At 70.2% G+C, this 230,686-nt stretch carries 203 protein-coding genes, 5 tRNA genes, 2 pseudogenes and 1 riboswitch (1 of these 211 only partly in view); of the genes and pseudogenes, 128 read left to right on the top strand and 82 right to left on the bottom strand.

What is annotated here, in order from left to right; genetic code table 11:
- Together OG219_RS17705 and OG219_RS17700 are read left to right on the top strand one after the other, a co-directional pair.
- Window positions 1–242, top strand: the 3' end of a protein-coding gene (locus tag OG219_RS17705) for an MMPL family transporter (protein ID WP_266827678.1). Its footprint begins 2,035 nt before the window's first position; the window shows 242 of its 2,277 coding nt (coding positions 2,036–2,277); the start codon falls outside the window, past its left edge; its stop codon occupies window positions 240–242.
- Between the two features lie 81 nt (window positions 243–323).
- Window positions 324–1,367, top strand: a complete 1,044-nt coding sequence (locus tag OG219_RS17700) for a zinc-dependent alcohol dehydrogenase family protein (protein ID WP_266827676.1) — start codon at window positions 324–326, stop codon at window positions 1,365–1,367.
- On the opposite strand, the gene OG219_RS17695 is transcribed toward OG219_RS17700, so the two are convergent.
- The 3 genes from OG219_RS17695 to OG219_RS17685 all read right to left on the bottom strand — a co-directional run bounded on the left by OG219_RS17695 (window position 1,348) and on the right by OG219_RS17685 (window position 3,522).
- A complete protein-coding gene (locus OG219_RS17695; RefSeq protein WP_266827674.1) occupies window positions 1,348–1,962 on the bottom strand; it encodes a GNAT family N-acetyltransferase in 615 nt (204 codons plus the stop codon). The genes OG219_RS17700 and OG219_RS17695 overlap by 20 nt on opposite strands.
- Window positions 1,963–2,058: 96 nt before the next feature.
- Window positions 2,059–2,259 carry an AlpA family transcriptional regulator gene (locus tag OG219_RS17690; RefSeq protein WP_266461912.1) on the bottom strand — a complete coding sequence of 67 codons (201 nt, stop codon included), beginning with the start codon at window positions 2,257–2,259 and terminating at the stop codon, window positions 2,059–2,061.
- Window positions 2,260–2,580: 321 nt separating this feature from the next.
- Window positions 2,581–3,522, bottom strand: coding sequence for a sugar phosphate isomerase/epimerase (locus OG219_RS17685; protein ID WP_266827672.1), 942 nt, complete (start codon window positions 3,520–3,522; stop codon window positions 2,581–2,583).
- Window positions 3,523–3,644: 122 nt separating this feature from the next.
- Between OG219_RS17685 and iolC the strand changes: the two genes are divergently transcribed.
- From iolC to OG219_RS17655, 6 genes are all read left to right on the top strand, one after another.
- On the top strand, window positions 3,645–4,613 hold the full coding sequence (iolC, locus tag OG219_RS17680; protein WP_266827670.1) for a 5-dehydro-2-deoxygluconokinase: 969 nt from the start codon (window positions 3,645–3,647) through the stop codon (window positions 4,611–4,613).
- Window positions 4,614–4,720: 107 nt separating this feature from the next.
- Window positions 4,721–5,548: a deoxyribose-phosphate aldolase gene (locus tag OG219_RS17675; RefSeq protein ID WP_266836131.1), complete on the top strand. Its 828-nt coding sequence runs from the start codon at window positions 4,721–4,723 to the stop codon at window positions 5,546–5,548.
- A 43-nt stretch (window positions 5,549–5,591) separates the two neighbouring features.
- Window positions 5,592–6,407, top strand: a complete 816-nt coding sequence (iolB, locus tag OG219_RS17670) for a 5-deoxy-glucuronate isomerase (RefSeq protein WP_266836130.1) — start codon at window positions 5,592–5,594, stop codon at window positions 6,405–6,407.
- An 8-nt stretch (window positions 6,408–6,415) separates the two neighbouring features.
- Complete coding sequence (gene iolD, locus OG219_RS17665) at window positions 6,416–8,347, top strand: 3D-(3,5/4)-trihydroxycyclohexane-1,2-dione acylhydrolase (decyclizing) (RefSeq protein WP_266827668.1); 1,932 nt, start codon at window positions 6,416–6,418, stop codon at window positions 8,345–8,347.
- Window positions 8,348–8,361: 14 nt separating this feature from the next.
- A complete protein-coding gene (gene mmsA / locus OG219_RS17660) occupies window positions 8,362–9,864 on the top strand; it encodes a CoA-acylating methylmalonate-semialdehyde dehydrogenase (protein WP_266827666.1) in 1,503 nt (500 codons plus the stop codon).
- 304 nt (window positions 9,865–10,168) lie between these two features.
- Window positions 10,169–11,578, top strand: a complete 1,410-nt coding sequence (locus OG219_RS17655; protein WP_266827664.1) for an APC family permease — start codon at window positions 10,169–10,171, stop codon at window positions 11,576–11,578.
- Window positions 11,579–11,602: 24 nt separating this feature from the next.
- On the opposite strand, the gene OG219_RS17650 is transcribed toward OG219_RS17655, so the two are convergent.
- Window positions 11,603–12,013: a GNAT family N-acetyltransferase gene (locus OG219_RS17650; RefSeq protein WP_266827662.1), complete on the bottom strand. Its 411-nt coding sequence runs from the start codon at window positions 12,011–12,013 to the stop codon at window positions 11,603–11,605.
- Window positions 12,014–12,129: 116 nt separating this feature from the next.
- Here OG219_RS17650 and OG219_RS17645 point away from each other — a divergent pair, with 116 nt between their 5' ends.
- The 3 genes from OG219_RS17645 to OG219_RS17635 all read left to right on the top strand — a co-directional run bounded on the left by OG219_RS17645 (window position 12,130) and on the right by OG219_RS17635 (window position 17,390).
- Entirely contained in the window at window positions 12,130–14,787 is a 2,658-nt protein-coding gene (locus tag OG219_RS17645; RefSeq protein ID WP_266827660.1) for an alpha/beta fold hydrolase, read from the top strand.
- Window positions 14,784–15,647, top strand: coding sequence for an ABC transporter permease (locus tag OG219_RS17640; RefSeq protein ID WP_266827658.1), 864 nt, complete (start codon window positions 14,784–14,786; stop codon window positions 15,645–15,647). Before OG219_RS17645 ends, OG219_RS17640 begins: the two co-directional genes overlap by 4 nt.
- Before the next feature lie 153 nt (window positions 15,648–15,800).
- Window positions 15,801–17,390, top strand: a complete 1,590-nt coding sequence (locus tag OG219_RS17635; protein WP_266827656.1) for a VWA domain-containing protein — start codon at window positions 15,801–15,803, stop codon at window positions 17,388–17,390.
- A gap of 1 nt (window position 17,391) precedes the next feature.
- On the opposite strand, the gene OG219_RS17630 is transcribed toward OG219_RS17635, so the two are convergent.
- A complete protein-coding gene (locus tag OG219_RS17630; protein WP_266827654.1) occupies window positions 17,392–17,967 on the bottom strand; it encodes a TetR/AcrR family transcriptional regulator in 576 nt (191 codons plus the stop codon).
- A 173-nt stretch (window positions 17,968–18,140) separates the two neighbouring features.
- On the opposite strand from OG219_RS17630, the gene OG219_RS17625 reads away from it, so the two are divergent.
- Entirely contained in the window at window positions 18,141–18,980 is an 840-nt protein-coding gene (locus OG219_RS17625) for an SDR family oxidoreductase (protein WP_266827652.1), read from the top strand.
- 83 nt (window positions 18,981–19,063) lie between these two features.
- Window positions 19,064–20,983, top strand: coding sequence for a long-chain fatty acid--CoA ligase (locus tag OG219_RS17620; RefSeq protein ID WP_266827650.1), 1,920 nt, complete (start codon window positions 19,064–19,066; stop codon window positions 20,981–20,983).
- 70 nt (window positions 20,984–21,053) lie between these two features.
- On the opposite strand, the gene OG219_RS17615 is transcribed toward OG219_RS17620, so the two are convergent.
- Together OG219_RS17615 and OG219_RS17610 are read right to left on the bottom strand one after the other, a co-directional pair.
- Window positions 21,054–21,461 carry a rodlin gene (locus tag OG219_RS17615; RefSeq protein ID WP_266827648.1) on the bottom strand — a complete coding sequence of 136 codons (408 nt, stop codon included), beginning with the start codon at window positions 21,459–21,461 and terminating at the stop codon, window positions 21,054–21,056.
- Window positions 21,462–21,665: 204 nt separating this feature from the next.
- Window positions 21,666–22,076: a rodlin gene (locus OG219_RS17610; protein WP_266827646.1), complete on the bottom strand. Its 411-nt coding sequence runs from the start codon at window positions 22,074–22,076 to the stop codon at window positions 21,666–21,668.
- A gap of 253 nt (window positions 22,077–22,329) precedes the next feature.
- Between OG219_RS17610 and OG219_RS17605 the strand changes: the two genes are divergently transcribed.
- The 3 genes from OG219_RS17605 to OG219_RS48150 all read left to right on the top strand — a co-directional run bounded on the left by OG219_RS17605 (window position 22,330) and on the right by OG219_RS48150 (window position 24,232).
- Window positions 22,330–22,740, top strand: coding sequence for a rodlin (locus tag OG219_RS17605; protein WP_266827644.1), 411 nt, complete (start codon window positions 22,330–22,332; stop codon window positions 22,738–22,740).
- Between the two features lie 242 nt (window positions 22,741–22,982).
- Window positions 22,983–23,240: a chaplin gene (locus OG219_RS17600; RefSeq protein WP_323183284.1), complete on the top strand. Its 258-nt coding sequence runs from the start codon at window positions 22,983–22,985 to the stop codon at window positions 23,238–23,240.
- Between the two features lie 107 nt (window positions 23,241–23,347).
- Window positions 23,348–24,232: a chaplin gene (locus OG219_RS48150; RefSeq protein WP_323183283.1), complete on the top strand. Its 885-nt coding sequence runs from the start codon at window positions 23,348–23,350 to the stop codon at window positions 24,230–24,232.
- Between the two features lie 46 nt (window positions 24,233–24,278).
- On the opposite strand, the gene OG219_RS17580 is transcribed toward OG219_RS48150, so the two are convergent.
- Window positions 24,279–25,526 (bottom strand): NAD(P)-binding domain-containing protein, encoded by a 1,248-nt coding sequence (locus tag OG219_RS17580; RefSeq protein ID WP_266827642.1) that lies wholly within the window; start codon window positions 25,524–25,526, stop codon window positions 24,279–24,281.
- Entirely contained in the window at window positions 25,526–26,788 is a 1,263-nt protein-coding gene (locus OG219_RS17575) for an ATP-grasp domain-containing protein (protein WP_266827641.1), read from the bottom strand. The genes OG219_RS17580 and OG219_RS17575 overlap by 1 nt, the downstream gene beginning before the upstream one ends.
- Before the next feature lie 172 nt (window positions 26,789–26,960).
- On the opposite strand from OG219_RS17575, the gene OG219_RS17570 reads away from it, so the two are divergent.
- The gene (locus OG219_RS17570) at window positions 26,961–28,259 is read left to right on the top strand and encodes a glycoside hydrolase family 26 protein (protein ID WP_266827639.1); all 1,299 of its coding nucleotides are present in this window, start codon (window positions 26,961–26,963) and stop codon (window positions 28,257–28,259) included.
- A gap of 31 nt (window positions 28,260–28,290) precedes the next feature.
- Here OG219_RS17570 and OG219_RS17565 read toward each other — a convergent pair whose 3' ends face one another.
- The 9 genes from OG219_RS17565 to OG219_RS17525 all read right to left on the bottom strand — a co-directional run bounded on the left by OG219_RS17565 (window position 28,291) and on the right by OG219_RS17525 (window position 39,304).
- On the bottom strand, window positions 28,291–29,421 hold the full coding sequence (locus tag OG219_RS17565; protein ID WP_266827637.1) for a GNAT family N-acetyltransferase: 1,131 nt from the start codon (window positions 29,419–29,421) through the stop codon (window positions 28,291–28,293).
- On the bottom strand, window positions 29,418–30,083 hold the full coding sequence (locus tag OG219_RS17560) for a lipopolysaccharide biosynthesis protein (RefSeq protein WP_266827635.1): 666 nt from the start codon (window positions 30,081–30,083) through the stop codon (window positions 29,418–29,420). Before OG219_RS17560 ends, OG219_RS17565 begins: the two co-directional genes overlap by 4 nt.
- A 17-nt stretch (window positions 30,084–30,100) precedes the next feature.
- Window positions 30,101–31,213, bottom strand: coding sequence for a glycosyltransferase (locus OG219_RS17555; protein ID WP_266827633.1), 1,113 nt, complete (start codon window positions 31,211–31,213; stop codon window positions 30,101–30,103).
- On the bottom strand, window positions 31,213–31,971 hold the full coding sequence (locus OG219_RS17550) for a polysaccharide deacetylase family protein (protein ID WP_266827631.1): 759 nt from the start codon (window positions 31,969–31,971) through the stop codon (window positions 31,213–31,215). Before OG219_RS17550 ends, OG219_RS17555 begins: the two co-directional genes overlap by 1 nt.
- Window positions 31,955–33,688 carry a murein biosynthesis integral membrane protein MurJ gene (gene murJ, locus OG219_RS17545; protein WP_266836127.1) on the bottom strand — a complete coding sequence of 578 codons (1,734 nt, stop codon included), beginning with the start codon at window positions 33,686–33,688 and terminating at the stop codon, window positions 31,955–31,957. Before murJ ends, OG219_RS17550 begins: the two co-directional genes overlap by 17 nt.
- Before the next feature lie 467 nt (window positions 33,689–34,155).
- A complete protein-coding gene (locus tag OG219_RS17540) occupies window positions 34,156–35,505 on the bottom strand; it encodes an O-antigen ligase (RefSeq protein ID WP_266836126.1) in 1,350 nt (449 codons plus the stop codon).
- Between the two features lie 31 nt (window positions 35,506–35,536).
- A complete protein-coding gene (locus OG219_RS17535) occupies window positions 35,537–36,973 on the bottom strand; it encodes an exopolysaccharide biosynthesis polyprenyl glycosylphosphotransferase (RefSeq protein WP_266827629.1) in 1,437 nt (478 codons plus the stop codon).
- Window positions 36,970–38,166: a glycosyltransferase family 4 protein gene (locus OG219_RS17530; RefSeq protein WP_266827627.1), complete on the bottom strand. Its 1,197-nt coding sequence runs from the start codon at window positions 38,164–38,166 to the stop codon at window positions 36,970–36,972. The genes OG219_RS17535 and OG219_RS17530 overlap by 4 nt, the downstream gene beginning before the upstream one ends.
- Before the next feature lie 40 nt (window positions 38,167–38,206).
- On the bottom strand, window positions 38,207–39,304 hold the full coding sequence (locus OG219_RS17525) for a DUF3344 domain-containing protein (protein WP_266827625.1): 1,098 nt from the start codon (window positions 39,302–39,304) through the stop codon (window positions 38,207–38,209).
- Between the two features lie 359 nt (window positions 39,305–39,663).
- On the opposite strand from OG219_RS17525, the gene chpG reads away from it, so the two are divergent.
- From chpG to OG219_RS17480, 9 genes are all read left to right on the top strand, one after another.
- Window positions 39,664–39,903, top strand: a complete 240-nt coding sequence (gene chpG / locus OG219_RS17520) for a chaplin ChpG (protein ID WP_266827623.1) — start codon at window positions 39,664–39,666, stop codon at window positions 39,901–39,903.
- A 237-nt stretch (window positions 39,904–40,140) separates the two neighbouring features.
- Entirely contained in the window at window positions 40,141–40,932 is a 792-nt protein-coding gene (locus OG219_RS17515) for a hypothetical protein (RefSeq protein WP_266827621.1), read from the top strand.
- 256 nt (window positions 40,933–41,188) lie between these two features.
- Window positions 41,189–41,491 carry a hypothetical protein gene (locus OG219_RS17510; RefSeq protein WP_266827619.1) on the top strand — a complete coding sequence of 101 codons (303 nt, stop codon included), beginning with the start codon at window positions 41,189–41,191 and terminating at the stop codon, window positions 41,489–41,491.
- Between the two features lie 173 nt (window positions 41,492–41,664).
- Window positions 41,665–41,859, top strand: a complete 195-nt coding sequence (locus OG219_RS17505; protein ID WP_266464243.1) for a chaplin — start codon at window positions 41,665–41,667, stop codon at window positions 41,857–41,859.
- A 216-nt stretch (window positions 41,860–42,075) separates the two neighbouring features.
- The gene (locus OG219_RS17500) at window positions 42,076–42,573 is read left to right on the top strand and encodes a DUF5949 family protein (protein WP_266827617.1); all 498 of its coding nucleotides are present in this window, start codon (window positions 42,076–42,078) and stop codon (window positions 42,571–42,573) included.
- Complete coding sequence (locus OG219_RS17495; RefSeq protein WP_266827615.1) at window positions 42,573–43,157, top strand: vitamin K epoxide reductase family protein; 585 nt, start codon at window positions 42,573–42,575, stop codon at window positions 43,155–43,157. The genes OG219_RS17500 and OG219_RS17495 overlap by 1 nt, the downstream gene beginning before the upstream one ends.
- A 101-nt stretch (window positions 43,158–43,258) precedes the next feature.
- Window positions 43,259–43,777, top strand: coding sequence for a hypothetical protein (locus OG219_RS17490; RefSeq protein ID WP_266827613.1), 519 nt, complete (start codon window positions 43,259–43,261; stop codon window positions 43,775–43,777).
- Window positions 43,778–43,858: 81 nt separating this feature from the next.
- Window positions 43,859–44,392 (top strand): tyrosinase family oxidase copper chaperone, encoded by a 534-nt coding sequence (locus OG219_RS17485; RefSeq protein ID WP_266827611.1) that lies wholly within the window; start codon window positions 43,859–43,861, stop codon window positions 44,390–44,392.
- Window positions 44,376–45,242, top strand: coding sequence for a tyrosinase family protein (locus OG219_RS17480; RefSeq protein WP_266827609.1), 867 nt, complete (start codon window positions 44,376–44,378; stop codon window positions 45,240–45,242). Before OG219_RS17485 ends, OG219_RS17480 begins: the two co-directional genes overlap by 17 nt.
- Before the next feature lie 108 nt (window positions 45,243–45,350).
- Here the strand turns inward: OG219_RS17480 and OG219_RS17475 are convergent, their stop codons facing one another.
- Window positions 45,351–45,626 carry a chaplin gene (locus OG219_RS17475; protein ID WP_266827607.1) on the bottom strand — a complete coding sequence of 92 codons (276 nt, stop codon included), beginning with the start codon at window positions 45,624–45,626 and terminating at the stop codon, window positions 45,351–45,353.
- Between the two features lie 172 nt (window positions 45,627–45,798).
- Here OG219_RS17475 and OG219_RS17470 point away from each other — a divergent pair, with 172 nt between their 5' ends.
- Complete coding sequence (locus tag OG219_RS17470; protein ID WP_266827606.1) at window positions 45,799–46,341, top strand: DUF2087 domain-containing protein; 543 nt, start codon at window positions 45,799–45,801, stop codon at window positions 46,339–46,341.
- 37 nt (window positions 46,342–46,378) lie between these two features.
- On the opposite strand, the gene OG219_RS17465 is transcribed toward OG219_RS17470, so the two are convergent.
- Complete coding sequence (locus OG219_RS17465) at window positions 46,379–47,338, bottom strand: D-2-hydroxyacid dehydrogenase family protein (RefSeq protein WP_266827604.1); 960 nt, start codon at window positions 47,336–47,338, stop codon at window positions 46,379–46,381.
- Window positions 47,339–47,465: 127 nt separating this feature from the next.
- Between OG219_RS17465 and OG219_RS17460 the strand changes: the two genes are divergently transcribed.
- Both OG219_RS17460 and OG219_RS17455 read left to right on the top strand, forming a co-directional pair.
- A complete protein-coding gene (locus OG219_RS17460) occupies window positions 47,466–48,047 on the top strand; it encodes a hypothetical protein (protein ID WP_266827602.1) in 582 nt (193 codons plus the stop codon).
- Window positions 48,048–48,077: 30 nt separating this feature from the next.
- Window positions 48,078–48,821: a YcnI family protein gene (locus OG219_RS17455; protein ID WP_266827600.1), complete on the top strand. Its 744-nt coding sequence runs from the start codon at window positions 48,078–48,080 to the stop codon at window positions 48,819–48,821.
- A 61-nt stretch (window positions 48,822–48,882) separates the two neighbouring features.
- Here the strand turns inward: OG219_RS17455 and OG219_RS17450 are convergent, their stop codons facing one another.
- Window positions 48,883–49,986 (bottom strand): HoxN/HupN/NixA family nickel/cobalt transporter, encoded by a 1,104-nt coding sequence (locus tag OG219_RS17450; RefSeq protein WP_266827598.1) that lies wholly within the window; start codon window positions 49,984–49,986, stop codon window positions 48,883–48,885.
- Between the two features lie 27 nt (window positions 49,987–50,013).
- Window positions 50,014–50,268: riboswitch (cobalamin riboswitch) on the bottom strand.
- An 81-nt stretch (window positions 50,269–50,349) separates the two neighbouring features.
- Between OG219_RS17450 and OG219_RS17445 the strand changes: the two genes are divergently transcribed.
- Entirely contained in the window at window positions 50,350–50,709 is a 360-nt protein-coding gene (locus tag OG219_RS17445) for a helix-turn-helix domain-containing protein (protein ID WP_266827596.1), read from the top strand.
- A gap of 165 nt (window positions 50,710–50,874) precedes the next feature.
- On the opposite strand, the gene OG219_RS17440 is transcribed toward OG219_RS17445, so the two are convergent.
- The 4 genes from OG219_RS17440 to OG219_RS17425 form a co-directional block, all read right to left on the bottom strand.
- A complete protein-coding gene (locus tag OG219_RS17440) occupies window positions 50,875–52,287 on the bottom strand; it encodes a TQXA domain-containing protein (protein WP_266827594.1) in 1,413 nt (470 codons plus the stop codon).
- Window positions 52,288–52,573: 286 nt separating this feature from the next.
- Window positions 52,574–53,020, bottom strand: a complete 447-nt coding sequence (locus tag OG219_RS17435; RefSeq protein ID WP_266827592.1) for a single-stranded DNA-binding protein — start codon at window positions 53,018–53,020, stop codon at window positions 52,574–52,576.
- Window positions 53,021–53,271: 251 nt separating this feature from the next.
- Entirely contained in the window at window positions 53,272–55,299 is a 2,028-nt protein-coding gene (locus tag OG219_RS17430) for a YfjP family GTPase (protein WP_266827590.1), read from the bottom strand.
- A gap of 5 nt (window positions 55,300–55,304) precedes the next feature.
- Window positions 55,305–56,912 (bottom strand): dynamin family protein, encoded by a 1,608-nt coding sequence (locus tag OG219_RS17425; protein ID WP_266827588.1) that lies wholly within the window; start codon window positions 56,910–56,912, stop codon window positions 55,305–55,307.
- Between the two features lie 309 nt (window positions 56,913–57,221).
- On the opposite strand from OG219_RS17425, the gene OG219_RS17420 reads away from it, so the two are divergent.
- A tRNA-Arg gene (locus OG219_RS17420) sits at window positions 57,222–57,294 on the top strand.
- Here the strand turns inward: OG219_RS17420 and OG219_RS17415 are convergent.
- Together OG219_RS17415 and OG219_RS17410 are read right to left on the bottom strand one after the other, a co-directional pair.
- Complete coding sequence (locus OG219_RS17415; RefSeq protein WP_266836125.1) at window positions 57,256–58,281, bottom strand: TIGR01777 family oxidoreductase; 1,026 nt, start codon at window positions 58,279–58,281, stop codon at window positions 57,256–57,258. The genes OG219_RS17420 and OG219_RS17415 overlap by 39 nt on opposite strands.
- Before the next feature lie 154 nt (window positions 58,282–58,435).
- Window positions 58,436–60,634 carry an MMPL family transporter gene (locus OG219_RS17410; protein WP_266827586.1) on the bottom strand — a complete coding sequence of 733 codons (2,199 nt, stop codon included), beginning with the start codon at window positions 60,632–60,634 and terminating at the stop codon, window positions 58,436–58,438.
- A gap of 107 nt (window positions 60,635–60,741) precedes the next feature.
- Here OG219_RS17410 and OG219_RS17405 point away from each other — a divergent pair, with 107 nt between their 5' ends.
- Complete coding sequence (locus OG219_RS17405) at window positions 60,742–61,392, top strand: TetR/AcrR family transcriptional regulator (protein WP_266827584.1); 651 nt, start codon at window positions 60,742–60,744, stop codon at window positions 61,390–61,392.
- Between the two features lie 149 nt (window positions 61,393–61,541).
- Here the strand turns inward: OG219_RS17405 and OG219_RS17400 are convergent, their stop codons facing one another.
- Window positions 61,542–61,814, bottom strand: coding sequence for a DUF1876 domain-containing protein (locus OG219_RS17400; protein WP_266827582.1), 273 nt, complete (start codon window positions 61,812–61,814; stop codon window positions 61,542–61,544).
- A gap of 295 nt (window positions 61,815–62,109) precedes the next feature.
- Between OG219_RS17400 and OG219_RS17395 the strand changes: the two genes are divergently transcribed.
- From OG219_RS17395 to OG219_RS17380, 4 genes are all read left to right on the top strand, one after another.
- Complete coding sequence (locus tag OG219_RS17395) at window positions 62,110–62,391, top strand: hypothetical protein (protein ID WP_266827580.1); 282 nt, start codon at window positions 62,110–62,112, stop codon at window positions 62,389–62,391.
- Between the two features lie 131 nt (window positions 62,392–62,522).
- On the top strand, window positions 62,523–64,187 hold the full coding sequence (gene ettA, locus OG219_RS17390) for an energy-dependent translational throttle protein EttA (protein ID WP_266827578.1): 1,665 nt from the start codon (window positions 62,523–62,525) through the stop codon (window positions 64,185–64,187).
- A 2-nt stretch (window positions 64,188–64,189) separates the two neighbouring features.
- Window positions 64,190–64,600, top strand: a complete 411-nt coding sequence (locus tag OG219_RS17385) for a thioesterase family protein (protein WP_266462056.1) — start codon at window positions 64,190–64,192, stop codon at window positions 64,598–64,600.
- A complete protein-coding gene (locus OG219_RS17380) occupies window positions 64,597–65,298 on the top strand; it encodes a hypothetical protein (RefSeq protein ID WP_266827576.1) in 702 nt (233 codons plus the stop codon). The genes OG219_RS17385 and OG219_RS17380 overlap by 4 nt, the downstream gene beginning before the upstream one ends.
- A gap of 28 nt (window positions 65,299–65,326) precedes the next feature.
- On the opposite strand, the gene OG219_RS17375 is transcribed toward OG219_RS17380, so the two are convergent.
- On the bottom strand, window positions 65,327–65,731 hold the full coding sequence (locus tag OG219_RS17375; protein ID WP_266827574.1) for a globin: 405 nt from the start codon (window positions 65,729–65,731) through the stop codon (window positions 65,327–65,329).
- 117 nt (window positions 65,732–65,848) lie between these two features.
- On the opposite strand from OG219_RS17375, the gene OG219_RS17370 reads away from it, so the two are divergent.
- Window positions 65,849–66,829, top strand: a complete 981-nt coding sequence (locus OG219_RS17370; protein WP_266827572.1) for a methyltransferase domain-containing protein — start codon at window positions 65,849–65,851, stop codon at window positions 66,827–66,829.
- A 27-nt stretch (window positions 66,830–66,856) separates the two neighbouring features.
- On the opposite strand, the gene OG219_RS17365 is transcribed toward OG219_RS17370, so the two are convergent.
- The 14 genes from OG219_RS17365 to OG219_RS17300 form a co-directional block, all read right to left on the bottom strand.
- Window positions 66,857–68,113: an FHA domain-containing protein gene (locus OG219_RS17365; RefSeq protein ID WP_266827570.1), complete on the bottom strand. Its 1,257-nt coding sequence runs from the start codon at window positions 68,111–68,113 to the stop codon at window positions 66,857–66,859.
- A gap of 73 nt (window positions 68,114–68,186) precedes the next feature.
- Window positions 68,187–69,533 carry a VWA domain-containing protein gene (locus tag OG219_RS17360; RefSeq protein ID WP_266827568.1) on the bottom strand — a complete coding sequence of 449 codons (1,347 nt, stop codon included), beginning with the start codon at window positions 69,531–69,533 and terminating at the stop codon, window positions 68,187–68,189.
- 103 nt (window positions 69,534–69,636) lie between these two features.
- Entirely contained in the window at window positions 69,637–71,034 is a 1,398-nt protein-coding gene (locus OG219_RS17355; protein ID WP_266827566.1) for a PP2C family serine/threonine-protein phosphatase, read from the bottom strand.
- Window positions 71,035–73,569: a serine/threonine-protein kinase gene (locus OG219_RS17350; protein ID WP_266827564.1), complete on the bottom strand. Its 2,535-nt coding sequence runs from the start codon at window positions 73,567–73,569 to the stop codon at window positions 71,035–71,037.
- Window positions 73,566–74,891 (bottom strand): hypothetical protein, encoded by a 1,326-nt coding sequence (locus OG219_RS17345; RefSeq protein ID WP_266827562.1) that lies wholly within the window; start codon window positions 74,889–74,891, stop codon window positions 73,566–73,568. Before OG219_RS17345 ends, OG219_RS17350 begins: the two co-directional genes overlap by 4 nt.
- Before the next feature lie 71 nt (window positions 74,892–74,962).
- Window positions 74,963–75,979, bottom strand: a complete 1,017-nt coding sequence (locus tag OG219_RS17340) for a glutamate ABC transporter substrate-binding protein (RefSeq protein WP_266827560.1) — start codon at window positions 75,977–75,979, stop codon at window positions 74,963–74,965.
- Between the two features lie 29 nt (window positions 75,980–76,008).
- The gene (locus tag OG219_RS17335; RefSeq protein WP_266827558.1) at window positions 76,009–77,505 is read right to left on the bottom strand and encodes a hypothetical protein; all 1,497 of its coding nucleotides are present in this window, start codon (window positions 77,503–77,505) and stop codon (window positions 76,009–76,011) included.
- Between the two features lie 427 nt (window positions 77,506–77,932).
- Window positions 77,933–78,946, bottom strand: a complete 1,014-nt coding sequence (locus OG219_RS17330) for an N-acetylglucosamine kinase (protein ID WP_266827556.1) — start codon at window positions 78,944–78,946, stop codon at window positions 77,933–77,935.
- The gene (locus OG219_RS17325) at window positions 78,943–80,208 is read right to left on the bottom strand and encodes a 6-phospho-beta-glucosidase (protein WP_266827554.1); all 1,266 of its coding nucleotides are present in this window, start codon (window positions 80,206–80,208) and stop codon (window positions 78,943–78,945) included. The genes OG219_RS17330 and OG219_RS17325 overlap by 4 nt, the downstream gene beginning before the upstream one ends.
- Window positions 80,209–80,213: 5 nt before the next feature.
- Window positions 80,214–81,110: a carbohydrate ABC transporter permease gene (locus OG219_RS17320; RefSeq protein WP_266827552.1), complete on the bottom strand. Its 897-nt coding sequence runs from the start codon at window positions 81,108–81,110 to the stop codon at window positions 80,214–80,216.
- Between the two features lie 4 nt (window positions 81,111–81,114).
- Window positions 81,115–82,059 carry a carbohydrate ABC transporter permease gene (locus OG219_RS17315; RefSeq protein ID WP_266827550.1) on the bottom strand — a complete coding sequence of 315 codons (945 nt, stop codon included), beginning with the start codon at window positions 82,057–82,059 and terminating at the stop codon, window positions 81,115–81,117.
- Between the two features lie 6 nt (window positions 82,060–82,065).
- A complete protein-coding gene (locus OG219_RS17310; RefSeq protein WP_266827548.1) occupies window positions 82,066–83,403 on the bottom strand; it encodes an ABC transporter substrate-binding protein in 1,338 nt (445 codons plus the stop codon).
- Window positions 83,404–83,455: 52 nt separating this feature from the next.
- Entirely contained in the window at window positions 83,456–84,667 is a 1,212-nt protein-coding gene (locus OG219_RS17305) for an ROK family transcriptional regulator (RefSeq protein ID WP_266827546.1), read from the bottom strand.
- 214 nt (window positions 84,668–84,881) lie between these two features.
- Window positions 84,882–85,715: a hypothetical protein gene (locus OG219_RS17300; protein WP_266827544.1), complete on the bottom strand. Its 834-nt coding sequence runs from the start codon at window positions 85,713–85,715 to the stop codon at window positions 84,882–84,884.
- 411 nt (window positions 85,716–86,126) lie between these two features.
- Between OG219_RS17300 and OG219_RS17295 the strand changes: the two genes are divergently transcribed.
- The 6 genes from OG219_RS17295 (at window position 86,127) to OG219_RS17270 (ending at window position 89,733) form a co-directional block, all read left to right on the top strand.
- A complete protein-coding gene (locus tag OG219_RS17295; protein ID WP_266827542.1) occupies window positions 86,127–86,771 on the top strand; it encodes a hypothetical protein in 645 nt (214 codons plus the stop codon).
- Entirely contained in the window at window positions 86,753–87,289 is a 537-nt protein-coding gene (locus OG219_RS17290) for a hypothetical protein (RefSeq protein ID WP_266827540.1), read from the top strand. The genes OG219_RS17295 and OG219_RS17290 overlap by 19 nt, the downstream gene beginning before the upstream one ends.
- A 100-nt stretch (window positions 87,290–87,389) precedes the next feature.
- The gene (locus OG219_RS17285; protein WP_266827538.1) at window positions 87,390–87,722 is read left to right on the top strand and encodes a hypothetical protein; all 333 of its coding nucleotides are present in this window, start codon (window positions 87,390–87,392) and stop codon (window positions 87,720–87,722) included.
- A gap of 110 nt (window positions 87,723–87,832) precedes the next feature.
- Window positions 87,833–88,162, top strand: coding sequence for a hypothetical protein (locus OG219_RS17280; RefSeq protein WP_266827536.1), 330 nt, complete (start codon window positions 87,833–87,835; stop codon window positions 88,160–88,162).
- A 6-nt stretch (window positions 88,163–88,168) separates the two neighbouring features.
- On the top strand, window positions 88,169–88,672 hold the full coding sequence (locus OG219_RS17275; protein WP_266827534.1) for a hypothetical protein: 504 nt from the start codon (window positions 88,169–88,171) through the stop codon (window positions 88,670–88,672).
- 104 nt (window positions 88,673–88,776) lie between these two features.
- On the top strand, window positions 88,777–89,733 hold the full coding sequence (locus OG219_RS17270) for a hypothetical protein (protein WP_266827532.1): 957 nt from the start codon (window positions 88,777–88,779) through the stop codon (window positions 89,731–89,733).
- Window positions 89,734–89,742: 9 nt separating this feature from the next.
- Here the strand turns inward: OG219_RS17270 and OG219_RS17265 are convergent, their stop codons facing one another.
- On the bottom strand, window positions 89,743–90,843 hold the full coding sequence (locus OG219_RS17265; RefSeq protein ID WP_266827530.1) for a mechanosensitive ion channel family protein: 1,101 nt from the start codon (window positions 90,841–90,843) through the stop codon (window positions 89,743–89,745).
- 272 nt (window positions 90,844–91,115) lie between these two features.
- Between OG219_RS17265 and OG219_RS17260 the strand changes: the two genes are divergently transcribed.
- On the top strand, window positions 91,116–91,652 hold the full coding sequence (locus OG219_RS17260) for an HNH endonuclease (RefSeq protein WP_266827528.1): 537 nt from the start codon (window positions 91,116–91,118) through the stop codon (window positions 91,650–91,652).
- Between the two features lie 155 nt (window positions 91,653–91,807).
- Here OG219_RS17260 and OG219_RS17255 read toward each other — a convergent pair whose 3' ends face one another.
- The 3 genes from OG219_RS17255 to OG219_RS17245 are packed head-to-tail and all read right to left on the bottom strand — an operon-like array spanning window position 91,808 to window position 94,415.
- A complete protein-coding gene (locus OG219_RS17255; RefSeq protein ID WP_266827526.1) occupies window positions 91,808–93,151 on the bottom strand; it encodes an ABC transporter permease in 1,344 nt (447 codons plus the stop codon).
- On the bottom strand, window positions 93,148–93,885 hold the full coding sequence (locus OG219_RS17250; RefSeq protein WP_266827524.1) for an ABC transporter ATP-binding protein: 738 nt from the start codon (window positions 93,883–93,885) through the stop codon (window positions 93,148–93,150). Before OG219_RS17250 ends, OG219_RS17255 begins: the two co-directional genes overlap by 4 nt.
- Window positions 93,882–94,415 (bottom strand): PadR family transcriptional regulator, encoded by a 534-nt coding sequence (locus OG219_RS17245; protein ID WP_266827522.1) that lies wholly within the window; start codon window positions 94,413–94,415, stop codon window positions 93,882–93,884. The genes OG219_RS17250 and OG219_RS17245 overlap by 4 nt, the downstream gene beginning before the upstream one ends.
- Before the next feature lie 245 nt (window positions 94,416–94,660).
- On the opposite strand from OG219_RS17245, the gene OG219_RS17240 reads away from it, so the two are divergent.
- From OG219_RS17240 to OG219_RS17230, 3 genes are all read left to right on the top strand, one after another.
- Window positions 94,661–94,882, top strand: a complete 222-nt coding sequence (locus OG219_RS17240; protein WP_266836124.1) for a hypothetical protein — start codon at window positions 94,661–94,663, stop codon at window positions 94,880–94,882.
- Window positions 94,883–96,964 carry a 4-alpha-glucanotransferase gene (gene malQ / locus OG219_RS17235; protein ID WP_266827520.1) on the top strand — a complete coding sequence of 694 codons (2,082 nt, stop codon included), beginning with the start codon at window positions 94,883–94,885 and terminating at the stop codon, window positions 96,962–96,964.
- Window positions 96,965–97,053: 89 nt separating this feature from the next.
- A complete protein-coding gene (locus OG219_RS17230) occupies window positions 97,054–97,302 on the top strand; it encodes a hypothetical protein (RefSeq protein WP_266827518.1) in 249 nt (82 codons plus the stop codon).
- A gap of 156 nt (window positions 97,303–97,458) precedes the next feature.
- On the opposite strand, the gene OG219_RS17225 is transcribed toward OG219_RS17230, so the two are convergent.
- The gene (locus OG219_RS17225; protein ID WP_266827516.1) at window positions 97,459–98,040 is read right to left on the bottom strand and encodes a TetR family transcriptional regulator; all 582 of its coding nucleotides are present in this window, start codon (window positions 98,038–98,040) and stop codon (window positions 97,459–97,461) included.
- A 170-nt stretch (window positions 98,041–98,210) separates the two neighbouring features.
- On the opposite strand from OG219_RS17225, the gene OG219_RS17220 reads away from it, so the two are divergent.
- Window positions 98,211–99,752, top strand: a complete 1,542-nt coding sequence (locus tag OG219_RS17220; RefSeq protein ID WP_266827514.1) for an FAD-dependent monooxygenase — start codon at window positions 98,211–98,213, stop codon at window positions 99,750–99,752.
- Window positions 99,753–99,813: 61 nt separating this feature from the next.
- Here OG219_RS17220 and OG219_RS17215 read toward each other — a convergent pair whose 3' ends face one another.
- A complete protein-coding gene (locus tag OG219_RS17215; protein ID WP_266827512.1) occupies window positions 99,814–100,317 on the bottom strand; it encodes a MarR family winged helix-turn-helix transcriptional regulator in 504 nt (167 codons plus the stop codon).
- Between the two features lie 123 nt (window positions 100,318–100,440).
- Here OG219_RS17215 and OG219_RS17210 point away from each other — a divergent pair, with 123 nt between their 5' ends.
- The 4 genes from OG219_RS17210 to OG219_RS17195 all read left to right on the top strand — a co-directional run bounded on the left by OG219_RS17210 (window position 100,441) and on the right by OG219_RS17195 (window position 104,706).
- Window positions 100,441–101,418: an EamA family transporter gene (locus OG219_RS17210; RefSeq protein ID WP_266827510.1), complete on the top strand. Its 978-nt coding sequence runs from the start codon at window positions 100,441–100,443 to the stop codon at window positions 101,416–101,418.
- Between the two features lie 49 nt (window positions 101,419–101,467).
- Window positions 101,468–102,385, top strand: coding sequence for a DMT family transporter (locus tag OG219_RS17205; RefSeq protein WP_266836123.1), 918 nt, complete (start codon window positions 101,468–101,470; stop codon window positions 102,383–102,385).
- A gap of 23 nt (window positions 102,386–102,408) precedes the next feature.
- Window positions 102,409–103,380 carry a LysR family transcriptional regulator gene (locus tag OG219_RS17200; protein ID WP_266827508.1) on the top strand — a complete coding sequence of 324 codons (972 nt, stop codon included), beginning with the start codon at window positions 102,409–102,411 and terminating at the stop codon, window positions 103,378–103,380.
- 552 nt (window positions 103,381–103,932) lie between these two features.
- A complete protein-coding gene (locus OG219_RS17195; protein WP_266836122.1) occupies window positions 103,933–104,706 on the top strand; it encodes a class I SAM-dependent methyltransferase in 774 nt (257 codons plus the stop codon).
- A 19-nt stretch (window positions 104,707–104,725) separates the two neighbouring features.
- On the opposite strand, the gene OG219_RS17190 is transcribed toward OG219_RS17195, so the two are convergent.
- A complete protein-coding gene (locus tag OG219_RS17190; protein WP_266827506.1) occupies window positions 104,726–105,964 on the bottom strand; it encodes a hypothetical protein in 1,239 nt (412 codons plus the stop codon).
- Window positions 105,961–107,097 (bottom strand): ThiF family adenylyltransferase, encoded by a 1,137-nt coding sequence (locus OG219_RS17185; RefSeq protein ID WP_266836121.1) that lies wholly within the window; start codon window positions 107,095–107,097, stop codon window positions 105,961–105,963. Before OG219_RS17185 ends, OG219_RS17190 begins: the two co-directional genes overlap by 4 nt.
- Before the next feature lie 373 nt (window positions 107,098–107,470).
- On the opposite strand from OG219_RS17185, the gene OG219_RS17180 reads away from it, so the two are divergent.
- Window positions 107,471–108,730: a M14 family zinc carboxypeptidase gene (locus OG219_RS17180; RefSeq protein ID WP_266827504.1), complete on the top strand. Its 1,260-nt coding sequence runs from the start codon at window positions 107,471–107,473 to the stop codon at window positions 108,728–108,730.
- Window positions 108,731–108,814: 84 nt separating this feature from the next.
- On the opposite strand, the gene pepN (OG219_RS17175) is transcribed toward OG219_RS17180, so the two are convergent.
- Window positions 108,815–111,412, bottom strand: coding sequence for an aminopeptidase N (gene pepN, locus OG219_RS17175; RefSeq protein ID WP_266827502.1), 2,598 nt, complete (start codon window positions 111,410–111,412; stop codon window positions 108,815–108,817).
- 112 nt (window positions 111,413–111,524) lie between these two features.
- Here pepN (OG219_RS17175) and OG219_RS17170 point away from each other — a divergent pair, with 112 nt between their 5' ends.
- Complete coding sequence (locus OG219_RS17170) at window positions 111,525–111,995, top strand: DUF1203 domain-containing protein (RefSeq protein ID WP_266827500.1); 471 nt, start codon at window positions 111,525–111,527, stop codon at window positions 111,993–111,995.
- A gap of 331 nt (window positions 111,996–112,326) precedes the next feature.
- Here OG219_RS17170 and OG219_RS17165 read toward each other — a convergent pair whose 3' ends face one another.
- Window positions 112,327–113,343, bottom strand: coding sequence for an aspartate-semialdehyde dehydrogenase (locus tag OG219_RS17165; RefSeq protein WP_266827498.1), 1,017 nt, complete (start codon window positions 113,341–113,343; stop codon window positions 112,327–112,329).
- 294 nt (window positions 113,344–113,637) lie between these two features.
- On the opposite strand from OG219_RS17165, the gene OG219_RS17160 reads away from it, so the two are divergent.
- Window positions 113,638–114,171 (top strand): sigma-70 family RNA polymerase sigma factor, encoded by a 534-nt coding sequence (locus tag OG219_RS17160; protein WP_266827496.1) that lies wholly within the window; start codon window positions 113,638–113,640, stop codon window positions 114,169–114,171.
- A 1-nt stretch (window position 114,172) separates the two neighbouring features.
- Window positions 114,173–114,901 (top strand): hypothetical protein, encoded by a 729-nt coding sequence (locus OG219_RS17155; RefSeq protein ID WP_266827494.1) that lies wholly within the window; start codon window positions 114,173–114,175, stop codon window positions 114,899–114,901.
- A gap of 64 nt (window positions 114,902–114,965) precedes the next feature.
- Here OG219_RS17155 and OG219_RS17150 read toward each other — a convergent pair whose 3' ends face one another.
- Window positions 114,966–118,277: a S8 family serine peptidase gene (locus OG219_RS17150; protein ID WP_266827492.1), complete on the bottom strand. Its 3,312-nt coding sequence runs from the start codon at window positions 118,275–118,277 to the stop codon at window positions 114,966–114,968.
- Between the two features lie 386 nt (window positions 118,278–118,663).
- On the opposite strand from OG219_RS17150, the gene OG219_RS17145 reads away from it, so the two are divergent.
- The 5 genes from OG219_RS17145 (at window position 118,664) to OG219_RS17125 (ending at window position 123,872) form a co-directional block, all read left to right on the top strand.
- Window positions 118,664–119,113 carry an NUDIX hydrolase gene (locus OG219_RS17145; protein ID WP_266827490.1) on the top strand — a complete coding sequence of 150 codons (450 nt, stop codon included), beginning with the start codon at window positions 118,664–118,666 and terminating at the stop codon, window positions 119,111–119,113.
- Between the two features lie 263 nt (window positions 119,114–119,376).
- Window positions 119,377–121,164: a TIGR03767 family metallophosphoesterase gene (locus OG219_RS17140; protein WP_266827488.1), complete on the top strand. Its 1,788-nt coding sequence runs from the start codon at window positions 119,377–119,379 to the stop codon at window positions 121,162–121,164.
- A 90-nt stretch (window positions 121,165–121,254) separates the two neighbouring features.
- Window positions 121,255–122,412 carry a serine hydrolase gene (locus OG219_RS17135; RefSeq protein ID WP_266827486.1) on the top strand — a complete coding sequence of 386 codons (1,158 nt, stop codon included), beginning with the start codon at window positions 121,255–121,257 and terminating at the stop codon, window positions 122,410–122,412.
- Window positions 122,413–122,523: 111 nt separating this feature from the next.
- Window positions 122,524–123,195 carry a DUF998 domain-containing protein gene (locus OG219_RS17130; RefSeq protein WP_266827484.1) on the top strand — a complete coding sequence of 224 codons (672 nt, stop codon included), beginning with the start codon at window positions 122,524–122,526 and terminating at the stop codon, window positions 123,193–123,195.
- Between the two features lie 56 nt (window positions 123,196–123,251).
- Window positions 123,252–123,872 (top strand): TetR/AcrR family transcriptional regulator, encoded by a 621-nt coding sequence (locus OG219_RS17125; protein WP_266827482.1) that lies wholly within the window; start codon window positions 123,252–123,254, stop codon window positions 123,870–123,872.
- Between the two features lie 77 nt (window positions 123,873–123,949).
- Here OG219_RS17125 and OG219_RS17120 read toward each other — a convergent pair whose 3' ends face one another.
- Entirely contained in the window at window positions 123,950–125,005 is a 1,056-nt protein-coding gene (locus OG219_RS17120; RefSeq protein WP_266827480.1) for a hypothetical protein, read from the bottom strand.
- 296 nt (window positions 125,006–125,301) lie between these two features.
- Window positions 125,302–127,896 (bottom strand): aminopeptidase N, encoded by a 2,595-nt coding sequence (gene pepN / locus OG219_RS17115; protein ID WP_266827478.1) that lies wholly within the window; start codon window positions 127,894–127,896, stop codon window positions 125,302–125,304.
- Window positions 127,897–128,046: 150 nt separating this feature from the next.
- Here pepN (OG219_RS17115) and OG219_RS17110 point away from each other — a divergent pair, with 150 nt between their 5' ends.
- Window positions 128,047–128,721: a DsbA family protein gene (locus tag OG219_RS17110; RefSeq protein WP_266827476.1), complete on the top strand. Its 675-nt coding sequence runs from the start codon at window positions 128,047–128,049 to the stop codon at window positions 128,719–128,721.
- Window positions 128,722–128,911: 190 nt separating this feature from the next.
- Here OG219_RS17110 and OG219_RS17105 read toward each other — a convergent pair whose 3' ends face one another.
- Window positions 128,912–129,130, bottom strand: coding sequence for a hypothetical protein (locus OG219_RS17105; protein WP_266827474.1), 219 nt, complete (start codon window positions 129,128–129,130; stop codon window positions 128,912–128,914).
- Between the two features lie 310 nt (window positions 129,131–129,440).
- Here OG219_RS17105 and OG219_RS17100 point away from each other — a divergent pair, with 310 nt between their 5' ends.
- Entirely contained in the window at window positions 129,441–130,103 is a 663-nt protein-coding gene (locus OG219_RS17100; protein ID WP_266827472.1) for a histidine phosphatase family protein, read from the top strand.
- 110 nt (window positions 130,104–130,213) lie between these two features.
- Here OG219_RS17100 and OG219_RS17095 read toward each other — a convergent pair whose 3' ends face one another.
- The 8 genes from OG219_RS17095 to OG219_RS17060 form a co-directional block, all read right to left on the bottom strand.
- On the bottom strand, window positions 130,214–130,855 hold the full coding sequence (locus tag OG219_RS17095; RefSeq protein ID WP_266827470.1) for a superoxide dismutase: 642 nt from the start codon (window positions 130,853–130,855) through the stop codon (window positions 130,214–130,216).
- A gap of 119 nt (window positions 130,856–130,974) precedes the next feature.
- On the bottom strand, window positions 130,975–132,363 hold the full coding sequence (locus OG219_RS17090) for an amino acid permease (protein WP_266827468.1): 1,389 nt from the start codon (window positions 132,361–132,363) through the stop codon (window positions 130,975–130,977).
- Between the two features lie 122 nt (window positions 132,364–132,485).
- A complete protein-coding gene (locus tag OG219_RS17085) occupies window positions 132,486–133,385 on the bottom strand; it encodes a TauD/TfdA family dioxygenase (protein ID WP_266827466.1) in 900 nt (299 codons plus the stop codon).
- A gap of 75 nt (window positions 133,386–133,460) precedes the next feature.
- Window positions 133,461–134,810, bottom strand: coding sequence for an LLM class flavin-dependent oxidoreductase (locus OG219_RS17080; protein WP_266827464.1), 1,350 nt, complete (start codon window positions 134,808–134,810; stop codon window positions 133,461–133,463).
- Complete coding sequence (locus tag OG219_RS17075) at window positions 134,807–135,553, bottom strand: ABC transporter ATP-binding protein (RefSeq protein ID WP_266827462.1); 747 nt, start codon at window positions 135,551–135,553, stop codon at window positions 134,807–134,809. The genes OG219_RS17080 and OG219_RS17075 overlap by 4 nt, the downstream gene beginning before the upstream one ends.
- On the bottom strand, window positions 135,529–136,389 hold the full coding sequence (locus tag OG219_RS17070) for an ABC transporter permease (RefSeq protein WP_266827460.1): 861 nt from the start codon (window positions 136,387–136,389) through the stop codon (window positions 135,529–135,531). Before OG219_RS17070 ends, OG219_RS17075 begins: the two co-directional genes overlap by 25 nt.
- A gap of 5 nt (window positions 136,390–136,394) precedes the next feature.
- A complete protein-coding gene (locus OG219_RS17065; RefSeq protein ID WP_266827458.1) occupies window positions 136,395–137,468 on the bottom strand; it encodes an ABC transporter substrate-binding protein in 1,074 nt (357 codons plus the stop codon).
- 251 nt (window positions 137,469–137,719) lie between these two features.
- Window positions 137,720–139,057 carry an ROK family transcriptional regulator gene (locus OG219_RS17060; RefSeq protein WP_266836120.1) on the bottom strand — a complete coding sequence of 446 codons (1,338 nt, stop codon included), beginning with the start codon at window positions 139,055–139,057 and terminating at the stop codon, window positions 137,720–137,722.
- Between the two features lie 633 nt (window positions 139,058–139,690).
- On the opposite strand from OG219_RS17060, the gene OG219_RS17055 reads away from it, so the two are divergent.
- Window positions 139,691–140,281, top strand: a complete 591-nt coding sequence (locus OG219_RS17055; RefSeq protein ID WP_266827456.1) for a biotin transporter BioY — start codon at window positions 139,691–139,693, stop codon at window positions 140,279–140,281.
- 3 nt (window positions 140,282–140,284) lie between these two features.
- Here OG219_RS17055 and OG219_RS17050 read toward each other — a convergent pair whose 3' ends face one another.
- Together OG219_RS17050 and OG219_RS17045 are read right to left on the bottom strand one after the other, a co-directional pair.
- Window positions 140,285–141,634, bottom strand: a complete 1,350-nt coding sequence (locus OG219_RS17050; RefSeq protein ID WP_266827454.1) for an FAD-binding oxidoreductase — start codon at window positions 141,632–141,634, stop codon at window positions 140,285–140,287.
- 100 nt (window positions 141,635–141,734) lie between these two features.
- Window positions 141,735–142,451 carry an LPXTG cell wall anchor domain-containing protein gene (locus OG219_RS17045; RefSeq protein WP_266836119.1) on the bottom strand — a complete coding sequence of 239 codons (717 nt, stop codon included), beginning with the start codon at window positions 142,449–142,451 and terminating at the stop codon, window positions 141,735–141,737.
- Between the two features lie 193 nt (window positions 142,452–142,644).
- On the opposite strand from OG219_RS17045, the gene OG219_RS17040 reads away from it, so the two are divergent.
- Window positions 142,645–144,720 carry a serine/threonine-protein kinase gene (locus OG219_RS17040; protein ID WP_266827452.1) on the top strand — a complete coding sequence of 692 codons (2,076 nt, stop codon included), beginning with the start codon at window positions 142,645–142,647 and terminating at the stop codon, window positions 144,718–144,720.
- Between the two features lie 86 nt (window positions 144,721–144,806).
- Here OG219_RS17040 and OG219_RS17035 read toward each other — a convergent pair whose 3' ends face one another.
- On the bottom strand, window positions 144,807–146,288 hold the full coding sequence (locus OG219_RS17035; protein WP_266827450.1) for an amino acid permease: 1,482 nt from the start codon (window positions 146,286–146,288) through the stop codon (window positions 144,807–144,809).
- Window positions 146,289–146,506: 218 nt separating this feature from the next.
- On the opposite strand from OG219_RS17035, the gene OG219_RS17030 reads away from it, so the two are divergent.
- A complete protein-coding gene (locus OG219_RS17030; RefSeq protein ID WP_266827448.1) occupies window positions 146,507–146,992 on the top strand; it encodes a ribose-5-phosphate isomerase in 486 nt (161 codons plus the stop codon).
- A 239-nt stretch (window positions 146,993–147,231) separates the two neighbouring features.
- Entirely contained in the window at window positions 147,232–148,041 is an 810-nt protein-coding gene (locus OG219_RS17025) for an Fpg/Nei family DNA glycosylase (protein ID WP_266827446.1), read from the top strand.
- A 50-nt stretch (window positions 148,042–148,091) separates the two neighbouring features.
- On the opposite strand, the gene OG219_RS17020 is transcribed toward OG219_RS17025, so the two are convergent.
- Together OG219_RS17020 and OG219_RS17015 are read right to left on the bottom strand one after the other, a co-directional pair.
- The gene (locus OG219_RS17020; RefSeq protein WP_266827444.1) at window positions 148,092–149,321 is read right to left on the bottom strand and encodes a GNAT family N-acetyltransferase; all 1,230 of its coding nucleotides are present in this window, start codon (window positions 149,319–149,321) and stop codon (window positions 148,092–148,094) included.
- The gene (locus OG219_RS17015; RefSeq protein ID WP_266827442.1) at window positions 149,311–149,511 is read right to left on the bottom strand and encodes a hypothetical protein; all 201 of its coding nucleotides are present in this window, start codon (window positions 149,509–149,511) and stop codon (window positions 149,311–149,313) included. The genes OG219_RS17020 and OG219_RS17015 overlap by 11 nt, the downstream gene beginning before the upstream one ends.
- Before the next feature lie 51 nt (window positions 149,512–149,562).
- Here OG219_RS17015 and OG219_RS17010 point away from each other — a divergent pair, with 51 nt between their 5' ends.
- Window positions 149,563–150,747: a PP2C family protein-serine/threonine phosphatase gene (locus tag OG219_RS17010; RefSeq protein WP_266827440.1), complete on the top strand. Its 1,185-nt coding sequence runs from the start codon at window positions 149,563–149,565 to the stop codon at window positions 150,745–150,747.
- A 666-nt stretch (window positions 150,748–151,413) separates the two neighbouring features.
- Window positions 151,414–151,866, top strand: a complete 453-nt coding sequence (locus OG219_RS17005; RefSeq protein WP_266827438.1) for an HD domain-containing protein — start codon at window positions 151,414–151,416, stop codon at window positions 151,864–151,866.
- A 9-nt stretch (window positions 151,867–151,875) separates the two neighbouring features.
- Here OG219_RS17005 and OG219_RS17000 read toward each other — a convergent pair whose 3' ends face one another.
- Complete coding sequence (locus OG219_RS17000; RefSeq protein WP_266827436.1) at window positions 151,876–153,045, bottom strand: acyltransferase family protein; 1,170 nt, start codon at window positions 153,043–153,045, stop codon at window positions 151,876–151,878.
- Window positions 153,046–153,658: 613 nt separating this feature from the next.
- On the opposite strand from OG219_RS17000, the gene OG219_RS16995 reads away from it, so the two are divergent.
- A complete protein-coding gene (locus tag OG219_RS16995) occupies window positions 153,659–153,853 on the top strand; it encodes a hypothetical protein (protein WP_055611884.1) in 195 nt (64 codons plus the stop codon).
- A gap of 259 nt (window positions 153,854–154,112) precedes the next feature.
- Here OG219_RS16995 and OG219_RS16990 read toward each other — a convergent pair whose 3' ends face one another.
- From OG219_RS16990 to OG219_RS16975, 4 genes and pseudogenes are all read right to left on the bottom strand, one after another.
- On the bottom strand, window positions 154,113–154,433 hold the full coding sequence (locus OG219_RS16990) for a DUF6083 domain-containing protein (protein WP_266836118.1): 321 nt from the start codon (window positions 154,431–154,433) through the stop codon (window positions 154,113–154,115).
- A gap of 252 nt (window positions 154,434–154,685) precedes the next feature.
- Complete coding sequence (locus OG219_RS16985; protein WP_266827434.1) at window positions 154,686–155,036, bottom strand: hypothetical protein; 351 nt, start codon at window positions 155,034–155,036, stop codon at window positions 154,686–154,688.
- 70 nt (window positions 155,037–155,106) lie between these two features.
- Window positions 155,107–155,388 (bottom strand): hypothetical protein, encoded by a 282-nt coding sequence (locus OG219_RS16980; protein ID WP_266827432.1) that lies wholly within the window; start codon window positions 155,386–155,388, stop codon window positions 155,107–155,109.
- Between the two features lie 73 nt (window positions 155,389–155,461).
- A pseudogene (locus OG219_RS16975) lies at window positions 155,462–155,590 on the bottom strand (IS110 family transposase); the annotation flags it as partial.
- A 28-nt stretch (window positions 155,591–155,618) separates the two neighbouring features.
- On the opposite strand from OG219_RS16975, the pseudogene OG219_RS16970 reads away from it, so the two are divergent.
- Window positions 155,619–155,831 (top strand): annotated as a pseudogene (locus tag OG219_RS16970) (site-specific integrase); the annotation flags it as partial.
- A gap of 18 nt (window positions 155,832–155,849) precedes the next feature.
- Entirely contained in the window at window positions 155,850–156,023 is a 174-nt protein-coding gene (locus tag OG219_RS16965; protein ID WP_266836432.1) for an integrase, read from the top strand.
- Between the two features lie 66 nt (window positions 156,024–156,089).
- Here OG219_RS16965 and OG219_RS16960 read toward each other — a convergent pair.
- Window positions 156,090–156,163, bottom strand: a tRNA-Gly gene (locus tag OG219_RS16960).
- A 151-nt stretch (window positions 156,164–156,314) separates the two neighbouring features.
- On the opposite strand from OG219_RS16960, the gene OG219_RS16955 reads away from it, so the two are divergent.
- The 5 genes from OG219_RS16955 to clpX all read left to right on the top strand — a co-directional run bounded on the left by OG219_RS16955 (window position 156,315) and on the right by clpX (window position 161,305).
- Window positions 156,315–156,391, top strand: a tRNA-Pro gene (locus OG219_RS16955).
- Window positions 156,392–156,601: 210 nt separating this feature from the next.
- Window positions 156,602–157,990, top strand: a complete 1,389-nt coding sequence (gene tig / locus OG219_RS16950) for a trigger factor (RefSeq protein ID WP_266827430.1) — start codon at window positions 156,602–156,604, stop codon at window positions 157,988–157,990.
- A gap of 463 nt (window positions 157,991–158,453) precedes the next feature.
- Window positions 158,454–159,059 (top strand): ATP-dependent Clp protease proteolytic subunit, encoded by a 606-nt coding sequence (locus OG219_RS16945; RefSeq protein WP_186001018.1) that lies wholly within the window; start codon window positions 158,454–158,456, stop codon window positions 159,057–159,059.
- Window positions 159,060–159,177: 118 nt separating this feature from the next.
- Window positions 159,178–159,858 carry an ATP-dependent Clp protease proteolytic subunit gene (locus OG219_RS16940; RefSeq protein WP_266827428.1) on the top strand — a complete coding sequence of 227 codons (681 nt, stop codon included), beginning with the start codon at window positions 159,178–159,180 and terminating at the stop codon, window positions 159,856–159,858.
- A 160-nt stretch (window positions 159,859–160,018) separates the two neighbouring features.
- Window positions 160,019–161,305 carry an ATP-dependent Clp protease ATP-binding subunit ClpX gene (gene clpX / locus OG219_RS16935; protein WP_266827426.1) on the top strand — a complete coding sequence of 429 codons (1,287 nt, stop codon included), beginning with the start codon at window positions 160,019–160,021 and terminating at the stop codon, window positions 161,303–161,305.
- 78 nt (window positions 161,306–161,383) lie between these two features.
- On the opposite strand, the gene OG219_RS16930 is transcribed toward clpX, so the two are convergent.
- Window positions 161,384–162,355: a hypothetical protein gene (locus OG219_RS16930; protein WP_266827424.1), complete on the bottom strand. Its 972-nt coding sequence runs from the start codon at window positions 162,353–162,355 to the stop codon at window positions 161,384–161,386.
- A 137-nt stretch (window positions 162,356–162,492) separates the two neighbouring features.
- Between OG219_RS16930 and OG219_RS16925 the strand changes: the two genes are divergently transcribed.
- The 33 genes from OG219_RS16925 to OG219_RS16765 all read left to right on the top strand — a co-directional run bounded on the left by OG219_RS16925 (window position 162,493) and on the right by OG219_RS16765 (window position 206,907).
- Complete coding sequence (locus tag OG219_RS16925; protein ID WP_266827422.1) at window positions 162,493–165,117, top strand: valine--tRNA ligase; 2,625 nt, start codon at window positions 162,493–162,495, stop codon at window positions 165,115–165,117.
- 193 nt (window positions 165,118–165,310) lie between these two features.
- Window positions 165,311–166,846 (top strand): folylpolyglutamate synthase/dihydrofolate synthase family protein, encoded by a 1,536-nt coding sequence (locus OG219_RS16920; protein ID WP_266827420.1) that lies wholly within the window; start codon window positions 165,311–165,313, stop codon window positions 166,844–166,846.
- 5 nt (window positions 166,847–166,851) lie between these two features.
- Entirely contained in the window at window positions 166,852–167,229 is a 378-nt protein-coding gene (locus OG219_RS16915) for a DUF4233 domain-containing protein (RefSeq protein ID WP_266827418.1), read from the top strand.
- Window positions 167,230–167,333: 104 nt separating this feature from the next.
- Window positions 167,334–167,747 (top strand): nucleoside-diphosphate kinase, encoded by a 414-nt coding sequence (gene ndk / locus OG219_RS16910; protein WP_266827416.1) that lies wholly within the window; start codon window positions 167,334–167,336, stop codon window positions 167,745–167,747.
- Window positions 167,748–168,094: 347 nt separating this feature from the next.
- Complete coding sequence (locus OG219_RS16905) at window positions 168,095–169,114, top strand: rod shape-determining protein (protein WP_266827414.1); 1,020 nt, start codon at window positions 168,095–168,097, stop codon at window positions 169,112–169,114.
- A gap of 157 nt (window positions 169,115–169,271) precedes the next feature.
- A complete protein-coding gene (gene mreC, locus OG219_RS16900; RefSeq protein WP_266827412.1) occupies window positions 169,272–170,216 on the top strand; it encodes a rod shape-determining protein MreC in 945 nt (314 codons plus the stop codon).
- Between the two features lie 13 nt (window positions 170,217–170,229).
- On the top strand, window positions 170,230–170,901 hold the full coding sequence (mreD, locus tag OG219_RS16895) for a rod shape-determining protein MreD (RefSeq protein ID WP_266827410.1): 672 nt from the start codon (window positions 170,230–170,232) through the stop codon (window positions 170,899–170,901).
- 98 nt (window positions 170,902–170,999) lie between these two features.
- Window positions 171,000–173,276 (top strand): penicillin-binding protein 2, encoded by a 2,277-nt coding sequence (gene mrdA, locus OG219_RS16890; protein WP_266827408.1) that lies wholly within the window; start codon window positions 171,000–171,002, stop codon window positions 173,274–173,276.
- Window positions 173,273–174,472, top strand: a complete 1,200-nt coding sequence (gene rodA, locus OG219_RS16885) for a rod shape-determining protein RodA (RefSeq protein ID WP_266827406.1) — start codon at window positions 173,273–173,275, stop codon at window positions 174,470–174,472. The genes mrdA and rodA overlap by 4 nt, the downstream gene beginning before the upstream one ends.
- Window positions 174,473–174,599: 127 nt before the next feature.
- Entirely contained in the window at window positions 174,600–176,153 is a 1,554-nt protein-coding gene (locus OG219_RS16880) for a CYTH and CHAD domain-containing protein (RefSeq protein WP_266827404.1), read from the top strand.
- A gap of 143 nt (window positions 176,154–176,296) precedes the next feature.
- Window positions 176,297–178,246: a TIGR03960 family B12-binding radical SAM protein gene (locus OG219_RS16875; protein ID WP_266827402.1), complete on the top strand. Its 1,950-nt coding sequence runs from the start codon at window positions 176,297–176,299 to the stop codon at window positions 178,244–178,246.
- Between the two features lie 51 nt (window positions 178,247–178,297).
- Window positions 178,298–179,278 (top strand): NADPH:quinone reductase, encoded by a 981-nt coding sequence (locus OG219_RS16870; protein WP_266827400.1) that lies wholly within the window; start codon window positions 178,298–178,300, stop codon window positions 179,276–179,278.
- 62 nt (window positions 179,279–179,340) lie between these two features.
- Window positions 179,341–180,564 carry a hypothetical protein gene (locus OG219_RS16865; protein ID WP_266827398.1) on the top strand — a complete coding sequence of 408 codons (1,224 nt, stop codon included), beginning with the start codon at window positions 179,341–179,343 and terminating at the stop codon, window positions 180,562–180,564.
- A 48-nt stretch (window positions 180,565–180,612) separates the two neighbouring features.
- Window positions 180,613–181,479, top strand: coding sequence for a TIGR03936 family radical SAM-associated protein (locus OG219_RS16860; protein WP_266827396.1), 867 nt, complete (start codon window positions 180,613–180,615; stop codon window positions 181,477–181,479).
- A gap of 245 nt (window positions 181,480–181,724) precedes the next feature.
- Window positions 181,725–185,687 carry a ribonuclease E/G gene (locus OG219_RS16855; RefSeq protein WP_266827394.1) on the top strand — a complete coding sequence of 1,321 codons (3,963 nt, stop codon included), beginning with the start codon at window positions 181,725–181,727 and terminating at the stop codon, window positions 185,685–185,687.
- Window positions 185,688–185,936: 249 nt separating this feature from the next.
- Complete coding sequence (locus tag OG219_RS16850; RefSeq protein WP_266827392.1) at window positions 185,937–187,004, top strand: glucose-1-phosphate thymidylyltransferase; 1,068 nt, start codon at window positions 185,937–185,939, stop codon at window positions 187,002–187,004.
- The gene (rfbB, locus tag OG219_RS16845; protein WP_266827390.1) at window positions 187,001–188,011 is read left to right on the top strand and encodes a dTDP-glucose 4,6-dehydratase; all 1,011 of its coding nucleotides are present in this window, start codon (window positions 187,001–187,003) and stop codon (window positions 188,009–188,011) included. Before OG219_RS16850 ends, rfbB begins: the two co-directional genes overlap by 4 nt.
- A complete protein-coding gene (rfbD, locus tag OG219_RS16840; protein ID WP_266827388.1) occupies window positions 188,008–188,907 on the top strand; it encodes a dTDP-4-dehydrorhamnose reductase in 900 nt (299 codons plus the stop codon). Before rfbB ends, rfbD begins: the two co-directional genes overlap by 4 nt.
- The gene (locus tag OG219_RS16835; RefSeq protein ID WP_266827386.1) at window positions 188,904–190,496 is read left to right on the top strand and encodes a glycosyltransferase family A protein; all 1,593 of its coding nucleotides are present in this window, start codon (window positions 188,904–188,906) and stop codon (window positions 190,494–190,496) included. The genes rfbD and OG219_RS16835 overlap by 4 nt, the downstream gene beginning before the upstream one ends.
- Window positions 190,497–190,516: 20 nt before the next feature.
- On the top strand, window positions 190,517–191,113 hold the full coding sequence (gene rfbC, locus OG219_RS16830; protein ID WP_266827384.1) for a dTDP-4-dehydrorhamnose 3,5-epimerase: 597 nt from the start codon (window positions 190,517–190,519) through the stop codon (window positions 191,111–191,113).
- Window positions 191,114–191,209: 96 nt separating this feature from the next.
- A complete protein-coding gene (locus OG219_RS16825) occupies window positions 191,210–192,004 on the top strand; it encodes a class I SAM-dependent methyltransferase (RefSeq protein ID WP_266827382.1) in 795 nt (264 codons plus the stop codon).
- Between the two features lie 339 nt (window positions 192,005–192,343).
- Entirely contained in the window at window positions 192,344–192,664 is a 321-nt protein-coding gene (gene rplU / locus OG219_RS16820; RefSeq protein WP_081221565.1) for a 50S ribosomal protein L21, read from the top strand.
- A gap of 14 nt (window positions 192,665–192,678) precedes the next feature.
- Entirely contained in the window at window positions 192,679–192,933 is a 255-nt protein-coding gene (gene rpmA / locus OG219_RS16815; RefSeq protein ID WP_028802588.1) for a 50S ribosomal protein L27, read from the top strand.
- Between the two features lie 134 nt (window positions 192,934–193,067).
- On the top strand, window positions 193,068–194,504 hold the full coding sequence (gene obgE, locus OG219_RS16810; RefSeq protein WP_266827380.1) for a GTPase ObgE: 1,437 nt from the start codon (window positions 193,068–193,070) through the stop codon (window positions 194,502–194,504).
- A gap of 204 nt (window positions 194,505–194,708) precedes the next feature.
- A complete protein-coding gene (locus OG219_RS16805) occupies window positions 194,709–196,259 on the top strand; it encodes an alkaline phosphatase (RefSeq protein ID WP_266827378.1) in 1,551 nt (516 codons plus the stop codon).
- A 147-nt stretch (window positions 196,260–196,406) separates the two neighbouring features.
- Window positions 196,407–197,618: a hypothetical protein gene (locus OG219_RS16800; protein WP_266827376.1), complete on the top strand. Its 1,212-nt coding sequence runs from the start codon at window positions 196,407–196,409 to the stop codon at window positions 197,616–197,618.
- Between the two features lie 222 nt (window positions 197,619–197,840).
- Window positions 197,841–199,340: a bifunctional cytidylyltransferase/SDR family oxidoreductase gene (locus OG219_RS16795; RefSeq protein WP_266827374.1), complete on the top strand. Its 1,500-nt coding sequence runs from the start codon at window positions 197,841–197,843 to the stop codon at window positions 199,338–199,340.
- Between the two features lie 138 nt (window positions 199,341–199,478).
- Window positions 199,479–201,575, top strand: a complete 2,097-nt coding sequence (locus OG219_RS16790; protein ID WP_266827372.1) for a hypothetical protein — start codon at window positions 199,479–199,481, stop codon at window positions 201,573–201,575.
- 196 nt (window positions 201,576–201,771) lie between these two features.
- Window positions 201,772–202,899: a glutamate 5-kinase gene (proB, locus tag OG219_RS16785; protein WP_266827370.1), complete on the top strand. Its 1,128-nt coding sequence runs from the start codon at window positions 201,772–201,774 to the stop codon at window positions 202,897–202,899.
- Between the two features lie 205 nt (window positions 202,900–203,104).
- Window positions 203,105–203,563, top strand: coding sequence for a hypothetical protein (locus OG219_RS16780; RefSeq protein ID WP_266836117.1), 459 nt, complete (start codon window positions 203,105–203,107; stop codon window positions 203,561–203,563).
- A 73-nt stretch (window positions 203,564–203,636) separates the two neighbouring features.
- Window positions 203,637–204,923 carry a glutamate-5-semialdehyde dehydrogenase gene (locus tag OG219_RS16775; RefSeq protein ID WP_266827368.1) on the top strand — a complete coding sequence of 429 codons (1,287 nt, stop codon included), beginning with the start codon at window positions 203,637–203,639 and terminating at the stop codon, window positions 204,921–204,923.
- Between the two features lie 132 nt (window positions 204,924–205,055).
- Window positions 205,056–205,682, top strand: a complete 627-nt coding sequence (locus tag OG219_RS16770) for a hypothetical protein (RefSeq protein WP_266827366.1) — start codon at window positions 205,056–205,058, stop codon at window positions 205,680–205,682.
- A gap of 157 nt (window positions 205,683–205,839) precedes the next feature.
- Window positions 205,840–206,907: a hypothetical protein gene (locus tag OG219_RS16765; protein ID WP_266827364.1), complete on the top strand. Its 1,068-nt coding sequence runs from the start codon at window positions 205,840–205,842 to the stop codon at window positions 206,905–206,907.
- A 70-nt stretch (window positions 206,908–206,977) separates the two neighbouring features.
- Here the strand turns inward: OG219_RS16765 and OG219_RS16760 are convergent, their stop codons facing one another.
- Window positions 206,978–208,114, bottom strand: a complete 1,137-nt coding sequence (locus tag OG219_RS16760) for a M48 family metallopeptidase (RefSeq protein ID WP_266827362.1) — start codon at window positions 208,112–208,114, stop codon at window positions 206,978–206,980.
- Between the two features lie 96 nt (window positions 208,115–208,210).
- Here OG219_RS16760 and OG219_RS16755 point away from each other — a divergent pair, with 96 nt between their 5' ends.
- The 7 genes from OG219_RS16755 to OG219_RS16725 all read left to right on the top strand — a co-directional run bounded on the left by OG219_RS16755 (window position 208,211) and on the right by OG219_RS16725 (window position 212,849).
- Window positions 208,211–208,369 carry a hypothetical protein gene (locus tag OG219_RS16755; protein ID WP_266827360.1) on the top strand — a complete coding sequence of 53 codons (159 nt, stop codon included), beginning with the start codon at window positions 208,211–208,213 and terminating at the stop codon, window positions 208,367–208,369.
- A 200-nt stretch (window positions 208,370–208,569) separates the two neighbouring features.
- Window positions 208,570–208,734, top strand: coding sequence for a hypothetical protein (locus OG219_RS16750; protein ID WP_198655517.1), 165 nt, complete (start codon window positions 208,570–208,572; stop codon window positions 208,732–208,734).
- Between the two features lie 204 nt (window positions 208,735–208,938).
- Window positions 208,939–209,586, top strand: coding sequence for a nicotinate-nucleotide adenylyltransferase (gene nadD / locus OG219_RS16745; RefSeq protein WP_266464280.1), 648 nt, complete (start codon window positions 208,939–208,941; stop codon window positions 209,584–209,586).
- Between the two features lie 19 nt (window positions 209,587–209,605).
- On the top strand, window positions 209,606–211,387 hold the full coding sequence (locus tag OG219_RS16740; protein WP_266827357.1) for an LCP family protein: 1,782 nt from the start codon (window positions 209,606–209,608) through the stop codon (window positions 211,385–211,387).
- A 171-nt stretch (window positions 211,388–211,558) separates the two neighbouring features.
- Window positions 211,559–212,002 carry a ribosome silencing factor gene (gene rsfS / locus OG219_RS16735; protein WP_266827355.1) on the top strand — a complete coding sequence of 148 codons (444 nt, stop codon included), beginning with the start codon at window positions 211,559–211,561 and terminating at the stop codon, window positions 212,000–212,002.
- Entirely contained in the window at window positions 211,999–212,670 is a 672-nt protein-coding gene (locus OG219_RS16730) for a histidine phosphatase family protein (RefSeq protein ID WP_266827353.1), read from the top strand. The genes rsfS and OG219_RS16730 overlap by 4 nt, the downstream gene beginning before the upstream one ends.
- A 106-nt stretch (window positions 212,671–212,776) precedes the next feature.
- Window positions 212,777–212,849 (top strand) — tRNA-Ala (locus tag OG219_RS16725).
- 87 nt (window positions 212,850–212,936) lie between these two features.
- On the opposite strand, the gene OG219_RS16720 is transcribed toward OG219_RS16725, so the two are convergent.
- Window positions 212,937–213,794, bottom strand: coding sequence for a helix-turn-helix transcriptional regulator (locus tag OG219_RS16720; RefSeq protein WP_266827351.1), 858 nt, complete (start codon window positions 213,792–213,794; stop codon window positions 212,937–212,939).
- Between the two features lie 224 nt (window positions 213,795–214,018).
- On the opposite strand from OG219_RS16720, the gene OG219_RS16715 reads away from it, so the two are divergent.
- The 3 genes from OG219_RS16715 to OG219_RS16705 all read left to right on the top strand — a co-directional run bounded on the left by OG219_RS16715 (window position 214,019) and on the right by OG219_RS16705 (window position 215,863).
- On the top strand, window positions 214,019–215,383 hold the full coding sequence (locus OG219_RS16715; RefSeq protein WP_266836116.1) for an MFS transporter: 1,365 nt from the start codon (window positions 214,019–214,021) through the stop codon (window positions 215,381–215,383).
- A 69-nt stretch (window positions 215,384–215,452) separates the two neighbouring features.
- Window positions 215,453–215,626 (top strand): hypothetical protein, encoded by a 174-nt coding sequence (locus OG219_RS16710; RefSeq protein WP_266462448.1) that lies wholly within the window; start codon window positions 215,453–215,455, stop codon window positions 215,624–215,626.
- A gap of 3 nt (window positions 215,627–215,629) precedes the next feature.
- Complete coding sequence (locus OG219_RS16705) at window positions 215,630–215,863, top strand: hypothetical protein (protein WP_010986886.1); 234 nt, start codon at window positions 215,630–215,632, stop codon at window positions 215,861–215,863.
- Here OG219_RS16705 and OG219_RS16700 read toward each other — a convergent pair.
- Complete coding sequence (locus OG219_RS16700; RefSeq protein ID WP_266827348.1) at window positions 215,832–217,016, bottom strand: glycosyltransferase 87 family protein; 1,185 nt, start codon at window positions 217,014–217,016, stop codon at window positions 215,832–215,834. The two genes, OG219_RS16705 and OG219_RS16700, sit on opposite strands and share 32 nt — an antisense overlap.
- Window positions 217,017–217,164: 148 nt before the next feature.
- Between OG219_RS16700 and OG219_RS16695 the strand changes: the two genes are divergently transcribed.
- A tRNA-Ala gene (locus OG219_RS16695) sits at window positions 217,165–217,237 on the top strand.
- Between the two features lie 49 nt (window positions 217,238–217,286).
- Here the strand turns inward: OG219_RS16695 and OG219_RS16690 are convergent.
- On the bottom strand, window positions 217,287–218,906 hold the full coding sequence (locus tag OG219_RS16690) for an NADH-quinone oxidoreductase subunit NuoF family protein (protein WP_266827346.1): 1,620 nt from the start codon (window positions 218,904–218,906) through the stop codon (window positions 217,287–217,289).
- On the bottom strand, window positions 218,903–220,213 hold the full coding sequence (locus tag OG219_RS16685; protein ID WP_266827344.1) for a ferric reductase-like transmembrane domain-containing protein: 1,311 nt from the start codon (window positions 220,211–220,213) through the stop codon (window positions 218,903–218,905). The genes OG219_RS16690 and OG219_RS16685 overlap by 4 nt, the downstream gene beginning before the upstream one ends.
- A gap of 416 nt (window positions 220,214–220,629) precedes the next feature.
- Here OG219_RS16685 and leuS point away from each other — a divergent pair, with 416 nt between their 5' ends.
- From leuS to OG219_RS16650, 7 genes are all read left to right on the top strand, one after another.
- Window positions 220,630–223,518 carry a leucine--tRNA ligase gene (leuS, locus tag OG219_RS16680; RefSeq protein ID WP_266827342.1) on the top strand — a complete coding sequence of 963 codons (2,889 nt, stop codon included), beginning with the start codon at window positions 220,630–220,632 and terminating at the stop codon, window positions 223,516–223,518.
- A gap of 193 nt (window positions 223,519–223,711) precedes the next feature.
- Complete coding sequence (locus OG219_RS16675; RefSeq protein WP_266827340.1) at window positions 223,712–224,443, top strand: hypothetical protein; 732 nt, start codon at window positions 223,712–223,714, stop codon at window positions 224,441–224,443.
- A 72-nt stretch (window positions 224,444–224,515) separates the two neighbouring features.
- Entirely contained in the window at window positions 224,516–225,361 is an 846-nt protein-coding gene (locus OG219_RS16670) for a DegV family protein (protein ID WP_266827338.1), read from the top strand.
- Between the two features lie 607 nt (window positions 225,362–225,968).
- Window positions 225,969–226,826, top strand: coding sequence for a ComEA family DNA-binding protein (locus OG219_RS48145; protein ID WP_323183282.1), 858 nt, complete (start codon window positions 225,969–225,971; stop codon window positions 226,824–226,826).
- A gap of 107 nt (window positions 226,827–226,933) precedes the next feature.
- The gene (locus OG219_RS16660; RefSeq protein ID WP_266827334.1) at window positions 226,934–229,486 is read left to right on the top strand and encodes a ComEC/Rec2 family competence protein; all 2,553 of its coding nucleotides are present in this window, start codon (window positions 226,934–226,936) and stop codon (window positions 229,484–229,486) included.
- Window positions 229,487–229,490: 4 nt separating this feature from the next.
- The gene (locus OG219_RS16655; protein WP_266827332.1) at window positions 229,491–230,330 is read left to right on the top strand and encodes an arylamine N-acetyltransferase; all 840 of its coding nucleotides are present in this window, start codon (window positions 229,491–229,493) and stop codon (window positions 230,328–230,330) included.
- Window positions 230,331–230,408: 78 nt separating this feature from the next.
- Window positions 230,409–230,654, top strand: coding sequence for a hypothetical protein (locus OG219_RS16650; RefSeq protein ID WP_266462477.1), 246 nt, complete (start codon window positions 230,409–230,411; stop codon window positions 230,652–230,654).
- Window positions 230,655–230,686 lie beyond the last annotated feature (32 nt).

Raw genomic sequence — 230,686 nt, 5'->3', positions numbered from 1 at the left:
GCATAACGAACACCAAGATGCTCGGCCTGGGCATCGCGCTCGCCGTACTGATGGACGCGATGATCGTCCGCAGCCTGCTGGTCCCGGCGGTGATGAGGCTGACGGGGCGGGCGACCTGGTGGGCACCGGGGCCGCTGCGGAGGTTCCACGACCGGTTCGGGCTCAGCGAGGGCGAGCCGCGGCCGGCCGAGGCCCTGGAGGAGGGTGACCGGGACCGGGACAAGGTCGCGGCGCGCGGCTAGCGTTCGCTCCGGAACCGTGATCTCCGGGCGGCGGAACGCGCCGGGCGAAGACGGGACGGGCGAACGCGAAGGGCGAAGCTGATGCGGGCAGTGGTGTTCGAGCGGTACGGGGAACCGGCCGAGGTACGTGAGGTGGCTGACCCGGCGCCTGCGGAGCACGGGGTCGTGGTGCGGGTCGAAGCCACCGGCCTCTGCCGGAGCGACTGGCACGGCTGGATCGGTCACGACCCGGACATCACGCTGCCCCACGTCCCGGGACACGAACTCGCCGGGGTCGTCGAGGCGGTGGGCGCCCGGGTGACCGCTTGGCACCCCGGCGACAGGGTCACCGTGCCGTTCGTGTGCGCCTGCGGAAGCTGTCCCTCGTGCGCCGCAGGCGACCAACAGGTGTGCGAGCGCCAGACCCAGCCGGGGTTCACACACTGGGGTTCCTTCGCGCAGTACGTGGCGCTGGACCACGCCGATGTGAACCTGGTCGCGATGCCGGACGGACTGTCCTACGCGACGGCGGCCTCGCTGGGCTGCCGGTTCGCCACGGCCTACCGGGCGGTGGTCGCGCAGGGCAGGGTGGCCGCGGGGGAGTGGGTCGCCGTACACGGCTGCGGGGGCGTCGGCCTGTCCGCCGTGATGATCGCGGCGGCCGCCGGGGCCCGGGTCGTCGCCGTCGACGTATCGCCCCGGGCGCTGGACCTGGCGCGGAAGTTCGGGGCGACGGAGGCCGTGGACGCGTCGGAGGTCGAGGACACGGCGGACGCGGTACGCGCGCTGACCGGCGGCGGCGCCCACCTGTCCCTGGACGCCCTCGGCGCCCCCGTCACCTGCGCGAACTCCGTGAACAGCCTGCGCCGCCGGGGCCGGCACGTCCAGGTCGGACTCCTGCCCTCACCGACAGGCTCCACCCCGGTCCCCATGGCCCGCGTGATCGCCCTCGAACTCGAACTCCTCGGCAGCCACGGAATGGCAGCACACGCCTACCCGGGAATGCTGGAGCTGGTCCGGGCCGGCGTACTCCGCCCCGACCTCCTCGTCACCTCCACCATCCCGCTGGACGCGGCCCCGGCCGCGCTGGCGGCGATGGAGACGGCGCCGGGAGCGGGGGTGACGATCATCGAGCCGTGGAGCTGACGTGTTCGGGGTGCCCGCGGTGGACGGCCCACTCGTGGGCGAGGATCGACATGAGGGTCTCGTCGGCCCACTCGCCGTCACGCAGCTGGGTCTGCCGCCGGACGCCCTCCTCGACGAAGCCGACCTTCTCGTAGACGCGGCGGGCCCGGTGGTTGTGGCTGTAGAGCTCCAAGGCGATGCGGTGCAGGCCGAGTTGCTCGAAGCCGTGGCCGACGATGAGCCGGGTCGCCTCGGTGCCGATACCCCGGCCGCGGCCGCGGGGACCGATGAGCGTACGGAACGTGCAGTTGCGGCCCGCGGGATCCCACTCGTGGAGGACGACCTCGCCGAGGAGTTCACCGGTCGCGCGGTCGGTCACGGCGAGGTCGAGCCGGTCTGGCTGCGCGGCCCGGGAGCCGTACCAGGAACGCAGCCGTTCCAAGGTCAGCTCGGTGGACGGCTCGAAGGTGAACCGGATGACATCGGGGTCGTCCAGGATCTCCAGGATCCCGTCCGCGTCTGCCTCGGTGAACGGCCGCAGCACGGTCTTCTCACCGGTGAGGACGGGCTTGTCGGAGAAGGAGGAGAGGGGGGAGAGGGGGGCGGCGAAGCTCATCCGTGGATCCTCGGCGGCGGATCGGCCTATGGGCAACCGAATTGAGGCTGTGCCCCGCACGCGAACGGCGGGGCACAGAGGGAGGAGCAGGACAGGTCAGTCCTCTCTACGGCCCCGGTTGCCCGGCCGGGAGGCGACCCAGGCCCGGACGGTGTCCGCGTACCAGTAGGGCTTGCCGCTCTCCACATGGTCGGGCGGGGGCAGCAGACCGTGCTTGCGGTACGACCGCACGGTGTCCGGCTGCACCTTGATGTGCGCCGCGATCTCCTTGTACGACCAAAGCCTGCGGTCGGTCATGAGTGGCACCTCCCTGCGCGTACCGCGGCGGCGGCCGGGGGCGGCCGTCGGGGGAGCCGGGCACTGCGCTGGCGATCAACGAAGCCTGTGCCCCGTGAACGACACAGAGTGAGAGCCGGGAAGTGCCTGTGGACTGGGTGTGACGTAAGACCCGCGTACACGGGACATGTGTGACAGGAAGGGGGTATTTGTGACACGAGTGACGCAATTGGCAGGCGACCGACAGGAGGTGACCGACAGGAGGTGGCCGCCAGGAGGTGAAACCGGGGAGGCCCGCCGAGCCCCGAGCGCTCAGCGGGCCCACGCCACGGTCACCCCGTACTACGCCCCGCAGGACCTCAGGAACGCCCGCGTCCGCTGCGCGATCGGCAGCGGCTTGTCGGGCGGACACGGGTACATGTCCTGCTCGACGATCGCGAAGAGGTCGATGTCGAGCTGCTGCGCGGCGGCGAGGACGGGCTCGAGGGCCGGTATACCGGACGGCGGTTCGCACATCACACCGCGTGCCACGGCCGGCCCGAACGGCACCTCGTTCGCCCGCACATCGGCCAGGATCGCCGGATCCACCTGCTTGAGGTGCAGGTACCCGATGCGCTCCCCGTACGTCTCGATGAGCTTGACGCTGTCGCCGCCGCAGTACGCGTAGTGCCCGGTGTCCAGACACAGTGACACCAGCGAGGAATCGGTCGCGTCGAGGAAACGCGTGACGTTCTCCTCGCTGTCGATGTGCGTGTCCGCATGCGGGTGGACGACGATCCGCAGCCCGTACCGCTCGCGCACCTCGTGGGCGAGCCGCTCGGTCTGAGCGGTCAGATGGCGCCACTGCGTCGGCGTGAGCGTGCTGCTCTCCAGCACCTCGCCCGTCTTGTCGTCCCGCCAGAACGCGGGGATGACGACCAGGTGCTCGGCGCCCATCGCCTGCGTGAGCGCCGCGATGTCCGAGACGTGCGCCCAGGTGGACTCCCACACGTCAGGGCCGCGGTGCAGCCCGGTGAACACCGTGCCGGCCGAGACCGTGAGCCCGCGTCGCGCGGTCTCGTCCTTCAGGACGGCCGGATCGGTGGGGAGATAGCCGTACGGGCCCAGCTCGATCCACTCGTACCCGGACCCGGACACCTCGTCGAGGAACCGCTGCCAGGGGACCTGCTGCGGGTCGTCGGGGAACCAGACGCCCCAGGAGTCGGGAGCCGAACCGATCCGGATACGGGACAGTGAGGACAGAGGTGAGGACTGCGGCGACGGCCGCGGTGACAACGACGTCATGGGCGTCAGCTTCCGGCGGCGCGGAAGGGGTGTCAAGGCCTGGTCCGAATGTCTGGACAAAACATTGACAGGGCTCCACGGACCCGGCTAGACCTAGGTGCAGCCGAAGCGAAGGGAACTCGATGGCGTACGACCTGATCACCATGGGGCGGATCGGCGTGGACATCTACCCGTTGCAGACGGGGGTCCCGCTGACACAGGTGACGACCTTCGGGAAGTTCCTCGGCGGCTCGGCGACGAACGTCGCGGTGGCCGCGGCGCGGCTCGGGCGGCGTACGGCGGTGATCACACGTACGGGCGACGACCCCTTCGGCGTCTACCTCCACGAGGCCCTGCGCGACTTCGGCGTCGACGACCGCTGGGTCACACCGGTCCCCGGCCTGCCCACCCCGGTCACGTTCTGCGAGATCTTCCCGCCGGACGACTTCCCGCTGTACTTCTACCGGCAGCCCAAGGCCCCCGACCTGGAGATCGACGCCCACGAGCTCGACCTCGACGCCGTCCGCGAGGCCCGCATCTTCTGGATGACCGGCACCGGCCTGAGCGAGGAGCCCAGCCGCACGGCGACGCTCGCGGCGCTGGCCCACCGCGCCAAGTCCGGTACGACGGTCTTCGACCTCGACTGGCGACCCATGTTTTGGAAAGACACAGCCTGGAAGGCCCCGGCGGCCTCCGCGCGCCCCTTCTACGCCGAGGCCCTCCGCCACACCACCGTCGCCGTGGGCAACATCGACGAGGTCGAGATCGCCACCGGCGAGCGCGAACCGCACGCCGCCGCCCGCGCCCTGCTGGACGCAGGCGTCGAACTCGCCGTCGTCAAACAGGGCCCCAAGGGCGTCCTCGCCGTCCACCGCGACGGCACGACGGCCGAGGTCCCGCCCCTCCCCGTCACCGTCCTCAACGGCCTCGGCGCCGGCGACGCCTTCGGCGGCTCCCTCTGCCACGGCCTGCTCGCCGACTGGGACCTGGAGCGGATCATGCGGTACGCCAACGCGGCGGGCGCCATCGTCGCCTCCCGCCTGGAATGCTCCTCCGCGATGCCGACCCCACGTGAGGTCGAGGACGCGCTCACGGCGGGAGCGGTGCTGTGAGGGCGGGACGCGTAGGGGGCGCGAGGCGCGAAGGCGGCGACCCGGCGACGTACAGGCGGGTCGACGTCGCCGACCTCGTCCGCACCCGCACCCACCACCCCGAAGCCATCGCCGAGGCGGCCGCCCGCCGGCTCCGTCGGCCCCTCGTCAACGACGGCGGCCGGCTGATGATCGTCGCCGCGGACCACCCGGCCCGCGGCGCCCTCGCGGTCGGCGACCGCAAGTTCGCCATGGCGAACCGCGCCGACCTCCTGGAGCGGCTCTGCACCGCCCTCTCCCGCCCCGGAGTCGACGGCGTCCTCGCCACCGCCGACATTCTCGACGACCTGCTGCTGCTCGGCGCGCTCGACCACAAGGTCGTCCTCGGCTCGATGAACCGCGGCGGACTCGCAGGCGCCTCCTTCGAGTTGGACGACCGGTTCACCGGGCACCGCCCGCAGGACATCGAACGACTCGGCTTCGACGCGGGCAAACTGCTGCTGCGCATCGACTACGACGACCCGGGCTCGCTGCGCACCCTGGAGTCCACCGCCCGCGTCATCGACGAGATGGCGGAGCGCCAACTCCCGGTGTTCGTCGAGCCGTTCCTCTGCCGTCGCCGCGAAGACGGCACCCTCCGGAACGATCTCAGCGCCGAGGCGGTCACCAAGTCCATCGCCATCGCGAGCGGCCTCGGCGGCAGTTCGGCGTACACCTGGCTGAAGGTCCCCGTCACCGAGAACCCCGACGACATGGCCCGCGTCATGGAGACGTCCACGCTGCCCGCCGTACTCCTCGGCGGCGATGTCGGCGAGGACCAGGAGGGTGCGTACGAGAAGTGGCGCGGGGCGCTCCAACTCCCCACGGTCCAGGGCCTGGTGGTCGGCCGTTCGCTGCTCTACCCGGCGGACGGCGATGTGACCGCGGCCGTGGACACCGCCGTCGGACTGCTGTGAGGACCGGATGAGCGACCGGACGACCGACGGGACGGCCGACCGAATGACGAGCAACGGCCTGTACGTGCCGAAGGGGGCCACCGCCAACGCGCAGTACGTCCTCGACATCGACCCCAAACTGGCCGACTGGACCCACAGCAGCCTGCGCGTCGTGGAGTTGGGACCGGGCGGCACACACACCTTCACCACCGGCGACAGCGAATGGATCATTCTCCCGCTGAGCGGCGGCTGTACGGTGGACATAGAGGACGAACAGTTCCAAATCCTGGGCAGGGACAGCGTGTTCAGCGGAGTCACCGACTTCGCGTACGTGCCCCGCGACGCCCGGGCACAGATCGCCTCCGGCGTGGGAGGCCGCTTCGCCCTGGCAGGAGCGAAGTGCGAGCGCCAACTCCCCGCCCGCTACGGCCCCGCGCCGGAGGTACCCGTCGAAGACCGAGGCAGCGGCAACTACGCACGCCAGGTGCGCAATTTCGCCTCCGCCGACGCCTTCGAGTGCGACCAGCTCATCGCCGTCGAGGTCATCACCCCCGGCGGCAACTGGTCCTCGTATCCGCCCCACAAGCACGACGAGCACCGGCCCGGGGAGGAGAGCCGGCTCGAAGAGATCTACTACTTCGAGATCGACGGCCCGAACGGTTTCGGCTATCAGCGCGTATTCCCTTCACGCGTGGGCGGATCCGACGTCCTCGCAGAGGTCCGTACCGGCGATGCCGTCCTCGTCCCCGATGGATGGCACGGCCCGTCCATCGCGCAGCCCGGCCACACGATGTACTACCTGAATGTGATGGCCGGACCGGGCGAGAAGCGGGAGTGGCGGATCTGCTTCCACCCAGAGCACACCGAGGGGTACCAATGACGGATCCGATGGCAAAGGTGCCAATGGCGACGAGGGTGACGAACGGGTCGAAGGCGCCGGACGCGACGACCAGGCTGACGGTCGCCCAGGCGCTGGTGCGTTTCCTGGCAGCCCAGTACACCGAACGGGACGGCGAGCGGCAGCGGTTGATCGGCGCGACCTGGGGCATCTTCGGCCACGGCAATGTCGCCGGGCTCGGCCAGGCGCTCGTCGAGTACGCGGACGAGATGCCGTACCACCAGGGCCGTAACGAACAGTCCATGGTCCACGCGGCGGTCGGCTACGCCCGACAGTCCAACCGGCTCTCCACGCATGCCGTCACCACGTCCATCGGCCCCGGCGCCACGAACCTCGTCACCGGCGCCGCCCTCGCGACGATCAACCACCTCCCGGTCCTGCTCCTGCCCGGCGACATCTTCGCGACCCGCCCCGCCGATCCGGTCCTCCAGCAGCTCGAAGTCCCCTACGCGGGCGATGTGTCGGTCAACGACTGCCTGCGCCCGGTGTCGAGGTACTTCGACCGGATCACCCGCCCCGAGGCCCTGATCCCCGCCGCCCTCCAGGCGATGCGCGTGCTCACCGACCCCGTGGAGACGGGCGCGGTCACGCTCGCGCTGCCGCAGGACGTGCAGGCGGAGGCGTACGACTGGCCGGAGGAGTTCTTCGCGGAGCGGACCTGGACGGTGCGCCGCCCGGCCGCCGACCAGGGTGAACTGACCGCCGCCGTAAGGGCGATCCGCGAGGCCCGCCGCCCCCTGATCGTCGCGGGCGGCGGCGTCCACCACAGCCGCGCCGAGGAGGCGCTCGCCGAACTCGCCGCCGCCACCCGCATTCCCGTCGCCTCCACGCAGGCCGGCAAGGGGTCACTGCGCTTCGACCACCCGCAGGACGTCGGCGGAATCGGCCACACCGGCACGGCGACCGCGTGCGAACTCGCCCGCACCGCCGACCTGGTGATCGGCGTCGGCACCCGCTACACCGACTTCACCACCGCCTCAGGCACCCTCTTCTCCGCCAAGGGCGTCCACTTCCTGAACCTCAACATCGCGCCGTACGACGGCCACAAGCTCTCCGGCATCCCGCTGATCGCCGACGCGCGGGCGGGCCTGGAGGCCCTCACGGAGGCGCTGCTGCTGCACAAGCACCGCACCGAGCCGGCGTACGCCACCGAGTACAGCGACGACAAGGAGCGCTGGGAGTACCGCGTCGACGCGGCCTACGAGGCCGAGGACATCGACATCCGGCCCACCCAGCCGCAGGTCCTCGGCGTCCTCGACGAGCTGGTCACCGAGGACGACATCCTGATCAACGCGGCCGGTTCGCTCCCCGGCGACCTGCACAAACTCTGGCGTGCGCGGTCGCGGGACCAGTACCACGTCGAGTACGGCTACTCGTGCATGGGCTACGAGATCCCGGCTGCGATCGGAGTGCGGATGGCGGCCCCCGACCGTCCCGTCTGGGCGCTGGTCGGCGACGGCACGTACCTGATGATGCCCACCGAGATCGTCACCGCCGTGCAGGAGGGCATCGCGATCAAGGTCCTCATCCTGCAGAACCACGGGTACGCCTCCATCGGCGGCCTCTCGGAGTCGGTGGGCGGCGAGCGGTACGGCACCGCGTACCGCTTCCGGTCCGAGGACGGTACGTACACGGGGGCGAAGCTGCCGGTGGATCTCGCCGCCAACGCGGCCAGTCTGGGGATGCGCGTCCTACGCGCGAAGACCGTCCGTGACCTGCGCGCGGCCCTCACGGAAGCACGGGCCGCCGACACTCCTACATGTGTCTACGTGGAGACCGAAACGGCAGACACAGTGTCGGGCGCGCCTCCGGCCCAAGCCTGGTGGGATGTACCTGTGGCCGAGACCGCGACCCGATCGTCGGCGGTCAAGGCGCGTGAGGAGTACGACCGGCACGTCGCTGCCCGACGCCGCCATCTGTGAAGGAGTTTTTGGCCATGACGAAGACTGTCAACCACTGGATCGGTGGCAAGACCGTCGAGGGTGCGTCGGGTACGTACGGGCCGGTCACCGACCCGGCGACCGGCGCCGTGACCACGCAGGTCGCCTTCGCGACCGTCGAGGAGGTGGATGCGGCGGTGGCCGCGGCGAAGGATGCGTATGCGACGTGGGGTCTGTCCTCGCTGGCGAAGCGGACGACGGTTCTGTTCAAGTTCCGTGCGCTGCTGGATGCGAACCGGGATGCGATCGCGGAGCTGATCACCGCGGAGCACGGCAAGGTCCACTCGGACGCGCTCGGTGAGGTCGCGCGCGGTCTGGAGATCGTGGACCTGGCGTGTGGGATCACGGTGCAGCTGAAGGGTGAGCTGTCGACGGAGGTGGCCAGCCGGGTCGACGTGTCCTCGATCCGCCAGCCGCTGGGCGTCGTGGCCGGCATCACGCCGTTCAACTTCCCGGCGATGGTGCCGATGTGGATGTTCCCCCTCGCCATCGCGTGCGGCAACACGTTCGTGCTGAAGCCGTCGGAGAAGGACCCGTCGGCCGCGATGAAGATCGCCGAGTTGCTGGCGGAGGCCGGTCTGCCGGACGGTGTCTTCAACGTCGTGCACGGGGACAGGGTGGCCGTGGACCGCCTCCTTGAGCACCCGGACGTGAAGGCGGTCTCGTTCGTCGGCTCGACCCCGATCGCCCGCTACATCCACACCACCGCGGCCGCGAACCACAAGCGGGTGCAGGCGCTGGGCGGCGCGAAGAACCACATGCTGGTCCTCCCGGACGCCGACCTGGACGCGGCGGCGGACGCGGCCGTGTCGGCGGCGTACGGTTCGGCGGGTGAGCGCTGCATGGCGATCTCGGCGGTCGTGGCCGTCGGTGCGATCGGCGACGAGCTGGTGGAGAAGATCCGCGAGCGCGCCGAGAAGATCAAGATCGGTCCCGGGAACGACCCGGCGTCCGAGATGGGCCCGCTGATCACGGCCGTTCACCGCGACAAGGTCGCCTCGTATGTGACGGGCGCGGCGGCGGAGGGTGCGGAGGTCGTCCTGGACGGAACCGGCTACACGGTGGAGGGTTTCGAGGAGGGCCACTGGATCGGCCTGTCGCTCCTGGACAAGGTGCCCACGTCCGCGAAGGCCTACCAGGACGAGATCTTCGGCCCGGTGCTGTGTGTGCTGCGGGTGGAGACGTACGAGGAGGGCGTGGCCCTGATCAACGCTTCGCCGTTCGGCAACGGCACCGCGATCTTCACCCGGGACGGCGGCGCGGCCCGTCGCTTCCAGCTGGAGATCGAGGCGGGCATGGTCGGTGTGAACGTGCCGATCCCGGTCCCGGTCGGCTATCACTCCTTCGGTGGCTGGAAGGACTCGCTCTTCGGCGACCACCACGTCTACGGCAACGACGGCACCCACTTCTACACCCGGGGCAAGGTCGTCACGACCCGCTGGCCGGACCCGGCCGACGCCCCCACCGGCGTCGACCTCGGGTTCCCGCGCAACCACTGAGACCCGCCGGCAGGGCTTGTGGGGCCGTCCGCATTGCGGACGGCCCCACTTTTTTCTTGGCTCGCACTGCGGTTCCCGTAGGAAGGCAAGAAGCCCCCGCGCTTGACCTGTTGTGCCCTGATGGGCATTCGAGACGCCTTCTGGGTGCGGATTCCGTAGGTGAACAGCCATTGACGCGCGGTTTCCGTCAAGGTTCCATCAACGCCGGGAGCGGACGAAGAGATGAACGACGCGAGCCGCCGGAGGCGATAACGCTCCCGCCCGAATCACCTGACGCACGACACGAGTCGATCGGAACCGCCGCATGACCGACACGCTCCGCCCTGTCGAGACCGCCGCCCCGGACACCGCCCCCACGGCGTCCGGCGGCCCTCAGAAGCTCAAGCGCTCCATCGGCATCGTCGGCGGCACCCTGCTGACGCTCTCCTGCGTGACACCGGCCTCCACGCTCTTCGTGGTCGTGCCCGACCTCTTCTCGTCCCTCGGCACGGCGACCGCGCTGACCATCGCGATCGGCTCGCTGCTCTGTATCGCCGTGGCGTTCTGCTACTCGGAGCTGGGCACCCTCATCCCCAGCGCGGGCGGCGAGTACGCCATGGTCTCGACGATGGCCGGACGGCTCGCGGGCTGGCTGGTCTTCGTCCTCTCCCTCCTGGTCGTCATGATCGTGCCGCCGGTGATCGCCATGGGCACGGCCGACTACCTGGCACCGATCGTGCACCTGAACCCGTCGATGGCGGGCGCCGGCGTGATGCTCCTCGCCACCCTCGCGGGCCTCCTCGACCTGCGGGCCAACGCCTGGATCACCGGCGTCTTCCTGGTCCTCGAAGTCATCGCGGCCGCCGTCGTGGCGGTCCTCGGCTTCTCGCACAGCGAGCGCGGCCTCTCCAGCCTCACCTCGATGGAGGTGGCCGGCTCCGGGGGCCACACGGATACCGTGACGGCCATGCTGGTCGTCTCCGGACTCGCGATCGCCCTCTTCATCACCCAGGGCTTCTCGACCGCGGTCTACCTCTCCGAGGAGCTGGAGAACCCGCGCCGCAACGTAGCCCGCACGGTCCTGGCCACCCTCGCCATCTCGACGGTGATCATCCTGGTCCCGGTCGTCGCGATCACCATGGGGGCCCCCGACCTCTCCGCCCTCACCGGCGGCGACATCAGCACCATGGTCACCGCCTGGTCGAACTCCGCCGTCGGCACCTTCGTCAGCCTCTGCGTGGCCCTCGCGATCATCAACGCCGGCATCGTCATGGTCATCCAGAACTCCCGCGTCCTGTTCGCCTCGGCCCGCGACAAGGCCTGGCCCGAGCCGGTCAACGGCCTCCTGTCCAAGCTCGGCCGCTTCGGCTCCCCGTGGGTCGCCACGCTCCTGGTGGGCGTCCCCGGCGCCGCTCTCTGCTTCGTCAACCTGGACACCCTGTACGGCGTCACCGGCGTCTCGGTGACCGGCATGTACCTGCTCGTCGCGGTCGCCGCGCTGTTCGCCCGGCGCGGCCGGCACACCCACACACCCGCCTGGCGCATGCCCCTGTGGCCCGCCGTGCCGGTGCTGCTGATCGCCGTCCTCGCCTACATCCTCAGCCGGCAGGAGACCGAGTACCTCCTGTGGACCGGCGGCATCGTGGCCGTCGCCACCCTGTACTGGGCCTTCTACCTGCGGCCGCGCCGTGAGACCCGCTGGCTGGTGTCGATCCCGGAGGACGCGCAGGCGTAACCGGCACACCCGCGCTACGGGGCCTCAGCCGAAGTCCCAGGTCACCACCGTGGCCGTCCCGTCGTCCTTGCCACCCGCGCTGCGGTACGTGGCAAGGGCGACGTCGTTTCCGGTGTCGACGCCCACCCACATCCCGTAACAGCCGCGCACGCGGGCCAGAGCGGCGAGGGTCCGGATCAGCGCCCGCCCGGTACCGCGCCGCTGGAACGGCTCGGCGACCGCCAGCTCGTAGAGGAACATCTCATTTCCCTTGTCGGGGTGGAGCGTCTCGACACCGCTGACGAACCCGACGGGGCCACCGTCCTCGTACGCGAGGAAGAGATGGTGGCCCTGCGCCGCCAGGAAGCGCTGGGCCCACTCGGGACGTACGGGCTGGTCGAAGAGGTGATCGGCGGCGGTCAGTTCCTCCACGGTGGTGGCGCGGCGAATTTCCATGGGCCGTTCGTACCACGGGCGCGGTATGCCGGGAGGGGACCGTACTCCCGTGGGAGGGGCGGGGGTTCAGACCAGTGGCGGCATCCGTTGTCCGTGGCGGGCCGTACCGTTGACGCATGGATCTTCGACTGCCCCGACTTCGGGGGCCCGCACTGCGGAGGCCGCGACGGTGGATCGCCGCCGCGGCCGCCGTCGTCGTGCTCGCCGGCGCCGGGACGTGGACGGCTGTCGCCTCCGACGACGCCCCGCCCGTACAGCGCGCCGACCGCGTCATGGACATGGGCGACGGGGTGGACATCGACACCTCGTACTTCACCGCGGGTGCCGGCTCGGACCGCCGCCCCGCCGTACTGCTCGCGCACGGCTTCGGCGGCAGCAAGGACGACGTGAAGGCGCAGGCGGAGCAGCTCGCGCGCGACGGATACGCGGTGCTGACCTGGTCGGCACGCGGTTTCGGCGAGTCCACCGGCAAGATCGGGCTGAACGACCCCGAGGGCGAGGTCGCCGACGTCTCCAAGCTGATCGACTGGCTGGCGAAGCGCCCGGAGGTCCAGCTCGACAAGAGCGGCGACCCGCGCGTGGGCGTCACCGGCGCCTCGTACGGCGGGGCGATCGCCCTGGAGGCAGCCGCGTACGACCAGCGGGTCGACGCGATCGCCCCGGCGATCACGTACTGGAACCTGTCGGACGCCCTCTTCCCGAACGGTGTCTTCAAGAAGCTCTGGGCCGGCATCTTCATCAACTCCGGCGGCGGCTGCGACAACTTCGAGGCGCAGCTGTGCGAGATGTACAACCGGGTCGCGGAGTCCGGAAAGCCGGACGCGGCGGCCACCAAGTTGCTCGAAGAGCGCAGCCCCTCCGCGGTCGGCGACCGCATCAAGGTGCCCACGCTCATCGTGCAGGGCCAGTCCGACTCCCTCTTCCCGCTCGGCCAGGCAGACGCGATGGCCAAGCAGATCCGGGCCAACGGCGCACCCGTGGACGTGGACTGGATCTCCGGCGGGCACGACGGCGGTGACATGGAGGCGGACCGCGTCCAGGCCCGGGTCGGCTCCTGGTTCGACCGGTACCTGAAGGACGAGGCGGGCGTCGACACCGGTCCCGCCTTCCGCGTCACCCGCACCGGAGGCATCGACTCCACCGACGGCGCCGCACAGCTCCGGGGCGCGAGCGGCGACACGTACCCCGGCCTGGAGAGCGGCGACCACGCCGTGACGCTGGCCGGACGCGAGCAGACCTTCGACAACCCGGCGGGTGCGAACCCGCCCGCCATCTCCGCCCTCCCCGGACTCGGTGGCGCGGGCGGCCTGTCGCAGCTTTCCTCGCTCGGGGTCGGGGTGTCGCTCGACTTCCGGGGCCAGTACGCGCGGTTCGAGTCCTCGGCGTTCGGCAGCGACCTGCGGATCACCGGATCGCCGAAGGTGACCGTGCACGTCGAGTCGAGCACCGACGAGGCCGTCCTCTTCGCGAAGGTGTACGACATCGGACCCGGCGGCGGGCAGCAGGTGCTGCCGTCGCAGCTGGTGACTCCGCTGCGGGTCGAGGGAGCGAAGGCGGGCAAGGACGTCACCATCACCCTTCCGGCCATCGACTACGAGGTGCAGGAGGGCCACCGGCTGAGCCTGGTCCTGGCCTCGACGGACCTCGGCTACGCGTCACCGGTGACCCCGGCGACGTACACCGTCTCCCTGAAGGGCGACCTGCAGGTCCCCACCGCACCCGCCGTGACGACGGCCGCCGCGCCGCTCCCCTCCTGGGTGTGGTGGCTGCCGCTCGCCGGAGCACTGCTCGCGCTGGCCCTGCTGCTGACCGGCCGCCGCCGCACCACCGCGGGCCCGCCCGATCCCGAGCTGGCCGAAGTCCCGCTCCAGATCACCGACTTGAGCAAGCGGTACGCGAAGTCGGCGGACCGGTACGCGGTCCGGGAACTGTCGTTCCGCGTGGAGAAGGGCCAGGTCCTGGGCCTCCTCGGGCCGAACGGCGCGGGCAAGACGACCACCTTGCGCATGCTGATGGGCCTGATCAAGCCGGACGGCGGCGACATCCGCGTCTTCGGCCACGAGATCCAGCCGGGCGCGCCGGTCCTCTCCCGAGTCGGCGCGTTCGTCGAGGGCGCGGGCTTCCTCCCGCACCTCTCGGGCCGCGACAACCTGGAGCTGTACTGGCAGGCCACGGGCCGGCCGGCCGAGGACTCCCACCTGGAGGAGGCCCTGGAGATCGCGGGCCTCGGCGACGCGCTGTCCCGCGCGGTCCGCACGTACTCCCAGGGCATGCGCCAGCGCCTCGCCATCGCCCAGGCCATGCTCGGCCTCCCGGACCTGCTGATCCTCGACGAACCCACCAACGGCCTCGACCCGCCACAGATCCGCGAGATGCGCGACGTGATGATCCGCTACGCCGCCGCCGGCCGCACGGTCATCGTCTCCAGCCACCTCCTGGCCGAGGTCGAGCAGACCTGCACCCACCTGGTGGTCATGGACCGCGGACGGCTCATACAGGCGGGCCCGGTGTCCGAGATCGTCGGCTCCGGTGACACCCTCCTGGTCGGCACGGGTTCGCCCGTGGACGAGCCGATCGTCGAGAAGGTCGGTGCGCTGCCCGGCGTGGCCTCGGCCGCCGTCGCCGAGGGCGGGCTGCTGGTCCGGCTCGACCCCGACGGAAGTGCACAGCGCCTGGTCGTGGAGCTCGTACGGCTCGAAGTACCCGTGGAATCGGTGGGCCCCCACCGCCGGCTCGAAGACGCCTTCCTCACCCTGATCGGGGGCAACGCATGAGCACCCTCGTCGAGCGGGCCGAGACGGCCGACGGATACCGCGCGCGGCGGACACTGCCGCTGCGGGTGGAGCTGCTCCGGCAGCTGAAGCGGCGCCGCACCCTCGTCATGGGGGCGATCCTCGCGGCGCTGCCCTTCGTGCTCGTCGCGGCGTTCGCGATCGGCGGCACGCCGGACGGGCGGGGCAACCAGATCACGCTGATGGACACGGCCACCGCGTCGGGCGCGAACTTCGCCGCGGTGAACCTCTTCGTCTCAGCCGGCTTCCTGCTGGTGATCCCCGTCGCGCTGTTCTGCGGGGACACGATCGCCTCCGAGGCGAGCTGGTCCTCGCTGAGATACCTGCTGGCGGCCCCCGTGCCCAGGGCCCGCCTGCTCTGGTCCAAGCTCACCGTCGCGCTGGGCCTCAGCCTCGCCGCGATGGTGCTGCTGCCGATCGTCGCGCTGGTGGTCGGCACCGCGGCCTACGGCTGGGGCCCGCTGGAGATCCCCACCGGCGGCGCGCTCTCCGCGGGCACCGCGGCACAGCGCCTGCTGGTCGTGGTGGCGTACATCTTCGTCTCCCAACTGGTCACCGCGGGGCTCGCGTTCTGGCTGTCGACCAAGACCGACGCACCCCTGGGCGCGGTCGGCGGAGCGGTCGGCCTGACGATCGTGGGGAACGTTCTGGACGCCGTCACGGCCCTCGGCGACTGGCGCGACTTCCTGCCCGCGCACTGGCAGTTCGCGTGGGCGGACGCCGTCCAGCCGCAAATGGAGTGGTCGGGCATGATCCAGGGCGCCGCGATTTCGGTAACGTACGCGCTCGTCCTGTTTGCCCTGGCCTTCCGGGGTTTCCGGCGCAAGGACATCGTGTCGTAGGTCTCCGGAGGATCACCTACCGGTCTCGACGGCCGCCCACCGTGGCCGCTTCGAGATCCATCCGCAACGCTCCGTAACGCACATCTCGGCCCCCTCGGACGTCACAGTCACAGACGTCGGCCCAAACACAGGCCGCTCACCGAGGGGGCACAGATGGGGAAGGACCACATACGCACGGCGGCGGTCACCACACGCGGCCGTCGACTCCGCGGCACTCTGCTCGCCCTGACAGCCGCGGGCGCCATGCTGCTCACCGGCTGCGGCGGGAGCGGCAGCAACTCGGACGGCTCGAACAAGTCCCGCAACGACGCTACCGGCCCACTGCCCGCCCCCGCCTACCCGTCGGGCTCCGCCCAGGGCGAGCAGGACGGCGAACAGAGCGGCGAACAACAGGACGACGAGGGCCGCGAGTTCGCCCCGTCCCCCGACTACCTCTCCACCTTCGCCCTGGACGTCGACACCGCCTCGTACGGCTACGCCAAGCGCACCCTCGCGGACGGCGCGATGCCCGACCCCTCGACGGTCCGCCCCGAGGAGTTCGTCAACAGCTTCCGCCAGGACTACGAACGTCCCGACGGCAACGGCTTCTCGGTCACCGTCGACGGCGCCCGCACCGAGGACGAGGACTGGTCCCTGCTCCGCGTCGGCCTCGCCACCCGCGCCGACGAGCAGGACGGTGAACGCCCGCCCGCCGCCCTCACGTTCGTCGTCGACATCTCCGGCTCGATGGCCGAACCGGGCCGCCTCGACCTCGCCAAGGACTCCCTCGGCGTGATGACGGACCGCCTCCGCGACGACGACTCGGTCGCCCTGGTCACCTTCAGCGACGAGGCCGAGACCGTCCTCCCCATGACCCGGCTCGGCGACGACCGAGGTCGCGTCCACTACGCGATCGACAGCCTGGAACCCCAGTCCTCCACCAACCTCGGCGCGGGCGTCGAGACCGGCTACGCCACGGCCACCGAAGGCCTGCGCGAAGGCGCCACCAACCGCGTCGTCCTCGTCTCCGACGCCCTCGCCAACACCGGCGACACCGACGCCGACACGATCCTGGAGCGCATCGACGACAACCGCCGCGAGCACGGCATCACGCTCTTCGGCGTCGGCGTCGGCAGCGACTACGGCGACGCCCTGATGGAGCGCCTCGCAGACAAGGGCGACGGCCACACGACGTACGTCTCGGACTTCGAGGAGGCCCGCAAGGTCTTCTGCGAGGAACTCCCGCAGAACATCGACCTCACTGCCCGCGACGCCAAGGCACAGGTCGCCTTCGACCCGGAGACGGTCGAGCAGTTCCGGCTCATCGGCTACGACAACCGCCAGGTCGCCGACGAGGACTTCCGCAACGACCAGGTCGACGGCGGCGAGATCGGCCCCGGCCACACGGTGACCGCCCTCTACGCGGTCCGCACCAAGCCCGGAGCCTCCGGCCACCTCGCCACCGCGAGCGTCCGCTGGCAGGACCCCGACACCCGTACCCCGCACGAGGAATCGGGCCAGGTGGAGGCCACGGCCCTCGAAGGCAGCCTGTGGAACTCCTCCGACCGCTTCCAAGTCACCGCAGTGGCGGCGTACTTCGCCGACGCCCTCCGCCAGGGGGACGACCGCTGGCCCCGGCTCCCGGGCAGCCTGCCGCTGACCGAACTCAAGTCCCGCGCCGACGAACTGGCGACCAGCACGGAGGACAAGGCGGTACGAGAGCTCGCCGACGCCATAGAGTCGGCCACCCGCGCGGAACGCTGACTCAGCCGGCGCCGGGCCGCCGCCCGGCGCCGTGCAGCAGCGTGTCGACTACGAGCGCCCCCAGGGCGTCGGGATCGGGGTCCGGCCGGTCGTCGCCGTGCAGGGCCTCGCCGATCAGCGCGTAGTAGACGCGGCGGACCCACTCCAGGTCCACGGCCGGGTCGAGCAGGCCCTCGTCCCTGGCCCGCGCCAGGAGTTCGAGGCAGCGCGCCCCCAACTGGTCCCAGCCCGCCGCGGCGGCGCCGCCCTCGTCGGCCGGCTGACCGAGGGCATAGCTCCAAGCCCCCTTGATCCGCAGCACGTTGGCGGTCACGCGATGCAGCGCGACCAGCGGCGGTGTGGTGTCCGGCCGCGCATCCTCGATGGCCTGTGTGAGCTGCCGTACGGCCGACTCGGCGAGCGCGTCGATCAGCGCCTGCCGGCTGGCGAAGCGCCGGTGGACCGTCGTCCTGGCCACCCCGGCCGCCTCGGCGATCTGCTCCATGGACGCGCCCGGATCGGCGGCGAGCACCCGCTCGGCCGCCTCCAGAATCGCGCGCACACTGCGCTCGGCATCGGCCCGCAGTGCTCGGCCCATGGGCTCCTCCACTCAGTCGGCTCCAGACCCCCAGTGGACGTAGATGGTACGCCTGAGTTGCGGTTCCCCAGTTATCTGCATCACTGCTGTTGCAGATATAAGAATAACCGCTACAGTGGTGTTCTAGTTAGTTACCGGCTCGCCTTCACTCGACCTTCTGAAGGGGAACAGTCATGGACACCACATCCGCATCCACATCCACCGCACGCACTGCTCTCATCACCGGCGCCTCCTCCGGACTGGGCGCCGAGTTCGCCACCCAGCTCGCCGCCCGCGGCCACGACGTGATCCTGCTGGCCCGCTCCCGCGACCGCCTCGAAGAACTGGCGGACCGCCTGCGCACGCGGTACGGCGTCCAGGCACACGTCCTGTCCCAGGATCTCGCCGAGCCCGACGCCGCCGACCGCGTGGCCGAGGCCCTCACCACCCGCGGCCTCGTCGTCGACCTGCTGGTCAACAACGCCGGCTTCGGCACCTGCGGCCGCTTCGAGGAGATCGACCCGCGCCGCGATCACGACGAGATCATGGTCAACGTCGTCGCCCTGGCCGACCTCACCCACGCCGTGCTCCCCGGCATGCTGGAGCGCGGCTCCGGAGCCGTCCTCAACGTCGGCTCCACGGCGGGCTACCAGCCGGGCCCGTACTTCGCGGTCTACAGCGCCACCAAGGTCTTCGTCCTCAACTTCTCGCTGGCCCTGCGCCAGGAGTACCGGGGACGCGGCATCAAGGTCACAGCCCTGTGCCCGGGCCCGGTCGAGACGGGCTTCTTCGACGCGATCGGCACCCGCAAGGCCGCGGTGACGGGCTCCTTCACCACCACGGAACCGGTCGTCCGCGCAGCCCTGCGAGCCCTCGACCGCGACCGCGCCTACGTCACCCCGGGGCTGGGCAACGCACTCGGCGCCCACCTGACCCCGCGCCGCCCGCGCACCCTGGTCGCGGCGATCGCCGAGCGCATCACACGCAAGGTGCTGGAGCCGGAACGGGAGACCTCCGAACCCGTGGCCGCGTGAACCGACCACGCACAACCCATTGAATTTCCGTTACGCCTCGGTAAGTTGACCCCCGTTCAGGAACCCTGCGACCGGGAGCCACGATGGGCGTACGCAAGGACTTGAAACGGGCGAAGAAGCGCACCGACCTCGCATCCCGCACCAAGGTCGAGCTCACCAGGGACGACACCGGCACGGTCCGCGAGGCCCGCACCGCCCGGCTGGCCCAGGACCCCACCACCGGCAGCACCGCCGACCTGCCCTTCACCAACGCGGCCGAGACCCCGGACGCCGTCGTCCTGCGCCGCCAGGAAAACGGCACCTGGCACCCGGTCACCGCAGCGGCCTTCGCCCGCGAAGTCACCGCCACGGCAAAGGGGTTGATCGCGGCGGGGCTCGAACCGGGCGGCCGGGTCGCGGTGATGTCCCGTACGCGCTACGAGTGGACGGTCCTCGACTTCGCGATCTGGGCGGCGGGTGGCCAGACCGTCCCCGTCTACGCGACCTCGTCCGCCGAGCAGGTGGAGTGGATCGTCAGGGACTCGGGCACACACTTCGTGATCGTCGAGACCCCCGAGAATGCGGAAACCGTGGCCACCGGCACGACCCGGCACCCCGAACTCCCGCGCGTCTGGCAGCTGGACGCGAACGCGATGTCCGAACTCGCCGCCCTCGGCCGGGACATCACCGACGAGGAGGTGGTCAAACGCCGCGCCGCCCTCACCCCCGACACCATCGCCACCGTCTGCTACACCTCCGGAACCACCGGCCGGCCCAAGGGCTGCGTCCTCACCCACGCCAACCTGCATGCCGAAGCCGCCAACACAGTCGAGTTGCTGCACCCCATCTTCAAGGAGGTCACCGGCCAGACCGCCTCGACCCTCCTCTTCCTCCCGCTCGCCCACATCATGGGCCGCACACTCCAGATCGCCTGCCTGATGGCCCGCATCGAGGTGGGCCACTGCCCGAGCATCAAGCCCGACGAACTCCGCCCTGCCCTACGGGAGTTCAGGCCGACGTTCCTGGTCGGCGTCCCGTACCTCTTCGAGAAGATCCACAACACCGGCCGCGCGACCGCCGAGAAGATCGGCCGCGGCGCCTCCTTCGACCGCGCCCACCGCATCGGCGTCCGCTTCGGCGAGGCCTACCTGAACAAGTTCCTGGAGACGGGCAAGGGGCCAGGACCGGGCCTGTACGCCGCCTGGGCGCTCTACGACCTGCTGGTCTACCGCCGTATCCGCAAGGAACTCGGCGGCCGCGCCCGCTACGCCATCAGCGGCGGCTCCCCGCTCGACCGCGACCTCAACCTCTTCTTCTACGCCGCCGGAATCATCGTCTACGAGGGCTACGGCCTCACCGAGACGACAGCCGCGGCGACGATCGTCCCGCCCTTGCGCCCCCGCCCCGGCACGGTGGGCCTCCCGGTCCCGGGCACCGCGATCCGCATCGCCGACGACGGCGAGGTCCTGATCAAGGGCGGCGTCGTCTTCGGCGCCTACTGGAACAACCCGGCGGCCACGGACGCGGTCCTGCGGGACGACTGGTTCGCCACCGGAGACCTCGGCGCCCTCGACGATGACGGCTACCTCACCATCACCGGCCGCAAGAAGGACATCCTCGTCACCTCCGGCGGCAAGAACGTCTCGCCCGCAGTCCTCGAGGACCGCCTGCGCAGCCGCCCGCCCGTCGGCCAGTGCATCGTCGTCGGCGACAACCGCCCGTACATCGCCGCCCTGATCACCCTGGACCCCGAGGCCGTCGCCCACTGGCTCGCCGTACGCCAACTGCCCGCCGACACCCCGCTGTCCGCGCTCACGGACGATCCCCGGATGCGCGCCGACGTCCAGAAAGCCGTCGACCACGCGAACGACGCGGTCTCGCGCGCCGAATCCATCCGCCGGTTCGCCCTGGTGACAGGCGAGTTCACCGAGGACAACGGACTGCTCACCCCGTCCCTGAAGGTCAAGCGCCACGCGGTGACAGCGGCGTACGCGGACGAGATCGAGGCGCTGTACGGGAGCTGAGCAGCTACGCCGGACATGAAAAAGAGCGGGCCGCCGATGCGCTCGGCGGCCCGCTCTCCCGGTGCTGAGATCAGTGGTTGCCGGTGCCGTTGCCGGACAGGACCGGGATGTTGCTCAGGATGTGCGACAGCGGCTCGTCGCCCTTGGCCTGGGTCGAGTTCTCGACACACTGCTGGTTCTGCGGGGCCGACAGGATCGGGATGTCCTGGAGCGCGACACCGCCGATGCCCGCGATGCCGCCGGCGTTGACCTTCGCGGGCAGGCCGATGCAGGGCTTGTTCAGGGAACCCTGGATGAGCGAGAGCTGCGGGCTCATGTCGCCCTCGGTCTTGGAGTTGCCGAACTCCTGGACCGCGCCGTTGCCGCTGGTGGACTGGGTGCCGTTGTCGTCACCGATCGCCAGGGCCTGGGGGGCGACCCCGGCCGAGATACCAGCGACGGAAGCGGCAATAGCGGCGGTTGCCCACAGCTTCTTCATGTTCATTCCCTTCAGAAAGCGGACTCCAGTGAGGAGCTGCGTGATGATCAACTGTGTAGCCCCTGCCGGGGTTGCGGGTTATGCCCCGTTTGGCCCAGCGTGTGTTTGAAGTTGTTACTCGGGGGCGCGCCTGTGCTGTCGCGAACACAAGCCAGCGGGCCGCCGATGTGCTCGGCGGCCCGCTGACGGGATGTCGGAAGAGAACTACTTGTTGCCGGTGCCGTTGCCGGACAGGACCGGGATGTTGTTCAGGATGTGCGACAGCGGCTCGTCGCCCTTGGCCTGGGTCGAGTTCTCGACACACTGCTGGTTCTGCGGGGCCGACAGGACGGGGATGTCCTGGAGCGCGACACCGCCGATGAGGGCGGCTCCACCGAGGTTGAGCTTCGCGGGCAGGCCGACACAGGGCTTGTTGAGCGAGCCCTGGATGAGCGCCATCTGCGGGCTCATCTTGCCGTACGTGGCCGAGTTGCCGTACGTCTGCACGGCACCGTTGCCGCTGGTGGACGTCGTGCCGTTGTCGTTCCCGATCGCCATCGCCGGCGTCGCGGCGGCAGCGGACGCACCGACGACGGAAGCGGCGACCGCCGCAGCAGCCATAACCTTCTTGATCACTAGCTAGTCCCTTCTGGAGAAACCCCGTCCACCGGAGCGCTCTGATCAACTGCCCCGGCCGCTCTTGGTTGCTCTGTTTCACTCCGATGGCCCACGTCGAAGAGTGATTCCGGCGTGTGCGCGCCAATTCGGAGTCTCATGGATTTCCGCGTTCCGAACGGGCCATTCGGGTGAATCACCGCAACCAATCCGGTCGCGCCGGGTTGAGTGCGAGAGCAGGAACACGTGTGTCTGCACAGGAAAGGAACGCGAAATGCTTCAGAAGGCAATGGCCGCGGTGGCGGTCACCGCTTCCGTGGTCGGTATCTCGGCGGCGGCCGCCCCTCAGGCGCTTGCCATCGGTGACGGCAACGGCACCAACTCCGTCAGTGGAAACGGTGCGGTCCAGGAGTTCGGCAACTCCAAGACCAAGGGCGACAAGAGCCCGCAGCTGAGCCTGGCCCAGGGCTCCCTGAACAAGCTCTGCCTCGGCGTGCCCGTCAAGGGCAACGTGGGCGGAGCCGCCCTCATCGGCGGCGTCGCGCTCCAGGACATCCCGATCCTGTCGGCCCCGCAGAACCAGCAGTGCGCCGAGAACTCGACCCAGGCCAAGGGCGACGAGCCGCTGTCGCACATCCTGAGCAACATCCCGGTCCTGGCCGGGAACGGCATCGGCAACCACTGACCGCTGCACTCGAAAGGCTCGGGCCGCCCGTCGCGTTGACGAATGGGCGGGCCGGGCTTTTCCGTGATTTCCTTCCGCTTTGTTGCAGGGCGGTTCCAGCTCTCAGGCAGGGCGATTCGAGTGAATTACCAAGTGGTTTACGTTGTGTAGTTTCTTCGGTCGGCTGTCCCTCGTTTACAGCTTGTAGGTCATGGTGCGAGCCTTTCATGCTGTGCTCGCTCGGCTTCGGCCGTCATAGAGGCATGACCGCAGAGAAGGGAAAGCACGTGAAGCTCAAGAAGAGCGCTGCTGTCGTCGCCGGCGCGATCATGGCCCTGGGACTCGCCTCCCCCGCCTTCGCGGACGCCGACGCCCATGGTGCGGCCATCGGCTCGCCGGGTGTCCTCTCGGGCAACGTGGTCCAGGTTCCCATCCACGTTCCCGTCAACGTGTGCGGCAACTCGATCAACGTCATCGCCCTGCTGAACCCGGCGTTCGGCAACACCTGCATCAACAACTGACGCAGACGGCACATCAGCCGCTTCGGCTGTGTCAAGGCCGGCCTTGGAACGCCTTTTCGGTTCCGAGGCCGGCTTTCCTCACTTCTCCAAGCAGGAAGGCAACGAGATTGCGACAGACCCTGAGTAGGGGAGTGGTCGTGGCCGCGGCCACGACGAGCATCCTGTCCCTGTACGGCGCCCCCGCCTTCGCCGACGCGAACGCGAACGGAACCGCCAAGGACTCACCGGGAGTCGGGTCGGGCAACAGCCTCCAGCTCCCGGTGAACGCACCGGTGAACGCCTGCGGCAACACCGTCAACGTGATCGCCGCGCTCAACCCGGCGTTCGGGAACTCCTGTGCCAACGGCGGGGATTCGCAGGGGTCGCACGGGGCGCACGGGGCGCCGCACGGCTCCTCCGGCCACGACGACTCATCCGGTTACGGCTCCGGCTCTGGCTCCGGCCACTCGGGCGGCGGCGGCCAAGGAGGCGGCTACGGCGGTGACCACGGCGGTGGTTCCGGCGGTGGCTCCGGTTCCTCGGCGTACGGCGAGACGCACGGTTCGCCCGGCGTCCTGTCGGGCAACAACGTCGCGGCGCCGGTGGACGTTCCGGTGAACGCGTGCGGCAACACGGCGGACGTGGTCGGTGTGGGCAACCCCGCGTTCGGCAACGACTGCGAGAACGGCCCCGGAGGCTACGGCGACACCCCGCCGACCAAGCCCCCGACGCACCCGCCGACGACGCCTCCCACAACGCCGCCGACCAAGCCGCCGTCGACACCTCCGACGACGACCCCGCCCACCAAGCCGGTGACGACGCCACCCACGACGACGCCGCCGACGACACCGTCCACTCCTCCCACGACCCCGCCCGTGGCTCCCCCCGGGCCCCCGCCCACCCTGCCGCACACCGGCAGTGAGGGACTGCTCGCGACCTCGGCCGCCAGCGCCGCCCTGCTCGCGGGCGGAACGGTCCTGTACCGACGAGGCCGAGCCGCGTCCCGTCGGTAGCACCCCGGGTGCCGGACGCCTCACGCGCCCGGCACCCGAGCCCGCGTCACCGCCGCGCCGGGGCCGGCGCCTCGCGCCGCTGCTGCCGTACCGGCACAGGCGTCGTGCGCAGCCGCCGCCGTACCCCCCGTACGAGCGTGCCCGCCGTGAACGTGGCGCCGTGCACGAATCGCATCGCGGGGCCGAAGCCGGACGCCGTGACCAGGCCCGCCATGAAGAGGCCGGGGACCGAGGACTCGAAGTCCCGGCCGACCTCGGGGGAGCCGTCGGCCACCGCCGCGAGGTCCCCGCGCAGTTCGTCGGAGAGCAAGCCGAGACGCTCGCGGGTCGCTTTGAACCCCGTGGCCGCGATGACGTGTTCGGTCTCCAGGGACGCCGGCTCGCCGCCGCGGCTCACCGTCTCCAGCCGTACACCGCCCTCCGACGCATGGGCCGCCGCGACCTCGTGGCCGAGGAGCAGCTCGACGGCCGGTTCGACGCGGTCGCGGACCCACCAGGCGCCCGCCGGGCCCAGTGCCGTGGCCGCGATCCGGGCGCGGGTGGTCTCCGGGAGGCGGTGGAAGAGGCCGGGGCGCTCGGCGTAGAACCAGTTGCGCCAGCCGCAGCCCAGGCCGCTGTGCGGGGTGCGGGCCGACTCCCACCACGGGCGCTCCCAGGCGGGCGGCACGTCGTTCCAGTTCAGCCGGCCGGCGCGGGCCAGGACCCGGACGCGGCTGCCCTGTTCGGCGAGGAGGGCGGCCGTCTCCAGCGCGGCCTGGCCGCCGCCGATCACCGTGACGTCCCGGCCGCGGAAACGGTCGAGGTCGCCGTGGTGACTGCTGTGCGAGACATACGCGGGACCGAGCTCGCGCAGGACGGCCGGTACCTCGATGAAGGGCAGCACGCCGACGGCGAGGGCGACCGTGCGGGCGTGCAGGATCTCGCCGTCGGCCAGGACCGCCTCGAAGCCGCCGGGGACGGCGCTGACCCGGACCACGGTGCGCTCGTCGACCTCGGGCACCGCGTTGCGGGCGAACCACAGGCCGTACGAGGCGAACATCTCGACCGGGATGGGCTCGCCGTGCCGGGCCCGGACGCCCTGACCGGCGCAGTACGTGTCGAGACGCCAGCGGCCCTCGGGGTCGGAGAGATTGGACGCCCACGGCTCCGACTTCAGGAACATTCCGGCGGGCATGTGGTCCCGCCAGGACGCCATGGGCCTGCCGAGGACGCGCAGGCTCAGCCCGGCCGCCGCGGCGTGGGAGGCGACGGACAGGCCGTACGGGCCGGCTCCCACCACCAGGAGGTCGTACATCAGCAGCTGCTCGCCTTCTCGTCGTCGGTCAGGGGATTCGGTGCGCCCGACTGCCGTACGACCCGCGGCTGAACCGCGACGGGCGCCGAACGCCGTACGCGGTCCAGCAAGCGCCGGACCACATGGCGGCACCACAGGGCCCACATCGTGAGCCCGGGCGCGAGGTCGTCCCGCGCGTGCCAGGCCAGTTCGCAGCCGCTCGCCTGCGGGCGCAGGGCGCTGAGCGGGGCGTAGTTCTCCACCACGAACGCGCGGCCCGGCAGCGGCGCCGGGTCCGGCAGCGGACGGTGGGTCAGGTCCAGGTGCAGGGCGCGTACGACGTCCAGGCCGGCCCCGTCGGCGAAGAGGCGGAACTGGGCGCCGGGGCGGGGGTTGAAGTCGAGCAGGTGGTAGCGGCCGTTCGCGCCGTCCCTGCGGAAGTCGAGGTCGAAGACGCCGCGGTAGCCCAGCGTTCCGACGAGCCGTTCGACGAGCGACTGGAGTTGTGGGTTGGGGGTCCAGCGGCCGACCGCGGTCAGTCCCGCGCCGCGTGGCCAGGCGCGCTGCTTGCGGCCGGGGCCGCCCCCGCACACGGCCCCGGACCGGTCGGCGTACCCGTGGAAGAACCAGTCGCGGTCGGGCCCCGGCGGCAGGAACGCCTGCAGCAGAAGCCGGCTGCCGGCTTCCTCGGCGCGCAGATACAGCGCCTGCGCCTCCTGCGCCGAGTGCACCACCACCGTGCTGCGCAGCCCCGTCCCGGTGGGCACCAGCCACGGGCGGCTCCACTTCGCCACCACCGGCAGGCCCAACTGCCAGACCGCCGCGGACGCCTGCGCCGGGCTGTCCGGGATGAGCGTCACCGGGTGCGGAATGCCCGCCCTCTCGCACAGGACGGCCAGTTCCGCCTTGTCGGCCACGAGTTCGGCGAGGGCGCCGGGCTGCTGCGGCAGCAGATAGGAGGGGTGGAGGTGCTCACGGCACCGGGCCACCGCGACGGCGCTCGCGTCATCCATCGGGATCAGTACGGCGGGACGGGATACTCGGGCGGCCACTCGGCGCAATGCGGCGACGATATCCGCGGCGGATGCGCCGGGCGGCGGCGGGGGGTGCATCTCACTGACAAAGCGCGACCTGCGGACGGGACTTCCCGTTGAATCGGCGACGACATGCACCTCCACGCCCGCTCTGCCGAGTGAGCGTACGGCTCCCAGCGTTCCGTGGTGAAAGGGGTTCCGGTCGATCCGCAGAAGGACGGCGGGGACACGGGTGTCGAGAAACGGCACGGAATTTCCTTCGGGTCGGTCACCCGTGCGGGTGATCGGCGCACTCAAAGGCCGGAGCCTCGGTTGGCGGAATGGGTATTCATATGACTGAGTGTCAGTAGACAGAAGGCAAATCGGAGTAAACGGAAGACGGAAAGCGCCGTCGGATCAGCAGAGTGGAGAGAGGTCAGGAATGGCCCCACAGCAGCAACGGCCCCGGAGCAGGCGGCTGGCGTGCGTCGCGGCCGGAATCGTCGCGTCGGTCGCCCTGGCGTCGGGTCCGGGATACGCCGTGGGCGCCGGGGCGGTGCGAGTCGCCGATCCTCCGGCGCCGACACCGACGACGGTGACCCCGCCGGCGACACCTGTGACACCCGCACCGCTCACACCACCGGCGACGCCCACGACGCCCGCGACCTCCACGGACACGACCACGCCCGCCGTACCCTCCGTGGAACCGAAGCCCGCCGAGAAGGCCCCCGCCGTCGGCGCCTACCTGGACTACGGTGCCCGCGGTGTCGCCCGGATCGCCCAGCTCAGCCAGTGGCTGGGCGGCACCGAACTCCGCGTCGGGCACACGTATCTGCCCGGCGACCGCTGGAGCAACATCGAGGGCGCCCACGGATTCCTCGACGTCTGGGCGGACTGGCGGCTCGAACAGGACGACCGGATGCTCGTCCTCAACGTGCCGATGATGGAGCGCAACGAGGAGGGGGTCTCCGACGCCGAGGTCCGGCTGCTGCTGCGCCAGGCCGCCGCCGGAATGTTCGACAAGCACTTCCGTGCGCTCGCCGAACGCCTTGTCGAGCTGAAGGTGCCGGACACCGTCATTGTGCTCGGCTGGGAAATGAACGGCATTACCTACACCCATCGCTGCGGTCCCGACCCGGAGGCCTGGAAGAAGTACTGGAACAGAATCGTCACCACCATGCGGGCGGTGCCGGGACAGAAATTCCGGTTCGACTTCACCCCGAACCGCGGCCGGGACGCCATCCCCTGGACGCAGTGCTATCCGGGGGACGACACGGTCGACATCATCGGTATGGATTCGTACGACCAGCCATCCGGGCTGTCATTCGACGAGCAGGTGAAAGAGCCCTACGGCCTTCAGGCGCACGTGGACTTCGCCAAATCCCATGGCAAGCCCATTTCCTATCCTGAATGGGGACTCTTCCGCAACGGCGACAATGCGACGTACATGAAGCGCATGCTCGCCTGGATGACAGAGCACAAGCCGCTGTACAACACGGTCACCGACTACTGCCCGCACGGTGTCTGGCAGTGTTCGGACAACCCGAAGGCGTCCGAGATCTACCGCGCGGCGCTCTCCGGCCAGACCGTTCCCACGCCCGTTCCGACACCCGAACCGACGCCTCCGTCCAAGCCGGTACCCCCGCCCAACTGCTCGCCGCTGGACCTGGGCGACTGGGTCGAGTACTGGATCGGCGGGAAGCTCTGCCTCCGCTTCGACTGGTGGTCGCGCAGCCGGTGACCCGGGGATGAGAACGGTGGCGGCGGGTCGTTCACGGGCTGCCGCCACCGCGCTCCCTCCACCGTCTCAGCAGCTCCTTGCCCCGGCTGCGCGCGGCGACGTCGCAGACGACCGCCGACATCAACGGAGCCGTACGCCGCCGGGCCAGGAGCAGGCGCTGGTTGACGACGGGCTCCGGGCGCCAGTGGCGCTTGTAGGGTTCGTCGCCGCGCAGCAGGCTCAGCGCCGCGCGTTCGCCCGCCTCGGTGTGCTGGGCGCAGGCGTTGAGCAGTATCACCGCGACATCCGCCTTCCGCTCCCGCAGCTGCGGATGGGCGCCGTACAGATAACCGCCCGCGAGGCGCCGCGACAGCAGCGTGAGATCCACGGCCATCACGGTGTCGTCGAGCCGGAACTCCGTGACCACGGCGTCCCCGGAGCGCACCATCGGGCCCACCGACCGGACCAGATGCTCGGCGAACCGCTCCTGGAGATGCTCCGACGTCACCTTCCGCCCCTGCCACTGCAGTCGATGCAGTTCGAGCAGCCGCCGCAGCGCCGCGTCCACCTCGTCATGGTGTACGACGCGCTGCTGGACCCCGAGCGCGGTCAGCTTGCGCAGCTTGGCCCGTACCCGCTGGGCCTTCGACGACGGGAGCCGGCCCACCAGTTCGTCCATCGACGTGGCGGGCAGCTCCAGACAGAGCGAGTCGCGCACCCGGCTGCGCGGCCCGCGCCAGCGTTCGAAGATCCGCTCCACCGCACCGCCGGGCCGCACCTCACGGAAGTCGATCAGCGCGGTACGGGCCGCCGCCGACAGCCCCTCGGTGAGGGTGGCGGCCGCCCGGTCGGCGTGCTCGTCGTCGATGAGGACGTCTCCGTAGTCGGAGATCGCCCCGCCGAGCGGTACCAGCGCGGGCAGCGGACGGTGTACGCGCATCAGCGGGGCCACCGCCCGGAGTTCGCCGCCGTCGTCACGCACGAGCACCAGACGCAGCCGGCCGGGAGTGCCGTACGAGAGCCACCAGGAGTGCAGCCAGGCGTGGCTCTGGAACGGGGTGGCCGCGGCGCAACTCCGGTACAGGCGCCCCCAGGCCGGCCCGAGTTCGGCGAACTCGCGCTCGTCGGTGACGAGTTCGGCCACCAGGGTGCCCGCCGGAGCGGTCTGCAGCGTGCCGCTCACATCTGCCCGCGCACATCGGCGGCCGTGGCGGGGCTCGGCACGGAGGCCGGCCGGGCGGTGTCCGCGGTGCGCCGGGGGCGGACGAGGAGCACCAGGCCGCCGAGCAGGCCGCCCGCGCTGGCGCCCACCAGACCGGTCACCGTCGGCGAGGCCGAGGACGCCTCGGTGGGCTTCGTGGCACGGGCGAACTGCTGGAGTTCGACATTCGTGTCGGCCTTGGCGTCGTTCGCGTGCCGGGTCAGCGCGCGCGAGACCGCGTTGGCCATGTCGGCGGCGAGGTCGGGGCGCGAGGAGGTGGCCGAGACGGAGACCATCGGGGCGTCGGGCGAGGTCGCGGTCGACACGCTCTGCTGGAGCGTCTTCACCGGCACACCGGCCCACACCTGCGCGTCCCCGAGCACCGCGAGCTGGGTGGCGACCCGGCCGTACGCCTGCGCGAAGCCGAGGGCGGCCGCCGGATCCGACTGCTCGGTCGGCACGGCGACGAGGTAACTCGTCGCCGTGTACGCCGGTGGCTTCACGACGCCGTACGCGCCGCCGATCAGCCCGCCGAGCACGGCGCCGACGGCGAGCAGGGACCACGGCGGCAGGACCTTGGCACGGGCGAGGGCCGCCCCCGCCGAGCCGTTCGGGCGGTGGCCTCTGGTGGGGTTTTCGGTCATGAGGAACTCACTCCCAGTCAGGTGCGGGACAGAGCGGCCGCGTACACGTCCATGAGCTGTGCGGCGCTGCGGGTGATGCAGTAGTGGTGTGCGGCGTCCGGTACCGAGCGGGGCGCGGGGCCCTCCTCGCGGACCTTCTTCAGGGCGCGGGCGAACGAGTCCGAGCCGCCCTGGACCCGGCGGGTGCCGAGGGCGGCTTCCGGCGGCAGGTCCTCGACGGCCGGGCAGGAGACGTACAGCACGGGCAGTCCGGCCGCCATCGCCTCGACGACGGCCAACCCGAACGCCTCCTCGGCGCAGGGCGAGGCGAGGACGTCCATGGCCGCTATCAGCGACGGCAGATCGGCCCCGGGAGAGCCGCCGGTGGGGCGCTCGCCGGTGAACAGCACCCGGTCCGCGACCCCGGCCTGCTGCGCGGCCCGCCGCAGCACGCTCTCCTCCGCGCCGCCGCCGACGAGCAACAGCCAGTAGTCGCCGGGCAGTTCGGCCAGGGCGCGGACCAGTACGTCGAACCGCTTGCCCGCGGTGAGCCTGCCGACGCCGCCGACGACGTACGCGCCGTCAGGCAGCCCGAGCCGGCGGCGGGTGCGCTCGCGCAGCACCGGGTCGAAGCGGAAGCGGGCCAGGTCGATGCCGTTCGGCACGACCTCGATGCGGGGTCCGGGCACACCCCAGCGGCGCAGCCGGTCGGCGACGGTCGGCGAGACGGCGACGGTGGACCGGCCGAGCCGCTCGCTGGCCAGGTACAGCGCGCGGACGCCCGTGCTCAGCCTGCGCCCCTCCATCTGCGAGTCGCCGAGGGAGTGCTCGGTGGCCACCACGGCCCTGACTCCCGCCAGGCGTGCGGCGATCCGGCCGTACACGCAGGCCCGGTAGAGGTGGGTGTGCACGAGGTCGTACCGGCCCGCGCGGATCAGCTTCACCAGGCGGGGGAGCGCGGCGAGGTCGCGGTTGCCGCCCATGCCGAGGTGGGTGACGCGTACGCCGTCGTCGGTGAGCCCGTCGGCGACCGAGCCCGGGTTGGTGAGGGTGACGACATCACAGTCGACGGGCAAGTGGCGCAGCAGCAGCCTGAGTTGCTGCTCCGCGCCGCCCACTCCGAGGCCCGTGATGATGTGCAGGGCCTTCATCAGACCCCCTCGGCCGGGCGCCGGCGCAGGCGATGCAGCTTGAGCTTCAGCAGCAGGCGTACGGCGGTGTCGTTGTCGCCGATGTGGACGCGGGGCAGGGCGTGCGGGCCGGTCAGCGGGCCGGGGTCGATGGCGCAGGCGTACGTGTATCCGGCGTCCCGTACGGCGTCCACGACCCGCTGGTCGATCGTCCCGTACGGATAGCAGAAACCGGCGATGTGAGCACCGATCAACTCCGAGAGCACCGCTCTGCTTTCGGTGACCTCGGCGTACACGAGGGCGTCGTCGGCCTTGGTCAGGTCTACGTGGGTGAGCCCGTGCGAGCCGATCTCGATGCCCACGGAGGCGGCCGCGAGCCGGATGCCCTGCTTGCTCAGCAGCGGCTTGCGGGGGCCGAGCGGGTCCCAGGCGTTGTCGCCGCTCAGTCGGCCGGGCAGGACGAAGAGGGTGGCGCCGCAGTCGTGGCGCTGCAGGAGGGGCAGAGCGGTCTCGACGAAGTCGGCGTACCCGTCGTCGAAGGTGAGGCCGACGAGGTCGCGGCCCTTGCCCCGGGCGCGGGCCGCGAGCAGGTCGCTCATGCTCACACCGCGCAGGCCTCGCCGCCGCAGCCAGGTCAGCTGCTGGTCGAGGCGGTCCGGTGAGACCGTGATCCGGTACGGGTCGTCGGTGGGGTCGCCCACCGAGTGGTACATCGCCACCCACGGGGGCGTCGTGTCGAGGCGTCCGGTGGCGGATGCGGTGTCAGCGGAAACGGACATGCGGGAGCCTTTGTGTGAGCGAACGGAGGGCGGGTGCGAAGCCCTGGACCCCCAGGGCCCAGGCGAGCAGGGCGAAGACGACGGTCACGGCTGTGCCGCCGGCGAGGAGAGCGAGCAAGGGGGAGTCCACGCGGCTCGCGCAGAGCCCGCCCGCCACGGCGGCGACCAGCGCGGCGCGCACCGGCTTGCTGAGCTCGGCCAGCACCTGGCGGGTGCGGATCGGCACGCTGCGCGGGCCCATGCCGTACAGCAGGAGCGCGGCGCTGATGGTGATGCCGAGGGCGTTGGCGGCGGCGATCCCGAGCACGCCCCAGGAGCCGACGGTCAGCGCGCCGATCCAGGAGGTCGCGATGATCCCCGCGGTCATCGCGAACAGCGGGTACCAGGTGGGCCGTCCGCCCGAGAAGTACGAGCGGACGAGCGCGCCGACCAGGGTGTGGCCGAGCAGTCCGAGGGCGTACACGCGCATGACGGACGCGGTGGCCGCCGTGTCGTGCGCGGTGAACGCGCCTCGCTGGAACAGCAGTTGGATCATCTGGGGCGCGCACGCGACGACCACCGCCGTGCCCAGGAGCACCGTGCAGGAGACCAGCGCGAGATCGCGCTCCACGCGGGTGCGGGCGCGCTCGGTGTCGCCCTCGGCGATCGCCTGCGCCACCACCGGGAAGGTGACGGTGCACAGCATCAGCGAGAGCACCATCGGCATCTGGGCCACTTTCTGGGCGTAGTTCAGATGCGAGATGGCGCCGGAGGGCAGCGAGGAGGCCAGGAAGCGTTCGATGAGGACCTGGGACTGGCGGCACAGGGCGAAGAGCAGCACCGTGGTGACGAGGCTCAGGTCCATCGGACGCGCCTCCTCGACGCCGCTCGCGTCCTCCGTCACCTTCTTCCGCCTGAGCTGCCGCCACACCGAGGGCGCCTGGGCCGCCACCATCAGCCCGCTGCCCAGCGCGACACCGAGGGCCGCCGAGCGCACCCCCCAGTGGCCGCCGAGCACGAACATCGCCGTGATGATCCCGGTGTTGTACGCCACGTAGATGACGGCGGGCGCGACGAACCGCCGGTGCGCCCGCAGCACCGCACTGCAGTACCCGGCGAACCCGAAGCCAAGCACGCAGGTCGCGGTCAACCGGGTGCAGTCCACGGCGAGTTGGGGATCGGGCAGGCCGGGTGCGAGGCCCTCGACCAGGTAGGGCGCCCCGACGATCAGCAGCGCGCAGGCGGCCACGAAGGCCAGCGACAGCCGGGGCAGGGTACTGGCGACCAGCGCACGGACCGGATCGCCCGGGGCCCCCTGCGCCCGGCGGGCGACGGCCATGCTGAACGCCGGGATGAGGATGAAGGCCAGCCCGTCCTCGATCAGCAGGGTCGAGGCGAACTCCGGCACCGTCCACGCCACCAGAAAGGCGTCCGTCTCCGACCCGGCCCCGAAAAGATGCGCCAACGCCTGGTCCCGGCCGAGGCCAAGGAGCGCTCCGGCGATGGAGAGGGCGACGGTGACGAGGGCCGCCTTGGCGAGGAAGCGGCTGGAGGGCGGGTCGTCGGGGTTCGGTGGTGCGGGGGGCGCGGTGCGGGCGGCGGGGAGGGGGACGGAGCCCGCGGGGGCGCGGCCGCCGACAGCTCCGGGAGCACAGTCGCGGCTGCCGCCACCGCCGGTACGTGCGACCGCGCCGCCGGCTGGACCTTCGCCCGCGAGTCGGTTCGTACCGCCGACCATGCTGCCGCCCGTGCCACTGACTGTGTGTCCGGCCGTTCTGCCTTGGGCCTCACCACCGGCCGGTCCTCCGACCGTCTGCCCGGCCGCACCGCCGACCGCGGCTTCGGCGCCCGCGCCTGCCGTGGCTCCGACCACGCTGCCGTCCGTACCGCTGACCGTGTGTCCGGCCGTACTGCCTCGGGCCTCGCCGCCGACCGGTCCTCCGACCAGGCCGCTGCCCGTGCCACTGACCGTCTGCCCGGGCGCACCGCCGACCCCGACTCCGGCCCCGCCACCAACCGTCCGTCCCGCGGCCGGGCTTCCGGCCAATCCGCTGCCCGTACCGCTGACCGTACGTGCGGCGGTAAGTCCGACCGTGCCACCGCTGCCGACCGTGCCACCGCCCGCCCCTCCGGCCACGTCGCCGACCTCACCCCCGGCCACGCCACCCGCCCCACCCTCGGCCTCGGCCCGAGGCGGCGTCACCGTCATCGCGCCGAGGCCTCCTCCAGTGATGCGGGTGCTGTCACCGGGTCCGGCACCGACTCCGGTGCGGAGGAAGCCGGATCCATCAGCGCCCACCACCCCACGAGTCCGAAGCAGACAGCGGTGAGTACCGTCGAAGGCCCGCCGATGTCCGCGTACATGAAGTCGATCAACTGCCAGCTGAGCAGCCCGCACGCGACGAGTGCGCAGTCGAGGCCCGACGGAGTCCGCCGCACCCGTACGAGCCCCCGGAGCGCGCACACCAGGAGTGCCAGCCAGCTGCCCGCGAGGGCGAGCAGGCCGATCAGACCCTGTTCGCTGAGGATGAGCAGATACATGTTGTGCGGGGAGAGCAGCGGCTGCTTGCGGAAGGCGGCGCCCGCGCCTCCGGTGTCGCTGCCCGAGGAGAGGGCGAGGGAGGCGTGGCCGTCGCGGTGGTCGGGGAAGCCCTTCAACCCGACGCCGGTCAGGGGGTGTTCGCGCCACATCCCGACGGCCGCCGCCCACATCGTGTAGCGGTCGGTCACCGACTGGTCCGGCGCGTCAGCGACTTGGGTGATGCTGCTGATCCGTTCCTGGAGCATTGCGGTGCCGACGCCGAACCCGCCCACGAGGATCACCACCGCGGCGGCCACCGCCGCGCCCACCTTCACCGCCCGCCGCAGCCCCGCCAGCACCAACTGCGCACCACACGCCGCCGCCGTGGCGATCCACGCGCCCCGGCTGAACGACAGCGCCAGCGGCAGCAGCAGGACCAGCGAGCACACGACGGCGGCCGTCCGCTGCCGGGCGGCACCCGACCCGAGCGCAAGACCCACCGCACACACAAGGCCGAACGCCACCACGGTCGCCATCCCCATGATGTCCGTCGGCCCGAACGTCCCCACCGCCCGGATGTCCTCGCCCTGGTAGGTGGCACCGGTCCCGGTGACGTACTGATGCACCCCGATCGCCCCCTGCCACAGCGCGAGCCCGACGAACGACCAGGCCAGCACCCGGAAGTCGCGCCGGTCCCGCACAAGGAGCAGCACCGCCGCCGGGACCAGCACGAAGACCTGGAGATAGCGGGCGAGGCCGCTGATCCCGGCCCCCGCGCTCGCCGCCCCGGCCGCCGCGACGGCGATGCCGACCACGGGGAGCCCGATGACCAGGGCGGCGGTACGGGACAGGGGGCGCCGCCGGCCTCGTACGAGACGCACCGCGCAGCACAGCACGACGAGCCCGGAGACGGCGTCGGCCACGGTCGCGCCGCCCTCACCGCCGGGCGCGACGGGCAGCCCGAGCAGGGCGATCACGGCGACCACGGGCAGGACGGGCAGCGCGCGCCCGAGGGCGGACGTCAGGGTGCCCAGGGGGGAGAGGGGCAGGGCTTGACTCACCGGGTCAGCTCCCCGTCGGGCGTACGAGCGCGGCGGCCGTGCGCAGCAGGATGCAGATGTCCTGCCACAGCGACCAGTTGTCGATGTAGGCGTTGTCGAACCGGCAGCGGTCCTCGATCGAGGTGTCGCCGCGCAGCCCGTGGATCTGGGCCAGTCCCGTGATGCCGGTCCGCATGCGGTGGCGGGCCGCGTAGCCGGGGTACGTCTGGCTGAACTTGCCGACGAAGTACGGGCGTTCGGGGCGCGGCCCGACCAGGCTCATGTCACCCCAGAAGACGTTCCACAGCTGGAGCAGCTCGTCCAGCGAGCTCCGCCGCAGGAAGTGGCAGAACCGGCTCATCTCCCGCTCGTTCGCCACACTCCAGCGGGTCGCGGCCTCGTGCGCGTCGACCGGGCGGTGGGTGCGGAACTTCAGCAGCGTGAAGGGGCGCCCGTCCTTGCCGATGCGCTCCTGCCGGAACACCACGCCGGGCCCGTCGCTGAGCCGCAGCACGACCGCGCACATCAGCAGCAGCGGGCTGACCAGCAGCAGCAGCGTTCCGGAGACGGCGACATCGAGGAGCCGCTTGCCGATGCTGCCATGGCGTCTCGGGGTGGACAGCTCCTGGCAGGCGAACCCCGCGAGCTGCCCGCGCTGCCCGCTGTCGTACGACGGCGAGTCCGCGTCGACCTCCCAGACCGCGCAGCCCGCCTCGGCCAACGCCCGCAGCAGCGGCCCGCGTTCACCGCCGGACTTCACTACCAGCACGGCCCGCACACTGTTCTGGATGAGGGCCCGCTGCACTTCCTCGCCCGTGGTGAGGACCGGCAGCCCGTCACCCCCGGCCGGCTGGTCGGCGACGACGCCCACCGGCCGTACTCCGCACGCCGGATGACGAAGGAAGGCCGCGGCGACACGCTGCGCCGTCACGGCGGGGCCGATCACCAGGGCGGCGCTGGGGCGCAGCACGAGGGCCCGGCGCCGCCGCCAGTGCAGGGTGCCCCGGCCCGCGCAGCTCGCCGCCGACTGGAGGACGCAGCCCACGGCCAGGGTCCGGGCGGACAGCGCGCCGGCCGGGGAGAGCGCGGCGAGCAGGGCCGCCGGTACGCACCAGGTCACCGCGATCCGCGCGCAGACCGCGGGCAGTTCGTCCAGTACGGCGGGCACCGGCTCGGCGCGGTACAGCGACGCGTGCGCGTTCAGCCAGACCACGCCGAGCACCAGTGCGACGACGAGGAGCGGCTGCCGCTGGGTCTGTGTGAGCGCAAGGCCGGCCAGCAGCGCCGCACCGCCGTCCACGGCGAGCAGCGGCAGCCGCGAGGACCGCCGGACGGAGGGCCGCTGTCCGGCCGGCAGTCTGAAGCCGTCGGCGGCCCCACGTGGAGGGATGACCGAGACGGGCGAGGATCCGTACTCCCGGGGCTGTCCGCCGGGGGAGGGAACGGTGCTTTCCGCAGTCACGAGTGGATGGACTCCCTGCACTCGGTGTGTTCCCCGTTCACGGCCTGCCCGCCGAGCCCCGGAGTGAGCAGCTCGCGGTAGACGTCCGCGACCGCGTCGGCCGTGCGGCGCACGTCGTGCGTGGTCAGTACGTGGCGGCGGCCCTGGTGGCCGAGGGACTCGCGCAGCAGCGGATCGGACAGCAGTTCGGAGATCGCGTGGGCGAGTGGGCCGGCCGCCTGCGACGGCACCAGGCAGCGTGATCGGAGCGCGGGCGGCAGGCTCTCGCGGGCGCCGTCCACATCCGTCAGCACGACCGGACGTCCACAGGCCATGGCCTCCAGGGGAGCCAGCGCCATGCCCTCCCAACGGGACGGCAGCACCACCAGATCTGCGGCCTGGTACCAGGGCACGGCGTCGTCGGCGGCACCGGCGAACAACACCCCGGCGGGCGCCCCGGCGCGCAGCCGCTCCGTGTCCGGCCCGTCCCCGACCAGCACGAGCCGGGCCGCCGGCACCCGCCGGACCACCTCGCGCCAGGCCTCAAGGAGGACGTCCTGCCCCTTCTGCCTGCACAACCGCCCCACGCAGACCACCAGGGGGCTCACCGGCCCGACCCCCGCTTCGGCGAGCAGCGGGATCCCGGCCCGTACGGTGTCCACGGCCGCGGGGTGGAAGCGCGCCGGATCGACCCCGTTGGGGATCACCCGCCAGGGGGCGTGCACTCCGGCGCGTACGCCGGTAGTGCGCTCAGCTTCGCTGACACACACCACCCGGGAAGCCCAACGCGCCCCCCACCGCTCCCACTTCAGTACGAGCCCAGCGGTGACCCCGCCGACGGCCTCGAACGACCAGGCGTGCGGCTGGAAAACGGTCGGCACCCGCCCGCGTACGGCGAGCCGGGCGGCGAGCCCTGCCTTGGCGCTGTGCGCGTGCACCACATCGGGCCGCACGTCCGCGATCACCCGCCCGAGCCGCCGCACCTCCTGAGGCAGCGAAGGCCCCGGCGCACGCGTCGCCTGCCAGTCGCGTACGTCACCGCCGAGAGCCCGGAGCGTCCCTGCGAGGCCGCTGCCGTCCGGGCAGGCGACGGTGACGTGCGTTCCGGTGGAGAGCTGCGCCCGCACCAGGTCCGTCACCACCCGGGCGACTCCGCCGTCGACCGGCTGGGTGATGTGAAGGACCCGCGGCGGAGGGTCGGTTGACAGTTGCATGCGCGGTTCCTCGCTCAAGGGTGGCGCGCGGTCGCGCGCGTCACTGCTTCGCGTCGACGGCGGTGAACAGTGCCCCGACCCACGCCGCGTCCCGCTGCGAAACGAGCCGGAAGGTCAACTGGTCACCCCCGCGCCGGATCCCCTTACCAAGTTCGAGGACGTCCGAGTCGTAGCCGAGCGTGTTCGGGTACGCGGGCACCCGCTTCATCGCGGCCGACGCCGGCTCGCTGATTGTCGAATTCAGCACGTCGTCACGGGGGTTCGCCCCGTCGCCCAGCGCCGTCGGCCCACCGCGCCCGGTCGACACGGTCAGCGAGTCGCCCCGGTTCCCGCGGTCGCCGTTGTACGCGACGAGCCCCGCACGCCCGCCGGCCCCCTCGGGGAACCGCAGCCCGCGCAGCCGGATCACCTGGTCCTCGCGCGGGCCGAGCGAGTCGAAGCCGTCCCACATCGCCAGATGCCGCAGCGGCTCCGACTCCTTCTCGTACGCCACCATCAGCGTCCAGCCGCCCCAGGCACCGGCGGCGGAACGGCCCATCGCCACATTGACCTGCGCCACCGTGTACAGCCCCGAACCACTCGCCCGCACCAGCTTCGTGACGTCCGCCGAAGCCTGGAAGGCATCGGCTCCGCGCGCCACCCGGTGCCCGACCACGGAGTCCGCGAGCACCGCCTTGTACTCGCCGTCGGGCTCCGCGAACAGCACCCGCCCGTTGTCCTTAGGCGGCTTCTGCTCACCGACCCGGAGGTTGCCGCCCCAGTACAGCCGCGCGTACGTGACGCGCGCGCCCTCAGGCAGACGGACCTCGCCGAGACTGGAGTTGTACGTGTTCGGGTCCTTGTCGACATCGACGTAGAACATGTCGAAGTCGCTGTTCACGGCCGCTCCGCCCGCGCGTGCGGCGGAGCAGGACGGCGCCGCCGCCCGGGTGACCGTCGTACGGCAGCTGATGGAGGAGTTGGCCGCCCGGACGATTCCGCCGTGCTGCAGCGCGCGGTACCGCTGGGTGAAGTCGACGCTCTCCGCCTCGGCGGCGGACGGCGCGGCCGTCGCGGGGCAGCCCGGCGCCAGCAGAGTGGCGAGGACAGAGCAGCCGACCATCGCACGGCGCAGCAGAAGACCGGGGGAAATACGCATGACCGGCGGTGCCCTTTCGGGGGAAAAGGTTCTGGACCAGCGGACGTCCGGAGGGTTCGGAGTGCTCCGGATCGACGGAAATCTGCAGATCACATATGTGCGCGTTGACTCCCCGTCCGTTTCCGACCGTCTGTTTCCGACGTCTGGTGAGGCCTGCTACCAAGCGGCCTCGGGAGGAGCGCAACACTAGCCGCTATCCGTATTTATCGGTGAAAGCTGACAAGTGTGTCGGAATGGTGAAGCCCGGCCGTTTACGAGATCACCCTTTCGGAGGCACAACCCGCGCGGGCGCTGCGCGTTGATTCCAGAGCCGGGCATCCCCGCCCGGATGTTGTGTCGACTCCAAGGAGCACTTCTCCATGTCGCGTATCGCGAAGGGCCTGGCCCTGACCTCCGTTGCCGCCGCCGCCGTGGCGGGCACCGCCGGCATCGCCGCCGCCGACAGCGACGCACACGGCGCGGCCGCCCACTCCCCGGGCGTCCTGTCGGGCAACGTCCTGCAGGCCCCGATCCACATCCCGGTCAACGTCTGCGGGAACACGGTCAACGTCATCGGTCTGCTGAACCCCGCGTTCGGCAACACCTGCATCAACGACTGACGTCGGCGCGGCCCCTTCTGCCGGCCGTCCTCCCCAACGGGAGGGCGGCCGGTTCGCGTTGCCCCGAATGGGGGGAAGCGGGTCCTCGCTCCCGGTAAGGCTCCTCACCAGGGAGGACGTCGGTGGCAGGGACTCAGGGTCGCTACGCGGAGCATGTGATCGGTTGCAGACGGCGATGACCGCTTCCACGGTGAGTACAAGGTCGAAGTACGAACGAACCACCGAAGGGAACCATCCATGCGTGCTCTGCCCGCACGGCGCATAGCGTCCTCCGCACTCTGCGCCACGCTTCTGCTCGGGATCGCCGCACCGGCCGCCATCGCGGCGGACAGCGACTCGGCGCGTGGCCACACCGCTGCGGCGGCACCCGTCCCCGGCGCGGACGCGCTCCTGGCGCAGGTCCAGTCCCTGGCCGACATCGGCACCGTGCTCACCCCGGTCACCGATCTGCTCAACGCCGCGCTCAAGGCCGACAACGGCCAGCTCTCCGCCGACCAGGCGGCCACGCTCGGCCAGGCCGTGAAGGACGCGATCGCCAAGCTCACCGCGGTGGCCCCGGTGACGCCGCCGGTGTCGGTCCCTGAGGTGCCGGCCGTGCCCGCGACGCCGACAGTGCCGGCCGTGCCCGCGGTCCCGGCTGTTCCCGCGGTTCCTGCCGTCCCGGCCGTGCCCACGCTCCCGAAGGACGCCGAGGCTGACGACGACAAGGCTCCCGGTGCGAGCCGTTCGCGTGCCGCGGCTCCCGCGGACCTGAAGGCCGACGCGCTCGCCGCGCTGCAGAAAGCGGTCGACACACTGCTCGCGGCGGTCACCTCCGGCGATCCCGCCGGAGTGGTCCCCGCCGCGACGGCTGTGGTGACGGGTCTCGTCAACCTCGTCGTCGCCGTGGTGCTCGGCAGCGGCCTGCCCGTGCCGAACCTGCCCGGTCTGCCGAGCCTGTCCTCACTGCCGGCGGTTCCGGCTGTCCCGGCCGTTCCGGCGGTTCCCGCGGTCCCGGCCCTCCCGACGGGCGGCCTTCTGCCCTCCTGATCACGGGGAGCGGTGCCTGAGGCGAAGCAGTCGCCACCCCCGCCGTCGTGCCGACCGTCCCGGTCGGCACGACGGCTGTTTCGCGTTCGCTCTTATATGAGAATGCGACGCGCCGTTCATTCGGGTGGGGTGCAGGAAATTTCTGCACACAGGGTTTCCGTCGCGTCCGGCCATCGTTAGCCAGGGCGTATGCACATTCCGTCTGGTGACATGAGTTGCCGAACCGGTGACATGAGTTGCCGAAGAAAGGAACCCGATGAAGTCCCTGAAGGCCGCCGCTGTCGTTGCCGGGTCCATCGCCATCGCTGGTGCCGCGGCGCCCGCCTTTGCCTACGAGGCCTCCGACCTCACGCCCACCAGCCTCAACGGTGCCCTCGAGACCATCACCAGCCAGCGCTCGCTCAGCCTGAAGGACGTACAGCCCCTCCAGCACCAGTCGGACGCGCTCAACACCGAGAACGAGAGCTCACCGCTCAGCGCCGTGAGCGGCGCGACGGACGCACTCAACTCGCCCGGTGGCCCCACGGCGCTCCTCGGCGGACTTCCCCTTCAGGGCTGACCCGAGTTCAGGGCCGAGCCGAGTCAAGGCTGAATCGAGCTAATCGGTTCATTTCATCGCGTGTCTTTTCCGCAAGGCCCGCGGACACCTCCATACGCTGGAGCAAATCTCCAAGGAAAGGGCTGACGATGAACACTGCCAAGAAGGCCGCTCTGATTATCGCCTCTGCCGGAATGGCCGCGGGTGCCGCTTCGGGCAGCGCCTTCGCCGACGCCGGCGCGGAAGGCGCGGCGGTCAAGTCCCCCGGTGTCCTCTCCGGCAACGTCGTGCAGGTCCCGGTGCACGTTCCGGTGAATGTCTGCGGCAACACGGTCAACGTCATCGGTCTGCTGAACCCGGCGTTCGGGAACACCTGCGTCAACAAGTGACGTCGTACGTCGACCATCGACGTCGTACGCGCGCCGAAAGGGCCGATTCCGCATCCCGCGGAGTCGGCCCTTCGCGTTTGCCGCACGCGCGCTGCCGCGTTGCCGGCTGCGCATTGTTCGATTCCCGTCCCTCGTTCGTGTGGTCGGCCGGGCGGTTGTCGCCCGGTCGGGTGAGAAAGGGGCGGGCCCGTTCGGGTGCGTCGATAAGGTTCCGCGGTGACCTCAACCTCAAGCGAAACGCGCCCTTTCCGGGCCGCCGATCTCGGCACGCTCGCCGTCATGGCCTTCAGCGGTGACGCCCCCGACGGCGACATGCCGTATCTCCTCGCCTATTCCCTGGGCGACAGCGCGGGCGGCCCGGAGGCCACCTCGGCCGCCATCGAGCGGCTGCTGAGCGACAACGGTCTGCCCGTCGGCGACACGCTCCTGGACGGTTCGCGGTACCCGAGCCTGCCGCTCACCCTCCTCGTCGAGGCGGGCCAGGCCGTCGTCACCATGCCGTCCCTCAACGCCCAGTGCGTCGTTCCGCCCGAGTGGCTCGCCGCGGTCGGCGAACGCGGCTACGCCTACTTCCTGTTCGCCACCCGCGCCTGGCCCGACGCCGAGCCCGGCAAGCCCGTCGACCCGGAGAACCTGGCCGCCTTCGCGGGTGACGAGGAGACCCTGAACAGCGCGGCGCACGTACTGCTGCCCGCGCGCCGCCTGCGCGGCTGATGGCACGGACCGCGGGTGGCAGCCGCGCGCTCGCCCTGCTGCTGGTGCTCACGGGGGCGGCCGGTCTGCTGGCCTCCTGGATCATCACGATCGACAAGTTCAAGCTCCTAGAGAACCCGGACTTCGTGCCCGGGTGCAGCCTGAACCCGGTCGTCTCCTGCGGCAACATCATGAAGAGCGACCAGGCCTCGGCCTTCGGGTTCCCCAACCCGATGCTGGGCCTGGTGGCGTACGGCATCGTGATCTGCGTCGGCGTGAGCCTGCTCGCCGGAGCGGTCTTTCCGCGCTGGTACTGGCTGCTCTTCGACGCGGGCACGCTGTTCGGCGTCGGATTCTGCACCTGGCTGCAGTTCCAGTCGCTCTACCGCATCAATTCGCTGTGTCTGTGGTGCTGTCTGGCCTGGGTCGCCACGATCATCATGTTCTGGTACGTGACGTCGTTCAACGTACGGAATGAATTCCTGCCCGCACCAACCTGGTTGAGGGGATTCCTCGCGGAATTCACCTGGGTTCTGCCGGTGCTGCACATCGGGATCATCGGGATGCTGATCCTGACCCGATGGTGGGACTTCTGGACGAGCTGACTATTGGGCTTGTTGGGGGAATCTTGCGCTGATGAGGTTCTCAGGATCGTTACGCGGTACGGACGCTGACCCCCCGAATCCTGAAAGGGACCGTACCTGAAATGAAGCCGACCACTCGAGGAACTCTTGCCGCTGTCCTGACCGGCGTCGCGGCAGCGGTGGGTGCCGCCGCCGCGGCCCCCGCCGTCGCGGCCGAGACGGTACCCGTCCCCGTACCGCTGGACGGTGTGGAGAGGGCCCTCAACCTGCAGACGCCCAAGATCACCGGGCAGCTGCCGGTACCCATGCCGGGCAGCCCCGACGGCCCCCGGTACGTCGAGGGTCGGCTGCTCCCCGACCGGGCTCTCCCGCAGCTGCCGGTCAGTGCCGGGCTGCCCGGGGCGGACGTACGCACGCCCCTTCCGCATGTCCTCGGGGACGGCTTCGACCACCTCGGAGTCGGAGCGCCCGCGGCCGATCTCCACACGCTGACGCCCGGGCTGTCCGTGGACACCCCGCTCACCCCGCCGAACCCGGACAACTTCGGCCTGCCGGAGCCGAAGCTGCCTCAGGTCGCCGTACTCACACCGCTGCTGCAGACGGTGCCCGGGGCGAACGTGGTCATGGGGGCGGGGGCGTAACGGTCATACGGGCGAGGCCCGGGCACCCGGCCCGGGCTGCCGCCCGCACCATTCCGCGACTGATCCGGCAAGGAGAGAACCATGTTCGTCAACAGAGTGCCGAGCAGAGTGTCGAGCGCGGTGTCGGTGAGGGCGGTGGAGCCGGTCGCTCCGGCGAGTCCGGGGGAACCGGGCCGCCCGGTGGCCGCCCGGCGCGGGACCCGGCGGGACGTCGTGCGCGGCCTGCTTGCGTCGGCCGTCGCCGTCGCGCTGACCCCGGTTGTCGCGGCCTCACGGCCTCCGAACCCTCCTCGGCCCGCCGGCTCCGAGGACTCTCCGTTCAACGAGATGTACCGAGGCCGCCACCTTCTCGGTGCGAAGACCGATACGGGCGGCCGCGCCGCGGGCGGCGGCGGTGAGTGGCAGGTCACCGTGGACGGCCGGCCGCTGCACCTGATGCGCCGCGCGGACGGCACCTATCTGAGCATGGTGGACCACTACCGGTCGTATCCGACGGCGCTCGCCGCGGCCCGCGCGGCCGTCGACGAACTGGGCCCCTCGGAGCAACTGCGCGGCACGGTCGCGGAGGAGAGCGACGCGGAGGGGAGTGGTCACGCCCATGGTGTACACCCGTAAGAACGTCAGCACACTGACGCGAGCGGAGCGGCGTCGCTTCGTCGGCGCGATGCTGGAGGTCAAACGCAGGGGCGAGTACGACGAGTTCGTCCGCACGCACATCGAGTACTACGTCTCGGACGGCGACGGCGGACTGCGTACGGCCCACATGGCTCCCTCCTTCCTGCCCTGGCACCGGCGGTTCCTGCTGGACCTGGAACGGGCCCTGCGCCGCGTGGACTCCGGGGTGAGCGTGCCGTACTGGGACTGGACGCGGGACCGTACGCCGTCGTCCGCGCCGTGGACGCAGGACCTGCTCGGAGGGAACGGGCGGCGTTCCGACCGGCAGGTCATGACCGGGCCCTTCGCCTACGCGCACGGCAAGTGGCGGATCAGGGAGGCGGTGACCGACGGGGAGTTCCTCACCCGCGAGTTCGGCCGCCCGCAGGCCCCGATCGAACTGCCCACCAAGCGTGAGCTGGACTCCGCTCTGGCCGACCCCGTCTACGACACGGCGCCTTGGAACTCCACGTCCTCCAAGGGGTTCCGCAACCGGCTCGAAGGGTGGGGGTCGGGGTCCGGGGCCGCGGCCTGGCGCAACCACAACCGTGTGCACCGCTGGGTCGGCGGGCACATGCTCGGCGGCGCCTCGGTCAACGACCCCATCTTCTGGCTGCACCACGCCTTCGTGGACCTTCAGTGGTCCCGCTGGCAGAAGCGGCACCGCGGCGCGCGCTATCTGCCCGCGCGGCCGCCGGCGGCGGGCAACGAGCAGTACCGGCGGATCGTCGCGCGGCACGAGGAGATGCCTCCTTGGCGCGTGACGCCGGACGAGCTGGAGGACCACAGCCGGATCTACCGGTACGCGTGAACCTCCGCCGCTGTGCGTGAACGGCTGCCGGGTCGCTGAACGGCTCGGGTGGAACGGCGAGGCCCCCGGCAGTGATCACTGCCGGGGGCCTGCTCGTTCCGCGTCGGGTCAGCCGCCGTAGCCGCCGTGGCCCTTGTCGTGGTCGCTGGTGTTCACGCAGGTGTTGCCGAACGCCGGGTTCAGCAGACCGATGACGCTGACGGTGTTCCCGCACACGTTGACCGGCACGTGGATCGGGAGCTGGACGACGTTGCCCGACAGAACGCCGGGCGAGCCGACGGCCTCGGCCTGAGCACCGGCGTCCGCCATGGCCATACCGGCCCCGCTGAGCACCACGGCACCCGTGCCGAGAGCGACACCGGCTACCTTCGCGATGCGAGACATCACGTTCTCCTTTGACTTGGTGAGTGCGACCGCACGACCGCGACCGCACTCACCCTTCAACGCGCCCACCCACCGCTGGTCACGGCGTTTCATCGGGCGATCACTCTTCGATCGCGGTACGCGCAGGAAAATCGCTTCGGCTCGCGGTGCGCCCTCGATTAGCCTGCCGGGCATGCCAACCGACCAACTGATCGGCCTGTTCGCCGAGGAGACCCGGGCCCGCGCCTTCGCGGCCGTGGCCCTCGGTGCGGACACCTCCGCGAAAGTCATGGAGAAGGCGGGACTCTCCCCGAAGGACGCGACCGTGGCGCTGCGACGGCTCCAGGACCAGGGCGCGATCGCGGCGGGCGGCGACGGGGTACTGAGCGTCGCCTACGACCGCTTCAGGGAACTCGCCCGTTCCGCGCGGACTCCGGCCGCCGAGAACCACGGCTCCGGGGACGAGCGCACCGAGGCGGTCCTGCGGACCTTCGTACGCGACGGGCGCCTGGTGCGGCTGCCGGCCCAGTGGCAGCGCAAGCTGGTTGTCCTCCGGCACATCGCCGAACGGACCTTCGAGCCGGGCGTCGAGTACCCGGAGCGGACCGTCAACGAGAAGCTGCGCGCCTGGTGCGAGGACGCGCCGGTCGACCATGTGACGCTGCGGCGGTATCTGGTGGACCTTCAACATCTGCGGCGGCAGTACGGGTTCTACTGGCGGCCCGCGGGGGTGTGAGGCGGCGGGGTTCGCCGTACGCCGACTCGGGTGTCGCTCAGCCGAGTCGGCGTACCGGTGAGCCGGCCAGGAACGCCTGGATGTCCTCGACCGCGCCGCTGTAGTACGCCTCGTAGTTGGCCCGCGACACATAGCCGAGGTGCGGGGTGGCCAGCAGGCGCGGGGCCGAGCGCATCGGATGGTCGGCGGGGAGCGGCTCGACGTCGAACACGTCGACGCCCGCTCCGGCGAACCGGCCCTCGTGCAGGGCGGTGAGCAGCGCGTCCTGGTCGACGATCGCCGCGCGCGAGGTGTTGACGAGGTAGGCCGTCGGCTTGAGCAGGGCCAGCTCGGCGGCGCCGATGAGGCCGCGGGTGCGGTCGCCGAGCGCCAGATGGACGGAGACGAAGTCGCTGCTCGCGAGCAACTCCTCCTTGGAGGCGGCCAGTTCCACCCCGACCTCGTCGGCGCGTTCCTTGGTGAGGTGCCGGCTCCATGCGCCGACCCGCATGCCGAACGCGAGGCCCACCTGCGCCACCCGGCTGCCGATCTTCCCGAGCCCGAGCAGACCGAGCCTGCGGCCGTGCAGATCGGCGCCGACGGTGCTCTGCCAGGGGCCGCCCGCCCGCAGCGCCTCGTTCTCCGTGACGAGGCCCCGGGCGAGGCCGAGCAGGAGCGCCCAGGTCAGCTCGACCGGAGGAGTCGAGGCGCTCGGGGTGCCGCACACGGTGACGCCCTGTGCCTCGGCGGCCGCGTAGTCGATCACCGTGTTGCGCATCCCGGAGGCGATCAGCAGCTTCAGGCGGGGCAGCCGGGCCAGCAGCGACGCGGGGAACGGCACCCGCTCCCGCAGGGTGACGACGATGTCGAAGTCCGCCAGCGCTGCGGCCAGCGCGTCCTCGTCGGCGAAGTGCCGGGCGAAACCCACGACTTCCACGTCGTCCGCGACGGGCGACCAGTCGGCGACCTCGGTCGCGACGCCCTGATAGTCGTCCAGCACGGCACACCGAAGTCGCATGTCAGGTCCCTTCCAGGCTCGACCGGACCCTACCCGAGCGACGGAAGGGCGCCGGGGCGGGGCCCCGGGAACCTGCTCCTCCGGAAGCCGCGACGGCCGCTCGGTCCCCATGGCAGTCTGGGCACCCATGAGTGCGACCTTGGCGGTACGGAGCCTGCGCGCGGCGGTGTTCGCCGTGCTGTGTGTGCTGCTGGCCGCCGGGGGACACGCGCTGGCGACGGGAGAGGCGCCGCCGTTGTGGGCGGACGGTGCCGGGGTCCTCGCCCTCTTCGCGGCCGGCAGCCTGCTGAGCGGCCGGGAGCGGTCGCTCGTCGGGATCGGCGGCGGGATGCTCGCCGCGCAGGCCGGACTGCACGTCGGGTTCGCGGCGACCCGGCCGCGTATGGCGATGAACATGCACGGCGCGCACATGACGCACCCGCATGCGATGACGTCCCACGCCACCGCCGCACACGTGGCGGCAGCTCTCCTCGCGACCTGGTGGCTGCGGCGCGGCGAGGCCGCGCTGTGGTCCCTGCTGCGCCGGGCCGCGACGCTCGTGCCGGGGCTCGCGGCGTGGTGGCGGGTGCGGACCGGACCGTCCCACACCCAGGCGCGCTGGAACGCCGTATGCCGGAACGCGGCCGAGCCGCGGCCACTTCGGCAGGTGCTGCTGCGGCACGCCGTCTCCCGCCGGGGACCGCCCGCAGGGCTCGTGTACACGCCCTGACCCCACCCCCACCAGTACGGAGCTTCCCTGATGTCCCCGATACGCACCACCCTGCGCCGGGCCGGCCTCGTCGCCGGCCTCGCCACGGCCGGAGTCCTGGCGGCCGCGGGCGCGGCCTTCGCCCATGTGACGGTTCACCCCGAGAGCTACGCCAAGGGCGCCACGGACGGCGTTCTGACCTTCCGTGTCCCCAACGAGGAGGACACCGCCAGCACCACGAAGGTGCAGGTCTACCTGCCCACCGACCATCCGGTCCTGGGCGTTCTGGTCACCCCGGAGGCGGGCTGGACCGCGCAGGTGACGACGACCAAGCTGAAGACCCCGGTCAAGACGGACGACGGCACGATCACCGAAGCCGTCTCCGAGATCACCTGGACCGGCGGCAGGATCCGCCACGGCGAGTACCAGGACTTCAACGTCGCCTTCGGCCAACTGCCGGACGACGCGGACCAGTTGACCTTCAAGACACTGCAGACCTACTCGGACGGCAGTGTCGTCCGCTGGATCGAGGAGGCGGAGCAGGGCGGGGAGGAGCCGGAGAACCCGGCGCCGGTGCTGACGCTCACGGCCAAGACAGCGGCCGACTCCGAAGAGGCCGCGTCGTCGGACTCGGACTCGGGCTCGGACTCAGGCTCGGCTCCCGCCGCCGAGAGCTCGACCGCGAGCAGTGATTCGACTGCTCGCGGCCTGGGGATCGCCGGTCTGGTCGTGGGTGTCCTCGGTCTGGCCGCGGCCGGCTTCGCCCTGGTGCGAGCCCGCAGTGCCCGCTCCTAGTCCGCTTCCAGTTCCCACCTGGTCCGCTCCTGGTCCGTGAGCGGCTGCCGCCCCGCCGGTCTCAACTCCCCTCGGCGGGGCGGACCGCCCATCGCTGTTCCACCTTGGCCAGCCGCCAGTACGCCACGGCCGCGGCCCAGACGGCCACGAACAGGCCGACGATGATGTACCCGACGTTGCCCAGGTCGAGCCCCGCGATCCAGCCGGTGACCGAGTCGGTCAGGTCGAGCTTCTCGTGCAGGACGCTCACCAGCTCGATGGTGCCGATGAAGAAGGCCACCGCGATGGACAGGCCGGTGATGGTGAGGTTGTAGAACACCTTGCGCACCGGGTTGGAGAAGGCCCACTGGTAGGCGAAGTTCATGAACGTGCCGTCCAGCGTGTCGAACAGGCTCATCCCCGCCGCGAACAGCAGCGGCAGGCACAGGATCGCGTACCAGGGCAGGCCGGCCGCCGCGCCGCTGCCCGCCATCACCATCAGCGTGACCTCGGTGGCGGTGTCGAAGCCGAGGCCGAACAGGAAGCCCAGCGGGTACATCTGCCCCGGCCGCGTGATGGACTTGGTGAAGCGGCCGAGGATCCGGTTCATGAACCCCCGGGAATCCAGGTGCTGTTCGAGCTTGGCCTCGTCGTACGTACCGGCCCGCATCGCCCTGAAGACCCGCAGGATGCCGACGAGCGCGACGAGGTTGAGGGCGGCGATCAGGTAGAGGAACGACCCGGAGACCGTGGTGCCCATCACCCCGAGCACCTGGTGCGTACTCGAGCCCTCGTTCATGATCCGCCCGGCCAACTGGGTGCCTCCGGCGATCAGTGCGGCGAGCAGCACCACCACGCTGGAGTGCCCCAGCGCGAACCAGAAGCCCACCGACACCGGCCGTTTCCCGTCGGCCATCAGCTTTCGGGTGGTGTTGTCGATCGCGGCGATGTGGTCGGCGTCGAAGGCATGCCGCATGCCCAGGGTGTACGCCGTGATGCCCAGGCCGATGCCGAAGGCCTTGGAGCCGACCTCGTAGTGCTCCGGCACCACGAGCAGGAACAGGATGCCGAACGCGACGACATGCAGCGCCGCGATCACTGCCAGAAGTACGGCCGTGCGCACGGTGTCCTCGCGTCGCCAGCGGAATCCGGCGGCGGGTGGGGACGACTGCGTGGGCAGGGTCATGGGGTCACGCTCCAGCACCTCGTGGATCACTTCGTGAGATGCCGTGGCCGGTCTCCTGGCTGACGGGGGTCCGCACCGTCCCGCCTTCCCGGCCGCCGGGAGGCGACCAGTGGCCGAAGTGGGACGGGGCGCCTCAAGCCGTCCGGTCCGTACACGAGTACGCCGCGTACGGACCTGGTCCGAGGCCCGATCACAGTGGCGAGGGCCGCTCCGGCCTGGGCCTCTTCGAGGACGAAGAGGCCGTCACCGGTCTTCCCGAACACCACGGCCCACCAACCGTAGGGGTGGCCGGTCTCCCCTGCAAAGCTGCACAGGTGCGCAGGTATTGAAGATCACATAGCGGTGCCTGCGAGGATGACCCTCATGCACCTCGTCCCCGCCGAGCGAGCCGATCGCCGGACCATCGACGGCCACCGGGTCTGCGACGCCGTCGCCGCCATCGGTGAACCAGGGCATGTACGCGCCTGGGCCGACCGCTTCTCCCTCCTCGCGGACCCGCGTCGCCTCGCCCTGCTTCTTGCCCTGCACCGAGCCGGCCCCCTCGCCGTCTCCGACCTCGCCGTCGCGACCGGCATGAACGACCCCGCGGTGTCCCAGGCCCTGCGTCTGCTCCGTACCGCTGGGGTGGTCGAGGGTGACAAGGATGGGCGGGTCGTGCGCTACCGGGTGACCGACGGCCCGACCGCCGAACTCCTGGAGCACTGCGCGTCCGACGAGGGTTGAGGGGTTCTTGGGCTTTGGGGTCGTAGGGCTGTGGGGCCTTGGGGGGCGCCGTCTTTCCTGGAAAGGGTGCGGCCCCGGGCGCCTGGGGGGCAGGCCGGGGCCGCGGGCTCAGGAAGTCACCGTGCTGCGGTCACTCACTGTTGAGTTGCCAAGGTGCTGTGTCGCTCAGTGCTGCTCCGGTGCGTTCTTCTTGTTGACGAAGACCAGCGCGGCGCCGCCGATCACGACGAGGGCGATCGCCACGCCCCCGATGATCGGGGTGGCGCTGGAGCTGCCGGTCTCGGCGAGGTCGGTGCCGTCGCTGAAGGTTTCCACCGACGTGGCGGGGCTGGGCTCACCGGCCGTCTGGGTCGTGACGTCGCTCGTGCTGCCCTGCGTCTCGCAGTCGAGCATGCCGGTGAACCGCTTCTCGAAGCCGTTCGCGCCGGTGGCCGTGAAGTCGTACGCCTGGTCCTCCTGGAGCGTCACCGTCACCATCCGGGACTCGCCTGCCGGGATGGTGTGCTCGATCCCCGCCAGCTCGAAGGTGAACGCCTCGTCGCCCGCGTTGGCAGCCGTGATGTCGACGCCGCCCCTGGCGCAGTTCTTCTCGGCGGACAGCGCGGGTATCGCGCCTTCCGCGGCCCAGGTGGCGGTCGCCGTCGCGGAGACCGTCGACTCGCTGGAGCCGGCGAGTATCTGGGTCTGGCTGCGGGTCTCCGAGGCGAAGGCCCGGCCGACGGGCACGGTCGTCGACGCCTGCACGGTCAGCGCGGCCGAACCGTCCGGGCTGTCCTCGGGCACGTCGAAGTAGATCTGGCTGCCGTCGGCCGCGGAGGTGACCTCCTTGCCGTCCGCGTCCACGATCTTCACCCCGCTGGTGGCCGCGTCCGCGGGCGGTATCACCGTCACGCTCTCCGCGTTGGTGTGCACCGTGACCGGGCCGAGCTTCTCGGCGGCGTGGCCGGAGACCGCGGGCCGGTCGAGGGTCAGTGAGGCCGCGGGCTCCGCCAGGTTCTGCGCGCTCTTCTCCAGGTAGTCCGCGAGCTTCTCCGCCTGCGGGTCCACCGCGTCCACGTCGGCGCCGTCCGAGTACCGCCAGATGGCCACCTGGGTGCCGGCCGCCGCGTCCTGCTCGGTGAGACCGGCCGCTCCGGCCTTCTCGGCCAGTGCCACGAGGTTGTTGACCTGCGGATAGGAGTTCTGCAGGATCCAGCGGATCTTGCCCGCGTCCGCGTTGCCGTTCAGCGAGGTGCCGCTCCAGGAGGTCTCCTGGTACTTGGCGTCCTTCTGTGTCGGGTTGTGGAGGTCGACGCAGTAGGTCTGCAGAGTGCCGCCGTTGTCGACGGACATCTCGAACAGGCCCGCGGACACCTGCTGGTCCTCGCCGGTCTCGTCGTGAATCACGGCGGTTCCGTAGGTCTTCAGGCCGCCTATGGTGGCGGTCGCGCCACCCTGGTTCTGCGGCGTCTCGTCGGCGACGGCCGTACCGGCGGCGGCCATCGCCCCCGCGGCGACGAGCCCCGACACCAACGCCGCGGCGGCGAGGCGCGCGGCCCCTCGCCTGCGCGCGGACAACGCAGAGAACGAAGAAAGCACAGAATTCCCTTCGAGCAGGACCCGTTGACTTCGAGCAGGACCCGTTGACATGGGGGGACGGTCCAGCCAGCAGAATCAGAAGCCCCGTGATCCATGAGCTATGTCCGGCATCCTAAGGACGCGGCGCACCACGCTCCCCAGTCATGTCATCCGATAACCGATCCGACTCGGAATCGTTATCGCTCAACACGCCTGTGAGCTGCGCTTATCGACAAATCCACGAAGGTTGCCCGGAAGGTACTTGTCGATAAGCCGCAGTTCGGTCAGGTCGCTTCCGACTCCGACATCACGTCACTCCGGCCGGCTCGGGCTGAGTCTGTGGCTCCGTTTCCCAACTGGGCTCCGGCTGAGGGCTCGGAGTCGATGCGGTGTCCCCCTTGGAGGCACGTCGGAACGCCGACGTGCCCCGCGAGAGGTCGTGGCCGATCGCCACCGCGTCGATGTCCGCCGACGTCCAGCTCTGGCCGTCGCGCTGCTCGGTGCGCACCTTCAACCTGCCCTGCACCATGACGGGATCGCCCACCGACACCGATGCCCCCACGTTCGTGGCGAGCGCTCGATTGGCCCACACCGTGAAGAAGTTGGTGTGTCCGTCCGTCCACGCGCTCTTCTCGCGGTCCCAGTACCGCGCCGTCACCGCCAGCCGGAACCTCGCCGACGCCCCGTTGGCCAGCTCCCGGTACACCGGTGGCGTCGCCACGTTGCCCACCGCGCACACCATCGTCTCGTTCATCCCGAACCCCTCTCCGTACGAATGCGTCCGTGGCGCCTCTCGCGCCTCTCGCGCCTCTCGCGGCGACCGCATGCGCTGCGATCGCCGCGAGTTCAGACTGCCTTCGCCGGGCCGGGCCCGCTGAGCGCTGTGTGCCACCGGCCGGTTGTGGACAATCGCGTCACCCGACGGGGTGGTACCGGTTCAGCGTTTCAGCGGGTGCCGCTTCCGCGGGTGTCGGTTCAGCGGGTCTGGGTTCAGTGGGTCTCGGTTCAGCCGACGGAGGCAGACGTCGCCCCCGTGACCCGTACGTACTGCTCCCGAACCTCCCGGTACCGCAGCAGTTCCGCCGCCACCGGATCGAGTACGCGTGCCCTTCCGCACCCGGCGGCGGCCTCCCGCAGCCGCCGTTCCGCTTCGAGCCCGTAGCGTCTGGCGGGCCCGCGCGCCGCCAGCCTGCTGCTCCACTCCACGGCCGGACCGCCGATGATGCCCGCCACCATCAGCAGCACAGGCACCCCGAGATTCGGTGACGTGACGCCGATGATCTGCCCCAGCAACCAGAGCCCGCCGATGACTTGGAGGACGGTCATCGAAGCCTGGGCGAACACGGCGACCGGCCACCAGCCCGGCCGAGGCGGCCGGCCCACCGGCGTGGTGGCGCGCGCCGCCATCTCGTCCAGCGCCTCGGGCAGCCCCTGAGCCCCGCGTGCGGCGGCCTCGCGCACCGCCTGCGCCCAGGGCGCGGGGAGCCCGTATGCTGCCCGGTCCGCCACCGTACGTACGGCCTGCTCGACGCGCTGGCGTGCCGTGGCCTCCTCGTCCGCGGGGGCACGGACGGGCAGACGCCCGGTCGGTGGTTCGCGCCGGTCCTCGTACCAGCGCCACAGCCGCAGCCAGGGCGTACCGCAGGCACGGTTGGCGTTGCGGCGCCACGCGCGCTCGGCCGCGTCGCCCGCCGCGACCGCGCCCACCGCGTCCGCGAGCCGGGCCGCGAACTCGTCGCGCGCCTCCTCGCTGAGGCCGGTCCGCCGCCCGGTCGCGTACACGGGCCGCAGTCGCGCCGCGGCGGCGTCCACGTCGGCGGAGATCCGGCGGGCGGCGGCGCCCCGCTCGGCCACGAACTGGCCGAGAGATTCGCGCAGTTCACCGACGCCGTCTCCGGTGAGCGCCGAGAGCGCGAGCACGGTCGCGCCCGGTTCGCCGTACTCGCCGAGCGCGATCCCGTCCTCGTCGAGGAGCCGCCGCAGATCGTCGAGGACCTGGTCGGCGGCCTCGCCGGGCAGCCGGTCCACCTGGTTGAGGACTACGAACATGACCTCCGCGTGCCCCGCCATCGGCCGCAGATAGCGCTCATGGATGATCGCGTCCGCGTACTTCTCCGGGTCCACGACCCAGATGACCGCGTCGACGAGCGCCAGGATGCGGTCCACGTGTTCGCGGTGCTGGACCGCCGCGGAGTCGTGGTCGGGCAGGTCCACCAGGACGAGACCGCGCAGTTGTGCCTCCGCCTCCGCGCTCTGCAACGGGCGTCTGCGCAGCCGCCCGGGGATGCCGAGCCGGTCGATCAGCGTCGCCGCGCCGTCGCTCCAACTGCAGGCGATGGGTGCCGCGGTGGTGGGCCTGCGTACACCGGTCTCCGAAATGGCCACACCGGCAAGCGCGTTGAAGAGCTGCGACTTGCCGCTCCCGGTGGCCCCGGCGATGGCGACGACGGTGTGCTGCCCGGAGAGCCTGCGCCGCGCCGCCGCCTCGTCGAGGACCTGGCCCGCCTCGGCGAGCGTCCTGCTGTCGAGCCGGGTGCGGGACAGTCCCACCAACTCTCGCAGCGCGTCGAGACGTGAGCGCAGCGCTCCGTCGTACGCGAGAGGGGCGGGCGGGGCCTGTACGGCCGGTTTGGTCTCCACCGGGGCCGCCTGGGCGATGCCCGTCTCGGACACGCGCCGCGCGATGAGCCCGTCGTCCCAGGCGGGGCCGCCCTCCGCGGGTGCGGACGGGTCGTCGTCCTTCACGCGTGCGTGCTCTGCTTCCTGAGGCTCCACGCGCGCGTGGACGCCTTCTGACGGGGTGTTCTTGGGAAGCCCCTTTTCGGGGGGCTCGCTGTCGTCGGTGCTCTTCTCGGCCTTGTCCTGGTCCTTGTCCCGGTCCTTGGCCTCGTCTTCGGCGTCGTCCTCGGAATGTGCGTCCCCGGAGAGGTCGTTCTCGGATGTGCCCTCTTCGGGAGAGGTGTTTTCGAGGTGGTCCTCCCCGGGCTGGTCTGGGCGGTCGGCTTGATCCGTGTGGTCAGTGACGGCAGTCACCGCGGTCACCTCTCCTTCTGCAGTACGGACAGCGCGGCGATGAGTTCGGCCTGGGGTTCTGGATGTACGTCGAGTGCGTCGAGCGGGGCGAGTCGGCGTTCGCGTTCGGTGTGCAGGGCCTTGTCGAGGTAGTCGGCGAGCAGGCGTCCGCCACGGTCGCGCAGCCGCAGGGCACTGTGCGCCCCGATCCGCTCCGCGAGCCCCTCGCCCGCGGCCCGCGCCCTGCGGCCGCCGAGGAGCGCGGTGGCGACCAGTGCGGCGACCACCTCCGCGTCCTGCGCGACGCTCCTGTCGAGGTCGCGCACCTCCTCCTCGGCGTACTCCTCGAGGACGCGCCGCCAACGTCGTACGGCCATCCCGATCCTGTGCTCGGCGCTCTCCAGCGTCGGATCACGGTCGGTCAGCCCCGGGGCGCCCGCGGCCGGTTCGCGCCGCCATGCCTCGTCCACGCGCTCGTCGGCGGCTGTCACGGAGCACAGCAGCAGCGCGCTCAGGCTCTCGACCAGCGCGTCGAGCAGCTCACCCGCGGTGCAGTCGAGCGGATAGGCGCGCCACCGCTTGAGCGCGTCCCCGGAGAGCACGGCCCCGGCCTGCAAACGCCCCTTCACGCGCGCGTGCTCGCTGTCGTAGGCCCCGTCGACGGCCGCGGTGAGCCGAAGCGCGGCCGCGTACTGCGCGGCGGCCGCACTGGCCAGTTCGGGCATCCGCGCCTTCAGCGAGTCGAGGACCCCGTAGGCGGTACGGGCCATCGCGTCGTGCCGGGCTCCCGGGTCCTCCACCTGGTGTGTGAGCCACGTACGCAGCGGGGCGACGGCGGTGGCGGGCAACAGGCCGCCTCCCCATGCCGATTCGGGCAGCTCGGGCACGGTGAAGCGGGGCACCTCGCCGAGTCCGGCCTTGGCGAGCAGGGCGCCGTACTGCCGCGAGACCTCGGACACCACCTGGTGGGGCACCCGGTCGAGCACGGTGACCAGGGTCGCCTTGTGCTCCTTCGCCGTACGCAGCAGGTGCCACGGCACGGCGTCGGCGTACCTGGCGGCAGTGGTGACCATGACCCAGATGTCGGCCGAGCAGATCAGTTCGGCGGCGAGTACGCGATTGTCGGCGACCAGGGAGTCGATGTCGGGGGCGTCGAGGAGGGCGAGGCCGCGGGGGAGGGTGTCCGCGGTCTCGATCCGCAGCACCCGTTCCCCGCGTTCGGTGAGCGCGGGCAGGTCGTCGCCGGGCTCCTGATGGGGCACCCACACGCGCGTGAGGTCGGGCAGTACCCGCATCCCGCTGAACCAGTGATGGTCCTCCGGGTGGCACACCAGCACCGGCGTGCGGGTCGTCGGCCGCAGCACGCCCGCCTCGCTGACCCGGCGCCCCACAAGGGAGTTGACCAGCGTCGACTTCCCGGCGCCGGTCGAACCTCCGATGACGGCGAGAAGGGGTGCTTCGGGTTCTCTCAACCGGGGCACCAAATAGTCGTCGAGCTGTGCGAGTAGTTCGTCGCGGTTGGCACGCGCGCGTGGAGCCCCCGCCAGGGGCAGCGGGAAGCGTGCGGCGGCGACACGGTCGCGCAGGGCGGAGAGTGCGTCGAGCAGCTGAGGCCGTACGTCCAAGGTCACCACATGCGAAGAATGCCCAATTTTGGAGTCTTTCTGAAGCATATGGGTATGTCTGCGCGCCGACAGGACACACGGGACGGAAGGGATGACCGGGGCGCAGGCATAACGAGTGCACAACACCCGATGCGTGAGACGCCAAAAGCGGTGCACGATTCGTACCCGCCTGCGATTATCAGGACCGCTTCACCGAACCTCCACATCGAGCCACGGAGGCGAAGCGAGCGGGTCAGGGATTCGGGAGCCCTATCCTTGTCCCGGCAAGGTCAGGGATCAGCCCACACCCGGGCACCAGGACACAGGCCACCACACCCGGCCCCCGTAGCTCAGTGGATAGAGCAGGCGCCTTCTAAGCGCTTGGCCGCAGGTTCGAGTCCTGCCGGGGGCGCAAGTCTCCGCCCTCCCTTCGGGAGGGCTTTTTGGTGGTTGGGGTGGGGGCGTCGTGCTTGCGGCGCGTGAGGTCGGCGGCGGCTTCCGGCCACTGGGGGTGGGCGAAGGTGAAGCCTGCTTCGAGTAGGCGGCCGGGGGTGACTCGGCGGCTTTTCAGCAGGAGTTCGGTGTCCGAGCGCAGGGCGAACGCGCCCAGTTCCGCCATCCACTTGGTTGCGGGCAGGCCCACGGGGATGCCCCACGCGGTGCGCAGGGCGCGCATGAACGTGCGCTGCGGGAGTGGGGTGGGGGCGGCGAGGTTCACCGGGCCGGCCAGGTCGTCCCGGGCGGCCAGGAATTCGACGGCGCGGACGAAATCGTGGTCGTGGATCCAGGACACGTACTGGGCGCCGCCCGCGACCGGGCCGCCGAGGCCGAGTCGCGCCAGCCGCAGCAGGACGTCGAAGGCGCCGCCGCGGTCGGGGCTCATGACCATGGCTGAGCGCAGGGCGACCTTGCGGGTGTGCGGGGTTTCGGCTTGTTCTTGCGTACGTTCCCAGGCTTTGGCGATCTCGACGCTGTAGGCCCAGTAGTCCGGGACGCCGGGTTCGGTGCCGCCGATCAGGCCGGTCGCCTCGTCGTTGGGTGCGTCGAACCGGTGGGCGTAGACGGTGGCGGTGCTCATCTGCAGCCAGAGCCGGGGAGGTTGCCCGGCGGCCGCGATGGCCTCACCGACGACCCGGGTGGAGAGCACGCGCGAATCCATCATCGCCCGCAGGTTGGCCTGCGTGTAGCGGCAGCTGACGCTGCGTCCGGCGAGGTTGATGACGAGGTCGCTGCCGTCGATCTCCTCGGCCCAGGGGCCCAGGGTCTCGCCGTCCCAGCGGATTTCGTGGTCGCGCGTCGGGTGTCTGGTCAGGACCACGACCTCATGGCCCGCGGCGGTCAGCGCGCGGTTCAGGATCGTTCCCACCTGCCCGGTACCTCCGGGTATGACTACCTTCATCGGGCTCCCCTTTGGCGTGTGGCGGCCTGAAAGGCCCCTGGGGATGAGCTTAGCCCAGATAATTGAACATGTTCAAAAGTGTGGCGAACGCAAGAGTGGGCCACGCGCAGAGGCTCGGCCGGGAGAACCCGGCCGAGCCTCTGCGCGAACAGGGTCAGACCTTGGCCGGTGTCCGCGTCTCCTCGACGGGTCCGCCCTCGGAGATGCCCAGCCGCTCGTGCACCGCGCGCAGCGGCTTCGGCGCGTACCAGGCCGCAGGGCCAAGGAGTCGCATGGCCGCCGGGACCAGGACCCCGCGTACGGCCACCGCGTCGATCAGGATCGCCAGGCCGCTGCCGAGCCCGAACATCTGGATGAAGCTGACATTGGCCGTGCCGAAGGCGAAGAAGCTCACCGCGAGCAGGCCGGCTGCCATGGTCACGATGCGGCCGGTGTGCGAGAGCCCGCTGGTGACGGCGGTCTCCGTGTCGGCGCCCGCGTCGTGCAGCTCCTTGATCCGGCTGGTCACGAACACCTCGTAGTCCATGGACAGCCCGAAGGCGATGCAGAACATCAGCACGGTCATCGAGGTGTCCATCGGCTGCGGCGTGAAGCCGAGCAGGGAGGACAGATGGCCGTCCTGGAAGATCCACACCATGACGCCGATCGCCGCGGTGAGGCTGATGCCGTTGAGGACCAGCGCCCTCAGGGGCTGGACCACGCTGCCCGTGAAGAGGAAGAGGATCACGAACGTGGTGCCCGCCACGAGGCCGATGGCGAACGGGAGCCGGTCGGCGATCGAGTCCTTGGCGTCGATGAGCCGCGCGTCGTTGCCGCCGACCAGTGCCTCGGTCCCGGCGGGCGGGTCGAGCGCCCGGATGTCCTTGACCAGGGTCTGCCCCTCGTCCGAGTGGGCAGCGAGGTCGCTGACCACGGTGATCCGCTGGGCGTCGGGCCGGCCGAGTGCGGCGGCCGCCGGGCCGGGCGGGGTGGACCGGCCGTCGCTGAAGGTGCCGGCGGAGGTCTCCACGCGGGCCGCGCCGTCGAGCCGCGACAGGTCGGTCGCGTACGCGCTCAGCTCGGCCGGGGCCACGGGACCGGTCGTGACGATCTGCACCGCCGACTCGTCGCTGCCGGTGAAGTCGTTCTGCACCGCCGTCGCGACCTGCCGGCTCTGCGCGCTCTCCGGCAGCACCCGCTCGTCCGGCGTGCCGAAGACGACGCCGAGCAGCGGACTCGCGGCGAGCAGCAGGATCGCGAGGACCGGCAGCGCGGTCAGGGCGGGCCTGCGCATGACCGTGCGGGCCAGCCGGCCCCAGAGCGGTGCCTCGGCGCTGCGCACGGTCTTCGCCCAGGGCAGCCGGCCGTTGTTGACCCGGTGGCCGAGCACGGCGAGCAGTGCCGGTACGACCAGCAGGGCGCTGACGGCCGCGATGACCACGACGCCGATGCCCGCGTAGGCGAACGAGCGCAGGAAGTACTGCGGGAAGACCAGCAGGGCGGAGAGCGCGATGGCGACGGTCGCCGCGGCGAAGGTGATGGTCCGGCCGGCCGTTCGTACCGTCTGCCGGAGTGCGTCGGGGACCTCGGCGCCCTCCGCGAGGTGCTCGCGGAACCGGCTGATCATGAGCAGCGCGTAGTCGATGCCCAGGCCCAGGCCGAGGGCGGTGGTCAGGTTGATGGAGAACACCGACACGTCGGTGAGGCTGCCGAGGACGTAGAGCTCGGCGAAGGTGCCGACGATCGCGATCAGCCCGATGACCAGCGGAATCAGCGCCGCGACGACGCTGCCGAAGGCGATTACGAGCAGGATGAGGATCAGTGGCACGGCGATCGCCTCGGCCACCGCGAGGTCCTTGGCGACCTGGCTGGGAATCTCGTTGCCGACCGCGGCCGCTCCGCCCGCCTGCACGGTCAGCCCGTCGCGGTCGCCGGTGTACTCGTCGATGATCGCCGAGGCGTTGTCGGCCTGCTCGGTCTCGTCGCCCTTGATGTGGGCCAGTACCAGCGCCTCGTTCCCGTCCCGGGAGGTCAGCGAGGAGGCGCCGGTGTCCCAGTACGAGATCACGTTCGCCACGGTCGGCTCGCCCTTGAGGTCCGAGGTGAGGGCGGAGCCGGCGCGCTCGGCGGCGCCGGAGCCGATGTCGCCGCCGTCGGCCTTGACCAGCAGGACCAGGTTGCTCTCCCCTCCGAACTTCTCGTCGATGAGCTGCTGAGCGCGCGTCGAGGGCGCGCTCGGATCCTCGAAGCCGCCGCCCAGGAGCTTGCCGAACGCCCCGACGCCGATGGCGGCCATGGCGACCACGGCCACCGCGGTGAGTATCAGTACGAGCCGCCCCCTGCGGAGGGCAAGCTCCGAAATCCGGTCGTACATGGTCTTCACCTCTTGATGTTTACGCTATTAACATTGACGATGGCACACGATGTTAACGGCGTCAACTTCAAGATGTCGGCCACTTCGACTTCGGGCAGGATGGGGTCATGGGATCGATCACGGACGGCAAGTCCCGCTACCACCACGGCGACCTGCGCAACGCGCTGATCGAGGCCGCCCTCGAACTCGCGGCCGAAGGCGGCCCCGAACGTGTCGTGCTGCGCGAGGCGGCCCGCAGCGTCGGCGTGTCGCCCACCGCCGCGTACCGCCACTTCAGCGGCCAGGGGGATCTCCTGGAGGCCGTGAAGACCCGCGGCCAGCTGGCGCTCGCCGATTCGATGGTCGAGGCCGTACGTGCACTGCCCGCACTCGACGATCCGGGTGAGGAGGCCGTGCGCAGGACCGAGGCGATCGGGCGCGGGTATGTACGGTTCGCGATCGAGCACCCAGGGCTGTATCGCACCGCTTTCTGCCGCACATCGGGGGAGGACGACGACGACTTCACCGGCCTCGAAGTCCCCGAGGACAGGCCGGAGTTCGCCGCGTTCGCGCAGCTTTCGGAGGCGCTCGACGTGCTGGTCACGGCGGGCCGGATGCGGCCGGAGAACCGGCCCGCGGCCGAGGTCGCCGCATGGTCGGGCGTCCACGGCCTCTCGCTGCTCATCCTCGACGGCCCGCTGGCCCGGCTGCCGGCGGACCAGCGTGACGTCGTGGTCGAGCGGACGCTTACGGCGATCGTCGCGGGGCTTACGCGGTAGGTGCGGGCGACGCATCGCAGCGGGTGTCGGCGCCCGCCGGCCGCCGGCTGCCGGGTCCGGCGCCCACTGGCCGCCGACTGCCCGGTCCGGCGCCCACTGGCCGGCGCCGACTGCTGGGCCCGGCTCGCGTCACGTCACCTCACGTCACTTCACGTCAACGGATGCGACGTCCTGCCCGACTCCTCGTCGATCTCGTCGTGCGCCTTGGTCAGCAGCTTCATCGCCAGTTCGTTGAGCGCCCTGGCTCCCGCGACCTCCTCGCCCACCCGCGGCTGGTTCGAGTCGGAGGGGTGGCGGCTCGCGTACCCGTGGGCGCGCACCTCGCTTCCGTCCGGGAGTCGCACGAGTGCGGCGGCGCGCGTGCGGTGAGCGTCTTCCTCGAATTCCAGCTCCACGTGCCATCCGACAGCGGTCTGCGTCATCACGATCACCTCCGGGTCCCCGCCCGTCGACGGTCCCCTGTCTATGAGTGTCCTCCTTCAGGGCAGTGAACGTCCCGTCAGGCCCTAGCCTCGACCGAAGAGGGGCGAGGGCTGACGAGTGGGGGCGGGCGTGGGGATCCGGAAGCGTTGGCAGAACCGACGTGGAGTGGAGGTCGTAGACCGCGTAGGTGCGGACCTCGCAGATGCGGACCCCGCAGGTACAGGCCTCGCAGATGCGGACCCCGCAGGTACAGGCCTCGCAGATGCAGACCCCGCAGATTCAGGCCCCGTAGCCGTGGACCTCGTACTGGTGGAACACGCGCGCAGGGCCTTCGAGCGGGGTGACGGCTGGTTCGAGGCCGAGATCGAGCGGCGTGGCGCGGGCGGCGTGACGCCTCGTGCGTTCCCTGCGACAGACCTGCTCTCACGGATCGAGAACGAGGGCTGGTCGCTCCACACCGCTCAGTACGTCTACATCCAGCTCGGCGAGGAGACTCAGGAGAAGTGGTTCTCATCGAGCCAGCAGGTCGCGATCAAGGGCGAGATCGTCGGCATGTACCTGTTCCGAAGGGCCTGACGCGGTCGGCCCAGGTCACGGGCCCCAGGTCACGGACCCCCCGGTGATACGCGTTTCCCCCGAGGGGTAGCCGTCAGGCAAGATGGGGTGTATCTGCCCACTGCCGATTTCAAGCGTCCGGACGGTTTCTCTTGGCTGAGTACATCTACACGATGCGCAAGACGCGCAAGGCGCACGGCGACAAGGTGATCCTTGACGACGTGACGCTGAGCTTCCTGCCCGGCGCGAAGATCGGTGTGGTGGGTCCCAACGGTGCCGGTAAGTCCACGGTGCTGAAGATCATGGCCGGGCTGGAGCAGCCGTCCAACGGCGACGCGTTCCTGTCGCCCGGTTACAGCGTCGGCATCCTCATGCAGGAGCCGAAGCTCGACGAGTCCAAGACGGTCCTGGAGAACGTCCAGGACGGCGCCGCCGAGATCATGGGCAAGCTCAAGCGCTTCAACGAGGTCGCCGAGCTGATGGCGACCGACTACTCCGACGCGCTCCTCGACGAGATGGGCAAGCTCCAGGAAGACCTGGACCACGCCAACGCCTGGGACCTCGACGCGCAGCTGGAGCAGGCCATGGACGCGCTGGGCTGCCCGCCCGGCGACTGGCCGGTCGTCAACCTCTCCGGTGGTGAGAAGCGCCGCGTCGCACTCTGCAAGCTGCTGATCGAGGCCCCGGACCTGCTCCTCCTCGACGAGCCCACCAACCACCTCGACGCCGAGTCGGTGAACTGGCTGGAGCAGCACCTCTCGAAGTACGCGGGCGCCGTCGTCGCCGTCACTCACGACCGGTACTTCCTGAACAACGTCGCCGAGTGGATCCTCGAGCTCGACCGCGGCCGCGCGATCCCCTACGAGGGCAACTACTCCACGTACCTGGAGAAGAAGTCCACCCGCCTCAAGGTCGAGGGCCGCAAGGACGAGAAGCGCCAGAAGCGCCTCAAGGAAGAGCTGGAGTGGGTCCGGTCCAACGCCAAGGGCCGGCAGACCAAGTCCAAGGCGCGCCTCGCCCGTTACGAGGAGATGGCAGCCGAGGCCGACAAGATGCGGAAGCTGGACTTCGAGGAGATCCAGATCCCGCCGGGCCCGCGGCTGGGCTCCATCGTCGTCGAGGTCAACAACCTCTCCAAGGCCTTCGGCGACAAGGTCCTCATCGACGACCTGTCCTTCACCCTGCCGCGCAACGGCATCGTGGGCATCATCGGCCCGAACGGCGCGGGCAAGACCACGCTGTTCAAGATGATCCAGGGCCTTGAGACCCCCGACGCCGGTGCGATCAAGATCGGCGACACGGTCAAGATCAGCTACGTCGACCAGAGCCGCGCCAACATCGACCCCAAGAAGACGCTGTGGGCCGTCGTCTCCGACGAGCTCGACTACATCAACGTCGGTCAGGTCGAGATGCCGTCGCGGGCCTATGTGTCCGCCTTCGGCTTCAAGGGCCCGGACCAGCAGAAGCCCGCCGGTGTCCTCTCCGGTGGTGAGCGCAACCGCCTGAACCTGGCGCTGACCCTCAAGGAGGGCGGCAACCTGCTGCTCCTCGACGAGCCCACCAACGACCTCGACGTGGAGACCCTGTCCTCGCTCGAGAACGCGCTGCTCGAGTTCCCCGGTGCGGCCGTGGTCATCTCCCACGACCGCTGGTTCCTGGACCGGGTCGCGACGCACATCCTCGCGTACGAGGGCGAGTCGAAGTGGTACTGGTTCGAGGGCAACTTCGAGTCGTACGAGAAGAACAAGGTCGAGCGACTCGGTGCCGACGCGGCGCGCCCGCACCGTGCCACCTACAAGAAGCTGACCCGGGGCTGATCTTGCGGCACATCTACCACTGCCCACTGCGCTGGGCGGACATGGACGCGTACGGCCACATCAACAACGTGGTCTTCCTCCGCTATCTGGAGGAAGCACGCATCGACTTCCTGTTCCGCCCGGAGAAGGACTTCAAGCAGGGGTCTGTGGTGGCGCGCCACGAGATCGACTACAAGCGGCAGTTGGTCCACCGGCACACGCCGGTGGACATCGAGCTGTGGATCACGGAGATCCGGGCGGCGTCGTTCACGATCACCTACGAGGTCAAGGACCCTGACCAGGTGTACGTCCGGGCCGCGACGGTGATAGTGCCGTTCGACTTCGAGGCCCAGCGGCCGCGCCGACTCACCGCGGAGGAACGGGAGTTCCTCGCGGAGTACCGCGACGACAAGGACGAGGCCGTCGCCGCATGACGGCACTGCTGCACCTCGCCGACGAGGGGGAGGCGGCGGACCTCGCCGCCTTCCTCGCCCGGCTGATCCACTACGACCGCGCCGCCGCCGTACGCCTCCAGGCGTCCGGCACCACGCTCGCGGTCTTCGGGCGCCCGCCGTCGTTCGAGGTCCTCGCGATCCGCACGGCGCGCCTCGCCAAGCCGTACGAGAACGGGCTCGACGTCCTGCTCGACGCGACCGTCTCGGCCGGTGAACTCCTGGAGTCCGTCGACGAGTCGGCGGCCACCGCATCCGTCCCGGGGGCCGTCACCGGGCCGCCGTGGGCCGGAGTGCTGCCGCCCCGCCGGGGCTGGCAGCAGGAGCCGGGGCTGCCCGCGCCGGACGCCGTACGGGCGATGGTCGCCGCAGCGGTGGCCGAATTCCGGCTCCGTACGCAGGAGTTGGCGGTGGAGCGGCGTACGCGTGCCGAACTCGACCGGATCGGGCGGGAGATCTGGTCCCGGCCGGTCGGCGACACCGACCTGCCGGTACGGGCCGCGCACGCGGCGCAGTCCCTGGGATTCCTGCGACCCGGCAGCCCGGGACGCGAAGTAGCCCCCGGCGAGAGCCCGTTGGGGCTGTACTCGTCCGGTGCGTGGCTGCGGCTGCGTACGCCGTACGGGTCGATCGCCGTACGCAGGGCGGGACTCGGGGCCCTGGACGTCAGCGTCCGCTGACCCCCAAGGCGCCCTGGCCCGGAGCGGGTCAGCCGGCCGTGTTCACCATCGAAGCCGCCGCGTACGTCAGGTAGTTCCAGAGCGTGTGCTCGTGCTCCTCGGAGAGGCCCAGCTCGTCCACGGCGACGCGCATGTGCTTGAGCCAGGCGTCGTGCGCGGCCTGGTCGACGGCGAAGGGGGCGTGGCGCATCCGCAGCCGGGGGTGGCCGCGGTTCTCGCTGTACGTCGTGGGGCCGCCCCAGTACTGGATGAGGAACAGCGTGAAGCGCTCCTCGGCCGGACCGAGGTCCTCCTCGGGATACATGGCCCGCAGCAGCGGGTCCTCCGCGACCCCCTCGTAGAAACGGTGCACGAGGCGGCGGAAGGTCTCCTCCCCGCCGACCTGCTCGTAGAAGGTCTGCTCCTGAAGCGTGCCGCGCCGGATCTCTTTCACCTGTCCATGGTCTCAGACGGGGTGACGGAGGACTCAAGGCTTAGGACCACCATGGAGGCCACCCGTCGAGAGGGCCCGGCGCTCGCCTCCCGGCGCCTCCCGCAGCACAGTGGAGGTATGAGCGCGCACGCTCTCGACCAGGAGCCCGACGACCTCGCCATCGCGGCGCGGGCGGCGCTGGTGCGTGAGATCGACAGAAGCGGGGCCTGGGACACCGATCCGGTCTGGCGGGAGGCGTTCGAAGAGGTGCCGCGCCATCTCTTCGTGCCGTACTACTACGTCGGGGCCGTGGGCGGCTTCGAGCGGGTGTGGGGCGAGGACCCCGACCCCAGGACCCGGGAAAGCTGGCTGCGCGGCGCGTACGAGGACGCCCCGCTGGCCACCCGGGTTCGGGACGGCGAGCTGCTCTCGTCCAGCAGCCAGCCCTCGCTGATGGCGAAGATGCTGGCCGAGCTGGAGTTGCGGGACGGGGACACCGTGCTGGAGATCGGGGCCGGGACCGGGTACAACGCGGCTCTGCTCGCCCACCGGCTCGGCGACGCGCTCGTGACCACCGTCGACCTCGACCCCGAGATCACCGAGTCCGCCCGCCGCCACCTGGCCGTCGCCGGGTACCACCCGACCGTCGTCACCGGAGACGGCGCCCGCGGAGTCCCGGAGCGCGCCCCCTTCGACCGGATCATCGCCACCTGCACGCTGACCTCGGTCCCGCGGGCCTGGCTGCCCCAGTGCAACCCCGGCGCCCGTATCCTCGCGCCGCTGGCCACCGGCCTGATCGTGCTGCGCGTGCAGGACGGCCAGTACGCCGAAGGGCGCTTCCTGCACACGCCCGCCTACTTCGTGCCGTTGCGCGGCGACACCCGGCCCGAGCCGGAGCCGCCGCACCTGGGCGGGCTGCCGCCCTGGGCCAGGAGCCACGAGCTGTTCCGGTTCCTGCTGACCCTGACCGCGGGCAGCCTGGACCCGAACGAGGCCTACGCGCTGTGGGAGCGCGAGGAGCAGCCGGTGCGCGAGCGGTACGGGGTCACGGTCAGCGGCAATCGCGTGTGGGCGTGGCTGGACGACCCCGAGGGGCCGTACACCTGGCCGCTGCCGTGACGCCCTCCGTGATCGGTCGGCCAGGCCCTAGCCGCGCCTGATCGTGATCGTCGTCCAGGCGCCCACGTGCACCCGGTCGCCGTCCTGGAGCGGTACCGGCACGAAGGGCTGGATGGGCTCCTCGCCGCCGTTCACCGTGGTGCCGTTCGTGGAGTTCTGGTCGACGACCGCCCAGCTGCCGTCCGGCTGCTGGACCAGGACCGCGTGCTGGTGCGAGACGCCCGGGTCCTCCGGGGGCACCGACAGGTCGATGTCGGGGGACTCACCGGTGGAGTGCCGGCGGCGGCCGATCGTCATCTGGTTGCCGGTGAGCGGGCGCTGCTGCTCCGGTGAGTACGCGGGCAGGTTCAGGCCCGCGGCCTCGGGGCCCGAGCGCTGCATCATCGCCATGAAGTACTCGCGGTCGGGACCGATCGTCGCCGTCCAGTTGAGCGACTGCTGGTACGACGGGCCGGGCGGGGCCTGGGTCGTACCGGGCCCCGGGTAGCCGTAGCCGCCGCCCTGGGCCGGGCCGGGACCGGCCTGTGTACCCGGTCCGCCGGGGCTGCCAGCCGACGGCGGGGAGATCACCCAGTCGTCGTCACCGCCGCCGAAGGACGGGCCGCCGGGCTGCGGAGGGGCGCCCTGCTGGGGGTATCCGGGGGAGGCCGGCTGCTGGGTGAAGGCCTGCGGGGCGCCGGGGCCGCCGGGCGTGGGCCCGGGGGGCGGCGGGAGCGGGCGGGACGGGTCGCCGCCGAAGGGCGAGGGGCCGCCGCCGTACGGGCCGGGCGGACCCGGCGGAATCGGCTCGGCGGGGCGGTTCATCTGTGAGGGCCGCGAGCTCTGGTACTCGAACGGGTCCTGACCGTGACCGGCTCCGGTGGGCGGTCCCTGCTGGAACCGCTGCGCCGGATTCTGGCCCCCGGGGCCGCCAGGGCCTCCGGGACCGCCAGGAGCCCCGGGCGCGGGCCCCTGCGGGCGCGGGGCGGCAGGCGTGTACGAGGTCGCCGTATTGGTCAGGAAGTTCCAACGGCACTGCTCGCAGAACGGCGCCGCGCCCTCACGGGGCGTACGGCACTGCGGGCAGAGCTCCGGCGCGGGGTCGGGCACGGCGGAGAGATGCGGGCGCCCACCGGGGCCTCCGGCGCCGGGCGGCGGAGGAGGCGAGCCGGGCGGCGGATAGCCGTAGCCGGCCGCGGGCGGCGGTGGCGGAGGGGGCGGGGGCACGGCACCGGCCATGCGGTGACCGCAGACCTCGCACCAGTCGTCGGAACCCGACTGGTGTCCGTTCGGGCAGGTCGGCATGTCGGCGCTTCCCCCTCTCCTTTTCCGGCCGGTTTGGCCGGGTTTCTCCAGCTCCTGGGGGAGCCGGGGTCGCTTACTTCTTTACACGAACAGTCTTTGTGGACCGTGTCTCAAGGGTCATTTCGTCTGCTTCCTCGACCCTTGCCTTCAATCGCACAGTACCTGCAGCGGCATCGACAACGTCGACCACCTTCGCAAGCAGTTTCGCAGTATCGGCGTTGCCCGAGGCGCTGGCGAGCTGAACGGCACGGCCCAGCTTGGCCGTTGCTCCGTCGACATCTCCCAGTTTGCGGGCATCCAGACCCTGTTGGATGACCTGTGCCAGTTCCGCCTGACCCGTGTAGTGCGCGACCTGCGGATTGATCGACGTGGAAGCCGCCATGTCGTCGGTCCACACCGCTCGTACGAGTCCCTGTGCGCCGAGGTTCTGGACGCTTCCGTCGCTCTGCGGGATCACCAGTGAGACCCGGGCGGCCAGCATCTCCTGGCCGATGCCGGCCGAGGGGACCTCCACGCACACGTGGTAGTCGCGGGACTCGTCGCCCCAGGAGCCGGTCGGGTAGTCCCCGGCGCGCGGGCCTGCCTCGGTGCGGCGGCCGGTCAACTCCTCGACCGTGGGAGCCACTTGCTTGACGAACTTGATCTCCGTGCCGACGGGCGTCCACAGCCGCAGCGCGACGTCCGCGACCTCCTTGCCCATGGCCGTCTCCATCATGTGCGTGAAGTCGGCGGTGAGGGCGGCCGGGTCGGCGACGATGTCGGCGGTGCCGAGCAGCGCCGAGGCGATCCCGGTGACCTCCTTGACCTCCCAGTCCGTGCCGACACCGCGCGCGTCACAGGTGAAGCGCCCGGCGCAGGAGTCCAGGGCGGCCTTCAGGTCCTCGGGTGACTCGTGTTCGTTGCGGCCGTCGGTGAGCACGATTCCGTGCCGGATCGACACGTCCGCCGAGGACAGCAGGCGGTCGGCGAGGCGCAGCCAGGTGCCGATCGCCGTACCGCCGCCCGCGCTCAGCTTGCGCAACGCCTGCTTGGCCTGTTCGCGGGTCGCCGCGTCGGCGACCGCGAGCCGGCCGCCGCCCGGATAGACCTCCTTGGCGACATGCGTGCCGCCGATCACCGCGAAGTGCACGCCGTCGCGCACGGAGTCGATCGCGGCGGCCGTCGCGTCGCGGGCGCCCCGCATCTTGGTCGGCGGGTAGTCCATCGAGCCCGAACAGTCGACCATGATCGCCACGGCCGCGTCCGGGCCCTGCCCGGCGGTGTACAGGTGCGGCGCGGCGACCGCGCTTCCGATGGTGCCGCCGCCCGTCGAGCTCACCGTGACGATCGCGTTGACCTCGCGGGCGCCGTCGGGCAGGTACTCGTTCTGGTAGACGTCGACCGAGAACTGCGGCACGTTCGACTTCGAGAAATTGGCCATGCCTTCTTTGTCCCCCTCAAGGCCCCCATAGTGCGTACTACGGGGGTGATGACTGTGTTCGGACCGGTCCCCTCCGGTCCGAGGCCGTTCCCCGTTCGCGGCCTCAGGCCGATCCTGCCCCCTGCGAGGGGGCCGGGAACGGTACGACGGCCACTGTTACGTTGTCGTGGCCCCCGCCGTCCAGGGCGTGGCCCACCAGGACCTGCGCGCTGTGCAGCGGACGCTCGGCGGCGTCGAGGGGTACGACCTCGGCCATGTCCTCGGCCGCCTCCGCGTAGTTCCACAGCCCGTCGGTGCATACCACCACTACACCTGGCCGGTCCGGTTTGAAGGAAGCGGTGTGCGGCTCCAGTTCGTACGCGTCCGCTCCGAGCCAGCCCGTGATCGCGTGGGCGCGCTCGTCGGCGTACGCCTCCGCCTCGTTCATCAGGCCCGCCGCGACCATCTGCGCGGCCCACGAGTCGTCCTCGGTGAGCCGGGCCGGGGGTGAGGCGCGGTCGACGGGGACCCAGTAGGCGCGGCTGTCGCCGACCCAGCCGATGATCAGCAGGGTGGGGGTGACGACGGCGCCGACGATGGTGCAGGCGGGAGCGTTCACGTGCGGGGCGTGCTCGTCGTGCGAAGCGGGCGCGTCCGCAATGGAGTTGACGGCCTCCGCGGCGGCGAGGATCGCCTCGTGCATGGCCTGCTGCGGGTGCGTGCCGAGCGGCAGGGCCGCGAGCAGCGACTCACCCGCCGCGCGGGAGGCGGCGAGTGAGGCCTCGTCGGGGCGGGTCGCCGAGGAGACGCCGTCGCAGACGATCGCGACGACGGCGGGTGCGCCGTCGGGCAGCGCGGTCGTCGAGATGGTGAACGCGTCCTCGTTGCGGTGGTGGCGCAGGCCCCGGTCGCTGACCGCGGAGACCGCGCTCAACTCCTGCTCCATGTGGTCGCGTTCGCGTGGCTGTGCGTGCCCGCAGTTCTCGCAGTAGCCGTCGTTGTCGACGCTGCCCGCACGGCAGGCGACGCACAGGCGGGTGCCCGCGGGGGGTGTCGCGAGGTCGGCGGTGCGCGGGTCGGCGGGGGGCTCGGCCGGGGTTTCGTGCCGGGCTTCGGCCTGAGCCTCCGACCGGGCTTCGGACCGTGCTTCGGCCGGGGGAGCCAAGGGGTACTCGTCCGGCTCGCGCGGCCTGTCGAACCGTACGCCCGCGGACTCGTGTGCCGCGCGCGGGAGTTCGGTGCCGCCCGAGTCGGTGCCCCGGATGTCCGTCGCCCGGTGCACCGGCGCCGGTGTGTCGGAGCTGTCCACCTCCGGTGCGACGGGCCAGTCCACGGAGGAGACGGCCGAAGGAGGGCGCGGCGACGTGCCGTTCATGGTGATCGTGGGCTCGTCCTGCGGCGGTTCGGGCACCGCCGACAGGTCGTAACCGCACGCACCGCAGAAGCGGTCACCCGCCTCAAGTGGCTCCTCGCAACTGGGGCACCGCGAAAGGGCCGTCGGCTGAGGCATCTGGGACATCAATCACACCCACGTCCGGGGGCGGTAACGATTGGCACGTTCCACCAGGTCGATCCTCTCCTCGCCGCCCGTCGCGAGGCGGGCCAGCGTGCGGTACGAGCGCTCCAGACCGAAGCGGAGGCCGCGCTCGTCCAGCTCGCTGCCGAGCAGCGCACGTCCGCCGCCGGAGGCCGGAGCGGAAACCTGGCTCCCGGAGAGTACCCAGTCCAGGGCGCAGCCCAGTACTTCTGTGGACAACTGCTCGCGTCGCACCGCGTCGAGACCGTAGCCGTCAAGGGCCTCGACCTGCCCGGCGGCAGCAGTCAGGTCCTCCAGGAACGGCGCGGCGGCCGCCTCCTCGGCGAGTCGCTGCCGCAGCCGCGCCCGCACGGCCGCGACCCGCGCCGCCGTGTAGTGGATCGACGACTCCGGTACGGATTCCAGCGTGTGTACGGCGCCACGGCGGTCGCCCGAGGCGAGCTGCACGCGGGCCAGGCCGAACGCCGAGCTCACATAGCTCGGGTCGGTCGTCCACACCAGGCGGTAGTACTCGGCGGCGTTGTCCAGCTGCCCGAGCACCTCCGCGCACACGCCGAGGGCCAGCTTGGGCGCGGGTTCGCCGGGGAACGCGTCGTAGATCGCGTCGAAGGACAGCGCCGCGATCTCGTGCTCGCCGGTCGCCAGGGCCGCCGCGCCCCGGTACCAGACCACCCGCCAGTCGTCGGGGTGGTCCGTCTCCAGCGCGCCGAGTGCCCTGGCGGCGTCGGCCAGTTCGCCCATCTCCAGGCGGGCCCGCAGCTCGCGCAGACGCAGTTCGAGGGAGCCGGTGGGCGCCGCGTGCAGCGCGGTGATCAGCTCCGCGGGCGCGGAGGCCATGAGGCCTGCGAGGAAACCGGCGTTGGGGTCCCCCGGGTCGACCCGGGGGACGGGCAGCGCGAGTGCGGTGGCGGCGGCCTGGACGGACTTGACCAGGTTGCCGGTGTCGACGGGGGCCGCGGCACCCGAAGTGATGGCGAGTCCACCACCGTTGGCGGCGGGCAGCGCACGTTGCCGGCGCCCCACCGGAGCCACCCGCACCCCGAGCCGCGACACATCCCCGTCCAGCGTCCCGAACAACTCCGTGTCGGTGACCTTGAGTTCGGGCCCGAACAGGGTGGAGAGCGCCGGGCGGGCCCGTCCGGTCTGCAGGGAGACGAGCTCGCGCAGGACACCCGTCAGCTGCTCGGCCATCTCCTGCGCGGAGGCGAACCGGCGGGCCGGGTCGGGGTCGGTGGCCCGCACCAGGAGCCGGTAGAACGACTCGTACTGGCGGAAGACCTCGATGTTGTCCGGGTCGGGCAGGGAGTCCACGAACACGTTCGTGTAGCCCTGGAAGTCGAAGGTCATCACGGCCAGCGTGCGGGCCACCGTGTACAGGTCGGAGGCGACAGAGGGGCCGACCTCGGCCACCTCCGGCGCCTGGTAGCCCACCGTGCCGTAGATGGCCGACTCCTCGTCGTCCATCCTGCGCACCGCGCCCATGTCGATCAGCTTGAGCTGGTCCTCGGTCTGGATCGCGTTGTCGACCTTGAAGTCGCAGTACAGCAGGTTGCGGCTGTGCAGATGGCCGAGCGCCTCAAGCGCCTCGATGCCGAACGCGCAGGCCTGCTCCACCGGCAGCGGGTCCCGCTTCCCGGCCGCCGTACGACGGTCGTTGGCGATCTCCTTGAGGGACTTGCCGCCGACGTACTCCATGACGATGTAGCCGTCGAGGGAGCCGGTGCGCTGGTCGAGGTGCTCGACGAAGTTGTAGATCCGCACGATGTTGGCGTGCTCGATCTCCGCGAGGAAGCGGCGCTCGGAGATCGCGGCCGCCATCGCGTCCTGGTCGCCCGTGTCGAGCAGGCCCTTGAGGACCACCCAGCGGTCGGACACCGCGCGGTCGACGGCGAGGTACACCCAGCCGAGCCCGCCGTGCGCCAGACAGCCCACGACCTCGTACTGGCCGTGCACGATGTCGCCCGTGGCCAGCTTCGGCACGAACGAGTACGGGTGGCCGCATTTCGTGCAGAACCCCTCCGTGCGCCCGGGCGTCTCACCGCGCGAACGCCCCACCGGCGCACCGCAGTCGGAGCGCGAGCAGAACCGCTTGCGCTCGGGCACCTCCGGGTTCTCCTGGATCATCCCGCGCGGGTCGGGGCGCGGCACGCCCGGCACCTCGACCAGGCCGACACCGAGCCGGCCGCGCCCCGAGGAACCGGCGGCCGAACCCGAGCTGCGGACCGACACCGAGCGGCCCGTCGTGGAGCCCGACAGCGAGCGGGAGAGGCGCCCGGAGACCGAGCGCCGCGACTGCGAGGATCGCGACGACGCACGGGAACTCGCCCGCGAACTGCTGCTGCTGGAACTGCCCGAGCCCCGTGAACTCCGCCCGCCCGCGGTGATCCCGGTCGGCGGCGACCCCAACGAGCCGCCCGCGGACACGACCGGCGCCAGACCGCACGTGTCGCAGTACAGCTCGCCGCCGCCCATGTCCTCGTACGACCCCGAGCAACCGGGCCGCTGGCACTTCTGACTCATGAGTCCCCCCTACGGTCCTGTGGCCCACTGCCCTGCGGGGGCACCCGCGGGCTGAGCAGGTCGGCCGCCGCGTGCTGGTAGCGCAGTACGGCGTCCTCCGCGACGCGCAGGTCGCAGGGCGCGCTCCACAGCATGCGGCGCGCGGCGTCGTAGCGCTCGATGAGGAACGGGTCCTCCGCGAGCCCGTGCCGGGCGACCTTCGCCTTGTACGCGTCGAGGCGGCCGCGCAGCTCCGCGCGGACCGCCAGCGGCTGCGTGACCGCGGTCAACGACTCGCGGGCGCGCAGGAGTTCGTCCTCCGCCTTCTCCTCCAGCGCTTCAAGGAGCGGCGAGAGGCGATGCCACTGGGCGTGTCTGCGGTACTCGGCGGCCGTCGCCAACTGCTCCTGGAGCACGGTCGGCGGGCCGCTGACCGCGGGCACCTCGGACGCGGCGATCTTCGCGAGCACCTCACCGCGGGCACTCCTCGCCTCGGCGAGGGTGCGGTCCGCGCGGCTCAGCACGTCACGCAGCTTCACCAGGCGCGCCTCCGCGTCCTGCCGGACGGTGAGCACGGCGTCGATCTCCCGGCGCACGTCCTCCAGGGCGCGCGCCTCGTGGTCGTACGTCGTGGTGTCCGGGCGTCCGCCGCCGGGGGCCGAACTCCCTTGCGCGGGAAGCCAGAAGGCCAGCGGGTCGGACACCACGCGCTCGCGCAGCGTGGTGAGCGTGCGGGTGATCCGCTCCAGGTCGTCGCCCGCCGGGTGCTCACCGGGGCGTACACCGACGGAGTGCGCGAGCCGCCGGGTGCGCTGGAGCTCCGCGGCCAGTAAATCTATCCGGGCGGGCAGCGCGGACCACACTGCGTCGGCGGCGATGACCATGTCGAGCGAGGACGCGTACAGCTCGTTCATCCGCTCCACGAGCGCGGCCAGCGAGAACTGCTCGCTGAGCTTGCCGGTGCCGACGAGCGTCGGCGCGTTCGCGGTGGCCGTGGCGGAACCGGCGACCGTGATGCTCGCGCCGCGCAGCAGCTCGGTCAGCTCCGACAGGTCTTCGCGGCTGGACCAGCGTCTGCGGGAGCGGATCTCACGGGCGGAGCGCAACGCGTCGGCGTACGCGTCGAAGTACGCCCACAGCAGGGTGATCGACGCCTCCGCGGCCGACCAGCGTTCCTTGGTCGTGCCGGTGAGCTCGGCGCCTTCGAGGAGTCTGCGGCCCGCGTGGTCCTGCAGGGAGAGGAGCGAGGTCTCGATGGCCTCGTGCTCTGCGCCGAGCCGCGCCAGCGCACGGTCCACCTCGTCCCGGTCCATCACCGGCCCGGGGGGTCCCGTGACGCCCATCGATCACCTCTCGCTTTCGGCCGTGTCGGCTACTTGTACCGCTACCAGTACTGCTAGTGCTGCCTGTACCGCTACTTGTATTGCGGTGCGGGCGGATTCGACGACGGGGAGTCCGCTCCCAGGGTCGGGGAGAGCCATTTGTCGTACGCCGTCTGCCAGCCGCTCTGGCGGTAGTTCTCCAGGACCCGGTTGACCCGGCGCACCAGATCGTCGGAGCCCTTCTTCATCGCCACGCCGTAGTACTCGGTGGTGAAGGTCTTGCCCTTGAGCTGGACCGTGGGGTCCTGCGCGGCCTGGCTCGCGGCCAGCGCGCCGTCGGTCACGACGGCGTCGACCTCACCGAGCTGGAGCCTTACCAGGCAGTCGAGTTGGTTGGGGACCGTGGTCGTGATGTCGGCGGAGGAGACGAGCTTGCCCGCCTTCTTGTCGGCGTCCAGCTTGTCGTACGCGGTGGAGCCGGTCGCCGTGCAGATCTTCTGGTTCGCCAGCGACTCGTCGTACCCCTTGATGGACGAGTTGATGGGCGCCAGGACCTGCTGGCCGGTCTCGAAGTAGGGCGCGGAGAACGCGACGTCCTCGAGCCGGGTGCAGGTGATCGTCATGGTGCGGACCACCATGTCGACCTTGCCGCTCTGGATGGCGGGGATGCGCTGGTTGGTGGGGATGGCGCGGAACTGTACGGCGTTCGCGTCGCCCAGGATGTCCTTGGCGATCGCGTGCACGAGGTCGATGTCGAAGCCTTCGAGGTCGCTGCCGGCCGGGTTGTTCGGGTCGCGGTAGCCCCAGCGGAAGCTGTTCTGGTCGACGCCGACGATCAGCCGCGGGTCCTTGCGCTTCTTGATGGCGTCGATCGTCGCGCCGTCCACGGCGGACGGCGTCAGGCTCTGGTCCTGCGGGTCCGTGCACTCGTCGGCCTTCGCCTGGGTGCCCTGACCCACGCCCTGGCCGCCGATGCCCGTGCTGCCGTCCCCGCGCGCGCTGCTCAGCGGCAGCAACAGGGCGAACACCGCGGTGAGTGCGCAGGCGACGGCCATCGCACCCACGCCGCCCCAGCCCTTCAGGCTTGCCCTCAGACGTCGTGCACTCATTGCCGCTCCTCCTCTCACCGCTCCTCCTCTCACCGGTACTCCGAAAGCCTGCGTCCGATGCCCAGCACCGCGCCCGCCGCGGCCAGCACCGCGAGGACCGCCGCGCCGACCGGCAGACCGGTCATCGCGTCCAGGCCGTTGCCCGCCGCCTGCTTGAACTCGCTCTGCTCCTGCACCAGCGCCAGCTCCAGGTTCTTGTCGACGCCGTCGAAGCACTCGCCCGTCGGCTTGTCGCTCTTGGAACCGATCACCTTGTCCAGCGCCGCCTGGTAGTTGCCGCTGTCGTCGGCCTCGCGGGCGTCCGCGTGGCGCAGCTTCCATTCCTTCATGTTGCCGGTCGCGGCCGCCACCGGTTCCTCGCCCGCCTTGTCGTCGGCGAGGGCGGAGGCGGCGGCCAGCTTCTTGGTGAGGTCGTCCATCTCCTGCTGGAAGTCGTAGTCGAAGGCGTCCACGACCGTGCCGTCCTTCAACTCCTTGGTCTCCGCGCCGCGGCTGACCAGCGTCAGGTTCTCGTTGCCCCGCGCGTTCAGCGACGCGAGCCGGGCGTCGTTCAGCACGTTCAGCGAGCGGACGCCGTGGTCGTAGGACTCGTTCAGCCCCGCCCGGGCCACGCTGTGCCCGACGACGAGCCAGAGCAGTACGACCACGGAGGCGGCGCTGGCGGCGGCCATGCCCTGGTTCAACACCCGGTTCGTACGCCGGTAGTTGCGCCGCTGGGCCCAGGCGAGACCGCCGAGCGCGAGCACGCCGAGGCCGATCGCGGCCCACGGATAGGGCGTGGCGTCGGCGTAGTCGGCCTCCAGGCGCTGGTTCTCCTTGGTGTAGAGATCCTTGGCCGCCGGGAGCATCTGGTCCTGCATCGTCGCGTTCGCGTACCGCAGATAGGCGCCGCCGAGCGGGAAGCCCTGGCGGTTGTTGGCGCGGGCCCGCTCGATCAGGCCCTTGTACTCCGGCAGCAGCTTGTTCAGCTTGGCGATGGTCTCCGCGGACGGGGAGCCGGGCTCCGAGTTGGCCGCGGCGGTGACCAGTTTCTCGGCGGCCGTCCTGATGTCCGCCTCGTACCGCGTGCGGGACGCCTTCGTCTCCTGGCCGCCTGCGAGGAAGCCGCTGGAGGCCGCGGTGTTGGCGTCCGCGAGTGAGCGGTAGATGTCGGCGGCGCTGGCGCTCAGCGGCTGGCTGCTGTTCAGCACGTCGTCCGCGGCGGCCGAGCGGTCCGTCATCTGCCAGGCGGTCACCGCGCCGAACGCGACGACCAGCAGGGCGAGTACGGCGCCGATGATCCGTAGGCGGCCCGGTTCCGTCGTCGCCGCGGTGCGCAGGGTGTCCACGCCTTCCGCCCAGGCCGTGCGGCGTGGGGGAGTGGGCGGGGGCGTGTGCGCGGGCGCGCTGGGTGTCGTGGGGCCGGGCCTCTGCGGGGCCGGTGGGCCGGATTGCGGTGGTACGGCCGGCATCGTGGGTGTGGCCGGGCGTGCCGGTGTTCCCGGCTGTCCCGGTGGCGCCGCGCTGCCGTTCGGCGGGTGTGTCACTTGACCTCCCCCATGGTCATCCGTCTGTCACCTCTGTCGCGTGCGTGGGGAGCACGGACGAAGGTGCACGGCCGCAAGTATCGCCGCAGGGACGGACATCCGCACAGTTCTTGACTCGATCTTGTTCGGATCACAGCGCAGCGCGAAGCTCCCCGCAAGGCCCCCCTCCCCTGAACACGCGATCGGTATGTGTTCGGTTCCCGGTCGGGGTGGGGGCTGGGGGGTGGGTTTTTCGCCCCCTCCGCCCCTTCCCGTCCCTTGTTCCTGGGGCTCCGCCCCAGACCCCGCTCCTCAAACGCCGGAGGGGCTGACCTACTCAGCCCGTCCGGCGTTTGAGGACGAGGCCGTTCAGGCCGATAGCGGGGGTCTGGGGGCGGCAGCCCCCAGGTACGGGACGGGAAGGGGCGGAGGGGGCGAAAGAAGCCGCTCAGACCCCCTCGTAGAACGCCCGCACGTGTGCGTGTGCCTCCTTCGGGGCCCCTACGTGGTCCAGGCCGAGGAGTGCGGCGCCCAGGACCGGGCGGGCGGTGACGACCTGGGGGAGTGACTTGGGGGCGCGGTCGGCCAGGAGTTCGCGTATGCGGGTGTCGAGTTGGGGGTGGCGGGCGGCGAGGATGCTGCCGCCGAGGAGGACCGGGGTCGGTTCCTCCAGGAGGGAGAGGCGGGTGAGGGCGACGGTGGCCATGGCGACGACCTCGTCGGCGAGGCGGTCGACGATGGAGCGGGCGACCGGGTCGCCGTCGAGGGCGGTGGCGAAGAGGACCGGCGTCAGTTCGTGGCGACGGGCGTTGTCGAGGTGCTCCAGGTGGAGGGCCTCGATGAGGGCGTACATGGAGGTGAGGCCGAAGTGGGCGGGGAGGGTGCGCGCGAGGGCAGTGGGCCCGCCCCGGCCGTCCTCGGCACGCGCGGCGTGCCACAGCGCCTCCTCCGCGAGCCCCCAACCACCGCCCCAGTCCCCGGAGATACGCCCGATCGCGGGAAAGCGAGCGGTACGCCCGTCGGGCCGCATACCGACGCAGTTGATGCCGGCCCCGCAGACGACGGCGACCCCGCGCGGCTCGGCGATCCCGGCCCGCAGAATCGCGAAGGTGTCGTTGCGCACCTCCACACTCGCCCCCCACGCGCGCGCGTGCAACGCGGCCGCCAACCGCTCCTCCTCGACGGGGAGATCGGCGTTGGCGAGGCAGGCGGCGACATGGGCGACGGAGCCGACGCCCGCCTCGGCGAAGGCCCGGCCGACGGTCTCGGCCAGCGAGTCCACCGCCACCTGGACCCCGACGACCGGCGGCCGGAAACCACCGCCGCGCGCCGTGCCGGCCACCCGCCCGTCCGCGGCGAGCACGGCGACGTCGGTCTTGCTGTTCCCCGCGTCGATGGCCAGGACCAGGGCCGCGGGGGAGGACCCGGCGGCCGTCCCGGCGCCGGATCCCGATGAGGTCATGCCCACGCGAGGTGCTCCCGGTTGTGCGCGATCAGTTGGTCGGTGAGGGCGTCGGCGTACGCGTGCTGGCCGATGAGGGGGTGGGCGAGGAGCGCGCGGAACACCCGGTCGCGGCCGCCGTGCAGGGCCGCCTCCAGAGCCAGGTCCTCGTAGGCCGTGACATTCGCCATCAGGCCCGCGTACAGCGGGTCCACGGACGGCACGGGCAACGGCGTCGGCCCCTGGGCGCCGATCGCGGCCTGTACCTCGATCACGGCGTCGTCCGGCAGGAAGGGCAGCGTCCCGTTGTTGTACGTGTTCACCACCTGGTAGGGGCTGCCGCCACCGCCGAGCAGCGAGGCCGCGAGGTCCACGGCCGCCTCCGAGTAGTACGCGCCGCCGCGCCGGGCGAGCAGCTCCGGCTTCTCGTCCAGCGTCGGGTCGCCGTACATCTTCAGCAACTGCCGTTCCATCTCCGCCACTTCGGAGGCCCGCGAGGGCTTTGTCCGCAGCTCTCGTACGACCTCGTCGTGCGCGTAGTAGTAGCGCAGGTAGTACGACGGGACGACGCCGAGGCGTTCGACGACGGAGCGCGGCAGGTGCAGATCGCCGGCGATCGTGTCGCCGTGTTCGGCGATGAGCTTCGGCAGGACGTTCTCGCCCTCGGGACCGCCCAGGCGCACACCGGTTTCCCACGTGAGGTGGTTGAGGCCCACATGGTCCAGGTGCACATCGGCGGGGGTGACCCCGAGCAGCGCCGCGAACTTCCGCTGGAAGCCGATCGCCACATTGCACAGTCCGACGGTCTTGTGACCGGCCTGGAGCAGCGCGCGCGTCACGATGCCGACGGGGTTGGTGAAGTCGATGATCCAGGCGTCCGGGTTCGTGCGGCGGACGCGCTCCGCGATGTCGAGGACGACGGGAACCGTGCGCAGCGCCTTGGCGAGGCCGCCCGCGCCCGTCGTCTCCTGCCCGACGCAGCCGCACTCCAGAGGCCAGGTCTCGTCCTCGTTGCGTGCCGTCTGTCCGCCGACGCGCAGTTGCAGCAGTACGGCGTCCGCGCCCTCGACCCCCGCGTCCAGGTCGGCGGTCGTGACGATCTTGCCGGGGTGCCCCTGTCGCGCGAAGATCCGCCGGGCGAGGCCGCCCACCAGCTCCAGGCGCTCCGCCGCCGGGTCGACGAGCACCAGTTCCTCGATGGGCAGGGTGTCCCTCAACCGGGCGAAGCCGTCGATGAGTTCGGGGGTGTAGGTCGACCCTCCGCCGACCACGGTGAGTTTCATATGGGTCAACCCTTCACTCCGGTGAGCGTGACACCCTCGACGAACGCCTTCTGCGCGAAGAAGAACACGAGGATCACGGGGACCATGACCAGTACGGTCGCGGCCATGGTGAGGTTCCAGTCGGTGTGGTGCATGCCCTTGAAGGACTCCAGGCCGTAACTCAGGGTCCAGGCACCGGCGTTCTCCGAGGCGTAGATCTGGGGCCCGAAATAGTCGTTCCACGCATAGAAGAACTGGAAGAGGGCGACCGCGGCAATGCCCGGTTTCGCCATCGGCAGGACGACCTTCAGGAGTGCCCGCAGGTCTCCGCAGCCGTCGACCTTCGCCGCGTCCAGGTACTCGTTCGGGATCGTCATCAGGAACTGGCGCAGCAGGAAGATCGAGAAGGCGTCGCCGAACGCCATCGGGATGATCAGCGGCCAGAGCGTGCCGGACAGGTCCAGCTGCTTCGCCCAGAACAGGTACATCGGGATGATGACGACCTGCGGCGGCAGCATCATCATCGAGATGACCAGCATCAGCGACAGATTCCGGCCCCGGAAGCGGAACTTGGCGAGTGCGTAGGCCACCGGGACCGAGGAGACCACTGTCAGGACCGTGCCGGCACCGGCGTACAGAAGTGTGTTCTTCCACCAGGTCAGGAACCCGGGGGTGTCGAAGACCTTCTTGTAGTTGCCCCACTCCCAGGTGTGCGGGATCAGATCGCGGCTGAGTGCCTGGGTGTCGCTCATCAGCGAGGTCAGGAAGACGAACACGAAGGGGAGGACGAAGAAGAGGGCGGCCGCGACGCCTAGGGCGTGCACGGCGATCCACTCCAGGAGGGCCTTGCGGCGGGCGGTGCGCTCGGCGGGCGAGACGGGGGCGCTCAACTCCGTCGGTTTGTCCAGTACTTGAGTGGTCATGGCGTCAGTCACCTGCCTGGATGAGACCGCCCCGGCGCCGCATCAGGAACGCGGTGAACGCCATGGACAGGGCGAAGAGCACCAGTGCAACCACACAGGCGGAGCCGTAGTCGAAGCGCTGGAAGCCGAGGTTGTAGACGAGTTGGGGGAGGGTGAGCGTCGACTTGTCGGGATAGCCGGGCTCGAACTGCGTTCCCGCGCCCTGGATGACGCCCGACGCGACCTTTCCGGCGATCAGCGGCTGCGTGTAGTACTGCATGGTCTGGATCACGCCCGTGACCACCGCGAACATCACGATCGGCGAGATGTTCGGCAGCGTCACGTACCGGAACCGCTGCCACGCCGACGTGCCGTCCAACTCGGCCGCCTCGTACTGCTCCTTGGGCACGTCGAGCAGCGCGGCCATGAAGATGACCATGAGGTCGCCGACGCCCCACAGGGCCAGCATGGTGAGCGCCGGCTTCGACCACGCCGGGTCGTTGAACCAGCCCGGCGCCGGGATCCCGATGCCCTCCAGGATCGAGTTGACCGGTCCCGTACCGGGGTTGAGGAGGAACGCGAAGGCCATCGTGGCGGCGACGGGCGGGGCGAGGTAGGGCAGGTAGAAGAGGGTCCGGAAGACACCCGTGCCCGTCCTGATCTTGGTGATCAGCAGGCCGACGCCGAGCCCGAAGAGGACCCGGAGGCTCACCATGATGACGACGAGCCACAGGGTGTTCCTCAACGCGGGCCAGAACAGCGGGTAGTTCTCGAAGACGTACGCCCAGTTCTTCGTTCCGACCCACGTCGGCGGCTTGAAGCCGTCGTAGTGCATGAACGAGAAATAGACCGTCGAGAGCAGCGGGTACGCGAAGAAGACCGTGAAACCGATCAGCCAGGGCGACATGAAGGCGGCCGTCTTCAGCGCCGCCCGGCGGCGCTTGGCGCGCAGTGTGTACGTGGCGCTCATGACGCTCTACTTCGCCTGCGCGATGTCCGTGTCGATCTGCGCGGCGGTCTTCTTCAGGCCCGCCTTCAGATCCGTTTCCTTGCCGCTCTCGTAGTCGTATCCGAACTGCTGGAGCGTCACGAGGTACGTACCGCCGTTGATGGAGGCGGGACTTGTCGTCGAGTTCGCGTTCGAGGCGATGTCCAGGAAGGTCTTGAAGCGCGGGTCGTACTTCAGCTTCGGCGACTCGAGGGCGGCGAGTGTGGAGGGCACGTTGTGGATGGCGTTGGCGAAGCCGACCACCGCGTCCGTGTCCGTGGTCATGTACTTCAGCAGCTCCCAGGCCGCGTTCTGCTTCTTGCTGGTCGAGGCGATGCCCGCGATGGTTCCGGTGATGTAGCCCTTGCCGTACTGGTCCGCCTGGTCGTCGGGGACGGGCAGCGGCGCGACGCCGATCTCGAAGCCGGGCTTGGCCTCCTCGGCCATGCCGAGCCGCCACTCACCGTCCAGCTGCATGGCCACCTGGCCGGTGTGGAAGGGGTGCTTGGGGCCCCACTCGTCACCGAGCTTGGAGCGGTACTTCTCCAGCTTCTGGTAGCCGCCGAGTTCGTCGACGAGCTTCTTCTGCAGGGTGAACCCGGCCTCGAAAGCGGGGTCCTTGGCGATGTTCGACTTGCCGGAGGAGTCGAAGTACGTCGGTGAGAACTGCCCGAAGTAGTGCTCGGTGGTCGACTCCCAGCCGTGGTAGTTCGGCATGAAGCCGAGCTGGGAGTAGCTGTCGCCCTTGGAGATGGTGAGCTTCTTGGCGTCGGCCTCGAACTCGGACCAGGTCTTCGGGGGGCTGGTGATGCCGGCCTTTTCGAACGCGGTCTTGTTGTAGTAGAGCCCGTACGCGTCACCGAGCAGCGGCGCCGTGCAGCGGTCGCCCTCGAACTGGGTGTACTCGTTCATGGCCTTCGGGAAGGTCTTCTCCGGGTCGATGCCCGCCTTCTCGAAGAAGGGGTTGAGGTCGACGAATGCGCCCGACGAGCAGAACTTGCCCACGTTGTTGGTGGTGAAGGAGGAGACCACGTCGGGGGCCTTGTCGCCGCCCGCCCGCAGCGCCTGGTTGATCTTGTCGTCCGTCATGTTGCCGACGATCTTCACGTGGATGTTGGGGTGCGCCTTCTCGAAGCCCGCGACCAGGGACTTCACGGCCGCGACCTCGCTTTCGGCGCTCCAGGCGTGCCAGAAGTTGATCGTCGTCTCTTTGGAGGCGTCGTCGTTCGCGCCGGACTCGGTCTGGCCGGTACAGGCGGAGGTGAGGAGGGCTATGGAGGCGGAGGCGGCGATCGCGGCAGCCGCCTTTCGGGACATTCCGGGCATGACGGGGTCTCCCTAGGGCAGGGTGAAGGTGTTCGCGGAAGGGACTTGCGGTTCAGCGGGAGGTGTCGAAGACCTCGTCGCGGGTGGCCGCCAGGGCGCTCTCCAACGCGCCGCGCAGCACGGGGTGTTCGTGTACGTCGCCGATCACGAGGCGCGGCCGAGACGCGGCCAGCTCCTCCAGCTCGGCCTGGACCAGGGCGCGCAGCGGTTCGCCGCCCGCGGTGAGCGAGGCGCCGCTGAGCACGACGAGCTCGGGGTCGAGCACGGAGACCAGCGAGGCCAGACCGGTGGCGAGCCCGGTCGCGTACGTCTCCAGGAGCTGCCGGTGGGGGCCCTCGTCGTGGGAGGCGGCCTCCTTGACGAGGGCGGCGGCGGCCTCGGCGTACGGACCGCCGGGGACGGGCCGGATGCCCAGCTCGCGGGCCAGCTTGGGGATGGCCTGCGAACCGGCCAGCTCCTGGTAGCCACCGCTGTTGGCCTTGGTCACCTGGCGTACCAGCGGCGCGCCCGGCACCGGCAGGAAGCCGACCTCGCCCGCACCGCCGGTCCAGCCGCGGTGCAGTCGCCCGCCGAGGACGAGCGCGGCACCGAGGCCGCCCTCGTTCCACAGCAATACGAAGTCCTCGTGTCCTTGGGCGGCGCCCAGTCGCTGCTCGGCGATGGCGACGAGGTTGACGTCGTTCTCGTACTCGACCGGCATGGGTAGCGCGGCGGCGAGTTCGTCGAGGAGGCTGGGGGTGTGCCAGCCGGGAAGGTGCGAGGCGTACCGCAGCCGCCCGGTGTTGGGGTCGAAGGCGCCGGGCGTTCCGATGACGAGCCGGTGGATGTCGTCGCGGGCCAGCCCCGCCGCTTTGACCGCGCCGTCGAGGGCGTCGGTGACCTGGCGTACGACGGGCTCGGCGGGGCGCCGGCCGGGAGTGGGCAGCTCGTACTCGCCCACCGTCCGTCCGGTCACGTCCGCGACGGCGGCGAGGATGCGCTCGGGGGTGACGTCCAGGCCCGCCGCGTGGGCCGCGCCCGGATTGACCACGTACAGCTGCGCGTTGGGGCCCGGGCGCCCCTCGCTGGTTCCGGTGGCGAGTACCAGACCGGCCGCTTCGAGGCGGGCCAGGAGCTGTGAGGCGGTCGGCTTCGAAAGGCCGGTGAGTTTGCCGATCCTGGTCCGCGACAGCGGGCCGTGCGCGAGCAGCAGGTCCAGGGCGGCACGGTCGTTCATGGCGCGCAGGACGCGTGGGGTGCCCGGCGTACCGGCGGATCCTGCCATGTGTGCGACACCTGCCTCTCGACCGCCCAGCTTTTCAGTGATCACGGGCGGAAGTCCACCGCAAGATCACTGTTAGGAAAGTTTCCTATTCGGTGGGAGGAACCTAGAACGGCGGCCAAGGGGGCGTCAATAGAAACCGCCCCCGAGGCAACAGACTCGTTACCTGCGGGGGCGGTGAGGTGTGCGCCGAGACGCTTGCCGTTACTTCACGTCGCTACTTCACGTCGACGTAGTCACCGGCGGCGGACTTGGCGCCGGTCGTGGTCGTGCCCGCGAACTTGTAGCGGTAGTAGCCGTCGGCGGAGGCCTTGACGGTGGTGGAGAGGGCGCCGGACGTGCCGGACTTCACCGTCTTCACGTCCTTGTAGGTGGTGCTGCTCTTGGCCCGGAACTGGAGGGTCACCGACTGGCCGGTGTAGCCGGAGTACTTGCTGGTCTCCCAGTTGGCCCGGGTCAGGGCCCCCTTGACGGTGAGGGTGGCGCCCTTCTTCACCGGCTCGGGGGTGGCGTTGGTGGTGAGGTTGGCGGCGCGCTTGATCTGAGCGGTGCCGAGGCCGCCCCACGCGTCGAAGCCGTACTCGAAGCTGATGTGGCCGTCGGATTCGTCGCTGTCCTCGGCGACGTGGCCGTAGTAGCCGGCGGCCTTCCAGGTGGTCGCGTCCGCGGCCTCGTACAGGTAGTCGTACGGGTCGAGGGCGATCGTCTCCTTGCAGGACTCGGTCACCGTCGTGGCGGTCGTGGCGGTCGCGGTGCAGACGGGCGCCGCGTCGTTCTCGATCGAGTTCTCGGGCATCGAGAGCGAACCGCGGTAGAGCATGATGCCCGCGGCGTTGTTCTTGTAGTCGATCACGAGGTCGGCCGGGCGGGTCAGCGTGTACGTGACCGGGACCTTCACCGTGGCGGTGGTGCCGACGACGATCGCCTTGCCGCCGTTGACCACCACGCCGGAGAAGGAGAGGTCCGGAGTGGCGGCCGACGCGGTCGGCACAGCCAGGGCGGACAGAGCCAGAGCACCGCACACAGCGGTGCCTATGGCGAACTTGCGCATGGATTCCCCACATTCGAAGCGGGCCCCTGGGCGTTGAGCTCCAGAACAAGGGCCCGCTGTTGGGGGTGACAGTAGAGGGCCGCGGAGGTGACGGGAATGCGGGGGGTATGTGAAGAAGATTAATTTCGCGCCGGGCCGTCGACCTGGAATCGACCCGGCGCCGACCTCGTGTCGGCCTTGAACCTTCGGTGGAGCCGGAGCGAGTTCTACACGTGTCACGTGTTCATTACAATCAACAGATGCCCAGGTGGGGCGGATTCCCGGGCAGTTGGCGGGTGATTTGCCCTTTTGGGGAGGGTGGATTTGCTGCGCCTTCAGGCGTGCGGGATCCGCTGCGCGGCCGTCTTCACAGGTTCCTGTCCAATGATCCCGCCGCATGAGGGTGAACCGTTTGTCCTGGGGAGGCGACTCGTGAGGCTGTTGATGGCGTGCTGGCGCTCGGCCGCGGCACGGTGCACCCCGGTGATGTGCGTGAAGCTGGTCCTCGGCCTCTGGCAGGACGGCTTCACATGGGGAGCCGTGGGTGAGGACGTGGTCTCCAGCGTGCTGGTGTGGGGAGCCGTGAGTCTCGTATGGGCCGCCGTCGGGTGCCTGATGCTGGCGAAGCTGGCGCGCGGCGCCGGTGTGGAACTCTCCGTGCGGGCCCTGGACGAGAGGCAGATCCACTCGCTTCGTACGGTGGGCGCCTCCGACGGGTGGCAGGAGCGGGTCCGAGGTGAACTGACCGCGTCCGACCGGGCGTTCCTCGTCGCCGAGCGGGGCCGGGAGGAGCTCAGGTTCCGGTGGCGCCCCGGGCGCCTGGACCGGTCCGTCTGGGGATCGCTGGCCTTCGACGCGGACTCGGGGACCGCCCTTCTCGACATCCGGGACGGAGAGGGCAACTCGGGGGTGGCGGGACTGCGGAAGGGGGCTTCCTTCGTCGCGGTGTGCCAGATAGCGCGGGTTGTGGGGCTGGCCGGCATCGAGAAGGACGAGGCGCGAAAGCGCGGGGGCGGCTCGGCGATGGCGTCGGCCGGTGACAGAGGGGCGGATCACGGATGGTCTCCGACGGGATGAGGGAACTGGCCCGGGCCGAGGGCGAACTCCTGGCGCGGCGCCTGTACATGCCGTGGGTGCACGGAGTGGTCGCGGTGGTGGCCGGAGCCGGGGTGTGGGTGGTTCCGGACGCGTGGGTGCGGGCGGTGGCCTGTGCGGCGGTGCTGTTCACACCGGTCTGGGGTGTGGTGGTCGCCGGGCGGCTGGGGCGCGTCGCGTGGCTCCATGAGCTGCCCGAGGGAGAGGGCTCCCCGTTCGGGCCCAAGGCCCATGTCCGGGGCCTGCGTATCGCGTTCGCGCTGGCCGGCGGCATCGGCGTCGCGGTGACGGCGCTCGTGCCCGAGTCCTGGCTCCGCTGGGGTCTGCCCCTGCTGGCCGCGTGGGCGGTCGTCGAAGTCGTACGACGTTCCCGTGGGCCCCACCGCCGTGCTGACGAGCTCCGCGCTCTGGCGCTCGATGCCCCCTGGTACGAGGATTACCGGGCGCTCATCGAGGACCGGCGGCGAACACTTTCCACCGGCCCCGGCAGCGCGGGGTGAAGTAGAGGGGGAGCGCCACGTGTCGGGTGCCGCACGGGAAGTCGGAGCAGGAGCCGGAGCAGGAGCCGGAGCAGGAGCCGGAGCCGGTCACACGCCGTCCGTGTGGCAGCTCGCGAGGCGAAGGCCCCTGCTGTTCGCACTGTTCGAGACCGTCCTCACCGCGGGGTGCGCCTGGACGTGGTACGCGTTGGCGGCGCTGATCGGCCTGCAGAACCGGGCAGGGGAAGCAGGGGATCCCGAACTGACCTACCGACACCCCTTGTTCGTCCTCGCCTTCGTGGCGCTGGCCGGCCTTCCGGTCACCTGGGTCGCGCGCATCATCCCAAGTCAGCGGCTCCGGCGGGTTCTTGAGTGGGTGTCAGTGGTCCGGCTCGGGTTCTCGGTCCTCGTCTCGGTCGGGGCGGCGCTCCTGTTGGCGCTCGGGCGGTACTGATCCGTCCGGCGACGCGGCTTCTCCCCACGAAGTTCGTCATTCCCGTACAACCAAGGGGACTCGGAGTCCTACCCTGGTCGCTGTACGTATCTGACGCATCGGGGGATTCCGTGGCGACGTTCAACATCAATCATCAGAGCGGCAACATTCAGCAGGCCGACGTGATCCACAACCACGGTGGCGTGCCGGGCGAGCTGACGCAGACGCTGACCCGGCTCATCGAGGAGTTGCGGGCGCAGTCCACCCAGGGCGACGACCGTGCGGCCATGGCCGCGACCGAGCTCGTCGGAGCGCTGGAGGAGGCCTCGTCCCCCGAAGCGCGTCCGGGCCGTATCCACGCCGCGCTGACGAAGGCCGCGGAGCTGCTCGCCGGGGTCGCGACGGCGGCCGGGATCGTCGGCTCGCTCGAAGCGATCGCCGCCTCGTTGCCGCTCGGCTGACCTGACATGGCGGACTTCCGGATCGGCCGCCAGCAGGCCGACCTCATTCAGCAAGCGGACACCATCAACAACTTCGGCCCGCCGCAGGTGGATCACCGGGCGGCGGCCGGGGCGGCGCTCGATGCGCGTGAGTACGAGAGTGCGATCGCCCATCTGAAGCAGGTGCTCGAGACGGATCCAGGCGACGGCCTCGCCCGCTTCCGGCTGGTGGTCGCCGCGCTGCGCGGCTGCCACCCGGACCGCTACGGCGCGCGGCAGACCCAGGCGCTGACGGAGCGTCTGGTGCGGCTGGCCGCCGAGGATCCGGGCTGCCACCACGCCAAGGTGCTCGCGCTCGTCATCAACGACGCCCTGCTCGCGCGCGGCAGCGGTCGACCGGGGCAGCCGTCGGCCGACACCCGTCGGCTCGTCGCCCTCGTCGACCCGGCACGGGGCCGGGAGATCCTCGCGCACGTTCCCGTGCCGGACAGCCCGACATGGGTCCTGCTCGAACGCGCGCTGCGCGGCTGACACCGCGCTCGGGACTCTGCTCGACTCCCCGCTCGGCTCCCCCACTTGGAACTCTGCTCGACACCCCGCTCGCTCATCCCCGCTCGATCTTCAGGAGAACTCACGTGACCTATCCCACGCCTCCACCCACGCCTCCGGTGGCAGGCACGCGTGCACCGGCTCAGTGGATCGCCCGCTACTTCGTCGACCCGCCCAACCCGGCCGACCTGAAGGCCGCGCAGCTCAAGATGGCCTTCGGCGGCGGTGGACTCGTACTCGGAGTGGTGCTGCTCGCCGCCGGGGGAGGAGCCGCCGCCCTGGGCTTCGTCCTGCTGGTGGTCGGCTTCATCCTCGGAGTCAAGGGCTGGAACGCCAAGCGCGCGTACGACGCCGCGTACGCCCTGGCCATGCCGCGCCCCACCGACGCGGAGATCGACCAGATCATCGGCATGGACGCCCTCTCGATCGTGAACCGGTCGCTGCCCCAGCTCGGACTCACCACCGCAGACCTGGTGACGCCCCGCGGCGTCACCGGATCCGGCGGGGCGAGCTTCGACGACATCGTCGCCAACGCCGGGCCGCAGGGCGGACCGGGCGACAACCAAATGGTGGTCTGGGGCCCCGCGTTCCCGTGCAACAGCGCCTTCGGCGACGACGGCCGGATGCGGTACTCGAAGTACGAGTTCATGGTGCTCTGCCCGACCCACTACCTGCTGGCCATCTACCGCTGCGAGCTGGACCTGTACAGCGGTCAGCTGAAGTCGGAGCAGACGCACGAGTACCACTACCAGGACGTGGTCGCCGTGCGCACCGCGTCCGTGCCGCTGCACCGGGGCGGCATCACCATCCAGCCGAGGGCGTCGCAGAGGGAAGCCTTCGCGCGCTTCGACACCGTGCGGCAGATGCAGATCGTCGTGTCCAGCGGTGACCGCACCTCGGTCACCCTCCGGGTGTCGAGCGCCGCCGACGTCACCGTCGACTCGAACGACCCGCTGGACTTCCCGCAGGTACTCGAGCGGGTGCGCGCGACCCTTCGGGAGAAGAAGGGCGGCGTCCGCGCACCCGACGAGGATCTGCTCTGAGCCTTGCGGCTACTTCGTCACGTTCGGCGGTGACAGCGGCGAGGCCGCCTGGGACTGCGGGGACGTGGAGGAGGCGTAGGCGGACGGGGCCGCCATGCCGGCCGTCGGGTCGGCGGGCGCGGTCTCGTCCTCCGTCTGGGCCGGGAGGCCGCCGACGATGCGGATGTCGGCCGCGTCGAAGGCGCGCTTGATGCGCCAGCGGAGTTCGCGTTCGACGATCAGCGCCTTGCCGGGCATCGTCTTCGCCGAGACGCGGACGACCATCGAGTCGAGGAAGACGTTGTCGAGGCCGAGCACCTCGATCGGGCCCCACAGACGCTCGTTCCAGGGCTCGTCCTTGCTCATGGTCTCGCCGACCCGGCTGAGGACGGCCTGGACGTGCTCCAGGTCCTCCGAGGAACGGACCGTGACGTCGACACCGGCCGTGGCCCAGCCCTGGGAGAGGTTGCCGATGCGCTTGACCTCGCCGTTGCGGACGTACCAGATCTCGCCGTTGTCGCCCCGGAGCTTCGTCACACGGAGGCCGACCTCGACGACCTCGCCGGAGGCGACGCCCGCGTCGATCGTGTCGCCGACGCCGTACTGGTCCTCCAGGATCATGAAGACGCCGGAGAGGAAGTCCGTGACGAGGTTGCGGGCGCCGAAACCGATCGCCACGCCCGCGACACCCGCCGAGGCGAGGAGCGGCGCCAGGTTGATCTCGAAGGTGCCGAGGACCATCAGCGCGGCCGTGCCCATGATCACGAAGGACGCGACCGAGCGGAGCACCGAGCCGATGGCCTGGGAGCGCTGGCGGCGGCGTTCGACGTTCACCAGGAGGCCGCCGAGCGCGGTGCCGTCCACCGCCTGAGCGGTGGAGTTCATGTGCTCTATCAGCTTGCTGATCGCCCGCCGTACCGCCACTCTCAGCACGGCCGCGATCACCACGATCAGCAGGACCCGCAGGCCGATGCTGAGCCACGTCGACCAGTTCTGCTCGACCCAGCTCGCGGCGTTGGTCGCACTTTCCTGGGCGTCCTGAAGCGTTGCGGTCGCCGGGCTCGTCGACGTCGAGGACGGAGACGGGGAGGGCGACGGCGTGGCGGCGGCCACTAGGACGGGCAAGGACACAGCAGGTACCTCCAGGCGTAGCTGTCCGCCCGCGGCAGGGACACATGAGGGGCACCGATCGGGCAGAACCACCACACTAACGGGGCATTGTGTGTCGATCGTTGCCATGTCCAGGGGAGAGGCCGTACTCACCTGGGGATGAAGAGTGTGTGGTCGAAAACACTCCCAGCCCGTTACCGGGACATGGTGGCGCTTCCACCAGGCATTCGGGGACACTGGCCACAGATCGTCCCGGCGCGAGCCACGCGCCGCCGGCGTACAAGGAGGCATCCGTGCCGCACGTCCTGGTCCTCAACGCGTCGTACGAGCCGCTCGGCGTCGTACCGCTCCGCCGCGCGCTCGTCCTCGTCCTGGAGAACAAGGCTGTCAGCCTCGAGGAATCCGGCGCCTACATGCACAGCGCGACCGTTACTGTCCCCGCACCCAGCGTGGTCCGGCTGAAGAGGTTCGTACGGGTCCCTTATCGGGGGCCCGTTCCGCTCACCCGTCGCGCGCTCTTCGCCCGCGACGGCGGCCGGTGCATGTACTGCGGTGGCGTCGCAACCAGCGTCGACCACGTCATCCCGCGCTCCCGCGGAGGTCAGCACGCCTGGGAGAACGTGGTGGCGTCCTGCCGCCGCTGCAATCACACCAAGGCCGACCGTCACCTGGTCGAGATCGGCTGGCGCCTGCGCCATAAACCCGCCCCGCCATCGGGGCTCGCCTGGCGCATCATCGGAACCGGACATAGGGACCCGCGCTGGCTGCCTTACCTGCAGCCGTACGGCGCGGAGGACGCGATGGCCCGGATCGACGGCATTTCCGCCTGACGATCCGGGCCTTCGTCTTGCCTCGTTCCGGCTCCCCAGGAGGACCCCTGTACCTCCCGGGGAGCCGGCCGTTCATGCCGGCGCGCATCCCTGCACGCGGCTTGTGCGAAATGTCACGCGTTGCGCATCAGGCGTCACACATCACGTGTTGCGCATCACGCGTAGCGAAGCTCCGCAGGGTGGACGGAGCGGCGCAGCAGCGGCAGCGACGTGGCGGCGGCGAGCAGGCAGGCGGCGTACACGGCGACGGGGACCAGCAGCGGCAGCAGGGGGACCGATCCGTCGGCGGAGGCGAGTGCCGCGTACCAGACGCTGATCGCCATGCCCCCGGCCCCTGCCAGCGCGACCGCGGGGGCCAGCGGCAGGGCCGTTTCCAGGAGCAGGGCCCGGCCGAGCACGGCCCGAGGCACCCCAGCGGCGGTCTGCGCGGCCAGCCCGCGGCGGCGGGTGGCCAGTGACTCGGCGGTGCCGACGGCGAGGCCGAAGAGGGTGATCGCCAGGCCGACCAGGATCGCGGCGCCCGCCAGATTGACGCCCGTTGTGTAGAAGGACATGTCCCAGGCCATCATCTTGGGGCCGCGCGCCCGGAGTGTGCCGAGGAGCACCTGCCGGACACCGACGAAGCCGGTTCCCACCACGGTCACCATCAGGACGGCCGCGTGGGTGCGGGCGGCGGCCCACGGGTCGTCGCGCAGGCGCTCGGCGGCGATGAGTGTCGCCGGGTCTCCGGTGCGGGCCGCGAGCAGCCGTCCGGTGAGGCGGGCGGCGGCGCCGGTCACCCAGACGGCGCCCACGCCGGTGACGATCACCACGCCGAAGACCAGTGCCGGCGCCGTGCCGAACCCGCCGAAAGTGGACGGGGCCATGAGAAGCCCCACGAGCAGCATCACCAGCGCCACCCCCAGGAACGCGGCGCCAGGCCCGCCGCCCGTACCCGGCCGCACCCGCCGCACCCGGCCCAGCGGCGAGGCGACCACACGCCGCAGCGCGAGCGTGCTCACCAGCGCGCCCAGCAGGGGCACGGCCACCGCCGTCACCGCGAACCCCGCCCAGACGGCGGCCGGCGGACGCTGCCACTCGACGAGCAGGAGCAGCCCGGAGAAGACGGTGGCGACCGCCGAACCCACGAGACACGCGAGCCCCGCCTCCAGCGCGGCGATCCGCCGTACCTGGGCGGGGGAGGCCCCGGCCAGGCGCAGCCCGGCCAGCCGCCGGTCGCGGTGTACGGCACCGATCCGGGCGCACTGCCCGAGGAAGCCGAGCACCGGGACGAGCAGGAGGAGCAGCGTGAGGACCACGCCGGAGCGCTCGCCGGGCCGGTCGAGCAGACCGTTGCCGATGGACACGTGGTACTGCCCCCGCAGCGAGGCGACGGCGATCGCGGCCAGGCCGAAGCCGGTGGCGAGCCCCGCCCCCACGGCCGTGAGCGTGACCCGCCACCACTCCCGCCGGTCGGAACCGCGGGTCAGCAGCAGCGCGAGCCTGAGATCGGTCCTCACGGAGACACCTCCACGGACGCGTCGGCCTCGGAGCCGACTGCGGGGCCGCCTTCGGAGCTGTCGGTCGCGTTGCCGACCACAACCCCGTCCCGCAGCGCGACCTCCCGATCCGCGTACGCCGCCACCTGCGCATCATGCGTGATCAGCAGCACCGCCGCACCGGACTCGCGGGCCGTGTGCACCAGCGCGGTCATCACCTGCTCCCCGGCGAGGGAGTCCAGCGCGCCGGTCGGCTCGTCCGCGAAGACGATCCTCGGGCCGGTCACGAGGGCCCGCGCGAGCGACACCCGCTGAGCCTGGCCGCCGCTCATCTCACCGGGCCGCAGCGCCTCCTGCCCGCGTACGCCGAACCGCTCGAGCCACTCGCCCGCCCGCTCCTGGGCCGTCGTACGCGCGGTGCCCGCGAGCAGCAGCGGCAGCGCCACGTTGTCGAGCGCGGTCAGCTCGGGGATCAGCTGACCGAACTGGAACACCACCCCGAAGTCGGTGCGCCGCAGCTCGCTGAGCCGGCTCTCAGGGAGGCGGTCGAGGCGCTCGCCGGCGTAGTGCACCGTGCCCTCGTCCGGGCGGACGATGCCGGAGAGGCAGTGCAGCAGCGTGGACTTGCCGCTGCCGCTGGCCCCGGAGACGGCCAGGATCTCGCCCGCGCGCAGGTCCACCGAGGCGCCGCGCAGCGCGCGGGAGGCCCCGTGCGCCTTGAACAGGCCCCTGGCTGCCAGGAGTGGGTTGCTCATGCTGCGTCGACCTCCGCGGTCAGAGTGGTGAGCCGGGCCGCCGTCGTGGTCATCCAACGGAGGTCGGCGTCAAGGTGGTTGAGGGCGTAGTCGGCCGAGAGGACGGTCGCGAGACCCGCGCCGGGCGCGGTCTTCAGCGAGGTGAGCTCACGCATCCGTGCCATGTGCGCGGCGCGCTGCGCCTCCAGATAGCCGGCCGGATCCGCCGAGGCGAGGATCGCGACGACGACCTTGGCGAAGATCTCGTTGGTCACGAAGGGCGCGGGCGGCGTGATCTCCCCTGCCCAGTGGGCCAGTTCGCGCGATCCGTCGTCGGTCGAGCGGTACAGCGTCCGCTCCGGACCGCCGTCCGAGCCGGTCCCCTCGACCTCGGCGAGACCGTCGCGGACCAACCGCTGCAAGGTTGTGTAGACCTGCCCGTAGGCCAACGGGCGGGCCCCGGGGAAGCGTTCGTCGTGGCGTCGCTTGAGGTCGTACCCATGACTGGGCCCTCCGGCGAGCAGCCCCAGCAAGATGTGGCGGGTGCTCATGCGGAGCATTATGCACTCGATATATGTACTGAGTGAATAGTGGGCGCGAGGGAAATGCGGGAGGGGCCCGGCGGGCGGCGGCGACGAGAGTGGCCGAAACGCCTTGTTTGCACCAATCTGGAGAGGTTGCTCGGGAACGGAACGTGACCACTACCACGTTGTTCGTCCGTGTACGTCTGCCGTCGCGCCCGCTGGGTAGGGCTGCGGTAACCCGCTTCCAGCCGTACGACGACAAGGAGGCCCTCGTGGCCGCATCGGCACACCTTCTGCTCTCGGCCCTCTCCAAACGTGTGCCCGAAGACCCGCATCTGTGCGTCTTCAGCGCGGAGACCGCCTGCGCCGAGACCCCGCTGACCAGCGAACCCCCTCTCCCCGACGCCGAGCCGCTGACCAGCGAGCCGCCGCTGGCCGACGCGGCGCACCTGACCAGCGAGCCCACCTCCACCGGCGCCGCGTCGGGGGTCTAGATGGCACCTCGCCGTCCCGCGGACACTCCCTCGACGCCGCTGTCCCGGCTCGCCGGACTGCACGGCGTCGCCACCTCCTACAGCCCGTCCCAGGACCGTACGGTCGCGTCCTCGGACGCCGCGGTCGTCGCGGCCCTGGCGGCGCTCGGCGTCGACGCGAGCACGCCGGAGGCCATCGGCGCCGCCCTCGCGTCCCGGGAGGCCGAGACGCGGGACCGGCTGCTGCCGCCGACCGTGGTCTGCTGGGGCGGCCGACTGCCCGAGGAACTGGCCGGACTGCCCGACGGCACCCGCGTCCGCATCGACACCGAACAGGGCGAGACCCGCGCATCCGCCGAGCAACTCCCGCCCGGCGTCCACGCGTTGCACGTCACCGCCCCCGACGGCCGCACCGCCGGCGCCCACCTCGTCGTCGCCCCCGCCCGCCTGCCGTCACCGCCCGGACGCACCTACGGACTCCTCGTCCAGCTGTACTCCCTCCTCTCCCGCCACTCCTGGGGCATGGGCGACCTGGGCGACCTCGCCGAACTCACCGCCTGGGCGGGCCGTGCGCTCGGCGCCGGATTCGTACAGGTCAACCCGTTGCACGCGGCCGTGCCCGGCGCCCCCACCGACCCCTCCCCGTACCGGCCCTCCTCCCGCCGCTTCCCCGATCCGGTGCATCTGCGGGTCGAGGACATCCCCGAGTTCGGTCACGTCGAGGACCGCGACCGGCTGCGTACGCTCCTTGAAGGCGCCGCGCGGCTGCGTGAATCCGTGCTGGGCAAAGGCGAGTTGATCGACCGCGACGCCGTGTGGGAGCTCAAGCGCGAGGCGCTGGAACTGGTGCGCGAGGTGCCGCTCGGACCCGGGCGGCGGGCCGCGTACGTCGACTTCCTCGCCGAGGAGGGCGAGGCTCTGGAGGACCACGCCACCTGGTGCGCGCTCGCCGAGGTGTACGGCTCCCAGTGGCGGCAGTGGCCCGTCGGCCTGCGCGACCCCCACTCCGCCGAAACCGCCCGCGCCCGGGGCGAGTTGATGGACCGCGTCGACTTCCACAGCCGCCTCGCCTGGCTCACCGACGCCCAACTCGCCACCGCCCAGCGCTCCGCACGCGACGCGGGCATGGCCGTAGGACTCGTGCACGACCTCGCCGTCGGGGTGCATCCGGACGGGGCCGACGCCTGGGCCCAGCAGGAGTACTTCGCGGCGGGCATGTCGGTCGGCGCGCCCCCGGACGCCTTCAACGCACGCGGCCAGGACTGGGGCCTGCCGCCCTGGAGACCCGACCGCCTGGCCGAGTCCGGCTACGCCCCGTACCGCCGCCTCCTGCGTGCCCTCTTCCGGTACGCGGGCGCCCTGCGTATCGACCACGTCATGGGCCTGTTCCGGCTCTGGTGGATTCCACAGGGACAGCCGCCCACGGAAGGGACGTACGTCCGCTACGACGCCGAGGCGATGCTCGCGATACTCGCCCTGGAGGCCTCGCGCGCCGGGGCGCTGGTGATCGGCGAGGACCTCGGCACCGTAGAACCCGGTGTGCGCGAGACGCTGCACGAGCGCGGGGTGCTCGGCACCTCCGTGCTGTGGTTCGAACGGGACTGGGACGGCGACGGACTGCCCCTTCCCCCCGAACGCTGGCGGGCCGACTGCCTGGCCACCGCCACCACCCACGATCTCCCGTCCACCGCCGCCCGGCTCACCGGCGAACACGTCGAACTCCGCGACCGGCTCGGCCTGTTGACGGGCACCTTGGAGGAGGAGCGGGCCGCCGCGGCCGCGGAGACGGGGGAGTGGCTGGCGCTGCTGGCCCGGCTCGGACTGCTGCAGGGCGCGACCGGCGGGCTCTCCGCGGTCTCGGAGGAGGCCGAGATCCAGGCCGTGCACCGGTTCCTGCTGCGCACCCCGGCCCGGATGATCGGGGTCTGGCTTCCGGACACGGTCGGCGACCGCCGCCCGCAGAACCTGCCCGGCACCTGGGACCAGTACCCGAACTGGCGGCTGCCCATCGCCGATGCGGAGGGCCGGCCGGTGACACTGGAGGAGTTGGCGGCCTCGCCCCGGCTGCACGCGTTGATCGATGTGCTGCGGGTGCGCGGGTGAGGCGGCGGGGGCGCGGGCGGGGATCGCCGGGACCTCCGTACGGCACCCCCGGGCGCGCGGCCCACTCGGGCGTTCGCTACGTTGGCACCGTGGACAAGAAGAACGCCCTGCGCGCCGGCGCCCTGGCTGCCGGTACGACGCTGATGATGCTGCTCATGACGTCTCCCGCGCTCGCGCTCACCCGCGACGACGGTGACGACCCCGGCACGGGACTGAGTGTGATCGACACGCTGGGTCTGTTCGTGTTGACGCCGCTCGTGCTGTTCGGGGTCATCGCGGGCCTCGTGATGGTTCTCGACAAGTCCGACAAGAACCTGGGCCAGCAGAAGCAGAGCTAGGCCGGAGCCGGGCTAGAGCTGGGCCGGGCCACGCCGCTGCGGCTTTCAGCCTTCTCCGTCCCCGTCTTTGTCCCCATCTCCGTCTTCGTTTCCGTCGAGGGAGTCCGCGTACCCGGTAGGGTCCGCGGACTCCCTCGACGTGTTTCCGGCGGGCCCCTACGGATTCGGCGCCGTCAGATACCGCTGCACCGTCGGCCCCAGCCACACCACGATCTCCTCGCGGGACAGCGCGACGGCCGGCGGGAACCGCAGGACGTAACGGGCGAGCGCCAGCCCGAGCAGCTGTGAGGCGCAGAGCGCGGCCCGTGTCGGCGCCTGCTCGGGATCGGGGCAGGCACGCAGCGCGACCGGCGCGAGCTGGTCCCTGAAGATCCCCTGCATCCGCTCGGCGCCTGCCTCATTGGTGACGCCGACCCGGAGCATGGCCGTGAGCACCTCGTTCTGCTCCCAGAGGTCGAGGAAGTGGCTCACCAGGACGCGGCCCACGTCGTGCGGATCCATTTCCTGCGGATCGGGCAGCCGCAGATCGACGTCGAGGACGGCGGCGAACAGCCCTTCCTTCGAGCCGTAGTAGCGCATCACCATCGACGGATCGATCCGCGCGTCCTTGGCGATGGCGCGGATCGTGGCGCGCTCGTAGCCGTCGGCCGCGAAGCGCTCGCGGGCGGCCGTGAGGATCGCGGTGCGGGTGGTGTCGGAGCGGCGGGGCGAGCTTGCGGGGTGTTCCTTCACTGCCATGCCAACAACCGTAGGCCAACGATCGTTGACCGTCCAGTGAGTGCCGTTCTCCATTGGTCAACGCTTGTTGGCCAACGGCTGTTGACACCCTTGCGAGCACCGCTCTATGTTGGCAAACAAGCGTTGGCCAACAAACGTTGACCAACAAGCGTTGGCATCAGGAGGTCGCCATGAACGGCAAGACCCGCACCACCGCTTCCACGGAGCCCACCGCTGCCGCCGAGCCCGCCGGGCCTCGCGGGGTCATCGTCGTCGGCTCCGGTCCCACCGGCCTCCTGCTGGCCGGCGACCTCGCCACCGCCCACGTCCCCGTCACCCTCGTCGAGAAGCGCCCGCAGAAGATCAGCAACCTCTCCCGCGCCTTCGCCCTGCACGCCCGCACCCTGGAGCAGCTCGACGCCCGCGGCCTCGCCGACGACCTGGAGTCCAAGGGGCGGCCGCTGGACCGTATCCGGCTCTTCGGAGGGCTCAGCATCTCGTTCGAGACCCTTCCCTCCCGGTTCAACCACCTCCTCGTCATCCCGCAGTACGAGGTGGAGAAGGTGCTGCGGCGGTGGGCGGAGGAGGCCGGGGTGCGGTTCGTGTACGAGACCGAGGTGACCGGGCTGAGCCAGGACGCGGACGGGGTGAACCTCGAAGTGCGGGGCGCGGACGGGGAGTCGGAAGTGCTGCGGGCCGCGTACGTCGTGGGCACGGACGGGATGCGCAGTGCCGTCCGTGAGGCGATCGGGCTGCCGTTCCCCGGCAAGTCGGTCATCCGGTCCGTGGTCCTCGCGGACGTGCTGCTCGACGAGCAGCCGGAGAACCTCCTGACCGTCAACACCGCCGGTGACGTCTTCGCCTTCATCGCACCCTTCGGCGACGGCTACTACCGGGTGATCGGCTGGCACCGCGGCCGCGACGTCGCCGACACCGAGCCGCTCGAACTCGACGAGGTCAAGGAGATCGCCCGGCTCGCCCTCGGCCGCGACTACGGCATGCGCGACGCCCGCTGGATGTCCCGTTTCCACAGCGACGAGCGCCAGGCGCCCGCGTACCGGGTGGGCCGGGTCTTCCTCGCAGGGGACGCCGCGCACGTGCACACCCCGGCCGGCGGCCAGGGCATGAACACCGGCCTCCAGGATGCGGCGAACCTCGGCTGGAAACTGGCGTCGGTCCTCAACGGCCATGCGGACAGCGGCCTGTTGGACACCTACCAGGCCGAGCGCCACCCCGTCGGCAAGGCGGTGCTGCGCAGCAGTGGCGGCATGGTGCGGCTCGCCATGGCCAAGCGCCCCTGGACACTGGCGCTCCGCGCCGCCCTCACCACGGTCCTCAACCACGTCGGCCCCGCCCGCCGCAAGGCGGTCGGCCAGCTCACGGGCATCGGGTACGCGTACGGGGCGCCGCGCGGCGCCCACGCCCTCGTCGGTACGCGCGTACCGGACGTCGCCCTGGGGAGCGGCCGTCTCTACGAGGCGCTGCGCGGCGGCCGGTTCGTCCTGGTGGTGCCGGGGGCGGACGCGCGGTCGTACGGGGCCGGGGGCGAGGTCGTGAACGGGGCTGGAGCCGGAGAGCGCGAGGGCCGCAAGGGACGCCTCGCTGTGGAGAGTTGGGCGAGTGACCGGCGTACGACCCTACTGGTGCGGCCCGACGGATACGTGGCCTGGGCCGCGGAATCGCCGGACGCGGAGGCGGTCGAGGCGGCGCTCGCGGCCGCACTTGGCGGCTGAACCGTCGGGCGCTGTCGGTGTCGGCTCAGGTACCGGTTCAGGTACCGGTTCAGGTACCGGTTCAGGTACCGGCTTCGGTTCCGGTGAGCAACTCGCGCAACAGGTCGGCCAGTTGGACGGCCTGTTCCTCGTTCAGGGCCGACAGTGCCTCCGTCTGGACAGCGAGCCCCGCCCCGACGGCCTCGTCGATCAGCCGCAGGCCCTCGTCCGTGAGCGTCACCTGGAGACCACGCCGGTCGTGCGGATCGGGTGAGCGGCGCAGCAGTCCCGCGCGCTCCAGTTTGTCCAGGCGGCCGGTCATCCCGCCGGTGGTGAGCATGAGCGTGGCCGAGAGCTGCCGGGGCGAGAGCGTGTACGGGGCGTCCGAGCGGCGCAGGGTCGCCAGTACGTCGAACTCGCCGCGTGCGATGCCGAAGCGCGCGTACGCCTTCTCCATGCGGTCGCCCATCGTGCGGGAGAGCCGGTAGATCCGCCCGAAGACCTCCATCGCGGCGGTGTCCAGGTCCGGCCGCACCGAGGCCCACTGTTCGATGATCGCGTCGACGGGGTCCTTGGGCGTGTTCATGGGGTGAGTATCCGTCGGGGGCCGGTCGGTCGCAAGAAAGTAGCTTGGTGGAAAGTTGCTTAGCTGAAAGTGGATTGATGGAAAGTGACTTGCTGGAAAGTAGCTTAGAGATAAGCTACTTTCATGACCGCAACCCGTCCCGCCGTCCCCACCCTCCTCATAGCCCTCACCGCACTCGCCCCCATCTCCTGGGGCAGTACCTACGCCGTCACCACCGAGTTCCTGCCGGCCGACCGGCCGCTGTTCACGGGGCTGATGCGGGCGCTGCCCGCCGGACTGCTGCTCCTCGCGCTGGCCCGGGTGCTGCCGCGCGGCGTCTGGTGGGGGAAGGCGGCGGTGCTGGGCGCGCTGAACATCGGCGCGTTCTTCCCGCTGCTGTTCCTCTCCGCGTACCGGCTGCCGGGCGGTATGGCGGCGGTCGTCGGCTCGATCGGGCCGCTGTTCGTCGCGGGCCTCTCGGCGGTGCTGCTCGGCGACCGCCCGACCCTCCGTACCCTCCTCACCGGTATCGCCGCCGCCCTCGGTGTCAGCCTCGTCGTGCTGCAGTCGGCGGGCGCGCTCGACCTGGTGGGCGTGCTCGCGGCGCTCGCCTCGACCGCGTCGATGTCCACCGGCACCGTGCTCACCAAGCGGTGGGGGCGGCCGGACGGGGTCGGCCCACTGGCGCTCACCGCCTGGCAGTTGACGGCCGGCGGGCTGCTGATCGCGCCGGTCGCCCTCTTCGTCGAGGGCGCGCCGCCCGCGCTGGACGGCCGGGCGGTCGGCGGCTACCTGTACCTCGCGCTGGCGAACACGGCGGTCGCGTACTGGCTCTGGTTCCGCGGCATCGGCAGGCTCACCGCCACACAGGTGACCTTCCTCGGCCCGCTCTCGCCGCTGACCGCGGCCGTGATCGGCTGGGCGGCGCTCGGGCAGGCGCTGACTCCGGTGCAACTGGCGGGCATGGCGGTGGCGTTCGGGGCGACGGTGTTCGGTCAGCTGAGGCCGCGCATGCCACGTACGCCGCGCACGCCCCGTACGGACGTCGAATCGTTCAGTTCTACTGAAGGGAATGCTCGAAAAGATTCGATGGACGTGACAGTTCCTGCCTTGCGACGGTAGTCGGGACGCTCCACCGACCACCGAGAGGCAAGGGATACATGTGGCAGTCCTGGACCGGACGCGTACGCACAGTCCGAGCGGCGGCGCGGTGGGAAAAGGGACCGCCGGTCTCGTCCTCGCCGTCGTCGCCACGGTCGTCTGGTCCGGCAGCTTCGTCGCCGCCCGTGCCCTGCACGACAGCGTGCCGCCCGTGCAACAGGCGTTCTGGCGCTGGGTGATCGCGCTGGTGGCGGTCGCCCCGTTCGCGGCGCGTGAGGCCTGGCGGCAGCGGGCGCTCCTACGGCGCCACCTTCGCTTCGTCCTCCTGGCCGCCCTCCTCGGCGTCACCGTCTACAACACCCTGGTCAACCAGGCGGGCGTCTCCACCTCCGCGGGCAACATGGGCATGATCATGGCCGCGTCGCCAGTCCTGATGGCGGTGTACGAACGGGTCGGCGGTGTACGTCTGGGAGCGCGCCGTGTCGCAGGGATGCTGATCGCCTGCGTGGGCGTCGTGCTCCTGGTCGGCAAGGGCTCGCTGTCGATCACGGACTTCACGACGGGCGACCTCTGGATGATCGCGGCGGCGACCTGCTTCGCGTCGTACAGCGCGCTGCTGCGCCGCAGGCCCGCCGAACTCACCGGTCTCACCTTCCTGTTCGCGAGCTTCGCCCTGGGCACGGCGATGCTGGTCCCGGCGTACGCGATGAGCGTGAGCGCGGAGGGAACCTTCACCCCCACCCCTGCGACCGTCGGCCCCCTCCTCTACGTGGGGGTCGCCTCCTCCGCCGTCGCCTTCTTCGCCTGGAACAAGGCGATCTCCCTGATCGGCGCGGCCCGTGCCGGAGCGGTCTACTACCTCCAGCCGGTGTGCGTCGCGGCCCTGTCGTACGCCGTCCTGGGCGAGCGGACGACGATGACGCAGCTGCTCTGCATGGCCCTGATCCTCGGCGGAGTCGTCCTCGGCGCCGCGCGCGGGACCCGCTGACCGGCTGTGGATAGGTTGCGGCCATGGCCGAGTATGACAGCTCCGACCGCGATGACAGCTACGAGAGCTACGACAGACGTGACAGGTACGACCGGTGGGACATCAAGAAGCTGCGGATCCTGCGGACTCTGCGGGAGTGCGGGACCGTCACCGCGACCGCGGAGGCGCTGGTGCTCACGCCCTCGGCCGTGTCGCAGCAGCTGACGAATCTCGCGAAGCAGCTCGGGGTGCCGTTGCTGGAGGCGACTGGGCGGCGGGTGCGGCTCACCGGCGCGGCGGAGCTCGTGCTGCGGCACGCGGAGGCGGTCTTCGAGCAACTGGAGCGGGCGGACGCGGAGTTGGCCGCTTTTGTGCAGGGCGAGGCCGGGGAGGTGCGGGTGGGCGCCTTCTCGACCGCCGTGCCCGCGCTGGTCGTACCCGCCGTACGGGCGCTGGGCGAGGCGCATCCGGGGATCACCGTGCAGGTGCGGGAGGCCGAGGCGGCTCAGGCGTACGAACTGCTCGGCGCGGGCTCGGTGGACCTCGCGCTGTCGCTGGCCGCGCAGGCGCCGTCCGCGGCGGATCCGCGGTTCACGCGGGTGCCGTTGCTCGCCGACCCGCTCGATCTGGCCCTGCCGCGAGCTCATCCGCTCGCGTCGGCGCCGGCCGTGCGGCTCGCCGACTTCGCCGCCGAACCGTGGATCTTCGGCGGCAGCGGGCCGTGGTCGGAGATCACCCGGGCGGCGTGCGAGGCCGCCGGGTTCAGCCCCCACCAGGGGCACTCCGCGGCCGGGTGGACGGCCATCCTGGCCATGGTCGAGGCGGGGATGGGCGTCGCCCTGGTGCCTCGGATGGCTTCCGTACGCCGGGACGGCGTCGTCATGCGCGAACTGGCCGCCGACCGTCCGCACCGGCACGTGGTCGCCGCGGTGCGCCGGGGCAGCGAGGACGCGCCCGCCGTGCGCCACGTACTCGAAGCCCTGCGGGACGCGGCCGCGCGACCGGCGACTGCCTGACGCTTCCCGTCTGCCTCGCGGCGCCATGCACGCACTCGTGCGACGTGAGGCCGCGAGGCCATTCACGGGCTCTCGCCGCTTGGCGCTGCGAGGTGATGTACGGGCTCTTGCCACCTGGCGCTGCGAGGCCATGCGTGGGCATCCGCCGCTTGACGTCGCGACGCCGGTCTCCGGGGCGACCACGCCGCGATGCCGTGCGCGGGCTCGTGCCACTTGGCGCTGCGAGGTGATGTACGGGCTCTTGCCACCTGGCGCTGCGAGGCCATGCATGGGCATCCGCCACTTGACGCCGCGACGCCGGCCTCCGTGGCGACCACGCCGCGACGCTGTGCACGGGCTCGTGCCACTTGACGCTGCGAGGCCGTGCACTGGGCTCTCGCCACCTGGCGCCGCGAGGCCATGCATGGGCACCCGCCGCTTGACGCCGCGACGCCGGCCTCCGGGGCGCGACCACGCCGCGAAGCCGCCCCCGAGTAACGACGGGAATCGTCCGACAGGCCCTGGCCCGCTGACTCGGAGCGGTCGGTCGGGCATGCTGCTTGGGTGGGCAGTATGGACGACGACGCTTCGGTGGCACGGTTCTACGATCAGTTCGCGGCCGACTATCACCTCATCTTCGCCGACTGGGACGCGAGTATGGCCCGGCAGGGCGAGGCCCTGGACGCGATGGTTCGTGCGCGGCTCGGTGCGGGGCCCGTGTCGGTGCTGGACTGCTCCTGCGGGATCGGGACCCAGGCGATCGCGCTCGCCCGGCGCGGTCACCGGGTCACGGGTTCCGACCTCAGCCAGGTCGCGGTCGGCCGTGCGGTGCGCGAGGCGGCTCTCCGAGGGCTCCAACTGCCCGCGGCGGCGGCCGACATGAGGCACCTGCCTTTCGCCGACGCCGTGTTCGACGTCGTCGTCTGTGCCGACAACGCCCTGCCCCACCTGCTCACCGAGGAGGACGTACGCGTGGCGCTCGCCGAGATGCGCCGAGTCCTCCGTGACGGTGGACTGCTGATCCTCAGCACCCGCCCGTACGACGACATCCTGAGGTCCCGGCCCGTCTCGACCCCTCCGCAGCTCGCGCGGACGCCGGACGGCCGAGCCGTCACCTTCCAGCTCTGGGACTGGCACGAGGACGGCGAACGCTACGACCTGGAGCTCTTCCAGCTCCTTCCGGACGGCGACGACTGGCACGTCAAGGTCCGGCGCACCACCTACTGGGCACTCACCCGGGACCGGCTGAACGGCCTCGTCACCGAGGCGGGCTTCACCGGGCCCGAGTGGGCGGCGCCGGAAGCCAGCGGGTTCTTCCAGCCGGTGCTCACCGCGCGCAAACGATGAGTACCGGGGTCGCACCCGGTCATTCACGGCGCCGGTTGCGCCACCAAGTGCGGGCCCAGAGCAGGTGGATCCCGCCGAGCGCGACGACGACAGCCGTGGCGTCCAGGCGCTCGGCGGTGGAGTGGCCGGGGCCCAGGCGGGCCGCCGCGCGGGTGAAGAGCGTGATGTCCGCGGGCAGGGTGACGGTGGCGAGGAACGCGAGACACAGTGCGGTGCCCACGACGAGCACCACGCTGTACGCACGCACCGCCCGCCGTTCGTTGGCGGGGAGTTCGCGGCTGGGGTCGCCCGCGGATCCCGTCGCGGATTCCTTGCGGCGCAGGACGCGCCGGGCCGCGTACTTCGCGTACGCCACCCCGTCCCCGTACAGATCGCGGCAGCGCGTCACGTCCTGCAGGACGAAGTACAGGTCCGTGCGCATGAAGACCATGAACTGGAAGGGGAGCGGGAGCAGCGCGAGGAGGGCGAGGGCAGCGAGGGCGCGTCGCGGGGTGCCGTCCGTGGCGCCCGCGCCGAGGGCGGCCAGCGCGGAGACCGTCAGATTGGTCGCGATCCCGGCGAGATACGCGGTCAACCGGTGCCGCCGCGGGGCGAGTTCGATCCCGCTGATGTCCGTCTGCATGACCAGGAACTGGAGCCGCGTGCCGAGCCGCATCCGGCCGGCCACACCGGTCGCCCGAGCCGCGAGGAGATGGGCGCACTCGTGCAGTAGCAACAGCGTCCAGCCCGCGCCCGCGCCGAGCGCGATCACCGCGCTGCCGTGCGCGCTCCAGAGGAGGGTGCGGTAGTCGAGGGGCACGGGCGGGCAGGTGAGCAGGGCCGTCGCGATCAGCAGGGCGATCAGTGCCGGGACGACGGGACTCAGCACCCAGCGCACCTGCGGGGGCCGTATCCAGGCGAACGTCGGCTTCGGCGGCGCGGGCTGCGGCACTTCACGTCCGTCCAGCTCGGCGACGAACCCGAGGGCCAGCAGGGCCGCCACGAAATCCGGTACGTCGATGTCCTCGCCGGTCTCCTCCCGCAACCGTTCCCCGACCTCGGCGGCGCTCAGCCCCTGCCCGAGCAGATCGAGCGCCTGCTTCCCGACCTCGGGCAGCGCGACGAACTCGCCCGTCGCCATCCGGCCCACGATCCATTCGGCGCCGTCGGGACGGGAGTTGAGATCGTGGAGGCGTACGCGGGTGGCGGCGCCCGGGGACGGCGGGCGATGTCCCGTATCGGTCGGTGCGGAGGGTTCCGCGCCGGCCCCGGCGGTCACTCGCGCTCCCCGCAGGCCGGGCAGTCCGTGTGCCGGGGGGTTCTCTGGAGCACCGGATCGCCCGGGAGCATCAGGTTCATTCCGAAGCGGACGCCGGGTTCCAGTGCCGGGACGCCGGTCAGCAGGGCGAGGGCCGCGTGGGCGAGGAGGCCGCCGGAGAGACCGGCGGTGACCGCGGTCGCCGGGTTCCAGGGCATCCGGGGGGACGCGACCTCCGGGTCCTGGCCCGGCCCGAGGCGCAGATCGCGCCGGGCTGCCTCGCCGGCCCGCAGACACTCCCAGCAGGCGCCCCGGCCGGGCACGTAGGCGCCCGCGGTCACCAGGGGGCCGCGGTACCCCGCGTCGACCCAGGGGAGACCGGCCGCCAGACAGACCCGGTTCGCCCAGCGGCGGATGTCGTCGGGGTGGTCGGCGGCGAGGACGAGGAGGTCGTACGGGGCGGTGGGCGCGGCTCCGTCCAAAGGGTCCACGGGTTCCACCAGGTCCACGGGCCGTACCAGCTCCGCCAAGTCCTCCTGCCCCCGCACCTCCCGCCGCTCCCCGGTGACCGTCACATCCGAGTTCAGCGCCCGCAGTGTGGCCACCGCGGCCTCCACCTTCGGGTGGCCGATGTCCGGCTCCCGGAAGAGGGGCTGGCGGTTGAGGTTGGACAGTTCCACCACGTCGGGGTCCACGCAGTGGAGGTGGCCGACGCCGGAGGCGACGAGGCTCTGCGCGGCGTAGCCTCCCGTGCCGCCGACGCCGATCAGCAGCACGCGGGCCTCGCGCAGCCGGAGTTGGGCGTCCCATGGGCTGGTCCGGGGGCCGAGGTCCATCCAGCGCAGCAGGGGCACGCCTCGGCTGTAGCGGACCTGTTCCCGCTCGGAAACCGGCACGGCTGCCCCCGCGTCGTCCACGAACCCGGCGGCGAGCAGATCCGCCATCGCCTGACGGGCGTCGTCGCCGGTGAGGCCGGGGTGCGCCCGCACCACCTCGCCGACCACCTCCGAGGGCCCGCGCGTTCCGTCCATCGCCTCGACCAGTGTCCAGACCCAGCCCTGCGGGTCCGCGATCTCGGCGCCGATGCCGTGGATGACGCTGCCGATACGGACGTTGCCGTCGACGGTCCGGTACGCCCGGTGCTCGGGCTTGATCCGGGGCCTGCTGAGCACCTCGACCGCCGTCGTCACGGTGACCCCTTCCCTTTGCAGGAGCATGCCTTGACACTCTCGTCCCCCGAGTCGAGTCTTGACAAGACGCCATCAGGGAACGCATCCCGACGCTCAACACCCTTACGTGGGAAAGGAGTTGGCGTGCCTACGAAGATCGTGATCCGCCCGTTGGACAAGAAGGAGACCACGGGTGACAGCAGCGGCGGCAACGGCGGCTGAGCAACGCCTGTGTGTGCACAGTCGGTTGAACAGACGAGAGGAGTCACCATGCCCACCAAGATCGTGATTCGCCCGCTGGACAGGAAAGAGACCACTGGGGACAGTAACTCCCAGGGCGCCTGATCGGAGGACCAGCGTGCGGACACCGCTCTATCCGGCCGCCGACGAGCTGGAACAGCAGGCCCGCACGCTGGTCGCCTCGGCCCCCGGGGTGCTGCGGCTGCGCTCCGTCGGAGAGAGCCGCGCCGGGCGTCCGCTGTGGCTGCTGTCCGCAGGGCGGGGCGACCGGCAGATCCTCACCGTCGCCGGTGCGCACGCCAACGAACCCGTGGGCGGGGCCTCCGCACTCCGCCTCGCCCGGGTGTTCGCGCGCCGACCGGAGGCCCTCGAACACCTCGGCTGCACCTGGCACTTCCTGCTCTGCCTGGACCCGGACGGTGCGCACCTCGCGCACGGCTGGACGCCGGAGGAGCCGGAACCGTCCCTGACGGAGTGTCACCGGCACTTCTACCGCCCCGCGTTCGCCAGCCAGCCCGAGTCGTTGCCCGCCCCGGGCGAGGGCCGGGAGCCGCTCCCCGAGTCGAGGACACTGGTACGGCTGCTCGACGAGCTGCGGCCCGTGGCCCAGTTCACGCTGCACGGCATCGAAGTCGGCGGCGCCTTCGTGATGCTGACGAGAGAGGTCCCCGGCGTCGCACCCGCCTTCCGGGAGGCGGCGGCGCGACTGCGCATCCCCCTGGACCGGCATCCGGTGGACGGCCCCGACTGGCAACTGGACCCGCCCGGCGTCCTGTTGCTGCCGGGTGACCGCAGTGAGCGTGAACGCGACCCGAGCGGCTTCGTCGCCGAGAGCACCTGGCTCTACCCCCGTCGGCACGGCACCCTGACCGCCCTCATCGAGACGCCCGCCTGGTGCGCGCCCGCGGTGAGCGACGCGCGGCCCGCCACTTCCCCGGACCGCGAGATCGCGCGGGTGAGCGAGGTGCTGCTGGGGCAGACCCGGGAGCTGGAGGCCGTGCTCGGTGAGCGGGCGGTGGTCGCCGACGTACCCGAGGACCTGGTGCCCCTGCACGACGCCGCGCGCGAACTCGTCGACGTGGCACCCTCGCTCGTCGACACCTGGGCCTCGGAGGAACACAGCACGCACCAGGGCCACTTCGCGGCCATCGGCATCTCCGCACGCCGCATCCCGCTGCGCGCGGCGGCCATGATGCGCCGGGCCCTCGCCCGCACCGCCCCAGAGACCTCCGACGCTCTCGCGAACCTGGTGCGCGAGTGGTGCCGGCAGCTCGAGAAGTCCTACGACCTCCGGTGGGTTCCGGTGTCCGCGCAGACCGGACTGCATGTGCGGACGATGATCGACACGGCCCGGCTGGTGTGCGCGACGGGCGGGTGACCGCCGCGGAAGGCGGAAGGGGGGCGCCCGGCACAACGCCGGGCGCCCCCCTTCACGTACAGCCGCTACGGCCGCTACGGCCGATTACGACGCGGCAGCGTCCGCCGCCTGTGCCCTCAGCGCCCGCTCGACGCCCGAGCGGGACTCCGAGATCAGCCGCCGCAGGGCCGCGTTGGGCTCGGCGGAGGCCAGCCAGGCGTCCGTCTTGGCGAGGGTCTCCTCGGAGACCTGGATCGACGGGTACAGGCCGACCGCGATCTGCTGGGCGATCTCGTGCGAGCGGGAGTCCCAGATGTCCTTCACCACGGCGAAGAACTTGTCCGTGTAAGGGGCGAGCAGCTCGCGCTGGCCGGTCTGCACGAAGCCGCCGATCACCGCTTCCTGCACGGCGTTCGGGAGCTTGTCGGACTCGACGACCTGGGCCCAGGCCTCCGCCTTCGCCTCCTCGGTGGGACGGGCGGCACGGGCCGTGGCCGCGTGCCGCTCACCCGCCGCCGTCTTGTCCCGCTCGTACTCGGCGGTGATCTCCGCCTCGTCGTAGCGCCCGACCGCCGCGAGGCAGCCCACGAACGCCCAGCGCAGCTCGGTGTCGACGGCGAGACCCTCGATGGTCTCGCGGTCTTCGAGGAGCCCCTCCAGGAGGTCCAGCTGCTCCGGCGTACGGGCCGTCGCCGCGAAGGCGCGCGCCCACGCGAGCTGGTGGTCGCTGCCGGGCTCGGCCGCCCGCAGGTGGGCCAGCGTCGCGTCCGTCCAGCGGGTCAGCAGGGCCTCGCGGGCGTTCGGGTCGGCGTACAGCTCGATCGCCAGCTTCACCTGGCGCTGCAGCGACTGCACGACACCGATGTCCGACTCCTTGCCGATGCCCGACAGGACGAGGGACAGGTAGTCGCGGGTCGCGAGTTCCGCGTCGCGCGTCATGTCCCAGGCCGAGGCCCAGCACAGGGCACGGGGGAGGGAGGACTCGAAGTCACCCAGGTGCTCGGTGACGAACGCGAGCGAGTCCTCGTCGAGGCGGACCTTGGCGTACGACAGGTCGTCGTCGTTGAGCAGGAAGACGTCCGGGCGGCGCTTGCCGATCAGCTCCGGTACGGCCGTCAGGTCGCCGTCGACGTCCAGCTCGACGCGCTCGTCGCGCAGCAGCTTGCCGCTGTCCTCGTCGAGGCTGTAGAGGCCGATGGCGATGCGGTGCGGGCGCAGCGTCGGCTCGCCCTTGGCGCCGGCGGGCAGGGCGGGGGCTTCCTGGCGGATCGCGAACGACGTGATGACACCGTTCGCGTCCGTCTCCACCTCCGGGCGCAGGATGTTGATGCCCGCGGTCTGCAGCCACTTCTGCGACCAGGTCTTCAGATCACGCCCGCTGGTCTCCTCCAGCTTGCCCAGCAGATCGCTGAGCCGCGTGTTGCCGTACGCGTGCGCCTTGAAGTACGCCTGCACACCGCTGAAGAACTCGTCCATGCCGACGTACGCGACGAGCTGCTTCAGCACGCTCGCGCCCTTGGCGTAGGTGATCCCGTCGAAGTTGACGAGCACGTCGTCCAGGTCGCGGATCTCCGCCATGATCGGGTGCGTCGACGGGAGCTGGTCCTGCCGGTACGCCCATGTCTTCATGGAGTTGGCGAACGTGGTCCAGGAGTGCGGCCAGCGCGAGTCGGGGGAGTACGCCTGGCAGGCGATGGACGTGTAGGTGGCGAACGACTCGTTCAGCCACAGGTCGTTCCACCACTCCATGGTCACGAGGTCGCCGAACCACATGTGCGCCAGCTCGTGCAGGATCGTCTCCGCACGCACCTCGTACGCGGCGTCCGTCACCTTGGACCGGAACACGTACTGGTCCCGGATCGTCACCGCGCCCGCGTTCTCCATCGCGCCCGCGTTGAACTCCGGCACGAAGAGCTGGTCGTACTTCTTGAACGGGTACGCGTAGGCGAACTTCTCCTGGAACCAGTCGAAGCCCTGCCGCGTCACCTCGAAGATCGCGTCCGAGTCGAGGAACTCGGCCAGCGAGGGACGGCAGTAGATACCGAGCGGGACCGACTGCCCGTCCTTCTCGTACACGCTGTGCACGCTGTGGTACGGGCCCACGATCAGGGCCGTGATGTACGTCGAGATCCGCGGCGTCGGCTCGAAGACCCAGATGTCGTCCTTGGGCTCGGGCGTCGGCGAGTTGGAGATGACGGTCCAGCCCGAGGGCGCCTTCACAGTGAACTGGAAGGTGGCCTTCAAATCGGGCTGCTCGAACGAGGCGAACACGCGGCGGGCGTCCGGGACCTCGAACTGGGTGTAGAGGTAGGCCTGTTGGTCGACGGGGTCGACGAAACGGTGCAGCCCCTCACCGGTGTTGGTGTACGCGGCGTCCGCGACCACGCGGAGCACGTTGCGGCCCTCCAGCAGACCCGGCAGCGCGATCCGCGAGTCCTTGAAGACCGCCGCGACGTCCAGCGGGTCGCCGTTGAGGGTGACCTCGTGGACGGCCGGGGCCACCAGGTCGATGAAGGACTCCGCGCCGTTCTCGTCGCCGGCCTGTGCGCCGGTCAGGTCGACATCGAAGCGCACCGTGGTCACGGACCTGTAGGTGCCGCCCTCCTGCGCGCCGGAGAGGTCGAGATCGATCTCGTACGAGTCAACGGTGAGCAGCTGCGCCCGCTGCTGCGCCTCTTCGCGGGTCAGGTTTGTGCCAGGCACGCGGTCATCTCCTCGTTATGGGTGGGTTGCGCCATCCTTCCACGGGAGCCGCGCGGAACGCGATGTCCGTTTCCCGCCGGAGAACGGGGCGGGGGCGCGTGACGCTGGAGCCATGACTACGTACACCGCACGGCCCATCACGCCCGTGATCCTCAAGGAGCTGCGCTCCGCCGACGATGCGGGGCGCGGGATGGTTCCCGTGACCGACGAGGAGGGTGGGGCGCCGCTGCGGTGCTGTCTGCGGCGCAGCTTGCCGGGGGAGGTGATCGCACTGGTGTCGTACGCGCCGCTGCGGCGGTGGGCCGCGGAGACGGGCGCCGATCCCGGGGCCTACGACGAGCAGGGGCCGGTCTTCATCCACGCGCGCGAGTGCCCCGGTCCGGACCCGGACGGCTACCCCTTCGCCAACGCCCACCGCACGCTCCGCCGCTACTCCGCCGAGGGGCGCATCCTGGGCGGCCGGCTGGTCGACGCCCTCGACGACGCGGCCTTCCGGAACGCCTTCGACGACCCGGCGGTGGCCCTGGTCCACGTCCGGGCCGTGGAGTATGGCTGCTTTCTGTACGAGGTGCGCAGGGGGTAGTAGGTCTTTTCGCCCCCTCCGCCCCTTCCCGTCCCGTTCCTGGGGGCTCCGCCCCCAGGCCCCCGATCGCCCGAAGGGCTCGTCCTCAAACGCCGGACGGGCTGGGAGATCTCCGGCCCGGCATGAAAAGAGGAGCCCCCACGGGTGGGTGGGGGATCGGGACGGCGGCACCTCGCCCTTGAACGCCGGAGGGGCTGAAGATTTTCAGCCCGTCCGGCGTTTGAGGACGAGGCCGTTCAGGCCGATGCGGGGGTCTGGGGGCGGAGCCCCCAGAAGCAAGGGACGGGTAGGGGCGGAGGGGGCGAAAAACCCACCCCCACCCCCCGGGCGGTCAGCCCTTCAGCTCCGCTGCCACCAGCTCCGCGATCTGGACCGCGTTCAGCGCCGCGCCCTTGCGGAGGTTGTCGTTGGAGACGAAGAGGGCGATGCCGTGGTCGACGGTCTCGTCATTGCGGATACGGCCCACATACGACGAGTCCTTACCGGCGGCCTCGAGCGGGGTCGGGATGTCGGAGAGGACGACACCCGGAGCGCCGGCCAGGAGCTCCGTGGCGCGCTCCACGCTCAGCGGCCGCGCGAAGCGGGCGTTCACCTGGAGGGAGTGCCCGGAGAAGACCGGGACGCGGACGCAGGTGCCGGAGACCTTGAGGGCAGGGATCTCAAGGATCTTGCGGGACTCGTTGCGGAGCTTCTGCTCCTCGTCGGTCTCGTTCAGCCCGTCCTCGACGATCGAACCCGCGAGGGGAAGCACGTTGAAGGCGATGGGCCGCTTGTAGACGTGCGGCTCGGGGAAGTCGACCGCCGAGCCGTCGTGGGTCAGCTTGTCGGCGTCCGCGACGACCTTGAGGGCCTGCCCGTGCAGCTCGGCGACGCCCGCGACACCGGACCCGGAGACCGCCTGGTAGGTGGCGACGACGAGGGCTTCGAGGCCCGCCTCCTCGTGCAGCGGCTTCAGCACCGGCATCGCGGCCATGGTCGTACAGTTCGGATTCGCGATGATGCCCTTGGGCCGGTCCGCGATCGCGTGCGGGTTCACCTCGGAGACCACGAGGGGTACCTCCGGGTCCTTGCGCCAGGCCGAGGAGTTGTCGATCACGACGGCGCCCTGCGAGGCGACCTTCTCGGCCAGCGCCTTCGAGGTCGCGCCGCCCGCAGAGAACAGCACGATGTCCAGGCCCGAGTAGTCCGCGGTGGAGGCGTCCTCGACCGTCACACCGTCGAGGACCGACCCGGCCGAACGGGCCGAGGCGAACAGACGCAGCTCGGCGACGGGGAAGTCCCGCTCGACCAGGATCCTGCGCATGACCGTGCCGACCTGACCGGTGGCTCCGACGATTCCGACCCTCACGGCGACTCCCTTTGCTTGCGTATTACGTGGTCCGGCGCTTCCATGATGCGTCTGACCAGTGCCCGCGTGTCCAATCCTTTCGCCGCGCCGCCCGAGGAATGGGACGCGGGGCGGGGAAGAAATCCGCCCGGCGCAGCGACGGACCGCAAGCCTTGCTGCCTGAACCTCGTTCCGGTGTCCGGACCGGTGTGACGTACGACTCCGGGGCTGCGCCAAAAAAAGAGAACGCCGGATCAGGCGAACGTTTCGGCCCGACCCGGCGTCGTAGGGGAAACGCGGGAGGGGAGGGGTGCTGTGCTGCGCAGAAAAGCCCGCCGCGGCCACGGGGGCGTCCAGGAGGTGGACGACCCCCTGGACGCGGCACAGGAGCGCCGGGTACGGGCGGTGCTCGCGCTCGGCGGGGTACCGCAGGCGGACCTGCCGGACGGGGTGCAGCAGGTCCGCCTGCGGTTGCTGGAGCGTGCGGCGAAGGGGGACGAGGCGCCCCGCGACGTGTCCGCGTGGGCGGCGGTCGTGGCCTCGAACCTGGCGATGGACTGGCACCGGGCCAAGCGCCGTCAGGAGCGGATCGGTGAGCGGCTGGCCTCGCTGCGGCAGTTGGAGCACCCCTCGGACGAGGACTCCAGCGTGCTCTCGCTCGCCGTCGCCCAGGGTCTGGACGAACTGCCCGACTCCCAGCGCCAGGTCCTCGTCCTGCGTTTCTACGCCGACCTGCCCGTCCGCGGCATAGCCGAGGAGCTCGGCATCCCGGAGGGCACGGTCAAGAGCAGGCTGCACACGGCGGTACGGGCTCTGCGCGCCCGCCTGCACGAGGACGAGGTGGTGTGACGTGGCCGAGTATCAAGGTGTCGACGCGCTCCTGGCCGCGATCACGGACGAAACGCTGCCCGAAGGAGCCCAGGACGACGCCGAGTTCATGGCGGAGCACGGGTCGGCTCTCGCCGATGTGGCGCTGCTGCGCGAGCAGTTGACGCTCATCGGCGACGCACTCGCCGACGGTGCGAAGAGGGCGACGGCGGTCAAGCCGGTCAAGCCGGTCCGTGCACGGGCTCCCAGGAAACGGCGTCCCCTGAAGATCGCCTTCGGCGCCCTGGCCGTGGCGTGTGCCGCCGGTGTGATGGCCGGCATGGGCTGGCTCGTGGTGCAGGCCGGGCAGGGCGTGAGCGACGACGCGGGGGCGTCGAGCGCGGACAAGGCCGCTGGTGCCGACGAGGACGCCAAGGGGGATTCCTCGCTGAGTGCCCCGGGCTACCTCGCCTGCTCCCGCCTCGTCGTCGAGGGCACGGTCGCACAGGTCGATCCGGTCCCCGGCGGCGCCCTGGACCGCATCACCCTCGACGTGAGCCGCTACTACAAGCCGGACCGGGGCAAGGACCAGATCACCTTCGTGATGGCCGAGGACGTCGACCCACGGCTCCACAAGGGCGACCACGTCCTGGTCGGCATCCCGCTCAACTCGGGGACGCCCGACATCTGGACCACGGACGAGAAGCAGATCGCCCAGGAACGGGCCTGGATCCTCGACGCCCTGCCCGACTCCCGCGAGATCACCTGCTGACCGACCGGGCGCACGAGAAAGGGCGGGCGCCCGTGACCGGACGCCCGCCCCGAAGCCGTAGAAGCTACGGCGTGACCTTCTCGATCTTCACGCTGCCGAGGCCCGCGACCGTGCCGCGCGCGTTCACCAGCTGGACCTGTCCGAAGAACTCGCGTCCCTCGGGTGCGGCCGCAGCCGCGGTGACCGAGGCGGACACCGGGGCCGAGGCGCCGGTGGCGAGCTTCACCGGAGTGGACTCGTCGACAGTGACCGTGCCGAGCGCGGACGAGAAGAACACGTCCTGGTAGTCGTACGCGGTGGAGCCCGACGGGACCGAGTAGCCGTCGATCACGATGGTGTACGTTCCGGCGGCGGGCGAGGCGATGGAGACCGCCTCCTCGGAGTCGCCGTCCGCGGACGTGGCGATCGGGTCCGCCTCGTCGTTGAAGTAGACCGCCAGGTCGAGGTCGGCCGCCTGGTCCGACACGTTGCCGATGGCGACGTCGAGGGACTCGGCGCCCGCGGGCACCTCGACCGTCGTCGTCTGCGTCGCGGCGTCGGCGATGGTCGGCCGCGCGGTCAGCGAGGAGCCGAGCGGGCCGCCCTTCAGGGTGCCGTCGAGCGCGGCGTAGTTGTTCGTCACGGTCCAGGAGGCGGGGGCCGGGGTGCCGACCTTGGCCTCGGGGACGGTGACGACGGCCGGGTCGAAGGCCACGCCGAGCACCGAGACGTCGAGCTTGTACGGGTTGTCGAGCAGCGGCGACGTACGGCGCGACTCGACCTCGATCTCCCAGACGCCGGCCTGCGGGTCCGCGTACGAACGCACGTCGGGCTTGCAGCCGTTGCCGTTGAGATAGTTGTTGTAGCAGTACGGGGTGCCGGTGTTGTCGACCGGAACGCCGTACGGGTGGATGGCGATGAACCGGGTCTGGCTCGTGGCCTTCAGTCCGCCGATCGCGACCTCGAGGGACTTGGCGCCCTCGGGGACCGTGACGAAGTAGGACGTGGTGCTGTTGCGCTGCACCGAACCCGACGCCGAGTACGTGTACTTGACCGGCGCGGAGACCACGACCGTCGACAGGATCTGCTTGTCGATGCCCTCGGTCTTCGGGTCGTCGACCTCAAGGATCGCGCTCTTCAGACCGGCCGACTTCGGCGCGGCCTGGACCTTGACGGTCACCGGCTGGTTCAGCGGCAGCTTCACCACGTCGTCGCCGACGATCTTGAAGGTGTCGGCGGCGTTGTTCTCGAAGTACAGCTCGTGGGTGAGCGCCTTGTCGGCGCCGGACGTACGGGTGACCGTGATCTCGTACGTCTTCTTCTGGCCGGCCTTGAGGCCGCCCTCACGGTCGTACAGACCCGTGCCGAAGCCCGGGGTCTTGAGCGCGTAGTCGATCGCTGTGTCGACCGGCGCCTTCACCGTGTAGTCGTGGGCGGTCGCGCCGTCCTTGATGGAGTCCCACGCGTCCACGATGTTGATGAGGCCCGCGCCCTCCTCGTACGCCTGAACACCCTTGATGTGATCGGCGGTCGAGGTGAGAGCGGTGCGCAGGGTGGCCGGGGTGAGGTCGATGCCCTTGCGCTTGGCGGCGCTCAGCAGCAGCGCCGAAGCGCCCGCCGCCTGCGGCGACGCCATCGACGTACCCTGCAGCATCGAGTAACCGGCAGGCAGCGAGTAGCCCGCCTCGGCGACCGGGCCGCCGGGCAGCCAGGTCTGCGTGGTGTTGATCGAGGCGCCGGGGGCGGTCAGCGTCGGCGTGAAGCCGCCGTCCTCACGCGGGCCGCGTGAGGAGAAGGGCAGCATCGCGTACGACTTCTGCACCTGCGAGCCGTAGTTGGCGGCCCAGGTCTGCTTGGAGATGGACGCGCCGACCGAGATGACCTTGTCGGCCAGGCCGGGGTCGCCGATGGTGTTCGCGCCGGGGCCGGAGTTGCCCGCGGAGATCACCAGCTGGACGCCGTAGGTGTCGATGAGGCGCGTGTAGAGCTCGGCGCGCGCGTTGTTGCCGTCGTTCAGCGCGGGCAGACCGCCGATCGACATGTTGACGATGTCGACGCCGCGGTTGGCGACGAGGTCGATCATGCCCTCGGTGAGCGCGACGTTGGTGCAGCCGCCGGTCCAGGTGCAGGCGCGCGAGGAGACGATCTTCGCGCCGGGGGCCGCGCCGTTCATCTTGCCGCCGAACAGGCCGTTCGCGGCGGTGATGCCCGCCACGTGAGTGCCGTGCTCGGACTCGATGACGCCGATGTTGACGAAGTCGGCCTTCTTGCCGACCCAGGTCCCGCCGTACGGGTCCATCGGGACATCCTTGCGGATCTCCACGACGAACGGCTGGCGCTCGACGACGTCGGTGGACGGGTTGTCCGTGCCGAAGTAGCCGATCTGGTAGCCGTCCTTGTACGGCTTGAGCGGGGTGTCGTCGCTGAAGTCGCTGTTGTTGTTGAGGTCGACGCGGACCGTGCCGGCCGCCGCGTCGTACAGGAGGCCCCACGTGTCCGTGGTGTCGCCGTCCCGGTTCGCGTCGCCCGCGGCGTCGCCGCCGGTGGTCGCGGACTCCCGGAAGGTGCTGAACTGGTACGAGCCCGCGGGCGCCGTCCAGGTCCTGCCGCTGTCGGTGAACGTGGGCCCGGTCACCGCGGTGACCATCGCGCGCCAGGTCGCGTCGCTGTCCAGGATCGGGTCGGTCGAGGTGACCCAGTCGACGATCTTGCGCTCGCCGGTGGTGGTCTTCTGCAGCGCCGGGTGCGCGAGGTCGACACCGGAGTCGAGGATGCCGATGGTGACACCCCGGCCGTCCGCCTTCGGGTTGTCCTGCACGAAGTCGACGGCGCCCGTCTCGAAGGACGGGTTGTACGGGTTCTCGGCGGGCGTGCTCTTGGAGGGGGCCGGGTAAGTGGCCGCCGTCGAGACGTTGGCGGCGCTCTTGGCCGTGTCGGCCGCCGGCGTCGGGTCGTCGAGCGCGATCTCCTGGCGCAGGTCGATCCCGTGCACGGAGGTCAGCTTGGTGGCGGCGGCGATGGCCGAGTCGGCCTTGCCCGTGGGGACGGTGGCGCGGACGTATCCGAGCTTGTCGTAGGTCTCGCCCACCGAGCCGCCCTTCACCGCGTCCAGCTGGTCGGCGACCTGCTCGGTCTGGCCGGGAGCGGTGGCGATCATCATCGTGACGTTCTTGTCGCCGGCCGCCTTGGCGTCGGCGAGGAGGTCCGCGTCGTCCGAACCGAGCTTCTCGGTCGCGGACTTGACGACGGGGTCCGCCGCCGGTGTGTCGGTTCCTGCGGAGAAGGCCATGGGTATCGGCCCGGCCGCGGAGAGCGCGGCCACCATGCCCGCGGCCACGGCTATGCGGGCCACGCGTCTCGCGCCCGATATCGGAGCGCGCTGAGGGTCGGGGGTCATCAGCATCCCTTGTAGGTATAAGGAACGAGCGTGGAACGACCTGCCCCGATGGTCTGTCGGGACGCGATCGCGTCGGTCCGGTATGTGAACCCGGATGACCGCTCAGCTTTACCTAAGGGGCAGTTGTTTGGGGAGGGTTGACCGTGGCGGGATGGAGTCGTGGCGTAATTCCGCCATGCGTCATGGGGGCGATGTCCGGTTAATGCTGGACGTGTCCCGCGTTTCCACGTTCGATTCCGACCTCCGCCGGATCACAGGGCTCGGGTGGACGCGCGTAGCGTCGTGCCGCTTCCGGGCCCGCACGCGCCGTAGCGTCGTGACGCCTTTCCCGCCGAGCGCGCCGGAGCGCGTGACGCCTTCCCGGCCGGGCGCGCTAACGTCACGGAGTGCGCGAGGAGTTGAGGGTGGCGGCCTACGCCATATGCGTCAGGGACGGGGAGCTGCTGCTCGCCTGCGGCCGGGAGGACGACGGCACTCCCGAGTGGATGCTGCCCGGCGGTGGCATGGACCACGGCGAGGATCCGTACGACACCGTGGTCCGGGAGGTCGAGGAGGAGACGGGATACGTCTTCGAGGCCACCGGGCTGCTCGGCGTGGACTCGTTCAGGCGTGAGGTCCCGCGCCGCCTCGGGGTCACCGCCGACCACCACGCTCTGCGGCTCGTCTACGAAGGGCGGATCGTCGGCGGCGAGCTGCGTCCCGAGGTGAACGGCTCCACCGATTTCGCGGCCTGGCATCCGCTGGATGCCGTAACCGGTCTCAACCGGGTCAGCCTGGTCGATATCGGCCTCGCGCTGTGGCGGCAGCGTCCGGCCGCGGGGCGCATCGCGAAATAGCTCGGCCGCGAACGCCGTAGCCCCGCAAACGAATTCAGTACCCCCGAAGATGAACACGGAGTGACCGCCTCCCGGCCGTTCGGGAAGGGCTCCATGCCGCGCAGGGGTGTCCAAGATCCACGTACGGTGATCGGCGTTGCCCGTTGTGGCCTTGTTAACGCCCAGGTCACCCCCGGTGCCAACGATCCAGTATGAGCGGGGAGTTCGCGACACGCACTCCTCGTGACCACTGTCGACGCGTTCGCAATCGGGGAGATCGCGCCATGTCGCGCATACGCTCTGTCGCCGCCGCTGCATCCGACCTCAACCGCCGTACCCTGCTGGCCGCCACCGGGGCGGTGACCGTCTCCGCGGGGATCGGCATCGCCCTGCGGCCCGGCTCCGACGCGCAGGCCGCGACGGGCGCGAACACCGCCTCGAACGCGGCCGCCGGAGCGGGCGAGGGGCCGGTGACGGTGTCCCGCCCGGCCCCCGTCGACCGGCTGAATCCGTACTCGCGCGGCACCACCCTGAGCAGCGTCGCCACCCCCCGCTCCGGTTCCACCGGGTACCGGCGGCTCGGCGGCGGCCCCGGCTGGAAGCGGGTCGTACGCAGCGACCTGGCCTCGGCCAAGTCGGGCCGGGCGGCCCGCCGTACCGCGCTCGCCGCGTTCGTGCAGCTCACCGACCTGCACCTGATGGACACCCAGCACCCGCTGCGCCTGGAGTTCCTGCGCTCGGCGGACATCCACGCCTGGCGCCCGCACGAGATCCTGTCCGTGCAGGGCGCGGTCTCGCTCGTCGAGCGGGTCAACTCGCTGCCGGGAGCCCCCGTCACCGGTTCCCCGCTGCACTTCGCCATGACCACCGGCGACAACACGGACAACAACGCCAAGTCCGAGCTGGAATGGTTCATGAAGGTGATGAGCGGCGGCCGCATCACCCCCAACACCGGCGACCCGCGCGCCTACGAAGGCGTCCAGAACAGCGGCCTCAAGCAGTACTGGCAGCCCGACTCCGCCACCCGCGACTCGGACAAGCAGGTCGGCTTCCCGCACATCGAAGGCTTCCTGGCGGCCGCGACCGCCGAACTGCGGAGCCCCGGCCTCAACCTCCCCTGGTACTCCACGGTCGGCAACCACGACGCCATGCCGCTCGGCACCTTCGCCTCCCACAGCGACCCCTTCCTCAGGGACTTCGCCGTCGGCGGCAAGAAGCTGATGAACGCGTCGGCCTCGCAGTCCAAGGCCCTGCAGGACACCATCAGGAACGACAAGGACCCCAAGGGCGCTCGGTACCTCGAGTTCATACAGGCCCACGCGCGCGACCTGCGCTCGATCACCCCGGACGAGATGCGCGCCCCCTTCACCCCGGCCGAGTACCTCAGTACGCACCTCGACCCGGCGTACGCGGGCAAGGGCCCCGTCGGACACGGCTACTCGTCGGCGAACGTCGCCGCCGGCACCCAGTACTACTCCTTCCGCATCTCCGACGACGTCATCGGCATCAGCCTCGACACCACCGACCCGGGCGGCCACTACCAGGGCTCCCTCGGGACGGCCCAGCTGAAGTGGCTCGACAAGACGCTGCGCGACAACAAGGACTCGTACGCCGTCGTCTTCAGCCACCACACCAGCGACTCGATGGGCAACACCCGCCGCGACCCGGCCCGCCCCGACGAGAAGCGCCACGACGGCGACGACGTCATCGCACTCCTCGGCAGCCACGCCAACGTCCTGGCCTGGGTGAACGGCCACATCCACCGCAACTGCATCACCCCGCACTCCGCGCCCGGCGGCCGCTCCTTCTGGGAGATCTCCACCGCCTCGCACGTCGACTTCCCCCAACTCGCCCGCATCATCGAGCTGGTGGACAACAAGGACGGCACGATCTCCCTCTTCACCACCCTCGTCGAGGCCGCTGCCCCGCACGCCACGGACTTCACCGACCTCACCCAGACCGGCCTGGCCGCCCTCTACCGCGAGCTCTCCTTCAACGCGCCGGGCGCCAGCACGGCCCTGGCGGGGGCGTCGCGCGACCGCAACACGGAGCTGGTCCTCAAGAAGGGCTAGATCTCGCTCAACCGGACCAGCCCGGGCAACCTCCGCGCCCACCCACCGGGTCCCCCTTCCCGACCGAGTTCGTCGATGAACGGGGAACCCATGAACAGCATGCATCCCACGCCCTTGCGTACGGGACTGGTGGCGGCGACCGCGCTGGCGCTGGCGGCGACGCTGGCCGGACCCGCGGTGGCGGCCGCTCCCGCCAAGGGCGACCACAGAGCCACCCGTGCGGCCATGGACGCCGCCGTGAAGGACGGCGTACCAGGGGTGACCGCGACGGCGAAGGACAAGAACGGCACCTGGTCCGCCACCTCGGGCGTGGGCAACCTGAAGACGAACGAGCCGCGCTCCACGGCCGACCGCTACCGCGTGGGCAGCATCACCAAGACCTTCGTCTCCACCGTCCTTCTCCAACTGGAGGCGGAGGGACGCCTCTCCCTGGACGACAAGGTGGAGAAGTGGCTCCCGGGCGTGGTCCTGGGCAACGGCCACGACGGCGGTCAGATCACGATCCGCCAGCTCCTCAACCACACCAGCGGCGTCTACAACTACACGGCGGACGAGGACTTCGGCCGTACGTACTTCCTGAAGGACGGCTTCTTCAAGCACCGCTACGACACCGCGACCCCGGCCCAGCTGGTCGCGATCGCCATGACCCACAAGCCGGACTTCACCCCGGGCGCCTCGTGGAACTACTCCAACACGAACTACGTGCTCGCCGGCATGGTGATCAAGCAGGTCACCGGCAACTCGTTCGCGTCGGAGATCACCCGCCGCATCATCAAGCCCCTGGGCCTGCACGCCACGCTCGTCCCCGGCACCTACCCCAAGGTGCCCCAGCCGAGCAGCCGCGCCTACGGCAAGCTCGCCGAGACGGCCACCGGCCCCACGTACGACGTCACGGAACTCAACCCCTCCCTCGCCTCCGCCGCGGGCGAGATGATCTCCGACTCCTCCGACCTGAACCGCTTCTACACGGCCCTGCTCCGCGGCAGGCTCCTCCCGCCGGAGCAGCTCAAGGAGATGAAGACCACCATCAAGGTCGACGGGATCCCGAACGCGGGGTACGGCCTCGGTCTCATGGAGGTGGAACTCAGCTGCGGGGTCCATGTCTGGGGCCACGGCGGCGGAATCCACGGCTCCACATCGGAGGCCGTGACCACCGCCGACGGCCGTCATTCCCTGTCCTTCAACTTCAACGGGGACTGGTCGGGGGACAGCGGGGCGGTGGTCGAAGCGGAGTTCTGCGGTAAGTAGCGCCGGAGACCCCATCTGGGCCCGGGAGCCTTAATCGGATAGATCTATCCACTTACTGTAGGGTGGCGGACGTCCGTCGACGTCTGCCACGACGCAGTGAGAGGAGTTCCGATGTCGCGCAGTGTCTGGCTTCCGCTGGGAGCGGTGGTCCTTGTGGTGAACGCGGTGCAATGGGTCGTAGCCGAAGCGATCAGCGCGGCGGCCTGGACCGATCCGCCCTACAGCTACGCCACGAACTACATCAGCGACCTCGGCGTACCCGACTGCGGTACGCAGTTCCAGGGCCGCGAAATCTGTTCTCCGGCACATCAGTTGATGAACGTGTCGTTCATGGCCGAAGGGATCCTGTTCGCGGCCGGGGTGCTGCTGCTGGCCGGCCTGGTCAGGGGCCGCGCCCGTCGCGTCGTCGTCGCCCTCGCGGTCGCGCACGGTGTGGGCATGGTGCTGGTCGGGTTGTTCCACGGCTCCGGGGACGGCGCGAGCTCCGGTCTGGCCATCCATGTCGCGGGGGCGGCGATCGGCATTCTGTGCGCGAACACGCTGGCGATCATGGCGGGATCACTGCGGAGCCTCGGGCTGCCGCCGGCGTACCGCGTCTTCAGCGTCACCGTCGGCGTCCTGGGCCTGCTGAGCGAGGCTCTCGTGGGCCTGTCGGCGAGCACGGCAGGGGTGTTCGAGCGCGGCGGTGTCTACTCGTGGCTGCTGTGGAGCGTCGGTACGGGCGCGCTGCTCCTGGTCAGCCGCCGGAGCAGCCCCGCGATGGTGGAGAATGCCTTGGCGTGACCCCGGAAACGCATCGCCCGCTGCGAGCGGACGCGGAACGAAACCGTCGGCTGATCATGCAGACGGCAGACCGCATGTTCGCGCAGCGGGGACCCGCCGTCACCCTCAACGAGATCGCGCGTGAGGCGGGCGTCGGAGTAGCCACGGTGTACCGGCGCTTCCCGGACCTGCAGATGCTGATCGACGCACTGTTCACCGAACGGTTCACGGAATTCCTCCAGCTCGCGACAGCGGCCGAGCAGCAGCCGGACCCGGGGCGGGCGCTGCGCCACTACATGACCGAGGCGGCGCAGTGGCGGGCCCGGGACCGGGCGCTGGAGTTCGTCCTCGCCAACGCGAGCATCGACGCCCGGCCGATCGCCGAGATGCGCGACCACCTGGGCCGCCTGGTAGACGGTCTGGCGGAACGGGCGGTGGCAGCCGGCGCGGTCCGCGAGGACTTCGCGAGCGCCGACGTGTACGCCTTCTTCTACATGATCGGCGCAGTCGCCGACCGCACCCAGGACGTCGCCCCCGACGCCTGGCGCCGCTACGCCGAGGTCCTGCTGACGGGCTTCGGCCTGGCGGAGGCCCCGGCAGCGCACACCTCCGCCATGACCGACGGCCAGCTGCGCCGGGCCTGGCCCAAACCCTCCGTGCGGCCGCCGGACGACGCCGGGCAGGGACGGACGGAGTGATCGCCGGACGCCGAGGAGGGGCCGCCGGAGTTCCGGCGGCCCCTCCTCTCCCCTCCTGATACGACCCCGGTCCGTCACTACCGGGGCAGCACCACGACATAGGCCGCCGGATCGCGGTCGTTCGACGCCATCAGGGCGGTGCGTACGACGGTGGCCTGCTGTTCCATCGAGTCGCGCAGCTTCTTGGGGGTGATGTACACGACGGTGATGCCCAGGCGCTCCAGGTGCTCGCGCTTGCGGGCGTACTCCGACCAGAGGGCGTCCTCGTCCTGGCGGGGGGCGCGGGTGTCGAGCTCGACGGCCACCGCCTGCTCCGGCCAGTAGGCGTCGAGGCCGCCGAGGTGGGGGCCGCCGGGGAGCCGGAGGTCCACGTTCCAGACGGGGTCGGGGAGGCCGTGCTCGCCCACCATCCGGTACAGGCGGTCCTCCGCGATCGAGCGGCCCTCGGCGAGGAGAGAGTCAACGGCGTCCACCACGTGGGGGCGCGAGAGCAGCCGGGCCTGGGTCAACTCCCGTACGACAGCGGCCGGTTCGCAGTGCCCGGCGCGTACCGCCTCGGTCAGCAGACGGCGTACCGCGTTCGCGTCCGACAGTTCCGCGACGGCGTCGGCGAGGGCGCGGGGGACGGGGGCGACCGGGACGCCGGTGACGTACGAGGGGGCGGGGAGGGACGGCGTACGGACGATGCGGACGCAGCCGGTGGAGCGGAGGCGGCGCAGGCGGGGGACCATGACGTCGATCTTGTCGAGGGAGAGCAGCGGGGGCGCCGAGGTGAAGCCGTGCAGGGTCAGCGCAGCCAGGCCGGTGATCAGGACGTCCGTGTAGGGCTGGGCGGCGTGCGGATCCTCGGCGCCCGGCTGGACGGGGATCGCGGGGACCGGCTGTGCGGGGGAGCGGGCGGCGAACATCAGGACCGCGTGCAGGCGTTCCTCGGAGGTGGGCGGGCCGGGGTGCAGGAGGTAGACGCCCGGGAGGAACTGCTGCCAGGGGCCGCCCGGCCGGCACTGCTCGTTGGTCTCCGCGGCCGTCACGCCGTTCGCCCGCAGCTGCGCGGTGGTCAGGACGCGCCGCTGTACGTGGGACAGGTGACGGAGGGGGCGGGGGGAGTGGGAGAGCGGGGTGTTGTGGTTCATGACCCGGGGTTTCCCGCTCTGGATCCGTCCTCTAACCGCTGTTACACGCCCGTCGACAAATCCGGACAAGCCAGCACTAAAGTACGGGCGTTCGACTGCCGAAAGGCGCTGGTCCAGATGGGGAGTAATAGGGGTTACGGCTCTGAATACCTGTATTTCGTAACCACCGGGGGCGCGGATATTTCTTAACCACCGGGGTGCCGGTATCCCGCGACCGCTGAGGCACTGGTGTTCAGCGACCACTGAGGGCACCGGCGGAACCGGTGCCCTCGGGGTCGCTTCAGTCGCCGCAGTCGTCAGCCCGCGGCGGCCACATCACACGCCTGCCCGCGCAGGGCCCGCGCCAGATCGTCCCGCGCCTCAAGGACCAGCCGGCGCAGCGCGGGCGCCGCGCTCTCGTGTGCCGCCAGCCACGCGTCCGTCGCGTCCAGGGTCTCCTGGGAGTCCTGGAGGGAGGGGAAGAGACCCTTCACCACGTCCATCGCGATCTGGATGGAGCGGTCCGCCCAGACGCGCTCGATCGCGTCGAAGTACTTCGCGGCGTACGGGGCGAGCAGCTCGCGCCGGGACGGCTGGTCGAAGCCCGCGATGGTCGCCTCGACGAGGGCGTTGGAGAGCGCGTCCGACTCGACCACGGCCGCCCAGGCCTGTGCCTTGACCGCCGCGGAGGGGCGGGCGGCGAGGCAGCGGACCTGGTGGCGCTTGCCGGACGCCGTGTCGTCGCGGGCGAGTTCGGCGGCCAGCCTGGACTCGTCGGCGATTCCGTGCGCGGCCAGCGGTTCCAGGAACGCCCAGCGCAGCTCCTGGTCGACCTCCAGGCCGTCGATCTTCGCGGTGCCCTCCAGCAGGCCTCCCAGGAGCTGGAGATCGGCCGCGCCTGATGCCACCCTGGCGAAGAAGCGGGCCCAGGTGAGCTGGTGCTGACTGCCGGGCTCCGCGAGCCGCAGCTCCTTCAACGCGCCCTCGGCGAGCAGGCGTTCGCCCTCCGTGCGCCAGTCCGGCGCCGCGTAGAAGGTGAGCGCGGAGTCGGCCCAGGCGTGCAGCATCTGCAGGACGCCGATGTCGGACTCGCGTCCCGCGAAGCGCAGCACCAGGCCGATGAAGTCGCGGGCCGGCATGAGTGCGTCACGCGTCAGATTCCACAGCGCCGACCAGCACAGGGCGCGCGCCAGCGGGTCCGTGATCTCGCCGAGCCGCTCGCGCAGCGTGGCCAACGAGCCCTCGTCGAAACGGATCTTGCAGTACGTCAGGTCGTCGTCGTTGACGAGGACGAGCTCGGGGGCTTCGGCACCGACCAGTTCGGCGACGATCGTGCGGGGGCCCTCGACGTCCACCTCGGCGCGCGCGTAGCGCTCCACGGCGCCGCTCGGCGTACGCCGGTACAGGCCCACCGCCACCCGGTGCGGGCGCAGTTCGGGGTGCGACTCCGCTGCCTCCTGGAGTACGGCAAGCTCGGTGATCCGGCCCTCCGCGCTCAGAATCACCTGCGGGGTGAGGGAGTTGACCCCGGCGGTCTGCAGCCACGCCCGCGCCCAGGTCGCCAGGTCGCGCCCGCTGGTCTCCTCGAGCACCGACAGTAGATCGCCGAGGCGCGTGTTGCCGTACGCGTTGCGCTTGAAGTAGCGGCGCGCGCCCTCCAGGAACGCGTCCTGGCCGACGTACGCGACGAGTTGCTTCAGTACGGAGGCGCCCTTGGCGTAGGTGATGCCGTCGAAGTTGAGTTTGGCGTCCTGGAGGTCGCGGATGTCGGCCGTGATCGGGTGGGTGGACGGGAGCTGGTCCGCGCGGTAGGCCCACGCCTTGCGGCGGTTGGCGAAGGTGATCCAGCCGTCCTTGAAGCGGGTCGCACCGACCAGCGAGAACGCGCCCATGAAGTCGGCGAAGGACTCCTTGAGCCACAGGTCGTCCCACCACTCCATGGTGACGAGGTCGCCGAACCACATGTGCGCCATCTCGTGCAGGATGACGTTCGCCCGGCCCTCGTAGGACGCCTGAGTCACCTTGCCGCGGAAGATGAACTCCTCGCGGAACGTGACCAGTCCGGGGTTCTCCATCGCGCCGAGGTTGTACTCGGGCACGAACGCCTGGTCGTACTTCCCGAACGGGTACGGGTAGTCGAAGTGCTCGTGGAAGAAGTCCAGGCCCTGCTTGGTGACGAGGAAGACGTCGTCGGAGTCGAAGTAGGGCGCCAGGCCCTTGCGGCACATCGCGCCGAGCGGGATCTCCAGCGTCGTACCGTCGGCGAAGGTGCGGGAGTAGCTGTCGGTCACGTAGTGGTAAGGGCCGGCGGCGAAGGCGGTGATGTACGTCGAGATGGGCTTGGTCTCCGCGAACTGCCAGACACCGTCGGTGAGTTCACCGACCCCGTTGCTCCAGACCGTCCACCCCTCCGGGGCCCGCACCTCGAACCGGAAGGGCGCCTTGAGGTCCGGCTGCTCGAAGTTGGCGAAGACGCGCCGCGAGTCGGCGGGTTCGTACTGCGTGTACAGGTACACCTCGCCGTCCTCGGGGTCGACGAAGCGGTGCATGCCCTCGCCGGTGCGGGAGTAGGCGCACTGGGCGTCCACGACGAGTTCGTTGTCGGCCGCCAGGTCCTCAAGGAGGATCCGGGTCCCGTCGAAGACCTCGCCGGGATCGAGATCCTTGCCGTTGAGGGAGAGCGCCGTCACGCTCGGCGCGATCAGGTCGGCGAAGCTGGTGGCGCCCGGCTCGGCGGAGCGGAAGCGGATGGTGGTCACCGAGCGGAAGGTGCGCGGTGCGCCCTCGGTGGCCTGGCCGGTGTCCTGGTCCCCGACGGCGGATCGCAGGTCGAGGGACACCTCGTACCCGTCGACGGACAGCAGTGCCGCCCGTTCCCGGGCCTCGTCGCGGGACAGATTCTCACCGGGCACGGGGGCACTCCCTCAGGGCTGGTCGGACGGGTTGGTTCGGACGGTTGGTACAGGGCCGATCCTGTCATGTGCCCCTGACGCCGGGCACCCGGGAATGGCTCGGGTGGCCGGTGGTGTTGCCCTCGGAAAGACCACTTTCCGAGGAGACCCATGCCCGAGCAGACGGCCCAGACGAGTTCCGGTTCCGGCAAGACCCCCGTCGACTTCTGGTTCGACCCGCTGTGCCCCTGGGCCTGGATGACCTCGCGCTGGATCCTGGAAGTGGAGAAGGTCCGGGACATAGAGGTCCGCTGGCACATCATGAGCCTCGCGGTGCTGAACGAGCCGAAGCTGGACGAGCTTCCCGAGGAGTACCGGGAGCTGCTCGCCACCAAGGCCTGGAAGCCGATCCGTGTGGTGACCGCCGCCTGGCAGAAGCACGGCGACGACATACTCGGCCCGCTGTACACCGCGCTCGGCACCCGAATCCACAACCAGGGCGAGGGCCCGACCGTCGAGGCGATCGCCGCCGCGCTCGACGAGGTCGGCCTTCCGGCCTCCCTGCTCGACTACGCCGACCAGGAGAACTTCGAGTTCGACGCCCAGCTGCGCGCCTCCCACAAGGAGGGCATCGACAAGGTCGGCCAGGACGTCGGCACGCCCGTCATCGCCGTCCCCGGCGCCGACGGCGAGCAGATCGCCTTCTTCGGTCCGGTCGTCACCCCGGCCCCTCAGGGCGAGGCCGCGGCCCGGCTGTGGGACGGCACGCTCCTTGTGGCGTCCACGCCCGGCTTCTACGAGATCAAGCGGTCGCGGACGGCCGGCCCGGACTTCAGCAACCTGTAGGGCCTGTCCGGCGGATCAGGTCGCAGGAAAGCGACGGCGCCTAATAAGCCCAGGTGAGCGGGGTGTGGTGCGTGCAGCTGCAAGGCGGAGGAGGGAGTCGACGCGGAGCGTCGGCGACCGACGACAACGCGGCAGATGGGCGTGCCACACCCCGCGTCTGCGACATGATCCGCTGGACAGGCCCTAGCCCTCACTCGGCGGCGGGGATCCGCAGCTCCTCGGGCAGGGTCCCGCCGTCGCTGCTCTTGCCCCGCCGCTGGACTCGGCGGCAGCCCTCGTGGGCGCAGCGGATATAGGCGTCCACATTGCTTTGCCCGGTGACCTCTCTGGCCGCCGCGCGCTCCGCGTCACCCTCCAGCCGACGGAAGTCCCGCATCTTCCCGCAGTTCCGGCACCACTTGTACGGCATGTACGCCTCCTTGTAAGACGCCCGGGTGCCGCGAGCCTAGGGTTTTTTCGCCCCCTCCGCCCCTGCCCGTCCCTTGTTTCTGGGGCTCCGCCCCAGACCCCGCTCCTCAAACGCCGGAGGGGCTGAATCTTTCCCCGGCCGGCGCTAGAAGTCTTTAGCCCGTCCGGCGTTTGAGGACGAGGCCGTTCAGGCCGAAAGCGGGGGTCTGGGGGCGGCAGCCCCCAGGTACGGGACGGGTAGGGGCGGAGGGGGCGAGGAAACCCGGCGATCACCCCTCACCACACCTCCACACCCTGGATACTGCGGCTTCATGAGTACGTCCCCAGGGTCAACGTCGACCCTTCTCCTCGCCCGGCACGGGCAGACCGTCTGGCACGCCGAGAACCGTTACGCCGGGGTGAGCGACGTCGCTCTCACCGACGAGGGCCGGGCCCAGGCGGAGGCCCTCGGCCACTGGTCCGCCGCCCACCGGGTCGACGCGGTCTGGACGTCGACGGTGTCCCGCGCCGCCGCGACGGCAGAGCCCGCCTGCAGGGCCCTCGGCCTCACCGCGACCCGCGAACCGGCCCTGAGGGAATGCGACTTCGGCATCCTGGAGGGCCGCACCCTGGCGGAGTTCGAGGCCGAGAACCCGGCCCGGGCGAAGGCGTTCCGGGCGGACCCGGTGGCGTACCCCTTCCCGGAGGCGGAGGACCCCCGCACCGCGGCCGCCCGCGGCGTGAGGGCCCTGCGCCGCATCGCGACCGCCCACCAGGGCGAGCGCGTCCTGGTCGTCGCCCACAACACCCTGCTCCGCCTGGCCCTGTGCTCGCTCCTGTCGATCCCCCTGGGCGAGTACCGCCGAGTGTTCCCGCACCTGCGCAACGCGGCGATCACAGAACTCCGTATCGACGCAGGCGACAAGAGCGATAGGAGCGACGGCAGCGGCGACAGGACCGTCGCCCTGCTCTCACTCAACGTGCCGTGCGCGTAAGGAACAAGGGAAAGCCCCCGCGAGTCACGTCCTCGCGGGGGCTTTCCTTCCATCCGCCTGCCACGTGAAGGTTGAGAAGACGATCACGAGCAGGACGCTTCATATCTGCCTCAGGGCGTCAGCAGCAACACATCCGCGCGGGACCTCGCCGCCGCGTAACGCCGCGCCACGTCCTGCCAGTTGACGACCTGCCACATGGCCTCGATGAAGTCGACCTTCTGGTTCCGGTACTGGAGGTAGAAGGCGTGCTCCCAGGCGTCGAAGACGAGGACCGGGACCGAGCCCTGGCCGACGTTGCCCTGGTGGTCGTAGACCTGCTCGACGACGAGATGCCCGCTCAGCGGCTCGTACGCGAGGACGCCCCACCCGGAGCCCTGCGTGGTCGCGGACGCCTTCGTCAGCTGGGCCTTGAACCCGGCGAAGGAGCCGAACGACTCGGTGATCGCGTCCGCCAGCTCACCCACGCCGTCTGCGGCCAGCGGTTCGCCGCCGCCCTCGCCAGTCATGTTCTGCCAGTAGATGCTGTGCAGGATGTGGCCGGAGAGGTGGAAGGCGAGGTTCTTCTCCAGCCCGTTGACCGAGCCCCACGACTCCTTGTCACGCGCTTCCGCGAGCTGCTCCAGCGTGTCGTTGGCCCCCTTCACGTACGCCGCGTGGTGCTTGTCGTGGTGCAGCTCGATGATCTCGGGGCTGATCACGGGCGCGAGCGCGGAGTAGTCGTACGGCAGCTCGGGAAGTGTGTAGACGGGCATGGCGGGTCCCCTCCGACCTCTTATTGCAATCTATGTGCAACTACACGCTAGCAACAAAAAGGCCCTCGCGTGACGCATGCGAGGGCCTTTGCGCAGTTGAGACGTGCAGTTGAGGGGTGTCAGCCGCGAGCGGCGCGCGCCTTCTGCCGGGCGTATCCGACCGCCGCCAGCGCCACCGTCATTCCGCCCGTCGAGTAGAGCTGCACCCGCGTGTCCGGCTCCCGTGCCATCAGGACGAAGATGCCGGCCATCCCGGCGAGCGCCACCCATGTCAGCGCCGGGAACAGCCACATCCGTACGACCAGCTTCTCCGGCGCCTCGCGCTCCACCTTCCGCCGCAGCCGGAGCTGCGAGACGGCGATGAAGATCCAGACGACGAGGATGACCGCGCCGATCATGTTGAGGAGCCAGGGGAAGACGTCGTCGGGCCGCCAGTAGCTGAGCAGCACGCACACGAAGCCGAAGACCGACGACGCGAGGACGGCGACGCGCGGGACCCCGGCCGAGACCCGGCCCAGCGCCTTCGGGCCCTGCCCCCGCTCCACCAGCGAGTATCCGATGCGCGAGGCGCCGTAGATGTTGGCGTTCATCGCGGAGAGCAGGGCGACGAGGACGACCACGTTCATCAGCTGGGCGGCGCCCGGGATGCCCAGGTGGTCGAGGGCGGCGACGTACGGGCCCTTCTCGACGACCTCCTTCGAGTCCCACGGGACGAGCGTGACGATGACCGCCATCGAGCCGATGTAGAAGAGCGCGATGCGCCACATCGCCGTACGGACCGACCGGGCCACACCCTGCACCGGGTTCTCCGACTCGGCCGCCGCGATCGTCACGGTCTCCAGACCGCCGTACGCGAAGACGGACGCGAGCAGGCCGATGACGAGCCCCTCGCCGCCGTTCGGCAGGAAGTCGGCCAGGTTGGCGGTCCCGGGGGAGTCCGTCCCGGGCAGGACGCCCGCGACGGCGAGTACGCCGAGGATCAGGAAGAGGCTGATCGCGCCGACCTTCAGTGCGGCGAACCAGAACTCGAACTCGCCGAAGTTCTTCACCGCGGCGAGGTTCGCGACGCAGAACACCACCATGAAGAGGGCGACCCAGGCCCACTCGGGGGTGCCGGGCAGCCAGCCGGTGACGATCTTCGCGGCGCCGATGCCTTCGAGGCCGACGGCGGTGCACAGCAGGATCCAGAAGGACCAGCCGGCGGTGAAGCCCGCCCAAGGGCCGATCGCGCGCTCGGCGTGCGCCGAGAAGGAACCGGAGGACGGGTACGCGGCCGACATCTCGCCGAGCATCCGCATCACCAGCATGACCAGCAGGCCGCTCACGGCGTACGCGATGACGATCGAGGGTCCGGCGGCGGCGATTCCGGCGCCGGAGCCGACGAAGAGGCCCGCCCCGATCACACCGCCGAGCGCGATCATCGACAGGTGGCGCTGCTTGAGGCCGTGGGAGAGGGAGACGCCCGTGTCCGGGGAACCGGGTGGGGCGTCGAGGGTGGTGCGGGGCATGGGCGCGGCTCGTCCATTACGTGAGACGGGGCAAAAACGCCGCCAGTCTGGGCGGCCTCTCCGGTCGGACGGAGCGGCCGCCCAGCATGTGGACGAGAGCGATGCGGAGGGTGAAGCTCCGGTTACCCGACTTCGGTGACCGAGGTGTAGTGCGAGGCGTCGCCCGTGATCGAGTAGCTCTCCTTGCCCTCGATGCCGACCGGTACGTCACCGGCGACGGTCACGCGGTGCAGGCGGCGGGGCTGTCCGTCGTAGTTGTCGATGGCGTAGTGCTGGGTGATCCGGTTGTCGAAGAGGACCAGCTGGTTCGGGGACCAGCGCCAGCGCAGGATGTTCTCCGGCCGGGTGACGTACGCCTGGAGGATGTCGAGGATCTTGCGGGACTCGCCCACCGACAGGCCGATGATCCGCTGCGCGAACCCGCCGATGAACAGCCCGCGTTCACCGGTCAGCGGGTGGACCCGGACGACCGGGTGGGCCGTACGGAACTTGATGGACGTGAACTGGGCGCGCTGCTCGGCCTGTTCCTCGTCGATCTGCTCGTCGGGCACCGCGTAGTCGTAGTCGTTGGTGTGCTCGGCCCACAGGTTGTCGGCGAGTTGGCGCAGCGGCTCGGGCAGGTCGCGGTAGGCGGCGGCGGAGTTGGCGATGAGGGTCTCGCCGCCGTACGGCGGGATGGTGATGGAGCGCAGGGTGCTGGCCTGGGGCGGGTTGAGGACGAAGGTGACGTCGGTGTGCCAGTGGTTGGCGCGGCCCCGCTCGCTGTCCACGGGCAGCACGTTCGGGGCGCCGTCGACCGCGGGCACGGTCGGGTGGGCGGTGGTGAGGTCGCCGAACTGGCGGGCGAAGGCCTGCTGGCCCTCGTCGTCCAGGCCTTCGGCGTCGAAGACCAGCGCCTTGTGCTCGTTGAGGGCGGCACGGACGGCGGCGATGGTCTCGTCGTCGAGGGGCTTGGCGATGTCGATGCCGGATATCTGGGCGCCGATGTTCGCGGTGACCTTGCGGATCTCTATCTCGGACATGTGCGGGTCCTTTCCAGGAGGGGATGCGCGCGGGTGCCTTGAGCGGGCGGTTCTGTGGGTGCCTTGAGGGGCGTGTCAGTAGGAAGCGAGTGCCGGGACGGCGGCGTACTGATTGGCCGGCCGCGGCAGCCCGTACCGCTCCCGCAGCGTCTGCCGCGGCCCGTACTCCGTACGGAGCAGACCGCGGACGCGCAGGATCGGCACGACCTGGTCGACGAAGAGTTCGAGGCCGGACGGCAGCACGGCGGGCATGATGTTGAAGCCGTCCGCGGCGCCGAGCCGGAACCAGTCCTCGATCGCGTCGGCGATCTGCTCGGGCGTGCCCGCGAAGGTCAGGTGCCCGCGCCCGCCCCCGAGCCGGCCGATCAGCTCGCGGGCGGTGAGCCGCTCGCGCCGGGCGAGTTCGACCACGAGCGTGTAGCGGCTCTTGGCGCCCTCGATGGCGCTCTCCGGCGGCAGATCGGCGGGCAGTTGCGCATCGAGTTCGAGCGTGCCCGGCTCCAGGTGAAGCAGGTGTTCCAGGCGGTACAGCCCGTGCTCGTACACGATGTGGTCCTCAAGAACCCGCTCGTGTTCGCGCGCCTCGGCCTCGGTCGAGCCGATGACCGGGACGATGCCGGGCAGGATCTTGATGTGGTCGGGGTCCCTGCCGGTGGCGCTCGTACGGGACTTGAGGTCGGCGTAGAAGTCCTGCGCGTCCTTGAGGGTCTGCTGCGCGGTGAACACCGCCTCCGCGTACCGGGCCGCGAAACGCTTGCCGTCCTCGGAGGACCCCGCCTGCACGAGGAGCGGGTAACCCTGGGGCGTGCGGGGGACGTTGAGAGCGCCCTCGACGCTGAAGTACGTCCCCTTGTGGCGCGGCGGATGGAGCTTCTGCTCGTCGCCCCAGACACCCGTCACCTTGTCGCCGACGACCAGGTCGTCCTCCCAGCTGTCCCAGAGCTTGAGCGCCACGTCGAGGAACTCGGCGGCACGCTCGTAGCGGGTGGCGTGGGCGGGTTCGTCGTCGAGGCCGAAGTTGCGGGCGGCCTCGGCACCGGCGGTGGTGACGATGTTCCAGCCGGCCCGGCCGCCGCTGAGGTGGTCGAGGGAGGCGAATCTGCGGGACAGGTTGTAGGGGGAGTTGTAGGAGGTGGAGGCGGTGGCGATCAGGCCGATGTGCCGGGTGGCGGTGGCCAGCGCAGTGAGCAGGGTGATCGGTTCGAGGGTGCCGGACGGGCGCTGGCCGACGCTGTTGAACAGCACCGGGCCGTCGGCGAGGAAGAGTGAGTCGAAGGTGCCGCGTTCCGCGATACGGGCGAGGTTGACGTAGTGCGCGAGGTCGACGCTCGCGTACGGATCGCTCTCGGGCAGCCGCCAGGAGGCCTCGTGGTGCCCGGTGTTCATCAGGAAGGCGTTCAGGTGAAGCCGGCGTTCAGTGGTCATTTGTGGTCCTCCGTGACGCCAAGGGCGGCGAGCAGCTGCTCGCGGTACTCGCCGAGCAAGGGGTCGCGATATGAGCGGGGATGCGGGATGTCGACGGTCAGATCGAGGCCGATACGCCCCTGGTCGAGCACGAGCACCCGGTCGGCGAGCACGATCGCCTCGTCCACGTCGTGCGTGACGAGCAGCACGGAGGGCCGGTGGCGCTCCCACAGCTCGCGCAGCAGGACGTGCATCTTGATCCGGGTGAGCGCGTCCAGGGCGCCGAACGGCTCGTCGGCAAGGAGGAGTTCAGGATCGCGGACGAGCGAGCGGGCCAGCGCGGCACGCTGCGCCTCACCGCCGGACAGCTCGTTGGGCCAGGCCCTTTCGCGGCCCGCGAGGCCCACCTCGGCGAGGGCCGCGCGACCGCGTTCGGCGGCCTCCCTGCCGTCCGCGCCGAGCAGTACGTTGTCGAGGACCCGGCGCCAGGGGAGCAGCCGGGAGTCCTGGAAGACGACCGACACCCTTTCCGGGGCGGTCAGTCGGCCGCTTCCGACGACGGTGTGGTCGAGCCCTGCGATGGCGCGCAGCAGTGTGCTCTTGCCGGAGCCGCTGTGTCCGAGCAGGGCCGTGAACTGGCCCGCCGGAAGGTCGAGGTCGATGTCGTCCAGGACGGTGCGGCCCTCGAAGGAGCGGGTCAGGCCCCGGAGTTGGACGGTGGGCGTCTTCTGAGTGGACGTCAGTTGCTCAGCGTGCGTCGCCATGACAGCACCCTCCGTTCGATGAGACGGACCGCGCTGTCGGAGACCAGACCGAAGACCCCGTAGATCAGCAGGCCGACGAGGATCACGTCCGACTGGCCGTAGTTCTGGGCCTGGAACATCATGTAACCGAGGCCGTTGGTGGCGTTGATCTGCTCCAGGACCACCAGGGACAGCCAGGACCCGGTCACCCCGAGCCGCAGTCCGACGAAGAAGCCGGGCAGCGCCCCGGGGATGACGATCTGTCGGATGAAGGCGACCCTGGACAGCCCCTGGACCTCGGCGAGTTCGACATAGCGGTGGTCGATGCCGGACAGTGCGGAGTGCAGGTTCAGATAGATCGGGATGTAGACGACGATGGCGATGATCGCGATCTTGAAGGTCTCGCCGATGCCCAGCCAGAGGATGAACAGCGGGATCAGACCGAGGGTCGGGATGGCCCGGTTGAGCTGCACCGTCCCGTCGATCAGCGCCTCGCCGACCCGGCTGAGCCCGGACGCGAGCGCCAGGACCACCCCGGCGGTCAGCCCGAGGGCGAACCCGTATCCGGCGCGCTCCAGAGAGGTGAGCACATCCGTGGGGAGCGTGCCGTCGGTCCACAGATGACCCGCGGTGCTGAGGACCGTCCAGGGCGCCGGTATCGCGCCGGGGTCCAGCTGCCCGGCGGCGGACGCGGCGGCCCAGAGGGCGAGGACCAGGGCGGGGCCGATGACGCGGGAGGCGGGCAGCCGCTTGCCGGGGGCGAGCCCGCGGCGCCGCCGGGTACGGGCGGGTTTCTCCGTGACGGCAGCGGGTGCGGTGGTGGCGGCGGTCAGCGTGCTGGTCGTGGTCGTGGTCATGGCGGTCAACTCCGGTACTCGGCGGGTACGGACTTCGCCGCGATGCCCTCGAAGCGCCGGTCGAAGAGCGAGTCGACCTTGAACGCCTTCACGAAGCCGCCCTCGGCCAGCAGATCGGCGGTCTCCTGCTCCCACTTCACCGCCTCGTCCCAACTCGGCGGATACAGCGGCTTGTTGGCGAGCTCGGTGATCGCCTCGGCCTGTTCGAGCGTGAGGTTCTGCGTCTTGACGAAGAACTCCTCGTTCCACTGGTCGGGGTGCTCGTACGCCCACACGGTGCCCTGCGCCCAGCGCGGGATGTACGCGGCGATCGCGGCGGCCTTCGCGGGGTCGGCGAGCACGGAGGTGGGCGCCCACAGCAGGTTGAGGAGGTCCACGACGTCGGTGGCGATGATGTGCGCGCCCTTGGACTCGTACTGCTTGAGATAGGCGGGCACCTGCTCGTTGCCGAGCGGGGCGATGTCCACCTGGCCGGACTGGAGCGCGGTGAGGAACTGGTTGCTGGTCAGCGGCACCAGCTCCGCGTCGTCGTACGCCAGCCCCGCCTCCTTCAGGGCGCGCAGGAGTACGACGCCCTGCGCCTGGCCCTGCGAGAAGGCCAGCTTCTTGCCCTTGAAGCCCTGGATGTCCTTGATGTCGCTGCCGGGCTTGGTGGCGAAGGCGTAGTTGGGCTTGCGGGTGACGTTGATCGCGACGATCTTCGCGTCGAAGCCCTGGTAGTGCGCCTGGATCGGCGGGATGCCGGCGTTGTTGGCGAGGTCCAGGGACTTGGCGCGGAAGGCGTTGATGACATCGGGACCGGCGCCGATGTTCGGCCAGTCGGCGACGGTGAAGGGCAGGTCGTCGAGGCCCGCCAACTTGAACTGGACCTGCTGCCGGCCCTGGAACGAGGCGATCTTCAGGCTCGTACCGGAGGGAACCTTGGCGGACAGCGGGGCGGACGTGGACCCCTTGGCCGAGGTGCTCGCGGCGCTGCTGCCCGCGCAGCCACTGAGGCAGGCGACAGCGGCGGCGCCGAGCAGGGAGGACAGGAACAGCCGTCGGTCGATACCGGACGCGGAAGAGGGCAGTGGTGGCATGGGAGGACTCCGTGACTTCAAGTGGCAGAAGAACGCGCGGAATTCCGGGCAGGGCGAAGCCGGGCAGGGCGAAGCCGGCAAGGAGGAATGCGCGCGTGAAGAGGCACATGAGGCACACGCCGAAGGCGCGGCAAAAAGAGGGATCCGAGTGATCGTCAGTGCGTCAACGCGTCAGCAACAAAGCGTGCGCGCGACCCGCATGAGGTCGACGACACGGCACTTGGTGAGCGGAACCTGCACCCGCGAGCTGCTCATGAGGAGGATGCTCCTGGTCGGCCGCGAGGCCTGTCAACATTCGGAGTTTCTGAATTAAATCGGTCCCGGTGAAAGCCCGATGAAGGCTCCGATGACGGCTCGGATGACGGCTCCGGTGAGGGCTCTGGTGGCGACGCCGACGCGCCCAGCGGATCCCGGTAGAACACGTCGAGGGCCACCGAACCGCCCGCCACGGCCAGCACGGATTCCGGGAAACTCGTCGGTACGACGGCCGCCGCCCGGTCGGGACCGACCTCCTCGCGCAGCGCCCGCAGGCAGTCCTCCCGGTGGATGATCCCGACCTCGGTGACGACGACGGTGTCCGGATTGAGGACGTCGAGCAGCAGCCCCACCGCCCGCCCGATCATCCGGGCCCGCTCCACCAGCAGCCGTACGGCGATCGGGTCACCGTCCGCCGCCGCGGCCACCACGTGCATCGGGTTCACACCGGCGATGACCCCCGCCTCGCGGGCCCGGCGGGACAGCGTCCGCTCGCTCAACTCGGCCTGGAGGCACCCCGTCCGGCCGCAGTCGCACAGCTCCGTGCCGCCCGCGAGCGGTATGTGGGCGATCGCCCCGGCCTGCGAGCGTGGACCGTAGTGCACCTCGTCGTGGGTGGCGAAGGCCGCGTCCACCACATTGCCGACGAACAGATGCAGCACGCTCCGGCTGCCGCGCGCCCGCCCGAACAGCCGCTCCCCGTTGACCAACGCCCGCGAGTGGCCGTCCACATGGACCGGCAGCCCGGTACGCGCGCCGATCGCGTCCCGTACGGCGACCTCGCGCCAGCCCAGCATGGGGTGCTCCACGATGGTCCCGGAGTCCCGGTCCACCCAGCCGCCGCAGGCCACGCCCACACTCAGCGGCGTACGGCCGGGGGCGTCCGCCAGCAGTGCGCCGAGCCCGTCGGCGGCGTTCGCCAGCACCCGGCCCGGCTCGGTGCCACCGTCGTGGTCGAGCCGCCGCTCCGCCACCACCCGGCCGCGCAGATCGAGCAGCGCGACCGTCGTGTACGGCACGGCCACGTGCACTCCGCCCACCACGAACCGGGCGTCGTCCAGGTCGACCGGTACGTGCGGGCGTCCCACGCCCTTCGACCGCCGGGGCGCGGGCGCCTCCCGGATCAGACCGAGCGCCGCGAACTGGGCGCAGTAGTCGGTCACCGACGCGGGGGACAGCCCGGTCAGCCGGGCGACGGTGCTCCGGGCGACCGGTCCGTGCTCCAGCACGGACCGCAGGATGACACTGGCGCTGGTCCTGCGGCGCGCACTGTCGGCGGCTCGGTGGGTGGTGGTGGGAGGGGGCGTCCGCGGTGGTGCCGCGGTACGGGGCATGGAGAGCATGGAGAACTTCCTCGGGGCCGGTCCGACACTGCGCCGTCTTCGTATCGGCGAGCCGGATCCGCTCCGTCCCGCCCTACACCGTGCGGCGACAGGTGGCCGTGCCCTGGCGGCGCAGGTCGACATAGCGACGCGACGCGAAGTTCTCAGCCTGGGCAACCATGGGGTGAAGGGTAGGGCTTGTCCGGCGGATCCTGCTAGGGGCGGTTTTCTTCGCCCCCTCCGCCCCTTCCCGTCCCGTTCCTGGGGGCTGCCGCCCCCAGACCCCCGCTGTCGGCCTGAACGGCCTCGTCCTCAAACGCCGGACGGGCTAAAGGTGTTTAGCCCCTCCGGCGTTTGAGGAGCGGGGTCTGGGGCGGAGCCCCAGGGGCAAGGGACGGGTAGGGGCGGAGGGGGCGAAAAATGCTTTTGGCGGGACCCGACAGTCACGCAGCCCCCCACCCCGTGGGCAAATCCTCCCCACCTCAGTGACCAGCATCACGCCCCCACGGGTGTACACCGCACCCTTTGTCAGAAGCCAACCAACCCCCGGCTCCCCCCTTTGTCGACCGCAGACGGTGATCGCCCGCACACCCCTGGGATAGCGTCACCGTGTCCCGAACCTGCCGTCACCCCGCCGGAGTCCCCATGAGCACCGCTGCCGCCACCCCCCGCACGGGCACCCGCCCCGGCGAGGTCCTCGCCGACCTGCTCCCCGCCTCCCGCGTCAGGGACACCGCCCTGGTCCTCGGCGGCGCCGCCCTCACCGGCCTCGCCGCCCAGATCTCCCTCCCGGTCCCGGGCTCCCCGGTCCCGGTGACCGGCCAGACCTTCGCGGCACTCCTGGTGGGCACCGCGCTCGGCACGCGCCGCGGCTTCCTGTCGCTCGCGGTGTACGCGCTCGTCGGCATGGCGGGCGTGCCGTGGTTCGCCGGCGGCGGCTCCGGCAGCGCCGCCCCGTCCTTCGGCTACATCCTCGGCATGCTCCTGGCCGCCACCGTCGTGGGCGCCCTCGCCCGCCGCGGCGCCGACCGCTCCGTACTGCGCACGGCGGGCACGATGCTGCTCGGCGAGGCGATCATCTACGCGATCGGCGTCCCCTACCTGGCCCTCGCCACCGGCATGTCGGCGAGCGCCGCGATCGCGGCCGGCCTGACCCCGTTCCTGCTCGGCGACGCCCTGAAGGCGGCCCTGGCGATGGGCATCCTTCCCACCGCCTGGAAGTTCCTCGACCGCTGAGGCTCAGCCGGTGATGTTGTAGTTGTGCCGAAAGAGGTTCGCCGGGTCGTACTCCGACTTCAACCCGGCGAGCCTCTTCCGCGTTTCGGCGTCCCCGTACAGCCCCTCCGTACGGTCCCCGGCCCCGAACGCGAAGTTGAGCGCCCGCCCGACCGCCCACGGCGCGAGCCGCCCGAACGCCGGATCCAGCACCTCGCGAGCCGTGTCCCGGTCGCCCATCGCCAACAGCCGTACGAGGAACCGCCCTTCACGGTGCGGCACGGAGTTCGGCGCCGAAACGGCCAGCGCTCCACCCAAGTGATTGATCTGCACGACGCACATCACGGGCGCCTCCGGCCCGGTCAGGGCGAGAACCCCGGCCGCCGCGTCGACGTTCAGCTCGCACAGCACCGCACTGTCGCCGTAGTACGTGTGCGGGAACGCGGGGTCGCTGTGGATCGTGTGGCTGTCCGTGTACGGCATCTCGCGCAGCGAATCCGCCAGCACCGGGCCGATCTCCCGCAGCGGGGCGACGAGTTGATCCCCGTCGGCACCCGTGTAGGCCACGCGTACGGAGATGACGTACCGCCCCCGCAGCCGGTCCGGCATCGCCGGGACGTCCGGGTAAGGCACGGCCGCGAACGACGAGGTCAGCCCGTCCGGCACGGTCCGCGTCCACCGCTCGTACGCCCGCAGCACAGCCCCCGGACCGACTTCGCGCCCGTCGAAGGAGACCGAGCCGCCGTACAGCCGCGCCACCGGCACGAGGCCGATCTCCATCCCCGTCACGACGCCGAAGTTGTGGCCGCCGCCGAGCAGCGCCCAGTACAGCTCCGCCTCCACCTCCGGTGTCACATGGCGGAGCCGGCCGTCGGCGGTCACGACATCCAGTGCGCGCACATGGTCGGCCGCGTACCCGAACTCCCTTGCCAGGATGCCCAGTCCACCGCTCAGCGTGTAAGAGACGGCGCCCACACCCGGCGCCGAACCGTTCAACGGGGCGAGCCCGTACGGCCCGGCAGCCGCGACGACCTGTCCCCAGCGGACGCCCGCCTCGACGCGGACGGTGCGCGCTTCGTGGTCGATGGTGACCTTGTCCATGCGCTTCGTCGTGATCAGTACGCCGCCCTCCGCGTCGCCGGGCAGCCCGTGCCCGGTGGCCTGGACGCCGACCGGCAGGCCCTCGGCGGCGGCGTACCGCACGGCGGCGGCCACGTCGGCGGCCGAGGAGACGGCGTGGATCACGGCGGGCCGCTGCGCGAACCCGGTCTGGAAACCGGCGAGTTCCTCGTCGTACCCGGCGTCGCCGGGACGGAGGACGAGCCGATTCGCCTTGCTGCCTGCGTTGCTGTCCGCGATGTTCATGGCGGTCATCGTGGGTCCATAACCTGACATCCTCCGTCATGTTTTTGAGCAGGAAGAAGGGGGCTGAGAGCCGTGCCCGGCTCCCAGCCCCCTCACCTCTCACCTCGACTCAGCGTTGCTGCGGCTGCCTACGGACCCACCACAGGCCCGCCGCCCCCGCCGAGACCAGCGCCGCGCCCGCCGCACCGAGCGGCAGGACATCGCTTCCGCCGCCGGTCCTGGGCAGCTCGTCACCACCGGGTGCCACCGGAGTGTTGTCGGTGCCGAGCAGCAAGGGGGTGGCCGGGGCGTTCGGCGACGGGTTCGTCGTACCGAACGGCACCGGGCCCTGCTGCCAGAACGTCTTCGCCCCATCGCTCGTCTGCACCGGCAGACAGATCTTTCCGGTCTTGCTCAGATCGAAGGTGGCGTCGACGTCGTACGACTGCGACTTACCGGCCGCGAGATTGCCGACGGCGCAACTGAAACCACTGTTCGATCCCTCGGGAAGATCTCCTTCGGCGATTGAGTCACAGCCCTTTACATCTTTGACCGTCATGCCGTCGAAACCGACCACCAAAAGCCTGATGTCGCCGCTTTCCTTGGTCCCTTCGTTCTTTACCGTGGCGGTAAGTGCCGTCTTTTGTGAACTGTTGTCGACGGAGATCTTCTCCGGCAGCAGCGTGGTCAGCTTTACGCCCGCCGGTGCCTCGTCAACCGCCTTTCCCCCCTCGCTGCTCCCCGGTCCCTGGTCGTCCGCGACGGCGGTGAAGGAAAGGATCATCACGGCCGAGAAAGATGCCGTGAGCAGCGATCCTGCGATGGTCGTCGTGCGACGAGAACTCATGTTCGTCCCCCTTGGCTGCGCCTGAATTCGCAGTACTTGAAGAGGTACCACAAGATTTCTCCGCACTATGCTGGTACGGCATGAAGTGTGACCATTGTGTTTCCAAGTGGTTCAGTTGTGACGGGTGATTGTGATGGGCGTTGAGGGGGTGCGGGGATTGCCGGGGAATGTGCGGGGCGGTGTTCCGGGATTATTGGTGACGGGGCGATATCGGCTGGTCGAGAGCATTGGGCAGGGGGGAATGGGGCGGGTGTGGCGCGCCGCCGACGACATGCTCGACCGGCAGGTCGCCGTCAAGGAAATGCGGATAGACGGACTCGATCCGGAGGACACGCGTACCCGCCGGGAACGCACATTGCGCGAGGCCAGGGCCACGGCGCGGATCGACCACCCCAATGTCGTCCGCATCTATGACGTCGTGGACGAGGGCGAGCGGCTCTGGATCGTCATGGAACTGGTCGCCGGCCGCTCGCTGGAGCAGATCGTGGTGGAGGACGGACCGCTCAGTACCCGCGAGGCGGCCCGCATCGGGCTCGAACTGGTCGTGGCGCTGCGTCAGGTGCACGCCGGGGGAGTGCTGCACCGGGACATCAAACCGGGCAACGTGCTGGTCGAGCGGAGCGGTCACCGGGTCGTCCTCACCGACTTCGGCATCGCCGCGATCCAGGACACGAAGGCGCTCACCATGGCCGGGATGCTGGTCGGCTCCCCCGACTACATGGCGCCCGAACGCGTCTCAGGCCACCCGCAGGGCCCGCCGTCCGACGTGTGGTCCCTGGGCGCGACCCTCTGCGCGGCCCTCGGCGGCCGTTCCCCCTTCTCCCGCTCCACCACCCTGGCCACCCTGCACGCCGTCCTGTACGAGGAGCCCGAACTCCCCGCCTCCGTAGGCGACTTGAGGGACATCCTGGCCGCCATCCTGGAGAAGGAGCCGTCGACGCGCCCCGGTCTGGAGGAACTCGAGGCGGAACTCGGACAGTTGGTGTTCCCGGGACCGGAGGCGGGGCGGAACGGGCCCGATCGGGACGCGGGACCCGCCTCCGATCCGGACGCGGGACCCGCCGCCGAGCCGGCGCGCGAAGAGCCGGATGCCGCGCCGTCATCCGTTCCGCCGGTCCACGTCGAGTCGCCCACGCCCGTGCTCCTGGACGCGGAGTTCATGGGCGGGGTGCGGAAGCCGGAGCCGGAGTCCGCGTATGAGCCCGAGCCCGATCCGGCGTACGAGCCCGAGCCGGAACCTGCGCATGAGCCGGAACCCGAGGACGCGTCGGAGCCCGACCCCGTGCAGGATGCGATACCGGTGCAGCGCACCCCGACGCGGAAGAGCTCACTCGACTTCAAGAAGCCCCGGCCCGAGCCGCCACCGGTCTCCACCGACGAAGCGGTAGCGGAATCCCCGGCCGAGGCCCTCGCCGTCCCGGAAACCCGGAACACGTCCAACGCGTTCAGTGCCTCCAACGCCTCCAACGCCTCCAATGCCTCCACCGAAGTCCCCTCCGAGCTGCGCGCGGAGGTCGGCTCGACAACCCCCTCGGTCTCCCGCTCGGCGGAGGCGGTGACGGAGGCGCAGCTCTCGTCGGTGCCCGCCCGCACGGGGATGCCGCCCGGCGAACTCCCCGGCCCCGCGGTGCCCGCCGGGCCCTCCGACCCGCGCCGGAGCAGGCGCAGTCTGTGGCTGGCCGCCGCGAGCGGTGTGGTCGCGGCGGGAGTGGCCGTCTGGCTGGTCCTTGCGGCGATCGGCGGACCGCCCGACGACAACAACGCGGGCTCTCCGACGTCGTCCGCGACCACCGGCCCGACGGGCAGCGCATCGCCCACCGTCGAAGGCACCTCACGGCCACCCAGCCTGCCCCCGGGAGCACACCGCGAGGCCGGCGGGTACGCGTGGGCGACCCCCAAGGGCTGGCGGCGGGACCTGAAGACGGGCTCGGAGGTGCACTACACCTCGCCCGACGGCAAACAGGAGATCGCGGCCAAGTCCTCCCTCGCCAAGGGGGATCTCATGGAGACATGGCAGACCTCGGAGCAGAACGCCCGCCAGGGGCAGGGCTACCGGAAGATCCGCCTGGAGGAGACGACGTTCCGGGGCCGGCCCGCGATCGTCTGGGAGTACCTCTTCACACTCCAAGGAGTGGGCTGGCACGCCCAGTTGCTCGGCTTCGACGCCGACGGGAAGTCGTACCAGGTCAACACCTGGTACCAGCCGGACATCGAGGACCAGGCGCTCCAGGTCTACGAGCAGGTCAAGAAGAGCTTCACTGTGCTGTGAGCGGGGATGCGGACAAGGAGGGCCCCGCGGCGAAGACGAACGCCGCGGGGCCCCTCCCTACTGCCTTCAGACCGCCCTCAGGCGACTCAGCCGACCTTCACCGGAGCCTCGTCGCGGGGATCGTCGGCCACCTGGTGGACGTGCGGCGCGCCCGCTCCCCGCTTCTGCCGGATGACGGCGATCACGAGCACCACCGCCGCGACGAGCAGGGACAGCAGGACCGTCTCCCGGCCGTCGTGTTCCGTGTCGGTCAGCATGTAGCCGAGCACGAACACGATCAGCGCGGCCGTCGCCCAGGTCAGATACGGGTACAGCCACATCTTCACGACCAGCTTCTCCGGCGACTCGCGCTGGATGATCTTCCGCATCCGCAGCTGCGAGAAGCAGATGACGAGCCAGACGAACAGAGCGACCGCACCGGAGGAGTTGACCAGGAAGAGGAAGATCGTCTTCGGGTACGCGTAGTTGAAGAAGACGGCCACAAAGCCGAAGACGACCGACGCCAGGATCGCGGCCATCGGCACACCGCGCGAAGTGGTCTTCGCGAACGCCTTCGGCGCATCCCGTCGCTGTCCGAGCGAGAACGCCATCCGGGAAGCCGTGTAGAGCCCGGAGTTGAGGCAGGACAGTACGGAGGTCAGCACGATGAAGTTCATGATCTGACCGGCGTGCGCGATACCGAGGGAGTCGAGGGCGGCGACGTACGAGCCCTGCTCCTTGATCGACGGGTCGTTCCACGGCAGCAGCGCCACGACCACGAAGATCGAGCCGAGGTAGAAGACGCCGACGCGCCAGATGATGCTGTTGGTGGACTTGGTGACGGCGCGCTGCGGGTCCTCGGACTCACCGGCGGCGAGAGTCGCGATCTCGCTGCCCATGAAGGAGAAGACGACCAGCAGCACACCGGTGAGGATCGCGCCGGGCCCGTTGGGCAGGAAGCCGCCGTGGCCGGTGAGATTCCCGAGCCCGGCCTTCTCGGCGTCGACACCCGGCAGCACACCAAAGATCGCCAGCCCGCCGACCACGACGAACGCGCTGATCGCCACGACCTTGATCCCGGCGAACCAGAACTCGAACTCGCCGTACGACCCTACGGAGACAAGGTTGGTCGCGGTCAGGACGAGCATCACGATGAGCGCCCACCCCCACTGCGGAACGGCGGGAATCCAGCCTTCGAGGATGTTGGCGCCGGCGGTGGCCTCGACGGCCAGCACGACCACCCAGAAGAACCAGTACAGCCAGCCGATCGAGAACCCGGCCCAGCGCCCGAGCGCCCGGTCGGCGTGCGCGGAGAAGGAACCGGACGTCGGATTCGCGGCGGACATCTCGCCGAGCATCCGCATGACAAGGACGACGAGCGTCCCCACCAAGGCATAAGAGAGGAGGATGCCGGGCCCGGCGGTGGCGATACCGGAGCTGGAGCCCACGAAGAGCCCGGCTCCGATGACGCCGCCGATGGCGATCATCGACAGATGACGGTTCTTGAGTCCGGCCTGGAGGCCGCCACCGGGTTCTCCGGGGCCTCCGGGGCCGCTTGCGGCCTTCGTGGGGGTCGGCTGCGAGGTCATGTAGGGGGATTCCTTTTCGCCGGATGAGCAGATCGCCCGTACGAGCGGTGTAAGTGGGGCGCACGAGCCGGTCCAGTGAATCGGAGGCAAAGAGATTCGTGAACCTTTGAATCCAGATCGTTACTTGAGGTTTCCTTGAGGTTCCATAGTGTTGCGGGCAGTTTTCATTGACGGCACCCGGCGAGGCCGATCCGAAACAGCCGTGTCACACTCGGAGCATGCGCGTGTATCTCGGCTCCGATCATGCCGGTCTCGAACTCAAGAACCACCTCGTCGAGTGGCTCAAGGCCGCCGGGCACGAGCCCGTCGACTGCGGGCCCCTCATCTACGACGCCCAGGACGACTACCCGCCCTTCTGCCTCCGCGCCGCGGGGCGGACAGCGGCGGACCCCGACTCCCTCGGCATCGTGATCGGCGGCTCCGGCAACGGCGAGCAGATCGCCGCGAACAAGGTGGCCGGCGTCCGCGCCGCCCTCGCCTGGAGCGAGGAGACCGCCTCCCTGGGCCGCCAGCACAACAACGCCAACGTCGTAGCCGTGGGCGCCCGCATGCACTCCGAGGAAGAGGCGACCAAGTTCGTCGAGACCTTCCTCAACACCCCGTTCTCCGGCGACGAACGCCACATCCGCCGCATCAACATGCTCACGACCTACGAGACAACGGGCGACCTGCCGCCGATCCCGGCACACCACCCGCAGGCGTAGGGCAACTGCTGAAGCGCCGGCCGGGGGGATCTTTCAGCCCGTCGGGCGTTAGAGGACGAGGTAGTACCGTCCTGATCCCCCACCCACCCGGGGGAAATCTTTCAGCCCGTCCGGCGTTTGAGGATGAGCGCGCAGCGCGACACGGGGGTCTGGGGGCAGAGCCCCCAGGAACAAGGGACGGGTAGGGGCGGAGGGGGCGAAAAACCCTGTGCCCCGCCCGAGCACACACGGGAGGCCCCGTGCCCGAAGGGCACACGATTCACCGCCTGGCCGAGGACTACGAGGCCAGGTTCGCCGGCGGGGTCACCCGCGTAACCAGCCCGCAGGGCAAGTTCGCAGACGCCGCAGCCCTCCTCGACCGCACCGAATTCCACCGCGCCGACGCCCACGGCAAACACCTCTTCCTGCACTTCGGAGCCGAGGACTGGATCCACATCCACCTCGGCCTCTTCGGCAAGGTCAACTTCGGCGACGCCCCCGCACCCCCACCCACGGACACCGTCCGGCTCCGCCTCGCCAACCCCACCGCGTACGTCGACCTCCGCGGCCCCACCACCTGCGCCCTGATCACCGACGACGAGAAGCAGGCGATACACGATCGCCTGGGCCCGGACCCCCTCCGCGCCGACGCCGACCCGTCAGCCGCGTACCACCGCATCTCCCGCAGCCGTACGACGATCGCCGCCCTCCTCATGGACCAGAAGATCATCGCGGGCGTGGGCAACGTCTACCGCGCCGAAGTCCTCTTCCGGCACGGCATCGACCCGTACCGCACCGGCAGGGACATCACCCCCGCCGAGTGGGAGGCGATCTGGACCGACCTCGTGGACCTGATGCGCGAGGGCGTCCGCAACAACCGCATCGACACGGTCCGCCCGGAACACACCCCCGAGGCAATGGCCCGCCCGCCGCGCGTCGACGACCACGGCGGCGAGGTGTACGTGTACCGCAGGGCACACCTGCCCTGCCACATCTGTGGCGGCGAGATCCGCACCGCCGATCTCGCCGCCCGCAACCTCTTCTGGTGCCCGACCTGCCAGAGGGCCTGACGAGTAGGCCTTACCAGAAGCCCTGATCAGAAGCCCTGACTACGGCCGGTCTAGAACCCGTGCGGCAGCCACGGCGCAACCGCCGAGGAGAACCCCACCGAGGCCTCCGTCAGCGCACCTTGGCGCAGCTCCCGCACCCGCCCCGCCGCCCCGAGCGAGGCCAGGGACATCCCACCCAGATACGCCGCCCCCAACTCCCGTACGGACAGAGCGAGATCGGCCGCGTCCTCCGTACGCACGCAGGACGCCCCCTTCGCGTCACCCGTGAGCCGCCAACGCCCCTCGTTCCAGGGGCAGAACGCGTCCTCGACCTCGAACACCAGGTCCACCGGCGCCTGATACGTCCGCGCCTCCAGCGCGGCGCCGACATCGACGAGCCGTACGTGCAGCGCGTCCTTCAGTCGCAGGTTGCAGCGGCGGATGTCGGACACCATGTGCTGCCAGGCCTCGTCGACGGGCCGGCCGCGGGTGCGGAGCCAGGACGTCAGGTCGATCTCGAAGAGGAACCGCCACAGCGCGCTCTGCGCCGCCGGGTCGAGACCCTCCAACTCCTCCAGCACGACCGCGCTCTTGGGCCCGGACGGCTCCCACTCCGGCTTGACCCGGAACCGGGCATAGCCCACGACCTCGTCGTCCCGCTCGGCGACCACGCACTGCAGCGGCGACGCGCCGCCCCGCTCGCCCTCCGGGTCGAGCAGCCCCACCTGCTCCCAGCCGGGCCGCCGCGCCAGCATGCCGGGACGCTCCGGCACCAGCCGCGCGTACACCGCCTCGCACGCGTCGAGGACATCGGCCGGTGCCGCGTACCGCAGGCGTACGTCGTCGGTGCCGGGCGGCACGGACAGTCGTACGCGACTGGTGTCGATCTCGGCGTTGAGCTGATACGTCGCGATGCCGTAGCCGAACCGGCCGTAGATCGCCGGCTCCGACGCCGTCAGCACCGCGAGCGGCTCGCCCCACGAGCGGATGTCGTCCAGCTGGCGCCGCATCATGGACCTCAGCACCCCGCGCCGCCGGTGCGTGGCCGCGACGCTCACCATCGTGATGCCTGCGGCCGGTACGGAGGCGCCGCCCGGTACCGTGACGCGGAAGCTGAACGCGCCCGCCGTGCCCACCACCTGGTCGCCGTCCCAGACTCCGATGGAACGGTCGTACTCTGTGAGCACGTTGAACAGTGCGCGCTCGTCGGACGACTCCGGCACTCCGCCGAAGGCGCGGACCAGGTTGTCGTACCACGCGTTCCACTCGGTCTGCTGAAGCACCCGCACGTCAGTCGTCATAGGCCATGACTACCAGGGCAATGCGGTACGAGCCAGGGAATTTCTCCCCGCCGTCGCGGAGGCCCTGTGCGAGGTCTTCGAAGTCGTCTTCGCCGGCGTCCTCCGTGACGTCTACTGGACGTCTGCTGGACGTCTGCTGGACGTCTTCTGTGGATTTCACTGTGAAGTTGAGCGCTCGGACGGGGGACAAGTGGGACCTCCCGTGCCAAGCACCTGGTCCGATGGATAGGGTCCCGAACTAATGGCAGCAGGACGAGAGCGGCGCGCGGAAGCCGATACGTTCACGGCCCGGTTGAAGAAGCAGGCGCACCGGGCCCGCACCGGCCTGCGCAGATCCGCCGTCGACTACTTCCGCGGGGACGGTTCCGACTGGATCGCGCTGGCCGGTCTGCTGCTGACGATCCCGCTGATCGCGGCCACCACGCTGATCAACTCGGTCTGGTGCTCACCGGCCGCCCTGGTCCTTCCGATCGTGGCGGGTGGCCTGCTGCTGCGTCCCTCCAGCCTGCTTGGCCTGTACGCTGCGGCCGCCACCGCGCTGATAGTGGAGTCCGTGGAGCTCGGCCCGTACACGGAGGGACCGTCCCGGGTCACGCCGGGTGTCGTCCTGGTCGTCGCGGCCTGTGGGTTCTTCGGTCTGCTGATCGCACAGTTCAGGAGCCGGGTCGGGGTGCCGTGGCGACGCGGCGGCACGATGCTGTTCGACCTGCGCGAACGGATCCGGGTGCAGAGCAAGCTGCCGCAGCTGCCGCTCGGCTGGCACCGGGAGATGGCGCTGCGGCCCGCCGGCGGGCAGTCGTTCTCCGGCGACTTCGTGGTGGCGGCCCGTACGAACGGCGGCCGGACCCTGGAGGTCGTCCTCACGGACGTCTCGGGCAAGGGGATGGATGCGGGGTCGCGTGCGCTGCTGTTGTCGGGGGCGTTCGGAGGCCTCCTGGGGTCGCTTCCCCCGCACGCCTTCCTCACCGCCGCGAACGGCTATCTCCTTCGCCAGGACTGGGACGAGGGGTTCGCCACGTCGATCCACCTGGTCCTCGACCTCGACTCCGGCGACTATGAGCTCTTCTCCGCCGGGCACCCGCCCGGGCTGCAGCTCAGCGCGGGCAGCGGCCGCTGGGAGGAGAAGGCCACGGAGGGCCCGCTCCTCGGGGTGTACGACGGTGCCCAGTTCGACCCCGTCAAGGGTTCCCTGCGCCCCGGTGACGTCCTCATGCTCTTCACCGACGGCCTCGTCGAAACCTCCGAACGCGACATCGTGGAAGGCATCGACCGCCTCACCGGAGAGGCCGACCGCTACGTCGCCGGCGGCTTCCACGGCGCCGCCTGGCACCTCATCGAGGCGGTCGCCAAGGACGTGAACGACGACAGGGCGTTGCTGCTGATCTGCCGGGAGGGTGGGGCGGCTGCGGCTGCGGCGATGGTCTGAGCGGGTGCTGGTGCCGGTGCCGGTGGGTGGGTCGGGGGCGTGCCGGTACGTCCGCCCGTCGCCGCCGGATCAGACGTCGGCCGAGCAGGAAACCGTCCGGTGACGCGAACGTACGCGACGGGCTTTGGACGTACCGGCACGCCCCCTCATGCCGGTGGGCGGCCGCGGCCAGGTACACAGGATTTTTTCGCCCCCTCCGCCCCTACCCGTCCCCTCGCTTCCTGGGGCTCCGCCCCAGACCCCGCTCCACAAACGCCGGAGGGGCTGAACCCTTCCCCGCCGGCGCTGAAATCTTCCGCCCGGCACAAGATCTTTCAGCCCCTTCGGCGGTCGCGGTCGAGGCGGTGCCGTTCCGATCCCCACTTGCCGAGAGGGCTCCACTCCTCAACCCCGGTCGGGGATCAGTCAGCCCCTCCGGCGTTCGAGGATGAGATGGGCGGTCCCGATCCCCCACCCACCCGTGGGTGCTCCGCTCTTCACCCCGGCCGGGGTGAATCTTTCAGCCTGTCCGGCGTTCGAGGACGAGCGCGTCAGCGCGATGCGGGGGTCTGGGGGCGGCAGCCCCCAGGTACGGGACGGGTAGGGGCGGAGGGGGCGAGAAAAACTGGGTGGGGCGGGGCCACCGTCCGGGGCCCGCGGTGCCGCGCGTGGGGTGACACTGGTCGGGTGACGCGAACTCTTCTGACCTTGGCCGAAGTCGAGGCCCTCGCCCGTGAGGCGCACGCCGCCCAGACCGACAAGGCGGGGCGGCCCTACACCGAGCACCTCCACGCGGTGGCGGAGGGCGTCCGCGACAGCGGAGGCGACGACGAACAGATAGCGGCGGCCTGGCTGCACGACGCGGTCGAGGACGACGCGCTGTCGGAGGAGTGGCTCACCGAGGCCGCCCTGACGAACCGCACGAAGGCCATCGTGCTGGCGCTCACCAAGCGAGAGGGCGAGCCCCCGGAGTCGTACGCGAAACGTATCCGCACGACCCCGGGCGCCCTCCTGGTGAAGGCCTCGGACCTGGCGCACAACGCCGACCCGGCGAGGCTCGCGGTCCTCGACGAACACACCAGGGCCCGCCTGACGAAGAAGTACGCCTCGATGCGCGCCCTGCTGGGCCTCGCTCCCTGAGCGCTGGGGCTACGACCTGGCGGTCCCGGCCCGTTCACGGGCAAGCTCCGTCGCGTCCCGCTTGAAGGCCCACTCCATCCTGGGCTCCATCGCGAAGCGGAAGACCCGCTGGACGGGCGGCGTGCAGAGCAGCGTGACGCCCGCGGCCGCGACGAGGGTCACAAAGACCTCGCCGAGCGGCTTGTGCAGCCACGCGTGGTCGAACCAGCCCCAGTAGTCACCGCCCTTGACCAGGAAGCCGTGCAGCAGATAGCCGTACAGCGTGCCCGCACCGAGCGCCGTGACCCAGAGCTTGCGACGCGGCACCCAGGAGAAGAAGCACGCGGTGAGCACCAGCGAGCAGCCGAAGAGCGCGAGCGTCATGACGGGTCCCGTCCACCACGGCGCACCCAGCTGCTGCGCACTGTCGCGGTGGTAGAACCAGCCGGTGTTCATCCGGGGCACAGCCCACCAGCCCACCACCAGCGCGGCGGCGAAGACCGGCACCGACAGGATCCGGACCTCACGCCGGCGCACCAGCTGGAAGTACTCCGGCTTCATGTACAGGCCCAGGACGAAGAACGGCAGGAACTGCAGCACGCGCTGGAGGTCCAGATCGTCACCGATGTCCGGTGAGACGCTCGCGAGCATGGCGATGACGAGGGCGAGCGGAAGCGGCCACCGGACCAGCTTCCACAGCGGAGTCGTCAGCCGCCAGACGAAGAGCGCGGCCAGGAACCAGGTGAGGTACAGGGGGTCGAGCACGCTGATCGACTGGCCCGGACTGTCGTTGGCCCAGCGGCTGAAGAGGGAGTACGCCACTTCGAAGACGACGTACGGCACGGCGACGCCGGTCACCAGCCGCTTGAGCCGGTCGGCACGCATGTCGAAACTGCGCGAGAAGTAGCCGGAGATGAGGATGAAGGCCGGCATGTGGAAGGCGTACACGACGGTGTAAGCCGCTTCGAGTACGCGACTCTGACCCTTCAGCGGCTCCCACGCGTGGCCCATGGCCACGAGCACGATCGCCAGGTACTTGGCGTTGTCGAAGAACGCGTCGCGCTGTTTCGCGGGCTTGGTGCCCGGGGCGGCGGCACCGGTGGACGGGGAGGGGCGGGGACTCGGCACTCCCTGCGCCGGCTGCTGCACCGGGGGGAGCGCGGCTTCGCGGTGGCCTTGCGGACGTAGCGAGTTCGTCACAGTCCCTCCGAGGAGAAACTCGGGGAGATGATTCGTGACCTCGCTGCGCATACGGGGGACGTGGCGGCGTGGAACATCTGAGGCACCCTAGCGTTGCCTATGCGCCCCCGTAAAACTGTCGACGTCATTCCTGCTTATTGCCTGCGAGTACCCAGGAATCAAGAGGGAGCACGGTCGGGTTCGCAAGTGACTCCGTATATCGATTCGCTTACCGTATGCGGTCGTTCTGTCCTTATTCATCCCGACTAAATGGTGCATAAGGCCCGCGGGCGACTCTGGCGGCATGTCCGGTTCGTGGGTGTTTGGTGGCCCCTTCGGGGAGTCTGCGATGTGCCTGTGGCAACAATTCGAATTACCTGCGAACAGGATGTGTGGGTATGGAAACGGTCGCTCTGAATTTCCTATGAGGACACACCTTCGAATTCCGGTGCACGGCACCGCTGTTCACCCGCCGGTAGGGTCAACGGCGGTTCGGGGGCCGGGTGTCGGTGGCCGACGATGTGTCACCCGCGGCATACCGAAGCCGGGTTGGTGGCACGATGGTTCTGGCGGGGGTGTGTGGGGCTGCACCTCCGGGCCGGGAGAGCGGACCGACCGTAGGGTGTGATCAGTTGTGGCCATTTCGCTGTCAGTGGTGCTGCTGTTGGGGATCGTCCTGGTGGTGTTGATACGAGGTGGATCGATCAAGGGAGGGCCGGCGGTGGTAGCCGTGCTCTTCGGCTTCTTCCTCGCCTCCACGGGCATGGCGGACGACATACAACGGTTCCTCAACTCGGTGGCGGAGACCATCAACTCGATCCAGTTCTGAGCCGATGGCCGCGCCCGGCGAGAGCGCCCCGCTACGAGCGCCGGGCCGCGGGGACCGCGCCATGCCTGCATGCCATAGGGCCCGGATGCCATGCAGATCGCGTATGCGGATCCGGGCTGAGCTGGCGAGACGCTGACCTGCGTGTTCTCGGGACGGTCGCCGACGTTCTCCGCTGTTCCCCACTGGTCGCCGCTCGACCGGACGCGTTCGGGGCGCGGCGCACGGCCTGCATCTGATCGGCGCGTGATCTGTGACGCACCTAATCCGAGGCGCACAGCATGCGATGCGCCGGCACAACCGGCTCGCCGGGTAGCGGATCGATGCCACGGACCCGTACGGCCACGATATCGGTGGCGAAGCGGGATGGGTCCGGGAACGCCGTCAAACGCCACCGGAAGGGCTCAGGGACGTCTTTGGCGGGGAGTTCTACTGTGGCGAGGCTGACCCAACGGTCGTAGTTGGTTGGGTATATGCGGACCAACGCCCCGCACTTAGGGCAAATCGGCGGCTCGATCCATGACGTGTCCTCGGGGTCGGGCTCCGGCCTCGGGGCGGCTGTAGCTCCATCGGCTGCCGCCATCTCGTTCGCGAGGACGTTCCAGCATGTCTCGCAGAGTCTGTTCATGAGGTCGACTCGCCCGCGATCGCGCACGGTGGGGCTCACCTCCCCGCACTGATGGCACAGGTACCGGCCGTGATCCCTTATTGCCCCCATGTGTTCGAGTGTGAGCGAATCCGACCGGATCCCAGTAGGGCGCGATTTAGCCTCATTCGGCGGTCACATGCGCGCGACGTCCAGGCGCGGTGATGGGCCCCGACCTAGGCCGGGTCTTCAGCTACTGCTCTCCGTCCCTCTCCGTCGGAACAGGAGTCGGGTGCCGCGCATCAAGAGGATGAACGCCGTCCGGACGGCCATGAACACGGTGGTGAGGGCGAGCGCACGAACAATCACGTCAGAGATCGTGATCCAGGGATCGGGTACGTCAAGGAGTCGTGAGAGCTCTGCGATCGCCACGACCAGCCCGAACATGAACGGCAACCATTCCCAGTGAGTCCGTGAGCGCCACCTCACTGCGGCCTGGCGCTTGCGTCGCCACCGACGAGTCACCGGGCTGAGGGTGACGCTTAGGACGATCATCGAAACGGGCACCCATAGATCCCCCCAGTGCACAGTGAGCTGCACGGCTTCTCCCCCCTGCGGCTCTGTGGCCTGCATATGCGGGCGGTGAGCGTATCGCGCGGTCGGTGGAGTCCTAATGGCCGAGCCAAGGGCCCCTGCTGGGCTGCTGGTGCTGTCGGAGATCGGAGTCGGTGGCTTCGGTGAGCAGGTCCATGGCGCGGTTGTGGAAGCGGCGTTCGGCGTCGCGGCATGGGGCGTTGAAGAAGGCTCGTTGGGCTTCGGCAAGATCGCAGTTCAGCAAGTTCATAGTCATGAACACGGCTTCTACTCCGTGGCACCCGTTGTCCTTGAGGAACTGCTGGAGCGTGTCCGTGTCGCCGGTTGCCTGCCAGACGGGCCGGGCGGTCTCCTGCATGGCAGCGATGCGTGCCGTTCCATTACGCGGCTTGGCGAGGCGTCGGCTGTAGCGCTTGGGGCGGTGGAGGTTCCAGGGACTCGATGATGTGGGCCTGAGGGTGGGTGCGGAAGGTCTGCCGGATCTGCTGGTCGATGTGCTTGAGCCGGTCGTCCAGGGCGAGGATCTGTGTGGCGATGTCCGCGACGATGTCGGCGGCGACACCGTTGCCGAGCTGAACAACGGCAAGCGTGAGATCAAGGCGTCCAAGAGGGCTGCGGGCAAGCGCCGAACCCGGTGCCGACGGTCGCGTCTTCATCGGAGCAAAGGGAGCGACCCCGCGCCGCAACCACTTCAACCGGCTGTGGCGCAAGGCGTGCACGGATGCCGGGATCAAGGGTCTGCCCTTCCATAATCTTCGGCATACGGGCAACACCCTCGCCGCGTCCACGGGCGCGAGCACGAGGGAACTGATGTCCCGCATGGGCCACAGCACCGCCCGTGCCGCGCTGATCCATCAGCACGCGAGCGCCGATCGCGATCGCCTGATCGCTGACGCGGTGAGCGGCCTGGTGAAGAAGGGCCGGAAGGGCACCAAGAAGCCGAAGAAGCAAGATCGGAAGCCCAAGGGGCACGCGGGGGACACGGCGGACTGAACGGAGCCCCTGGCAACGACAAGGGCCAGGCGGAGGATTGAACCTCCGGCCTGGCCCTACGTCATTTGGAGCGGGCGACGGGAATCGAACCCGCGTAGCTAGTTTGGAAGACTAGGGCTCTACCATTGAGCTACGCCCGCACGTGACGCACCGCAGGTCAGTGACCGCGGCACAGGAAGCATCGTAGCGGGTCGCACCCCTTCGTCGCACACCCCGTTACGTGCCCCGTGCACGCTCCGGAAATGCGGCAGCCGCACCGTCTGGGGGCATGTACCCTACGTGTCGCACCGACGGGGTGTGGCGCAGCTTGGTAGCGCGTCCGCTTTGGGAGCGGAAGGCCGTGGGTTCAAATCCCGCCACCCCGACCACCGTGCCGGACCATCGGGCCGGACGATGTCAAGATCGCCTTTTGGGCCGTGTACCGCCTGCGGTTACTATGCAAGCTGCGCGCCCGTATGTCTGCACTGTTACGTCTCTCAAGGGCCGCGAATCCGCCTCAGTGCTCCGATCGACTCAGCAGAAGTCGGCAGACGCACGCAGCAGAACCCCCAAGAAGTCAGCCACAAGGAGACCGAACCGTGAAGAGCGCCGTGGAGACCCTGAACCCGACTCGGGTTCGGCTCAGCATTGAGGTGCCCTTCGAGGAGCTCAAGGACAGCCTCGACGCGGCGTACAAGAAGATCAACCAGCAGGTCACGGTGAAGGGGTTCCGGAAGGGCAAGATCCCGGCGCGCGTCATCGACCAGCGGTTCGGTCGCGGCGCCGTGCTGGAGGAAGCCGTCAACGACGCGCTCCCGAAGTTCTACACCGAAGCGGTCAACGAGGCTGAGCTGAACGTCCTCGGCCAGCCCGAGGTCGACATCACCGAGCTGAAGGACGGCGAGACGCTGAACTTCACCGCCGAGGTCGACGTCCGTCCCGCCATCGAGATTCCGGACTACTCCGGCATCGAGGTCGAGGTCGACGCCGTCGAGGTCAGCGACGAGGACGTCGAGAAGGCCGTCACCGAGCTGCGCGAGCGCTTCGCCTCGACCTCCCCGGTCGAGCGCGCCGCCCAGGACGGCGACGTCGTCACCCTCGACCTGGAGGCCAAGGTCGACGGAGAGGTGCTGGAGGACGGCATCGCCTCCGACGTCTCGTACACGATCGGTTCCGGCGAGCTGCTCGACGGCATCGACGAGGCCGTGAAGGGCCTGGAGGCCGGTGGCGAGACCACCTTCACCTCCGAGCTCAAGGGCGGCTCGGCAGCCGGCAAGGAGGCCGAGGTCGCCGTCAAGGTCACCCAGGTCGCCGCGCGCGAACTGCCCGAGCTGGACGACGACTTCGCGCAGCTCGCGTCCGAGTTCGACACCCTCGACGAGCTCAAGGCGGACAGCCGCAAGCGCCTCGAGAACATGAAGCAGTACGACCAGGCCACGCAGGCCCAGGAGCGCGTCCTGGAGAAGCTGCTCGAGCTGGTCGAGGTCCCGGTCCCCGAGAAGCTGCTCGCGGACGAGATCAACACCCGTAAGCACAACCTCGAGCACCACCAGCTCGGCCAGATGGGCATCGACCTCGAGAAGTACCTCGAGATCCAGGGCAAGACGGCCGAGGAGTTCGACGCCGAGACCGAGGAAGCCGCGGTCAAGGGCATCAAGACGCAGTTCGTCCTGGACGAGCTCGTCAACAAGGAGAAGCTGAACGTCAACCAGGAGGAGCTCACCGAGCACCTCATGCGGCGCGCCGCCTCCTCCGGCATGTCCCCCGACCAGTTCGCCCAGGCCGTCGTCGAAGGCGGCCAGGTCCCGATGCTGGTCGGCGAGGTCGCCCGCGGCAAGGCCCTCGCGGTCGTCGTCGAGGCCGCCGTCGTCAAGGACACCAACGGCGAGGTCGTGGACCTCGACGACGAGGACGAGACCGAGACGGCGACCGAAGTCGCCGCCGAGGCCACGGACGGCGACGCCGCCGAGGAGAAGACCGAGGCCTGACCGGCCCCGCTCGTACGCCACGACGGCCCCCGGGGACTTCTTGTCCCCGGGGGCCGTGGTCTTCCCAGGGGCGCGGGGAACTGCGCGAGCAACCCACCACAAGCCGCACCCGCCGATGGACCGCCCGCGGCAGACGCGTCTGCGGCCTTCAGGGGGCTGAGCGCGCCCACGCGGCGGAGCCGCACATGTCACAGCCCCGCGCCCCTGCAGGGGTCCACTGAGCCCCCGTTCGAGCCAGTGCAACGCATGCGCTCACAGCGAACAGTTCCTTCTCCGGGATTCCCCGGAGGGACCCGCGCGTTAGGGTCCATGAAGACGAGGGCAGGGGAGTCCCCGAAGCCGCCCGGAGGCGGTGTGCAGCCGCTCCCGTGGCGGTGCAGCACCGGGGTCCCAAGCCCCAGCCGAAGACGTGAGACGGCCCGGCGCCGTCGTAAGACGAGCAGGTGGATACGTGACGAATCTGATGCCCACAGCTGCCGGCGACCCTATCGGTGGTGGCCTCGGCGACCAGGTCTACAACCGGCTGCTCGGTGAGCGAATCATCTTCCTCGGCCAGGCGGTCGACGACGACATCGCCAACAAGATCACCGCGCAGTTGCTGCTCCTTGCCTCCGACCCGGAGAAGGACATCTACCTCTACATCAACAGCCCCGGCGGCTCGATCACCGCCGGCATGGCGATCTACGACACCATGCAGTACATCAAGAACGACGTGGTGACGATCGCCATGGGCATGGCGGCCTCGATGGGCCAGTTCCTGCTCAGCGCCGGCACCCCCGGCAAGCGCTTCGCGCTGCCGAACGCCGAGATCCTGATCCACCAGCCCTCGGCCGGCCTCGCCGGCTCCGCGTCGGACATCAAGATCCACGCCGAGCGGCTGCTGCACACCAAGAAGCGGATGGCGGAGCTGACCTCCTTCCACACCGGCCAGACCGTGGAGCAGATCACCCGCGACTCGGACCGGGACCGCTGGTTCGACCCGATCGAGGCCAAGGCCTACGGCCTCATCGACGACATCATGCCCACCGCTGCCGGAATGCCGGGCGGTGGCGGCACTGGGGCGGCGTAAGCCCCTCAGCGCTCCCCAGGGTGGCGCGGGCCTCTCCATCGCCCTCAGGGCGGCGCAGGTGCCCTCCAGCGCCCCCAGCCGACCGCCACAGCCCTTTCCAGGCTCTTCAGGAGACACAGTGAACGACTTCCCCGGCAGCGGCCTCTTCGCCCGCACGCAGGCCGAGTACACCGGTCCTCGCGCGGAGTCCCGCTACGTCATCCCGCGCTTCGTCGAGCGCACCTCGCAGGGCGTTCGTGAGTACGACCCGTACGCGAAGCTGTTCGAGGAGCGCGTGATCTTCCTCGGCGTGCAGATCGACGACGCCTCCGCCAACGACGTCATGGCGCAGCTGCTGTGCCTGGAGTCGATGGACCCCGACCGCGATATTTCGGTCTACATCAACAGCCCCGGTGGCTCATTCACGGCCCTCACGGCCATCTACGACACGATGCAGTTCGTGAAGCCGGACATCCAGACGGTCTGCATGGGCCAGGCCGCCTCGGCCGCCGCGATCCTGCTGGCCGCCGGTACGCCGGGCAAGCGCATGGCACTTCCGAACGCGCGTGTGCTGATCCACCAGCCGTACAGCGAGACCGGTCGCGGCCAGGTCTCGGACCTCGAAATCGCTGCGAACGAGATCCTCCGGATGCGTGCGCAGCTGGAAGACATGCTGGCCAAGCACTCGACCACGCCGATCGAGAAGATCCGCGAGGACATCGAGCGCGACAAGATCCTCACCGCTGAGGACGCGCTGGCGTACGGCTTGATCGACCAGATCATCTCCACCCGGAAGATGAACAACAACGCGGTCGTCTGACGTATCCCTGTAGCATCTGCCGCTCCTTGGCGCGGTTCACGACAAAGTGAACCGCGCCAAGGGGGGCCCGAACGGGGGGCTCGGCAAGGTACCGTCGGACATAAGGCAGCACCAGGAGCCGCTGGACCTAGGCGTCTCCCAGGCGAAGGGGAAGCACACCGTGGCACGCATCGGTGACGGCGGCGATCTGCTCAAGTGCTCGTTCTGTGGCAAGAGCCAGAAGCAGGTCAAGAAGCTCATCGCAGGCCCTGGTGTGTACATCTGCGACGAGTGCATCGATCTCTGCAACGAGATCATCGAGGAAGAACTCGCGGAGACGAGCGAGGTGCGCTGGGAGGAACTCCCCAAGCCTCGCGAGATCTACGAGTTCCTCGAGGGGTACGTCGTAGGCCAGGAGCCGGCCAAGAAGGCGCTCTCGGTCGCGGTGTACAACCACTACAAGCGCGTCCAGGCCGGTGAGAACAGCACGGGTCAGAACCGCGAGGACGCCATCGAGTTGGCGAAGTCCAACATCCTGCTCCTCGGCCCGACAGGTTCGGGCAAGACCCTCCTCGCCCAGACCCTGGCCCGCATGCTGAACGTCCCGTTCGCCATCGCGGACGCGACGGCGCTGACGGAGGCCGGGTACGTCGGCGAGGACGTCGAGAACATCCTGCTGAAGCTCATCCAGGCAGCGGACTACGACGTCAAGAAGGCCGAGACCGGCATCATCTACATCGACGAGATCGACAAGGTCGCGCGGAAGAGCGAGAACCCCTCGATCACCCGCGACGTGTCCGGGGAGGGCGTCCAGCAGGCCCTGCTGAAGATCCTCGAGGGCACCACGGCCTCGGTCCCGCCGCAGGGCGGACGCAAGCACCCGCACCAGGAGTTCATCCAGATCGACACGACGAACGTCCTGTTCATCGTGGGCGGCGCCTTCGCGGGCCTGGAGAAGCTCATCGAGTCGCGGGCCGGCGCCAAGGGCATCGGCTTCGGTGCGACGATCCGCTCGAAGCGGGAGATCGAGGCCAAGGACCAGTTCGAGGACGTCATGCCCGAGGACCTGGTCAAGTTCGGCATGATCCCCGAGTTCATCGGCCGTCTCCCCGTCATCACCTCGGTCCACAACCTGGACCGCGAGGCCCTCCTCCAGATCCTCGTCGAGCCCCGCAACGCACTGGTGAAGCAGTACCAGCGCCTCTTCGAACTCGACGGCGTGGAGCTGGACTTCGAGAGCGAGGCCCTCGAAGCCATCGCCGACCAGGCCATCCTCCGCAAGACCGGAGCCCGCGGCCTGCGCGCCATCATGGAGGAAGTCCTCATGTCCGTGATGTACGAGGTCCCGTCCCGCAAGGACGTGGCCCGCGTCGTCATCACGGCGGACGTCGTCCACTCGAACGTGAACCCGACGCTGATCCCGCGGGACGCGCGGGGACGGGGTCCGGGCGAGCAGAAGACGGCGTAGGCAGATCCCTTACGACGAAGGGGCCCCGGTCAACCGACCGGGGCCCCTTCGTGGTTGAGGCGTACTGGCGCGACGGCGTCAGATCTTGACGCGCACGTCCTTGCGGAACTTGGCCGTGACCTCGGCGGCCTCTTCGAGGTCCGCGCTCTTGCCCGCCAACGCGTTTGCCATGTCGATGTTGATGGTGACGCCGAGCGTGCTGTGGTCACCCCAGATGCACACAGGCATGCTGATCTCCGAGGGGCCCGAGGCCGCGTCGCCGGACGACTCGGTGTCCGTGATCTTGGTCTCCTGGCACTTCAGGACCGCGCCGTCCAGACCGCTGGGCGTGTAGCTCTTCGGGCTGCCGACGACCTGGCCCTCGTCGTCCGTGGCGTTCTTCTTCATGTCGGCGAACATGGCGTCGACGACCTTCTCGGGGTCCTCGATCTCGCCGTACACGCCCATGAAGTTGATCATCTTCATGGCCAGCGGGTTGGTTGCCTCGTCCCCGGCCTGGTAGCCGGCGTGTACGTCCTTGGCACCCTTGACGCCGTACTTCTCGGCATCCTTGACGTCGCTCTCGTCGAAGCCGCCACTGTCGGCCTCGTCGCCCTTCTTGTACTCACCGCTGAGCACCGACGCCGGCGTGGTCAGCTTGTGCGGGCCGTCGTCCGCGACGTCCGAGCTGCTGCCGGTGCTGCCCATGACCAGGTACGCCCCCACGGCGATCGCGGCGACGACCGCCACCGCGCCGATGATGAGGGCCGTCTTCTTCTTGCCGCCGCCGGGCGGAGGCGGCTGCGGAACGCCGTAGGGCTGCTGGCCGTACGGGGGTTGCTGGCCGTAGGGCTGCTGGCCGTACGGCGGCGTCTGCGGCGGGACGCCCGGGGCACCCTGCTGGGGGTAGCCGTAGCCGGGCTGAGCGGGGGGAGCCTGCTGCGGGTAGCCATAGCCGGGCTGGGGGGCGGCCTGCGGCTGCTGGGGCTGCTGACCGTAGGGGCCCGGCTGACCGTACGGTCCGGGCTGCTGAGGCTGCCCGCCGTACGGGCCCGGCTGGTTGTAGCTCATCGTCTGGGTTCCCCTCCAGAAGCTTATGTGTTCCTGACATCCTGGCGTACAGGTCAGGGACCCACGTCCCCGGGGGCCGCACCGTTACGAACTAAACGCGTTTCGGGACACCCCCGTGACGCCTCTAAACTGACCCCGTGACCGACAACGCTCAGCAGCAGCCGCCAGCGCCCACCTCCGAACTGCCGACCCAGTACGCGCCGGCCGAGGTAGAGGGGAAGCTGTACGAGCGCTGGGTCGAGCGGGGTTACTTCGCCGCCGACGCGAAGAGCGACAAGCCCGCGTACACCATCGTCATCCCGCCGCCGAACGTCACCGGGTCGCTGCACCTGGGGCACGCCTTCCAGCACACGCTCATGGACGCCCTGACGCGTCGTAAGCGCATGCAGGGCTTCGAGGCACTGTGGCTGCCCGGGATGGACCACGCCGGTATCGCCACCCAGAACAAGGTCGAGCAGCAGCTCGCCGAGGACGGCAAGTCACGGCAGGACCTCGGGCGCGAGGCGTTCGTCGAGCGCGTCTGGCAGTGGAAGGAAGAGTACGGCGGCAAGATCCTCGGGCAGATGCGGCGGCTCGGGGACGGTGTGGACTGGGACCGTGAGCGGTTCACCATGGACGAGGGGCTGTCCAAGGCCGTCCAGACCATCTTCAAGAAGCTGTACGACGACGAGCTGATCTACCGCGCCGAGCGCATCATCAACTGGTGCCCCCGCTGTCTGACGGCGATCTCCGACATCGAGGTCGAGTACCAGGAGGACGACGGCGAGCTCGTCTCCATCAAGTACGGGGAGGGCGACGAGACCCTCGTGGTCGCGACCACCCGTGCCGAGACGATGCTCGGTGACACCGCCGTCGCCGTCCACCCCGACGACGAGCGCTACAAGCACCTCATCGGCAAGCGGATCAAGCTGCCGCTGACCGACCGCTCCATCCCTGTCGTCGCGGACACGCACGTCGACCCCGAGTTCGGCACCGGCGCCGTCAAGGTCACCCCTGCCCACGACCCGAACGACTTCGCCATCGGCCAGCGCCACGGCCTGGAGTCGATCACGGTCATGGACGAGCGGGCGGTCATCACCGTCCACGGCCCGTTCCAGGGACTCGACCGCTTCGAGGCCCGCTCCGCGATCGTCGGCGCGCTGCGCTCGCAGGGCCGGATCGTCGCCGAGAAGCGTCCGTACGTCCACTCCGTGGGCCACTGCTCGCGCTGCCGTACGACCGTCGAGCCGCGCCTGTCGATGCAGTGGTGGGTCAAGGTCGGCCCGCTGGCCCAGGCCGCCGGCGACGCCGTCCGTGACGGCCGGGTCGCGATCCACCCCGCCGACATGTCGAAGCGCTACTTCGACTGGGTCGACAACATGCACGACTGGTGCATCTCACGGCAGTTGTGGTGGGGCCACCGGATTCCCGTCTGGTACGGCCCCGAGGGCGAGGTCGTCTGCGTCGGTCCCGACGAGGAGCCGCCGAGCGGTGAGGGCTGGACCCAGGACACCGACGTCCTCGACACCTGGTTCTCGTCAGGCCTTTGGCCGTTCTCCACGCTCGGCTGGCCCGAACAGACCCCGGACCTGCAGAAGTTCTACTCGACGGACGTCCTGCTCACCGGCCACGACATCATCTTCTTCTGGGTCGCCCGGATGATGATGTTCGGCCTGTACGCCATGGACGGCGAGGTCCCCTTCAAGACGATCGCCCTCACTGGCCTGGTCCGTGACGAGCGCGGCAAGAAGATGTCCAAGTCCTTCGGCAATGTCGTCGACCCGCTCGACTGGATGGACAAGTACGGCTCCGACGCCGTCCGTTTCACCCTCGCCCGCGGCGCCAACCCCGGCACCGACGTGCCGATCGGTGAGGACTGGGTCCAGGCCTCCCGGAACTTCGCCAACAAGATCTGGAACGCCACGCGCTTCGCGCTGATGAATGGTGCGACGGTGGAGGGCCCGTTGCCGGAGGCGTCGAAGCTGTCGGCGACCGACCGCTGGATCCTGTCCCGGCTGAACAAGACGGTCGCCGAAGTCGACGCGTTCTACGACGACTTCCAGTTCGCGAAGCTGTCCGACGCGCTCTACCACTTCGCGTGGGACGAGGTCTTCGACTGGTACGTCGAGCTGTCGAAGACGACGTTCATGGCGGGCGGTGAAGCGGCGAAGGTGTCGGGGCGGGTCCTCGGTGAGGTCCTCGACGTGACGCTTCGGCTTCTCCACCCGGTCGTTCCGTTCGTGACGGAGACGCTCTGGACCACCCTCACCGGTGGCGAGTCCGTCGTCGTCGCGGACTGGCCGAAGGACAGTGGCTTCCGGGACGTCGCCGCCGAGCGGGAGATCGAGACGCTTCAGGAGGTCATCACGGAGGTGCGGCGCTTCCGTGCCGATCAGGGGCTGCAGCCCGGTCAGCGGGTGCCGGCGCGGCTGACCCTCGACGGGACCGCGTTGGCTCCGCACGAGGCGGCCATCCGGCAGCTCCTCCGCCTCCAGCCCGAGGGGGAGGGGTTCTCCGCCACGGCGACCCTGCCGGTCGGCGGTGCCGCGGTCGCGCTCGACCTCTCCGGGACGATCGATGTCGCCGCGGAGCGTAAGCGGCTCGCCAAGGATCTTGCCGCTGCCGAGAAGGAGAAGGCTCAGGCGAACGGGAAGCTTGGCAACGAGGCGTTTCTCGCGAAGGCGCCGGATCAGGTGGTGGACAAGATCCGCACGCGGCTCGCCAAGGCGGACGAGGACATCGCCCGGATCAAGGTGCAGCTGGAGCGGCTGCCGGAGGCGTAGTCGGCTGGGGTGGGGTGGGTTTTTCGCCCCCTCCGCCCCTACCCGTCCCGTACCTGGGGGCTCCGCCCCCAGACCCCCGTATCGCGCTGACGCGCTCGTCCTCAAACGCCGGACGGGCTGAAACCGGGCGTAGCCCGGAAGCACGGGACGGGTAGGGGCGGCGGGGGCGAAACCCCCTCCGTAGACTGACCCCGTGAGCCAGCTCCCCCCGCACGACAGCAGCGAGTCAGAACCGCAGGATCCGGATCCCTTCGGCCTCTTCGATGAGATCGTCGAAGCAGAGACCGGCCGGGATCCCGATCTCGCGGTGATCGAGGCCGGCAGCCGAACCCTCCGTACGCAGGGCGGCGGCGCGCCGGAGGCCGACGTGCCCGGCCGGCCGGCCGACCCCGAGATCGACAAGGCGCTGCGCGAGGTGGAGGCCGAGCTCGCGACGCGCTGGGGCGAGACGAAGCTGGAGCCGTCCGTCAGCCGTATCGCCGCGCTGATGGACGTGCTGGGCGAGCCGCAGCGGGCGTACCCGTCGATCCACATCACGGGCACGAACGGCAAGACGTCCACGGCCCGCATGGTCGAGGCGCTGCTCGGCGCCTTCGACCTGCGCACCGGCAGGTACACCAGCCCGCACGTGCAGTCGATCACCGAGCGGATCAGCCTCGACGGGGCGTCGATCCCCGCCGAGCGGTTCATCGAGACGTACAACGACATCAAGCCGTACGTCGAGATGGTCGACGGCCAGCAGGAGTACCGGCTGTCGTTCTTCGAGGTGCTGACCGGCATGGCGTACGCGGCGTTCGCCGACGCGCCGGTGGACGTCGCCGTCGTCGAGGTCGGCATGGGCGGGAGCTGGGACGCCACCAACGTCATCGACGGGGACGTCGCCGTGGTGACCCCCATCGACCTCGATCACACCGACCGGCTCGGTGGGACGCCCGGCGAGATCGCCACCGAGAAGGCCGGCATCGTCAAGCAGGGCGCGACCGTCATCCTGGCGCAGCAGCCGGTGGACGCGGCGCAGGTGCTGTTGAAGAAGGCCGTCGAGGTGGACGCGACGGTGGCCCGGGAAGGGCTGGAGTTCGGGGTGGTCGCGCGGCAGGTCGCCGTCGGCGGGCAGATGGTCACCTTGCGCGGGCTCGGCGGGGAGTACGAGGAGGTCTTCCTGCCGCTGCACGGCGCCTACCAGGCGCACAACGCCGCCGTGGCGCTCGCCGCGGTCGAGGCGTTCTTCGGAGTCGGCGCCGCACACACCCAGCGTCTCGACATCGACAACGTCCGCAAGGCCTTCGCCTCGGTCACCTCACCGGGCCGCATGGAGGTCGTACGCCGCTCGCCCACCGTCGTCCTGGACGCCGCGCACAATCCGGCCGGTGCCCGTGCGACCGCCGAGGCCGTCAGCGAGGCGTTCGACTTCAGCCGGCTGATCGGCGTGGTGGGCGCGAGCGGGGAGAAGGACGTACGAGGGGTCCTCGAGGCCTTCGAGCCGATCTTCGCCGAGGTCGTGGTCACACAGAACTCCAGTGATCGCGCGATGGACGCGGACGAGCTGGCCGGGGTCGCCGTCGAGGTCTTCGGTGACGACCGGGTGCAGGTGGAGCCGCGGCTCGACGACGCGCTGGAGGCCGCGATCACGCTGGCCGAGGAAGAGGGCGAGTACGCCGGCAGCGGCGTGCTGGTCACTGGGTCCGTCATCACCGTCGGCGAGGCCCGACTGCTGCTGGGGAGGGGCTGAACACTGTGCGTACGCTCTGTGCTTCGACGCTGATCGGTGAGTTCTTCGTCATCGGGTTCGCCGGTCTGGTCGCGATGAAGGATCCCGATCTGGCGACCTCCACGGTGTGGACGGTGTGCGGGATCCTGATGGGGCTGAGCATCCTGCTCTGCGGCATGATCACGAGGCCGGGGGGCATCCAGCTGGGCTGGGCCCTGCAGATCGCGCTGGTCGTCAGCGGTTTCATCGTGCCGACGATGTTCATCCTGGGACTGGCCTTCGGGGCCCTGTGGTGGGCGTCGATCCACTACGGGCGGAAGATCGACGAGGCCAAGGCCAGGTTCGCGGCGCAGGCACAGGCGCAGAGCCCGGGGCAGGCTCCGGCGGAGGGCAGCGCGGGGTGATGGCGGCCGCGTGCCCCCGTACCACCTGACGCTGCGTAACACCCACCCAGACACGCCCTGTAGCCTCGGTTCCCCGCACACCATGTGATCGAAGGAGCCATCAAGTGAGCCAGCGCACCCTCGTCCTTCTCAAGCCCGACGCCGTCCGTCGCGGCCTGACCGGCGAGATCATCAGCCGTATCGAGCGCAAGGCGGGCTGGCAGATCACCGCGCTGGAGCTGCGGACGCTGGACCAGGACACGCTGGAGCAGCACTACGGCGAGCACAAGGGCAAGCCCTTCTACGAGCCGCTGGTGGAGTTCATGGCGTCGGGTCCTGTCGTGGCGCTCGTCGTCGAGGGCGACCGGGTCATCGAGGGCGTGCGTGCGCTCGCCGGGCCCACCGACCCGATCGCCGCCGCGCCCGGCTCCATCCGTGGCGACTTCGGTGTGATCGTCCGCGAGAACCTGATCCACGCCTCCGACTCCGAGGAGTCCGCCGAGCGCGAGCTGAAGATCTTCTTCCCCGGCCGGGTCTGAAGCGCCACGGCTGAGCGAGCCCCGGGGCGGGAGTTTCGGGCCGTAAGTATTTCGAGAAACTTTCTGAGGGGGCGTCAGCTCCACTCGGGTGTCTGACCTGGGACGGCCGTGGATTTCCGGCCGTCCCGTGGCATATGCGTGCCGATCGGGGGAACGCGTACTCCCGATGGCCCGTCTCCAGGAGCGAGGCGGCGTCTCATCTGCTGACAATGGCGAAGACCCTCGCGCAGTGTTCGTGCAGGCGCGTCTACGATGGAAGCCTTCACGTCACTGCACCCAACTCGCCGTCCTAAAAAGCCGTCAAAGCTCCACTTGGGAAGGCCAGACGAATCCTGATGGGGAACTCAATGTCGTTCATCGGCCGTGACATGGCTGTCGACCTCGGGACCGCCAACACGCTGGTGTACGTCAGGGGTCGCGGGATCGTACTCAACGAGCCGTCCGTCGTCGCGATCAACACCAACACCGGTGGAATTCTCGCGGTCGGCGCGGAAGCGAAGAAGATGATCGGGCGGACCCCTGGCAACATCGTTGCCGTGCGTCCGCTGCGGGACGGCGTCATCGCCGACTTCGAGATCACCGAGCGCATGCTCCGCTACTTCATCCTGAAGATCCACAAGCGGCGCTATCTCGCCCGTCCCCGTGTCGTCGTCTGTGTGCCCTCGGGCATCACGGGCGTCGAGCGCCGTGCCGTCATCGAGGCGTCGTCCCAGGCAGGGGCGCGCCAGGTGCACATCATCGAGGAGCCCATGGCCGCGGCCATCGGTTCCGGCCTGCCGGTCCACGAGGCCACGGGCAACATGGTGGTGGACATCGGCGGCGGCACCACGGAGGTCGCGGTCATCTCGCTCGGCGGCATCGTCACCGCCCAGTCCATCCGCGTCGCGGGCGACGAGCTGGACAACGCGATCATCCAGCACATCAAGAAGGAGTACTCGCTCCTTCTAGGTGAGCGGAGTGCCGAGCAGATCAAGATCACGATCGGTTCGGCGTACGACCTCGACAATGACGAACACACCGAAATCCGCGGCCGGGACCTGGTGTCCGGGCTGCCCAAGACCGTCGTCATCTCCGCGGCCGAAGTGCGCAAGGCCATCGAAGAACCGGTCAACGCGATCATCGACGCCGTGAAGACGACCCTCGACAAGTGCCCGCCGGAGCTTTCCGGCGACATCATGGACCGCGGAATCGTTCTGACCGGCGGCGGAGCCCTGCTGCGCGGTCTCGACGAGCGGCTGCGCCGCGAGACCGGCATGCCGATCCACATCGCGGAGGACCCGCTGGACAGCGTGGCGCTCGGCTCCGGCAAGTGCGTGGAGGAATTCGAGGCGCTCCAGCAGGTTCTGGACGCCCAGCCGCGCAGATGAGGTAACTCTTCGATTCCGCCGTACGAGATGCACCCTTCTCGTACGGCGGATCGTTGATATTCAGGCATAAGCTCCCCCATAACATCCTCAACACCCTTGGCATTTCTGCTCGGGGTGCGCCCCTGTTGACCCACGAAGGAAGGCACGGCCGCCGCACGTGAGGGACACACGAGAGAGCCGGCTGCTCCTGGTGCTGCTGATCGCCATCGCGTTCGCTTTGATCACGGTGGACATCCGCGGTGGCGAGGATTCACCGGTCGACGGTGCCCGGGGGGCCGCCGCCACGGTCTTCGGCCCGATCGAGAACGGGGTGGCGTCCGCGGTCGACCCCGTCGGCAACGCGATCGCCGCGGTCCGTGACTCGGGTGAGAGACACGACCGCATCGCCCAGCTCGAAAAGGACAACGCGGCGCTGAAGGCGAAGCTCGGCAGCGACGACCGCAACAGCAGCCGGCTCACACAGCTCGACAAGATGCTGAAGACGGCGGGCGCCGGCCAGTACGGCATCAAGGGCGCCGAGGTCATCGCCATAGGAGCGGCCCAGGGCTTCTCCTGGACCGTCACGATCGACGTCGGCTCCAACGACGGCATCACCCGCGACATGACCGTCCTCAACGGAGACGGACTCGTCGGGCGCGTCACCACCGTCGGCTCGAACACCGCCACCGTGCTGCTCGCCAACGACCCCGACTTCACCGTCGGCACGCGCATGGAGTCCACCGACGAACTCGGCTTCGCCTCCGGGCAGGGCGACCAGCCGTTCCGCGTCGAACTGCTCAACGGCAAGGCCAAGATCAAGAACGGCGACCGTCTGGTCACCTTCGGCTCGCAGGCCGACAAGCCGTTCGTGCCCGGCGTCCCGGTCGGCGTGGTCTCCCGCGTCGACCCCTCCGGCGGCGACCTGACCCGCACCATCTACGTCAAGCCGTACGTCTCGTTCACGAAGCTCGACATCGTCGGCGTCGTCGTCCAGACCCCGAGCAAGGACCCGCGCGACGCCGTGCTGCCGCCGAAACCCAAGCCAACGCCCACGCCGACGGTGACCGTGACGGTCACCCCCTCGGCGCTCGTGCCCGCCGACGGCCAGCAGCAAGAGCAGTAGGAGCCGAACCCCCATGCGTTTCAACCGGATGCTGCTCTCCACCACCCTGGTGGTTGTCGCCCTGGTGATCCAGGTGAGCGTCCTCGCCCGGCTCCACCTCCCGGGCGCCGTCCCCGACCTGCTGCTCCTGACCGTGCTGGCCCTCGCCATGGTCTACGGCCATGTCGGCGGCGCCCTCATCGGCTTCGGCGCCGGCCTCCTCGCCGACCTCGCCCCGCCCGCCGACCACGCCGCCGGGCGCTACGCCCTCGTGCTGTGCGTCATCGGCTATCTGGCAGGCCTGGTCAAGCCCGAGAGCGGCCAGCTCAAGTCCGCGACAGGACCGATGGCCGTGGTGGTCGCCGCCGCGGTCGGATCCACCCTGCTGTACGCCGGTGTCGGCGCCCTCGTCGGCGACACCTCCGCCCGCCATGTGGGCCTCACCGGGCTGCTGTTCACCGCAGCCCTGTACGACCTGCTGCTCGCGCCCTTCGTGGTCCCCGGGCTGATGGCCCTGGCCAGACGCGCCGAGAACGATCCGCTCGCCGAGACGAATTCGGGCGGCAAGTCCGCAGACGTCTCCTCGGGCTGGCTGTCGTCCGGCACCGGTCTGCGCATCGGCAGCCAGCGCGGGGGACTGCGGGTGAAGGCCGCCAAGGCGCGGGTCGCCAGGGCGGGACGCATCAAGGGGGTCAAGCGGCTTTGAGCACACACCAGTTGGTGGCCCGGTCGGTGGCCCGGCCACACAGGTTCACCGTGTACTCGTATGACTCGTACGCACACTGAGAGGGGGAGGCAGCAGCAGTGACCAACATCCCCGAGACCGGCCGGACCCCACGGGTCCAGATCCGACTCGTCGTCATCCAGATTCTCGTACTCTCCCTCCTCGGCACCCTCGGCGGACGCCTCTGGTATCTCCAGATCCGCAACGGCGACGAATACGCCAAGGAGGCCTCCGGCAACCATGTGCAGCAGGTCGTCAGTCCCGCCGTACGCGGCTCGATCCTCGACGCACGCGGGGTGCCGATCGCCGACAACGAGACCCGGCTCGTGGTCTCCGCCTCGCGCACCGACCTGCTGAAGATGAAGGACGACGGCAAGGCCGTCCTCACCAAGCTCGCCGCCGTCCTCGGCATGAAGGCCCAGGACGTCATGGAGAAGGTCCGCCTCTGCGACGCCGAGACGCCGCAGCCCTGCTGGAACGGCTCGCCCTACCAGCCGATCCCCATCACCGACGAGGCCACCGCCAGGCAGGCCCTGCAGATCCGCGAGCGCTCCGAGGACTTCCCCGGCATCACCGCCGAGCCCGAGGCCGTACGCCGCTACGCCGCACCCGGCGGCGCCAACACCGCGCAGGTGCTCGGCTATCTCTCGCCTGTCACCGACGACGAGATCACCAAGGCCGAGGACAGCGACTCCCCGTACCTGCGCTCCGACCAGGTGGGCCGCTCGGGCCTTGAGCGCCAGTACGACCAGGAGCTGCGCGGCAAGGCGGGCGTCACCCGCTACGAGGTCGACAACCTCGGCCGCGTCATCGGACAGGCCGAGAGCGACGCCGCCGAGCCCGGTTCGAACGTCGTCACCAGCATCGACGCACGCGTGCAGAGCGTCGCCGAGTACCAGCTCAACGAGGCGATGAAGGACGCCCGTGACGTGTTCGACAAGAACACCGGCGAGAACTACAAGGCGGACTCCGGGGCCGTCGTGGTGATGGAGGCCAAGACCGGCCGCGTCGTCGCCATGGCGTCCAATCCGACGTACGACCCGAACGCCTGGGTCGGCGGCATCTCCGGCAAGGACTACGCCCAGCTCACCGGCAAGACCTCCAACTACCCGCTGCTCAACCGGGCGATCCAGGGCCAGTCGGCCCCCGGCTCGATCTTCAAGGTCGTCCCCACGGCCGCCGCCATCAACGCGGGCTACTCCTTCGACGGCCCCTACGAGTGCTCCAGCTCGTACTCCATCGGCGGCCAGACCTTCAAGAACTTCGAGACCAAGGGATACGGCCCGATCAGCCTCGGCCGGGCCCTGGAGGTCTCCTGCGACACCGTCTTCTACCGCCTCGCGCACGAGGAGTGGAAGAAGGACGGCGGCATTGACCCGAAGAAGAAGCCGGACGACTGGTTCTACAAGACGGCCCACCAGTTCGGCCTCGGCGCGGAGACCGGTATCGACCTCCCGAACGAGGTCACCGGGCGCATCCCCGACCGCCAGTGGAAGGAAAGCTACTGGGAGGCCAACAAGGACGCCTGGTGCAAGTACGGCAAGAAGGGCGGCACGTACGCCGAGCAGATCGCGTACGAGAACTGCCTCGAAGGCAACAAGATGCGCGCCGGTGACTCCGTCAACTACTCCATCGGGCAGGGCGACACCCTCGTCACCCCGATCCAGATGGCCGCGATCTACGGCGCGATCTCCAACGGCGGCACCCTGTACGAGCCCACCGTCGGCAAGGCCATCGTCAGCGCCGACGGCAAGAGCGTCGAGGAGATCGAGCCGAAGGCGAACGGCAAGCTGCCGATGACGGCCAAGACGCGCGACGAGATAGACGGTGCCCTCGCGGGAGTCGCGACCCAGGGTACGGCCGCCTGGCGATTCGGCGGCTGGCCGCAGGACGAGATCCCGATGCACGCCAAGACGGGTACGGCCGAGGTCTACGGCAAGCAGACGACCTCGTGGTTCGCCACGTACACCAAGGACTACACGGTCATCATGACCATCTCCCAGGGTGGTACGGGCTCCGGCGCCTCGGGCCCCGCCGTGCGCAACATCTACAACGCGCTCTACGGCGTCTCCGCGGACGGCACGATCGACAGCAAGAAGGCGCTGCTGCCCACCCCGCAGAAGAGCCTGCCGAAGATCCAGTCCGACGGTTCGATCGACGCCCCGAAGATCGAGAAGTACGACCCGGAGAAGGAGCAGGCCAGCGAGACCGCGGCGCTCGGCGGGGTGGACGGACAGCTCCCGGGAGCTACGACTTCTTCGCCGTCGGCGGAGAACCGTGACACCCGAAGGCGCAGAGCCCGAGGCCGTGGGTGCGGCAGGCGCAGGACGACCGGGAACCGGAGACTGCTCACATGACCGGCGCGAACAACTTCTCCGTCTCCGGGTACGGACCCGAACGCGGCAGCCTGTCGAGGCTGTTCGCCCGCGACTCGCTGGCCCGCCGCCTCGACTGGCCGATACTCCTTTCGGCCATCGCGCTCTCGGTCATCGGCTCGGCCCTCGTCTACTCGGCGACCCGCAACCGCACCGAGATCAACCAGGGCGACCCGTACTACTTCCTGATCCGGCACCTCATGAACACAGGCATCGGCTTCGCCCTGATGATCGGCACGGTCTGGCTCGGCCACCGCACCCTGCGCACCGCCGTCCCGATCCTGTACGGCCTCTCGGTCGCCCTGATCCTCGCGGTGCTGACCCCGCTCGGCGCCACGGTCAACGGCGCCCACGCCTGGATCGTGCTCGGCGGCGGCTTCTCGCTCCAGCCCTCCGAGTTCGTGAAGATCACGATCATCCTGGGCATGGCGATGCTCCTCGCCGCCCGTGTCGACGCGGGCGACAAGCCCTACCCCGACCACCGCACGGTCCTCCAGGCACTTGGCCTGGCCACCGTCCCGATGATGATCGTCATGCTGATGCCCGACCTCGGCTCCGTCATGGTCATGGTCATCATCGTGCTGGGCGTACTGCTCGCCTCCGGCGCGTCCAACCGCTGGGTGTTCGGCCTGCTCGGCGCGGGCGCGCTCGGCGCGATCGCGGTCTGGCAGCTCAAGATCCTCGACGAGTACCAGATCAACCGCTTCGCCGCCTTCGCCAACCCCGAACTCGACCCCGCCGGCGTCGGCTACAACACCAACCAGGCCCGTATCGCCATCGGCTCCGGCGGCCTCTTCGGCACCGGGCTCGGCAACGGCTCGCAGACCACCGGCCAGTTCGTCCCCGAGCAGCAGACGGACTTCGTCTTCACCGTCGCCGGTGAGGAACTCGGCTTCGTCGGCGCCGGACTGATCCTGGTGCTCCTCGGCGTCATCCTGTGGCGCGCCTGCCGCATCGCCCGCGAGACGACCGAGCTGTACGGCACGATCGTCGCCGCCGGCATCATCGCCTGGTTCGCCTTCCAGTCCTTCGAGAACATCGGCATGACCCTCGGGATCATGCCGGTCGCGGGGTTGCCGCTGCCCTTTGTGTCGTACGGAGGCTCATCGATGTTCGCGGTGTGGGTGGCCGTGGGGCTGTTGCAGTCGATCAGGGTGCAGCGGCCGATGTCGGCGTAGACGGCGTTCCGGTGTCGCCCCGGAGAACGTGAGGCGACACCGGAAACAACGGCAGGCGTGGCTCGGATAACAAGTCCGCATACAAGGGGGGCTGCCCCTGGCCCGCAAACGCGTCTAGTGTCGGTTCATGGTGGACACGAAGCGCGAGATCGAGCGGAAGTACGAGGGTCCCGCGGCCGATGGTGACGCGGGCCTGCCGGAACTGACGGGCGTCGCGGGAGTCGCGTCCGTCATCGACAAGGGCGTCGCCGAGCTCGACGCCACGTACTACGACACGGCCGACCAGCGGCTCGCCGCCGCCTCCCTCACCTTGCGCCGCCGCACCGGTGGCGACGACGCGGGCTGGCACCTCAAACTCCCCGTCTCCGAAGGCGTCCGCGACGAGATCCAGGCCCCGCTCTCCGACGACCTGCCCCGCTCGCTGACCGGCCTCGTCCGCTCCCGGGTGCGGGACGCCGAGCTCGTCCCCCTCGTACGCCTGCGGTCGGCCCGCGACATCCGCCACCTCGTCGACGAATCCGGCGCCCTGCTCGCCGAGGTCAGCCTCGACCGCGTCCGCGCCGAGCGGCTCAGCGGCGGCGAGGGCACCGCCGAGTGGACCGAGATCGAGGTCGAGCTCGCGGACGACGGAGACCCCGCCTTCCTCGACAGGGTCGAGAAGAAGCTCCGCAAGGCGGGTCTGGCCCGCTCGTCGTCGGCGTCGAAGCTGGCGAAGGCGCTGGGGGAGACCGCGCCGAAGGTGAAGGGCAAGAAGGCCGGGGCGGCCGCAGCGGCCGCGGCTTCCGTGGCTTCCGCGGTGGAGAAGGACCCGGTGAGCGCGGGAGACCACGTCCTCGCGTACATCCGCGCCCAGCGCGACGCGATCATCGAGCTGGACCCCGCCGTCCGGCGCGATCTCTTCGACTCCGTGCACAGCATGCGCGTCGCCACCCGCCGGATGCGCAGCGCCTTCCGCTCGTACGGCAAGGTCCTCGACCGCACCGTCACCGACCCGATTGGCGACGAACTGAAGTGGCTGGCTGGCGAGTTGGGCGTCGACCGCGATCAGGAAGTACTCACCGAGCGGCTGACGGGGGCCCTCGACGACCTGCCGCGCAATCTGCTCTCCGGGCCGGTCCGCACCCGGCTGCGCACCTGGTCCCACGCCCGCAGTTCCGGCTCCCGGCGCCGCCTGATCGCCGTACTCGACGGCAGGCGCTACCTCGACCTGCTGACCGCACTCGACGCACTCGTAGCGGATCCGCCGCTGCTCAAGGCGGCGGCCGGCGACCCGTCGACGGTGATCGCGAAGGCCGTGCGCAAGGACTTCAAGAAGGTCTCCGAGCTGATCGAAGAGGCTCTCGACCGGCCGTCCGGCGGGGACCGCGACTTCGCGATGCACGAGGCCCGCAAGAAGGCCAAGCGCACCCGGTACGCGGCCGAGACCGCCGCGCCCGCCCTGGGCAGGCCGGCCGCCGACCTGGTCAAGTCGATGAAGTCCCTGCAGAGCCTGCTCGGCGACCACCAGGACAGCGTGATGGCCCGCGAGGCCGTGCTCGGACTCTCGGCCCAGGCGCACGCGGCGGGGGAGAGCGCCTTCACGTACGGGGTGCTGTACGGGAGGGAGGAGCAGCGGGCCGCGGCGGCCGAGGCGGCGTTGCCGGAGGCCTGGGAGACGATCGGGAAACGGGCCGCGGTCTGATCGTGGACCTGGGTGCGCTCCGGGCGGGATCGGCGGTGCGGCGGGTACCTCGGGCCGCGTTAGGCTAGATGGTCACCCCTGTCAGTTCGCTCTGGCAGCACAGTCAGCTCCCTCTGCTCCCTCAGCTCACGAAGGTTCGCCAGATGCCAGCCGAATCGGTCTTCCCGCAGCTCGAAGCTCTGCTCCCGCATGTGCAGAAGCCGATTCAGTACGTCGGCGGAGAGCTCAACTCCACGGTCAAGCCCTGGGACGCCTGTGACGTCCGCTGGGCGCTCATGTACCCCGACGCGTACGAGGTCGGACTGCCCAACCAGGGCGTCATGATCCTTTACGAGGTGCTGAACGAGCGCGAGGGCGTCCTCGCCGAGCGCACGTACAGCGTGTGGCCGGACCTGGAGGCGCTGATGCGCGAGCACCAGGTGCCCCAGTTCACGGTGGACAGCCACCGGCCGGTGAAGGCCTTCGACGTCTTCGGGCTCAGCTTCTCGACGGAGCTGGGCTACACGAACATGCTGACGGCGCTGGACCTGGCGGGCATCCCCCTGGAGTCCAAGGACCGCACGCTCGACGACCCGATCGTCCTCGCGGGCGGCCACGCGGCGTTCAACCCGGAGCCCATCGCCGACTTCGTCGACGCGGTGATCATCGGCGACGGCGAGCAGGCCGTCCTCGACATGACGGACATCATCCGGGCCTGGAAGTCGGAGGGCCGCCCGGGAGGCCGTGAAGAGGTTCTCTTCCGCCTCGCGAAGACGGGCTCCGTCTACATCCCGGCGTTCTACGACGTCGAGTACCTCGCGGACGGCCGCATCGCCCGTGTCGTACCCAACAAGTCGGGCGTCCCGTGGCGGGTCAGCAAGCACACGGTCATGGACCTCGACGAGTGGCCGTACCCCAAGCAGCCCCTCGTCCCGCTCGCGGAGACGGTCCATGAGCGGATGTCGGTGGAGATCTTCCGCGGCTGCACGCGCGGCTGCCGCTTCTGCCAGGCGGGCATGATCACCCGCCCGGTGCGCGAGCGCTCGATCACGGGCATCGGCGACATGGTGGAGAAGGGCCTCAAGGCGACGGGCTTCGAGGAGGTGGGCCTGCTGTCGTTGTCGTCGGCCGACCACTCGGAGATCGGCGACATCGCCAAGGGGCTCGCGGACCGGTACGAGGAGGACAAGATCGGTCTGTCCCTCCCGTCGACGCGAGTGGACGCCTTCAACGTCGACCTGGCCAACGAGCTGACGAGGAACGGCCGCAGGTCCGGCCTGACCTTCGCGCCCGAGGGCGGCTCGGAGCGCATGCGCAAGGTCATCAACAAGATGGTCTCCGAAGAGGACCTGATCCGGACGGTCTCCACGGCGTACGGCAACGGCTGGCGCCAGGTGAAGCTGTACTTCATGTGCGGCCTGCCGACGGAGACGGACGAGGACGTCCTCCAGATCGCCGACATGGCGATGAACGTCATCGCCGAGGGCCGCAAGGCCTCCGGCCAGAACGACATCCGCTGCACGGTGTCCATCGGCGGCTTCGTGCCGAAGCCCCACACCCCGTTCCAGTGGGCCCCGCAGCTCTCCGCCGCGGAGACGGACGCCCGCCTCACGAAGCTCCGCGACAAGATCCGCGGCGACAAGAAGTACGGCCGCTCCATCGGCTTCCGCTACCACGACGGCAAGCCCGGCATCGTCGAGGGCCTGCTGTCCCGCGGCGACCGGCGTATCGGTGCCGTGATCCGCGCGGTGTACGAGGACGGCGGCCGCTTCGACGGCTGGCGCGAGCACTTCTCGTACGACCGCTGGATGGCCTGCGCCGAGAAGACGCTGCCCGCCTTCGGCGTGGACGTCGACTGGTACACCACCCGCGAGCGCACCTACGAGGAAGTCCTCCCCTGGGACCACCTCGACTCCGGCCTCGACAAGGACTGGCTCTGGGAGGACTGGCAGGACTCCCTCGACGAGACCGAGGTCGAGGACTGCCGGTGGACGCCGTGCTTCGATTGTGGCGTGTGCCCCGCCATGGACACGACCATCCAGATCGGCCCCACGGGCAGGAAGCTGCTGCCGCTCACGGTCAACCAGCCGGCGGTCAGCGGGCACACGCACTGAGGATCGCCCCGGCCGGGCACTCGGGGCCGGTGGGGCCACGGAGGGCTGATCATGCTTGCGTCCTGGTACGAGCGACAGGGGCCTGCCGTCGAGGTGCTTCAGGTCGGTGAACTGGCCGACCCGGAGCCCGGCCCCGGCGAGGTCCGTGTCCGCGTGACCGTGTCGGGCGTCAATCCCGGCGACACCAAGAAACGGCGCGGCTGGCTGGGCTCGGCCATGCCCTATCCCCGGGTGATCCCGCACAGTGACGCGGCCGGCGTCATCGACGCGGTGGGCGACGGTGTCGACGCCAGGCGCGCGGGTCAGCGGGTGTGGGTGTACGGCGCTCAGTCCTACCGGGCTTTCGGTACCGCGGCCCAGTTCACCGTCGTACCCGAGGATCTGGCGGTGCCGCTGCCCGGCCACCTGAGCGACGAACTCGGGGCGAGCCTGGGCATCCCCGGGATCACCGCCCACCGGACCGTGTTCGCCGACGGCCCGGTCGACGGCAGGCTCGTGCTGGTGCACGGCGTGCTCGGCGGCGTCGGCTCACTGGCCGCCCAGCTGGCCCGCTGGGGTGGGGCCACCGTTCTCGCCACGGTGAGACACGGCGCGGACCTGGACCGCGTCGACCCCGCCGTGGTGTCCCACGCCGTCGCCCTCGACCAGGACGACCCGGCCGGGGCGATCCGCGCGTACGCACCTCGGGGCGTCGACCGCATCGTCGAGGTGGCCCTGTCGGACAACGCCGACCTGGACGCCGCGGTGGTCGCGAACGACGCGGTCGTCGCCGCCTACGCCACCCGTACCGACCGCCCCGAACTCCCCTTCTGGCCCCTGCTGTTCGCCAACGTCACCCTCCGCCTGCTCGGCAGCGACGACTTCCCCGCCGGGGCCAGGCGCCAGGCCGCCCGCGACCTCACCGCCGCGGCCGCCGTCGGAGCCCTCACCGTCGACATCGGCGACCGCTGCCCACTCGACGAGATCGCCAAGGCCCACGACCGTGTCGACGCCGGCGGCCGGGGACGCGTGCTGGTCACCGTCCCGCAGTAACAGCGCGGTACCGGATCCGGACAGGGCGCATCCAGACGGGGGGCTGACGCGTCTACGTCGGTATGGACCTGGAGAAATCGCCCGTACGGCAGCCCTTGCCGCAGGCACCGGCCGAGGGGTGCCTCGCGGTCGCGATCCGCATCCCGGTGCGGATCGTGGTGCTCGTGCTGGTCGTGCCGGTGCGGATGGTGTGGGACGCGCTGGTCGTCGGTGGCCGGTTCCTGCGGGACTACGCGCTGCGGCCGGTGGGGCGGGCGCTGGCGTTGGTGGCGTGGGCGGTGTTCGTCTGGCCGTTGGTAATGCTGTGGCGGTATGTCGTCGTGCCGGTCGGGAAGGCGGTCGGGTGGCTCGGGCACGTGCTGGTCGCCGTGCCGCTTGTGTGGCTGTACCGGACCGTGCTGACGCCGGTCGGGCATGCGCTCGTCCGGCTGGCCCGGGGTGTCGGGGCCGGAATCGCCTGGGTGTTCCGAGGGATCGGGGCCGGACTCGGCTGGGTGTTCCGGGGGATCGGAGCCGGGATCGGCTGGGTGTACGCACGGGTGCTCACGCCCGTCGGCCATGTGATCGCCTGGTTGGGGAAGGGCGCGGGGACGGTGCTCACGGCTGTCGGCACCGGGGTGTACACCGCTGTCGCTTGGCTGGTGAGGTACCTCTTCGTCGTTCCGGGGGTGTGGCTGTACGAGTGGGTCCTCGCGCCCGCCGGGAGGGGCATCGCCTGGACCGTGCGGGGGCTCGGGTGGCTCGTACGGATGATCTTCACCGGGATCGGTGTCGCGCTCTACTGGACCTTGCGTGTGCTGCTGGTGCTGCCCGCGCTCGCCGTGTGGCGGTGGGTGCTCGCGCCGGTCGGGCGGGTGCTCGTCGTCATCGGGCGGGAGGTCGGTGAGGCGCTCGGGCACGCCTGGCGCGTCGCCGGGTACATCTCGCTCGCCGTCGGACGGTTCCTCGGGCGACTCTTCCGGTGGATCTTCGTGGAGCCGGTGCGGTGGGTGTACCTGAGCGTGCTGACGCCCGTCGGGCATTTCGTCCGGGACGCGGTCCTGCGGCCCGCCGCCGAGGCCGCGCGCAGTGTGGGAAGGGCGACACGGCAGGCCCTCGCCACCGCCCGCGAGTCCGCCCGGCAGGCCCGCGCCGACTTCCGGCGGATGGTTTTCGGAGCGCCCAGGGAGCCCGTGCCGGTGCCCCTCGAGCCCTCGCCCGTCTCGCCCGGAGCGTCCCGGAGGGAACCGGGAGCCGACGAGACACGTACTCTAGGTAGCAGTAAGACCGCTCTCACGAAGGACTGAACGACACTGGGCAAGCGACAGCCCGAAGGCCCGCCGCCCGCACCCGCGGTGCAGCGCATCCGACTGCGCTACACCAAGCGCGGCCGCCTCCGGTTCACCAGCCACCGTGACTTCCAGCGCGCCTTCGAGCGTGCGTTGCGCCGTGCCGAGGTGCCGATGGCGTACTCGGCGGGGTTCACGCCGCATCCGAAGGTGTCGTACGCCAATGCCGCACCCACCGGCACGGGCAGTGAGGCGGAGTACCTGGAGATCGCGCTCACCGAGGCGCGTGACCCGGACAAGCTGCGCGATCTCCTCGACGAGTCGTTGCCCACCGGGCTCGACATCATCGAGGCGGTCGAGGCCCGGACCTCCGGGCTCGCCGACCGGCTCACCGCTTCCGTCTGGGAGCTGCGCCTCGACGGCGTGGACCCGGCAGAGGCGGAGCGCGCGGTCGAGGCTTTCAAGGCGGCGGACGCCGTCGAGGTGCAGCGCAAGACCAAGAACGGCATGCGGACGTTCGACGCCCGCGCCGCCGTGGCAAGCCTTGAAGCAAGCAGCGGATCAAGCACTGCGGCGAGCAGTGAAGCACGCAGTGAAGCAAACAGCGCGACAAGCAGTGAGACGAACAGTCCACAGGCTGATAGGTCGAGCGACCAGGCCTGTGCGATACTGCGGCTGGTTGTTCGGCACGTGACGCCTGCCGTTCGACCCGACGACGTCCTGTCCGGTCTTCGCGCCGTGGCCGACCTGGCGCCGCCGGTCGCCGCTGCGGTGACCAGGCTGGCGCAGGGGCTGTTCGATGAAGAGACCGGCACGGTGACCGACCCGCTCGCGCCCGACCGCGAGGCAGTCATGGCAGCCCCGCCCTCTCACGAAGAGGCGGTCGCCGCTTCTGCCGCCGCGAAGGCGCCGGTGCCGGAAGGTCCCGCGTAAGGACAGATGTCGTAGCGCCGCCCTCGTACTCGGGAGCCACCTGGGTCGGGCAGCGCACCGACCACAAGACTTTCGCCAGGCCGTACGCACACATGGCGTACGGAACCGGCGAGACAGGACACAGAGAGCTCCCGTGCGGCGCCCGCGCCCCGGACGGCGGCACCGCGCATCGCGCGAGCCGCGGACGTCACCGGCACTGCCGGACCAGGTGCGGCGCCCGGGAGCCTGACGGGAGATCCACCCGCATGCTCGAGCCGATCGAACCCACTGAGGGTTCCGACAACAACAACACCCCCAGCGACACCCTGCCGCCGCGGCGCCGCCGCCGTGCCGCGTCGCGCCCCGCCGGCCCGCCCACGGGCGCCGCCGAAGCCGTGGCCGAGACCACCGCGCCGGCCATACCGGCCGCGGCGTCCGCCGACCTCGCGGAGGAGGCGGACGAAACAACAGCGATCGTCCAGGCCGAGGCCGAAGCGGTCGACGAGACCGGCGAGGCAGAAGAGGCCGTGGCCGAGGAGGCCGCGCCGCGTCGTGCGCGTCGTCGTGCCACTCGTCGGGTGACCGCGCCCGCCGGTGCGTCCGAGACCGCCGAGGCGGCTGAGGTCGCGGAGACCGTGGTGCCCGCGGTGACGGCTGAGGCCGCGCCCGCCGAGACACCCGCTCCCGTTGCCGCCGTCGAGGCCGAGGAAGCCGCTCCGGCCGGTCGTCCGCGTCGTCGTGCGACCCGCCGCGCCTCCGCGCCCACCGGCGCGCCCAAGGCCGCCGAGGCCGTCGAGGAGCCGGTGACCGCCTCCGTCGAGGCCACGCCGGCGGAGCCCGCCGTGGTCGAGGCCGAGGAGGCCGCTCCCGTCGCCGAGGAAGCCGCCCCCCGCCGTACCACCCGTCGTCGCGCCACCCGGCGCGTCTCCGCACCCGCCGGTGCGCCCGAGGGCGACACCGGTGACGAGCGTGTGGAGGCGCCCGTGACCAGCGAGACCCAGCCCGAGGAGCCCGCGCAGGCCGAGGTCGAGCAGGCCGAGCCCGCGCAGGCCGAGGTCGAGCAGGCCGAGCCCGCGCAGACCGAGGACGAGGCGCCGAGGCGTGGCCGCCGCCGTGCCACGCGCAAGGCCGCCGTCGGGTTCTCCGCGCCCGCGCCGAAGGAAGCCGAGTCGGCGCGCAAGCCCGCTCGTCCGGCCGTCGCCGTGTTCCAGGCGCCCGTGTTCACCGAGCCGATGTTCCAGACGCCGGAGCGGGCCGCAGCCGCGGCTGCCGCTGAGGCGGCGGACGAGGAGGTCGAGGAGGTCGTCGAGGCCCCCGTCGCTCCGAAGGTTCGCGAGACCGTCGCAGCCCCTGAGGCCGTCGAGGAGGAGACGGGGCCGCGCAGGCGCCGTCGCCGCCGGGCCGTCGAGGAGGAGCCCGCGGCCGTGGAGCCCACCACCGACGAGGTGGAGGAGCCCGCCGAGGCCGAGGACGCCGAGGATGCCGCAGACGGTGACGAGGGTGACGAGGAGTCCGCGGGCTCCCGTCGTCGGCGCCGCCGCGGTGGCCGTCGCCGTCGTCGTGGTGAGTCCGCCGAGTCGGACGCTGAGTCCGGTGACGACGACTACGCCGCCGAGCAGGCCGCGCAGGACACCGAGGACACCGCCGAGCAGGTCGAAGAGGACGCCGAGGACGGCGACGAGCGCGAGGAGTCGGGCGGTTCCGGCTCCAGCAGCAGCCGCAGGCGTCGGCGCCGTCGGCGTCGCGCCGGTGACTCGGGTCCCGACACCGAGCCCACCGAGAGCGACCCCGAGCGCACCGTCGTCAAGGTCCGCGAGCCCCGCCCGAGCAAGAGGGACGAGCACCCGTCCGACGAGGTGCAGTCCATCAAGGGCTCGACCCGCCTCGAAGCCAAGAAGCAGCGCCGTCGTGAAGGGCGCGAGCAGGGCCGCCGGCGCGTTCCGATCATCACCGAGGCCGAGTTCCTGGCCCGCCGTGAGGCCGTCGAGCGTGTGATGGTCGTCCGCCAGAGCGGCGAGCGCACCCAGATCGGCGTGCTCGAGGACAACGTGCTCGTCGAGCACTACGTCAACAAGGAGCAGTCGACCTCGTACGTCGGCAATGTCTACCTGGGCAAGGTGCAGAACGTCCTGCCCTCGATGGAGGCCGCCTTCATCGACATCGGCAAGGGCCGCAACGCCGTGCTGTACGCCGGTGAGGTCAACTTCGAGGCGCTCGGCATGGCCAACGGGCCGCGCCGTATCGAGAGCGCGCTGAAGTCCGGCCAGTCGGTGCTCGTGCAGGTCACGAAGGACCCGATCGGTCACAAGGGCGCCCGACTCACCAGCCAGGTGTCCCTGCCCGGCCGCTACCTGGTCTACGTGCCCGAGGGCTCGATGACCGGCATCAGCCGCAAGCTGCCCGACACCGAGCGCGCTCGCCTGAAGACCATCCTCAAGAAGATCGTCCCCGAGGACGCGGGCGTCATCGTGCGCACCGCCGCCGAGGGCGCGAGCGAGGACGAGCTGCGCCGTGACGTCGAGCGGCTGCAGGGACAGTGGGAGGACATCCAGAAGAAGTCGAAGAGCGGCGGCAGCTCGAACGCGCCGACCCTGCTGTACGGCGAGCCGGACATGACCGTCCGCGTCGTCCGCGACATCTTCAACGAGGACTTCACCAAGGTCATCGTCAGCGGCGAGGAGGCCTGGGAGACCATCCACGGGTACGTCGCCCATGTCGCGCCCGACCTGACCGACCGCCTGTCGAAGTGGACCTCCGAGGTCGACGTCTTCGCGACGTACCGGATCGACGAGCAGCTGATGAAGGCGCTGGACCGCAAGGTCTGGCTGCCCAGCGGCGGTTCGCTGGTGATCGACAAGACCGAGGCGATGGTCGTGGTCGACGTCAACACCGGCAAGTTCACCGGTCAGGGCGGCAACCTCGAAGAGACCGTGACCAGGAACAACCTGGAGGCGGCCGAGGAGATCGTGCGTCAGCTGCGGCTGCGCGACCTGGGCGGCATCGTCGTCATCGACTTCATCGACATGGTTCTGGAGTCCAACCGGGATCTGGTTCTGCGGCGCCTTCTGGAGTGCCTGGGACGCGACCGTACGAAGCACCAGGTGGCGGAGGTGACCTCGCTGGGCCTCGTCCAGATGACGCGCAAGCGCGTCGGACAGGGTCTGCTCGAGTCCTTCTCCGAGACCTGCGTCCACTGCAACGGCCGCGGTGTCATCGTGCACATGGAGCAGCCGACCTCCGCCGGAGGCGGCGGCAAGCGCAAGAAGCGCGGCCGGGGCGGTTCCGAGCAGGAGCACACGCACGAGCACGAGGCCCTGGGCACGGAGACCGACGAATCCGTCGACGAGGCAGAGGCCGAGGTCGAGAGCGAAGCCGAGGTGGCTGCCGAGGTCGCCGCGCCGGTCCCGTTCGCGCAGCCCGAGTTCGTGCCCGACGAGGACCTCTACAGCAGCGCCGCCGAGGCGGAGGCCGCGGCTTCCCGTGGGCGTTCGCGGCGTCGGGCCACCCGGCGTGCGTCGGCTCCCGCGGGTGCGCCCAAGGGCGAGGAGCGGGCTCCCCGCAGTCGGCGTGAGGAGCGGGCGTCCAGGTCCCGCGAGGTCGCCGAGTCCGAGCCGGTCGCGGTCGAGGACCCGGTTGTCGAGGCTCCGGCCGTCCAGGCGGTCGAGGAGACCCCGGCCCCCGTGGCCGCCGTACAGGAGGACGAGGCCGCTCCCAAGGGGCGTACGCGTCGTCGTGCGACCCGGAAGGTGTCGGCCCCGGCCGGTTCGCCGAAGGCCGCGGAAGAGGCCGCCGTCACGGTCACGGAGCCGGTCGCGGCGCCCGTGCCGGAGGCTGCCCCGGAAGAGCCGAAGGCCGAGCAGGCCGTCGAGGCGCCCGCCGAGAGCGCCGCCCCGGCCCGCCCGCGGCGTCGCGCCGTCCGCAAGGCCACCGCGCCCACCGCTTCCGAGGAGGCGGCCGTCGTGGTCGTCCCGTCGGTCCCGGCGGAGACGGTGACCGAGACGGCCGAGGCCGAGGCGGACGCCGAGGCTCCGGCCAAGAAGGCGGCCGCCCGCAAGACGGCCAAGAAGGCGACCGCGAAGAAGGCCGTCACCAAGAAGGCCGTAGCCAAGAAGACGGTTGCGAAGAAGACCGCCGCGAAGAAGACGACCGCCAAGAAGGCGGCGTCGAAGAAGACCGCGGCGGCCGAGCAGCAGGACCAGTCGACGGTGTCGGCGGTCACGGAGGACTGACCGAGTCCGTCCCGCGCCCCGCGCGGCAGAACGGCGGTGGCCCGCCCGGTGAGAACCGGGCGGGCCACCGCCGTTCTGTGTGGTGCACCGGATCTTCCGCGCCGCGAGTCATCATCTGCGAATCGCATAGGTGAACGACGTGTGAATCAGTGATGCATGACGGGGGCTAAGATGAGGAGCGAGATTGACATCAAACTTAGAAAAAATGGGATATTTTTCCCATATGAACATAGTATCTGGGGGCAACACGTGAAGGCTCTCGTGCTCTCCGGGGGAGCGGGCACCCGCCTCCGCCCGATCACGCACACCTCGGCCAAGCAGTTGGTGCCTGTCGCCAACAAGCCGGTGCTGTTCTACGGCCTGGAGGCGATCGCGGAAGCCGGGGTCACCGAGGTCGGGATCGTCGTCGGGGACACCGCCGACGAGATCCGCGAGGCGGTGGGTGACGGTTCCCAGTTCGGGATCAAGGTCACCTACATTCCGCAGGACGCGCCGCTGGGCCTCGCCCATGCCGTGCTCATCGCCCAGGACTTCCTCGGCGACGACGACTTCGTCATGTACCTCGGCGACAACTTCATCGTCGGTGGCATCACCGGTCTGGTGGAGGAGTTCCGGGCCGACCGGCCCGACGCGCAGATCCTGCTGACCAGGGTTCCCAACCCCACCTCCTTCGGCGTCGCGGAACTCGACGACAAGGGCCTGGTGGTGGGCCTGGAGGAGAAGCCGAAGAAGCCCAAGAGCGATCTGGCGCTCGTCGGCGTGTACCTCTTCACCTCGGCCATACACGAGGCCGTCCGCTCCATCGAGCCCTCCTGGCGCGGCGAGCTGGAGATCACCCACGCCATCCAGTGGCTGATCGACGAGAAGCGTGACGTCCGCTCCACCACGATCTCCGGCTACTGGAAGGACACCGGCAACGTCACCGACATGCTGGAGGTCAACCGGTCCGTCCTGGAGACCGTGGACCCGGTGAACGCGGGCACGGTGGACGAGGACAGCGAGATCATCGGCCGGGTGCGCATCGAGGCGGGTGCCCGTGTCAGCGGCAGCCGGATCGTCGGACCCGCGATCATCGGCGCCGGCACGGTGGTGAGCGACGCGTACATCGGTCCGTTCACCTCCGTCTCCGAGGACTGCCGGATCGAGGACAGCGAGATCGAGTACTCCATCGTGCTGCGCGGCTCCTCCGTGACCGGCGTGCGCCGGGTGGAGGCCTCGCTGATCGGCCGTGATGTGGAAGTCACTCCGGCCCCCCGTAACCCCGCAGCCCACCGGCTCGTGCTCGGTGATCACAGCAAGGTGCAGATCTCTTCATGACCGCCCCTTCTTCTCCCGCCCACCCGACCCGGATTCTGGTGACCGGCGGCGCCGGTTTCATCGGTTCCCACTACGTCCGTACGCTGCTCGGCCCCCAGGGTCCCGGTGATGTCTCGATCACCGTCCTGGACAAGCTGACGTACGCGGGCAACCCGGCCAACCTCGACGAGGTGCGCTCGCACCCCGGATTCGCCTTCGTGCAGGGCGACATCTGCGACCCCGAGCTGGTCGGCAAGCTGATGGCCGAGCACGACGAGGTCGTGCACTTCGCCGCCGAGTCGCATGTCGACCGCTCCATCGACGGCGGTGCGGAGTTCGTCCGTACGAACGTGGTGGGTACCCACACGCTCATCGACGCGGCGCACCGGGCCGGCATCAAGACCTTCGTGCACATCTCCACCGACGAGGTCTACGGCTCGATCGACGAGGGCTCCTGGCCCGAGACGCACCCGCTGGAGCCCAACTCGCCCTATTCCTCGGCGAAGGCGTCCAGCGACCTGATCGCGCTGTCGTACCACCGCACCCACGGCCTGGACGTCCGCGTCACCCGCTGCTCGAACAACTACGGGCACCACCACTTCCCCGAGAAGGTCATCCCGCTCTTCGTGACCAACCTCCTCGACGGCAAGAAGGTCCCGCTGTACGGCGACGGCGGCAACGTCCGCGACTGGCTGCACATCGACGACCATGTCCAGGGCATCGACCTGGTCCGCACCAAGGGCCGCGCGGGCGAGGTCTACAACATCGGCGGCGGCACCGAGCTCTCCAACAAGGAGCTCACCGGGCTGCTGCTCGAGGCGTGCGGCGCCGACTGGGAGACCAGCGTCGAGTACGTCGAGGACCGCAAGGGCCACGACCGCCGCTACTCGGTCGACTGCACCAAGATCCGCGAGGAGCTGGGCTACGTCCCGCGCAAGAGCTTCGAGCAGGGTCTCGCGGAGACGGTCCAGTGGTACCGCGAGAACCGCGCGTGGTGGGAACCGCTGAAGGAGCGCGCGACCCTGTGAGCGACACCCGAAACTGGCTGGTGACCGGTGCGGGCGGGATGCTCGCGCAGGATGTGCTGGCCCGGCTCGCCGACGCCGGCATCCCGGCGGTCGCGGTGGCCCGCACCGACCTGGACATCACCGACCCCGCCGCAGTACGGGCCGTGCTCTCGGAGCACGGCCCGGCCGTCGTGGTCAACTGCGCCGCCTGGACTGCGGTGGACGACGCGGAGACCCGCGAGGACGACGCACTGCGGATCAACGGTGACGGCCCCCGCCACCTGGCCGAGGCGTGCCGCGACCTGGACGCCGTACTGGTGCACGTCTCCACGGACTACGTCTTCCCCGGCGACGCCGAGAAGCCGTACGCGGAGGACGCCCCGACCGGCCCGCGCAGCGCGTACGGCCGCACGAAACTGGTCGGTGAGCGCGCGGTGATCGAGGCGCTGCCCGACCGCGGCTACGTGGTCCGTACCGCCTGGCTCTACGGGGCCGGCGGCGGCAATTTCGTCCGTACGATGATCAAGCTCGAAAGCGTCAAGGACACCCTCGACGTCGTCGACGACCAGCGAGGTCAGCCCACCTGGACGGTGGATCTGGCCGACCGGCTGGTCCTGCTGGGCCAGGCCGCGCTGGCCGGCACTGCTCCGGCCGGCGTGTATCACGGCACCAGTACAGGCGAGACCACCTGGTTCGGCTTCGCCCAGGAGATCTTCCGGCTGCTCGGCGCCGATGCGGCGCGGGTCCGGCCGACCACCAGCGCGGCGTTCGCCCGCCCCGCGCCCCGGCCCGCCTATAGCGTGCTGGGTCACGAACGTTGGCAGCAGGCCGGCATCGAACCGATACGCGACTGGTCCGAAGGACTCAGCTCCGCGATGCCCGTGCTGATCGCAGAGCCCCAGGAGGGGAATCCATGACCGTGAAGGTCAGCATCGTCATCCCGGTCTACAACGCGGGGGAGTACATCGAGCGCCCGATCAGCTCGATCCTGAAGCAGACGCTGCCGCAGGACGAGATCGAGGTGATCTTCGTCGACGACGGGTCGACCGATGACTCCGCGGAGCGGCTCCAGTCGGTGGCCGAGAAGACCGAGAACTTCCGGGTGCTCTCCATGCCGAACTCGGGCTGGCCCGGGCGCCCCCGCAACGTCGGTGTCGCCAGCGCACTCGGCGAGTACGTGCATTTCCTCGACCAGGACGACGGCTTGGGCCCGAAGGCGCTGGAGGTCATGTACGACCGGGCGCTGAAGAACAATTCCGACATCGTCGTCGGCAAGGTGAAGGGGAACATGCGTGGCCCCATTCGCCTGTTCCGCGAGTCGGTCGAACGCACCGGCCCGGAGTTCGCCGAGCTGTACGAGACGCTGACTCCGCACAAGATGTTCCGGCGTGAATTCCTGCTCGACAACGACATCAAGTTCCAGGAAGGGCGCTGTCGCCTCGAGGACCAGATGTTCCTGGCGAAGGCCTTTCCGCTCGCCAAGAACATCACGATCGTCGGCGATGTCGTGTGTTACGACTGGAGCAAGCGCGACGACGGCAGTAACAACAGCAAGGGCCGGACCGAGCCGGCGGAGTACTACCCGTGGCTCGCCAAGACCGCGCAGATCGTCAAGGCCAACACGACTCCCGGACCTGCGCGCGACGCCTTCCTGACGCGCAACTACCGGGTCGAAGTCCTGCGGAACACCGCCACGACGGGTTTCCTGAACGGCGATCCCCACAGCATGGGGCACTACGAGGCGGCCCGGAAGGTGGTCGTCGAGGAGTACTCGGACTCCGTCCGTGAGGGGCTGCCGCCGCTCTGGCGGTTCCGTGCCGAACTGCTCGAGGCCGACCGGGTCGAGGACCTGCGCAAGGTGGCCCAGCGCTACCGCGACGCCGTCAGCGAGGTCGAGTTCAGCGGATCCGTGCGCTGGCGGAAGGGCGCGCTGGTGGCGCCGTTCCGTGCCCGGCTGCGGTACGAGGACGGTGCCACGGTGAAGGTCAGGAAGCTGGGCGACGGCTACGGCCTCGACCTCGCCCTGGTCCACGGGATCGACGGCGGACCCGACTGGACCTTCAAGGACATCGAGAACCGTGCGGCCATCGATTTCCAGCTGCGACAGCGCAACAAGTCGCAGGCCTGGTTCCCCGAAGTCGAGTCCAAGGTGATTGTCACCGCCGACGGGACCGTGGAGATCCAGGGAACCCTCCGCATCGACCCCGACACCGCCGCATGCGGCGGCCGGCTCCCCAAGGGGCTTTACGACGTTCACGTCAACGTCCAGCTGCTCGGGATCGACCGGATGACCCGTGTCGAGGGCGGCCCGGTGAGTGAACTGCTGCCCTGCGGCGGTGCGCGCTCGCAGCGCCTGAACATCCAGGCTGCCCCCTACTGGACCCGGGACGGGCGGCTGGCTCTCGACATCGGCGGCAACATGCACAAGGTGCCGGACAAGTCTGCCGGGTCCCAGGCCACTTGGCGCAGAGTCGCCAAGAAGGTCAAACGAGTTCTCGCATCCTGACCCGGAGGTCGCGCTACATCATGAAACCCCTCTCTATCGAAGGCGCCTGGGTCTACGAGCCCAACGTCTTTCCGGACGAGCGCGGTAGCTTCCACGAGTGGTTCGGCGGATCGGATTTCCGAGCGAGCACCGGGCACGACCTGTCCCTGGCCCAGGCCAACTGCTCCGTCTCCCGCCGCGGCACCCTGCGCGGTATCCACTTCGCCGACGTGCCGCCCAGCCAGGCCAAGTACGTGAAGTGCGTACGCGGCGCCGTGCTCGACGCCATCGTCGACATCCGGGTCGGCTCCCCCACCTACGGGCAGTGGGAGCTGGTCCGGCTCGACGACGAGACACACGCCTCGGTCTACCTGTCCGAGGGCCTCGGGCACGCCTTCCTGGCGCTGACCGACGACGCGACGGTCGTCTACCTCTGCTCCGAGGGCTACGCACCGAAGCGGGAGCACGGCATCCATCCCCTCGATCCCGAGCTGGGCATCGAATGGCCGGCGGACGTGGAGCCGTTGCTGTCCGACAAGGATGCCGCTGCCCCGACGCTGGCGGACGCGGCGGCGCAGGGACTGCTGCCCAGATACGAGGACTGCATCGCCCATCGAGAGGAGCTTCACGAGCGCTGAAGTTACCGGCAGGTAGGTGTTTACTCGCCGGTCAACTCCCCGCTAGCTTCCGTTGGATCGGTATTTCGTCAACTGCCAGTGAAGGGCGCGTTCTACGTGGATCGGCACGGAATTCTTCGCCAGCTGCACAAGGTTTACCGGCCCCGCACCTACCTTGAGATCGGAGTCAATGACGGCCGCAGCCTGACGCTGTCTCGGGTCCCCACCGTCGCCATCGATCCGGCCTTCAAGGTGACGTCGGAGATCAGCTGCGACGTGCACCTGGTCAAGGCTACGAGCGACGCCTTCTTCGAGCGGAAGGACCCGTTGATTCACCTGCGGAACGGGCGCAACCCGTTCCGTGCGCTCGCCCGCCGCGATGCGCTGAATCTCCTGGGCGGCGAGCCGCGGCTCGACCTGTCGTTCATCGACGGCATGCACCTCTTCGAGTTCGCACTGCGGGACTTCATGAACGTCGAGCGGCACTCGCGCTGGTCGAGCGTGATCGTCCTGGACGACATGCTGCCGCGCGACGTCGACGAGGCGGCCCGCGACCGGCACACCGGGATGTGGACCGGTGACGTGTTCAAGGTGGCGCAGGTACTGCGGCGCTTCCGCCCCGATCTCGTCGTGGTGGAACTCGACACGGTCCCGACCGGTGTCGTCGCGATCTTCGGTGCGGACCCGACCAGCACCGTGCTCAAGGACAACTACGACAAGATCATGGAGGAGTACCGCCGGGACGACCCGCAGGTCGTCCCCGAGGAAGTCCTGCTGCGCAAGAACGCCATCCAGGGCGAGGCCCTGCTCAACGCGGACTTCTGGCCGGCACTGGTCAGGGCCCGCAACCTGCGTCGCCCGCGCTCGGCGTTCGCGCCCATCCGCCGCAGCATCGAAGCGGTGGCCGGCTGAGATCGGCTGACCCTCGGGCCGAGGACGACGGCCCGAGGGACATGCACCTGGTGCCGGTCCCGCGCTTCTGCTCCACCTTCTCGGCCTGAGCCTTGACGTTCTAGCAAGACTGACTTCGTCAGCTGAAATGCAGGGGCGCGGCCCCTGCCAGGGCCCGGTTTGACCCCCCGACCGGCGCCCCGTAACCTAGACCGTCGGCGTGTTCATTGCGCGCTACGCCCCTCGTAAACCCTTCCTTCCGGACTCTTCCGGAAGCCTCCCGGTCTCCGGGAGAGGCCGCACGCCCCGCGTGCGGCTGGACTGCGAGGGACCCGCTTCGAGTCAGAGAGTGAGATCCGCGTGTACGCCATCGTGCGCAGCGGTGGTCGCCAGCACAAGGTTGCTGTAGGCGACATCGTTGAGGTTGACAAGATTTCCACTGCCAAGGTTGGCGACACCGTAGAGCTCTCTACGCTGCTCGTTGTCGACGGCGAAGCCGTGACCAGCGACCCGTGGGTCCTCGCCGGGATCAAGGTCCAGGCCGAGATCGTGGACCACCACAAGGGCGTCAAGATCGACATCCTTCGGTACAAGAACAAGACCGGTTACCGCCGTCGTCAGGGCCACCGCCAGCAGTACACGGCGATCAAGGTCACTGAGATCCCCGCGGCTGCGAAGTAAGGGACTGAGGAGAGATGGCACACAAGAAGGGCGCATCGTCCACTCGGAACGGTCGCGACTCCAATGCTCAGCGGCTCGGCGTGAAGCGCTTCGGCGGTCAGGTCGTCAACGCCGGTGAGATCCTGGTCCGCCAGCGCGGCACCCACTTCCACCCGGGCAACGGCGTCGGCCGTGGCAAGGACGACACGCTGTTCGCCCTTGACGCCGGTGCGGTGGAGTTCGGTACCCACCGTGGCCGCAAGGTCGTGAACATCGTTCCGGTCGCCTGACCGGTACTTTTCGCGAGGCGGACCTCACTTCCCTTTCGGGAAGCGGGTCCGCCTTTCGCGTGTTTTCAATGGATGTAGCCCTACGAGGGCACGGCATCCCAAAGACTTTCCGTACGTAACTGGAGGCACATCCCATGACCACCTTCGTGGACCGCGTCGAGCTGCATGTCGCCGCGGGTAGCGGAGGTCACGGCTGTGCCTCCGTACACCGGGAGAAGTTCAAGCCGCTCGGCGGCCCGGACGGCGGCAACGGCGGCCACGGCGGTGACGTCATCCTGGTCGTCGACCAGTCCGTGACCACGCTGCTCGACTACCACCACTCCCCGCACCGCAAGGCGACCAGCGGCAGGCCCGGCGAGGGCGGCAACCGGTCCGGCAAGGACGGCCAGGACCTGGTCCTGCCGGTGCCGGACGGCACGGTGGTGCAGGACAAGGCGGGCAACGTGCTCGCCGACCTGGTGGGCCAGGGCACGACGTACGTCGCCGCGGAGGGCGGCCGCGGTGGCCTCGGCAACGCGGCGCTGTCCTCGGCCCGCCGCAAGGCGCCCGGCTTCGCGCTGCTCGGTGTGCCCGGTGGCCTCCAGGACATCGTCCTGGAGCTGAAGACCGTCGCGGACGTGGCGCTCGTCGGCTACCCGAGCGCGGGCAAGTCCTCGCTGATCTCGGTGCTGAGCGCCGCCAAGCCGAAGATCGCGGACTACCCCTTCACGACCCTCGTCCCCAACCTCGGGGTGGTCACGGCCGGGTCGACGGTCTACACGATCGCCGACGTGCCCGGGCTCATCCCCGGCGCCAGCCAGGGCAAGGGACTCGGCCTCGAGTTCCTGCGCCACGTCGAGCGGTGCAGCGTGCTGGTGCACGTCCTGGACACGGCGACCCTGGAGTCCGAGCGCGACCCCGTCTCCGACCTCGACATCATCGAGGAGGAGCTGAAGCAGTACGGCGGTCTCGGCGACCGGCCGCGCATGGTCGTCCTCAACAAGATCGACGTACCGGACGGCAAGGACCTCGCCGAGATGGTGCGGCCCGAGCTGGAGTCGCGCGGCTACCGCGTCTTCGAGGTGTCCGCGGTCGCGCACATGGGCCTCAAGGAGCTCTCCTTCGCGCTCGCCGACGTGGTCGCGAAGGGACGCGCCGCCAAGCCGGCGGAGGAGGCGACCCGGATCGTCATCCGCCCGAAGGCGGTCGACGACGCCGGCTTCACCGTCGTGCGCGAGGAGGACGGCCTCTACCGCGTCCGCGGCGAGAAGCCCGAACGCTGGGTCCGCCAGACCGACTTCAGCAACGACGAGGCCGTCGGCTACCTCGCCGACCGCCTCAGCCGTCTCGGCGTCGAGACGGAACTGATGAAGGCGGGCGCCCGCTCGGGCGACGGCGTCGCCATCGGCCCCGAGGAGAACGCGGTCGTCTTCGACTGGGAGCCCACGGTCATGGCCGGTGCGGAGATGCTCGGCCGCCGTGGCGAGGACCACCGCCTCGAAGCGCCGCGGCCCGCCGAGCAGCGTCGTCGTGACAAGCAGGCGGAGCGGGACGAGTCGGAGCAGGAGTACGACGACTTCAAGCCGTTCTAGGGCTTCGCTTACTGATCGTTTGTCAGGCCCGCTGTGGAGTAAGGGACGTTTTCCTTACCGCAGCGGGCCTTTCGCTGTGCCGTAGCGGTCGTTCGCTGCTCGGGTATTTGTCATGTCTGCGATGTGTTGGGTTCAGCGAGCTGGTTGTTGCGCCGTGTGAGCTTCCCGGTGTCCAAGGGGCCACCGACGCAAGGGAGTTCGCCGATGACCGGAGCCGTCTCGCGCGATCGACGCCGCTTTCTCACCGCGGGGGCAGCCGTACTCGGTGCCGCCGCCTCCGCCCAGCTGTGGCTGCCCGCCGCCGCCAGGGCCGCCGAAACACCGTTGCCCGAAGGGGTGTTCAGCCTCGGCGTCGCCTCTGGTGACCCGCTGCCCGACGGCATCGTGCTGTGGACCCGGCTCGCCCCCGACCCGCTGAACGGCGGAGGCATGCCCGAGCGCACGGTGCCGGTGGAGTGGGAGCTCGCCGAGGACAGCCGCTTCAGGAAGCCGGTGCGGCGCGGAACCGTCCAGGCCCGGCCCGAGTTGGGGCACAGCGTCCACGTCGACGTACGCGGACTGCGCCCCGGCCGCGTGTACTGGTACCGCTTCCGCACCTCCGGCCGGCTCTCCCCGACGGGCCGCACCCGCACCGCACCGTCCCCGCACAGCTCCGGGGGCTCGCTGCGCGTCGCCCTCGCCTCCTGCCAGAACTGGCAGAACGGCTACTTCACGCCGTACGCCGACATGCGCGACCAGGACCCCGACTTCGTCCTCTTCGTCGGCGACTACGTCTACGAGAGCGTCCCCTCGGCTACCGGGGCACGCATCCACGAGGGCACCGGTGAGCCGTACACCCTCGTCCAGTACCGCAACCGCTACGCGCAGTACCGCACCGATCCGCACCTGGCCGCGATGCACGCCGCCGCGCCCTGGGTGGTCACCTTCGACGACCACGAGGTCGACAACGACTTCGCGAGCGAGATCCCGCAGGACCCCGCCAAGCAGCCGCACGACGCGTTCGTGGCCCGGCTGACCGCCGGCTACCAGGCGTACTACGAGCACATGCCGGTCCGGGCGAGCGCGATCCCGGGCGGGCCGCACATCCAGATGTACCGGCGGCTCGACTTCGGCCGCCTCGCCCGGCTGAACGTCCTGGACACCCGGCAGTTCCGCAGCGACCAGGCGACCGGCCAGGCGGGCGCCCAGGACCCCTCGCTCACCATGCTCGGTGCCGAGCAGAAGGAGTGGCTGCTCGGCAACCTCCACGATTCACCGGCCCGCTGGAACCTGATCGCCTCGCAGATCATGATGGCGGAGACCGATCTCCAGGTCGGCGAGGGCAAGCTCTGGTACTACGACGCCTGGGACGGCTACCAGGCCGAACGCAACGCCCTCATGGGGGAGTTCGCAAACGTGAGCAACCCCGTCGTGCTCACCGGCGACCGCCACCTCACCATGATCAGCGACCTCAAGCGGGACTTCGCCGACCCGGACTCCGCCGTCGTCGGCGCGGAGTTCGTCGGTACGTCGATCTCCAGCGGCGGCGACTCCGACCTCGACGCCTTCCACCGGGACTGGGACCCGCGGCTGCCCGACAACCCGCACTGGAAGCTCGTCGACGCCCATCGCGGCTACCACCTCTTCGACATCCGGCGCGACGGGATCGACGCCCAGGTGCGGGTCCCGGAGACGGTGCTGAAGCCGGAGGCCGCGTCCAGCGTGCTGGCCCGGCTGCGGGTCGAGGCGGGGGAGCCGGGCGTACGGCTGGTGTAACCCGTACGGCTCATTCCACCCGCACGAACAAACTCCTACGAACAACCACGAACAAACTCCTACGAACAAACCGGTGCCCTGGGACTCACACGAGTCCCAGGGCATTCTCAGCTTGTCCTCAGCATCTGCTCTTAATGTCCTCTTACCATGGAGATTGATTGTTCGACATCTGACGCGGCGGCCGCTGAGACGGCCGCGCCGGCACCGCTTCCGGTGGGCACCCGGCTGCTGCACATAGGTCCCCACAAGACCGGGACCACCTCGATCCAGGGCGCGCTGTTCGCCGCGAGGGACGCGATGGCCGAGCACGGCGTCGTCTTCCCGGCGCACAGCAGACACCCGATGGAGGCCGCCCTCGGGGTCTGCGCCCGGCCCGGCATGATGGGCGAGACCAAGCCCACCGAGAAGCACTGGCAGCGGCTCGTGGAGCAGGTGCACGCCACCGGGAAGCGCACCTCGGTGGTCAGCAGCGAGTTCTTCGCCGACGCTCCCGACGACGAGACGATCGCCCGGATCGTCGACGACCTGGGCCGGGAGCGCGTACACGTCCTGATCACCCTGCGCCCGCTGTCGAAGATCATGCCCTCGCAGTGGCAGCAGTACGTGCAGAACGGCCTGCGCATGGGCTACGAGGACTGGCTGACGCACATGCTGCGCAAGGCCCCGTACGAGAAGCCCAACCCGAGTTTCTGGCGCCGACACCGCCACGACCGGCTCGTCGAGCGCTGGGCGCGGGTGGTCGGCGCGGAGAACATCACCGTTGTCGTGGTCGACGACAGCGACCGCGGCGGCCTGATGCGCACCTTCGAATCGCTCCTCGGCCTGCCCGACGGCCTTCTGGAGGCGGTTCCGGACACGGCCAACCGCTCCCTCACGCTCGCCGAGACCGAAATGCTGCGGAAGCTCAACAGGGAATTCCGCGGCAATGGACTGCCCGACGAGCTGTATTCCAAGCTCGTGCGCGGCGGCGCGGTCATGCGTATGAAGAACACCTGCCGTCCCGCCCCGGGAGACGCGCGGATCAGCACACCGGAGTGGGCGCTGGAGGCGGCCGCGGGTATCGGCGCGGAAATGACCGAGCGGATCGGCGCCATGGGCGTACGTGTTCTCGGCGATCCGGCGCTGCTGTCCGTCGTACCGGCCGTCATCACGGCCACGGAGGGCACGGAGCCGGTGGCCGCGCGGATCGATCCGGAGGTCGCGGCCCAGGCGCTGTACGGGGCGCTCGCCGTCGCGGCCGCCGCCCCCGCCCCCGCCCCCGCGCGCCGGGCCCCGGTGCGTACGGTCCACCAGACCTCGTCCCGGGAACTCGTCCGGGTACTGGGGCACCGGGTTCTCAAGCGCCTGAAGCGGACCTGAGTGGGGCGAAGCACTTGCCGCCCGAGTGAAGGACGCACGGAAATCGTGTGCAGTTACTCACAGCAAATCCGGACAATCCGGTTCGGGTTCTGGGAAGGCGCCTGCATGCAAGGTGAATAATCGGTTGCGTGCACATATGCAACAGACATCGCTCACCTTGCATGGCAGTAACCGAAAGTGGGACCATTCGTAGGTTCCCTGTCGCCCCAAGGTAGGTCACCTGTGTCTGAGCACTTTGCCAAACCCCGTACCACCGCAGTGATCCTTGCTGGTGGGACGGGTCAGCGTGTGGGTCTGTCGATTCCGAAGCAGCTGCTGAAGATCGCCGGCAAGGCGGTCATCGAGCACACGCTGACCACCTTCGAGAACGCCGATTCGATCGACGACATCATCGTGCTGATGGCTCCGGGCTATGTGCCGGACGTGGAGAAGATCGTTGCGAAGGCGGGCTTCGCCAAGGTGACGAAGATCATCGAAGGCGGCTCGACGCGGAACGAGACCACCGAGCGCGCCATCGCGGCCCTCGGTGAGGGCCTGGCCGAGGGCGAGGACGCCAACGTCCTGTTCCACGACGCCGTACGCCCGCTGCTCTCCGAGCGTGTCATCGACGACTGCGTCACGGCCCTGGAGCGCTACCAGGCCGTCGACGTCGCCATCCCGTCCGCGGACACGATCATCGTGACCCGCACGCACGGCGAGGACGGCGAGTTCATCACCGAGATCCCGGACCGCTCCCGGCTGCGCCGCGGCCAGACGCCCCAGGCGTTCAAGCTGTCCACCATCCGCCGGGCGTACGAGGTCGCCGCGAACGACCCGAACTTCCAGGCCACCGACGACTGCAGCGTCGTACTCAAGTACCTGCCGGACGTGCCGATCCACGTCGTCGCGGGCGACGAGTACAACATGAAGGTCACGCAGCCCGTCGACGTCTTCATCGCCGACAAGCTCTTCCAGCTCGCCTCCACCGCCGCGCCCGAGCAGGCCGACGAGGCCGCCTACCGGGAGCTGCTCACCGGCAAGACCCTGGTCGTCTTCGGCGGCTCGTACGGCATCGGCAAGGACATAGCCGAACTCGCCGCGCGCTTCGGCGCCAAGACGTACGCGCTGGGCCGCTCGACCACCGGCACGCACGTCGAGAACCCGGAGGAGGTCGACGACGCGCTGTCCACGGCGTACGCGGAGACCGGGCGCATCGACTACGTCATCAACACCGCGGGCGTGCTGCGCATCGGCAAGCTCGCCGAGACCGACAACGCGACCATCGAGGAAGCGCTGAAGGTCAACTACCTGGCCCCGGTGCAGATCGCCCGCTCCTCCTACAAGTACCTGGCCGAGACCAAGGGTCAGCTGCTCCTCTACACGTCCAGCAGCTACACCCGCGGGCGTGCCGAGTACAGCCTCTACTCCTCGACCAAGGCCGCCATGGTCAACCTGACCCAGGCGCTGTCCGACGAGTGGGCCGGCGACGGCATCCGCGTCAACTGCATCAACCCCGAGCGCACCGCGACCCCGATGCGGACCAAGGCGTTCGGCCAGGAGCCCGCGGGCTCGCTGCTCTCGTCCGAGGCCGTCGCGCAGACCTCGCTCGACGTGCTGCTCTCCGAGCTCACCGGGCACGTCATCGACGTCCGTCAGCAGGACCCGACGGCCGGTGCCGGAACGGCCTCCGGTTTCGAGGCGGCCCTGGCCGCCGTCCTGGACCGCCAGGACGGCGTGGCATAATCAATTAATCGATCTTCAGAATTCAGGCCTCTGTGTTCGCGTGTTTTCCGCGCATTCACAGAGGCCTGAATCCGTAAAGTTTCAAACTCTCTTTTTTGGCATTAAACCGGCACTCACCCCTCAAGAGCAGGTTTCTCCGTGATTTCCACCGCTATTCGCGTTGCCCGGGTGGGCAGCGCGGCCGAGCTGGCGGCGGCGGCCCTCATGATGCTGGGCTTCCCCTGCCTGATGCTCGCCGCGCTCATTCCGAGCGTCCCCGCCTTCGCGGCCGCGGCCGCCGTGACGTATCTGGCGGACCACTATCTGCACCGGCGTGGCAGCTATCTGATCAACCGCCTCAGCAAGGTGCGGGCCGGTCTGTCCATCAGATTCCTGATCCGACAGCTGCTCCTGGTGCTGCTCCTGGCGCGCGCCGACCTGTCCGAGAGCACGGTCTTCTACGCGGCGATCGCGTGCTTCCTCACCTTCTACGGCTTCCAGGCCCCGCACAGCGCCCTGGTCACGCTGATCCGGTCGCGCCGCAAGATGCCCGTCGCCACCCGCAACCTCGACCTGGGCTCGCGCATCCGCATCCCGGACGCGCCCCCGGCCTTCCTGCTGGACCGGAACGCCGAGAAGATGCTCCACCTCGACCTGGCCGCGGTCGTCGGCGTGCTCGTCACCGCGGCGACCGACTCGGCCGTGTACGGGTTCGTCGGCATCGCCATCACCCTGGTGCTGGCCTTCGGCTACGTCGCCGCGCTCGTCCCGTACGTCCGCGGAAAGAGCACCCCGCCGAACGCGGACGCGGTCCTGGCGGCGACCGACTCCTGGCTGCGCGAGCACCGCCCGGAGACGGCGCTCTACTTCTCGGGCTCCAAGGACTCCGCGTACCAGGTCAACATGTGGCTCGAGACGATGGAGCAGTTGGACACCCGACCGCTGATCATCCTCCGTGAGCGCGCCATCCTGGAGCTCATGGCACCCACCACCGTGCCGGTCATCTGCGTGCCCGGAGGGGTGCACCTGATGAACATGGACCTGTCCACGGTGCGGGTCGCGCTGTACGCGGCGAACGTCGGCAAGAACATCCACCTGCTGCGCGTCCCGACCATGAAGCACGTCTTCATCGGCCACGGCGACAGCGACAAGCTCGCCAGCGTCAACCCGTTCAGCAAGGCGTACGACGAGGTGTGGACCGCCGGCCGTGCCGGGCGCGACCGCTACGCCATCGCCGACGTCGGCGTCCGCGACGAGGACATCGTCGAGGTCGGCCGCCCGCAGCTGGCGCCGATCCGGACCTGGCAGGGCGTGCCGGAAGGTACTCCCACGGTTCTGTACGCGCCCACCTGGGAGGGCTGGGACGGCAACCCCGGCAACACCTCCCTGCTGCTCGCGGGCGAGAACATCGTGAAGAAGCTGGTGAAGGCCGACCCGCCGGTCCGTGTGCTCTACAAGCCGCACCCCTTCACCGGCACCGTCAGCACCGAGGCCGCTTCCGCCCATCGGCGCATCACCGCGCTGGTCGAGAAGGCCGCCGTCGCCCGCGCCGCGGACTCCCGGTTCACCGCCGACACGGCCGTCCAGTCGCAGGCCAAGGCCGAGCTGACCCGTATCGAGGCCCGCCTGGCCGAGCTGTCCGGTGCCGGCGCTCAGAAGGGCGACGAGGCCGAGGCCAGCCGGGACGGCGTGGTCGACGTCCAGAAGCACGCGGAGATCGCCCGGCTGCGCGGCGAGTGGGACGACGCCTACTGGCGTTCCTTCCCCGGTTGGGAGCACAAGGTCGTCACGGGCGCCGAACCGCGTCTGTACGACTGCTTCAACGTCTCCGACGCGATGGTCTCGGACATCTCCAGCGTGGTCTCCGACTTCATCGCGAGCGGCAAGCCGTACGCCGTCACCGACTCCGCGGAGCTCGGCGCCGAGGAGTTCAAGCGGCAGAACACCGCAGTACGCGCCGCGGTGATCCTGTCCAACTCGGCCGCCGAACTGGGCGAGTTGCTCGCCGCGGTGCGCGACCCGGCGGCCGACGCGCAGGCCGCCGAACGCCAGGAGCTGAAGCGGTATCTGCTCGGCCCCGACGAGCCGACCTCGATCGACCAGTTCAACTCCGCGACGCGGCAGCTTGCGCAGAAGGCCGAGACGCGCAACCTCGGCCAGGAGAACGGCACTTCGGCCGTGGACGCCCCGGCCGCGGCCGCGGACCTGGCGAGTGCGCTTCCCGGCGACACCGACGGAGCGGCGGTCAAGGGCTGATCGCGTCGGCCACCGCAGGCCGACCTGCTGGTTGCTTCAGGGCCCGGCTCCCGAGGATCACCTCGGGAGCCGGGCCCTGTCTCGCGAACGCCCGCAAGTCGCCTGTCCGGGAACTGGACCGATGCGCGACCTCAGGTCCCCTTCACGTAGATTGCCGGGTGGGCAGCTGGACCGGACGCGAGGGGATGCACAGCAGGTGGCAGGGGCAAGGCAGGCCGTGGCACAGGCACACAGGATCGTCGTCAAGGTGGGGTCCTCCTCGCTGACCAGCGCCGCGGGCGGCCTCGACGCGGACCGGGTCGACGCCCTGGTCGACGTGCTCGCCAAGTGCCGCAGCGGCGGCGAGAAGGAAGTCGTCCTCGTCTCCTCCGGCGCCATCGCCGCCGGGCTCGCCCCCCTCGGACTGCGCCGCCGCCCCAGGGACCTCGCCCGGCAGCAGGCCGCGGCCAGCGTCGGCCAGGGCCTCCTGGTCGCCCGCTACGCCGCCTCCTGCGCCCGCCACGGCATCCGCGTCGGACAGGTGCTCCTCACCTCCGACGACACCAGCCGCCGCGCCCACCACCGCAACGCCTCCCGCACCCTCGACAAGCTCCTCGCGATGGGCGCCCTGCCGGTCGTCAACGAGAACGACACGGTCGCCACGGACGAGATCCGCTTCGGCGACAACGACCGTCTCGCCGCGCTCGTCGCCCATCTCGTACGAGCCGACCTGCTCGTCCTGCTCTCCGACGTGGACGGCGTGTACGACGGCGACCCCGGCAAACCCGGTACGTCGCGGATCGCGGAAGTACGTGGGCCGTCCGATCTCGACGGCATCGACATGGGCAGCGCGGGCAAGGCCGGCGTGGGCACCGGCGGCATGGTCACCAAGGTCGAGGCGGCCCGGATCGCGACCGGCGCGGGCATCCCGGTCGTGGTGACCAGCGCCGTCCACGCCGCCGACGCGCTCGCGGGGCGGGACACGGGCACGTACTTCCACCCCACGGGCCGACGCTCCACCGACCGGCTGCTGTGGCTGCAGCACGCCTCCACACCGCAGGGCGCGCTCACCCTGGACGACGGGGCCGTGCGCGCGGTCGTCGAGCGGCGCATGTCGCTGCTGCCTGCGGGTATCGCGTCCGTCGAGGGCGAGTTCACCGCGGGTGACCCCGTCGAACTGCGCGACGGTACGGGCCGGGCGGTCGCGCGGGGGATCGTGAACTTCGACGCCAAGGAGATCCCCCAGCTCATCGGACGCTCGACCAGGGAACTGGCGCGCGAACTGGGGCCCGAGTACGAACGTGAAGTCGTACACAGGGACGCTCTCGTGCTGCTGCACCTGTAGCGATCTCGTGCACCCGTACGTGCGGCGCCATGTCGTCGACGCGCCAGTTGCCCCATAAACGTCCGAAAGCCCGTCCTCCGCCGGGGGACGTTCCGTAAAACCGCCACGCGACGGCTTCCCACCTGCTCAACTTTGTTGCAGGGAGACCCCCGGATTCAGCAGGACCATTGCGGACCATTGCGTAAAGGAGGCCGTCGTGAGACGAGTGCGCCCTGGGGCGGCGGCGTCCCGCGGTGGTGCCGCCTCCCGTGCGGTGGGCGAGGAGCGGGCGCTGACCAGCGTCGCGGCCGGTGACACGTACGAGAGCGGGGAACCGGCGCACCAGCCCCGGCTGTGGCACGTCACGCTGAGCGTCTCGGGTGACGAGGCACCGTTGAAGGAGGTCAGGCGGGGTCTCGAGCAGCTCGCCCACGACCACCCCTTTCTGCTGACCAGCCGGTACGCCAACGACCACGCCGAGATCCGCTACTGGGAAGAGGCCCGCGACCTGCACGACGCGGCGGCCGTCGCACTGCGCCTGTGGGGCGAGCACCGGCAGACCGCCAAGCTGCCGCCCTGGGAGATCGTCGGCCTGGAGGTCATCGACCGCGGGACCTACCACCAGCGGATCGCGGAGGGCTACGGACCACTGCCGGCGACTCCCGTCGGCGTACATCCCTTTTGAGCCGCCTTCGCCGGGTGTCTTGGAGTTTGGGACAGCGGCTGAACAGACCCGTTCGGAGCATTACGCTGCCGACATGACCACGCTCTCGCCGTACGACTCGATGTCTCCGGTCACCCAAGCCGCCTACCGCGCGAAGTCCGCCGCCGCCGACCTCGCGCCGCTGCCGCGGGCCGAGAAGGACGACGCGCTGCTCGCGATCGCGGACGCGCTGGAGGTCCGTACGAGCGAGATCGTCGCGGCCAACGCCAAGGACATCGCGCGCGCCCGCGAGGCCGGCACCAGCGAGACCGTCATCGACCGGCTCACGCTCACGCCCGAGCGCGTGCGCGCGATCGCCTCGGACGTACGCGACGTCGTGTCCCTGCCCGACCCGGTCGGCGAGGTCGTCCGCGGCTCGACCCTCCCGAACGGCATCGACCTGCGCCAGGTCCGCGTCCCGCTCGGCGTCGTCGGGATCATCTACGAGGCCCGCCCGAACGTGACGGTCGACGCCGCCGCCCTCTGCCTGAAGTCCGGCAACGCCGTGCTGCTGCGCGGCTCGTCCTCGGCGTTCGAGTCGAACACCGCCCTGGTCCGCGTTCTGCGCGACGCCGTCGGCGGCGCCGGGCTGCCCGCCGACGCCATCCAGCTCGTGCCCGGGGAGGGCCGCGAGTCCGTACGCGAGCTGATGCGCGCCCGCGGCCTGGTCGACGTCCTCATCCCGCGTGGTGGCGCCTCGCTGATCCGCACGGTCGTCCAGGAATCAACCGTCCCGGTCATCGAGACCGGCACCGGCAACTGCCATGTGTACGTCGACGCGCACGCCGACATCGACATGGCGGTCGACATCCTGATCAACTCCAAGGCGCAGCGGCCCAGCGTCTGCAACTCCGCCGAGACGCTCCTCGTCCACCAGGACATCGCCTCCGAGTTCCTGCCGCGCGCCCTGGACGCCCTCGCGGACGCCGGGGTCACCGTGCACGCCGACGAGCGCGTCCTCGCCTACGCCAAGGACTCCAGGGCCACCGTCGTCGAGGCCACTCTCGAGGACTGGGAGACCGAGTACCTCTCGTACGACATCGCCGCCGCCGTCGTCGACTCGCTCGACAGGGCCGTGGACCACATCCGGCTGTGGACCTCGGGCCACACCGAGGCCATCGTCACCACCTCGCAGCAGGCCGCCCGCCGCTTCACCCAGCTGGTCGATTCCACGACGGTCGCGGTCAACGCCTCGACCCGCTTCACGGACGGCGGCCAGTTCGGCTTCGGCGCCGAGATCGGCATCTCCACGCAGAAGCTGCACGCGCGGGGGCCGATGGGGCTTCCGGAGCTGACCAGCACGAAGTACATCGTCACGGGGGACGGGCACGTTCGGCGCTGAGGCGATGGCCGCCTGCACGGCAGGCGCGTCCGGCGCGGGGACGGGGCGCGCGGCGCGTGAGACGCGTCTCGTCAGGCGGATGAATTTCCATACCGTCTGCCCAAATTGACCCCCCAGGTCTACTCTGGATCCGTGCCGGAGGACGTGGGGGGCTCGCCGTTTCCCGACGGCTGGGAGCCCGACGACGACCGCGACCGCGGGGGTGCGGACGAAGAGTTCGCCTCCGTGGTCTTCGACGAGGACTTCGTACGGGCTGCCGCGATCCACGAGCCGACCGCCGTGGAACGGCTGCTCTCGGCCGCCCAGGCCCGCGCGGAGGCTTCCGAGGCCGAGGCGCGCCGGGCGCACACCCGGGGCGCACGCGGCGACGACGAGCGCTACGAGGACGGCTTCGGACCGGACGGCCGCGGTGATTACGGCCGTGACCGGGATTTGGACGATCTGGACGACACCGAGGTCCTTCAAGGCCGCTACGGCCTGGCGGGAACGTACGGCAGGGCCTACGGAAAACACACCCGCTGGCAGCGCCCCGTCGCCTGGATGCTCGCCCTCGTGATGGGCATCGGCATGGTCGCCCTGGCCTTCACGGCGGTCTACCGGGGGGCGTCCTCGAACCGCCAGGAACCGGTCCCGCCGCCCGCCTCGACGGGCCTGGAGCAAGGCCTTGAGCAAGGCTTGGACAAGGTCACCGGCACCAGCCCCTCCGCCTCGGCCGACTACTCCCAGCCGGCGGTGTCGGCGGTCCCTCGCACGCCGTGACGGACCGGGGGCGACCCCGTGACGAGCCGGGCGCGGCCCCGGTGCCGACACCAGGGCTAACCCTGTGCGAATACTGGGACGACTCTGGTGAGAACCTGTCAGAACTTGTCGTGCAACGGGGCGTTTACCTGAGGTCCCGGAGACCTACTCTGAAGGTATGGGCGGGCCTGGAGAACCACCTGGGGGAACACCCGAGGGTGCTTCCGCCGGTGGAGAGGACGAGTACCGATCCGTCGTCTTCGACGAATCGTTCGTCCGTGCTGCCCGGCTCCAGGAGTTCTCCGCGCAGGAGCGCCTGGCCGACCACGCCCCGGCCGTACGCCGCCGCCCACCCCTCCACCGCGGCCTCTCCCGGCAGGCGCTGATCCTCGTCCTGCTGATCGCCGTCGCCTTCGGCACCGCGATCTACATGGGCGTCCGCCACCCGTACCAGACCCCCGTCGCCCGGCCCCCCGAGCCGCTGCGGATGACGGTGATCCCGCTCGCGCCGCAGGGCGCCGTACCCGGAGCCATGCGCCCCGAGGACCTGTACGCGAACAGCCCGGCCGCCCAGTTCCGCATGGGCGCCGAAGGCATCACGCTGCCCGCCTCCCGGCGCACCGCGCACTTCTCCGACAGCCAGGTCGTCACCGCCCTGACCACCGCCAAGGACTACCTCGTCGAGTCCTCCCTCGACCCGGAGGTACTCACCGGCGGCGCCACCCGGCCCGTACGGATCCTGCTCGACCCGCAGCAGCTCGACCAGTTCGACGAGAGCTTCGACCGCCCGACCGCCGACGGGCGGCACGTCCCCACCGGCTGGCTGGTCCGCTTCGACGCGACCCGTGTCGAGCTCGCCGACCCCAAGATCCGTGTACAGGGCACCCTCCAGGCCGCCGAGTTCGACTCGAACACCCTTGAGGTCATCGCCGACCACACCTTCGTGTACGCGCTGAAGCCGGCGGGCTCGGACGAGAAGGCGGACGCCTCGCTCTTCACCGTCCGGCGCGAGCTGCACTTCCGCTTCGACCGCGACGACCTGCGCATGCACCAGGCTGAGCTGGTCGTCTCCTACGTCCAGGCCGGTCCGCTCGCCTGCTCCGAGGACTCGGTCAACCAGCTGCGCCCGCTGCTGGCGGGGCAGACGGCGAAGGCGGGCGGCCCGGCCGGTACGGACCCGTACGCGACCGGCAGCGCCACCGCGCTGTGCGGATCGCTGGCGACGAGCGCGCAGCCGAAGGTCTGAGCGCGTTGTAAGCCCTTCTGCCGAGCTGGTCTCCCTTACTGAGCGTCTTCCTTACTGAGCTGGTCGTCGATCACCCGTTGCCGTTGGGGCTCTCGTCGTCGGGGGTCTCGTCGGTGTCCCTCGGCGGCGCATCCTTGGCCGAGCCCCCCGTGTCCCTCGGTGAGCCGCTCGCGAAGCCGCCGAAGCCGCGTCGCACCCGGCCGCCGAGGTCGCCCGCGCCGCCCGCGATGTCGCCGACCAGCTTCATCAGCGGGTCCTTGGAGTTCTTCACGTCGGTGGCGTAGCTGGCCGCCGACTGCCGGAAGGAGTCCGAGACCGAGGTGTCCTTGTCCTCGCTGCGCCTCGGGTAGTGGCCGTCCATGATCCGCTGGTAGTCGCGGGACTCGGCCCACTTCTTCAGCTCGGCGGCGCGCACGGTGGTGAAGGGGTGCGTGCGGGGAAGCGTATTGAGGATCTTGAGCACGGAGTCGCGCAGGTCGCCCCCGGCCTCGTACTCCTCGGCCTGCGCGAGGAACGCGTCCACGTTCATCTCGTGCAGGTGATTGCCTCCCGCGAGTTTCATCAGGCCGCGCATCGAGGCCTTCAGATCCTGCCCGACAAGAAGCCCCGCCCGGTCGGCCGACAGCTCCGACTTGCGGAACCACTCGCGCAGCGCGGTCACGATCGCCATGATCGCGATGTTGCCCAGCGGGATCCAGGCCACCCGGAGCGCCAGGTTGGTCAGGAAGAGCAGGATGGTGCGGTAGACGGCGTGACCGGACAGCGCGTGGCCGACCTCGTGCCCGACGACGGCCCGCATCTCCTCCTCGTCCAGCAGCTCGACGAGTCCGGTCGTCACGACGATGATCGGCTCGTCCAGGCCGATGCACATCGCGTTCGGCTGCGGGTCCTGGTTGACGTACATCGGCGGGACCTTCTCCAGGTCCAGGATGTGACAGGCGTCCCGCAGCATGACGTTGAGGTGCGCGAACTGGGCGTCCGAGACGCGCACCGAATCGGACAGGAACAGCAGCCTCAGGCTGCGTTCCGGAAGCAGGCCGCTGAGCACCTTGAAGACCGTGTCGAAGCCGCTGAGCTTGCGCAGGGCCACCAGGGCCGAGCGGTCCGCCGGGTGTTCGTACGCCCGCGAGGAGATCCCCTCGAAGCGCCTGCGCTGCCTGCTTGGCACGTTCTCGTGCCCGTTCTGCTCGTGGCTGTCATCGGACATGTGTTCCCCCATGCTCTGAGTGCCGTGCCCCCGAAGCGGGCTCCAGCGTAGGCGGAGATACCGTCAAGGGGCAGCACACCGTAAGGAGCTATCCCCATGGAGCACATTCCCGCCGCCCTCCGGCTGACCGAGGCGGCCGCCGCCGCAGACACACAGGGGGCGGGTGATCTGCTCCGCGTCGTGCTGATCGTGATGGTGCTGGGCTCCGTCCTCGTGGCCTGGTTCCTGCTGCGTGGTTACAAGCGGGACGACTGAGGTTCTCGTCGACCGGCGTGCCGACTGTCGGCCTACTCCTTGACTGACGTCGTCCTCGCGGCCGACGTTGCTTCGAGCGGCGGTCGGCGGTCGGAGCCGCGCGTGTCACCAACGGCGGAGTCGGCGTGATCGTGGCCGAGCCCCACGCTTACGATGGGCCGACGTCTTTATCCCGCCCACACCGGATAGGTTCTGCCGAGATGAGCTTCCACAGCACCGCCGCACAGTTGGTCACGCTTGCCGCCGAGGGCGAGGAGCACGGCGGCAACCACGAGAGCCTCAGTCCCTACCTCACCGGTGGCGGCGCCTTTTTCATCCTGATGCTGCTGCTGTGGATCACCACGCGTTTCAACCGGGACCGCTGACGCCCACCGGGACGGTCAGGGACCCCTGTCGACCAGGGCCCACAGACCGGGCCGGTAGGGTCTGCACGCATGGGAGAGCAGGACATGCCTACCGGTCCGGCGGGTGACATGGAGAGCGGCGCGGCCGACGGCACTGTGAGCGGCGGGATCGCCGGTGGCGCGGTGGGTTCCGACGCGACGAGTCCTGGCACGGTGGGTTCCGGCATGGTGAGTCCCGGCGTGGTCAAGCGTCTGACGATCGGTCCCGGGAACGCCCCCTCGAATCCGGGCAAGCGCCGCCTCGGCGTCATGGGCGGAACGTTCGACCCGATCCACCACGGGCACCTCGTGGCGGCCAGCGAGGTCGCCGCGCAGTTCCACCTCGACGAGGTGGTGTTCGTGCCGACCGGGCAGCCGTGGCAGAAGACCGACCGCAAGGTCACCCCGGCCGAGGACCGCTACCTGATGACGGTCATCGCTACCGCGGAGAACCCCACGTTCTCGGTGAGCCGCATCGACATCGACCGCGGCGGCCCCACCTACACCACGGACACCCTGCGCGACCTGCGCGCGCTCAACCCCGATACGGACCTCTTCTTCATCACCGGCGCCGATGCGCTCGGCCAGATCCTCACCTGGCGGTACGCGGAAGAGCTGTTCTCCCTCGCGCACTTCATCGGGGTCACCCGGCCCGGCCATACTCTGACCGATCCGGGACTTCCCGAGGGCGGTGTCTCGCTCGTCGAGGTACCCGCGCTCGCCATCTCGTCCACAGACTGCCGAGCGAGAGTCGCCAAGGGCGATCCCGTCTGGTATCTGGTGCCGGACGGTGTGGTGCGCTACATCGACAAGCGAGAGCTGTACCGCGGCTAGTGAGCCGAGAGGGGCACCGGTGAACGACCGATACGACGGGTACGCGGGCGGCGACCAGTACGAGCTCGTCGGTTACGACGAGTTCGGGCAGCCTGTGTACCAGCAGGTGACGCCCCAGCAGCCTCAGCAGCAGGGCTACGACACCTACGGACAGCAGCAGCCGCAGGGCTACGGCTACGACCCGTACGCGACGGGCCAGCAGCCGCCTGTGTCGCCGTATGACACCGGTCAGCAGCAACCCCTGTCGTCCCATGACACCGGCCAGCAGCCGCCTGCCTCCACCTACAACACGCAGGGCTCCTACGACCCGTACGGCGCCGGCGCACCCGGGACCGCCGGGACCTCGGCGGCGTACGACCCGTACGGGCAGACGGGGCAGCCCGGGCGGGCGAGCCAGGCCGGGCAGGCGGGCCGGACCGGGCAGACCTCAAGTACCGGTCAGCAGCCCCGGGTTGCCGAGCAGACCGCGTACATCCCGCAGCAGGCGGGTCCTGCGGAGCAGAGCGAGCCCCGGGCCGACCGGGACTACCGCACCGAGCAGTTCGCCTTCGTCGAGGAGCAGGAAGCCGAGTCCGAAGACGTCATCGACTGGCTGAAGTTCACCGAGAACCGCACCGAACGCCGCGAGGAGGCCAGGCGCCGCACCCGCGGCCGGATCATCGGCCTGGTCGTGGTCCTCGCCCTGGTCGCGACCGGCGGCGTCGGCTACCTCTGGTACGCGGGCAAGCTCCCCGGCCTGTCGTCGACGAGCGACAAAACCGGCACCGCCACGTCCGCGGCCGCCCAGAAGCGCGACGTGATCGTCGTCCACCTCCACAACACCAGTGGCAGCGGCACCTCCACGATGCTGCTCGTGAACAACACCACCACCAAGCAGGGCACCAGCGTCCTGCTGCCCAACTCCCTTGCCCTGACGGGCGACGACGGCAGCACGACCACGCTCGCCAAGTCCGTCGACGACGACGGCTCGGCCGGGACCCTGGACGCCATCGACACGGTGCTCGGAACCGACATCGAGGGCACCTGGCGTCTCGACACCCCGTACCTCAACAACCTCGTCGAACTCGTCGGCGGCATCGAGATCGACACCAACGCCGATGTGCCGGACCCCGATTCCGACAAGAAGGGCGCGACGCCCCTCGTGAAGAAGGGCTCGGACCAGTCCCTCAGCGGCAAGATGGCCGTCGCCTACGCCACCTACCAGGCCTCCGGCGAGTCCCAGACCGCCCAGCTGGAGCGGTTCGGGCAGGTCATGCAGGGCGTGCTGCGCAAGCTGTCCTCCGACGCGCAGGCCGCGACGATCACCGTGCAGACCCTGGCGCAGATCCTCGACCCGTCGCTGACCGACAAGGATCTCGGCACTTTCCTCGCGACCCTCGCCGACCAGGCCAAGGGCGGCGACTACAAGACGGCGCTGCTTCCCGTGCAGCAGGACGGCACCCTGAGCGACGAGGCCACCGACAGCGTGGTCAAGGACGTGCTCGGAGGCACCGTGAAGAACCCGGAGGAGGGCGCCGCCGTCCGCGTCGGCATCAAGAACGCCACCGGCGACAAGGACTTCACCGAGGAGGCCCGCGTCGTCCTGGTCAACGGCGGCTACACCTTCCTGGACTCCGGCACGGCCGCCACCACCCAGAGCGTGTCCCAGATCACGTACGCCGACGCCACCCAGAAGGAGAACGCCGCCGAGGTCGCCAAGACCCTGGGCCTGCCCGCCGGCTCGGTGAAGAAGGGCACGGTCACCTCCAACGCGGACGTCTCCGTGGTCCTCGGCCAGGACTACGAACCCTCCACCTCGTAGGCGGGACACGAGACAGAGCGCGTGCCCCCGGGACGGGTCGACGGCCCGCCCCGGGGAAGGCCAGCGGCCTGTCCCGGGGCGCCCGGGGCAGGGCCGGAGAAACGCGTGGGGTGTCGTCGGCGGTCCGTGAGACCCTTGACTCATTACTGACCGACGACGGAAAGCCGCGTAGTGACCGCCACGGACCGCTCCATCGAGCTCATCAAGACCGCCGCACAGGCGGCCGCCGACAAGCTCGCGCACGACATCATCGCGTACGACGTCAGCGACGTACTCTCGATCACCGACGCCTTCCTGCTGGCGTCCGCCCCCAACGACCGCCAGGTCAAGTCGATCGTCGACGAGATCGAGGAGCGGCTGAACAAGGAGCTCGGCACCAAGCCCGTGCGCCGCGAGGGCGACCGCGAGGCCCGCTGGGTGCTGCTCGACTACGTCGACATCGTGGTGCACGTGCAGCACAGCGAGGAGCGTGTCTTCTACGCCCTCGAGCGGCTGTGGAAGGACTGCCCGGAGCTGGACCTGCCCGCCGACGCCCAGGCCACCCGAGGCAAGGGCGCCGAGCACGCCAAGCTCCAGAATGCGGAGGACGCCGCCGAGCTCGGAGAGCTCCGGTGACCGCCACGGGCGCCGAGGCCGGGAAGAAGCCCGGCCGGGGCCGCCGCGTCATCCTCTGGCGGCACGGCCAGACGTCCTGGAACGTCGAGCGGCGCTTCCAGGGCACCACGAACGTCGAGCTGACCGAGACCGGCATCGGCCAGGCCCGCCGAGCCGCTCGGCTGCTCGCCTCGCTGAAGCCCGACGCGATCGTCGCCTCGGACCTCAAGCGCGCCGCCGACACGGCCGCCGAGCTCTCCGCGCTCACCGGTCTCGACGTCACCCACGACGAGGGCCTGCGCGAGACCTACGCGGGCGTCTGGCAGGGGCTGACGCACGTCGAGATCATCGCCCGGCACGGCGACGAGTACGCCGCCTGGAAGCGCGGTGAGCCCGTCCGCCGCGGTGGAGGTGAACTGGAGACCGAGGTCGCCGACCGCGCCGCCCCCGTGGTGCTGCGGCACGCCGAAAAGCTCCCCGACGACGGCACCCTCGTGATCGTCAGCCACGGCGGCACGATCCGCACCACCATCGGCCGTCTCCTCGGCCTGGAATCCCAGCACTGGGAGAGCCTCGGCGGGCTCTCCAACTGCTGCTGGTCGGTCCTCGGCGAGGGCGCCCGAGGCTGGCGCCTCCTGGAGCACAACGCCGGCACGCTGCCGGAACCGGTGCTCGGCGACGACGACTGAGCGGCCCCTGTCCGGTCCCGTGGACCCGTCGGGACCGGATTTCACTTTCCGGCTGGTCGCAGGCTAAAGTTCTTCTTGTTCGCCCCGCCGGGCGGGAAGAACACACGGGGCTATAGCTCAGTTGGTAGAGCGCCTGCATGGCATGCAGGAGGTCAGGAGTTCAATTCTCCTTAGCTCCACAGATCAACTCTTTTGAGTTGTCAAAGATCAGTGGTGAATGATCCCGTTCCCGTCAGGGGGCGGGATTTTTCGTTATTTCCGGACAGCTATGTCTGGACAGCTGTCGGTGCCGCCCTCAAGTCGCGGAGCCGGGCCGTCCGCAGGTGCGTCTCCTCGTCGTCCGGCTGGTAGACCACGATCCGGCACTCGGGCATGCCGTGGATCGACAGAGAGACGGATGTCATCCGCATCTCACCGACCGCCGTGTGCCGGAACGTCTTCACCCGCGAACCCGGCTGCGCCACGTCGCCGACGCTCCAAAGCCGGGCGAAGAGAGGGCTGGCCTCCGACAGCCTGCGTATGAACTCCTCCCACACGGGTTCGCCGGCATGGAGCCCGTACGACGAACGCAGTGTCGCCACCATCACCGGGAGCTCGGTGTCCCGGAACACCAGCGGGCAGTCGGGCTCGGGCATCGTGAACAGCGTCCACAGCGCGTTGTACGACCGCGTCCTGAGGGCGCCCGGCACGAAGAACACGTCGCGGTAGGCGGGGTTGGTGGCGAGGATGTCGAACCGGGAGTTGTAGACCACCGCCGGGTGCGGGTCGAGGGTGTCGAGGATGGACTGCACCTGCGGGCCCACGGCTCGTGCGGCGGTCTGGGGATCCGGCTCGTACGGCACCTCGGCCAGGTGGTACAGATGCTCGCGCTCCGGCTGGTCCAGGCGCAGTGTGCGCGCCACCGCGTCCAGGACCTGCGCGGACGCGTTGATCGGGCGTCCCTGCTCCAGCCAGGTGTACCAGGTGACGCCGACGCCGGAGAGCTGTGCGACCTCTTCGCGGCGCAGCCCAGGCGTGCGGCGCCGGAAGCCCGGCGGCATCCCCACGTCGGCGGGTGTCACCCGCGCCCGCCTGCCGCGCAGGAAGGCGGCCAGCTCCGGCCTGCGGCGCTGTGCCGTGTTCATCGGCATCACATCCCCCGTCACCCATCGTCCGTGCTCGGCCCGTCCGCTGCCAGGTGCTGTCAGTACCAGCATCGGCGGGCTCTCGTCACCCGTATCCGCTCGCCGTCAGGCTCGGTGCCATGACGACGACAACCCCCTCGGGACCAGGTCCCGCAGCAGGTCCAAGTCCTGTGACCAGTAAAGCCCCTGGCACTGACAATCGCCCCGGACGGCTGCTCGCGGTCGTGCTCGCGGCCCAGTTCATGGCACTGCTCGACGTCTTCATCGTGAACGTCGCGGTGCCCACGATCGGTTCCGAACTCCACGCGTCGGGTGCGGGCCTGCAGCTGGTGGTCGCCGGATACACCATCGCGTACGCCGTGCTGCTGATCACCGGAGCGCGGCTGGGCGACCGGCTCGGCCACCGCCGTGTCCATCTGGCCGGGCTCGCCCTGTTCACGGCCGCGTCGCTGGCCTGCGGACTGGCGCAGGGCACCGGCGAGTTGATCGCCTTCCGGCTGATTCAGGGTGCCGGGTCGGCCGTGATGATCCCGCAGGTACTCAGCCTCATCCAGCGCAACTTCACCGGCGAGGCGCGGGCCCGGGCGCTCGGCGCGTACGCGGCCGTCCTCGCGACCGGTGCCGCGGCCGGGCAGGTGCTGGGCGGCGTCCTGGTCAGCGCGGACCTGTTCGGCACCGGCTGGCGGCCGGTGTTCCTGGTCAACGTGCCCGTGGGCGTCGTACTCCTGGCCGTCGGCCGGCGCGTACTGCCGCGGGACGACGCACGGGCCCTGGAGCGCTCGCGCGGCCTCGACCTGCCGGGGCTCGTCCTGCTCGCCGCCGCCGTCTCGATGTTCACCGTGCCGCTCGTGCTGGGGCAGGAAGAGGACTGGCCATTGTGGTCCTGGCTGTCGCTGGGCGCGGCCGTGGTGTGCTTCGGGCTGTTCTGTCTGTACGAGTTCCGCCTCGCCCGGCGCGGCGGGGCGCCGCTGATCGCGCCGAGGGTGCTGCGCCACCCCGGCGTCGGCCTCGCGGTCTTCCGGCTGCTGGCTGTCATGGCTGTGAACGCCGGCTTCCTTTTCACGCTCACGCTGCACATACAGGGCGGTCTCGGCTACAGCGCCCTGCGCGCGGGGCTCACCTTCGCGCCGACCGCGGTGGTATTCGGCGTGGTCGGTCTGACCTGGCGCAACTGGCCCGCGTCCTGGCAACGCGGCCTGATTCCGGGCGGCTTCGCGCTCGCGGCGATCTCCGTGGCCGGTGCCGGACGTGTGCTGCGGGACGGGGGCGACGGCGGGCCGTGGCTGTACGTGGCGTTCGCGGGGGTGGGCGTGGGTCTCGCGCTCGGTTTCAGTCCCACCCTCACCAAGGCCCTGGCCACCGTCCGGGCCGAGGACGCGGCGGACGCCAGCGGGCTGCTCGCGACGGTCACCCAGCTCGGTCAGCTGATCGGTGTCGCCGCCTTCGGCACACTCTTCTTGAACCGGCTTGAGTCACTTGGGGGCCCCGGGGCGTATACCTCTGCGGAGGCGCTCCTCGCGTGCATGTATGCGCTGGCCGGGACGGCCACGCTGGGGGCCGTGTCCGGACTGGTACGAAGGCGTCGCTGACCGTATTGCTCCGGCCGTGGCAGAATCAAACGGCCGGAAGGGGGCGCGGCCCGACGGGAGGGAGAAGCGATGCCTGCGAGCATCCTCGAGGAGGTCGACGATCTCCTCGAAGCGGCACAGACACGCAGAAAAGTAACTCTCCTTGACTGCCCTTCCTGCGGATCGGTCCATGTCGCCCAGGTTCTCGGCGACAACGGCGGGATCTCCTACGTGTGCACGGCCTGCGGCCACAGCTGGAGCTGATCGATGGGTGCGCACAGGCGAAAGTGCGATTGGTGCGGCAGTGGTACGCCAATCGTCCGCGACATGGAACCGGTCAACCACGACTACCAGTACTGGTGCGAGGAGTGCGCGCGGGCGCTGATCATAAAGGGCGACCCGATCGAGACGTACCGCGAACTGGAGGGCGAGCCGATCTACGGCCGGCTCCTCGACGAGCACTGCACGCTCAAGCGGTTCTATTCGTTCGCGACAGCCTGAGCCCGGCGAGGGCCAGGAAAGCAAAACCGGCTCCTACGTAGAGGCCCGACAAGGTCAACTCGGTGCCGGTCTGGTGCAGTTCGAGCCGGCCCGGGCCGTGTGGCACCCACCACAGTGCGTACGAGCAGAAGGCCGGCGCGGTGCAGAGGGCGGCGGTCCGGTTGGCCGTCGCGAGGAGCAGCACCATCGGTACGCACCACACCCAGTGGTGCGACCACGACACCGGGCTGACCAACAGAGCCGTCACCGCACAGGCGATCACCGCCCAGGCCCGTGCTCCGCGCAGTTCCGCGGCCACGGCTAGAGCGAGGCCCGCCGCGCCCGCCACAGCCGCTGTGACGGCCCACCAGGCGCCGGGCTCCGTGGTGTGCAGCAGCCGGGCCAGGACGCCGCGCAGCGACTGGTTGGCGGTGTCCTCGACGAGCCCCACGCGACCCGCCTCGAAGACCATGCGGGTCCAGAAGCGCCATGAGTCGTACGGCAGGACGGCCGCCGCCAGCAGCGTCGCCCCGGCGAACGCGACGGCCGCCCCGCGCGCGTGCCGCAACCACGGCCCTGCGGAGCCCCGTCTCATGTACTCCACGGCGCCGGTGAGCAGGAGGAACACCGCGAAGAGCGCCGGCGTCAGTTTGATCGCCGCCGCGATGCCGATGCCCACTCCGGCCCAGCGGTGTCCGGGCCGCTGTGACAGGTCCCACAGCACCAGCACGGCGAGCAGCAGATTGATCTGCCCGTACCGCAGCGTCGTCCACACCGGCTCGCACCACACGGCGGCCGCCGAGACCCACCAGACGCGTTCCACGCGCGCGTGCCCGACGAGCCGCAGCGAGAGGGCCACGAACACCACAAGAAGAGCCAGGTTTCCGGCCGTTGCCAGGGTGCGCATGCTCGCCGTGTCCAGCAGCGTCAGCGGTGTGAACAGCAGCGCCGCGAACGGCGGGTAGGTGGTGGGCAGATGGGCCTCGGTCGTGCGCAGTGCGTAGAGGTCACCACCCGCACGGACCGTCTCGCCCTCCGCCCGGTACACCATCAGGTCGATCATCGACACGTGCGCGGCCCGCTGCGCGCACCAGAAGGCCGCGAACGACAGCAGGCACGCCCCCAGGGCCACGGGCACCCGGCGGCGGACACGGGGCGCGGCGATCACGGTCACGAAGGCCGACACTATCCCGCATATCCGTATTGTCCGCACAGCACGGAAACGATTTGGTGGTGCACCCTGAGGAGCGTGTAATGTTGGCGTCGCCGCCGGGGAAACCCGGGCGACACGGTCAGGATGCGGCTTCGCCGCTTGGCCACAAGGGGCTATAGCTCAGTTGGTAGAGCGCCTGCATGGCATGCAGGAGGTCAGGAGTTCAATTCTCCTTAGCTCCACAGAAGTTGAAAGCGGGCCACCCGATCAGGGTGGCCCGCTTCTTCGTGTTCAGCGGCCGGAGCCGAGCGCCCGGCGGCCGCGCTTCTCGGAGAGCACGGGCAGGTTGTTGCGCGCCGGGGCGGAGGACCTGGTGTCCTCCTCGAGGCGCAGTGCCAGCGCCGGGCAGCGGCGTACGGCGCGCAGGGCCTTCGCCTCCGCGTACCGGGGCACCGATGCCTGCGCGACGGTGGGAAAGCCGTCGGCGCCCAGTTCGAAGACCTCGGGAAGGATGTCCGCGCACAGGCCGTGCCCGCGGCACAGCGTCCAGTCGACGTAGATCTTCTGGCGGGGGGGACCCGCCTCAAGCTCGTTCTGACCGCCCGGGACGCCTGTCGGGGTCTGGCCGCCCTCGAAGAGCGGCAGAACGCCCTCCACGGGCCTTCCGCAGCCGTTGCCGAGGACATGCGCGGCGAGGTCGTCGGTGAAGGCCTTGAGCGTCGACTCGATGAACATCGCGGAGCCGTCCGGGTGCGAGCACGCGCCGCGCCGCTTCACGGCCTTGGCGACCTGTTTCACGGCCTCCAGTGCGGCCGGGCCGCCGCCGTTGAGGATGTCCTCCAGGCCGCGCGCCGCGGCGGGCAGACCGAGGTAACAGGGACCGCACTGTCCCGCGCTCTCCTCGGCCAGCCACTGTGCCACTCGCAGTGACTCACCGAGCGGGCAGGTCTGCTGGGTGATCGGGAGGATCGCGCCGGCGCCGAGGGCGCCGCCCACCGCGTCCAGGTTGTTGCGCGAGACGATCGCCTCGTTGACCGTCGCCGCGTCCAGCCACTTGCCGTGATATCCGCCGGTCAGCACGCCCTGCGGCATGGGCGGGGCGCCCGCCAGCTGGAGCACGTACCGCAGCGGTACACCGGTCGGGACCTCGATCACCATGGGGCGGGCGACCGCGCCGGAGACGGTCAGCATCACGGTGCCGGGCTCGTCGTACAGGCCGGTGTTGCGGTAGCGGTCGGGGCCGATGCGGGCGGCGATGGCCAGCTGGGCGAACGTCTCGGCGTTGGACAGCAGCGTAGGTGCGCCGCCGACACCGGTCTGCGACGCGCTGATCTTGCGGCCGGGCGGGATGGCCGGGCCGCCGTCGATGGAACGGATCAGCGAGGCCGCCGCTCCGGTCACCATGCGCACCGGATTGCGCTGCACGCGCGCGCGGAGAGGTGATCCGCGCCGGTTGCTCAGGCCGCGCTCGGCCAGCGCGGCCTCCATGGACCGCTGGGTGGACTCACGGGTCACGCCGATCACGAGGGTGCGGGCGCCCATGGCCTCGGCGGCCAGCAGTGCGCCGTCCAGGATGAGGTGCGGGGCACGGTTGATGAGCACCGTGTCCTTGCGGCAGGCGGGTTCGTCCTCGCTTCCGTTGACGACCACCACGGGGCGGATGCCCTTCTTGATGGCCGATTCCGCCACGGAACGCAGTTTCTTGGCGAAGGGGAAGCCCGCGCCGCCGCGGCCCTTCAGGGAGATCGCTTCGGCGAGGCCCGCGAGTTGCTCGCCGCCCATGGGTTCGAGCGGCCCGTGCACCTTGAGGTGCATCGGGAGATCGAGTCGTTCAACCAGGTCGAAACCCGACGTGAGCTGCGGAAGTCCGACGACGCGGACTTCCGGGACGTCGGGCAGGGCCTCGTTCACTTAAAGCCTCCGGAAGGGGCATTCCATGATTCACCGGAGCCGGGTGCGTCGAAGGCGCCCGGCAGTACGTCAGTCGTGGGACCGCTGTCGTACGTGTCGTTGGGGTTGTACGTGCCGTAGGCATCGTTCGACTCACCGGTGTCGTACACGTCACTCGTGCCGTACGCGTTGGCGGCTGAATTGTCATAGACGGGGATGTTGTATCCCGTGTCGTTGAGCGGGTCGTAGGCAGAGGGGGGCGCGGCGCCGACGGGCGGCGGCGAGGGAATCGGCCAACTGCCCGAGGTGCTTCCGTTGTCGACGCGCTGGAACGTCTCCGTGGGCTGCATGTCCATGGGCATCTGGAAGCGCTCGGTCTGGTCGGGGCCCAGGGCGTCTCCGCCGGGCGAGCCGCCCGAGACCGCGCGGTAGGCGGCCGCGAAGCCGTTGTTTCCGGTGGCCGCAGCCGGGTCGTACGGGGCCTCGTAGGGCGAAGCGGGGGACGCCATGCGCTGCTGGGGCACGTACGTGTCCTCGAGGGACTGCCGCGGGCGCGGGGCGAAGCCCGGCTGCGAGGCGCCCGAGGCGGCGGCACGGGATGCCTCGAGATCCTCGCGGGCGAGGCGGGAGCCGGTGCGGTTGTCCTCGCCGATGATCGCGAGGATCCGCTCGGCGATCGCGCGCTTGAGGGGGCCGGAGGACGAGCGCAGCGCCAGGGCGACCGCCACGAAGACCAGGCAGAGGCTGTACATCACGGTGACGTAGGTCGCGGCGGGGCGTCCCGCGTACAGGCCGTGCACCAGGGCCGAGCACCAGGCCGGGTACGCGAGCATGTGCACGGCGCGCCAGCGTGCGGCGACCGGCGCGGGGGACGCGAATGCGCTGCGCAGTGCGCCGGTGATGGCCGTGAAGATCATGAGCAGGCCGGCCAGGGAGCCGAAGCCGATGAGTCCGTTGGTACCCGTGACGCCGAGTCCGAAGGGGACCACGGCGGCGACCACTGTGGTGTGGTCCAGTACCAGCTTGACCGAGACGTGGAGCAGGAGGAAGGCGACCGAGGACACGGCGGTCGTTCTGTGCACGGCCTGCGCGACGAGTCGCTGGCGCGTGTTGAGGAACAGCCGGTCGGTGGCGACGATTCCCCACACCACGGAGCAGGTGAGGGCGACCAGCGACAGTACGCCGGCGCCGAAGTTGAGGAAGTCGCGCAGGCCGTCACCTCCGACCAGCACGACCACGGGTATGAGCAACAGCGCGGCAGCCGTCAGGGCCCCGTAAGCCGATCGGCCCGGCTGGGGAAGCGAGCTGTTCTTACGACGAGGGGTCATGGGGTTACTCCCAAACAGTTCGGGGAAGCGGTCCCGAAGCCGCACTCTAAGTCGAGCCATACCTATGAGTGCGACGTTTGAGTTATTGCGTTGTTATCTAAGGGCCGTGGGGCCCTTGTGTTGTCCCTTAGAGTCCGTTACGCGAAGTAATATTTGAACGTTGTTCAGATTTTTGTGACGATCCGGTGGAGTGGCACGCAGTGCCTAGGGGGCGTCGGAAGCTCGTCGCGGCCCGCGTGGGGGCTGCGGTACCCTGACGCCATGCGTGCCGTACGCCTTCTGCTTAGCGAGCCGCGCTGACCAGTCCCGGCCACTGACGAATCGTGGTCGGCATCGGCGCGGCGTCCCCTCCTGTGCGAGGGGTTTTTTCATTTCCTAAGCCGCTGGCAGAGACGATCGATGGAGCTTTGAGGATCATGAGCGAGACGAATACCGCTGCCGCCTCCGAGGTGGAAGCGCCGCACCGCTACACGGCCGCGCTGGCCGCTGAGATCGAGGCACGCTGGCAGGACTTCTGGGATGCCGAGGGCACGTACGACGCTCCGAACCCGAGCGGTGACCTGGCGGGCGACCCGGAACTGGTCGCCAAGCCCAAGAAGTTCATCATGGACATGTTCCCGTACCCCTCCGGTTCGGGCCTGCACGTCGGCCACCCCCTGGGATACATCGCCACCGATGTATCCGCCCGGTATCAGCGCATGACGGGCCACAACGTCCTGCACACCCTGGGCTTCGACGCTTTCGGCCTGCCGGCCGAGCAGCACGCCGTGTCGACGGGCGAGCACCCTCGGATCACCACCGAGGCGGCCATCAACAACATGAAGTCCCAGCTGCGCGCCCTGGGTCTGGGGCACGACAAGCGCCGGTCGTTCGCCACGATCGACCCGGACTACTACAGGTGGACCCAGTGGATCTTCCTGCAGATCTTCAACTCCTGGTACGACGGTGAGGCGAACAAGGCCCGTCCGATCGCCCAGCTGGTCGCCCAGTTCGAGAGCGGCGAGCGCGCCGTACCGGCGACCGACGGCTCCACGCGCGCGTGGGACGAGCTGAGCCCGGCCGAGCGTGCCGACGTCCTGAGTGAGTACCGCCTGGCGTACGCCTCCGACGCGCCCGTCAACTGGAGTCCCGGGCTGGGCACCGTACTGGCCAACGAGGAAGTCACCGCCGACGGCCGTTCCGAGCGCGGCAACTTCCCCGTCTTCAAGGCCAAGCTGCGCCAGTGGAACATGCGCATCACGTCCTACGCCGACCGCCTGCTGGACGACCTGGACGCACTGGACTGGCCCGAGGCCATCAAGCTGCAGCAGCGCAACTGGATCGGCCGCTCCGAGGGCGCCCGCGTCGACTTCCCGATCGACGGCGAAGCGATCACGGTCTTCACCACCCGCCAGGACACCCTGTTCGGCGCCACCTACATGGTGCTGGCGCCCGAGCACCAGCTGGTCGAGAAGTTCACGCCGGCGACCTGGCCCGAGGGCACCCACGAGGTGTGGACCGGCGGCCACGCCACGCCCGCCGAGGCCGTCGCCGCCTACCGGGCGCAGGCCGCCTCGAAGTCCGACGTCGAGCGCCAGGCCGAGGCCAAGGACAAGACCGGCGTCTTCATCGGCGCGTACGCGACCAACCCGGTCAACGGCGAGCAGATCCCGGTCTTCATCGCCGACTACGTCCTGATGGGCTACGGCACCGGCGCGATCATGGCCGTCCCGGCAGGTGACCAGCGCGACTTCGAGTTCGCGCGCGCCTTCGAGCTGCCGATCCGCTGCGTGGTCGAGCCGACCGACGGCCGTGGCACCGAGACGTCGACGTGGGACAACGCCTTCGGGTCGTACGACGCGAAGATCATCAACTCGTCGAACGACGAGATCAGCCTGGACGGCCTGGACGTCACCGAGGCCAAGGCCCGCATCACCGAGTGGCTGGAGCGCAAGGGCGTCGGCGCGGGCACCGTCAACTTCCGGCTGCGCGACTGGCTGTTCAGCCGGCAGCGCTACTGGGGCGAGCCCTTCCCGATCGTCTACGACGAGGACGGCATCGCCCACCCGCTGCCCGAGTCGATGCTGCCCCTGGAGCTGCCGGAGGTCGAGGACTACTCGCCGCGCACCTTCGACCCCAACGACGCGAACACGTCCCCGGAGACCCCGCTGTCCCGCAACCAGGACTGGGTCAATGTCACCCTGGACCTGGGCGACGGCCGCGGCCCGCAGCAGTACCGCCGCGAGACCAACACCATGCCCAACTGGGCCGGATCCTGCTGGTACGAGCTGCGCTACCTGGACCCGCACAACGACCAGAAGCTGGTCGACCCGGCCATCGAGCAGTACTGGATGGGCCCGCGCGAAGGACAGCCGACCGGCGGCGTCGACCTGTACGTCGGCGGCGCCGAACACGCCGTGCTGCACCTGCTGTACGCGCGCTTCTGGTCGAAGGTGCTGTTCGACCTGGGCCACATCTCCTCGGCCGAGCCGTTCCACAAGCTGTTCAACCAGGGCATGATCCAGGCCTACGTGTACCGCGACAGCCGTGGCATCGCGGTGCCCGCCGCCGAGGTGGAGGAGCGCGACGGCGCGTACTACTACCAGGGCGAGAAGGTCTCCCGGCTGCTGGGCAAGATGGGCAAGTCCCTGAAGAACGCGGTCACTCCGGACGAGATCTGCGCCGAGTACGGGGCGGACACACTGCGCCTGTACGAGATGGCGATGGGCCCCCTGGACGTGTCGCGGCCGTGGGACACGCGCGCGGTGGTGGGCCAGTACCGGCTGCTGCAGCGGCTGTGGCGCAATGTCGTGGACGAGGAGTCCGGCGAGGTCACGGTCGTCGACTCCGAGGCCGACGAGGACACGCTGCGTGTCCTGCACAAGACCATCGACGGCGTACGCCAGGACCTGGAGGGCATGCGCTTCAACACCGCTATCGCCAAGGTCACCGAGCTGAACAACCACCTGACCAAGGTGGGCCGCCCGGTCCCGCGCACGGTCGCCGAGCCCCTGGTGCTGCTGGTCGCTCCGCTGGCCCCGCACATCGCCGAGGAGCTGTGGCGCAAGCTGGGCCACACCGACTCGGTCGTCCACCAGGACTTCCCGGTCGCCGACCCGGCGTACGTCGTGGACGAGGCCGTGACCTGCGTCGTGCAGATCAAGGGCAAGGTCAAGGCGCGCCTGGAGGTCTCTCCGTCGATCTCCGACGAGGAGCTGGAGAAGGTGGCGCTGGCCGACGAGAAGGTCGTCGCCGCGCTGGGTGGTGCGGGGATCCGCAAGGTGATCGTGCGAGCGCCGAAGCTGGTGAACATCGTTCCGGCGTAGCCCGGAAGCCGGCGAGTGGCGGACCCTCGTCGGCCTGCGGCCACCGCTCCCTTCGCACGATGTCGGGTGCGGCCGTCGGGGTAGTCCCCTACGGGCAGGTTCGGGGTTCTTCTGGAACTCCGGACCTGCCCGTAGCGTTTACCGTTGAAGAGTGCCGCGGCAACTGCCCGCGACCGGCCGGAGGAGGAGCGTGGTGGAAGCCGTGATCACAGTGATCGCCCTGCTCTTCCTACTGTTCGTGGTGCTGGGCGTGTACGCCACGGTGAAGGTGGTCGGTGCCGCCAAGCGCGGCGTGGACCGCACCATCTCTCAGGCCCGCCGCACCGTCGAGGACACCACGCTGCGCGCCAAGACCCTCGCCCAGCCGGGCCCGCTGGGCGAGCTGGCCCAGCTCCGCCTGAAGCTGCGCACCTCGATGCGGGCCACACAGGACGCGCTGCACGCGGGCGTGGCGGAGGACGAGTCCCTGAAGGAGTCCCTCGGCCTCTTCGAGCGGCTCAGCGCGCACGGGCACGAGTTGGACGCCGATCTCAAGCGCTTGGAGACCGAGCCCGACCGCCGCACGCTCATCTCGTTGCTGCCCGGGCTGCGCGAGCGCACCGAGCGCATCACACACTCGGCGGATTCGCTGCGCTGGGCCGCGCGTGACCGGGCCCACCGGTTCGCGGACGACGACCTGGACTCGCTGAGCGCCCAGATAGACGTCGAGGCCGGCGCACTGCGGCACTGGACAACGGAGCCCGGGCCTGCCGCTTCCTGGCCCGAGGCACCGGCGCCGGACCCGGCCGCCTCCGACGGGCAGACCTGGCCCGACAGCCCGGAATCCCGTACGGCCGAGGAGCCGACGCGTCCCGCCATCACCCCGCCGGGACAGCGCCCCGTCTACCCCTGGCAGAAGAAGCCCCGCCCCGAGAGCACGACTTGATCCGGCCACTCCAGCCGCAGGTGGGAGGGGCCGGGCTGCCGTCCCTGCGCCCCGGCAGGTAACCTCCAGCTCATGTCCCGCCATGTCGCGATCGTCACCGATTCAACGGCCTACCTGCCGCCGCTGACGATGGAGCGCCACGGCATCACAGCCGTTCCCCTGACCGTGGTCCTCGGCGACCGGGCCTTCGAAGAGGGCACCGAGATCTCGGCCCGCTCCCTGGCCCAGGCGCTGCAGAAGCGGCGCTCCGTCACCACGTCACGGCCCAGCCCCGAGATGTTCGCCGAGACCTACCGCAGGGTCGCCGAAGCGGGCGCCACCGGCATCGTCTCCCTCCATCTGTCGTCCGAGTTCTCGGGCACCTACGACGCCGCGGTCCTCGCCGCGCGGGAGGCTTCGGTGCCCGTGCGCGTGGTGGACACCGGGATGGTCGGGATGGCTCTCGGCTTCTGCGCGCTGGCCGCGGCGGAGTCCGCGGAGGCGGGGGGCACGATCGACGAGGCGGTGACAGCCGCGGAGAAACGGGCTGCGGGCACCTCCACGTACTTCTACGTCGACACCCTCGACTACTTGCGCCGTGGCGGCCGGATCGGCGCCGCGCAGGCGCTGCTGGGTTCCGCGCTCGCGGTGAAGCCGCTGCTGCAGCTGGACGGCGGCCGCATCGAACTCCTGGAAAAGGTACGGACGGCGTCCAAGGCGATCGCCCGCCTGGAGGAGATCGTCGCCGACCGTGCGGGCGGCGCCCAGGTCGACATCGCCGTCCACCACCTCGCCGCCCCCGACCGGGCCTCGGCTCTCGCGGACCGGTTGCGGGCGCGGGTGCCCGGCCTTGCGGATCTGCATGTCAGCGAGGTCGGTGCGGTGATCGGTGCGCACACGGGGCCTGGGCTGCTGGGGGCCGTTGTCTCACCCAGGTGAGGCCAGAGGCGCCTGTGGGGTGCCGTGGCGTGTGTGGCGCGTGTGGGTGAAGCGGTTATCCACAACTGGGCTGTAGTCCCCGGGAATTGAGCAAGATCATCGCGAAGATGCCGAGGTGTCGGATCCTCGCCGCATGGCACTTCGATCACGCTCACGCACAGCCACTCCGACCAGCGGCCCGGGCCGCGGGCCCGTCTCCGACGGCCGCACCCGTCATCGCCGCAACCATCCCCGAAGCCGGGCCCGACGCCGCGAGGCCTCGGCCGAGGCACTCCGCCTGCGCGCGGAGGCGCTCTTCGCCGAAAGGGCCGGGGAACGGCGGGAGCTGGGGAACGGGAACGAGCCGCCGAGGGCGGACTGGGATGTGGGGGACCGGGATTTAGGGGACAGCCCGAGGGCGAGAACTGCCGTGGGGACGGGCGTTGCTGACGTCTGGGGGCTTGAGGGGCGCGGTCGGGCCGGGGGCGGGGATGGTTTCCGGGAAAGCGTCACCGTCGACCGTGATGCTCTCCGGAGGAGCGAGGCGGGGGATCGTGGTCCGACCTGGGGGAGCGGGTCGGGGGATCGTGGTCCGGCCCGGGGGAGTGGGGCGGGGGATCGTGCCCGAGTGGGCAGGGCGGTCTGGCGGGACGATTCAGGTGAGGGTGCGGCTGTCGACGTCGGCGTGCGGGGCGATCTTGCTGCGGCTGCGGCTGCGGCTGCGGGTGCGGGCGCTGACGCTGGCGCTGGCGCGAGTGCGTGGCGGGATCGGGTCGGGCCGGCCGTGCGGGAGCGGATGCCGCTGTGGTTGCAGTCGAGGTGTGGTCTTGAACGCAGGAGCGTGGCCGCTCTTGCCGTGCTGCTCGTCGTCGCCGCGGTCTTCGCCGTGCAGCACTTCTGGGCGGGCCGGACCCAGTCGGTGCGGGCTCCCGAGGTGGTACGTGCGGCGGCTCCATTCGGCGAACCGGCCGGACAGGCGAAGCAGCAGGAGTCGGCGCCGGACGCATCGGCGGGGTCACCCGGCCCGTTCGGCGCGGCCGGGACCGCGATCGTGGTGGATGTCAGCGGCAAGGTGCGCAGCCCGGGACTGCAACGCCTGCCTGCCGGCTCTCGCGTAGAGGACGCGCTGCGAGCCGCGGGCGGAGTGCGTCCAGGGACGAACGCCGAGGGACTCAACCGCGCCCGCCTCCTCATGGACGGAGAACAGATCGTGGTCGGTGCGCCCGTGCTCGCGGGGGGATCCGGCGCGGGCGCGGCCGGCACCGGCGGGGCCGTCGGCGGTGCGGCACCCGCCGCTCCCGTTTCACTCAACACCGCCACCGTGGAGCAACTCGACGGCCTCCCGGGCGTCGGCCCCGTCCTGGCCCAGCACATCCTCGACTACCGCACCCAGAACGGCGGTTTCCGCTCGGTCGACGAGCTTCGCGAGGTCAATGGAATCGGGGACCGCCGGTTCGCCGATCTGCGGAATCTGGTGCGGCCATGAGTGGACGGAGGGGGGTTGTGGACTTTGCCGGTGCCGGTGCCGGTGCAGGGCCCGGAGTTGGTCCTGATGCTGGTGGGCTCGGCCTCGGCGCCGCGAACCGGCGGGCTGTGCATGCTGCCTCGGGCAAGCGGCTGGGAGCCTCGAATCCCCGGGAGGAAGGGCCGGCGGATTTACGGCTCGTACCGCCCGCGCTGGCGGCCTGGGCCACGGCGGCGGTGACGTTGGGTGCCCCGGCCGGGTGGGTCGCGGGCGTCACGGTTGTCTGCCTCGTCGTGGGCGGGGCGCTGCTGATGGCGGGGCGAAGGGATGCGCACACCGAGGAGAGGCCTCGGTTCGGCGGACGGCGGGAGGGGCTTCCCCTCGCCGGCGGGTACGTGGGAGAACGGTCGCGTACGTGGCCCCGGGCGTCCGTCGCCGCCGTGCTGCTCTGTGTCGCCGCGGCCGCCGCTTCCGCGGGGTTGCACGGGGCGGATCTGCGCAGGGGGCCCGTTCCCGCCCTGGCGCGGCAGTACGCGCAAGTGACCGCCGAGGTCGAGATCACCTCCGATCCACGGCTCACCCGGCCCCGGATCAAGGGAGACCACGCGGCTCCGACGGCCGTGCTCGTCGACGCGGAGGTTCGGCGGGTGACGCGGGCGCCCGGGAATGCCGTGGTGACGCGTACGCCGGTGCTGATGATCGTCGACGCCGGTTCGGCAAGGGGCTCGCCTCAGTCGTCCGGTGAGCGTTCACCCTGGCTGTCGCTGCTGCCGTCCACACGGTTGCGGGTGACCGCACGGCTCGCGCCCGCCCTGTCGGGTGGGGACGAGATCGCGGCGGTGTTGCGGGTGCGGGGGAGTGCGCCGCCGGAGGTGGTGGGGGAGCCGTCGGGGCCGCAGCGGTTCGCGGGCGGGCTGCGCGAAGGCCTGCGGGAGGCGACCGACGGGCTGGAAGCGGACGCGCGGGCGCTGCTTCCGGGGCTGGTCGTCGGGGACACCTCACGGGTCACACCGGAGCTGGACGAGGCGTTCAAGGCGACGGATCTCACGCATCTTCTGGCGGTCAGCGGCGGCAACTTCACGATCTTGCTCGCCCTGTTCATCGGACCACCGGGTCTTGCCCAGCGTGCCGAGCGGCGCGGTCTCGCACCGCGGCTCGGGGTACCGCTACGTGCCGCGGCACTGTTCGGCGGCGCGCTCACGCTCGGGTTTGTGATCGTGTGCCGACCGGACCCGAGCGTGTTGCGGGCCGCGGCCTGTGGATCGATCGCGCTGCTCGCCATCGCGACCGGCCGCCGCAGATCGCTGATCCCCGCGCTGGCCACGGCCGTCCTGCTGCTGGTGCTGTACGACCCCTGGCTGGCCCGGAGTTACGGCTTCGTGCTCTCCGTCCTGGCGACCGGCGCGCTGCTCACCCTGGCCCCCCGGTGGAGCGCCGCGCTCCAGCGGCGTCGGGTACCGCCGCGCCTGGCCGAGGCGCTCGCTGCCGCCGGAGCCGCGCAAGCCGTGTGCGCACCGGTCGTCGCGGTCCTCTCGGCCCGGGTGAGTCTGGTGGCGGTGCCGTGCAATCTGCTCGCGGAGTTCGCGGTCGCGCCGGCCACGGTGCTGGGTTTCGCGACGCTGGCGACGGCCTCGGTGGCGCTGCCTGTTGCCAAGGCCCTGGCGTGGTGCGCGAGTTGGCCCGTCCAGTGGATCGCGGACATCGCCCTTGCCGGGGCGGCGCTGCCCGGCAGTGGGGTGGACTGGCCGGGCAGTTGGACGGGGGCGCTGCTGCTCGCGCTTGTGGCCGTGGCCGTCGTGTTCGTCGGCCGGCGGCTCCTGAGGTATCCGTGGCTGACCGGTGCCTGCCTGGTGCTGTTCCTGCTGGTCGTGGTGCAACCGCCGCCATTCACCAGGGTGATCACGGGGTGGCCACCGCCCGGCTGGCGGATGGCGATGTGCGACGTGGGACAGGGCGACGCGACGGTACTCGCGGCGGGCGACGGCACCGCCGTTGTGGTGGACGCCGGGCCCGATCCGGTGCTGGTCGACCGCTGTCTGGGCGCGCTCGGCATCACCCGGATTCCTCTCGTCGTGCTCACGCATTTTCATGCCGATCATGTGGCGGGGCTGCCGGGCGTGCTGCGTGGGCGTTCGGTGGGCGCGATCGAGACGACAGGTCTCGAAGAGCCGCCGGACCAGGCCGAGTTCGTGAGAAGGGAGGCGGCCGCACGGAACATTCCGATGACGCGGGCGGTGGCCGGGGAGTGGCGGCGCACGGGTGGTCTCGACTGGCAGGTGCTGTGGCCGCCGCCGAGCCCGGCCCCCACGCCGGACGGCCCGAACGACGCCAGTGTCACCCTGCTCGTACGGTCGGCGGGGCTGAGGATGCTGCTGCTCGGCGATCTCGAACCACCGGCCCAGCAGGCGCTGTTGAGATCGCCCGCAGCTGCCGGGCTGGGAGCCGTGGACGTCCTCAAGGTCGCCCATCATGGCTCGGCCTACCAGGATCCGGACCTCATACGCAGGGTGGCCCCGCGGCTCGCGCTCATCTCGTGCGGCAGGGACAACCCGTACGGGCATCCCGCGCCCAGCACGGTCGCGGCGCTGCAAGCAGGGGGCGCCGTGGTGCTGCGTACCGACGAGGACGGGGCGCTGGCGGTCGTAGGTGAGGGCGGAGGGCTGAGCGTGGCGAGACACTGAGGTCATGAATTCCGCACAGGCCGACGCCTACCTCCGCAGGATCGGGGCTCAGTACCCCGCGTGGCCCACGTCCGATGCGCTGCGCGAGCTCCACCGCCGTCATCTGGAGGCGGTGCCGTTCGAGAACCTGTCGATTCACCTCGGTGAGGAGATCGTGCTGGAGGAGAAGAGGCTGCTGGACAAGCTGGTGGGCGCGCGCAGAGGGGGGTTCTGTTACGAACTGAACGGGGCGTTCGGAGCGTTGCTGGGGGCGTTGGGCTTCGACGTGACGCTGCTGGCGGGAAGGGTGTACGGCGACGAGGGGGTGCTCGGGATTCCGTACGACCATCTCGCGCTGCGGGTGCGGACGGTGGACGGGGGTGACTGGCTGACCGACGTCGGGTTCGGCGCGCACAGCCTTTACCCGGTGGCCTTCGGGGAGCGGGGGGAGCAGGAGGATCCCGGGGGCACGTTCCGGGTCGTCGAGGCGGGGCCGGACGCGGCGGGGGTGCGGGGTGCGGGAGGCTCGCGCGAACGGGAGGATCTTGATGTCATCCGGAACGGCAAGGCGCAGTACCGCCTGGAGGTACGGCCGCGGGTGCTCGGGGACTTCGTGACCGGGGCGTGGTGGCACAGCACCTCACCTGCGTCGCATTTCTCGCGGTCGTTGGTCTGTTCGCGGGTCACCGCGGACGGCGGCAGGATCACGCTCAGCGGTCGGAACTTCACGGTGACTGCCGCCGACGGGGCGAAGGAGGTGTCGGAACTGGCCACGGACGAGGAGGTGCTGGCGACCTATCGCGACCAATTCGGGATCGAGTTGGGGCGGGTGCCGGAGGTACGGGAGGTGAGGGCGGCGCGTTAGCTGCGCTGGCTGCGCTGAGTGAGGCGGTGGCGGGTGCCCCTGGTGTCGGCCCTGTCGGGCGTATCGGAAAATGTCTGCGTGAGTGATGTGAGACATGTGCTGGTACTGCCCGACCGTGATGCCGCGGAAGAGGCCGCGGAGGCACTCGGTGACAGGTTCAGGCTGGATGAGGAACCGCAGCTCGTGCGGGACGCGCTGGCCGGTGAGGACGATGCCGAGGACGCGCAGTGGCTGGTGGTGCTGCGGGATGCCGAGGAGCGGCTCGACCCCAAGGAGCTGGACGAGTTCGTGGGGGAGTGGGACGGGTGGCGCGAGGAGCCGTAGGGCTCCGTGGGGGTGCGGGAGTGGTGCGGGTG

Origin of the sequence: Streptomyces sp. NBC_00038, assembly GCF_026343635.1 — a bacterium.
In the GTDB taxonomy this organism is placed as follows: Bacteria; Actinomycetota; Actinomycetes; order Streptomycetales; family Streptomycetaceae; genus Streptomyces.
This window is presented reverse-complemented; position numbering and strand designations above follow the sequence as displayed.

Bases quoted from the DNA above. Each gene is read 5' to 3' on its own strand.
- OG219_RS17605 (WP_266827644.1), top strand. From the start codon at position 22,330: ATGCTTCAGAAGGCAATGGCCGCGGTGGCGGTCACCGCTTCCGTGGTC.
- OG219_RS17635 (WP_266827656.1), top strand. From the start codon at position 15,801: ATGGGGAAGGACCACATACGCACGGCGGCGGTCACCACACGCGGCCGT.
- OG219_RS17075 (WP_266827462.1), bottom strand. From the start codon at position 135,553: ATGGCGACGCACGCTGAGCAACTGACGTCCACTCAGAAGACGCCCACC.
- OG219_RS17020 (WP_266827444.1), bottom strand. From the start codon at position 149,321: ATGACGACTGACGTGCGGGTGCTTCAGCAGACCGAGTGGAACGCGTGG.
- OG219_RS16800 (WP_266827376.1), top strand. From the start codon at position 196,407: ATGGAGATTGATTGTTCGACATCTGACGCGGCGGCCGCTGAGACGGCC.
- OG219_RS17695 (WP_266827674.1), bottom strand. From the start codon at position 1,962: ATGAGCTTCGCCGCCCCCCTCTCCCCCCTCTCCTCCTTCTCCGACAAG.
- OG219_RS16805 (WP_266827378.1), top strand. From the start codon at position 194,709: ATGACCGGAGCCGTCTCGCGCGATCGACGCCGCTTTCTCACCGCGGGG.
- OG219_RS16710 (WP_266462448.1), top strand. From the start codon at position 215,453: ATGCCTGCGAGCATCCTCGAGGAGGTCGACGATCTCCTCGAAGCGGCA.
- OG219_RS16930 (WP_266827424.1), bottom strand. From the start codon at position 162,355: ATGAGCTACAACCAGCCGGGCCCGTACGGCGGGCAGCCTCAGCAGCCC.
- rfbB (WP_266827390.1), top strand. From the start codon at position 187,001: ATGACCGCCCCTTCTTCTCCCGCCCACCCGACCCGGATTCTGGTGACC.
- OG219_RS17475 (WP_266827607.1), bottom strand. From the start codon at position 45,626: ATGTCTCGCATCGCGAAGGTAGCCGGTGTCGCTCTCGGCACGGGTGCC.
- iolB (WP_266836130.1), top strand. From the start codon at position 5,592: ATGACGAGCAACGGCCTGTACGTGCCGAAGGGGGCCACCGCCAACGCG.
- OG219_RS17090 (WP_266827468.1), bottom strand. From the start codon at position 132,363: ATGCCCCGCACCACCCTCGACGCCCCACCCGGTTCCCCGGACACGGGC.
- OG219_RS17350 (WP_266827564.1), bottom strand. From the start codon at position 73,569: ATGAGTCAGAAGTGCCAGCGGCCCGGTTGCTCGGGGTCGTACGAGGAC.
- mmsA (WP_266827666.1), top strand. From the start codon at position 8,362: ATGACGAAGACTGTCAACCACTGGATCGGTGGCAAGACCGTCGAGGGT.
- OG219_RS16870 (WP_266827400.1), top strand. From the start codon at position 178,298: ATGCTTGCGTCCTGGTACGAGCGACAGGGGCCTGCCGTCGAGGTGCTT.
- OG219_RS17640 (WP_266827658.1), top strand. From the start codon at position 14,784: ATGAGCACCCTCGTCGAGCGGGCCGAGACGGCCGACGGATACCGCGCG.
- OG219_RS17370 (WP_266827572.1), top strand. From the start codon at position 65,849: ATGAGCGCGCACGCTCTCGACCAGGAGCCCGACGACCTCGCCATCGCG.
- OG219_RS17010 (WP_266827440.1), top strand. From the start codon at position 149,563: ATGGCAGCAGGACGAGAGCGGCGCGCGGAAGCCGATACGTTCACGGCC.
- iolD (WP_266827668.1), top strand. From the start codon at position 6,416: ATGGCAAAGGTGCCAATGGCGACGAGGGTGACGAACGGGTCGAAGGCG.
- OG219_RS17310 (WP_266827548.1), bottom strand. From the start codon at position 83,403: ATGCCCGGAATGTCCCGAAAGGCGGCTGCCGCGATCGCCGCCTCCGCC.
- leuS (WP_266827342.1), top strand. From the start codon at position 220,630: ATGAGCGAGACGAATACCGCTGCCGCCTCCGAGGTGGAAGCGCCGCAC.
- OG219_RS17065 (WP_266827458.1), bottom strand. From the start codon at position 137,468: ATGCCACCACTGCCCTCTTCCGCGTCCGGTATCGACCGACGGCTGTTC.
- OG219_RS17140 (WP_266827488.1), top strand. From the start codon at position 119,377: ATGTCGCGCATACGCTCTGTCGCCGCCGCTGCATCCGACCTCAACCGC.
- iolC (WP_266827670.1), top strand. From the start codon at position 3,645: ATGGCGTACGACCTGATCACCATGGGGCGGATCGGCGTGGACATCTAC.
- rfbC (WP_266827384.1), top strand. From the start codon at position 190,517: ATGAAACCCCTCTCTATCGAAGGCGCCTGGGTCTACGAGCCCAACGTC.
- OG219_RS17110 (WP_266827476.1), top strand. From the start codon at position 128,047: ATGCCCGAGCAGACGGCCCAGACGAGTTCCGGTTCCGGCAAGACCCCC.
- OG219_RS17105 (WP_266827474.1), bottom strand. From the start codon at position 129,130: ATGCCGTACAAGTGGTGCCGGAACTGCGGGAAGATGCGGGACTTCCGT.
- OG219_RS17630 (WP_266827654.1), bottom strand. From the start codon at position 17,967: ATGGGCCGAGCACTGCGGGCCGATGCCGAGCGCAGTGTGCGCGCGATT.
- OG219_RS17655 (WP_266827664.1), top strand. From the start codon at position 10,169: ATGACCGACACGCTCCGCCCTGTCGAGACCGCCGCCCCGGACACCGCC.
- OG219_RS17320 (WP_266827552.1), bottom strand. From the start codon at position 81,110: ATGACCACTCAAGTACTGGACAAACCGACGGAGTTGAGCGCCCCCGTC.
- OG219_RS17055 (WP_266827456.1), top strand. From the start codon at position 139,691: ATGAGCACCGCTGCCGCCACCCCCCGCACGGGCACCCGCCCCGGCGAG.
- OG219_RS17195 (WP_266836122.1), top strand. From the start codon at position 103,933: ATGGACGACGACGCTTCGGTGGCACGGTTCTACGATCAGTTCGCGGCC.
- OG219_RS17495 (WP_266827615.1), top strand. From the start codon at position 42,573: ATGGCACGGACCGCGGGTGGCAGCCGCGCGCTCGCCCTGCTGCTGGTG.
- OG219_RS17125 (WP_266827482.1), top strand. From the start codon at position 123,252: ATGCAGACGGCAGACCGCATGTTCGCGCAGCGGGGACCCGCCGTCACC.
- OG219_RS17340 (WP_266827560.1), bottom strand. From the start codon at position 75,979: ATGAGTGCACGACGTCTGAGGGCAAGCCTGAAGGGCTGGGGCGGCGTG.
- OG219_RS17620 (WP_266827650.1), top strand. From the start codon at position 19,064: ATGGGCGTACGCAAGGACTTGAAACGGGCGAAGAAGCGCACCGACCTC.
- OG219_RS17380 (WP_266827576.1), top strand. From the start codon at position 64,597: ATGACGGCACTGCTGCACCTCGCCGACGAGGGGGAGGCGGCGGACCTC.
- OG219_RS16980 (WP_266827432.1), bottom strand. From the start codon at position 155,388: ATGCAGGAGACCGCCCGGCCCGTCTGGCAGGCAACCGGCGACACGGAC.
- nadD (WP_266464280.1), top strand. From the start codon at position 208,939: ATGGTGAGTCCCGGCGTGGTCAAGCGTCTGACGATCGGTCCCGGGAAC.
- OG219_RS17555 (WP_266827633.1), bottom strand. From the start codon at position 31,213: ATGAAGGCCCTGCACATCATCACGGGCCTCGGAGTGGGCGGCGCGGAG.
- OG219_RS16865 (WP_266827398.1), top strand. From the start codon at position 179,341: ATGGACCTGGAGAAATCGCCCGTACGGCAGCCCTTGCCGCAGGCACCG.
- OG219_RS17290 (WP_266827540.1), top strand. From the start codon at position 86,753: ATGGTCTCCGACGGGATGAGGGAACTGGCCCGGGCCGAGGGCGAACTC.
- OG219_RS17435 (WP_266827592.1), bottom strand. From the start codon at position 53,020: ATGAACGAGACGATGGTGTGCGCGGTGGGCAACGTGGCGACGCCACCG.
- OG219_RS17365 (WP_266827570.1), bottom strand. From the start codon at position 68,113: ATGCCGACCTGCCCGAACGGACACCAGTCGGGTTCCGACGACTGGTGC.
- OG219_RS17050 (WP_266827454.1), bottom strand. From the start codon at position 141,634: ATGACCGCCATGAACATCGCGGACAGCAACGCAGGCAGCAAGGCGAAT.
- chpG (WP_266827623.1), top strand. From the start codon at position 39,664: ATGTCGCGTATCGCGAAGGGCCTGGCCCTGACCTCCGTTGCCGCCGCC.
- OG219_RS16720 (WP_266827351.1), bottom strand. From the start codon at position 213,794: ATGAACACGGCACAGCGCCGCAGGCCGGAGCTGGCCGCCTTCCTGCGC.
- OG219_RS17210 (WP_266827510.1), top strand. From the start codon at position 100,441: ATGACCGCAACCCGTCCCGCCGTCCCCACCCTCCTCATAGCCCTCACC.
- OG219_RS17060 (WP_266836120.1), bottom strand. From the start codon at position 139,057: ATGCCCCGTACCGCGGCACCACCGCGGACGCCCCCTCCCACCACCACC.
- OG219_RS17085 (WP_266827466.1), bottom strand. From the start codon at position 133,385: ATGTCCGAGATAGAGATCCGCAAGGTCACCGCGAACATCGGCGCCCAG.
- OG219_RS17030 (WP_266827448.1), top strand. From the start codon at position 146,507: ATGCGCGTGTATCTCGGCTCCGATCATGCCGGTCTCGAACTCAAGAAC.
- OG219_RS16965 (WP_266836432.1), top strand. From the start codon at position 155,850: ATGGGCCACAGCACCGCCCGTGCCGCGCTGATCCATCAGCACGCGAGC.
- OG219_RS17600 (WP_323183284.1), top strand. From the start codon at position 22,983: ATGACCGCAGAGAAGGGAAAGCACGTGAAGCTCAAGAAGAGCGCTGCT.
- OG219_RS17325 (WP_266827554.1), bottom strand. From the start codon at position 80,208: ATGAAACTCACCGTGGTCGGCGGAGGGTCGACCTACACCCCCGAACTC.
- OG219_RS16905 (WP_266827414.1), top strand. From the start codon at position 168,095: ATGTCGTTCATCGGCCGTGACATGGCTGTCGACCTCGGGACCGCCAAC.
- OG219_RS17470 (WP_266827606.1), top strand. From the start codon at position 45,799: ATGCCAACCGACCAACTGATCGGCCTGTTCGCCGAGGAGACCCGGGCC.
- OG219_RS17300 (WP_266827544.1), bottom strand. From the start codon at position 85,715: ATGCGCAAGTTCGCCATAGGCACCGCTGTGTGCGGTGCTCTGGCTCTG.
- OG219_RS16655 (WP_266827332.1), top strand. From the start codon at position 229,491: ATGAATTCCGCACAGGCCGACGCCTACCTCCGCAGGATCGGGGCTCAG.
- OG219_RS17360 (WP_266827568.1), bottom strand. From the start codon at position 69,533: ATGGCCAATTTCTCGAAGTCGAACGTGCCGCAGTTCTCGGTCGACGTC.
- OG219_RS17685 (WP_266827672.1), bottom strand. From the start codon at position 3,522: ATGACGTCGTTGTCACCGCGGCCGTCGCCGCAGTCCTCACCTCTGTCC.
- OG219_RS17130 (WP_266827484.1), top strand. From the start codon at position 122,524: ATGTCGCGCAGTGTCTGGCTTCCGCTGGGAGCGGTGGTCCTTGTGGTG.
- OG219_RS16875 (WP_266827402.1), top strand. From the start codon at position 176,297: ATGCCAGCCGAATCGGTCTTCCCGCAGCTCGAAGCTCTGCTCCCGCAT.
- OG219_RS17645 (WP_266827660.1), top strand. From the start codon at position 12,130: ATGGATCTTCGACTGCCCCGACTTCGGGGGCCCGCACTGCGGAGGCCG.
- OG219_RS16755 (WP_266827360.1), top strand. From the start codon at position 208,211: ATGGAGCACATTCCCGCCGCCCTCCGGCTGACCGAGGCGGCCGCCGCC.
- OG219_RS17200 (WP_266827508.1), top strand. From the start codon at position 102,409: ATGGCCGAGTATGACAGCTCCGACCGCGATGACAGCTACGAGAGCTAC.
- OG219_RS17070 (WP_266827460.1), bottom strand. From the start codon at position 136,389: ATGACCACGACCACGACCAGCACGCTGACCGCCGCCACCACCGCACCC.
- OG219_RS17275 (WP_266827534.1), top strand. From the start codon at position 88,169: ATGGCGGACTTCCGGATCGGCCGCCAGCAGGCCGACCTCATTCAGCAA.
- OG219_RS16685 (WP_266827344.1), bottom strand. From the start codon at position 220,213: ATGACCCCTCGTCGTAAGAACAGCTCGCTTCCCCAGCCGGGCCGATCG.
- OG219_RS17415 (WP_266836125.1), bottom strand. From the start codon at position 58,281: ATGAAGGTAGTCATACCCGGAGGTACCGGGCAGGTGGGAACGATCCTG.
- OG219_RS17570 (WP_266827639.1), top strand. From the start codon at position 26,961: ATGGCCCCACAGCAGCAACGGCCCCGGAGCAGGCGGCTGGCGTGCGTC.
- OG219_RS16765 (WP_266827364.1), top strand. From the start codon at position 205,840: ATGGGCGGGCCTGGAGAACCACCTGGGGGAACACCCGAGGGTGCTTCC.
- OG219_RS17580 (WP_266827642.1), bottom strand. From the start codon at position 25,526: ATGTACGACCTCCTGGTGGTGGGAGCCGGCCCGTACGGCCTGTCCGTC.
- OG219_RS17690 (WP_266461912.1), bottom strand. From the start codon at position 2,259: ATGACCGACCGCAGGCTTTGGTCGTACAAGGAGATCGCGGCGCACATC.
- OG219_RS17530 (WP_266827627.1), bottom strand. From the start codon at position 38,166: ATGCAACTGTCAACCGACCCTCCGCCGCGGGTCCTTCACATCACCCAG.
- OG219_RS17490 (WP_266827613.1), top strand. From the start codon at position 43,259: ATGAAGCCGACCACTCGAGGAACTCTTGCCGCTGTCCTGACCGGCGTC.
- OG219_RS17120 (WP_266827480.1), bottom strand. From the start codon at position 125,005: ATGAACCACAACACCCCGCTCTCCCACTCCCCCCGCCCCCTCCGTCAC.
- rpmA (WP_028802588.1), top strand. From the start codon at position 192,679: ATGGCACACAAGAAGGGCGCATCGTCCACTCGGAACGGTCGCGACTCC.
- OG219_RS16835 (WP_266827386.1), top strand. From the start codon at position 188,904: ATGACCGTGAAGGTCAGCATCGTCATCCCGGTCTACAACGCGGGGGAG.
- OG219_RS17410 (WP_266827586.1), bottom strand. From the start codon at position 60,634: ATGTACGACCGGATTTCGGAGCTTGCCCTCCGCAGGGGGCGGCTCGTA.
- OG219_RS17625 (WP_266827652.1), top strand. From the start codon at position 18,141: ATGGACACCACATCCGCATCCACATCCACCGCACGCACTGCTCTCATC.
- OG219_RS17035 (WP_266827450.1), bottom strand. From the start codon at position 146,288: ATGACCTCGCAGCCGACCCCCACGAAGGCCGCAAGCGGCCCCGGAGGC.
- OG219_RS17330 (WP_266827556.1), bottom strand. From the start codon at position 78,946: ATGACCTCATCGGGATCCGGCGCCGGGACGGCCGCCGGGTCCTCCCCC.
- OG219_RS17510 (WP_266827619.1), top strand. From the start codon at position 41,189: ATGAAGTCCCTGAAGGCCGCCGCTGTCGTTGCCGGGTCCATCGCCATC.
- OG219_RS17480 (WP_266827609.1), top strand. From the start codon at position 44,376: ATGGTGTACACCCGTAAGAACGTCAGCACACTGACGCGAGCGGAGCGG.
- OG219_RS17560 (WP_266827635.1), bottom strand. From the start codon at position 30,083: ATGACCGAAAACCCCACCAGAGGCCACCGCCCGAACGGCTCGGCGGGG.
- OG219_RS17220 (WP_266827514.1), top strand. From the start codon at position 98,211: ATGAACGGCAAGACCCGCACCACCGCTTCCACGGAGCCCACCGCTGCC.
- OG219_RS17445 (WP_266827596.1), top strand. From the start codon at position 50,350: ATGCACCTCGTCCCCGCCGAGCGAGCCGATCGCCGGACCATCGACGGC.
- OG219_RS17045 (WP_266836119.1), bottom strand. From the start codon at position 142,451: ATGAGTTCTCGTCGCACGACGACCATCGCAGGATCGCTGCTCACGGCA.
- obgE (WP_266827380.1), top strand. From the start codon at position 193,068: ATGACCACCTTCGTGGACCGCGTCGAGCTGCATGTCGCCGCGGGTAGC.
- OG219_RS17245 (WP_266827522.1), bottom strand. From the start codon at position 94,415: ATGAGCACCCGCCACATCTTGCTGGGGCTGCTCGCCGGAGGGCCCAGT.
- OG219_RS17400 (WP_266827582.1), bottom strand. From the start codon at position 61,814: ATGACGCAGACCGCTGTCGGATGGCACGTGGAGCTGGAATTCGAGGAA.
- murJ (WP_266836127.1), bottom strand. From the start codon at position 33,688: ATGGTCGGCGGTACGAACCGACTCGCGGGCGAAGGTCCAGCCGGCGGC.
- OG219_RS17225 (WP_266827516.1), bottom strand. From the start codon at position 98,040: ATGGCAGTGAAGGAACACCCCGCAAGCTCGCCCCGCCGCTCCGACACC.
- OG219_RS17405 (WP_266827584.1), top strand. From the start codon at position 60,742: ATGGGATCGATCACGGACGGCAAGTCCCGCTACCACCACGGCGACCTG.
- OG219_RS17460 (WP_266827602.1), top strand. From the start codon at position 47,466: ATGAGTGCGACCTTGGCGGTACGGAGCCTGCGCGCGGCGGTGTTCGCC.
- OG219_RS17080 (WP_266827464.1), bottom strand. From the start codon at position 134,810: ATGACCACTGAACGCCGGCTTCACCTGAACGCCTTCCTGATGAACACC.
- OG219_RS17305 (WP_266827546.1), bottom strand. From the start codon at position 84,667: ATGGCAGGATCCGCCGGTACGCCGGGCACCCCACGCGTCCTGCGCGCC.
- OG219_RS16990 (WP_266836118.1), bottom strand. From the start codon at position 154,433: ATGGCGGCAGCCGATGGAGCTACAGCCGCCCCGAGGCCGGAGCCCGAC.
- OG219_RS17315 (WP_266827550.1), bottom strand. From the start codon at position 82,059: ATGAGCGCCACGTACACACTGCGCGCCAAGCGCCGCCGGGCGGCGCTG.
- OG219_RS16705 (WP_010986886.1), top strand. From the start codon at position 215,630: ATGGGTGCGCACAGGCGAAAGTGCGATTGGTGCGGCAGTGGTACGCCA.
- OG219_RS16855 (WP_266827394.1), top strand. From the start codon at position 181,725: ATGCTCGAGCCGATCGAACCCACTGAGGGTTCCGACAACAACAACACC.
- OG219_RS17485 (WP_266827611.1), top strand. From the start codon at position 43,859: ATGTTCGTCAACAGAGTGCCGAGCAGAGTGTCGAGCGCGGTGTCGGTG.
- OG219_RS16880 (WP_266827404.1), top strand. From the start codon at position 174,600: ATGGTGGACACGAAGCGCGAGATCGAGCGGAAGTACGAGGGTCCCGCG.
- OG219_RS17700 (WP_266827676.1), top strand. From the start codon at position 324: ATGCGGGCAGTGGTGTTCGAGCGGTACGGGGAACCGGCCGAGGTACGT.
- OG219_RS16760 (WP_266827362.1), bottom strand. From the start codon at position 208,114: ATGTCCGATGACAGCCACGAGCAGAACGGGCACGAGAACGTGCCAAGC.
- OG219_RS16945 (WP_186001018.1), top strand. From the start codon at position 158,454: ATGCCCACAGCTGCCGGCGACCCTATCGGTGGTGGCCTCGGCGACCAG.
- OG219_RS17505 (WP_266464243.1), top strand. From the start codon at position 41,665: ATGGCCGCGGGTGCCGCTTCGGGCAGCGCCTTCGCCGACGCCGGCGCG.
- OG219_RS17150 (WP_266827492.1), bottom strand. From the start codon at position 118,277: ATGACCCCCGACCCTCAGCGCGCTCCGATATCGGGCGCGAGACGCGTG.
- OG219_RS16670 (WP_266827338.1), top strand. From the start codon at position 224,516: ATGTCCCGCCATGTCGCGATCGTCACCGATTCAACGGCCTACCTGCCG.
- OG219_RS17650 (WP_266827662.1), bottom strand. From the start codon at position 12,013: ATGGAAATTCGCCGCGCCACCACCGTGGAGGAACTGACCGCCGCCGAT.
- OG219_RS17100 (WP_266827472.1), top strand. From the start codon at position 129,441: ATGAGTACGTCCCCAGGGTCAACGTCGACCCTTCTCCTCGCCCGGCAC.
- OG219_RS17465 (WP_266827604.1), bottom strand. From the start codon at position 47,338: ATGCGACTTCGGTGTGCCGTGCTGGACGACTATCAGGGCGTCGCGACC.
- OG219_RS17515 (WP_266827621.1), top strand. From the start codon at position 40,141: ATGCGTGCTCTGCCCGCACGGCGCATAGCGTCCTCCGCACTCTGCGCC.
- OG219_RS17450 (WP_266827598.1), bottom strand. From the start codon at position 49,986: ATGACCCTGCCCACGCAGTCGTCCCCACCCGCCGCCGGATTCCGCTGG.
- OG219_RS17455 (WP_266827600.1), top strand. From the start codon at position 48,078: ATGTCCCCGATACGCACCACCCTGCGCCGGGCCGGCCTCGTCGCCGGC.
- OG219_RS17215 (WP_266827512.1), bottom strand. From the start codon at position 100,317: ATGAACACGCCCAAGGACCCCGTCGACGCGATCATCGAACAGTGGGCC.
- malQ (WP_266827520.1), top strand. From the start codon at position 94,883: ATGGCACCTCGCCGTCCCGCGGACACTCCCTCGACGCCGCTGTCCCGG.
- OG219_RS17250 (WP_266827524.1), bottom strand. From the start codon at position 93,885: ATGAGCAACCCACTCCTGGCAGCCAGGGGCCTGTTCAAGGCGCACGGG.
- OG219_RS16750 (WP_198655517.1), top strand. From the start codon at position 208,570: ATGAGCTTCCACAGCACCGCCGCACAGTTGGTCACGCTTGCCGCCGAG.
- OG219_RS17615 (WP_266827648.1), bottom strand. From the start codon at position 21,461: ATGAAGAAGCTGTGGGCAACCGCCGCTATTGCCGCTTCCGTCGCTGGT.
- OG219_RS17135 (WP_266827486.1), top strand. From the start codon at position 121,255: ATGAACAGCATGCATCCCACGCCCTTGCGTACGGGACTGGTGGCGGCG.
- OG219_RS17095 (WP_266827470.1), bottom strand. From the start codon at position 130,855: ATGCCCGTCTACACACTTCCCGAGCTGCCGTACGACTACTCCGCGCTC.
- rodA (WP_266827406.1), top strand. From the start codon at position 173,273: ATGACCGGCGCGAACAACTTCTCCGTCTCCGGGTACGGACCCGAACGC.
- OG219_RS16775 (WP_266827368.1), top strand. From the start codon at position 203,637: ATGACCACGCTCTCGCCGTACGACTCGATGTCTCCGGTCACCCAAGCC.
- OG219_RS17170 (WP_266827500.1), top strand. From the start codon at position 111,525: ATGACTACGTACACCGCACGGCCCATCACGCCCGTGATCCTCAAGGAG.
- mreD (WP_266827410.1), top strand. From the start codon at position 170,230: ATGCGTTTCAACCGGATGCTGCTCTCCACCACCCTGGTGGTTGTCGCC.
- OG219_RS17345 (WP_266827562.1), bottom strand. From the start codon at position 74,891: ATGGGCGTCACGGGACCCCCCGGGCCGGTGATGGACCGGGACGAGGTG.
- OG219_RS17550 (WP_266827631.1), bottom strand. From the start codon at position 31,971: ATGTCCGTTTCCGCTGACACCGCATCCGCCACCGGACGCCTCGACACG.
- OG219_RS17525 (WP_266827625.1), bottom strand. From the start codon at position 39,304: ATGCGTATTTCCCCCGGTCTTCTGCTGCGCCGTGCGATGGTCGGCTGC.